The following is a 230,686-nucleotide window of genomic DNA, read 5'->3' as shown; positions in this document are numbered from 1 at the left end:
CCGTCAGCCCCAGCGTCACCACGATCACCGCGAGCGACACCCAGGACGGCAGCTCCGGCGCCCAGCCGACCGGCTCGCCGCCGTTGACGAACGGCAGCGTGTTCTCGTGCAGCGCCTGGAGCACGAGCTTCACCCCGATGAACCCGAGCAGCACGCCCAGGCCGATGTTGAGGTAGCGCAGCCGGGTCAGCAGGCCGCCGAGCAGGAAGTACAGCTGCCGCAGGCCCATCAGCGCGAACACGTTGGCCATCAGCACCAGGTACGGCTCCTGGGTCAGGCCGAACACCGCGGGGATCGAGTCGAACGCGAACAGCAGGTCCGTCGCCCCGATCGCCACCAGCACGAGCAGCATCGGCGTCACGTGCCGGCGGCCGTCGACCTTCGCGGTCAGCCGGACGCCGTCGTACCCGTCGGTCGTCGGCAGGAACCTCTGGACCACGCGCACGAGCGCCGGCGCCTTGTAGTCCTCCGCCGCCTCGTCCGCGTCCTCCCCCACGCCCTCGCGGGCGACCTTCACGGCCGTCCACACCAGGAACGCGCCGAACAGGTAGAACACCCAGGAGAACGACGCGATCGCCGCCGCGCCGATCCCGATGAACACCCCGCGGAACACCAGCGCCAGGATGATGCCGATCAGCAGGGCCGTCTGCTGGTACTGCCGCGGCACGGCGAACCGGCTCATGATCAGCAGGAACACGAACAGGTTGTCGACCGACAGCGAGTACTCCGTCAGCCAGCCGGCGACGAACTCGCCCGCCGGGCCGCCGCCCCACACGAGGGCGACGACCACGGCGAACACGAGCGCCAGCCCGACGTACACCCCGAGGTACCGCAGGCACTCCGCCGTCGTCGGGATGTGCGGCCTGCGGCCCACCACCGCCACGTCCACGATGAGGACGGCGGCGGCGAGGCCGAGGGACACGACCCAGACGAGCGGGGAGACGTCCATGCGCGGGTCAGTGCTCCTTGGTGGCGGCGGGCTCCTGCTCGTCGGTCAGGGCGGGAGCGGCGTCCCGGTCGCGCCGGGTCTTGGCCAGGCTCGCGACGGTCGCGACGGTGAGCGTACCCAGGATCACGAGCAGCGACAGCCACGTGGGGATCTCGGGGGCCCACTCGATGTGCTCGCCGCCGTTGATGAACGGCAGCTCGTTCACGTGCATCGCGTGGAAGACGAGCTTCAGGCCGATGAACGCCAGGATGAACGCCAGGCCCTTGTTCAGGTACACCAGGCGCTCCAGCAGCCCGCCGATGAGGAAGTACAGCTGGCGCAGGCCGAGCAGGGCGAACGCGTTCGCCGTGAACACGATGTACGGCTCCTGCGTCAGGCCGTAGATCGCCGGGATCGAGTCCAGCGCGAACAGCACGTCGGTGGCGCCGATCGCGACCATGACGACGAGCATCGGGGTGATGAACCGCTTGCCGTCGATCTTCGTGGTCAGGCGGTCGCCGTGGTACTCGTCCACCGTCGGGAACACGCGCTTGAGCAGGCGGACCGCGACGCCGTCCTTCTCCTCGCCGGCGTGCGCCAGCTCGTCGTCGTCGTGCTTCTCCTTGGCCAGCTTCACGCCGGTGTACACGAGGAACGCGCCGAAGATGTAGAACACCCAGGACCACTGCTCGATCGCCGCGGCACCGAGCAGGATGAACACGGTGCGCAGCACCAGCGCGATCACGACGCCCACCAGCAGCACCTTCTGCTGGAACTCCCGGGGCACCGCGAACTTCGTCATGATGATGAGGAAGACGAACAGGTTGTCGACCGAGAGGCTCTTCTCGGTCACGTACCCCGCGAAGTACTCCGTCCCGTGGTCCCAGCCCCAGACGAAGCCGAGCCCCACACCGAACACGATCGCCAGGCCCACGTAGATCGCGGACCAGGTCGCGGCCTCGCGGAACGACGGCGCGTGCGGCGTGCGGACGTGCGCGAAGAAGTCGAACAGGATCATCCCGACGATCGCGACGGCGGTCGCGATCCAGACCCACAGGTCCACGGACATAGAGCATTCCTCCGGTACAGACGGCTGAAGATACGGCTGAGTACCGGAGGTCTCTCCCACCCGTAGAACGGGCCGACGCCCCGGGTCGGCGTCGTCGACGACCGTGATGACGGGGGCGTCGTGTCGGGATACTCCCCTCCACTGCGTGCGCCAGCATAGGTCATGGGTCCTACGCGCACCTCGCGGCGCCACCGGTCGGGGGCGTGACGCAGGTCACGCCTGATGAGGGCGCGCGCCTCGGACCGCCCTGCGCGCGGTCAGGTCACGCAGAACTCGTTGCCCTCCGGGTCGGCCATGACCACCCAGGCGCCCTCGCGCGGGTCGTCGACCTCGCGCAGCACGGTCGCGCCGACCTGGACGAGCGCTGCCGCGTGCTCCATCGCCGCGGCGAGCTTGGCCGCGCGGTCCTCGCGGTCGACGCCCTGGGCAGCCGAGTAGCGCACGTCCAGGTGCACCCGGTTCTTCACCGTCTTGCCCTCGGGCACCCGCTGGAAGAACACCCGGGGGCCCGCGCCGGCGGGGTCCACGACCGCGTAGGCCACGTCCCGGTCCTCCGGCGGGAAGCCCCAGGCGTCGAGGGCCGCGTCCCACGAGTCGAAGCCCGCCGGTGGCGGCTCCTCGACGTAGCCGAGCGCGAACGCCCAGAACGTGCCGAGCGCCCGGGGCGAGCGCGCGTCGATCACCACCTGCACCTCGAGCGCCATGCGTGCCTCCGATCCTCGGTGGTGCGCTCCGCCGCGCCCGGGTGGGCACGGGAGTCCTGCGCCGGAGGCCGGGTCAGGCCGTCGCGGCGTGCATCTGCCGCAGCTCCTTCTTCAGCCCGGAGATCTCGTCGCGCAGCCGCGCCGCGAGCTCGAACTGGAGCTCCCCCGCCGCGACGTGCATCTGGTCGGTGAGCTCCTGGATGAGGCCGGCGAGCTCGCCCGCCGCCGCGCCCGCGAGCTTCGTGCGCTCCGTCGGCGGCCCGGCCTTCGAGCCGAGGCCCGGGACCGGCGCCTTGCCGCGGCTGGCCTGCCGACCCGCGCCGCCCAGCAGCTCCGCCGTGTCCGCGTCCTCGCGCGCGAGGAGGTCGGTGATGTCGCCGATCTTCTTGCGGAGCGGCTGCGGGTCGATGCCGCGCTCGGTGTTGTAGGCGATCTGCTTCTCGCGGCGGCGGTCCGTCTCGTCCAGCGCGAGCTGCATCGCGGGCGTGATCTTGTCCGCGTACATGTGGACCTGGCCCGAGACGTTGCGGGCCGCGCGGCCGATCGTCTGGATCAGCGACTTGCCGGACCGGAGGAAGCCCTCCTTGTCCGCGTCGAGGATCGCGACCAGCGACACCTCGGGCAGGTCGAGTCCCTCGCGGAGCAGGTTGATGCCGACCAGCACGTCGTACTCGCCCATGCGGAGCTCGCGGAGCAGCTCCACGCGGCGGAGCGTGTCCACCTCGGAGTGCAGGTACCGGACCCGGACGCCCTTCTCCAGGAAGTAGTCCGTGAGGTCCTCGGCCATCTTCTTGGTGAGCGTCGTGACGAGCACGCGCTCGTCCTTCTCCACGCGGAGCCGGATCTCCTCCAGCAGGTCGTCGATCTGGCCCTTCGTGGGCTTCACGACCACCTGCGGGTCGACCAGGCCCGTCGGGCGGATGATCTGCTCGACCACGCCGTCGGACATCGCGAGCTCGTAGTCGCCGGGCGTGGCCGACAGGTACACCGTCTGGCCGATGCGCTCGACGAACTCCTCCCAGCGGAGCGGGCGGTTGTCCATCGCGCTGGGCAGGCGGAAGCCGAAGTCGACGAGGTTCCGCTTGCGGGACATGTCGCCCTCGAACATCGCGCCGATCTGCGGGACCGTCACGTGCGACTCGTCGATGACGAGCAGGAAGTCCTCGGGGAAGTAGTCGAGCAGCGTGTTCGGCGCCGTCCCCGGCGCGCGGCCGTCGATGTGCCGCGAGTAGTTCTCGATGCCGGAGCACGAGCCGATCTGCCGCATCATCTCGATGTCGTAGGTCGTGCGCATGCGCAGCCGCTGGGCCTCCAGGAGCTTGTTCGCGCGCTCCAGGTCCTTGAGGCGCTCCTCGAGCTCGTGCTCGATGCCGTTGATCGCGCGCTCCATGCGCTCCGGGCCGGCGACGTAGTGGGTCGCCGGGAAGACGTGCACCTGCTTCTCGTTCCGGACGACCTCGCCCGTCAGCGGGTGCAGCGTCTGGATCGCCTCGATCTCGTCGCCGAAGAACTCGATGCGGATCGCCAGCTCCTCGTACACCGGGATGATCTCCACGGTGTCGCCGCGCACCCGGAACGTGCCGCGGGTGAACGCCATGTCGTTGCGGGAGTACTGCATCGAGACGAACTGGCGCAGCAGCGCGTCGCGGTCCACCTGGTCGCCGACGTCCAGCGTCACCATGCGGTCGACGTACTCCTGCGGGGTGCCCAAGCCGTAGATGCAGGACACCGAGGCGACCACGACCACGTCGCGGCGGGTCAGCAGCGAGGACGTCGCCGAGTGCCGCAGGCGCTCCACCTCGTCGTTGATCGACGAGTCCTTCTCGATGTACGTGTCCGTCTGCGCGATGTACGCCTCGGGCTGGTAGTAGTCGTAGTACGAGACGAAGTACTCGACCGCGTTGTTGGGCAGCAGCTCGCGGAACTCGTTGGCCAGCTGGGCCGCCAGCGTCTTGTTCGGCGCCATCACCAGCGTGGGGCGCTGCAGCTTCTCGATCAGCCAGGCCGTCGTGGCCGACTTGCCGGTACCCGTGGCGCCGAGGAGCGTGACGTCCTTCTCCCCCGCCTGGATGCGCTGGGCGAGCTCCGCGATGGCCTGCGGCTGGTCACCGGAGGGCTGGTACTCGGACACCACCTCGAACGGGGCGACGGTGCGCTGCAGGTCGGTCACGGGACGCATGCGTCAACCGTACGACGCGGGTCTGACACACGCCCCGGGCAGGGGGTCGGGTTCGCCGAGGGCGTGGCCGCTTGGCGGCTCGAGGCGGCGGCTCGAGGCGGCGGTCGAGGCGGCGGCGCGGCCGGGGCGCGGCGAGGTGAGCGGGGCGCCCGGTGGCGGAGCACCGCGGTCCCGGTGGGCGTGGCGCAGGGCCGGTGGCGCTCGGTGAGCGGGCGCCGAGTCCTCCACAGGCTCGGTGTCGTGCGTCGTCCCCAGGCGGCGGCGCGCGCTCCGGGAGCGTGTCGGCGGCGGGTCGTAGCGTGGCTCACATGGCCGATGACGTGCAGGAACGCAACGCACCCGACCTCGACGGCGGCGACGCCGACGCGGTCGCCGGTGGCGCGGTTCCGGGCGACGGCCTCGGGGAGCGGCTGGACGCGATGCCCGCCGGGGCGGCCCTGCTGGCCGAGCTGGAGGGCCTCGACCTGGGCGCGCTGCCGTCCTACGAGCTGCCCGAGGTCGTCGTCCAGGCCCGGCGGATCGCCGCGCACGCACACGCTCTCGAGACCGCCGCGGCCGCCGCGCTGGCGCGGCACCCCGACCTACGGCACCCCGGCCTGGCAGCGGTGTGCCGGTCGCTGCCCGAGGGCACCGCGTTCGTGCACGCCGACATCGCCGCCGCCGACCTGTCCGCGCGGCTCCTGGTCCCGCCGGCCGAGGCCCAGATGCTCATCCGTGAGGGCCGCTCCTACGCCGGTGCCCTGGCCGACACCGGTGCCGCCCTGGCCGACGGGCGGATCGAGCCGGCCAAGGCCCGCGCGATCGTGCAGGGCGCCGGGGACGAGCCCGCGCACGTCGCAGCCGCCGTCGAGGCCGAGGTGCTGCCGCGCGTGGCGGGTCGCTCGGTGAAGCAGGTCCGCGCCGACGTCGCCCGGGCGCTGAACCGGGTCGACCCGGAGGGAGTCGCCGACCGGCACCGGGCCGCTCGCGACTGCCGGGTGGTCTCCCGGCCGCGGATCCTGCAGGACGGGATGGCAGGTCTGTGGGCCGTGCTCCCGGCGGCCGAGGCCGTGCGCGTCGACGGCATGCTCGACGCCCTCGCCCGACGGTCCCGCGAGGCCGGGGACGCGCGGACGCTGGACCAGCTCCGGGCGGACGAGCTCGTCGACCGGCTGCTGGGCCGGTCCCAGCACGTCGTGGCACCTGACGGCACCGTGCTGCCGTCCCAGCGCGGCTGGGCCTACGAGGACCCGGACGCCTGCGGAGCGCCGGCCGGCGCTGCGGGGGTGGCCGCGCTCACAGGGGTCGCGCCGCCGAACGGTGAGGAGTGGGAGGGCGACGCGAGGGAGGGCGCACCGACGGTGACCGCCCCGACGGAGGCCGCCCCGGTGGCGGCCGCCCCGGCCCACCCCGGGCACGTGTGCCCGAGCGGCCCGCGGACCGTCGTGCACGTCACCCTGGCGCTGTCGACGCTCCTGGGCGCCGACGACGAGCCCGGCGAACTCGCCGGGTACGGCCCGATCGACGCCCAGCAGGCCCGCGCGATGGCCCTGGACCTCGGATCCACCTGGCAACGCATCGTCACCGACCCGCTGTCCGGGACCGTCCTGGACGTCGGACGCACCACCTACCGGCCACCGGCCGCCCTGGCCGACCACGTCCGGCACCGCGACAAGTACTGCACCGCACCGGGCTGCCCCGTGCCCGCCGCCCGGTGCGACCTCGACCACACAGTGGAGTACCACCCGCCGGCCGACGGCTCACCGCCCCGACCGCTCGGGTCGACGTGCGCCCACAACCTGGGGCCGCTGTGCCGCACCCACCACCGGCTCAAGACCGCCGGCATCCTGCGCGTGTGCCAACCCACCGCCGGCGAGTTCCTCTGGCGCACCCCCACCGGCCACGCCTTCCGCGTCAGACCCGGCACCGAGGAACCGACCATCCACCTGACCGGACGGCCGCATCCTCCAGCACCGCCGCCGTACTAGGAACGACCCGAGCAGCACCCGCGCCGAGCAGCATGGTCGGCGCTGGGCGGCCCCGACGCGCCCGGTGGGCGCCTCCGTAGCCGCCCAGCAGGATCAGGCCAGCGTGCCCGCAGCCAGCCGGACGTCCTCGGTCGTCCGCAGCGCAGCGCGCAGCACGGCCCGCAACCCCTCCGCTGCCGCCTCCACGCCCAGCGATGCCGCGCCGACGTGCACCTGCTCGGGCAACCTCGGCACGTGCACGAAGCCGCCGCGCGCCCCCGGGGCGCGTCCTGCAGCGAGCTGGTCGGCCAGGGCGTAGGCGATCGTGTTGCAGACGAACGTACCGGCGCTGTTCGAGACCTCGCCCGGGACGCCCGCCTCGCGCAGCGCCGCCAGGCAGGCTTTGACCGGCAGGGTCGAGAAGTACGCCGCGTCGCCACCGGGGACCACGGGCACGTCGACGGGCTCAGCGCCGTCCTCGTCGGCGATGCGGGCGTCCTGGACGTTCACGGCCACGCGCTCCACCGACACGGCCGACCGTCCGCCTGCCTCGCCGACGGCGACGACGAGGTCCGGCCGGACGTCGAGCAGGAGCTCCGCCAGGCGCCGCGGGGCGCGCGCGAAGGAGACGGGCAGGAGAGCCGTGACGAGGGCTGCCCCCTCGGCGGTCTGGTCCCACGACTCCGCGACCTCGCGCACAGCGGCCCAGGAGGCGTTGACCTCCTGCTGCTCGAACGGCTCGAAGCCGGTGAGCAGCACGGTCGGCACCGCCCCGCCGCCCGCGCCCCGGTTCGCTCCCGCCAGGCGATCCGGCATCGTCCCGTCGTCGGTCTGCTCGGCGCCTCCGATCACGGGGCGTCCACCTCCTGCTCGTCGTGGCGCTCGGCGGCGAGTCGGTCCCACAGCGCGTCGACCTGCTGCTGCAGGTCCTCGGGAGCGCCGGAGCCGTCGAGGACGACGTCGGCGACGGCGAGGCGCTCGTCGTCCGTGGCCTGGGCGGCGATGCGGCGCTCGGCCTCGTCCCGCTCGAAACCCCGGGTCCGGACGAGTCGCTCGACGCGCAGGACGGCCGGGGTGTGCACGAGGACGACGAGGTGGAACGCGTCGGCGCGCCCCGTCTCGACGAGCAGCGGCACGTCGTGCACGACGACGGCGCCGGGATCGGCGGTCGCGGCGGCGGCCTCCCGCTCGGCCGCGAGCCGGCGCACGACGGGGTGCACGATGCCGTTGAGGCGTTCGCGCGCTTCGGCGTCGGCGAAGACCACCGCGCCGAGCGCGGGCCGGTCGAGGGTGCCGTCGGACAGGAGGACGCCGTCGCCGAACGCCTCGGCGACAGCCGCCAGCCCGGCGGATCCCGGCGCGACGGCGTCGCGGGACAGCAGGTCGTAGTCGATGAGGACGGCGCCCCGCGCGGCGAGGCGCTCGGCCGCGACCGACTTGCCGGCCGCGATCCCCCCGGTCAGTCCGATGCGCTGCATCGCCCCATCGTGCCGTGCCGGGGCGCAGGACCGCACCTCACCGGTCGCGCGCGGCCCCACGCCGCCGGAGCTCCCGGGTGTTGTCCACGAGGATCCAGCCCGCCGCGGCGACCTGCAGGCACGCGATGACCAGGGACAGGGTCCGCCCGTCCTGCACGGCGAAGACGGCGAGGACCACCCCGCAGGCGGCGAGGATCGCCGCGGCCACGAGGGAGGTCCGGAGTCGGCTGGTCGAGGCGTCGGCACTCCGCATGCCCCGACCCTGCCAGACCCGCCCGCCCCGCCGCAGGCCTTCGGCGGACGGGGTCAGCCGCGAGTCACCGGACGGTGTGCCCCGTGGCGCGCAGGTGGTCCTTGACCTGGCCGACGGTGAGCTGCCCGAAGTGGAACACGCTGGCCGCGAGCACCGCGTCGGCCCCGGCGTCGGCGGCGGCGGCGAAGTGCTCGACGACCCCCGCCCCGCCGGAGGCGATGAGCGGGATGCGCACCTCGCGCCGGACGTCGCGCAGCATGTCGAGGTCGAAGCCCGCCTCGGTGCCGTCGGCGTCCATGGAGTTGAGCAGGATCTCCCCGGCGCCGAGATCGGCGGCCCGCACTGCCCAGGCGACGGCGTCGATGCCGGTCCCCCGGCGGCCGCCGTGGGTGGTGACCTCGTAGCCGGAGTCGGTGCGGGTGTCGCCGGTGACGCGCCGGGCGTCGACGGAGAGGGTGAGGACCTGGCTGCCGAACCGGTGGGCGATCTCGGCGATGAGCTCGGGCCGGGCGATGGCCGCGGTGTTGACGCCGACCTTGTCGGCGCCGGCGCGCAGGAGCTTGTCGACGTCGTCGGCGGACCGGACGCCGCCGCCGACGGTGAGGGGCACGAAGACCTCCTCGGCGGTGCGGCGGACGACGTCGTAGGTGGTCTCGCGGTCCCCGGACGACGCGGAGACGTCGAGGAAGGTGACCTCGTCGGCGCCCTCGGCGTCGTACCGGCGCGCGAGCTCGACGGGGTCGCCGGCGTCACGCAGGTTCGCGAAGTTGACGCCCTTGACCACTCGGCCGGCGTCGACGTCGAGGCACGGGATGACCCGGAGGGCGACGGACACGCTCACTCCCCTTCCGGCGCGTCGGTGGCGCCCGTGTCGTCGCCGTCGGCCGCGGGGGCACGGGTGGCGAGGAGGTCGATGACGAAGACGATGGTCTGCCCCTGGAGCTCCTCGCTCTGGGTGGCGCCGAGGGCGTAGGACGGCGGGACGACGACCATGACCTGGCTGCCGACGGTCTGCTCGACGAGGGCCTCGGACCAGGCGGGGACGTCGTCGAGCGGGAAGGTGTTGGGGCTGCCGTTGGTCCAGGTGGAGTCGAAGGCCTCGCCGGTGGACCACACGAAGCCGGTGTACTGGACGGTGATGACGTCGCCCTCGGCGACCTGCGCGCCGGTGCCGCGCAGGAGCGGCTGGACGACGAGGTCGGACGGCGGCTCGGTGCCGGTGGGCGCGAGGGACGGGGCACCGTCGTCGTCGAGGGTGACGGCGGGCATGCCCTCGCGGGGGGCGACGGGCTCGCCGGCGGCGCGGATGGGCAGGACGTCGAGCACGGTCACGGTCGGGTAGGACGAGGCGCTGGCGTCGGAGGCGGGGCTCAGCTGGAGGAGGCGCGCGCCGACCTTCTGGCCGGAGAGGGTGGCGTACAGGTCCTTGCCGAGGTCCTCCTCGGTGAGGAGCCGCGGGGTCGGGCTGGAGGTGTACGACTCCTTGACGAGGGAGGCGTCGGCGGCGTCCTCGAGCCAGAAGTCGAGCAGGACGGGTCGCCCCTCGACGAGATCGGGCCCGGTGCCGGGCCAGACGACCTCGTGGCTCGGCTCGGTGATGCTGAGCGGGGTGCGGTAGGTGACGGTGGGTGCGGTGCCGGCGTCGCCGGTCACGACGACCTCCGGCGGTTCCGGTTCCTGCGCGGAGCAGGCCGCGAGCAGCAGCATCGCCGCGGCGGCGCAGGCGGCCACGAGTCGTCGCACGTCGTTCCTTCCGAGGGTCCTGCAAGGTGCGCGCCCACTGTACGGGTCCCGGCACCACCCTCCGGACGCCCCCTCGGTCGGGTCCGGTGAAGACCCGGCGGGGCCGCGGTCACATGGACTCGATGAGCCGCTCCACCCGGTCGTCGACGTTGCGGAAGGGGTCTTTGCACAGGACGGTGCGCTGGGCCTGGTCGTTGAGCTTGAGGTGCACCCAGTCGACGGTGTAGTCGCGCCGGGCCTCCTGGGCGGCCTGGACGAACTCGCCGCGGAGCTTGGCGCGGGTGGTCTGCGGAGGCACGGAGGTGGCCTCGAAGACCTCGACGTCGGTGGTGACGCGCTCGACGAGCCCGCGCTGGGCGAGCAGGTTGTACAGGCCCTCGGTGCGGGAGATGTCGTGGTACGCGAGGTCCATGCGGGCGACGCGGACGTCGGACAGGTCGAGGCCGTGCTTGGCGCGGTACCGCTCGATGAGCCGGTACTTGATGACCCAGTCGAGCTCGCGCTCGACGAGGGACAGGTCGCCGGTGCGCAGGGCGCGCAGGCCCCGCTCCCAGAGCTCGAGCACCTGCTTGACCTCGGGGGTGGCGTCGGTCTCCGCGGTGACCCAGTCCTGGACGCGGCCGAGGTACTCCTCCTGGAGGTCGACGGCGGTGACGGTGCGCCCGCTCACTAGGGTCACGGGGTGCATGCCGGTGACGTCGTGGCTGATCTCGCGGATGGCCCGGATGGGGTTCTCGAGGGTGAGGTCGCGCATCGGCAGCCCGGCCTCGACGAGCCGCAGGACGAGGTCGGTGGAGCCGACCTTGAGCATGGTGGTCGTCTCGGACATGGACGAGTCGCCGACGATGACGTGCAGCCGGCGGTAGTGCTCGGCGTCGGCGTGCGGCTCGTCGCGGGTGTTGATGATGGGCCGGGACCGGGTGGTGGCGGAGGAGACGGACTCCCAGATGTGGTCGGCGCGCTGGGACAGGCAGAAGACCGCGCCGCGCGGGGTGGCGAGGACCTTGCCGGCGCCGGTGAGGATCTGCCGGGTGATGAGGAAGGGCACGAGGACGTCGGACAGCCGGGAGAAGTCGCCCTGCCGGCGGACGAGGTAGTTCTCGTGGCAGCCGTAGGAGTTGCCGGCGGAGTCGGTGTTGTTCTTGAACAGGTGGATCCGCCCGGAGAGACCCTCGTGCTCGAGCCGCTGCTGGGCGTCGGCGACGAGGCCCTCGAGGATCCGCTCCCCCGCGCGGTCGTGGGTGACGAGCTGGCGCCAGTCGTCGCACTCGGCGGTGGCGTACTCGGGGTGGGAGCCGACGTCGAGGTACAGGCGGGAGCCGTTGCGCAGGAAGACGTTCGACGAGCGGCCCCACGCGACGACCTTGCGGAACAGGTAGCGCGCGACCTCGTCGGCGGACAGACCGCGGCCGTCCTCGGCGGCGCAGGTGACGCCGTACTCGGTCTCCAGGCCGAAGATGCGTCGGTCCATGGGCTGGCTCCTCAGGGCAGGTCGGGTGCTGCGGCCGAGCCCAGCAGGTCCTCGAGGACCACGCCGGACAGGCGCCGGAACGCGCGGCGCGGGCGCGTGCGGTCGAGGACCGCGACCTCGAGCTGGGCGGCGGGGATGACGCGGCGGTCGTCCTCGTCGGCCCCGTCGGCGGGCGCACCGAGCACCCGGACGGCGAGCTGGAGCACGGCGGCGAGGGGCATGCCGGGCGTCCAGGCGCCGGCGACCTCCTCGCGCAGGCGCTCGGCCTGCCCGCCCATGACGACGAACCCGCGCTCGTCGGCGACGGAGCCGTCGTAGGACAGCCGGTAGATCTGGTCGGTCGCGGCGTCGACGCCGACCTCGGCGACGACGATCTCGACCTCGAGCGGCTTGGACTCGGTGGTGAAGACGGTACCGAGGGTCTGGGCGTACGCGTTGGCGAGGCCACGGGCGTTGACGTCGCGCCGGTCGTAGGAGTAGCCGCGCAGGTCGGCGTACCGGACGCCGGCGACGCGCAGGTTCTCGAACTCGTTGTACTTGCCGACGGCGGCGAACGCGATGCGGTCGTAGATCTCGGAGACCTTGTGCAGCGCGCGGGACGGGTTCTCGGTGGCGAAGGCGATGCCGTCCTCGTAGGCCAGGACGACGACGGAGCGGCCGCGGGCGATGCCCTTGCGCGCGTAGTCGGCCCGGTCCTTCATCAGCTGCTCGGGCGAGACGTAGAACGGCATGCTCATCGCGTCGGCTCCTCCTCTGCCCGGGCGCGGGCGTGCTGCTCTGCGCGGTCGGCCAGGACGCGGGCCACCACCTCGCCGAGGTCGTCCTGCGGCACCCGGAGGTAGCCGGCGGCGGTGACGGTGGCGACGACGGGCCAGATCCGCCGGGACGTGTCGGGACCACCGGTGGCGGAGTCGTCGTCGGCGGCGTCGACGAGCGCCTCGACGGCGACGCGCACGGCGTCGTCGGCGTCGAGCCCGGGCCGCCAGAGCTTCTTGAGGGAGCCGCGGGCGAACACGGAGCCCGAGCCGACGCTGTGGTGCTGGTGCTCCTCGTACCGGCCGCCGGTGACGTCGTAGGAGAAGATCCGCCCGGCGCCCCGGTCGAGGTCGTAGCCGGCGAACAGCGGGACGACGGCGAGGCCCTGCAGGGCGAGGCCGAGGTTGCCGCGGATCATGGTGGCGAGCCGGTTGGCCTTGCCGTCGAGGGAGAGCAGGGTGCCCTCGATCTTCTCGTAGTGCTCGAGCTCGAGCTGGAACAGCCGGACGAGCTCGACGGCGAGCCCCGCGGTGCCGGCGATGCCGACGGCGGAGTAGTCGTCGGCGGGGAACACCTTCTCGATGTCCCGGGAGGCGATCTGCGAGCCCATGGTGGCGCGCCGGTCGCCGGCCATGACGACGCCGCCCGCGAAGGACAGCGCGACGATGGTGGTCGCGTGCGGGGCGCTCGTGCCGGGGCTCACGTCACCGACGGGCAGCGGGGTGCGCCGCCCGGGCAGCAGGTCCGGGGCGTGCTGGGCGAGGAAGTCGACGAAGGAGGACGACCCGGGGGTGGTGAACGCCCCGGGCAGCCGCCCCGCCGGGATCAGCGGGTCCGTCGGCACGCGTCACTGCCCGCCCTTCTGCACGAACCCGCGCACGAACTGCTCGGCGTTGGTCTCGAGGACGTCGTCGATCTCCTCGAGGAGGGCGTCGACCTCGGCGTCGCGCTGCTGCGCGGCGGCGGTCACCTGCTCGACGTCGGGCCCGTCGACCGGCTCGTCGTCCTCGCGACGGTCCCGAGCGCGCTCCTGACCAGCCATGTGCACCTCCGGCGGTAGTCGGGCACGGGCCGCGCGCGCTGGGCGTGCGACCCGCAGTGCCACCACCCTAGGCCCTGGTCGGCGCGCATTCCCGTGGGGGCCGGGCGCGTCGCGGCGCCGCGCGCCGCGGCAGGTCAGGAACCGAGGGCCGCCAGGAGGCTCGCGACGTCCGGGGAGGTCTCGAGCAGGGTCTCGACGTGGGCCCGTGTGCCGCGCAGCGGGTCCCGCATGGGCACGCGCTGGAGGGTGGGCGCGCCGGGGACGTCGAAGACGACGGAGTCCCAGCTGGCCGCGGAGACGTGGGCGCCGAACCGGGCGATGGTGCGGCCGCGGAAGTACGCGCGGGTGTCCTCGGGCGGGGCGGTGACGGCGGCGCGCACGGCCTCGTCGGTGACGAGGCGCTCGACGGCGCCGGCGTCGACGAGCCGGTGGTAGAGCCCGCGCTCGGGGCGCACGTCGGACCACTGGAGGTCGACGGCGGCGAGGCGCGGGTGGTCCCAGTCGAGGTGGTCGCGGCGGCGCAGGCCCTCGAGGAGCCGCATCTTGGCGAGCCACTCGACCTCGCGGGCGCACGACGCCGGGTCGGTGGCGAGCCGGTCGAGCAGGGAGCCCCACCGGGCGAGGACGTCGGCGGTCTGCGCGTCGGGGCCGTCGCCGCCGACGGCGGCGCGACCGAGGGCGGTCCGCACGGCGGCCAGGTACTCCTGCTGGACCTCGATCGCGGTGAGCAGCCGACCGTCGGCGAGGTGCAGCCTCCGGGTCAGGGTGAGGTCGTGGCTGACGGCGTGGACGGAGCCCACGGGGTCGGCCAGGGCGAGGCGGTCGAGGGTGCGGCCGAGGTCGGCGGCGGAGCCGTCGGCGATGCGCTCGATCAGCCACAGGACGAGGGAGGTCGTGCCGAGCTTGAGGTAGGTCGGGACCTCGAGCTGGTTGGCGTCGCCGATGATGACGTGCAGCCGCCGCCACTTGTCGGGGTCGGCGTGCGGCTCGTCGCGGGTGTTGACGATGGGGCGGCGCAGGGTGGTCTCGAGGCCGACCTCCGCCTCCATGTAGTCGGCGCGCTGGGAGAGCTGGAAGCCGGCCTCCTCGCCGCGCTGGCCGATGCCGACGCGGCCGGCGCCGGTGAAGACCTGCCGGGTGACGAGGAACGGGGTGAGCCGCGCGGCCAGGTCGACGAAGGGGACGGACCGTTCGACGAGGAAGTTCTCGTGGGTGCCGTAGGTGGCGCCCTTGCCGTCGACGTTGTTCTTGTACAGCGCGACGTCGGGCAGGGCCGGGGTGGACGCCAGCGCGCGGACGGAGGCGAGCATGACGAGCTCCCCCGCGCGGTCCCACCGGACGGCGTCCAGGGGGTTGGTGACCTCGGGCGAGGAGTACTCGGGGTGCGCGTGGTCGACGTACAGCCGGGCGCCGTTGGTGAGGATGACGTTGGCCGCGCCCGGGTCCTCGTACTCCTCGACGAGCGACCGGGCGACCTCCTGCGGGCCGTCGGCCGAGGTGCCGGGGGCGGCGCCGTCGGGTGCGGCACCGTCACCGGAGGGGGCCGGGCGGGCGGGGTCGTCGGTGAGCAGGGACGGGTGCGCGGCGGCCCGCTGCAGGTGGAAGCCGCGGGCGTCCTGCAGGGGGTCCTCGTCGTCGTAGTCCCACCGGGCCTTGGCGCGACCGCCCTGGCGGGCCGCGGCGTGCACGGCGACGACGTGGCTGGACAGCAGCATCGGGTTGGCGGTCGGGCGGCCGGGCTGCAGCACGCCGTACTCGGTCTCGATCCCCATCACGCGGCGCACGGTCACGCGGCCCACCCTATGTCGGGGCCGGTGGTCGGCGACGCCGCGCGCGGGTGGATCCCTCCGCACCCCCACGCCCGGGCGTGTCCGTGCGGAGGGATCCACCCGCGGCTCCGGTCGGGTCAGCCGTTGCCGCCCGGCCGGCCGCCGCTCTGGCCGCCGGCGCCCTGCCCGCCACCCGGCTGGCCGCCGCCGCCCATCCCGGCCGTGTGCTCGCCCGCGGTGACGGTGAGCACCTCGGTCGCAGCCGCGGCGTCGCCCGACGCGGTGTAGCCGTCGACCGCGTCGCCGGTCGCGGTGGCACCCGAGACGACGGTGTACTGCTCCCCCGCCGTGAGGCCGGCGGCCGAGACGACGAGCGAGATGATCGGCTTCGTCGGCGTGAAGGTCGCGACGACGGTGCCGTCGGCGTCGACCACCGCGAGGGTGGTGCCCGCGGCCTGCGCGCTGTCGAACGTCGCGGACACCCAGCCCTGCCCGTCGGTGCCCGGCGCCATGGCCATGCCGGAGGAGCCCGCGGCGACGAGGGTGCCGCCGGTGACGGACGGGGTGCTGTCGGCGTCGATCGCGCCGTTGCCGTCGTTCGTCGGCCCGTTCACGACGACGGTGCCGCCGGACATCGTGAGGGTGCCGTTGGCGTCCAGGCCGTCGCCACCCGCGTCGACCGCGACGGTGCCGCCGGTGATCGTGAGGCTGGCGGTCCCCGCGGACTCGCCGCCGGGTCCGGCCCAGTCGCCCTGGGCGTCCTCGGTGGAGCCCGTGGCGCTGCTCGCGGCGTTGATCCCGTCGTCCGAGGCCACGACGGTGATGTCCCCGCCGGCGAGGGTGATCGCCTCGGCCTCCAGGCCCTCGTACGAGGTGCGCACGTCGACCGAGCCGCCGGTGACGTCGAGGGCCGCGTCGGCGTGCACGCCGTCGTCGCCGCTGGACAGGGTCAGGTCCCCGTCGGTGATCGACACGATGCCGTTGGAGTGCACGGCGTCGTCCGAGGAGTCGACGGTGACCGTGCCGCCGCCGACGACGACGCTCGCCGAGCCCTTGACGCCCTTGGTGGAGGTGTCGTCGGTCGGCTCGGTGCCGCTGCCGCCGCCCGCGGTGACGTCGAGGGTGCCGCCGGTGACCACGACATCGGTCTCGGCGTCGACGCCGTCGCCGTCGGCCGCGACGGTCAGGTCGCCGCCGGAGAGGACGACGAACCCCTCGGACGCGTCGCTGTCGTCGTCCGACTTCAGGCCGTCGCCCCCCGCGGTGACGTCGAGGGTGCCGCCGGAGACGACGAGGTAGTCCTTGCCGCGGATGCCGTCGTCCACGGCGTCGACGGTGATCCGCCCGGACTCGATCACCAGGCCGTCCTTCGACGCGATGCCGTCGTTCGCGTTGCCGGTGACGGTGAGCGCGCCGCCCCCGGTGATCGTGAGGTCCGCGGTGCTGAAGAGGGCGGCGTTCGGCGCGTCCTCGGCATCGGCGTCGGCGTAGGTCGCGGCGTCGGTCAGCGCGTTGCTGGAGCCGTCGGCCAGCTCGACCACCGCGGAGCCCGCGCTGCTGATCACGAGCGGGCTGCCGGTGGACGAGGTGAGGTCCGCGCCGTCCAGCACGAGGTGCACGACGGCGTCGCCGGCGTCGACGACGACCTGGCCGTCGTCGAGGGTGCCGGTGACCGTGTAGGTGCCGCCGGCGGTGATCGTGACGACGGACCCGTCGACCGTGACGCCCTCGGCGTCGGACGTGGCGGTGCCGCCGTCGAGCGTGATCGTGCCGGTGGCGGTGCCGGCGTCCGCGATCTCGTGCACGTCCGCGTTCGCGGCGAGCACCTCCTCTGCGGTGGCCCCCGCGGCGACGTCGGTGACGGTGGTGCTGGTCGTGCCGGCGGCCTCGGACGAGCCGGAGCCCGTGCCGGCCACGGCGTCGGCGGTGCAGCCGGTGAGCAGCAGGCTGAGCAGGACGGCGGGGGCTGCGAGGGCGGTGATCACGTGGCGGGGTCGGCGCACGGTGGGCTCCTGGGTGGGGATCGGGGTCGTGGTGGTGGTCGTGGGTCGCGAGGGTCGGCCCCGCGCGGGGCCGACCCGGCGGGTCAGGCGGGTCAGGCGGGTCAGGCGGCGAGCGTGCGGCGCAGGGTGCGTCGCCACGGCCGGCCGCCGAGGGCGGGGTCGAGGACGACCAGCCCGGTGGCGTACTTGGAGATGCGGCTGGGCCGGTGGCCGAGGGCCCACAGGGCGCGGTCGGCGGCGGACGCCCCGGCGACGCTCTTGGTCTCGACGACGGCGTGCCCGGGGACGGCCGCGACGGACCGGGCGCCCAGCCACGCCAGCCCCGTGTCGACGGTCAGCCGGGCGCCGTCCGGGAGGTGCAGGGTCCGGCGCCGGTACTGCGTGGTGAGGGTCGGCGCGAGCAGCGGCTCGGCGCCGTCCCCGGCGGGCGGCAGGTCGACGCCGTGGGCGCGCAGGGTGCCGACGACGAAGCCGAGCGCGTCGCCGACGTCGTCGCGGGCGCGGACGTCGTGCTCGCGGCGGTCCTTGACGGTGGTGCCGCGGGGCCCGCGGGTCTTGACCTCGAGCCAGCAGCCGCCGGTGTCGGTGTAGGTGCGGGTGCGGACCTTGTACCGGCGGCGCCGGCGGCCCGCGGCGAGGTGGAACGCGTCGAGGTCCGGGGTGTCGAAGTACACCGACTCGTACCCGAAGTCGTCCCGCCCGGCGATGACGAGCCGGCGGGTGCTGGCCGGCAGGGCGGCGACGAGCGTGGGCAGGGCGGCGAGCGGGAGGACGTACTTGCGGTCGACCCGCGTCTGGAGCGCGGCGGTGGCCTGGAGCTCGTCGAGGTCGATCGCGGGGAGGTGCGAGAGGCCGGCGAGGTCCAAGGTGGTGACGCCGGGCAGGACGCCGGCCGCGGTGCGCGGGACCCGTGACGCGTCCAGGGCGGGCACGGCTTCGTCCGCGACCTCGGGCCCGGTGCCGGTCATCGTGCGGCCCCGGACAGCGCCGCCCCGGCCCGCGCCGGGTCGTCGGCGGGCGCGGAGCGCGCGGGCGCAGCGCCCCCGCGGCGCTCGGACGGCGTCGCCCCCGTCCGGGCCCGCGGGCCCGTCCCGCCCTGCGCACCGGTGGGCAGCGCGGCGTACCGCACGTCCACGACGGTGGTGTCGTCGACGAGGTCGAGCCGCTGGACGGTCGCGCCGTGCACCTCCGCGCCGAGCAGCTGCTCGAGGTGCGCGACGAGGGCGGCGTGGTCGCCGAACGCCCGGTCGACGACGACGACCTGCTGCCGGTACCCGCGCAGCAGCCGGGGGTGGTCGCCGACGTAGAGGGCGACCAGGACCATCGCCATGAGCACGAGCGCCAGCGTCCCGAGGGACGAGCCGAGCCCGCCGATCAGCCCGAGCGCCAGGGCCGCGAAGTAGTACGCGACCTCGCGCTGGTCGATCTCGGAGGACCGCAGCCGGATGATCGACAGGACGCCGAACAGGCCGAGCCCGAGCCCCGCGCCGACGGTGCTCGTCGACAGGGCGCCGGCGACGGCGAGGACGCCGACGTTGACGCCGAGGAACGCGACGACGAGGTCGCGCCGGCGGTGCCGGGGGAAGTACAGGGCGAAGGTCAGGACGGCGATCGCGACGAGATCGGCGGCGAACAGGACGGCGGCAGGCATGGGCACCTCGCGGGTCGGGATGAACGCCCGGTGAACCGGGTGCATCCATCAAGCCGCGCGGTGCTGTGGGGTCCCTGTGCACGAGCAAGGCCCGCCGTCTGAGTCGACGGCGGGCCCCGGTCGGCGCGTGGACGCGGACCGCTACAGGTACTGCCCCGTGCTCTGCACGTTCTCGATGCGGCGCGAGGCCTCCTCGCCCTTCTTGTCCTGGACGATCGTGCGGATGAACACGATGCGCTCCCCCTTCTTGCCGGAGATGCGCGCCCAGTCGTCGGGGTTGGTGGTGTTCGGCAGGTCCTCGTTCTCCTTGAACTCGTCGACGCACGCGGTGAGCACGTGCTCGACGCGGAGCCCGCGCTGGCCGGTCGCGAGGAGGTCCTTGATCGCCGACTTCTTCGCGCGGTCGACGACGTTCTGGATCATCGCGCCGGAGTTGAAGTCCTTGAAGTACAGGACCTCCTTGTCGCCGCTCGCGTAGGTGACCTCGAGGAACCGGTTCTCCTCGTTCTCGGAGTACATCCGCTCGACGGCCCGGGCGATCATCGCGTCGACGGCCGCGGCGGTGGAGCCGTGGTGCTCCGCGAGGTCGTCGGCGTGGATCGGCAGGTCCGGGGTGAGGTACTTGGCGAAGATCTCGCGCGCACCCTCGGCGTCGGGGCGCTCGATCTTGATCTTCACGTCGAGGCGGCCGGGCCGCAGGATGGCCGGGTCGATCATGTCCTCACGGTTGGAGGCGCCGATGACGATGACGTTCTCCAGGCGCTCGACGCCGTCGATCTCGGCGAGGAGCTGCGGGACGATCGTGGTCTCGACGTCGCTGGACACGCCGGTGCCGCGGGTGCGGAACAGCGACTCCATCTCGTCGAAGAACACCACGACGGGGTGCCCCTGCGAGGCCTTCTCCCGCGCCCGGGAGAAGATCAGCCGGATGTGCCGCTCGGTCTCGCCGACGTACTTGTTGAGCAGCTCGGGGCCCTTGACGTTGAGGAAGTACGACTTGGCCTCGGTGACCTCCTCGCCGCGGGCGCGGGCGGACGTCGCGGCGAGCGAGTGCGCGACGGCCTTGGCGATGAGGGTCTTGCCGCACCCGGGCGGCCCGTAGAGCAGGACGCCCTTCGGCGGCTTGAGGCCGTGCTCGCGGAACAGGTCCGGGTGCAGGAAGGGCAGCTCGACGGCGTCGCGGATCTGCTCGATCTGCGGGCCGAGGCCGCCGATGTCGGCGTAGTCGATGTCCGGGACCTCCTCGAGCACGAGGTCCTCGACCTCGGCCCGCGGGACGCGCTCGAACACGAAGCCGCTGCGGGCCTCGACGGTGAGGGCGTCGCCCACGCGGACGGAGCCGTCCAGCACCTGGCCGGCGAGGCGCACGACGCGCTCCTCGTCGCCGCGCCCGACGACGAGCGCGCGCTCGCGCCCGATGAGCTCCTTGACCGTGACGAGCTCGCCGACCTGCTCGTAGCCGCCGGCCTCGACGACGGTGAGCGCCTCGTTGAGCATGACCTCCTGGCCCGGCCGCAGCCGGTGGACGTCGATGGCGGGGCTGGCGCCGACGTGCATCTTGCGGCCCGCGGACACCACGTCGACGGTGCCGTCCTCGCGCGCGGCGAGGAACGTCGCGAACGTGCCCGGGGGCTTCGCGAGGTCGTCGATCTGCCGCTTGAGCTCGATGATCTGGTCGCGCGCCGCCACGAGCGCGTCGGACATCCGCTCGTTCTTGGCGGCCAGGAGCGCGAGCTCGCGCTGCAGGTCGCGGGCTGTCGGTTCCGTCATCGCCGGTACCTCCGATCGCGGGTCGACCTCACGGCGCTGTGGGGCTGTCGTGGGGAGACCCTAACCACACGTGTCAATCGCAGCCGGGACGCCCCGCCGCGGCGGTGCCGGGTCAGTCGGCCTCGGGTGCCTGGCCGACGTCGCGGCGGACCTTGCGCACCTTCTTGTCGGAGACGGCGCGCTCGCCGAGGGCCTCGGGGGTCCACTCGGCGTCGGGCACCTCCTGGAAGGACCTGCTGGTCACGACGTCGCCGACCTCGTCGACGAGCGCGGCCTCGCCCGGCTGGGAGCCCTTGGCGGGGCGGCGCTTGCGCAGCGGCGGCAGGACGCCGTCGGCGAGCCGGCGGGTGGTGAGCAGGAAGCCGGTGTGGCCGATCATCCGGTGCTGCGGGCGGACGGCCAGGCCCTCGAGGTGCCAGCCGCGGACCATCGACTCCCACGCCTGCGGCTCGGTGTACCGGCCGTCGGCGCGCACGTCCTCGGCGAGCCGGGAGAGCTGGGTCGCGGTGGCGACGTAGGCGATGAGCACACCGCCCGGGGCGAGGGCGGTGGCGACGGCGTCGAGGTTCTCCCAGGGCGCCAGCATGTCGAGGACGACGCGGTCGACCTCCCCCGGCGCCTCGGCGAGGGGCAGCACGTCGGACAGGTCGCCGACGGACAGCCGCCACGCGGGGTGCGGGCCGCCGAAGAAGGTCTCCACGTTGCCGCGGGCGATCGCGGCGAAGTCCTCGCGCCGCTCGATGGAGTGCAGCCGGCCGCCGTCGCCGACCGCGCGCAGCAGGGACATCGTGAGCGCGCCGGAGCCGACGCCGGCCTCGACGACGCGGGCGCCCGGGTAGATGTCCGCCATGGCGACGATCTGACCGGCGTCCTTCGGGTAGACGACGGCCGCGCCGCGCGGCATGGACAGGGTGTAGTCGCTGAGCAGCGGGCGCAGCGCGAGGTACTCGACGCCACCGCTGCTCGTCACGGTCGTGCCCTCGGGCGCGCCGATGAGCTCCTCGTGCCGGAAGTAGCCCTTGTGCGTGTGGAACGTCGCGCCGGGCGCGAGCGTGATCGTGTGCAGACGGCCGCGCGGGTCGGTCAGCTGGACGCGCTCCCCCACCCGGAGCAGGCCGCGGCGCTGGTCGGCGCCCGTCGGCGTGGGGGCGGCGGCGGGCTCGGGCGCGGGGGTCTGCTCGGTCACGGGGGTCGATCCTAGGGGCGGAGCGCCGCCGCCACGTCCGCGCTGCGCACGAGCGCGACCACCTGGCCGTCCCGGACGGCGGCCGCGACGGGCGAGAACCGGGACACCGCGGCGACCGCCTGGACGAGCTCGGGCCCGCGCAGCGCGGCGTCGACGACCGCCCCCGCGGGCAGCGTGACGGCGACGGCGGTGAGCGGGACGTGCGCCCGGTCGGCGGCGGGGACGGCGTTGGCCGCCTGGGGGTCGACGTACGCCGCGGGGCGGCCGTCGGGGGCGAGCAGCACGACGGCGTCGGCACCGGTCTGCCCGCGGGCGGCGTCGGCCTGGGCCAGCACCGCGGTCGCCGGGACGCCGACGGCGCGGGTGCCGACGGAGCCGACGTGCACGGCGTCGACGGCCCGCCCGGCGCGGGCGCCCTGGATCGCCGCCGAGGCGCCCGACCACAGGAATGCGCCCACGAGAGCCGCCCAGGCGACGGCCCACAGGTCGGGGCTGCCGCCGCGCACCATCGGCAGCAGGATCACCCAGGCGGCGAAGCCCACAGCGAACACCCGGCCGACCCAGCCCGCGACGAGCGCACCGCGCCGCCGGTCCCCCGTCGCGCCCCACACGATCGACTCGAGCACCATGCCGCCGTCGAGGGGCAGGCCGGGCACGAGGTTGAACAGCCCGACGAAGGCGTTGCTGTACGCGGCGGCGTACAGCACGAGCGCGGCGAGGCCGAACGGGTCCGCGACGCCGGCGACGAGCCAGAAGACCCCGGCGAGCACCAGGTTCGCGATCGGGCCGACGACCGCGACCAGCCCCTCGGTGAACGGCGTGATCCGCCCGTGGAACGCGGTGTGGCCGCCGATCAGGGTCAGGGCGTACTCGCGGACCTGGAGGCCGCGGGCGCGGGCGGTCAGGCCGTGGGCGAGCTCGTGGACGAGGACGGACAGCAGGAGGAGCAGCCCGACGACGAGCGCCACCACGTAGGTCGACCCGGTGCCGAGGCCCGGCGCGCGGTACCGGACGGAGGGGGCGAACACCAGGGCGATGACCGCCACCACGAGCAGGCTGCTCGGGCTCAGGACGACCGGCGTCCCCGCCACGCGCCCGACGACCCAGCCCCGCGTTCTCTCTGCCACGGGGGAAGGCTACGTGGCCGGGCCGTGCGACCCGCACCGGCGCGTCCACGGGCGTCCGGGGGTGCGCGGCGCGGGGCGCCGGGCGTGTCGGTGGTGGCGCCTAGGCTCGTCACCGTGACGACCACCGACCCGCAGCTGCTCGCCCCCGTGTCCGCCGACGGCGCCGACGCCGGCGACGTCGAGGCCGCGCCCGAGCCGCGGGTCCCGGGCCTGTCGCCGTCGCGCGCCAACGACTTCCAGCAGTGCCCGCTGCTGTTCCGGTTCCGGGTGGTCGACCGGCTCCCGGAGCCGCCGAGCCTCGCCGCCGCCCGCGGCACGCTCGTGCACACGGTCCTGGAGCGGCTGTACGACCTCCCGCTCGGCGAGCGCACCCCCGCTGCCGCGCACCTGCTGGTGCCGGCCGCGTGGGACGCGCTGCTGGAGCGGTCGCCCGAGGTGGTGACGATGTTCGCCACCGACGAGGAGCGCGAGGCCTGGCTCGGCAGCGCGCGCCTGCTGCTGGACACCTACTTCACGCTGGAGGACCCGAACCGGCTGCAGCCCGGCGACCGGGAGCTCGCGGTGCGGACGCTCATGGAGGACGGCCCGCAGCTGCGCGGCATCGTCGACCGGATCGACGTCGCGCCCGACGGCGCGCTGCGGGTGGTCGACTACAAGACCGGGAAGTCGCCGAACCCCGGCTTCGAGGGCTCGGCGCTGTTCCAGATGCGGTTCTACGCCTACGTGCTGTGGCGCGAGCGCGGCGTGCTCCCCAAGCTGCTCCAGCTCGTCTACCTCGGCGACGGGCAGATCCTCCGGCACGCGCCGTCCGAGGCCGAGATGCAGACCCTGGAGCTGCGGCTGCGCTCGCTGTGGGCGCAGGTCGAGGAGGCGGCGCGCACCGGCGAGTGGCGGCCGCGCAAGTCCCGGCTGTGCGACTGGTGCGCGCACCGCGCGGTGTGCCCCGCCTGGGGCGGGACGCCGCCGGAGGTGCCCGAGGGCGCCGTGGAGCGGGCGATCGGCGTCGTGCCGGTGGCGCAGGGGTCCTGACCGCCGTCGGGCGCGCGCGGGTCCGTCGACGCGGTGCCCGGGGGACCCTGGCGCGGCGCTAGGGCTGCCGGCGCGCGGCCAGCACCGGCGCGAGCACCGCGACCAGCCGGCGCGCGGAGAGGCCGTCGGGATCGTGGTCCGGGTTGTGCTCGACGAGCGTCACCCCGGCGAGCAGCGGGTCCGCCACGAGTGGCTCCAGCACCGCGACGAGCACGTCGAGCGTGAGCCCCCGGCCGTACTGCGGGACGTCGGCGCCGGGCAGCAGCAGCGCGTCGAGGACGTCGACGTCCACGTGCACCACGAACGGACGACCACCCCGCCCGGTGACCGCGGCGAGCGCGCGGGCGGCCGCTCCGTCGGGGTCGGCGGCCACGTCGGCGGCCGGGATCCGCGGGCTCGGCACGAGGTCGTGCACGTCCTCGTCGTCGTCGGCGAAGCCCAGGAAGCACAGCGCGTCCGCGTCGAGCAGCGGCCGGCGCGGGCCCAGGCCGGCGAGCGCGTCGACCGTCCCCGGCAGGCCGAGCAGGTGCGCGACGCCCATCGAGTCGAGGATCGGCTCCTCGGGGTGGTCGGCGGGCAGCTGCAGGTCCTGCCCGCCGTCGACGTACACCAGCCCGACGTCGCCGTGCGCTGCCACGGCCGCGGCGACGAGGGGAATCGCCAGCGTGCACTCGCCGCCGAGGACGAGCGGCGTCTCCCCCGCGGCCAGCACCCCGGCGAGCGCGTCGCGGGCGCCCCGGAGCACCTCGGCGACGCCGTCGACGTCGTGCGGGGCCGGGAGCCGCGCGCCGGCCGGATCCCGCCGCGGCGTGCCCGGCGCGCGCCACCGCGCGACCGGCCGGTCGCCGTGGTCGGTCACCGACGCGCCGGCGGCCGCCAGGGCGTCGACGAGGCCTGCGGCCCGGAGCGCGGCGGGACCCTTCTCCAGTCCGGGCCAGTGCGCCGCCCGGCTCGACGGCACGCCGAGGACACCCCAGTGCCGGTCGCGGCCCGCCGTCATGCCACGACCGTAGGGCCGGGGGGTCGCCGCCGGCCCGTCCTGGTCCCCGTCGACCAGCCGCGTGGCCTCGGGTGCGGACGTCGCCGCCCCGCCGGATCAGCCCAGCAGGTCCAGCACCGCGCCGGCGCGGATCCGGGCGAGGTCGTCGACCGACACGTCGGCCAGCGACCCGGTCTTGTTCAGGCCCTCGATGTCGGGCAGCTCGCGGAACACCTCGACGGCGAGCACGCGCGCCCCGGCGGCCACGCCGGACGTGATGCCGGTCGGCGAGTCCTCGACGACCACGCAGTCGGCGATGTCGACGCCCAGCCGCTCGGCCGCGAGCAGGTACGGCTGCGGGTCCGGCTTGGGGCGCTCGACCTCGTCGCCGGCGACGACGGTGGCGAACACGCCCGCGACCCGCGCGAACGGCTCGGCGAGCTCCAGGTAGGACGAGGTCACCAGCGCCTGCGGGACGCCGGCGGCGGCCAGCGCGGCGAGCAGCTCACGGCCGCCCGCCTGCCACGGGGTGTCCTCGGCCACGGCCGCGGCGACCCGCTTGTTGAGGAAGTCCACGATCTCGTCGACGGACAGCCCGACGCCCCGGTCCTGCAGGATCTGGCCGGAGACCTTCATCGGGTTGCCGACGAGGGTCAGGCCGTCCTCGTGCGTCCAGGTGCCGCCCCAGGACTCGACCAGCTCGGTCTCGGCCGCCATCCACAGCGGCTCGGTGTTGACCAGGGTGCCGTCCATGTCCCAGAGGACGGCGGCGGGCAGGGCGGGTCGGGCGTCGTTCACGGCGTGCGGCTCCGGGGTCGTGCGGGTGGTGTGCTGCCCTCGACGGTACCCGGGGTCGGTGAACGGGGGTGAACGGCGGGTGTCGTTACTCCCCGACCGCGCCGTCGACGGCCTCGCGCAGCAGATCGGCGTGCCCGTTGTGCCGGGCGTACTCCTCGATCATGTGGGTGAGGATCCACCGCAGGTGCGGGGTGCGGCCGTCGGGCCAGGCGCGCGCGGCCGCCGCCCCGAGCCCGCCCGCCGCGAGGGCCGCCGCGACGTCCGCGCGGGACCGCTCGACGGCCGCGCGCCAGAGCGCGCGGAGCTCCTCCGGGTCGTCCTCCGCGGCGGAGTGCCACTCCCAGTCGCGGTCCGCCGACCAGTCGACGGAGGCCCACGGCTCGGCCCGGTCACGCCCGTGCAGCGCCCGGGAGAACCAGTCGTCCTCGACGTACGCGAGGTGCTTCAGCAGGCCGCCGAGAGTCATCGAGGAGGCGCCCACGGTGGCGGCGAGCCCGGCGGCGTCGAGCCCGCGGGTCTTCCACTCCAGGGTCGCGCGGTGGAAGTCGAGGAAGCCGAGCAGGGTCTGCACCTCGTCGCCGTCCGGGACGGGCTCGGTGCGGCCCTCCCCGTCGACCACCGGCGCGAGGTCCGCGACCGGTTCGGCTGGGACGTCGAGCTCGCGGGCCGCGGCGGAGATCCGCCGGGCGAGGTCGAGGTCCCGGTTCGTCAGCCCGGCCACGTCGTGCGAGACGAGGTGCACCGCGACGGCGGGGTACCGCAGGTCGACGTCCGGGTGGTGGTCGGCCGCGTCGGCGAGCTCGCCGATCGCGTCGACCAGCTCGACGCCCGCCGCGAACGACCCGGTGCGGAACCGCGCGTGCACGCCGTCCGCTCCGACCCGCCAGTCCGCGACGCCGTCGGCCGCCCGGAACTCCTCCGCCGTGATCCGTCCGCCCATGCGGCCACCGTAGTCGCGCGGGTCCCGGCGTCAGGCGGCGACCTGCGTCGCCACCAGGAGCAGGACCGCTCCCGCCGTCGCGGTCGCCGTGCGCACCCGGTTCGCCCGGTGCCAGGGGCCGTCCACCAGCGCCCACGCGGCCGCGCGTGCTCCCGCGGTCCCGAGAGCCGCCCGGGCGAGCCGCTCGTTGATCGGCACGTTCACGGCGACGGTGATCGCGAGCGTCGCCAGCAGTCCCGCCAGTCCCGCGGCGGCGCACGGGACGGCGGCACGCGCGTCCGCCACGACGAGCACCAGGCCGACCCCGGCGAGCAGCGGGGCACCCAGGAGCGCGAGGAGGAACACCGGCCGGACGATGACGGCGTTCACCCCGCGGAAGACCGCGACCGACGCGTCCGGTCCCGCGCGCCGCATGCCGGGGACGACGGCGCAGGCGAAGCCCCACAGCAGGCCCGCGAGCAGCCCGGACGCCAGGGCCGCGCCGCCGAGCACGGCGCCCGGGAGCCAGCCCGGCATCAGGCCACCGCCGTCGTGCCCGCCAGCGCGGCCACCGTGTCCCGCAGCGGCGTCCGGCCGCGGGCGACCCGGTCCCCCCGCGGCGCGAGCAGACCGCGCTCGTCCGCGCGGTACAGCTCGGCCACCAGCTCCGCGGCCGGGGCCGGCAGGCCCGCGTGGGCCAGCGTGGCCACTCACGCCGCCTCCGGCACGACGACGGGCTCGACCGGGCGGCCGATGACGCGCGCCAGGACGTCGGCGACCTCGCGCTCGGAGACGACCGGGCCGAGGACGTCGACGGCCTCCGAGCGCTCGGGGCGCGCGAGCAGGGCGCGCGCCGCGATCGCGCCGACGTCCCGGGTCGCGACCTGCGGCCGGGCGTCGTCCGCGGAGCCGGCGAGCACCGGCAGCACGCCCTGCTCACGGGCGACGGCGAGGACGTCGGCGACCCTCTCCTGGAAGTGGCACGCGCGCAGGGCGGTGACGACGGCCCCCGTGCCGCGCAGCGCCTCCTCGAGCCGGTGGAGCCCGATCACCGGCCCCGTCCCCGCGGGCAGATCGGCCCCACCGGAGGACAGGGCGACGACGTGCGGGACGCCTGCGTCCGCGGCGGCACCGGCGACAGACGTCGCGACCTCCTCGGCGTGCGCGAGGGGGTCGACGGCCGCGAGGTCGAACGGTGAGAGCACGAACGCCCCGTCGGCACCGGTCAGCGCCGGGCGGAGCGCATCGCGGTCGCGCAGGTCCGCGACGGCGACCTCGGCGCCGCGGACCGCCCACGGCTCACCGCGCGCGGGATCGCGGACGACGACCCGGACGCGAACGCCGGCGGCGAGCAGGGCGACGGCGGTCGCGCCGCCGACGCGGCCCGTGGCTCCGGTGACGACGTGCATGACGGCCTCCTGCGGGTCGGAGCGGTGCGCGGGCCCGGTGCTCGCGTGCCGCCGACGCTACGGGGCCAGATCGGGACGATCCATGCCCCAGGGTCCGCAGTGCTTGTCCGATCGTCCCGCGCGGTGCCACGCTCGGGGCGTGACCACGACGCCCTGGGACGCCCGGGACCGGCTCGGCGAGACGCTGCACCGGCTCCGGATGCGCGGGACCTTCTACTGCCAGGCCACGCTCACCGAGCCCTGGGCCCTGGAGATGCCGGCGGTGCCCGACTCGGTGAGCTTCCACGTCCTGGTGGCGGGCACCTGCCGGATCGAGGTACCCGGTCCCGACGGCACGACGGTGCTGACGCCGGGCACGGGCGACCTCGCGCTGGTGCCGCACGGGCAGGGCCACGTGCTGCGCGGGGCGCCGGGCACGGAGCCGGCACCGCGGGTGGACCTGCTCCCGCAGCGGTACGTCAGCCCGCACTACTCGGTGCTGCGCCACGGCGGCGATGGGCCCGGCGGGACGACGCTGCTGTGCGGAGTCGTCGCGTTCGACGAGCCGGTCGCCCGGGCGCTGCTGGCGCAGCTGCCCCCCGTCCTGCACGTGGCCGCGGCGGACCCGGGCCCGACCCCGGTCGCCGAGACGGTGCGCCTGATGTCGGCCGAGCTCGCCGAGGTCCGCCCGGGCGGCGAGGCGATCGCCACCCGGCTGGCCGACGTGCTCGTCGTCCAGGCCGTGCGCGCCTGGCTGGACCGCGACCCCGCGGCGCGCAGGGGTTGGTTGGGGGCGCTGGCCGACCCGCAGGTGGGCCGGGCACTGGCCGCGGTACACGCCGACCCCGGGAGCGCGTGGACGCTCGACCGGCTGGCACGCGAGGCCGCGATGTCCCGGACGGCGTTCGCGGCACGGTTCACCGACCTCGTCGGCGAGCCGCCCGGGCGGTACGTCACCCGCTGGCGGATGGCGCTCGCGCACGACCGGCTGCGCGCGGGTGACGTCACGGTCGCGGCGCTCGCCGACGACCTCGGCTACCGCTCGGAGGCGGCGTTCAGCCGGGCCTTCACCCGCACCGTCGGCCGCACGCCCGGGTCGGTGCGGGCGCGCACCTCCCGGGCCCGCTGACGCCCGGGACGAGGCGGCGCCGGGCGCCCGCGCGTCACCCCCAGTCGTCGACCCGGAGGTCGTGCGGCTGCGGCCGCCCGCGCCCGGTCTCCACGAGCTCGCGCAGGCTGAGCAGGAACGTCGCCCACTTGGTGCTGCAGTGGTGCAGGAACTCGACGGGCTCGGCCCAGCCCTCGTGCGTGAACAGCACCACGGTGACGTCCCCGGACGCCCGCAGCCGGAAGTCGACGTGCGTGCCGACCCACTCCGCGGGGCCCTGCGCGACCCGCCAGCGCACCCGCTCGCCCGGGTCGGCGTCGACGACCTCCACGACGTAGGGCGCGTCGGCGCCGCGGAAGGCGAGCTCCAGCCGCCCGCCGGGCCCCCCGTCGCCGCGGGTGCCCATCGTCCACCACCCCGCGACGCCCTCGGCCGTCGCCAGCGCCGCGTACACGTCCGCCGCCGCGGCGCGCACGCCGATCCGGTGCCGGATGTCGACCATGTCAGCCCTCCACCGTCGTGGCCGCCGGCGGCCGGGCGGCCGCCGGCTCGTCCTGCTCCCGCGCGTCCCGCTCCCGCTGGATCGCCTCGGCGATCCCGGCGATCCGCCGCAGCCGCGCGTCCCAGGTGCGCCCGACCGCGTCGAGCTGCGCGGCCGCGCGGGCGAGCTGGGCGTCGTCCACGCGGTACCGCCGCTCGCGACCCTCGGTCACGCCGTGCACGAGGCCGGCGCGGTCGAGGACGGCGAGGTGCTTGGCGACGGCCTGCCGGGTGACCGGCACCGCCGCGCTGAGACTCGTCGCGGTGCCGCCGCCGTCGGCGAGCAGCGCGTCGAGCAGTCGCCTGCGGGTCGGGTCGCCGACCGCGGACCACAGCGCGTCGTCGACGCTCACGGGGCCACCGCCAGCCGGTCGAGGTACGCCGCCAGCCGCGGGACGAAGTGGTCCCAGCCCTGGACGTGGTCGGCGTACCGCTCCTCCAGGACGGCGACCTCCCAGCCCCGCTCGCGGAACCCGGTCTCGGTGAGGGTGAGCCGCGTGCCGGTGGCGGTGGGCTCCAGGGCGAAGGTCACGAGCAGCGACGTCGCCGCCGTGGCCGCCTCGCCGGGACCGTGCGTCCAGCGGAACGAGAACGTGCGCGGCGGGTCGGCCTCGACGACGGTCAGCCGCTCGACGACCGCACCCGCCTCGCCCCGCCGCCCGAAGACGAGCTCGCCCTCGGCGCCGGCGACGGGCTCGCCGAGCACGGCGTCGTCCGGCCACCACTCCCGGAGGTGCTCGGGCCGGCTCACGACCTCGTACACGACCTCCGGGGTCGCGGCGACGTGGATCTCCCGCTCGATGGTGCCCGGCTCGGTGTCTCGGCGTTCCACGGTGCCTCCTCGACGTGGGTGCAACATTCGGTTGCGCGTCAGCGTAGGCGCGATGTCGCACAATGCGCAACCCCTGGTTGCGTACCGGCAGCGACGTGCGCGCCCCGAGCGGCGGCGCGCCGCGGTCCCGGGGACGATGGGGCGATGGCCTCCCCCGGACCGCGCCGCGTCCCCCGCCTGCTCGTCGCCCACGCGGCGGTCGTCGCCGTCGTCACCGTGCTGCTCGTCGTGCTCGCGTCGCGGCCGGTCGACGACGCCAACATCGGCGCCGGGCTGGCGCTGCTCGCCACGCTGCCGTTCGGCCTGCCCTGGACCCTCGGCCTGCTGCTCGGCCCGACCACGTGGGCGACGGCCGCCGTCGTGGCGCTGGCGGTCGGCTGCGCGTGGCTGAACGTCGTGCTGCACGCGCTCCTCCGGGTGCACCTGCGCCGGCGGGCCGCCGCCCGCGCCGCCGGCGCGGACGTCGCCGCCTCGCGCTGAGCCCGGGCGGGCGCCCGGCCGGTCCCGGGCAGCCCCGCCCGCCTCCGGGGCGGCGTCCCGGGTGCGCGGCGGCGCACCGCGGGCGACGCTGGGCACGATGACCGACCGCACCGCCCTCGAACCCGAGCCCGGGCCGCCCCCCGCCGCCCGCCGCCTGCCCCGGTTCCGCGCCGCCGGCACGGCGACCTCGCGGTTCCTCGCCACCCGTCCCTGGCTCACCCGCGCCGTCCGCACGACGGGGGCGGCGGTGATCGCGTGGGTCCTCGTGCGGCTCGTCCCCGGTCCGTGGAGCGACTACCCGTACTACGCGCCGCTCGGCGCGGTCATCGCCACCTCGGTCACGGTCCGGGGCACGACGCGCCGGTCGGTCCAGTCAGTCCTGGCCATCGCGCTGGGCGCGGTCGTCGCACGACTGGTCGACGCGCTGGACCTGCCCGGCGTCGCGGGGCTGGCGCTGGTGGTGCTGGTCGGGGTCCTGCTGTCGGGGTGGCGGCTGCTCGGCGACATGGGCTCGTGGGTGCCGACGGCGGCGCTGTTCGTGCTGATCATCGGCAACGCCGACCCGGTCGGGTACATCTCGGCCTACGTCGGGCTGACGCTGTTCGGCGCGCTCGTCGGCGTCGCCGTGAACCTCGTGGTGCCGCCGCTCCCCCTCACCCCCGCGGAGCGGTCGCTCGACCGGCTCCGGGCGGTCGCCGGCGAGCACCTCGACGCGCTCGCCGGCGCGGTCCGCGACGACGACGCGCCCGTCCCGTCGGACCGCCCGCTCCGCGCGGCGCGGGCCGACGCGCAGGCGGCGGTGGCCGACGCGCAGGAGGCGGCACGGGGCAACTGGACCGCCCGGCACTACCGCTCCTGGCGCCAGCGGCAGGACCGGCACGCCGAGTCGATGGACGCCGCCGCCGTGGTGGCGCTCGACGTCCGGCGCGCGGTCGTCACGTCGCGGACCGTCGCGGCGGCCGGGGCGACGCCCCCCGAGGAGCGCGACGTGCACCTGCCGATCGCGGCGCATGCCGACGACCAGGAGCGGGCCGACGCGGTCCGCGAGGGCACCGCGCGCGCGATCGAGGCCGGCGCGGCCCTGGTGCGGGCCCTGCGCCCCGACGACGGGCCGGGTGCCGGCACCGAGGACGCCGACGACGCCGACCACGCCGCCGCGGAGCTCGCGCAGGCCCTCGACGAGCTGCAGGAGGCGGTGGCCGCCGACCGCGCGACGGCCGAGGGCGCGACCCGGCCCGCCGACGGCGTCGTGGTGGCCCTGACGCCGCTGCTCACCGGCTGACGGCGACTCCACCGCCGCTCTCGCCGCCCCGGGTGCCCCGGCTCGGGTTCCCGGCCACGGGTGAACGGCGGGCGACGACTCGCCGACGGAACGGTGCCCCTGGTGCGCGCCGGCGGGACCGCGAGGACGGTGGGCGCCGTGGACGCTGCAACCGTCATCCTCGTGCTGGTGGTCGTCGTCGCGCTCGCGTTCGACTTCACGAACGGGTTCCACGACACGGCGAACGCGATGGCCACGTCCATCGCCACGCACGCGCTGCCCCCGAAGGCGGCCGTGACCCTCTCCGCGGTGCTCAACCTGGTGGGCGCCTTCCTCTCCGTCGAGGTGGCGCTGACCGTCACCAACGCCGTCGTGCGGATCCAGGAGTCCGACGGCGCCCCCAGCCCCGACCTCGTCCAGGACGGGGGCGAGGCGCTGCTCCTCATCGTGCTGACCGGGCTGGTCGGGGCGATCGTCTGGAACCTGCTCACCTGGCTGCTCGGCCTGCCGTCGAGCTCGTCGCACGCGCTGTTCGGGGGCCTGATCGGCGCGACGGTCGCCGGTCTCGGCTGGGGCGCGGTGCACTGGGCGGGCGACGGCGGCGAGCCGGACGGGATCCTCGGCAAGGTCGTCGTCCCCGCGGTGGCGTCGCCCGTCATCGCGGGCGTGGTCGCCGCGACGGGCACCTGGTTCGTCTACCGGATCACCGTCGGCGTCGCCGCGCGGTACACCGAGCGCGGGTTCCGCTGGGGCCAGATCGGCTCCGCCTCGCTGGTGTCGCTCGCGCACGGCACGAACGACGCGCAGAAGACGATGGGCGTGATCACGCTCGCCCTCATCGCCTCGGGCCACTGGACCAGCACGACGGCGATCCCGCTGTGGGTCAAGGTCTGCTGCGCCCTCGCCATCGCGCTCGGCACCTACCTCGGCGGGTGGCGGATCATCCGCACGCTCGGCAAGGGGCTGATCGACATCGCCCCGCCGCAGGGCATGGCGGCAGAGACTGCCTCCGCCGCGACCATCCTGGTGTCCAGCCACCTCGGTCTGCCGCTGTCCACGACCCAGGTCACGACCGGGTCGGTGCTCGGCGCGGGCGTGGGCCGGCCGGGCGCGACCGTGCGGTGGCGCGTCGCCGGGCGGATGGGCGTCGCGTGGCTCATCACGATGCCGGCGGCCGGCCTGGTCGGTGCCGCGACGTGGTTCCTCGCGCACGTGCTGGGCGGCGGGGTGCTCGGGGCGGTCGCGGTGGTCCTGGTGCTCGTGGCCCTGAGCGGCGCGATGTACGTGCGGTCGCGGCGGGACGCCGTGCACGCGGGCAACGTCAACGACGAGTGGCAGGAGCCGGCGCGCGAGCGCCGCCCGGCCGCGGCGGGAGGGGTGCGCTGATGCTGGCGACCGAGATGGGGATGCTCGGCCAGGTGCTGCTGGTGTCGCTGGTGCTGGGCGCCGGCCTGCCGGTCCTGTTCGGGCTCGGCCTCCGGGCCTCGGCGTGGGGCGCGGGCGGCGACGCCGAGGAGCACGCCGCCGGCGCGGCGCCCCGGCCGCACCCGCTGGGGCGGGTCCTGGGGGTGCTCTGCTTCGCGCTGGCCGTGGCCGGGGTGGTGCTCGGCATCACCGTCGTCGTGGCGTCCGGGCTCGGGTACGAGGTGAGCCTCGGTGGGGGCCCGCTGCTCGTCGAGAAGGCGTGAGGGGGCCCGCGATGACGGAGACGGGGACGGGCACGTGGCCCGCCCGGGTGCTGCGCTGGTTGCGCGCGGGGTACCCCGCCGGCGTGCCCCAGCAGGACTACGTGGTGCTGCTGGGGCTGCTGCGGCGGTCCCTCACCGACGTCGAGGTGCACCAGATCGCGGGCGACCTCGCCGTGCTGGCCAGCCGGGGCGCGGAGATCACGACCGCCGACGTCGAGCGGATGGTCGGGGCGGCGACGCTCGACGCGGCGTCCGAGGCGGACGTCGCGCGGGTGTCGGCGCACCTCGCTCGGGGCGGGTGGCCGCTCGCGGGACCGGACGCACCCCGGTAGGTGGCGGCGCGGACCCGCCCGCGGGGCCGCCTGCCGCGGATAGCGTGGCGGCATGTTCGAGCTCACGGCGACCTCGGTCGCGTTCGCCCTCGTCGCGTGGCTGGTGCCGGTCGCCGTCGTCGCGCTGGTCCTCTACGCGGTCGTGCGCCGCGGGGTGCGCGACGGGATGCTCGACGCGCGGCGGGTCGACGCGCAGGAGGCGGCGGAGCGGCGAGCGCGGGCGGGCGAGGGGCCGGCGGGGGACGTCCGGGACCACCCCGGGACCCCGACCGCCTGAGAGGGCTGCCCGACCGACGCTCCGTCAGCCCGGGACCTCGCGCACCAGGACCACGCTGTCGTAGGTCTTGTCCGGCCACCGGATGACGTCGCGCTCGGCGAAGCCCCACCGCCGGTAGAGCTCGAGCAGGTCGCCGGCCGGCTCGGCCGTGTCGACGCCGATCGCCGTCACCCCGTGCGCCGCGGCGTGCGCCAGCGCCGCGTCCCGCAGCCGGCGGGCCAGCCCCCGCCCGCGGTGCGCGGGGTCGACGGCCATCTGGTTGAGCCAGCCCCGGCCGGGTTCCGCGGCCTCGGGCGTCAGCCCCTGGAGGGACCGGGCGGGCGGCAGCGAGAGCGTCAGGGCCGCGACCGGCGCGCCGGCGTCGGCGAGGACGAACGTCGGCCCGGCCTCCGCGCGCCACCGTGTCAGCTCGACGTCCTGGGTCGCCGCGGTGAAGTTGAGGCCGCGCTCGGCGAGCCCGGCGTAGGACCGGTGCAGGAGGTCGGTCAGCGCCTCGGCGTCGGACGGCTGGTACGGGCGCAGGTCGAGGGGCACGCCCGCCACGGTAGCGAGGCGCGGGCCGGGCTCCGGCACCTACGGACGCGGGTCGACGCGGCGCCACCGCTTCTCGTCGCGCCGCGCCCCCGTCCTCCCGGCCGCGCACCGCGGGCACACCCGCCCGACGGCGTCCGCGTGCCGGCCCGTGGCGGGCTGCACGTCCGCCCACCGCACGTGCGGGAACCGCTCGAGCGCCGAGCGGTGCAGCGACAGCCCGCACACCGTCTCGTTGCGCCCGGGCTCCCAGGCGTGCACCTCCCCGGCGGGGACGCGGACCCCGTCGGGGTCGGTCCACCGGCTCGACGCGGCGACTGCGGCGGATCGCGGACGGGGCACGCCACCGACGCTAGCCCGGGGTGGCGTCGCCGGCACGCGGGCTGGCGGGCGGCGCCGGTGCGCCGCGCCGGGGGCCGGGCGGCCGACCCCACGCGCACGTCGCGGGTCGTCAGACCGCGGGCGTCTGCCCGTCCAGCACGAACCGCACCGTGCGGTCGGCGACGGACACCTCGTCGAGCCGCACCCGGACGTCGGTCCCGAGCGGCAGCGCGGCGCCCGCCACGCGCCCGCGCACAGCGGGGTCCCGGAGCTGCACGACGCCGGACTCCCCGCCGTCCCGCACGTCGACGACCACGCCGTCGAACTCCTCGCCCACCTGCGAGGAGAGCAGCGCCGCCTCGACCAGGTCGACGCAGCCGCGCTCGTACGCGGACGCGCGCCGGTCCCCCGCCGCCATCAGCGCGGGCAGGTCCGGCAGCGCCTCGCGGGCCCAGGCCGGCACCTCGACGCCCGCGGACACGGCCAGGCTCACCTCGCCGACGAACCGGTCGACCAGCCGGCGCAGCGGCGCGGTGGCGTGCGCGTACGGGGCGGCGATCGCGGCGTGCAGCGGCTGCTCGGGCACGGTGCCGTCGAACGCGACGTAGGCCGCGCCGCGCAGCAGCGTGGTGGCCTCGGCGAGCAGGGCGGCGTGCGCGGGCACGCCCGCGTCGAGCCCGCGGACGACGTCGGCGTGGTCGGCGCCGTCCGGCCACGGCACGCCGAGCGCCCGCGCCGTCGACCGCAGCCGCTCGACGTCGCGCGGGTCGGCGGGCGGCAGAGTGCGCAGGACCCCGACCCGGGCGTCGAGCATGAGCCCGGCCGCGGACATCCCGGTGAGCAGCGACACCTGGGCGTTCCACTCCTCGACCGGCAGGGTCGCCCGGCTGGTGAGGGTCCACCGCCCCCGGGCGTCGACCTCGACGACCTGCTCGGGCGTCGGCAGGGTCAGCCCGCCGCGCGCGACCTCGGCGGCCTGCCGCAGCCGGCCGACGGCGCGGAGCAGGACCAGGGTGTCGTCCGCGGTGCCGTCGTCGAGCGCCCGCTGCGCGCCCTCGTAGGTGAGCTGGGCGCGGCTGCGGACGGTCGCGCGGCGCACGTCGACGCCGGTCGGCGTGCCGTCGGCGTCCAGGTCGATCTGCCACAGGAGCGCGGGGGCGTCCTGGCCCGGGAGCAGGCTCGCGGCACCCTCGGACAGCTCCGGCGGGTGCAGCGGGGTGCGACCGTCAGGGGCGTACAGCGTGACGACGCGACGGCGGGCCTCGGCGTCGACGGCGCCGCCCGGGCGGACCCAGGCGGCCACGTCGGCGATGGCGTACCGCACCCGGTGGCCGGCCCCGCGGCGCTCGAGGTGCACGGCCTGGTCCAGGTCCCGGGAGCCCTCGGGGTCGACGGTGACGAAGGGGACGTCGGTCGCGTCGACGCGGGCGGGCGCACCGGCGGGGGCGGCGGCCGGGCCGGCGGCGAGCACGGCGTCGACCTCGGCGCGCACGTCGGCCGGGAACGCGGCGGGGACGTCGAGCTCGGCGCGCAGGGCGTCGAGGCCGGCGCGGACGTCGGCGTCGACCCGGCGGGCGTCGTCGGCGGCGGTCGGCGCGGGGCGGAGGCGGACGTGGCGTCGGGGCACGCCGCGAGCCTAGGGCGGGACGCAGTCGGGTGCTCGGGCTGCCAGGTCGGCTGCACGGCGACCGCGCGCGGGGCGTCCTCCCCTCCGGATTCGCGCGCCCCCACCCCATCGATCAGGTGGGGGCGCGAGAACCGGGTGGGGAGGAGGTCAGACCGCCGCCACCGCGCCGAGGCCCTGGAGCTCCAGGACCGCGGAGCGGACGGCCGCCGCGGGCACCGCGTCGCCCGCCGCCAGCGCGGCCGCGACGGCGGGCGGGACGTCCGGGTCGGAGCACAGCACGACGGGCGCGTCGGCCACGGACGTCGGCAGTCGTCCGTGGCTGCCGGCGACGCGCGCCGGGTCCAGCGGGGTGGTCGACATGGCGTACCGCAGCCCGAGCCTCTTCTTCGCCAGGTTGAGCCCCGCGCGGGCCTTCGCGGCGCCGTCGGCGAAGAACAGCTCGGCGGGGTCGTAGCCCGGCTTGCGGTGGATGTCGACGCCGCGCGCGTAGTCGGGCGCCCGGTCGTCGTCGAGCCAGAAGTAGTACGTGAACCACGCCCCCGGCTCGGCCACGACGACGAGCTCCCCGGACCGCTCGTGGTCGAGGCCGTACCGGGCCTGCGCCGCGCGGTCGAGCACCTCGTCGACCCCCGGGACGCCGCGCAGCAGCGCCGCGACCCGGGGGACGTCGGCGGGGTCGGCGACATAGACGTGCGCGACCTGGTGGTCGGCGACGGCGAACGCCCGCGAGGTCCACGGGTCGAGCTGCTCGCCGCTGGCCTGGGTGTAGACGTGCAGCAGCCCCTCCTCGCGGAGCAGCCGGTTGAGGTGCACCGGCCGGGACGCCGGCTCGATGCCGTACTCCGACACCGCGAGCACCGTCGTGCCGCGCGCCTCGGCGTCGTCCAGCAGCGGGGTCAGGGCGCGGTCGAGCTCGGCCGCCGCGGCATCGGCGCGCGGGTCCAGCGGCCCGAACCGCTGCAGGTCGTAGTCGAGGTGCGGGACGTACGCCAGGGTCAGGTCCGTGGGCCGGGTCGCCATGAGGTGCCGGGTGGCGGCCACGATCCACTCCGTCGACGCGATCGACGCGGTGGGGCCCCAGTACTGGAACAGCGGGAAGTCACCCAGCCGCTCGACGAGCTCGTCGTGCAGGACGGGCGGCCGGACGTAGGCGTCCGGGGACTTGCGGCCGTCCGCGTGGTAGACCGGCCGGGGCGTGACGGTGACGTCGGTGGACATCCCCATCGCGTACCACCAGCAGACGTTGGCTGCGGTGTACCCGGGCGCGGCCCGACGCGCGGTCTCCCAGACCTTCTCCCCCGCGACCAGCCGGTTGTGCTGCCGCCAGAGGTGCACCTCGCCGAGGTCGCGGAAGTACCAGCCGTTGCCCACGATCCCGTGCCCCGACGGCGCGAGGCCCGTGAGCATCGTCGACTGCACGGAGCAGGTGACGGCGGGGAGCACGGTGCGCAGGCCGGCGCGCCAGCCGCCGTCGGCGAGCCGGGACAGCCGCGGCATGTGCGCGAGGGCGCGCGGGGTGAGCCCGACGACGTCGAGCAGGAGCAGGGGCCTCATGCGGTCCTCCGGGTCGTGAGGTCGTCGCCGGTCGCGTCCGAGCCGGTGTCCGCGTCGACGTCCCACCACGACCCGCGGTCCAGGTGGTCGACCGCCCAGCGCAGCTCGGCGGCGATGCCGGCCACCAGGTCGTCGGCGGCGCGGGCCGCGAGGTCGTCGGGCAGGACGGCCCAGGTGTAGGTCTCGACGTCCAGGTGGGCGGCGTCGCCGTGCGGGCCGCGCAGGACGGCGGTGACGGCGTCGCGCAGGACGTCGGTGGTGGCCTGGAGCGGGGCGGCGGGCCGGGCGTGCAGCGGGACGTGCACGTGCACCCGCCACGGCCCCTCGCCGGGCAGTCCGCCGGCGAGGGCGTCCGGCAGGTCGTCGGCGGGGTGCACCGCTCCCCCGCTGCGCTCGCGCACCTGGTGCAGGTAGCGCGGCTCGGCGAACCGGGCCACGGCGGCGCGGGAGGCCGGGTCGGCGGGGTCCTCGACGTGCAGGGCGGCGGAGGCCTGCACCTTGACGACCCGGAGCCCGGCCTGCCGGATGCGCCGGACGGCGGCGACGGGGTCGGCGAACGACACGGCCAGGTGGCAGGTGTCGAGGCAGACGCCGACGTGCTCCGGGTCGATCTGCCCGGAACCGGTGCCGAGGCGCGGCTCGAGCCAGCCGACCACGTCGGCGACGGTGTCGAGGACGCAGCCGGGCTCGGGCTCGACCGCGAGCCGCACCGTGCGGCCGGTGCGGGCGGCGAGGTCGCGCAGCCCCGCGGAGACCGCGGCGAGGGCGGCGGCGGCCGCCGCGTCGTCGACGGCGGACCACGGCTCGCGCCAGGCGAGCGGGAGGGTCGAGATGGAGCCGTCGACGCCGTCGGGCAGCAGGTCGGCCAGCACCTCGGCGCACGCCAGGGTGTACGCGGCGCGGGCCGGGTCCGCCCAGGTCGGGGCGTACACGGCGTGCTTGACCACCTCGGCGTGGAAGCCGCCGTACGGGAAGGCGTTGAGGGTGTGCACGGTCAGCCGGTGCGCGGCGAGCGCGGACCGGAGCCGGTCGCGGTCGTCGGGGCTCGACGCCAGCCGGTGCGCGAGGTCGGCGGGCAGCCACAGCCCGACGCCGAGGGTGCCGAGCCCGGCGGCCTCGCGCACGGGTCCGGCGTACCGGTCGAGCTGGGCCAGGACGCCGTCGAGGTCCTCGGCGGGGTGGACGTTGGTGCAGTAGGACAGCGGCATCGTCACGCGCGCACCCCCCGCAGCACGGAGGAGCCCTCGAAGGTCGCCGGCGCCGGGACCTCGCCCGCGACGAACCCGGGGACGGGGTCGAGCACGAGGTTGCCGGACTGCCCGTAGAACTCGACGGGGTTGCGCCACAGCACGCGGTCGACGTCCTCCTCGGTGAAGCCCTGCTCCAGCATGGTCATGCCGGTGCGCCAGGTCTTGAGCGGGTCGGACCGGCCCCAGTCGGCCGCGGAGTTCACGATCATCCGCTCGGTGCCGTACTCCCGCAGGATCGCGACCATGCGGGTCTCGTCCATCTTGGTGTCGGGGTAGATCGAGAACCCGGCCCAGGCGCCCGCGTCGCGCACGGCGGCGACGGTCGTCTCGTTGAGGTGGTCGACGAGGACGCGCTCCGCGGGCAGGCCCGACTCCCGGACGACGTCGAGGGTGCGCCGCGTGCCGGCCTGCTTGTCCCGGTGCGGGGTGTGCACGAGGACGGGCAGATCCGCGTCGCGCGCGAGGGCCAGCTGCCGGGTGAACGCCTCGTCCTCGGCCGGGGTCATGGCGTCGTAGCCGACCTCGCCGACCGCGACGACACCGTCCTTCGCGAGGTAGCGCGGGATGAGGTCGAGGACCTCGGTGCACCGCGGGTCGTTCGCCTCCTTCGGGTTGAGCGCGATGGTCGCGTGGTGCCGGATGCCGAACTGCGCGGCTCGGAACCGCTCCCAGCCGAGCAGCGCGTCGAAGTAGTCGACGAACGAGCCGACGCTCGTCCGCGGCTGGCCCAGCCAGAAGGCCGGCTCGACGAGCGCGCGGACGCCGGCGGCGTACATCGCCTCGTAGTCGTCGGTGGTGCGGCTGGTCATGTGGACGTGCGGGTCGAAGATGCGCATCACGGCTCCTCGGTCTCGGTGGTGCGTGCGGGGGCGCCGGGCTCCGCCGGCGTGGTCAGGCGGGCCAGGTCCTCGGGCACGGCGCGCCCGGCGGCCCGGCGCTCGGCGGCGAGGTCGCGGGCCATGCGGGCGAGCTCGGCGTCGGCACGGTCGTCCAGCGCGGCGACGGCGTCCAGGCTGGTGCCCTGGAACACGAGCTTCACCACCGCGTGCCGCCAGGTGTGCTGGTCGAGGTGCGCGGCGGCGAACGGGCCGACGGCCGCGGCCACGAGCGAGGTGTCGTTGGCCCGCAGCGCGTCCGCGGCCAGGTCGCGGCCGAGGGCGACGACGGGGCCCGGCAGGGCGCCCGGGGTCGACACCGTCAGCGCGTCGAGCCCGCGGAGCACGCCGCGCCGCTCGGCGGTGTCGCCCTCGCGGTACAGGTCGGCGAGGTGCGCGGCCAGCCGGTCGGCGTCGCCGCGGTGCGCGTCGGCGAGGGCCAGGACGACGGCGGCGCGGGCGGCGTCGTCGACGGTCCCGTGCACGACGCCGGCCGGGTCGGTCGCGGGACGCAGCGGGGTCCGGCCGACGCGGCGGCTGGCGAGCGGGAACGCCCGGTCGGCGGTCCGGGGGTCGCGGCGGACCTCGGCGAGGACGTCGGCGAGCCAGCCGGCGTGCGCGGCCCGGGCCGCGGCGACCACCGCGGTGACCGGCGGCGGGGCGGCCGCGGGTGCGGGGCCGGGGGCGGTCGGTGCGGCGGGGTCGGACGACGTCGTCGGCGTCACGGTGGCACTCCCTCTCAGCGAGCGGGTCGGGGCAGGGGTACAGGGTCGGGTGCGGGGACGCGGGCGCCGAGCCGCGCCCACGCGCGCCGGATCGCGGCGGCCGCGTCGGCGACCTGCCGCGGCGCGTCCCACGAGTGCCGGGGCAGCTCGACGGCGACCACCCCGGCGTACCCGGCCGGACCCGCCGCGGCCCCGGCGAGCGCCGAGAGCGCGGCGGGCAGGTCGAGGTCGCCCTCGCCGAACGGCCGGTGGTCGTGGTGGGTGCGCGGCATGTCGTCGATCTGCACGTGCGCCAGGGCCGGGCCCGCGGCGGCCAGGGCCCCGGCCACGCCGTCCGGCTCGACGACGAGGCAGTGCCCGACGTCGACCGTCAGGCCCAGCGCGGCCGGGTCCCCGAGGTCGGCGCGCAGCCGCAGGGCGTCGGCGACGGTCTCGACGTGCATCCCGGGCTCGGGCTCGAGGGCCAGCCGGACGCCGTGCTCCGCGGCGTGCCGCACGAGGCCGGGCAGGCGGTCGCGCAGCCGGTCGTCCGCCTCGGCCGACGTCACCCCGGCCGGGCGGACGCCGGAGAACAGCTGGACGGCGGGTGCGCCGAGCGCGGCGGCGACCTCGACCGCCCGGCGCAGGTAGGCGAGCCGCGGCGCCGCGTCGGCGTCGACGAGGGCGGGCGCGTGCTTCCGGCGCGGGTCGAGGAGGTACCGGGTGCCGGTCTCGACGACGACCCGCATCCCCCGGCCGGCGTGCGCGCGGGCGAGCCGGTCCCGGAGCGCGGCGAGGTCGGCGGCGGGCGCCCACGGGTCGAGGTGCGGGAAGCCGAGGGTGAGCGCGACGGCGTCGTAGCCGTGCTCCTCCAGCAGGTCGAGCGCCACGGGCAGCGGGTGGTCGCCGAGGCCGTTCGTGCCGTAGCCGAGCGCGAACGGCAGGCGCGCCGGCTCCGCGGCGCCCGGTCCGGTGCCCGGGTTCATGTCTCGCTCACCGCCCGCGGGCCCGTGGCCCGGCGGAGCAGCGCGCCCGCCGCGGCGACGGCGCCGAGCGCGAGCGCCGCGCCGGGCCGGCCGGCACCAGCGGTCCACGCGGCCTGCAGCGGGATCATCGCGCGGATGCCGGCGCCCGTCGCCGCGCGGGCGGCCGGGGCGGTCGGGGTCCGTGCGGCCCGGGCCTGCGCGGGGACGCACTGCGCGAGGTAGGCGGCGAGCGCCACCACGGTGGCGGCGCGCGCCCCGGGTCCGGCCACCCCGCCGCCGGTCAGGGCCACCCCCGCCACCACGACCGAGGCCGTGGCCACCGCGCCCGCCGTCGCGCGGGTGCTGCCGTGCACCTCGCCGCGGGACAGCAGCGTCACTCCCGCGGTGTGCGCGGCCACCGCCGCCGCGGCCGGGGCGGCGGCCCGCAGGCGCCCCACCCCCGCGCCGAGCAGCACGTCGAGGCCCCGGCACGCCGCCATCGCGCCCGGGCCGGCGACGGTGTCCTTGAGCCGGGCGTCGTAGAGCCACACGGCCGCGGCGAGCGGCACGGCGACCGCCAGGGCGCGTCGCCCGCCGCCCGCCGCGGCGAGGGCGAGACCGGCCGCACCGAGCCCTCCGGCCACCGCCAGCGCGTGCCGCGGGGCGATCCGGCCCGACGGGATCGGGCGCTCGGGTCGCTCGACGGCGTCGACGGCGCGGTCCGCCCAGTCGTTCAGCGCCATGCCGCCCGCGTACAGGCACGCCGAGGCGAGCGGCAGCACCGCGCGGCGGCCGGTGAGCGGGTGCCCGGCCGCCGACGCCCCTGCCACCGTGTCGCCGAGCACCGTCAGGACGGCGGGCGCGCGCACCAGCTCGAGGTGGTCGCGCACGCGGGCGGGCAGCCCCGACCGCGCGGGCGGCGACGGGGACGGGCTCGGGTCGTCCCCGGCGGACCGGCCGTCGAGCGAGCGGACCACCGGCACGGCGGTCGCCACGCGCGCGCTGCCCGGGGCAGGTTCCCCCGGCGCGCTCGCCCCCGGCGCGACTCCCCCCGGCGCGGCCGCCCCCAGCACGGCCGCGCCGCCGGCACCCGCCCGCACCGATCCGGCCGCCACGCCCGCCGTCACGCCGCCAGCCCCCGGGCCCAGCGCACGAGGTCGCCGGCCTGGTCCGCGGCCGCGTGCCGGTCGGAGCCCCACGGGTCCTTGAAGAAGAACCCGAGCTCCGGCACCACCCCGGCGGCACCGCCGGCGTGCGCCAGTGCGAGCAGCCGGGCGAGGTCGAGCACCATCGGTGCCGCGAGCATCGAGTCGTACGCGGACCACGTGGTCTGCAGGGTGATCCGCGAGCCGAGGAACCCCGCGGCGTGCACGTGGTCCCACGCGACCTTGACGTCCCCCAGGTCGGGCACGTGGTCGATGTGCAGCGGCGTCACGTCGGAGCCGGTGAGGTCGCGCAGCCCGCGGGTCTTGGACGCGAGCTTGGACCGCACGGCCTCGGGGTCGGCGAGGGTGGCACCGTCGCCGCCGCCGAGCAGGTTGCTCCCGGCCCACGACAGCACCCGCAGCCCCCGGTCGGCGAACGCCGGCGCGAGCACCGTGCGCAGCCAGGTCTGCCCGGTCTTGCCGTCCTGCCCCGCGACGGGCACGCCCGCCTCGGCGGCGAGGACCTGCAGCGCCGGCAGCCCCATGCCGGCGGACGGCGTGAAGCCGGCGTAGGAGGCACCCGCGAGCACGGCGGCGTACGCCGCGACGGACGACGGCGGCAGCACGACCCGCCCGGGCTCCTGCACCGCCGCGAGGAGGGCCGCCGGGTCGTCGTGGGCGGGGGTCGGGTGCGCGGGCGGCTCGGTGGACGACACGTCGACGACCACGACCCGCGCGAGGTCGTGCCGCGCGGCGAACCCGGTGATGTCGGCCGCGAGCCGCTCGGCGACCTGCTGCTGCGAGCCCCCGGGGACGAGCGTGCCGCGGTGCCCGGGCCGGACCTCCGCGTCGGCGGCGTCGAGGGCGTGCGCGGTGGCGGCGAGCAGCGGCGCCGGGATCATCCCGGCGTCGACGAGCGCCTCGGCGCGCTTGGCCAGCGACACGTCGCTGACGTCGTGCCCGCCGACGACGAGGTCGCCCCACCCGGGCAGCGGCAGGCCGTCGAACGCCGGCGCCGCCGTGACGCAGCCCGCGGCCCCGGCGTTCCCGGCGGCGAGTGCCGCGAGGCCGAGCGCGGCGGTCGTGCCGACCGAGCCGCGCGCGCCCACGAGCCACAGCCCCGTGCGCGCGCGGGCGTCGGCGGTCACGCGTCGCCCTTCGTGGAGAACGCCGCGTCGAAGGCCGCCTCGGGGGCGTCGAACGCCAGCCGCTTCACGAACGCCAGCGCCTCGGGCGCGCCGAGCAGCCGGTCCATGCCGGCGTCCTCCCACTCGACGGAGATCGGGCCGGTGTAGCCGATCGTGTTGAGCACCCGGAACGCGTCCTCCCACGGGACGTCGCCGTGGCCGGTGGAGATGAAGTCCCAGCCGCGCCGCGGGTCGGCCCACGGCAGGTGGGAGCCGAGCCGGCCGTTGCGGCCGTTGCCCATCCGCTTCTTCGTGTCCTTGCAGTCGACGTGGTAGATCCGGTCCCGGAAGTCCCAGAGGAACGCCACGGGGTCCAGGTCCTGCCAGACCATGTGGCTCGGGTCCCAGTTGAGGCCGAACGCCTCGCGGTGGCCGATCGCCTCCAGGGTGCGGACCGTCGTCCAGTAGTCGTAGGCGATCTCGCTCGGGTGCACCTCGTGCGCGAACCGGACGCCGACCTCGTCGAACACGTCGAGGATCGGGTTCCACCGGTCGGCGAAGTCCTGGTAGCCCGCCTCGATCACCGCGGCCGGCACGGGTGGGAACATCGCCACGTACTTCCAGATCGACGACCCGGTGAAGCCGACGACCGTGTCGACGCCGAGCTTCGCCGCGATCCGCGCGGTGTGCTTGAGCTCCTCGGCGGCGCGCTGCCGGACGCCCTCGGGGTCGCCGTCGCCCCACACCCGCGCGGACAGCATGTCCTCGTGCCGCAGGTCGATGGGGTCGTCGCAGACGGCCTGGCCCTTGAGGTGGTTGGAGATGGCCCAGACCTTCAGGCCGTACCGGTCCAGGATCTCGAGGCGGGAGGCGACGTACGCGTCGTCGTCCCAGCGCCACGGGTCGAGGTGGTCGCCCCAGCAGGCGATCTCGAGGCCGTCGTAGCCCCACTCGGACGCGAGCCGGGCCACCTCCTCGAACGGCAGGTCGGCCCACTGGCCGGTGAACAGGGTGATCGGGCGGGTCATGTCGGTCTCCTCGTCGAGAGCGGAACGTCGATGCTGCGGGGCGCCGGGGCGCGGCGTCCAGGGGTGGGGGGCGCCTCAGGTCATGTCGTGGCCCCCTGGCGGGCGAGGGCGTCGGCGACGGCCGCGTCCACGGCGCGCTGGTGCCGCGCCTTCCGCCGGCGGCCGGCGAGGACGCGCAGGGCGACGAGCGCGACGACCAGGGCGAGCGCGCCGATCAGGGCCCACGGCACCGCCCAGGCCGCCGCGGAGGCGGTGACGCCGGGGACGGCAGGGGCGGCGTCGGCGACCGCGGCGCCGGGCAGCGCGACCACCTCGCCGCCGAGGGCGATGGTGGCGGTGGTCCGCACCAGCGGCCACACGCCGTCGACCCGGACGCTGCGCTGCACGGACGCGCCGGGGATCAGCTCGGGGACGTCGACGGCGGCGGCGCGGGCGCGGCCGAGGCCGAACAGCCCCGCGACCTGCACCTGCTCGGTCGGGGCGACCCGGGAGTTGCCGGTGTTCGTCAGGGTGAAGGTCACGGTCGCGGCGCCCGGGGCGACGGGGTTGCCGCCGGCGTCGTAGTCGACGCGCAGGCCGGAGACGGCCAGCGCCGGCGCGAGGTCGCCCTGCACCCGCAGGTGCACGCGGGAGCCCAGCCGCCGGTCGACCGAGACGCCCGCGGCGTTCTCGACCAGCAGGCTGGACACGATGCCCGCGGCGTAGTCGCCGGGCTGCGCGTCCTCGGGGACGGTCAGGGTGAACGGGACCTCGGCCGCGGCGCCGGGCTCGAGGACGATCTCGGGCGTCTCGACCTGCACCCAGGCGCCGAGCGCGGTCGACTCCTCCCCCGCGCCCAGGACGTCCAGGGTGCCGTCGGCGGTGAGGAAGCCGTCGGCCGCGTACACGTCGAGGGTGAGCGGGGCGTCGCCCTTGTTCGTCACGACGAGGGCGTCGGCGAGGGTCCCGCCGGGCGGCAGGGAGTACGCGAAGTTCGGGCGCGCGGCGCCGTGCACGGTGTCGGCCGGGCGCACGCCCCAAGTGACCTGGGTGCTCGCGGCGGCGGGGTCGGCCGCGGCGGGGTCGGCGGCCGGGTCGGCCGGGGCCGGGTCCGCGGCGGCGGGCGCCACCAGCGGGACCGGGGGCGCGGCCGGGGCGGCACCGACAGCGGGCAGCGCGCCGCCCAGCGCGAGGGCGACGGCGGCCGCCAGCGCGGCGAGGGCGGCGGGGACGCGGGTCGGGGTCACGGCGGGGCCTCCGGGTCGACGGTGACGACGGGTGCGGATGGTGCGGCGGTGCGGGTCGTGCAGCGGAGCGGGTCGTGGGGCGGAGCGGCTGGCGCGGGCCGGTGCGCGGTCCGGCCGGGTGGTGCCGCCCCCGCCCGCCCGGGACGAGGACCGGGCGGGCGGGGACGGGGACTGCGGGTCGGCGTCAGCTGAGCGCGGTGAGCGTCAGCGTGGCCGTGTAGGTGCCCTGCGGGGCGTCGAGCGGGAGCTGCAGGTCGAGGTCGGCCCCGACGAGCGACGAGCCGCGGGCGTGCCCGGTCTCGGCCTCGGCGAGGGTGCGGGCCACGGACAGGCCGTCGCCCTCCTCGAACCCGGACGGCACCGCGGGCCCGGCCACGGCGTCGCCGCCGTTCTCGAGCACCTCGGGCGTCCAGCCCAGGTACTTCGACGACAGGGTCTCGCCCCCGGCGACGAAGTCGCTGACCTGCGCGGTGATGGACCACTCCGGGTCGCCCGCGCGGGTGTCCTGCACGCGCACCGGGACGATCTCGCCGGTGGCCCGGTACCGGTCCTCGAGCTCCTCGGCGACGCCGAGGTTCACGAGGCCGGAGGTGCCCTCGAGCGACCAGACGAGCTCGCCCGCCCGCTGCTCTGGCACGGTGACGGCCAGCGCCTGGTCGCCGGCGGCCACGGCGCCCGGCGCCCTCGCCGGTGTGGTCGCCGTCGACGCCGCCCGCGGAGTTGCCCGGGCCGAACGCGGCGGCCGGGTCGTTGTCCGCGAGCCGGATGGTGCCGAGGACCGTGGTGCCGGCGACCCGCAGGTTCGCGGTGTTGCCGGTGAGCACCAGGTCGCCGCCCACGGTGTTGCCGAACGTGTCCGCCGCGCCGTCCGCGGTGGCGCCGACCAGGACGTCCCGGCTGGAGCCGGTGACCGACAGGGTGCCGCCGACGACGGCCCCGGCGACGTTCACGCCCCAGTCGGAGTCGGCGATCGCCACCTCGCCCTTGACGCCGGTCTGCAGCAGGTCGACGTACGTCGCCGCCTGCGTGGTCAAGCCGCCCCCGATGGACGAGCCGGTCACCTCGACGTCGAGACCGCCGGCCGCCACGCTGCCGCCGACCTCGAGGTCGTTGAGGTAGAGGAAACCGACGCGCGAGCCCGTCGTGTACGCGCTCACGTCGCCGTCGACCCGGGTGCCGTCCAGCAGGACGCCGTACGCGTCGGTGGCGACGACGTCGCCGGTGACGGTCACCGACGTGGCGTCGAGCCAGGCGTCGGCGCCGACGGTGATGGAGCCCTCGACCGTCGCGCCGGCGAGCACGCAGTCCGCGCCGGCCGGGACGACGAGGTCCCCGGTGATGGTCTGGTCCCCCAGGTCGGTGGTGCAGTCGGTCGAGGCCGCCTGCGCCACCGTGCTGCCGAGGGCCACGAGCCCGAACGCGCCGACGAGCGCGGCCGGGACCGAGTAGATCCGCTTCATGTCCGTGTCTCCTTCTCGCTCAGCCGCGCAGGCCGGCGATGGCGTCGTAGCTGCGGTCGGCGTTGCCGAGGGAGTTCAGCGGGTTCGGCGGCTCGGCGACCGTCGAGGCGTTGTCCTGCTCGTACAGCCCGAAGTGCTGGCCGCGCGTGCGGAGCTGGGACAGGAACTGCTGGTACGGCAGGTCGCCGGCGCCGAACTCGATGATGTCGTAGCCGTTGGCGCTGGCCTCGTTGGCCTTGCCGTCCTTGAGGTGCAGCAGCGGGTAGCGCCGCGGGTTGCGCAGGACGTAGTCGACCGGCTCGAACCCCGGGTACTTGTGCTGCCCGACGTACGCCCAGTAGATGTCCATCTCCAGGTAGACCAGGTCCGGGTCGGTGTTGTCGTAGAACACGTCGTAGAGCCGGACCGACGGGTCGACCGGGTCGAACCGGAACTCGCCGTCGTGGTTGTGCTGGTAGATCTTCATCCCGGCGGCCTTGACCTGCTCGCCCCAGCCGTTCCACTCCTCCGCGGCGGCGAGGTAGCCCTCCTTCGTCGCGGTGTTCGTGGGCGCGTTGCCGGTGCCGAGGTGCGGCATGCCGAGGGTGTGCGCGATGTCGATCTGGTTGGCGAGGTCGGTGCGCAGCAGCTGGGTGCTGACGTGCGAGCCGACGGCCTTCAGGCCGTTGTCGTCGAGCAGCTGGCGGATCTCCGCCGGGGTGATGGCGCCGACGTTGCCCTGGGTGTAGCCGGCGAACTCCACCTCCGCGTACCCGATCCGGCCGAGCTCCTCGAACACGGCCCGGAAGCCGAGCGAGCTGACCTTGTCGCGGATCGTGAACAGCTGGATGCCGATGCGGTTGGCCGGGACCAGGCGGGTCCGCCCGGTCGTCGGCGCGGCCGCGGGCGCGAGGCCGGCGGCCGAGGCCCCGGAGGCGCCGAGGGCGGTCCCGAGCCCCACGGCCACCGTGGAGGCGCCGAGCGCCTTCATCAGGGACCGCCGGCTCATCGGCCGGTTCGGGATCGAGGCGTGCTGGTGCGTGCTCATGTCTCTCCTTCGAGACGGCCGGCGGCCCGGTCACCCGGGCCGCCGGCGCGCGGTCAGCTGCGGACGGTGAGGGTGGTGCTGGTGGTGGAGCCGGAGATGCCGGCCGTGCCGCCGTAGGCGACGTCGACCTTGTAGGTGCCCTCGGGCAGGCGCCCGAGGGAGACGACGCTCGCGCCGGAGGCGTCGAGGGTCCCGGTGAGCGTGGCGACGGTCTGGTTGTTGCGCTTGACCGTCACCGTGACGTCCCCGGCGGCGGCGACGCCGCTGCCGGTGGTCACCTGGACGGTGGCCTTGGCGGCGACGGCGGGCTTGACCGGGTTCGGCGACACCGTCGCGGCCACCGCGGAGGTGGTGCGCGCCACCGTGAGGCGCACGGTGCCGGACGAGGGCTTGAAGACCTCGCCGCCGACGAAGGACGCGGTCACCGTGTGGGTGCCGACGCCCAGCGCCGGGTCGAGGGCGACGACGGCGGTGGCGTCCGCCCCGAGCGCGCCCCGCCCGACCTCGGTCTCCCCGACGGTCAGCACGACCTCGCCGGAGGCGACGCCCTCGGCCGCGGAGACCGCGACCGTGACCTCGCCGGGGGCGCCGAACGGCACCCGCCCCGCGGCCACGGTGGCCGTGGTGGTGGTGTCGACGGTGGGCTCCTCCGGGGCCTCGAGGTCGATGGTGAACTGCACGGAGCCCACCTCGGAGACCAGCCCCTGGGTGTCGGTGGCCCGGTACCGCAGGTCGTACGTGCCGCTGTCGGAGAACGTCACGCCGTACTGCTGGTTCGCCGCGAGGTTCGTCCAGGTGGCCCCGCCGTCGCGCGAGTACTGCACGCTCGCCAGCGCCCCGTTGTCCGCGGCCTGCACGGCGAACCGCACCGGCTCGGTGAAGACGCCGCCGGCACCGGTGGGCGCCGCCGGGGTCAGGGTGTGCGCCACGGTGGGGGCGGCGGTGTCCGCGACACCGGGGCCGACCATCGTGATCGCGTCCACGGCCAGCTCGTCGGCCGAGGTGACGACCAGGTCGCCGGTGCCCTCGGGGGCGTCGAAGGCGATCTCGACGTCCTTCCAGCCGGCGCCCGCCGGGATGGTGGCGGTGGCGAACGGCGCCGCGTCGGCGGCGCCCCAGCGGAGCTGGACCTCGCCGCCGCCGTTGGCCCGGACGACCGCGCCGGTGATCCCGCTGAAGCTCACCGGGGTGAACGTCAGGGAGTCGCCGGCGCCGAGGCCGCGGACCGCGTTGCCGGCCGAGGCCGTCTCGTCCGCGTACACGGTGACGCCGGTGCGCGCGGCGTGCTCCGCCTGCTGCTCGCGCGGGTTGAGGCGCAGAGTGGCCTCGCCCGACGCGGCCGGCAGGCCGTTGGCGCCCGCGTCGCGGTACGTCACCACGACCGCGCCGTACAGCAGCGCGCCCGGGCCGTGCTCCGGCGAGTCGGGGTTCGTCTTGAACGCGCCCTTGCAGCCCGTCCCCGAGACCTCGGGGTGGGCGTGCTCGTCGTGGCCCAGGCCGTACGTCCAGGACACGCGGGTGCAGTCCGTGGCCGTGCCGTCCTCGGCGTCCTGGGTGGTGACCTGGAACGGCACCGCGTCGCCCCAGGTGAAGAAGCCGCCGTTCTCCGGGTAGGTGAGCGTGACCTCGGGCGCCTGGTTGCCGACTGAGATCGGGTGCGAGGTGAGCGTGAACTTGCCCTCGGGGTCCGTCACCTTGAGCCGCGCCGTGTAGGCCGCGATCTCGGTGTAGGTGTGCTCCGCCTCGACGCCGGTGGCGTCGAACGTGCCGTCACCGTCGAAGTCCCAGTCGTATCGGAGCTCGCCGCCCTCGGGGTCGCTCGACGCGGACGCGTCGAACTGCACGGTGAGCGGCGCGGTGGACGAGGACGTCGGCGTGGCGGTGAACTCGGCGCGGGGCGCCTTGTTCCCCTCGGCGTAGGCGATCCGGTGCAGGCCCGCGTCGGGGTTGGCCCGGAAGAAGCCGTCGCCGTAGTCGAGGACGTACATCGACCCGTCCGGGCCGAACTCGATGTCCATCGGGTTGTCGATCGGCGGCCAGCCCTCGGCCGTGATCGCCGCGTTCGGCGTGACGTCCTCGATGTGGGTGACCTCGAAGGTGTCCCAGTCGACGGTGAACGCCGCGATGTAGTCCTGCGAGAACTCGCCGAAGAACGCCTTGCCCTCCCAGTACGCGGGCCACGCGTCCGGGCCGGCGTCGGCCGGGCGGTGGTAGACCGGCCCGCCCATCGGGCCCTGGCCGTTGCCCGTGCCGAAGTTCACCAGCTCGTCCCAGGGCTGGTCGCCCGGGTTGTCGCCGTAGTAGACCGTGGCCGGGCGAGCAGGGGGCAGGTTCGTCAGGCCGGTGTTCCAGCGCGAGTCGTTGACCAGGTTCTCCGGGTCGAAGAACGCGCCGGGCGTCGCCGTGGCGAAGTCCCAGTCGTTGTAGGCGAAGTTGTCGCCCGTGACGAAGGGCCAGCCGGCGTTGTGCGGGTCGTCGAGGCCGACGACGTTCCACTCGACGAGACCCATCGGCCCGCGGCCCGCGGTCTCCGCGACCGCCTTGGTGGCGTCCGGGCCGTAGTCGCCCCAGGACAGCGAGTTCGTCTCGGGGTCGACGTCCAGCTTGAACGGGTTGCGGACGCCCATGACGAAGATCTCGGGCCGGGTGTCCTCGGTGCCCTCGGGGAACAGGTTGCCCTCGGGGATCGTGTACGACCCGTCCTCCTCGACGTGGATCCGCAGGATCTTGCCGCGCAGGTCGTTCGTGTTCCCCGCGCCGCGGCGCGAGTCGAAGCCGGGGTTCATGCCGGGGGCGTCGTTGTTCGGCGCGAACCCGTTGGCGCCCGGCGTGCCGGCCGGGGTGTTGTCGCCGGTGCCGAGGTACAGGTTGCCGTCGGCGTCCCAGTCGAAGTCGGCGCCCACGTGGCAGCACTGCCCGCGCTGGACCTCGACGTCGAGGATCTGCTGCTCCGAGGCCAGGTCCAGGCCCTCGCCGGTCCACTGGAACCGGGACAGCCGGTTCACGCCGACCCACTGGTCCCAGTAGGACTCGTCCTGGCCGGCCGGCAGCGTGTTCGGCGCCGAGCCCGCGGGGGTGCTCCCGGGCGGGGCGTACACGAGGTACACCCAGTTGTTCTCCTCGAAGTCCGGGTCGATGCCGATGGACTGCAGGCCGTCCTCGGAGTTCGCGTACACGGGGATCGTGTTGGTGATCCGGGTGACGCCGGTCGCCGGGTCGGTCAGCCGGACGTCGCCGTTGCGGGCCGTGTGCAGCACGCGGCCGTCGGGCAGCACCGCGAGGTCGATCGGCTCGCCGACGTCCTTGGTGAGGGTGGTCTTCTCGTAGTTGTCCCAGTCGAGCGCGGCGTCGCCGCCGGGCTCGGCCCCGTGGTCCACGCCGTCGTGGGCCACCACGGGTCCGGCGCCCAGCGCCAGCCCCGTCACGGTGAGCACCCCGGCCAGGGTGAAACCCACCAGTTTCCTGCCGCGCTGCGAGCGCGGCTGCGTACGATCCATGAGTGATGCAGCTCCTTACGGGATCTCGTCACAGAGGTCGGGCTCCTGCGTCGTCCCCACGGTTCGGGAACCCGGCCTCCTCAGCCGACCGGCGGCTCTGCCGGTCGTGGCGCGGTCCCACCTCCTCCCCCTCGAGCGGTGAGCTGATCGTCTGACGGGTGGTGCGGGTGCGGGCGGGGTGCCCGCGGGGCGGGTCGCCCCCGGGCGGTCAGCCCAGGGCGACCCACCGGCTGCCGTCGGCCGCGCTGCGCTCGACGGCGTCGAGCACGCGCTGCACGGCGAGTCCCTCGGCGAACGACGGCGACGGGTCCTGGCCCGCCGCGATCGCGCCGACCAGGTCGACGACCTGGTGGGTGAAGGCGTGCTCGTAGCCGAGACCGTGCCCCGCCGGCCACCAGTGGCCGACGTACGCGTGCTGCGGCTCGGTGACCACGATCCGGCGGAACCCCGCGACGGCGGCGTCCTCGGTGGCGTCGTGGAAGTGCAGGACGTTCATGTCCTCGAAGTCGAACGACAGCGAGCCGCGCTCGCCGTTGACCTCGAGGCGGATGGCGTTCTTGCGGCCGGTGGCGAACCGGGTCGCCTCGAACACGCCCAGGCCGCCGCCCGAGAGCCGGGCGAGGAACACCGCGGCGTCGTCGACGGTGACGGGGCCGCGCACGGCGTCCGGGCCGGCCGCGGAGCCGTGCAGGCCCGCGAACTCGGCCGCCACGGGGCGCTCGTGCACGAAGGTCTCCATCAGCCCCGACACCCCGGTCAGGCGCTCTCCGGTGATGAACTGCGCCAGGTCGACGGCGTGCGAGCCGATGTCGCCCAGCGCGCCGGAGCCGGCCTGCTGCTTGTCGAGCCGCCAGGACAGCGGCGCCTCGGGATCGGCGAGCCAGTCCTGGAGGTACTGCACGCGCACGTGCCGCACCGCCCCGATCCGGCCGTCCGCGACCAGCTGCCGCGCGAGCTGCACCGCCGGCACCCGGCGGTATGTGTAGCCGACCATCGACCGGACGCCGCGGGCGGCGGCGGCATCGGCCGCGGCGACCATGGCCTCGGCCTCCTCGATCGTGTTCGCCAGCGGCTTCTCGCACAGCACGTGCTTGCCCGCCTCGAGCGCGGCGACCGCGATCTCCGCGTGCGTGCGGCCCGGCGTGCAGATGTCGACGAGGTCGACGTCGTCCCGTGCCACGAGCTCCTGCCACGACCCGGCCGTGTCCTGCCAGCCGAGCCGGTCCGCCGCGGCCTTCACCGCGGTGGCGTCCCGGCCGCCCAGCACCCGCATGACCGGGGTGCGGGGCAGGTCGAAGAACCGCGGGGCGGTGCGCCACGCCTGCGAGTGCGCGGCACCCATGAACGCGTACCCCACCATGCCGACGCCGAGCGGCGCGGCCGTCGTCCCGTCCATCACGAGACCTCCTTGCCTGGGCGCGGGGGGCGCCGGGCGGCGCCCCCCGCGGTCCGGATCAGGACTCGAAGGCCGAGTCGATGTACTGGTCGACGTTGTCCGCCGTGACGACGGGCGCGAACAGCTGGACGGTGCGCGGCACGCCCGAGGACGCCAGGTCGCTCAGCGACTTCTCGTGCGCGACGAGCCGGGCGAGCTTGATGCCGTCCGCCGCCTGGGTCGACGGGTAGATGACCGTGGCCTCGACCACGGAGGCGTCATCCTGGATCTCGCGCATCATGTTCGCCGAGCCGGCGCCGCCGACCAGGAAGAACTCGTCGCGTCCGGCGTTCTCGATCGCGGCCAGGACGCCGACGCCCTGGTCGTCGTCGTGGTTCCAGATCGCGTCGATCTGCGGCGCGGCCTGCAGCAGGTTCGCGGCCGCCTGCTCGCCGCCCTGGACGGTGAAGTCCGCGGCGACCCGGTTGTCGACGTCGAGGCCGCAGTCGTCCAGCGCGTCGGCGAAGCCCTGGCTGCGGTCCTGGGTCAGCGGCAGCGAGTCGATGCCGGCGATCTCCGCCACCACGGCGTCGGGGTTGTCGCCGAGCCGCTCGCAGATGTACGTGCCGGCCGACACGCCCATGCCGTAGTTGTCGCCGAGCACGGTGGCCCGGGACGCGAACGGGCTGGAGAACTCGCGGTCGACGTTGATGACCGGGATGCCGGCCTCCATCGCCTGCGTCGCGACGTCGGTGAGAGCGCCGCCGTCGAACGGCAGCAGCACGATGGCGTCGACGCCGTCGTTGATGAACCCCTCGATCTGGCTGATCTGCACGTTGACGTCGTTCGTGCCCTCGGCGACCCGGAGCTCGACGTCCTCGTAGTTCTCCGCCTCCTTCTGGGCGGCCGTGGTGATGGCGCCCATCCAGCCGTGGTCGGCGGCGGGGGCCGAGAAGCCGATGACGACCGTCTCGCCGGCCTCGTCGTTGTCGGAGACGGCGACCGGGGCGGCCTCCGCTCCGGTGTCCTCCTCCTCCGCGGGGGCGTTGGAGGTGCAGGCGGCGAGGAACGCGACGGACAGCACGGCGACCGGCGCGAGGACGCGGCCGCGGCGGCGCGTGGTGCGGGTGGTGGACATGGGATCTCCTTCGACGATGTCCGGGGTCGTGCGGGCAGGGTGGGGCGTGCGAGCGGGTCGGACCCGGTCGCGGTGGGGGTCGTGCGCGAGGTGGTGCGTGGGTGGCGCGGGGCGGGGCGCCGCGGGGGCGCCCCCGGCTAGGTCCGTGCGGTCCGCGGGGTGCGCGAGGTGAAGCGCTGCTGCAGGAGGACGGCGACGACGATGATCGCGCCCTTGATCACCTGCTGGACCGAGGAGTCGAGGTTGTTCTGGATGAAGATGTTCGTCAGCGTCTGGAAGATCAGGACGCCGAGCACGGTGCCGACGATCGTCCCCCGGCCGCCGGCCAGCAGGGTCCCGCCGACGACGACCGCGGCGATCGCGTCCAGCTCGTAGAGCAGGCCGTTCGTGGACGAGCCCGCGCCGGTGCGGGCGAGCATCATGACCGCGGCGATGCCGGCGGCCAGGCCGGCGAGGCCGTACAGGTACATCGTGTGCCGCTTGACCGCGATGCCCGCCAGGCGGGCCGCCTCGGGGTTGCCGCCCACCGCGACGGTGCGGCGGCCGAACGTGGTGCGGTTGAGCAGGAACCAGCCGGCGACGGCGACGATCGCGAAGATCCACACGATCTTCGGCACCCCGAGCAGGTTGCCCCGGAAGGTGTCCTCGAACGACTGCACCGAGACCAGCTGCGTCCGGCGCTGGGCGATCAGCTCGGCGAGGCCGCGGGCGGCGACCAGCATGGCGAGCGTCGCGATGAACGCGACCACCCGGCCGTAGGCGATCAGCACGCCGTTCACCAGGCCGGCGCCGAGGCCGACCGCGAGGGCGCAGCCGACCATGACGATCCAGCCGTACTGGTCGGCCATCGACTGCGTGGCCACCGTGGTCGCCCACACCGAGGCGAGGCCGAGCACGGACCCGACGGACAGGTCGATGCCGCCCGCGGTGATCACGAAGGTCATCCCGATGGCCAGCACGCCGACGATGGCGGCGGAGCTGAGGATGACCAGGACGTTGTCGATGCTCGCGAACCGGCTGCCCGCGGTGATGTAGCCGACGACGCAGATCAGCGCGAGCGCGATGACCAGGCCGAGGATCCGGGCGGACCCGGCGCCGGCGGGGCCGCGCCGGGAGCGGCCGTGCTCCCGGGCGACGCGCTCGACGCGCGCGGACTCGTCCGCGGCGGGCGGCGCGGGGGTGGCGCCGGCGGAGCCGGGCGCGGAGGTCGGGCCCGAGGGGGCGCCCGGCGTGCCCGGGGGCGGGGCGGAGAGCTGGTGCTCGCTCACGCGGCACTTCCTTCCATGACGAGGTCGAGCACGGCGTGCTCGTCGATGGCGGTGGCGGGGCCCTCGTGGACGACCCGGCCTTCGGACACGACCAGCACCCGGTCCGACAGACCGAGCACCTCGGGGATCTCGCTCGAGACGACGACGACGGCGGCGCCCTCGTCGGCGAGCCGGCGGACGAGCGCGTAGATCTCGGCGCGCGCGCCGACGTCGACACCGCGGGTCGGCTCGTCGAGCAGCAGCACCCGGCAGCCGTGCACCAGCCACCGGGCGAGCATCGCCTTCTGCTGGTTGCCGCCCGACAGGGTGCGGATGGCGCGGTCGACGCCGGCGGGGCGCAGGTCCAGGGCCTCGGCCTGCTCCTCGGCGATCCGGCGCTCGGTGCGCTCGTCCAGGAGGCCGCCCTTGGAGAACCGCCCGAACGTCGACAGCGTGATGTTGCGGTAGACCGGCTCGTCGAGCAGCAGGCCCTGGGCCTTGCGCTCCTCGGGGGCGAGGCCGATCCCGGCGCGGACGGCGGCCGTGACGTCGCCGGCGCGCAGCCGCCGGCCCGCGACCTCGACGGTGCCGGCGCTCGCCCGGCGGGCGCCGTAGATCGTCTCCAGGATCTCGGAGCGTCCCGAGCCGACCAGCCCCGCGAGGCCGACGATCTCCCCCGCCCGGACCCGGAGGTCCACGCCGGTGAAGGCCCCGCGCAGCGCCAGGCCCTGGACGTCCAGCACGACCGGCGCGTCGGGCGCCAGGTCCTGGCTCGGCGGGAAGGCGTACTCGACGTTCCGGCCGGTCATCAGGCGGATCAGCTCGCGCGTCGGGGTGTCGCGGGCGGGCAGGTCGCGGGCCACCGTGCGGCCGTCCTTGAGCACCGTGATCCGGTCGCCGATCGCGCGGATCTCCTCCATGCGGTGCGAGATGTAGACGATCGCGACGCCGGCGGCCGTGAGCTGGTGCACGACGCGGAACAGGTTCTCCACCTCGTCCGAGTCGAGCACCGCGGAGGGCTCGTCCATGACGATGACGCGGGCGTCGTGCGACAGCGCGCGGGCCATCGAGACGATCTGCTGCGCGGCGGCCGGCAGCGAGCCGACCTCGCGGTGCGGGGAGATCTCCGGGTGCCCGAGCCGGGCCAGGATCTCCCGGGTCCGCCGGCGGGCCTCGCGCCGGCGGGACACGCCGGCGGTCGCGAGCTCGTGGCCCAGGAACACGTTCTCGGCGACGGTCAGGCCGCCGACGACGTCGAGCTCCTGGTACATCGTGGCGACGCCGAGCTTCAGCGCCGCGACCGGGTTCGCGATCGTGACGACCTCGCCGTCGACGAGCACCTCGCCCTCGGTGGGCTGGTGCGCGCCGGCGAGCACCTTGATGAGCGTCGACTTGCCCGCGCCGTTCTGCCCGAGCAGGCAGTGCACCTCGCCCGGCAGCACGTCGAGGTCGACGCCGTCCAGGGCGCGCGCTCCGGGGAACTGCTTGACGATGCCCCGCATCTGGAGGAGCGGGGGCCGGTTCGGTGGGTCCACGGTGACCATGTGAGGAACCTATGAGGGACTTTCGTCCCGGGTCAAGCAAAAGTTGCTCCGGGTTTGTCCGAGTTACCCGATCGTGACGAACACAAGTCGGGGGACTTTCTGGTTCACTAGGCGCCATGCAGGACGTCGTGAAGCTTCCACCGCGGAACTCAGGGGCCGGAGACCTCTTCCAGCTCCTCCGCGACGGCCGGCCGCGCACCCGCGCCGACCTGGCGGCCGCGACCGGCCAGGGACGCTCCACGATCACCGCGCGCGTCGAGGCCCTCATGTCCGCCGGGCTCATCGCCCCCGCCGGCGAGGCCTCCTCCACCGGCGGCCGCCCGCCCGCGACCTTCGCCTTCGAGCCCAGCGCCCGCGTCGTGCTCGCCGTCGACCTCGGCGCGACGCACGTGCGGCTCGCCATCACCGACCTCGCGTCGAACGTCCTCGTCGAGGGCGAGGCGCCGCTCGCCATCGCCGACGGTCCGGACGTCGTGCTCCCCTGGGTCGCCGAGCACGGGCGCAAGCTCGTCGCGGAGGCCGGGCGCTCCCTCGACGAGCTCGTGTCCGTCGGCGTGGGCCTGCCCGGCCCCGTCGAGCACGCCACCGGGCGGCCCATCAACCCGCCGATCATGCCGTCCTGGGACGACGCCGACGTCCGCGGCATCCTCTCGGCCGAGCTCGGGGGCGCCGAGGTTCTCGTCGACAACGACGTGAACCTCATGGCCCTCGGCGAGCACCGCTCCGCCTGGCCCGACGTCGACGACATGCTGTTCGTCAAGGTCGCGACCGGCATCGGCTCCGGGATCATCTCCGACGGCGAGCTCCGGCGCGGGGCCCAGGGCGCCGCCGGCGACATCGGCCACATCGCGGTGCCGGGGGCCGAGGACGTCCCGTGCCGGTGCGGCAACCTCGGCTGCCTCGAGGCCGTGGCGTCCGGCCGGGCGCTCGCCGAGCAGCTCAGCCGGGACGGGGCAGACGCCCGCGGGGGCGCCGACGTCGTCGCGCTCGTGCGGTCCGGCGACCTGGCCGCGGGGCGCGCCGTCCGGCAGGCCGGGCGGGAGATCGGCGGCGTGCTCGCCGCCTGCGTGAGCCTGCTCAACCCGTCGCTGGTCGTGATCGGCGGGGTGGTCGCCGAGGCCGGCGAGCACCTGATCGCCGGCATCCGCGAGGTCGTGTACCAGCGGTCGCTGCCCCTGGCCACGCAGCACCTGCGGATCGTCACGTCGCAGGCGCGGTCGGAGGTCGGGATCCTCGGGGCGTCGGCGATGGCCGTCGACCACGTGCTGTCCCCGGTGGCGATCGACGCGCTGCTGGAGGCGCGGATCGCCTGAGGCGGGGCTGGGCCCGGTCGGCGCGTCCGGGCGCCGCTCGGCGGGCGGGGGCCGAGTCCTCCACAGGTGCCGGTCCCGCGCGTCGTCCCCAGACCTGTTGACGCGGCCCGGTGCCCGACCTCGGCCCCGATCTAGCGTCCCGGCATGCCTCCGGTCTTCCACGACGACCCGCACCACCCGTCGCTCCGCACCTTCGTCCGTGATCCGTCGCGCGTCACCCACCCGCCCCTGTGGACGATGCGCGCCGGACGCGACCTCCAGCGCAGCGCGCGGGTCGCGGCCCGCGCGGCACGGACCGCCGACGAGCGCCGCGCCGCGTGGCAGCCGTACCGCCTCGTCGACGCCCTGCTGCGCCGGCGCTGGCCGGCGGGCGGGCGCGGGACCCGCGACTGGGCGATGCCGACGGCGGGGCGGGCGCGCCGTGCCTGAGACCTGGGCGCAGGCGGCGGTCGCGCTCACGCTGGTCGTCCCAGGATTCGTGTACCGCGCCTCGTGGCAGAGCGTGGCCGGGCCCGACCCCGCGCGACCGGACTTCGGCACGCGCGTACTGCACGCGATGGTCGCCACAGGGGTGTTCGCCGGGACGTACGCGGCGGCGCTCGGTCCGGTGCTGGCGGCGTACGCGCGCGAGCCGGCGCGGGCCCTCGGGAACGCACGGGTCGTCGGCCTCGGGTTCGTCGTGCTCGCGATCGCCCTCCCCTGGCTGGCCGCGCGGCTGTGCTTCTGGGCCGTCCGCAGCGAGCGGTTCGTGCTCCTCACGGCGCGGACGCCGCCCGCGCTCCGTCGCGGTCGACCGCTCGACCACCCGCCCAGCGCGTGGGACCGCGCGTTCGGGGGTGCGCCGCGTGGCTGGGTGCGCGTGCGGTTCGCGGACGGCCGGTGGCTGGGGGGCTGGTACGGGGACGACTCGTTCGCCACCACCCACCCCCACCCTCCCGAGCTCTTCGTCGAGGAGGGCTGGGTCGTGGGCGACGACGGGACGTTCAGCGACGTGGTCCACGCCCCGGGCGGGATGGTGATCAGGTGCGCCGACGCGATCGCCGTGGACTTCCTCCCGGGCAGGCGGGATGATCGGGCCGGGGGTCGCGACGATGACGTGAGGACGGTGCAGCCCCGTGGCTGACAGCAACCGGCGACGCCCGCCCCCGGTCCGACGGTGGTTCGCCCCGGACGGTGGCTTCTACCGGGGAGTCGGCCCGAACGGCGAGGTCGGCCCGCGCACCGGGCTGCCCCCGAAGACACCTGCGACCGAGGCCGGCATCCGCCGTCAGGAGCGCGAGGCCCGGGAGCGCGCCGAGGCTGTCGCGCGACACGAGTCCGCAGGCGGAGCCGCCGACACGTGACGGCGTGCGGGCCTCCCGCTCACCGGGCCAGGGTCCCCGCCTGCGCCGGGCATGTGCCGGCACGGAGCACCGCGTCGCACACCGCCACGAGCCGCTCCCGGAGCGTCTGGGACGCCGCCGCGAACCCGCGCTGCCGCCGGACGTACTCCGCCTTGCCCTCGGGTGTCTCGATCGCGATCGGCGCCAGGCCGTAGGACGACACGTCGTACGGCGACGCCTGCATGTCGACGGTGCGGATCTCGCGCGCGAGCGCGAACGCGTCGAGCAGCAGGTCGCCCGGGACCGTGGGGCCGAGCTTGAGCGCCCACTTGTAGAGATCCATGTTCGCGTGCAGGCAACCGGGCTGCTCCATCGCCACCTGGGTCTCGCGGGTCGGCTGCAGCGTGTTCCGCGGCACGGCGTCCGGCGTGAAGAACCGGAAGGCGTCGATGTGGGTGCACCGGATGCGGTGCCGCTCGACGACCTCGTCGGTCCCGGCGCCGCCGAGCCGCAGCGGCAGCGGGTGGCGGTGGTCGCCGTCGCCCTCCCGGTAGACCATCGCCCACTCGTGCAGGCCGAAGCAGCCGGTGGCGGCGGGGCGCGACGCCGTGGCGGACAGCAGCGCGCGAACGTAGCGGACCGTGTCCCCGCGGTCGGCGAGGAACGCCGCGGCCTCGAGGCCGACCGTGCCGTCCGCGCCCACGCGGTACCAGCGCCAGCCGGCGTGCGGCGCCTCGGCGGCGTCCGCCAGGGCGGCGCCGGCGCCCGGGTGCCAGCGGCGGAGCTGGGCGGGCTTGGCCGGGTAGTACTCGAAGAGGAAGTCCTCGATCGCGTGCCGCTCGCCGCCCGCGGGCCCGGCGCTCGCGGTGGCCGGCGGTGAGGTCGTCCACGCGGGCGGCGTGCGCCTCGGCGCGGGCGCGCCAGGTGGACGCGTCGAGCAGCACGGGGCCGGGCGCCGTCTCGTCGACACCCGTCTCGTCGACGCCCGGCCCGTCGGCGCGGGCGTGGCCGCGCGGGGCGCGGCACCGGCGGTGACGGTCATGGCGTCCAGGGTAGGCGGCGGCGGGCGCGCAGCCGCCGCTCGGCCCGGCCCGCCGACCGCGCCGGCACGGACAGCACGCCCAGGCACACCACGACCAGCCCCACGCCGACCCAGCCGGCGAGCGGCAGCCGCTCCCCCACGACCAGCACCGAGAGCAAGGCCGCGACCGCCGGCTCGAGGAGGGTCAGGGTGGTCGCCGTGCTGACCGGCACGCGCGCGAGCCCCCACCCGAACAGCACGTACCCGGTGAACATCGGGACCAGCGCCATGTACCCGCCCACCGCCGCGTTCCCCCACGACGCGACGAGCGCCCCGCCCGTGACCGCGAGCACCGGGAGGAGCAGCACGCCGCCGACGCCGAACACGGCACCCATCGCCGCGCGCGACGGCACGCCGCCCTGCATCAGCCGGTGCGCGACCCACGAGTACAGCGCGTAGGTGGCGCCCGCGAGGAGCCCGAGCAGCACCCCGCCGAGCGCCGCGGCGGGCGAGGCGGCGCCCGGGACGTCCGCCCCGTGGCCTCCGCCGAGCGCCTGCGCCGCGCACAGCAGCACCATGCCGAGCAGCCCGACCGCCGCGCCGGCGAGCCAGCGCCGCGACAGCCGCCGCCGGTCGACCAGGCGCTCGACGAGCGCGGCCGCGAGCGGCGCGGACCCCAGCGAGACGACGGTGCCGACGGCGACCCCCGCGAGCCGCATCGACGTGTAGAACGCGAGCGGGTAGACGGCCACGGCCGCGGCTCCGAGCAGCACGAGCCCCGCCCGGGCCCGCAGGGCGGCGGCGTGCTCGGCGATCACCCGGCCGGCGACGGCCGCCTGCAGCAGGCCGCCGATGCCCATCGCCGCGGCGCCGATCGCCAGGGGTCCGACCTCCGGGGCGAACGTCGCGGCCGTGCCGGTGGTGCCCCACAGGACGGAGGCCGCGAGGACGGCGAGCGTCCCGACCCCGGCGCCCCGCACCGTGGCGGACGGCCGGGCGGACGCGACCTGCACTGCCGCGTCGGACTCCGCGGGCGCGACCGCCGCGGAGTCGGCGAGTGGCGCGGCGCCCGCGCCCGACACGGTGCGCCCGGCGGTCACACCGCGTCCAGCAGGTCGCCGGCCAGCGCACGGGCGCGGCGCAGGCGGGTGTCGTCCCCCTCGAGCCCCGCGCGCGCCATGGACCCCTCCAGCAGGAACGCCAGGTGCTCGGCGAGCGCGGCGGCCCCGGACGGGTCACCCGGCAGCAGGTCCGCGAGGTGGCCGGCCACGATCGCCTCGACCTCCTCCTTGTGACCGCGGACGACCGCGCGGCCCGGGTCCCCGGCGGGCAGCTCGGCGGCGGCGTTGAGCAGGCCGCAGCCGCGGAACCCGTGGGCGTAGCCGGCGTTCGCGTGGTCGGCGTACGCGTCGAAGACGGCGAGCACCCGGGCCCGGAGGTCGTCGCCGGCCGCGGCGAGCCGTGCGGCGTACAGCCCGAGCCACTCCTCGTGCCGGGCGACGAGGTACGCCGCGACGAGGTCGGCCTTGGACGCGAAGTTGTTGTAGAGGCTCATCTTGGCGACGCCGGCGTCGGCGGTGACGGTGTCGATGCCGGTCGCGGCGATGCCGTCCGCGTAGAACCGCGCCGCGGCGGCCGCCAGCAGCCGGTCGCGCGCCGGGCGACGTCGTGCGGTCGCGCCGCCGGGTCTCAGGTCCCGTGCCTCCGCCATGCCCGCTCCCGCCGCGTCGTCCCGCCAGACTAGGTAGACCGGTCTACCCACCGAGCGGCAGCATCACACGGCGTCGGCGTAGCTGTCCACCACCGAGACGTCGAGCGCGAACTCGACCGGCGTCGCGCCGAACAGCAGCCGGCCCGCCTCGACCGCCGACTCCCGGACGGCGTCGGCGACCCGGTCGGCGACGTCGGCGGGCGCGTGCACCACGATCTCGTCGTGCAGGAAGAACGCCAGGTGCGGCCGACCCGGCAGGTCCAGCAGCCGGCGGCGCAGGACCGCCATCCAGCACAGCGCCCACTCCGCGGCGGTGCCCTGGACGACGAAGTTCCGGGTGAACCGGCCCCAGTCGCGGGACCGGCGGCGGGCGTCGCGGGCGTCCTCCGGCGCGGCGCCCTCGGCGGAGGCGGCCTGCCGGGCGGCGAGCCACGCCGCGCTCGGGGCGGGCGAGGACCGGCCGAGCCAGGTCGTCACCTGCTCGCCGCGCTCCCCCGCCCGCGCGGCCTCCTCGACGAGTGCGACGGCCCGCGGGTAGGCGCGCCCGAGCTGCGGCATGAGGACGGCGCTGGCACCGGTGGTGGCCCCGTAGATCGCGCCGAGCATGGCGTACTTGGCCTGCTGCCGGTCGGCGACGATGCCGGCCGCGACGACGGCGGCGTACAGGTCGGCCTGCCGTCCGGCCGCGGCCATCGCGCCGTCGCCGGACATGGCGGCCAGCACGCGCGGCTCCAGCTGCGCGGCGTCGGCGACGACCAGCCGCCGCCCCGGGTCGGCCCGCACGGCGTCGCGGATGACGCCGGGGAGCTGCAGCGCACCGCCGCCGCTGCTGGCCCACCGCCCGGTGACGACGCCGCCCGGGACGTAGTCGGGCCGGAACCGGCCCTCGTGCACCCAGCGGTCCATCCAGGCCCAGCCGTTGGCGGACAGCAGGCGGGCGAGCTTCTTGTACTCGAGCAGCGGCTCGCGCACGGGGTGGTCGAGCGCGCGGATCTCGGACGTCCGGGTCGAGGTGACCTCGAGGCCGGCGGCCCGCAGGGCGCGAAGGAGCTCGGGCTGGGAGTCGGGGTTGAGGCCGGGCCGGTCCAGCGCCGCAGCCACGCGCTCGGCCAGCGCCGCCAGCCGCTCGGGACGGGCGCCCTCGCGCGGGCGCGGCCCGAGCAGCCCGGTCAGCAGCGCGTCGTGCAGGTCGGGCCGGAACGGCAGCCCGTCGTGCCGCATCTCGGCGGCGATGAGGGCGCCGGTCGACTCCGCGGCGAGCAGCAGCCGGAGCCGGCCGTCGTCCCGCGCCTCGGTCAGGGCCGCGAGCTGGCGCGCGAGCTCCGCGGCGACGTCGGGGGCGGCGTCGGGCACCGCGGCCGGGAGGTCGTCGAACAGGCTCGGCGCGTCGGCCTCGTGCGGTCCGGTCCCGCCCGCCGCCGCGGCGCGGTCCCACGGCCCCTCCGGCTCGCGCGCGAGGGCGGTCCCGGCGCACCGGGTCGACCCGCGCAGGATGGTCCGGCACAGCCGCAGGTCGTGCGCGCGCTCCACCCGGACGCCCGCGGCCAGCAGGTCGGGGTACCAGTGCTCGGTGTCGTCCCAGACCCACCGCGGGTGGTCGGCGGCCTCTCGCTCCGCGACCGCGCCCGCCAGGTCGTCCCCGGCGACCGGCACCGGCGGGCCGACGTCGCCGGCCTCCGCGGCGGCGGCGTCCCGGGCCTCGCGCAGCACGACGCCGCCCGGTCGGTCCGGGTCGACGGCGACGAGGACGAGCGGCACGCGTCCCATTCTCCCCGCCCGGTCCGACATCGGGCGCCGCGGGGTCCTACGCTGGCCCGATGACCGAGCAGGCAGACGCACCGGCGGGGCTCCCGGAGCGCGAGACCATCCTCCTGGCGGCCTTCGAGGGCTGGAACGACGCCGGGTCGGCGGCCAGCCAGGCGCTGGAGCACCTGCACGAGGCCTGGGGCGCGGAGCAGGTCGACGAGCTGGACCCCGAGGAGTACCACGACTTCCAGGTGAACCGCCCCGTGGTCGGCGCGGGCGACGACGGGCGCCGCGAGATCACCTGGCCGACCACGGCGGTGGCCGTCGCCACGACCCCGAACGCGCGCCGCCAGGTCGTGCTGGTGCACGGCATCGAGCCGTCGATGCGCTGGCGCCGGTACTGCGGCGAGCTGCTGGACATCGCGGCCACGCTCCGGGTGACGACCGTCGTCACGCTGGGCGCGCTGCTGGCCGACGTGCCGCACACCCGGCCGATCCCGGTGACCGCGACAAGCGAGGACGAGGCGGTCCGTGCGGCCCTCGACGTGGAGCCGAACTCCTACGAGGGCCCGACGGGCATCGTCGGCGTCCTCCAGCACGAGGCGGCCGCGCGCGGTCTGCGCACGGTGTCGCTGTGGGCCGCGGTCCCGCACTACGTGGCGCACCCGCCGTCGCCCAAGGCCACCCTCGCGCTGCTGCACCGCATCGAGGCCCTGACCGGCGAGCCGATCCCCCTGGGCGACCTCCCCGAGGACGCCGCGGCGTGGCAGGACGGCGTCGACGAGCTCGCGAGCGAGGACTCCGAGATCGCCGAGTACGTGCACCAGCTCGAGGAGGCGAAGGACACCGCGGAGCTCCCCGAGGCGTCCGGCGAGGCCATCGCGCAGGAGTTCGAGCGGTACCTGCGGCGCCGGGACAAGGGCACCGGGGGCTGACCGCGGCGGTCGGGCGTCGGCGGATCCCCGGCCGGATCGCCCTCCGTGGGGAGCGGCACCTCGGTAGCATCCGCGGGTGCGGACGACACGGTGGACGGTGCTGACGGCGACGGTGCTGGCGACGGCGTCCCTGGGTGCCTGCGGCGCAGGCGGAGCGGACCCGGCTGCGGGGCCCGCCGGGGACCCGACCGCGGCGGCCTCGGCGGCTGCCGCATCCGCGGCGGACGACGCCGCCACGTGCGCGGCCTACGGCGACGTGCTCACCATCGTCGAGAACGCCGACCTCGGCCTGGCCGAGGGGCGGATGGCGGCGCAGGAGCAGCGCGGCTGGTACGAGCTGGCGACGCGCGTGCTCGACCGCCTGCCCTCCGACGGGGACGGCGCGGTCCGGTCGGCGGTCGCCGCGCTGCAGGAGGCGGTGCCGGAGGTGCCGACCGGGACGGCCGCGGAGTCGACCGGCGTGGGCTCCCCGGCGTGGGCGCAGGCCGAGGCCGAGCTCGCCACCGCGTGCGAGGACGCCGGCGCCCCGCTGTCGCTGCGGGTGTTCACGGGCGGGTGACGCCCCGGCGGGGCGCGTGCCGCGGTTGCCGGCTGGGCGCCGACCCGGCGCGGTCCGGCACCCCGCGGCCCGCCGCTAGAGCCGCACGCCCAGCAGCGCGTTGACGGCGCGGGCCACGATCCCCGGCGCGCCCTCCTCGGCCTCGGCCGCCGGGCCCCCGGCCAGCGAGGCATCGGCCCAGGCGTCCACGGCGCGCAGGGCGCGGGGGGCGTCGAGGTCGTCGGCCAGGGCGGCGCGCACCTCGGCCAGCAGGGTGGCGGACGCGGGCCCGCCGTTGCCGGACACGGCCGAGCGCCACCGGTCGAGCCGGGCCTGGGCGGCGTGCAGGACCTCGTCGGTCCACTCCCAGTCGGCCGCGTAGTGGTGGTCGAGGATGGCGAGCCGGACGGCCATCGCGTCGACGCCCTCGGCGCGCAGCTGCGACACCAGGACGAGGTTGCCCAGCGACTTGCTCATCTTCTGCCCGTGCAGCCCGACCATGCCGGTGTGCACGTGGGTGCGCGCGCCCTCGCCGGCGTCGAGCAGCCGGGCGTGCGAGGTGCTCATCTCGTGGTGCGGGAACCGCAGGTCGGAGCCGCCGCCCTGGACGTCGAAGGGCAGCCCGATCCCGTCGCGGGCGATCACGGCGCACTCGATGTGCCAGCCGGGGCGGCCCGAGCCGAGCGCGTTGCCGTCCCACGACGGCTCGCCCGGACGCGCGGACCGCCAGAGCAGCGGGTCGAGGGCGTCGCGCTTGCCGGGTCGGGCGGGGTCGCCGCCGCGCTCGCCGAACAGCGCGAGCATCTCGGTGCGGTCGAGACGGGTGACCTGCCCGAACGCCGGGTCCGCGGACAGGTCCGCGTACACGTCGCCGGCACCCTGGCCGTGCGCGTCGGGCGTGCCGATCACGTAGGCGGTCCCGGCTGCCAGCATCGCCTCGACGGCCTCGACCACGTCCGGGACGGACTCGACGGCGCCGGTGTACACGTCCGGCGGCACGACGCCCAGGGCGGTCATGTCCTCGAGGTAGAGCGCGGTCTGGTCGGCCGCGAGCTCGCGCCAGTCGACGCCGGTGGCCTCGGCTCGCTCGAGCAGCGGGTCGTCGACGTCGGTGACGTTCGACGCGTACCGGACGCGCTTGCCCTCGTCGAGCCAACCGCGGACCAGCAGGTCGAACGCGACGTAGGTGGCGGCGTGGCCCATGTGGGTGGCGTCGTACGGGGTGATGCCGCAGACGTAGACGGTCGCGTCCGGACCAGGCGCCGCCACGACGAGCTCGCCGGTCGAGGTGTCGCGGACGCGCACCGGACCCCCCTGGCCGGGGAGCTGCGGGATCTGCGGGGCGGGCCAGGTGAGCACGGCGTCGAGCGTACCGGCCGCCGCGGGGGCGGGCGCCCCGCGTCCGGGCCGGGGTGACGGACGCCACCGCTCCCCCGTCCGGGTCGCGCGAGCGGTGCGGCGGCGCGTCGGACGCCCGGCCCGCGCGCGCCCCCGGGACAATGCCCGCGTGGAGAGAGCGTGGGTGCACCAGGGCGACGGCTGGGCCGAGACGGACCCCGACGGGCTGCTGGCCCTGCTGGCGGCGCCCGAGCCGCCGGTCGCGTGGGTGCACGTCGACTCGCTGGACCTGCTGGCCGACGCGGCGCGGCAGGCCGGCGTGCCGGAGTCGGTGGTGCACCGTGCGGTCGCGGACCACGGGCCCGCCGCGCCGGGCGATCCCCGGCGCCCGCAGCTCCGCCGGCTCCCGGGCGGCGGCCGGTACCTGGTGAGCCCGACGCTGGCCTACGACGGGCGCACCCGGGACGTCACGACCGGCGTCTGGGCGTCGCTCGAGGTCGAGGGCGTGACCATCACCGCCGAGGAGGGTCCGGGCGGCCTGCTCGACGAGGTCCGGGAGCACCTGGCGGAGGGCGACCACCTGCCGCAGGACCGCGAGAGCCACGTGTTCGCCGCGGTGCTCATGGCGCTGGTCCGGCGGGCCGGCGACGTCGAGATGGGCATCGGCGAGGCGGTCGCCGACGTCGAGCAGCTGGTGTTCAGCCCGCAGGCCGACGACCCGGCCGAGGTGGTCTACGACCTCAAGCGCGAGATCGGTGAGGCGCGCCGCGCGCTGGTGCCCCTGCTGTCGGCGTTCCCGGACCTGGTCGCGGAGCAGGAGGACGCGCAGCGCGAGACGCGCACCATGCGCTGGCTGCGCCGCCTGGACACCGTGCTGACGAAGGTCGACCGGCACCTCGACGCCCACGACGCGCTGCTGGGCGACATGCTGTCCGTGCACCTGTCCCGGGTGTCGGTGCGGCAGAACGAGGACATGCGGAAGATCTCCGCGTGGGCGGCGATCATCGCGGTGCCGACGCTCATCGCCGGGGTGTACGGCATGAACTTCGACCACATGCCCGAGCTGCACTGGCTCGTCGGGTACCCCGCGTCGATCGTGCTCATGGGCGCGGCCGCCGGCCTGCTGTTCCGGCTGTTCAAGCGGTCCGGCTGGCTGTAGCGCCCGCCGTCCGCCCTCAGGCCCCGGCGAGCGGGTCCAGGACCCCGGTCAGCAGCAGCAGCGACACGACCACCGCGAGCCCGATCCGGTAGATCACGAACGGCCGGTACGAGTACGTCGACACGATCTTCAGGAACCCGATGATCACGACGTAGCCCACGACGAACGCGATCACCGTCGCGATCAGGGTCGGCAGGACCCCGGGGGTGCCGGCCTCGCCGAAGGTCCCGACGCTCTTGCCGAGCTGGTAGAGCCCCGACCCCAGGACGGCGGGGATGGCGAGCAGGAACGAGTACCGGGCGGCCGCCGTCCGGCTGTAGCCCATCAGGCGGCCGGCGGTGATCGTGCCGCCCGAGCGGGACACGCCCGGGACGAGCGCCATCGCCTGCGCGAGCCCGAAGTACAGCGCGTGCCGCGGGGTCAGGTCGGTCAGCTCCCGGCGGCTGCTCGACCGCCGGTCGGCCCAGTCCAGGATCAGCGCGAAGACGGTCAGCGTCAGCACGATCAGCCACAGGTTGCGGAACGGCGCCTCGATCGCGTCCTGGAACAGCAGGCCCAGCACGACGATCGGCACGGAGCCGAGCGCGATGAACCAGGCCATCTGCGCGTCGCGGTCCGGGGTGCCGCCGACGGGTGCGCCCGCCCGGGACCGCCAGTCGGTGCCGAGGTCGCCGCGCACCGCGCGCCACCAGTGCACGCAGATCCGGGCGATGTCCCGCCGGAAGTACAGCAGGACGGCGGTCTCCGTCCCGATCTGCGTGATCGCCGTGAACGCCGCGCCCGGGTCGCCCGAGCCGATCAGCTCGCCCACGATCCGCAGGTGCGCGCTCGACGACACGGGCAGGAACTCGGTGAGGCCCTGGACGAGTCCGAGGACGATCGCCTCCCAGACGCTCATGCGCCGGTGCCGATCCGGGACGGGGTGCTCGGGTGCGCTGCCACGAGGCGCCACGATAGCCGCTGGTCACCCCCGTGCCCGGACGACCCGGCGGCACGGATACCCTCACGGCATGGAACAGCGCCAGCTCGGACGGACCGGCCTGCGGGTCTCGCACCTCGGACTCGGGACGCTGACCTGGAGCAGGGACACCGACGAGCACGACGCCGCCGAGCAGCTGCGCGACTTCGCCGACGCAGGCGGGACGCTCGTCGACACCTCCGCGCCTCGTACGCCGACGGCGGCGCCGAGGAGCTGCTCGGGTCGCTGCTCGGGCGCGTGGTCCCCCGCGACGAGGTCGTGCTCTGCACCAAGGCGGGCGTCCGGCGCACGCCGCAGGGCGGGGTGGTCGACGCGTCCCGCGGCGCGCTGCTCGACGGCCTGGACGCCTCGCTGCGCCGGCTCGGCACCGACCACGTCGACCTGTTCCTGGTGCAGACGCCCGACCCGCGCACGCCGCTGACCGAGACGGTGAGCGCTGCGCCGGGCGGTCGAGTCCGGGCGCGCCCGCTACGTCGGGCTGTCGAACCACGCCGGCTGGCAGGTGGCCCGCGCCGCCACGCTCCTCGGCGACGACCCCGGCCTGGCGGCGGTCGAGGCGGAGTACTCGCTGCTGCAGCGCGGGATCGAGCGGGAGGTGCTCCCCGCGGCGGCCGACCTCGGCGTCGGCGTGCTCGCCTGGTCGCCGCTCGGCCGCGGCGTGCTGACCGGGAAGTACCGGCGCACGGTGCCCGCCGACTCCCGGGCGGCGTCCCCGCACCTCGCCGGCTTCGTCGAGCCGTACCTCGGGTCGGTGGCGGCGGCGGTGGTCGAGGCGGTGGTGATCGCCGCGGACGGGCTGGGCCGTGCGCCGCTGGAGGTCGCGCTCGCCTGGCTGCGGGTGCGCGCGCAGGTCGCCTCGGCGGTCGTGGGCGCGCGGACGCCCGCCCAGCTCCGCGCGTCGCTCGCGGCGGAGGACGTGGAGCTGCCGCCGGAGATCCTGCGGGCGCTCGACGAGGTCAGCGCGCCCGCGACCGGGTACCCCGAGCGCCGCTGACCGGCCGCCGCGCGCCCGGACGCGGCACGACGGGGGCGCGCGACGTCAGCGGCTCAGCGCGCCGTCGTCCTCGTCGTCGTCCTCGTACGACTCCTCGGGCAGGTCGTCCGCGTCGTACTCGTCGTCCTGCTCGTCGTCGTCCTCGTGCTCGTCGTCCTCGTCGTCCTCCTCCGCGAGGTAGAACGGCGTGGCCTCCCCGTGCACGGTCCCGAGCGCGTCGTCGTAGACCTCGAACGCGTCCGCGAGCACGTCGTACGCGTCATCGACCGCGGGGTCGTCCTCGCCCCGCCGGGTCGACACGGCGGTGTAGTGCGCCTCGAGAGCAGCGATGAGGCGGTCCAGTGCCGCGCGCGGGTCGATAGCCATGCGATGACCGTAGCGCCGCACCAGGCACAATGGCACCACGACCCGATCGACAAGGCGGTGGGCATGGCAGGCACGACGCGCTCGGGACGCCCGGGCGGCCCGGAGCAGGCGCGGCAGTACGAGTACCGCGTCCTCACGATCCCCCGGACGACCAGCCGCGGCGACGCCCGCCGGCTGCTCACGGAGCAGGCGGAGTACGGCCGGTGGGAGCTGGCCCGGACCCTCCTGTACGCGGGCGGCGAGCGGAAGGTGTGGCTGCGGCGCCGGATCATCCGGGTCCGCTCCACGCTCGGCGCGCTGGGCGACTGACCGACGGCAGGGCGGACGCGCCCGCCGTGCGGTCGGGTCCCGCTCACGCCTCGCGCAGCAGCCCGTCCAGCACGCGGGCGCCGAACCGCAGGGAGTCCGCGGGCACCCGCTCGTCGACGCCGTGGAACAGCGCCGTGAAGTCGAGGTCGGCCGGCAGCCGCAGCGGCGCGAAGCCGTATCCCTCGATGCCGAGGCGGGCGAGCGACTTGTTGTCCGTGCCCGCCGACAGCATGTACGGCAGCACGACGGCCTCGGGGTCCTGGGCGCGCAGCACGTCGGTCATCGTGTCGACGAGCGCGCCGGTCGCGGGCACCTCCAGGCCGATGTCGAAGTGCTCGGGCTCGACCCGGACGTGCGGGCCCGCGAGCTCGCGGACCTTCGCGAGCACGTCCTCGTGGTCGCCGGGCAGCGGCCGGACGTCGACGGTCGCGGTCGCACGGCCCGGGATGACGTTCGTCTTGTACCCGGCGTGCAGCTGCGTCGGGTTGGCGAGCGTGCGGATCGACGACCCGACGAACCGCCGCGCCGGGCCGAGCGCGCCGATCAGCCGGTCGATCGCCAGCGGGTCGTCGACGTCGAGCGGCAGGCCGGTGAGGTCGGCGACGCCCTCCAGCAGCGCGAGCACCGTCGGCGTGAGCCGGGTGTCCCACTGGTACGCGCCGATGCGGGCGATCGCGCCGGCCAGCTCGGTCACCGCGTTGTCGGGGTTGACCGCCGAGCCGTGGCCCGCGGTCCCGTCCGCGACCAGCCGGAGCCAGGCGATGCCCTTCTCGGCGGTCTGCAGCAGGTAGGCGCGGCGGCCCTGCACGTCGACGGAGAACCCGCCGACCTCGGAGACGGCCTCGGTGGCACCCTCGAACAGGTCGGGGCGGTGGTCGACGAGGTGCCGGGCGCCGAACCTCCCGCCGGCCTCCTCGTCGGCGAACATGGCCACGACGACGTCCCGGGCGGGCCGGCGCCCCTCGCGGACCATCTGGCGGACGACCGCCAGGATCATCGCGTCCATGCCCTTCATGTCCACGGCGCCGCGGCCCCAGACCATGCCGTCGAACTCCTCGCCGGCGAACGGGTCGACCTTCCAGTCCTTCGCCTCGGCGGGGACGACGTCGGTGTGCCCGTGCAGCACCAGCGCCGGGCGGCTGCTGTCCTCCCCCGCCAGGCGCACGACGACGTTCGCGCGGCCCGGGGCGGACTCGATCAGCTCGGGATCGAGGCCGACCTCGTGCAGCAGGGTCATCACGTGCTCGGCGGCGGAGCGCTCGCCGGGGCCGGAGCCGTCGCCGTAGTTCGACGTGTCGAACCGGATGAGCTCCTGCGCGATCCGCACGACCTCGCCCTCGGCCGCCGAGGTGTCGTGCTGGCCGGCGGACGGGGTGGCGGGTGCGTCGCTCATGCCCCCACGCTACCGGCCGCACCGGCGCGCCGAGGCCGGGGGTCCACAGGCGGACCCCCGGCCCCGGCGGGGCGCTCCGGCCGAGGTCAGGCCGAGGTCAGGCCGCGGCGGGCGAGCAGCGGGGCGATCTCCGGGTCGCGGCCGCGCAGGTCGCGGAACGCCTGCATCGGGTCGACCGAGCCGCCGCGCGAGAGCAGCTTCGCCCGGAAGGTGTCGCCGTTGGCGCGCCGCAGGCCGCCGTTCTCCTCGAACCAGGTGACCGTGTCGGCGTCGAGGACCTCGGACCAGATGTACGAGTAGTACCCGGCGGAGTACCCGCCCCCGAACACGTGGTTGAAGTACGTGGTGCGGTACCGCGGCGGCACCGGTGCGAACGCGATGCCCGCGCGCTCCAGGGCGGCGGCCTCGAACGGCTCCACCTGGGCGACGTCGGTCGGGACGTCCTCGGGCGCGAGCCGGTACCAGGCCTGGTCGAGCAGCGCCGCCGCCAGGTACTCGGTCGTGGCGAAGCCCTCGCCGTCCTGGCGCGCGGCGATGAGGGTGTCCACCCACTCCTGCGGCATCGGCTCGCCGGTGACGTGGTGCACGGCGTACGCGCTCAGGACCGACGGCTCCCAGGCCCACATCTCGTTGACCTGCGACGGGTACTCGACGAAGTCGCGCGGCACGTCGGTGCCGGACTGCGAGGGGTACCGGACCGCGGAGAACAGGCCGTGCAGCGCGTGGCCGAACTCGTGGAACAGGGTGATGACCTCGTCCCAGGTCAGCAGCGTCGGCTGGCCGGCCGGCGGCTTCGGGATGTTGAGGTTGTTCACCACGACCGGTGCCTCGCCGAGCAGCGTCGACTGGTCGACCAGGTTGTTCATCCACGCGCCGCCGCGCTTGGAGTCGCGGGTCCAGTAGTCGCCGAGGAACAGGCCGAGGCCGGTGCCGTCGGCGTCGGTCACCTCGAAGACCCGGACGTCCGGGTGGTACCCGACCAGGTCGGCGCGCTCGGTGAAGGTCAGCCCGTAGAGCTCGCCCGCGGCGCGGAACACGCCGTCGTGCAGCACGCGGTCGAGCTCCAGGTACGGGCGCAGCGAGGAGTCGTCGAGCGAGCGGCGCTCCTTGCGGACCTGCTCGGCGTAGTACGCCCAGTCCCAGGCCTCCAGGGTGGCGCCGGGGACGTCGCGGCGCAGCGCCTCCTCCAGGTCGGCGGCCTCGGCGCGCGCGTTGGCGACGGCGGCGGGCGCGAGGCGGCCGAGGATGTCGGCGACGGCCTCGGGGGTCTTCGCGGTCGCGTCCTCGGCGATGTACGCCGCGTGGTGGGGGTACCCGAGCAGGCGGGCGCGCTCGGCGCGCAGCCGGGCCAGCTCCAGCAGCGTGGCGCGGGTGTCGTGCTCGCCCCCGCGGCCGCCCCGGCGCACCGACGCGGTGTGCAGCCGCTCGCGCAGGGCGCGGTCGGACAGCTGCGCCAGCGCGGGCTGCTGGGTCGGCAGGATGAGGTCGATCAGCCAGGCGCCCTCGTGGCCGCGGCGGGCGGCGGCCTCGGCGGCGGCGGCCCGGGCGTCGTCGGGCAGCCCGGCGAGCTCGGCGGGGTCCGTGACGAGCACCGCGGAGTCGTTGGTCTCGGCGAGCAGCAGCCGGCCGAACACGGTCTCCAGCCGGGTGATCTCGGCGTTGAGCTCGCGGAGGCGGGCCTGGGCGTCGTCGTCGAGCCGCACGCCCGCGCGGACGAACTGGGTGTGCTGGCGGTGCAGCAGCCACGCGGTGTCCGGCGCGAGCTCGAGCTCGCCCGCCTCGGCCGCCTCGCGCAGGACCTCCAGGCGCGCGAACAGCCGGCGGTCCAGGTAGATGGCGTCGCTGTGCGCGGCGAGCAGCGGCGCGACCTCCTCCTCGAGCGCCTCGAGCCCGGGGGTCGAGTCGGCCGAGGACTGGTTGAAGAACACGATGGCCGCACGGTGCAGCAGCCGGCCGGAGCGCTCCAGCGCGTCCAGGGTGTTCTCGACGGTGGGGGCATCGGTCGACGCGGCGATGGCCTCGACCTCCGCGCGCTGCTCCGCCATGCCGGCGAGCAGCGCGGGGCGGTGGTGCTCCTCGCGGATCGCGGCGAAGTCGGGCAGGCCGTACGGCAGCGAGGACGGGGCGGCGAACGGGTTGTCCGCGTCCAGCGTGGGGGTGCTCATGCCCGCCATCATCTCCCGTTGCCCGAGGCAGCGGCCGGAGAGCGCTCGCCGACACGCCGGGGCCGGGCGTCGGTGGCGAGCAGGCTGCCCACCCAGTCGTCGCGCCGGACGCCGCGCTGCACGGCGCCCAGCCGGAGCTCCCCCTCCACCCGGAACCCGGCCCGCTCGGCGACCGCGCGCGAGGGGCCGTTGCCGACGAACGCGCGCCAGAACACCCGGACCAGCCCCAGACGGCCGAACGCCGCGTCGAGCACCAGCTCGACCGACCGGGACATCAGGCCGCGGCCCCGCGCCTCGGGCGCGAGCCAGTAGCCGATCTCGGCCGAACCGGTGCCCTCCATGCCGAGGCCGACCATGCCGAGCAGCGTGTCGTCGGCGGCGTCGCGCACCGCCCAGTTGAGCGTCGTCCCGCGCGCCCATCCGTCGGCGACGTACCCGGTGACGAAGGACTGGGCGTCCTCGCGGGTGTACGGGCTCGGCACGGTCGTCCACTCCTGGATCGCCCGGTCCTGGCAGAGGGCGTCGATCCGGTCGACGTCCGCGGGGCCCGGCGCGCGCAGGACGACGACGCCGTCGGTCAGCTCGAAGGTCTCCATCGGCCCACCCTGCCACGGGCGACCCCTCCGGGTCGCGGCCTTTCGCCCGTCGCCGCTGGTCAGGCGGCCAGCACGACGCCGGGGTCCGCCACGGGCAGGTCGTGGGCCGCGCCGACCCCCGCGTGGTAGAGCCGCCCCGCGTGCGTCGCGAGCCCCGCCGCCAGGGCCGGGTCGGCCGCCAGCGCCTCCCGCCAGCCGCGCGTCGCGAGGGCGGTCAGGTACGGCAGCGTCGCGTTCGTCAGCGCCTGCGTCGAGGTGACCGGCACCGCGCCGGGCATGTTCGCGACGCAGTAGAACACCGCGTCGTGCACCGCGAACGTCGGGTCGTCGTGCGTGGTCGGCCGGGTGGACTCGAAGCAGCCGCCCTGGTCGACCGCCACGTCGACGAGCACCGAGCCGGGGCGCATCGCGGCGACCATGTCGTCGGTGACCAGCTTCGGCGCGCGGGCGCCCGGGACCAGCACGGCCCCGACGACCAGGTCGGCGTCGGCCACCGCCTCGCGGACGGCGTACGCGGAGGACGCGAGGGTCCGGACCCGGCCGCCGAACGCCGTGTCCAGCTCGCGCAGCCGCGGGACCGACACGTCGAGCACGGTGACGTCCGCGCGCATGCCCAGCGCGACCTCCGCCGCGTGCTGCCCCGCGACGCCGCCGCCGATGACGACGACCCGCCCCGGGGCGACGCCGGGGACGCCGCCGAGCAGCCGACCGGACCCGCCGGCGCTGCGCATGAGGTGGTAGGCGCCGACCTGCGCGGCGAGCCGGCCCGCCACCTCGCTCATGGGCGCGAGCAGCGGCAGCGAGCGGTCCGGGAGCTGGACGGTCTCGTAGGCGATCGCCGTGGTGCCGGCCGCGAGCAGCGCGTCGGTCTGCCGGCGGTCGGCCGCCAGGTGCAGGTAGGTGAACAGCACGAGGTCGTCCCGCAGGTACCCGTACTCGGACGGCACCGGCTCCTTGACCTTGCACACCAGGTCGGCCTCGCCCCAGACGTGCCCCGCCTCGGCGACCACGGTCGCGCCGGCGGCGGCGTACTGCTCGTCGGTGATCGCGGAGCCGCGCCCGGCGCCGGCCTGCACCAGCACCTCGTGCCCGGCCGCGGCCAGCTGGTGCACCCCGGCGGGCGTGATGGCGACCCGGTACTCGTGGTTCTTGACCTCGGCGGGGATCCCGACCCTCATCGCAGCCTCCTGGGGCGTCGCGCGGCGTGCGGGGGCCGGTGCGGCGCCCGTCGGGTCCAGCGTGAACTTCGCGGTGTTTCCGCGGCGTGACAGCGTGTTCCCGTTCGTTACGCTCAGCATATGGCCAAACTTTCTGCGAGTCTCGGTGCGACGTCGGTCACACCGCCGAACGATCTTCGACCCGCCCCGCTCGACGCGGTCGACCGGCAGCTGGTCCGGCTGCTCCAGGAGGACGGGCGGATGGCCAACAACGCGCTCGCCGCCGCCGTGGGCATCGCGCCGTCGACCTGCCTGGCGCGGGTCCGGGCGCTGCGCCGGGCCGGCGTGATCCGCGGGTTCCACGCGGACGTCGACCCCGAGGCCCTCGGCCGGGGTCTGCGGGCGATGGTCGCGGTCCGGATGGCGGCGGGCTCCCGGGCCACCCTGGAACCCTTCGCCCGGGCGGTCGCCGCGCGGCCGGAGGTGCTGGACGTGTACTTCCTCGCCGGCGCCGACGACTTCCTCCTGCACGTCGCGGTGCGCGACACCGACGAGCTGCGCCGGTTCGTCGTGGAGCGCCTGAGCGACCGGCCGGACGTCGCCTCGACCGAGACCAGCCTGGTGTTCGACCACCTCCGGGGCGCGGTGGGCTGAGCCCCCGGCCCGGGCGCTCAGCCGGCGAGCAGGTCCGCGACCCGGGCCCAGTCGCGCACCCGTGCCAGCTCGCGGGCGGCGCCGCGCCGGCCGCCGCCGTGGTGCCAGGACCACAGCGCGGACTCCGCACCGCGGGCGACCGCCCACCGCGCGGCGCCCGCGGCGTCCAGCCCCGCGCGGTCGGCGACGAGGAGGAGGCGGTCGCGCAGGACGCGCACCGGGTCGCCGGTGCGCCAGGGGTCGGCGACCTGCTCCAGCAGCGGCCAGGCGTCGTAGGCCGGGTCGCCCGTGAGCGCCTTGGGGTCGATCGCGACCCACCGGGCTCCCCCGCCGGTCCCGGTCAGCAGCAGGTTGCCCGGGTTGTAGTCGCCGTGCAGCGTCACGGGCGCCGGCGCGGCGGAGGGTCCGACGCCGCGCAGGGTCGCGTCCGCCGCCCGCAGCAGGCCCGGGTCCGGCCGGAGCCCGGCGCGCGCCGCGCGGTCCGCCCGCTCGGCCGCCACGTCCGCCAGCCGCCGGGCGACGTCCGCCAGCGCGGGCAGCCCCGCCGGGGCGGGTGCGGCGTGCAGGGCACGCAGCACGTTCGCCGCCGCGGCCAGCCGCCGGGCCGCGGGCACGCGCACCGCCCGCAGCGGGGTGCCGGGTCGCGCCCGGCCGAGCAGCAGCGCCCAGTCGCCCGCGTCCGCGTCGACCAGGGGCACCGCGCCGCGCCCGCCCCAGGCGCGCAGCACCGCGGCCTCGTCCCGTGCCTCGTCGTGCGGGAACGACAGCTTGAGCACCAGGTCGCGGCCGGCGGCGTCGCGGGCGGGCGCGCACCAGGACGCCGAGCCCGACGGGAACGGGTCGCCCAGGACCAGGCCCCAGCGGTGGACCGCGCGGTCCACCAGCGACGGCAGCCGGCCGAGCCAGGCCGCACCCTCCGGGGTGCGCCCGGCCCCCTGGAGCAGGGCGGCGGGCAGCGTCGGCGACGGCGGCCCGGCACGGCGCGCCTCCCCCGGTGGCGGCGCGCCGCTCACGAGGATCGGGTCGGCGTCGGGCGGCACGCGCGCCAGGCTAGCGGCGAGCCGCCCGTGCCCGCCGCGTCGAGGGAGGCCGCCGCATGGACACGTACCGCAAGCGCCGTGCGGGCGCGCCCCCGGGGTTCTTCGCGTGCGAGGCCGCCGGGCTGCGGTGGCTGCGCGTGCGCGGCGGCGCACCGGTCGTGGAGGTGCTCGGGGTCGGCGCCGACCACCTGGACCTCGCGGCCCTGACCGAGGTGCCCCCGAGCCGTCGGGCGGCGCGCGAGCTGGGCCGCGGCCTCGCCGTCACGCACGACGCGGGCGCCCGCCGGTTCGGCAGCCCGCCCGACGGCTGGCGGGGCGACGGGTTCTTCGGTCCGCTCGACCAGCCGCTGCCCATGCCCGCGGGCGACCACGAGCGCTGGGGCGCGTTCCTTGCGGACTGCCGCATCGAGCCGCTGGCCGCGGCCGCCGAGCGGCGACGGGCGCTGGGGCCGGACGACGTCGCGCTGCTCCGTCGGCTCGCGGACCGGCTCCGGGCGGGCGGCCTCGACGACGACGACACCCCCGCGCGGCTGCACGGCGACCTCTGGTCCGGCAACGTGCTGTGGACTCCGACGGGAGCCACGCTGATCGACCCGGCCGCGCACGGGGGCCACCGGGAGTCCGACCTGGCGATGCTCGCGCTGTTCGGGTTCCCGCACCTCACCGACGTGCTCGACGCCTACCAGGAGGTGCACCCGCTGCGCCGTGGGTGGCAGCACCGGGTCGGCCTGCACCAGGTGTACCCGGTGGGGATGCACGCGGTGCTGTTCGGCGGCGGCTACGCCGCGCAGCTGCGCCGGCTCGCCGCGCCCTACGTCTGAGGGCCGTGCGCCCCGGCGGGGCCCTGGGCCCCGCCCGGGCGGGTCAGCACCTGTACGCCACCGTCCGCCGCGCCCGCTTGTCCTTCTCCCGCGCGACCTGATCCGCCCCGGCCTCGTTGAGGGCCGTCGGTGACGAGCCACCCGTCCCGCGTCCGTCCACCCCTCACGAGGGGCGCGTGCTCCGCGTCCGGGCCGGTCCCTCCGCGGCGGGATGCTGCACCGCCGCGCGGACCGGGAGCTCTGAGTCTCACCCCGTCCAGCGCGGCGGCGCCAGCGTTTATTCCGGTCAGCCCACCGGGTCGGTGGTCATGCGGACCGTGAGCGTGACCTCGGTGCCCGCCTCGACGGTGCCGGACGTGGGGTCCTGCGTGACGACGACCCACTGGGTCGGGTCGTCGATCGGCCGGCCCTGGCCGGACGCGTCGGCCGCCTGGACCTCGAGGCCGCGGGCCTCGAGCGTCTCCTGCGCGGTCGCGAGCAGCAGGTTGGTCTGGTCGATGACCTGGACGTCCTTGGTCTCGGCGGCCGAGGTGGTGTCGTCGGACGCGGAGCCCGCCGACGTGCTGCCCTCGCCGGAGGCGCAGGCGGCGAGCAGGGAGACCGTCGCGACGGCGGCGGCGGCCACGCTGAGGGTGCGCGTGGTCCGGCGACCGGCTCGGGCGATGGACATGTTCATCGGGGGCCCTCCTGGGCTGTTGCGGTGCGTCAGGGACCGCGGTCCCCGGGGTCGCCGGTCGCCGCGGAGGGCGCGGGACGGGCGAACGCGCCGCGCTGCGGCTCGCAGGCGGCCGTCGTCGGCAGTCGAGCGGCCGCCCGGGACGTGCCCCGGCGGGCGACGCGCCCTCGGCACACAGACTACGCCTGTCGGCCGACAGGTTACGTCCGTATTTCGGGGATCTGTGACGCAGCCACCAGCGGCGACGCCCGGACGGCCCAGGCGTTCACCCGTGCGCACCGCCCGGGCGGGTGCCGGCCGGGGTGCTCGCCGCCGTCAGGGCGTCAGCGCCGCCTCCTCCGGCTCGGACAGGGACAGCACGGCACCCACGACGCCGGGTACCGCGGTGACCTGGCGCTCGACGGAGGCGAGCACGTGCGACGCCTCGTCCTCGGCGAGGTTGCCCGCCAGGTCGACGGCGCCGACGAGGAACAGCTGCCGCGCTCCGACGACCTCGAGCCGGAGCTGGGTCACGCGCGCGACCTCGGGCATCGCCAGCAGCGCGCGCACCGCCGCGCCCTGCAGCGCCGGGTCGGCCGTCTCCCCCACGAGGAACCGGCGGTTGCGGTCGATGAGCAGCACGGCCACGACCGCGAGCAGCACGCCGACCAGGATCGAGCCGACCGCGTCCGGCACCGGCGATCCGGTGATCTGGTGCAGCGCGATGCCGGTCCCCGCGATCACGATGCCGACGAGCGCCGCGGCGTCCTCGAAGAACACGGCCCGGACCGTGGGGTCGGACGTCGCCAGCACGTGCTCCCACAGGTCCATCTCCCGCCGCCGGGCGGCCCGCCGCGCCTGCCGCCACGCCTGCAGGAACGACGTCCCCTCGAGCAGGAGCGCGACGCCGAGCACGACGTAGGCGACGACGTACGACGAGGCGGGCTCCGGGTGCACGAGCTCCTGGATCCCGTGCGTGATCGACACGCCCGCACCGACCGCGAACAGGCCGATGGCCGCGAACAGGGACCAGACGTAGACCTCGCGCCCGTAGCCGAGCGGGTGTGCGCGGTCCGGCGCCCGCGCCGCGCGCCGCTGGGCGACGAGCAGGAACACCTCGTTGCCGGTGTCCGCCCACGAGTGGGCGGCCTCCGCGAGCATCGACGCCGCGCCGGTGAGGACCGCGGCGACCGTCTTCGCGACCGCGATGAGCGCGTTGGCCGCGAAGGCCACGACGACGGTGAGGGTGCTCTCGGCGTGGCCGTCCGCCGCGGCGGGCGGGCCGTCCGGCGTGGTGACGGGGCTGGTCATGGTCCCGGATTAGCACAGCGCGGGACGCCCCGCGCGGGCGGACCGGGGCCCGCCGGTCCGGCAGGACGGCGCCAGGGCGGCGCGTCTAGGCTCGGCACGATGCCCGCACCCGACGCCACCCCCGAGCCCGCCGAGGCCGCGCCGCCGGTCCGTCCCGTCCGTCCCGCGCGCCCCGGCCGTCGCCGCCGGTGGCTGCTGCACGCCCTGCTGGCGCTCGTCGCGCTGCTCGCCGCGCTCGTGTTCGGGGTCACGACGGCGACCGCCGAGTCGAGCCTCGGCCCGCACGAGGCGCGGTACGACGTCACGACCGACGCGACGGTGACGATCGACGTGGGTCCGCTCGGCACCCTGCAGATCGACTCGCCGCTGCCGCTCGGGCTCGGCGCGCGGGTCACCGTCGAGGAGATCCCCGCCGACGTCGACGCGCTGCACGGGATCGACACGCTCCAGGCGCTCACCGGGGACCTCAACTCCTACCTGCAGTTCTTCACCGGGCCGCAGGCCACCATCGAGGACGCCGCCCGCGCGCTCGTGGCGAACGCCCTGTGGCGGACGCTGGGCGCGCTCGTCGTGCTGGTGGCGCTGTGGTTCGGGGGACGCTGGCTGCTCGGGCCCGGTCGGCGCGAGGAGCTGGCCTGCCGGCTGGCGCCGCACGGCGCGCAGCTCACCGCGGGCGGCCTCGCGGTCGTGCTGGTCGGGACGCTGGTCACCGCGAGCGAGCGCGGCGACGTCGCGCAGCGCGCCCCGTCCCAGACCGCGTCCGCCGTGTTCGACGGGACTCCGCTCGAGGGCGCGCGGATCACCGGGCGGCTCGGCGGCATCGTCGACACCTACGGCGGGCTGGTCGTCAAGGCGTTCCAGGAGAACGAGGAGTTCTACGACCGGGCCGACGACGCGCTCGTCGCGGCGTGGGCGGACTGGGAGGGGCGCCGCGACGCCCGGGACGAGGACGGCGACGACGCCCCGACGGCGACCGCGGGGCCGACGGCCGCGCCGACCGGGTCGCCCAGCCCGACGGCGGACGCCGGGGAGCCCACCGACGAGGAGGCGGAGCCGCTCACGCTCCTGGTCATCTCGGACCTGCACTGCAACGTCGGCATGGCCCCGCTCATCACGTCCCTCGCCGAGATGTCGGGCGCCGAGGTCGTGCTGGACGCGGGCGACACCACGATGAACGGGACCTCCGTCGAGCAGTACTGCGTGACGACGTTCGCCCGGGCGATCCCGGACGGCGTCGACCTGATCACGGCGCCGGGCAACCACGACTCCGCGGAGACCACCGCGCAGTACGCGCGGGCCGGCGCGACCGTCCTGGACGGCGGCGTCATCGACGTGCGCGGCATGCGCATCCTCGGCGACCACGACCCGAAGGCCACCCGGCTCATCCAGACGCAGACCCAGGACGAGTCGTACGCCGAGGTCGGCACCCGCCTGTCCGAGGTCGCCTGCGAGGACCCCGACGGCGTCGACCTCGTGCTGTTCCACAACCCGCGGACCGCCCCCGCGATGCTGGCCGACGGCTGCGTGCCGGCGCTCGTGTCCGGGCACATGCACACCCGCACGGACCCCGAGCAGATCGGCGAGGGGATCCGGTACATCTCGTCGTCGACCGCGCGGGGGCCCAGGAGAACGAGCCGCGGATCGGCCCGCTCAAGGGCACCGCCGAGATGACGCTGCTGCGCTGGGACCCCACCACCCGGGAGATCCTCGACTGGCAGCTCGTCGAGATCGGCACGGACGCGAGCGCGGTCGTGCACGACCCGGAGCGCTGGCCCGCCGTGGTGCCGGTCCCCGCCGACGAGGAGGACGACGCCGATCCCGGGTCCGGGCCGTCGGCGACCCCCTCCGGCGGGGCGACGGCGCCCCCGGCGGGCTGACGCCGCCCCGCACGACACCTGCGTCCGCCTCCTGAGACGGGTCGCGGGATCGGTGCCGCCCCGCGGCGCCCCGTGCCACACTCGCGACCATGACCTCCGCGCTCCTCCCGTGCCGCACCCTGCGGCACGCCTGCGCGTGTCCGCTCTGTCGGGCCTGACCGCCTCCCCACCTGCCGTCAGATCCGCGCGGGACGTCGTCGTCCCGCCCCGCCGCCCGCGAGCGGCGGACCCCCGAGGAGCACCCCCGTGAGCGTCCTGACCCCTGCGACGACCGCCCGTCCCGCCGTCCACCCGGCCGGCACCGCCCCGGCGCACGCCGCCGACCTGCCCACCCAGGCCGACCTGCGCCGGTTCGAGGAGCTGCTGGCCGCCCTGCCGCTGACCCCCGCCGTCGTCGTCGACCTGCCCGGCCGCCGCCTGGTGGTCGACGGGCAGGACGTCGACCTGACCCGCCAGGAGTTCGACCTCGTGGCATACCTGGCGCGGTCGGCCGGGCGCGTCGTCAGCCGCGACGAGCTGTACGACGGCGCCTGGCGCAGCCACGACCTGTCCGACCGCACCCGCACGGTCGACGTGCACGTCCGCCGGGTGCGCGCGAAGTCGGGCCTCGACGGGCTGATCGCGACGGTGCGCGGCGTGGGGTACCGGCTCAACGCCCTGGACGGCCTGCGCGTCGTGGCCTGAGCTGCCGGGCGGGCCCGTTCCTGTGGCGAGGCGGGCGCCGGCGGGTGACGCTGGCGATCGGAACACCCGAGCGCCACCCAGGAGGTCGCCGTGGCCCACGCCGACGACGAGCAGACGAGCACCGCACGTGCCGACGCACCCGAGCCGGACGACCCGCGCAAGCCCGACTCCCCCGACGACCTGACCAAGCGGTCGTGGCGGTACGTGCTGCGCACCACGATCCGCGAGTTCAACCACGACCAGTGCACCGACCTCGCCGCCGCGCTCACGTACTACGCGGTGCTGGCGATCGCGCCGGGCCTGCTCGCCGTCGTGTCGATCCTCGGCCTGGTGGGCGACGGGCAGCAGCTCGTCGAGGACCTGGTGTCGACGGCGACGGGGATCGTCGGCCAGGACAGCGCCGAGAACACGCTGCAGCCGATCCTGGAGAACCTCACCAACTCCCCCGGCGCCGGCCTGACGTTCGTCGTCTCGCTGGTCGTCGCGCTGTGGTCGGCGTCCGGGTACGTGAACGCGTTCAGCCGCGGCATCAACCGGGTCTACGAGATCGACGAGGGCCGGCCGGTGTGGAAGCTGCGCCCCGTGCTGCTCCTCGTCACCCTCGTGCTGGTGCTGTTCGCCGTGGTCATCGTCGTCGCCGTCGTGCTGTCGGGCGGGATCGCCCGGAGCGTCGGCGACGCGATCGGCCTCAGCTCCGTCGCCGTGACCGCCTGGAACATCGCCAAGTGGCCGGTCGTGCTGCTGCTGGTGATCGTCGCGGTCGCGATCCTCTACTACTTCACGCCCAACGTCCGGCAGCCGAAGTTCCGCTGGATGAGCGTCGGCGCCCTCGTCGCGGTCGTCGTGTGGATCCTCGCGTCGGTCGGCTTCGGGTTCTACGTCGCGAACTTCGGGTCGTACAACAGCACCTACGGCTCGCTGGCGGGCGCGATCGTGCTGCTCCTGTGGCTGTGGATCACCAACCTGGCGCTGCTGTTCGGCGCGGAGCTGGACGCCGAGGTCGAGCGCGGCCGGGAGCTCCAGGGCGGGATCGAGGCCGAGCGCACGATCCAGCTGCCGCCGCGGGACACCCGCGCGAGCGACAAGAAGCGGGCGAAGGCGGAGGAGGACGTCCGCCGCGGCCGGCTGATCCGTGAGCAGCGCCGGACGCGTCCGCCGCGCTGACCCGGGGACGCGCGCGGACCGGCCGGGCACCGCGTCGCGCGTGCCCGGCCGGTCCGGCGGCGGCCGCGCTCAGGACGCCGTGACGCCGGCGACGTCGAGCAGGTCCGCCAGCCCGCCGATCGTCCGGGCGCCATCGCCGCCCGGCAGCACGGGCACGGGCCCGGTGCCCCACGCGGGGACGCTCGTGAGGAACGACCCGGGGTCGTGCCGCATCAGCCCGACGATCGTCTCCGCGACCAGCCGGCTGCCCACGGGACCGAGGGAGTTGCCCGAGGTCAGCACCTCGGCCTCCTTGAGCACGTAGTACCAGAGCGGCGTGCGTCCGGTGAGCTCGGGGCTGGTGAGCGCGGACCGGACGCCCGCCGGGGCGCCGCGGAGCAGCTCGGCGCGGGTCAGCGGCCGGATGCGCAGCGCGCGGGCGACCGCCTCCCCCGTCGGCACCCCGAGCAGGTAGCCGCGCAGCAGGTTCCGCTTGGCCAGGTGCTCCTGGATGCCCGCGAGGTCCCGCGGCTCGTTCCGCATGACCGACAGGTCGTCGGCGAGCTGGGTGTCGATCGCGCGGGCGAAGTGCCGCGGGTCCGGGTCGGCCTTGTCGACGAACCGGTCCCACTCGATCGCCCAGTTCTCCGGCAGCGTCTGCGCGCCGCCGATGAAGCCCCCGCGACCGCTGAACTGGAACAGCTGGTCCAGAGTGGCCCGCGGCGCGACGAACCCGGGGTCGCCGAAGTTCCGGTTGTAGTCGTAGGCGTTGCGCACCTGCGAGTGGCCGAACCGGAACGCCGCGACCGAGAACTCGAGCGGCATGACCGGCGGGCGCTTCGCGGGGAACCGCTGCAGGTAGAGGCCCTTGAGCTCGGACAGCACCCAGTCGACGGTCCCCGGCACGGTGACCGTCCGCAGGTAGTCGTGCACGATCAGCCACTGGTGGGTGTGCTGCACGAAGTGCTGCGAGCGGGCGAGCAGGTCGGCGTCGGACAGCCCCGGCTCCGCGCTCCGGAAGGCGGCGACCACCGCGTTGTGGAACCGCAGGTAGGCCGTGTGCAGCTGCGCGACGACCAGGTTCTCGTCGTTCCGGGAGTCGCCGATCGTCGCGGGGAACTGGGTCCGGCCCGTCGCGGGGTCGGTCACCGGGTGCCGGCCGGGCAGGTCGCGCGCTGCGGGGTCGGTGGCCGCGGGCACCGGCTGGCCGGGCGCGGGCGACGCGAGGGTGCCGACGCGCAGGAACGGCCCGTCGTAGAACGCCGACGAGCGGTCGCCGTCGGGGCCGTCGCCGTAGACGGAGTCCAGGTTCAGGTACGGCTGCCGGGCGTTGCCGAGCGCGCGCCGCACCGTGTCCGCGTCGACGGGGCGCAGCGCGGGGTCGGCGACCGCCGGCTGCTGCAGGCGCGGGTCCGCCGAGTCCTCGAGCGTGAGGTCGTGGTCGATGAACTGGCCCCAGTAGGTGTACACCGCCGGGATCGTCGACGGCGGGGCCGGGCTGGTGGCCGGCTCGGCCATGGCGCCGCCGAGCCGGCGGAGCAGCGCGATGACCTGCGGCGGGTCGGCCGCCGGCAGGTGGGCGTCGGCGTCGCCGACCAGGTCGGCGAACAGGTAGCCGAAGTCCGAGGCGCGCGCCTGGCGGTGCAGGACCTCCCCGTGGCCGACGTTCTCGACCACCCGCCCGGCGACGGCGGGCGCGGCGGTCTCGGTCTGCGTGGCGTTCATGTGGTTCCCCCTGGGCGGTGCCGGGCCGCGGTGGGCGCCCGGCCGGGTGGCGGACCCGCGCCGCGCGGGGCGGCGGGGTGGGCGGTCCGGGTCGCCACCGGGGGGTGCGGACGGCGCGGGCTGCGAGTCCGGCGCGGCGCGGCCGACGACGGCGTCGGGGCGGCGCGCACGCCGGGTGCGCGAGGCGACCATCACACCACCGCGTGCGCGAGGGCTTCAAGAGTCCGCGGCGGCCGGACCCGCGGTCGTGGTGCCTCCGGCACCGCCCGGCGCCGGAGCCGGCGTGCCGGTGTACTCCCAGTGCCAGGGCTCCGCCGGACCCGACCCGCCCGGGCCGGCCCAGGCCGGGTGCTCCCAGCCGTGCGCGGGCCCGTGCTCGACCATCCACGCGTACAGCGGCCGGTCGAACTGCCCGACACCGCCGAACCCGGCGAAGTCGACCGCGACGCCCCAGCCGTGGTGCGACACCCCGGCCGGCGCGGCGAGCCCGCCCTTGGCCGCCTTGAGCGCCGCCTGCTCGGCGTAGGTGCGGTAGGTGCTGCCGACCGGGAGGTCGGTCCCGTGCTCGGCCCGGAACGCCTCGTTCAGCGCCGTGAGCGCGACCACCGCGTCGCAGCGGAGCCGCGCCCCGGGCGCGAACGGCACCGGGCACAGCAGCACCGGGTCGACGGTCCCGTCCGCGAGCAGCCCCGACGGGCGCGCGCTGCCGCCCCCGGTGCGCACCGGCGCGCCGACGACCCGCCCGTCGAGCACCGGCAGGTCCGCCGCGGCACGGGTCGCCTCGCCGGCCGCCTGCTCCACCCGGTCCAGCCCGGCGACGTCGCCCGCAGCACGGTCCGCCGCGACCGGCACGCTGCGCTCGACCGCCAGGGCGAGCCGGAACACCGACCCGGCGGCGTCCCGCACCCGCAGCGCCGACGCGACCCGGTCGCCGGGCGTCGCGGCCGGCTCGGCCCACGCGTCCGTCAGCCGCTCCACGGCCGCGTCCATCCCGGGCAGGTCGTCGAGCGGCTGCGGCGACACCCGCAGCGGCTCCACGCCGGCGGCGGCGTCCAGGGCCGCGCGCGCGAGCAGCGCGGACGCGGCGGTCACGGCGGGCTCCTCGGCCGCGGCCCGGGCCGCCCACCGCTCGCCGTCCGCGGCGGCGGTGCGGACCGGGTCGAACCCGCGGCCGGTGGCGTCCTCGGCCGCCGCCGCGGCGGGAGCCCGGGGCGCACCGGTGCCGCCGAGCGCCGGCGTCCCGGTGAGCGTCACCCCGAGCGCCACGACGAGGCCCGCCCCGAGCAGCGACCGGCCACCGACCCGGGCGACCGCGGCGCCCCGGCCGAGCCGCGCGCGCCCGGCCGTCCGGTGGCGGGGGCGGCGCGGCGCTGACGGCATCCCGGGGGCTCCTGGGCGAGGCGGGTCGCTGGTCCGCGTGGGCGCGCCACCCGGGTGATCCGGACCCGCGGCAGCCGCCCGCGCCCCGCGTCGCGTCGTCGCCGAGCCCCCAAGCCGGGGCGCCGGTGCCGCGCCACCCGGAGGTGCGCGCCGGTCGTACCGGGCTCCTGCGCCCGGCTCCCGCCACGGGCGCCCCGTTCTCGCGAGGCGTGCCGTCCGGCCAGCGTAGGAAGGCCCCGCGGAAGGTGTCAACGCGAACGAGTGATCCGAGTCACACCGCGGTGCGCTGGACGGCGCTGTGCCGGAGGCGGCCCGACGCGACCCGGGCACACCGCGCGCGCACCGGCGACGAGCGGATCACAGCGCGTCCCGCGCGGCCTCCGCGGCGCGCAGCCGCTGGTCCGCGCGCTCGGCCTGCCGCGCCGCCGCCGTGCGCGCGGAGCGCGCGTGCCGCACCTCCAGGCCGACCTCGCGGGCCTCCTGCTCGGCGGACGCCAGGGCGGCCCGCAACCGCTCGATCTCCTCCCGGGCGCGGGCGATCGTGCCGCCGAGCTCCTCGGCGCGGGCCTCGGCCGCGTGCAGCCGGTCGTCGGCCGCGTCGCGTGCCCCGCGGCGCTCGTCCGCCTCGTCGCGCGCGAGGGCGACGTCCTGCTCGGCAGCCCGGACCGCAGCGGCGCGGCGCTGCGACCGGGCCTCGCGCTCGGCCGCGGCCCGGCGCGCGGCGCTGCGCTCCTGCTCGGCCCGGCGCTCCTGCTCGGCCTGGCGGTCCTGCTCGGCCTGGCGCCCCTGCTCGACCCGCACGCGGCCGCGGCGCCGCCTGCCGGGCAGCGAGACCGTCTCCCCCGGGTCGCCCGTGCCCTCGCCGTCGCCGGGCCCCGGGTCGCCCGTGCGTGCGCCGCCGCCGGAGCCGGGCGCGTCCTCGTCCGCGACGCGGACCCGCGACCGGCGCCCCGCCGGGGCCCCGCGCAGCGGCCGCTGCGGCTCCTCCTCGGTGAGCAGCCGCCCGCGACGCCGACCGGGACGCGCCCCGTCCGCCCCGCCGCCGTCCGGCCCGTCCCGGTGCCCGCCCGCCGCCGCGCCCGCGTCGTCCGGCACCGCGCGCAGCGGCGTCCGTCGCCCCGGCGCTCCGGCGAGCGCCGGCGCGTCCGGCACGGCCACCGCACCCGCGACGTCGACCGGCTCGAACCCCGACGAGAACAGGTCCCGCACGAGCAGCCCCGTCGCGACCGTCGCGGCGGCGTCGGGGTCGCCCATCGCCGCCCGGAGGGTCGCCTCGACCTGGCCCCGGACGGAACCGCCCGCCCCGCCGCCGAGCAGCTCCAGCGCCGCGTCCGCCGCCGCGCCGACGGCCCGCTGCTGCTCCGCGTGCAGCGCCCGGAGGTCCGCACCCGCGAGGGCCGCCTGCGCCTCTCGGATCCGGACCCCGAGGTCGAGCAGCGCGCCCAGGTCGTCGGGCCGCTCCCGCACGAGGAGGTTGACGGCCGCGGCGGCGGAGGAGGGCTTCCGCAGCCCGCCGACGGCGCGGGCGAGGTCGCGCTCGCCGTCGGACCGGGCGGCCGTGACGGCGGCCGTGCGGGCGCGGGTGAACTCCGCCGGCGGCACGCCGTAGAGGTCCGCCGCCACGCCCGCCAGGTCCGCCACCGCTGCCCTCCCGCGTGCTCGTCGCCCCGGGCCGTCGGCCCGTCGGCCCAGCGAACCACGCCACCAGCCCCGACGCCCGCGCCGGCACCCCGCCCGGAGGTCCCGTCCCGGCGGCCCGCGGCAGCCGATAGCGTCGTGTCGACCAGGACGGACGGCGTGAGAGGGGACGGTGCGGCGTGACCGGCCACCAGTTCGAGATCGGCCGCGACGGGCCCACCGCGGTCGTCGTGGGCGTGGACGGCTCCGACCCGTCGCTGCGTGCCGCGGCCTACGCGGTGGGCGTGTGCCGCCGCCAGGCCAGCCGCCTGGTGGTCGTCTACGTGCGCGAGCCCGGCGGCGGCGTGGCGTCGCTGATGGACACGACCGGCGCGGCGAGCGTCGCCGTCGTCGAGCACCAGGACGCGGTGGAGCGAGCCCTCCGCGACCCGCGCGCCCTCGCCGACGCGCGCGGCGTGCCGGTCGAGGTCGTGGTGCGCACCGGCGACCCGTACCAGGTGCTGTCCACCGTGGCGCACGAGGTGCGCGCGGACAGCGTCGTGGTCGGGTCGTCGGCGAGCATCGGCCACCGGATCGCCGGCTCGCTGGCCGTGCGGCTCGTGCGGAACGCGCGCTGGCCGGTCACCGTCGTGCCCTGACGGGCCTCAGGCGGCGGCACCCCCGGCGGGGGCCGTCCCCGCCGCTCCCGGCACCGGCCCCGAGGTGGGCCGCAGCAGCCCCGAATCCAGCGCGACCTCGGTGTCCAGCGTGACGTACCCGCGCTCCGCGAAGAACACCGTGACCCGGTCCTCCTCGACCACCGAGACCTGCCCGGGCCCCCACTCCGCATGCTCGACCGCCTGCCCGGGCCGCAGCGGCGCGTCCTCGACCTCGACCGACGTCCCCGCGTCGCAGGAGTCGCAGGCCCCGCAGGGCCTCGGGTGCTTCTCCCCGAGCAGCTCGAGCAGCAGGCGGCGCCGGCAGTCGGTCGTGTCGGCGTACGTGCGCACCACCTCGACCCGGGTCCGCTCGACGGTCCGCCGCTCCTCCTGCCGCTCGGTGGCCGTGCGCGCCGCTGCCTGGGCGGAGATCCCCGTCGCCGCCAGCGTCCCGCCGTCCTCGCGCCGGACCGCCCCGGTGTCGAGCAGGACGCCGAGGGCGCGGGACGCCGTCCGCGCGGCGAGCCCGCTCGCCCGCGTCAGCGCGCGCTGGTCGCGGCCTCCGTCCGGTGCGGCCGCGACGGCGTCCAGCACGGCCGCGAGCGTGCGCTGCTTCGGCACGCCCCCGGTCCGCAGGTACTGGTTGAACCCGTAGTCGTCGGGGCGGCTGACGAGCACCGCCCGCGCGGGCTCGCCGTCGCGCCCCGCGCGCCCGACCTCCTGGTAGTAGGCGTCGAGCGAGGTGGGCGGGCCCGCGTGCACCACGAACCGCACGTCCGCTCGGTCCACGCCCATGCCGAACGCGCTCGTGGCCACGACCAGGTCCTGCTCCCCGGACAGGAAGGCCCGCTCGACGGCGGCGCGCTCCTTCGCCGGCAGCCCGGCGTGGTAGCCCCGGGCCGTCAGCCCGGCGCGGCCGAGCGCCTCGACCAGCTCCTCGACGTGCGCCCGGGTGCGGGCGTAGACGAGTCCCGCGCCGCCGGGGTCCGCCACCAGCTCGCCGACGAGCGCCACCACCCGGTCGTCCCGCTCGCGCGGCGTGGACGCGTGGTGCGCGCCGAGCCAGATGTTCGGCCGGTCGGCGTCGTGCACGAGCACCCGGGCGTCGACCATGCCGAGCCGCTCGACGACCTCGTCCCGCACCTGGGGCGACGCGGTGGCGGTCAGCGCCAGGACCCGCGGGCGGCCGAGCCGCTCGACGGTGCCGGCCACGTGCACGTAGTCGGGCCGGAAGTCGTGACCCCACTCGCTGACGCAGTGCGCCTCGTCGACGACGACGAGACCGACGGGGGCCCGGTCCAGGGCCTCCGCGACGGGTCCGCGCGCCAGCTGCTCCGGCCCGAGCACGAGGACGTCGAGCTCGCCCGCCGCGGCCGCGTCGAGGGCGGCCGCCTGCGCGCGGGCGCCCCGGGCCGAGCTCACCGACTCCGCCCGCAGCCCCGCCTCGCGCAGGCCGGCGACCTGGTCCCGTTGCAGCGCGAGCAGCGGCGACACCACGACGGTCAGCTCCCCGCTCAGCAGCGTGGCGATCGCGTACACCGCCGTCTTGCCCGCGCCCGACCGCGCGACGAGCAGGGTGTCCCGGTCGCGCAGCCCGTCGAGCGCGTCGCGCTGCGCCTCGCGGAGCGTCGCGCCCGGGCCGAGGACCCGGCGCACGGCAGCGTCCAGGTCCGGCGCCTCGGCCCCGGACCCGTCGGTCGTCCGCGTCACAGGGTGCGTGCGCGGTTGAGGCCGAGGAAGAACGCGCCCCCGCTGCACAGGATCCCGGCCGTGAACAGCCAGATCTCCGCGGTGTCGACCGCGAGCCCCATGAGGTACAGCCCGCCCACGAACAGGACGAAGCAGAGCAGGAACAGCAGCACCCGCGCGGGCGGGGGCGGCGGGGGCTGCTCCTCGGACGCGCGGACGCGCTCGAGGTAGTCGTCGTCGACGGTGCCGCGGTCGGACACGGGGGCCTCCGGTGGGGGTGGTGGGGCGCTCAGCGGCGCGGCTGGGCGGGGTTGGTGGGGACGCCGTGGGACGGCGGGTTCTGGGGCGGCCCCGCCGTCTCGGGCGAGGCGCTGCTGGTGCCCGCCGGGGCCGGGGCGGTCTCCGCGGCGGGGGCCGCGGCGTCCCCGGAGGACGGGCGCTGGCCCTCGGCCAGGTCGAGCAGCCGGTGGTCGAGGATCTGGATCACCGCGACCCGGTTCGCGTGCGCCTCCTCGTAGCGGCGGAGCACGTCGATCTCGTCGGCCTCCAGGCTGCGGATGCGGTGGCCGAGCGAGCCGATCGGCAGGTGGTCGTAGTCCGGCACGGGCAGGTCCTCGCGGCGCACGTCGTCGTCGGTCATGCGTCCTCCCGGGGTCGTGGCGGCGCCGGGCGCGGCCGCCGCGATCGACGCTAGGCCGGGCCGCGGAGGGCTGCCACCGGAGGGCACCCGGTCCTACGATCGGCGGGCCCGCGCACGCCCGCCGACGCCGCACCGCCAGGGAGCACCCGTGCCCGCACCTCACGCCCCCGGACCCACCACCGTCGACGAGCGGTTCGCGACGCCGCCGGAGGACCGCGGCTGGACGCTCGCCTACCTCCCGGCGTGGAGCTCGGTCGCCGCAGCCGCGGCGGCCGCCCGCACCGGCCCCGACGGGCTGCACCTGACGATCCCCGCCGACCACCCGGTCTGGTGCCCGGGCGACCACGTGCCGCCGCTGCGGGTCTCGGCGGCGCAGAGCGGGTCCTGGTCGGGTCCCGTCGGGAGCACGCGCGGGCAGCAGCCGTTCCGCGCCGGGCAGACGGTGCGCGAGGAGCAGCCGGCGCGGTGGGCGTGCACCCCGGCGGAGGGCCGGGTCGAGGTGACCTGCCGCGCGACCATCGGCCCGGGCTCGATGTTCTCCGCCTGGCTGGTCGGCATCGAGGACGTGCCGGAGCGTAGCGGCGAGCTGTGCGTGGTGGAGGTGTTCGGCGACACCCTGGGGACCGACGAGGACGGCATGCCGACCGCCGCGCTCGGGTCCGGCGTGCACCCGTTCCGCGACCCGGACCTGCGCGAGGAGTTCGCCGCGCCGCGCACCGCGGTCGACGTCGCGGCGCGGCACACCTACGCCGTGACGTGGCGCCCCGGGCGGGCGGTGTTCGAGGTCGACGGCGTGGTCACCCGGTCCCTCGCCCAGGCGCCCGGCTACCCGCTGCAGCTCATGCTGGGCGTGTTCGACTTCCCGGACCGGCCGCACGGGCCCGCCGCACCGGCGGTGCCCGAGCTGGTGGTCGAGCGGGTGCGGATCACGCCCGGCTGACCGACGCGCGGGCGGGCGTCACTCCCCCGGCTCGTCCGGGCGCCCGCCCTCCAGCGGCTGGGTGAACCCGGCGTGCATCGCCGCCTTCGCCCGGTCCGGCAGCACCGCCGCGGCGGTGGTCTGGAGCCGCGCCTTGAGCGAGCGCACCTCCACCTTGTCGGTGCCCGCCATCATCCCGTCGAACGCCTGGTCGGCCACGTCGGCCGGGTCGTCCTTCGGACCGCGCCCGACCGGCGTCTGCTCCATGCCGGCGCGCGCGAAGAACTGCGTGTCGGTCGGGCCGGGCAGGAGGGTCGTCACGGTGACGCCGGTGTCGGCGAGCTCGTGGCGCAGGGCCTCGCCGAACGACTGCACGAACGACTTCGACGCCGCGTACGTCGCGTACCAGGGGCCGGGCATCAGCGCCGCCGTCGACGCGGTGAGCAGCACCCGCCCGGCACCGCGCTGCACCATCGCCGGAACCAGCGCCTTGGCGAGCCGGACGGTGCCGACGACGTTCAGCCCGATGACCGCGAGGTCGCCCTCCAGCGGTGTCTCGACGAACGGACCGCCCGCCCCGAGGCCGGCGTTCAGGGCCAGCGCGTCCACCGGCCGGCCGACGGCGCGCACCGCGTCGACCAGCTGCGCGACGCCCTCGGCGGTGCCGAGGTCCGCGTGCACGGGCCGCACGGCGTTGCCGGCGGCGGTGAGCGCGTCCGCGACGAGGGCGATCTGCGGCTCGTCGGCGGCGACCACCAGGTCGAAGCCCTCGGCCGCGAACCGGCGGGCGAGCTCGAGCCCGATCCCGCTCGACGCCCCGGTGACGACCGCCAGCGGGCGGATCGCGATGTGCTCGGTCATGGGTCGGCCTCTCGTCCGTGCGCGCGGGCGGCGCGGCCGCACCCGCCCGTCGGACGCTAGGTCGGGCGCGGACCGGTCGCCACCGGACGGCCACCGGGCGGCCACCGGAGCCGTGCCGCTCAGCCGCCCAGCACGATCTCGCCGTACGTCCGCAGCTCGTGCGCCGCGACGGTCGCCTCGACGGTGCCGAGGGGGTCGGCCGCCGCGTACGCGGTCAGGTCCAGCCCGGTGAGCGCGCCGATCATCGACACCGGCACCTGGAACGTCCGGTAGGCGCCGAACGTCGCCTCCGCGAGCACGCTCGGCAGGAACGCGTCCTGCCCGAGCACGTAACCCGTCACCACGAGCCGACCGCGCCCGTCGACGACCGCCGCCACCTTCCAGAACTGACGCGGCAGCAGCACACCCCGGTACGGGGGGTCGTCCGGGGCTAGCACCGGGCCCGCGAGCACCGAGAGGCGCAACCGGTCGCGCCGGGCCGTGCCGAGCAGGTACTCCTCCAGCCCCAGCCAGAGCGTCGAGCCCGCGTTGAACGCGTGGTGCTGCGGGGCCGAGTTCGTGTAGTGGAACGTGTCGTCGTTCGCCGCGCGCGCCAGCGCCCCCCAGGAGGGGTCCAGCCGCCGGACCAGGTGGCCGCGGTCGAGCGCGTTGTCCGCGTACACCTCCGCGCCGGTCTGCTCCTCGCGCGGCAGCCGCGGGTCGAGGATCCACCGGTCGTCGCTGCGCGGCCGGGCGTCGGTGTGCGCGCCGTCGATGTTGACCGCCGTGCAGAGCGCCAGCCGGCGCACGCGGTGCATCACGACGCTGAAGTGGTGGTACCGGAGCTCGGCCGACGCGACCGGGGCGTTCGAGCCCGCGCCCGGCACCGGCAGCGGGATACCGAGGAAATCGGGGTCGTAGCCGCCGCGCGCGGCGTAGTCCGGGTCGATGGCGAGCGACTCGTGGGCGGTCGCGGGCACGGACGCGGGTGGGGGCGCTGCCGGCCCGTCCGGGACCGGCGCCGGCGCGGCGCCGAGCGCGACCTGCACGGTCAGCGTGAGCGGGATCGCGACGGCCCCGCCCGCGGTCCCGGCGGGGACGGCGCCCGCGGTCGCGGCGAGCGTCGCGGGCCCGGTCGTCGCCGACGCCGCGCCGGGTGCCGTCGTCGCGGCCGCCTCGGGCCCGCCGTGCGGCGTCGCCGGGTCGTCCAGGGCGTCGACGAGCGCCCGCCGGGCCGGGTCGAGCGGCAGCCCCGCGAGGTGCGCCAGGATCCTGCTGATCCGGATCCCCTCGTTCAGCGACCCGGACCCGCCGGGCGACGGGTCCGGCACGCTCGCGTGGTGCAGCGCGACGACCTCCCACTGGTCGTTGAACACCGGCGACCCGGACGACCCCGGCTCGGTGTCCGTGACGTAGTGCAGCACCTGCTCGGGGATGTCGACGAGCCGGTTCTCCCGCAGCGCCACCTCCTTCCGGCGCGCCGCGGGGTGCTGCACGATCGTCACGGACTCGCCCACGACGACGGTGCCCTGCGCGCCCGTGAGCCGGCACCAGCCGAACGGCGCCGTGCTGGCGGGCGCGCCGGCGACGGCCACGAGCGCGAAGTCGAGCTCGGGGTCCGCCGCGAAGAACACGTCGGGGTCGAGCCCCACCTCGACCACCGGCATCGGGTCGCCGTCGAGCGCCCGCTGGAAGTCCAGCTGCAGCACGCTGCCCGCGGCCACGTCCGCCGCCGGCAGCACGTGGTGGTTCGTCAGCACCAGGTGCGGCGAGACGAGGAACCCCGTGCCGTACCCGGCCGCGCGGCCGTCGGCGCCGCGGATCACCACCCGCCCGACCGTCCGCTGCGCGACGAACCCGCCCTCGAGGTACCGCGCCTCCAGGAAGTCCGGCTGGTTGATCACCTTCTCCAGCAGCACCTGCGGGGCGTCCGGCAGGTCGAGCCGCTCGGCCGCGTCCGCGACCAGCGCGGGGGCCGGCACGTCGGTGGGCACCGAGTCCGGGTCCTCGCCGGTGCGGAACCGGCTGACCCGGTCGACGCGCCGCGCCACGCGCAGCGGGTCGTTGGCCGCGGCGAGCTCCCCGCGGTCGACGCGGTCGATCGCCGGGAGCCGGACGTCCGCCCGCTCCCGCGCGCGGCGCGGGCGGCGAGCTCCCGCTGGTACTCCTCCTGCGCCCGGAGGCGCTCGGGCAGGGTGGTGGCGCCTCCCGGCGCGCTGACGGTGTCCATGGTCCGGTCCCCTCGGGCGGACGACGCGGCGGGCGCCCGGCGCGGCGGGCGGGTGGCCGGGCGGGGCGGGCGTCGTCGTCCGTCCCCCGCCCGGCGGACGGGACGCACGGGGGGACGCGCCCGACGCTAGCAGTGTGACGCACGCCACACCAAGGCCGCCGAGGGGCTTGACGCGCCCGAGCGCCGGTGCTGCACTCGAAGGGTCCGAGCCCCGGACGACGGAGTCGAGATGGCCGCCCGCCCACACCCGTCAGCCACCCGCCGGGTCGGGTGAGCACGGTGGCGCGCGCGCTGGTCCTGGTGGGCGTCGCCCGCACCGGCGGCCGGTTCCCGGAGCTGCCCGCGGTGCCCGGCGCGGTCGCGGCGGTGCGGGCCTGGGCCGCCGAGCAGGGCGTGCCCGACGACCTGGTGCTGGCGTTCACGGACGACGACGGCACGCCCGTGACCGCCTCGGCCGTGCTCGCGGGCGTGCGCGGCCTCGTGGACCGCGGCGACGTCGACCAGCTCGTCGTGTACTTCAGCGGGCACGGGATCAACACCGGGAACGCCGAGTTCTGGCTGCTCACCGGAGCGCCCGAGGACGGCAGCCAGGCGGTCAACGTGTCGCTGACCTCGTGGTTCGCAGAGCGGCTGCCGGTGCGGCACGTGGTGCTGGTCTCCGACGCCTGCCGGACGGCCGCGAGCACGGTGCAGGAGCTGAGCGTCCAGGGGGTCGCGGTCGTCCCCAACCTGCCGCCGAGCGGGCCGGCCGCCGCGGTGGACGTGTTCTACGCCTGCGCGCTCGGCGACCCCGCTTACGAGGTGAAGGACCCCGCGGCGTCCGGGGCGGCGTACCAGGCGCTGTTCACGTCGGCGCTCGTGGGGGCGCTGCGCGGCGACCACCCGGCGCTGGTGACGCCGGGGCCGGGCGCGCTCACGGGCGGCGGCGCCCCGGGCGTGCCGGGCGGCGCCGATGCCGGCACGAGCGGTGGTGCCGGGCCGGCCGCCGGGTTCGGGCTCGTGCAGCCCTGGCCGCTCAAGCGGGCGCTGCCGGGGCTGGTCGCGGAGCGGCTGACGGCCGCGCACGCCCCGCTCGACCTCGCCCAGACGCCCGACGCCCGGCTGTCGTCGGACCCGCTCGAGGCGTGGCTGTCCCGGATCGAGCCGTGGCCGCTCGCAGCGCCGGAGGCGGCCGCGGGCGACGGCGCCGCCGGGGGCGCGGGCACGGGGGGCGACGGCGCGCCCGCGGCCCCCGCGCCCGCGTCCGCCGCACCCCCCGCCGGCGCGCCCGCGGCACGCACCACGCCGGCAGCCCCCGCCGCCCCGGCCCCCGCCGCGCGCGTCGCCGCCGCGGAGGCCGCCGACCGCCTCGTGCTCGGCCTGGCCGTCGGCCTCGCGGCCGGCGCCGACGGACTGCCCGCCGCCGCCGTCGGCGCCACGGCACCCCCGACCGCGGACCGGCCCCCGGGCGGACCGCCGTCGCCCGCCGCCCCGCCCGGGTCGCCCGGCGCCGCACCCCGGCCCGCCGTCCCCGCGCCGGCGCGCGCCCCGGACCTCGAGGTCGCCCCGCTGCCGTCCGCGCCGCGCCCGGGCGGACCCCTGGTCGTCGTCCAGGGCGACCGCGCCCTCGACGTCGTCCCCGTCTCGCCCACGGCGGTCGTCGTGACGTTCGCCTCGGGCGGCTGCGCCGTGCTGCCCACTCTGCCGGGCCGGGTCACGCTGGCCACCGTCGAGCGCGGCTGCCTCGTCGACTGCGCGCTGCCGCACGCTCCCGGTGCCGACGGCGGCCCGCCCCCGCCCGGGGTGGACGGAGCGGTCGCCCGCCGGGCGCTGGCCGCCGCGTGGTCGCGGTTCGGGCTGCGCCCGGACGACGAGGACGACGAGGACGACGAGGACGACGGCCCCGGCCGGGCCGGGCAGGACCGGGCGCGGGACCGGGGAGCGCGCCGCGCGGTCGCGGTCGACACCGACCCGCTCGCCGCGCTCTACCGCGCGTGGGAGCTGCACGACCGCGGCCGGCGCGCGGAGATCGCGGGCCTGGCGGCCCCCGGTTCGCCCGGCGCGCGGCTGTTCGACGTCGTGCTGCTGGCCTCCGGCCCCGACCCGGGCCACGACGACGAGCCCGTGGACTGGTCCGACCTGCTGACCCCGGTCCCGCTGCTGTCCCGCGGCTGGCCGCTGCTCGCCGCGGCACCGCCCGCCGTGCGGGACCACGCCCTGTCGTTCCCGGCGCGGCTGCCGTCGCACTGGACCCTGTTCGCCGCCGAGAACGCCGCGCGCGTCGCGGAGGTCGCCGCCGCGACCGCGCCCGCCCCACCCGAGGAGGAGCCATGAGGACGCTCGTGCTGGTGCACGGCAGGGCCCAGGAGCACAAGGACCCGCTGGCGGTGAAGCGCGAGTGGCTCGCGGCGCTCGACGAGGGCGCGCACCACGCCGGCCGCCCGCTCGACCTGCCCGACGAGCGGGTCCGGCTCCCGTACTACGGGCAGACGCTGTTCGACCTGGTCTCCGGCGACGCCGAGCACGCCGCGCAGGTCGTCGTCCGCGGTGCCGACGCCGGGCCGGACGCCGAGACCCTGTTCGTCCGCGAGGCGCTGCTGGAGATCGCGGAGCAGGCCGGCGTCGCCGAGCAGGCCGCGCAGGAGGCGGGCGCCGACGGGCCGGTCGAGCGCGGCCCGATGAACTGGCGCTGGGTGCGGGCGACGCTGACCGCGCTCGACCGGCTGCCCAACGTCAGCGCGTGGTCGATCGCGCTCGCCACCCGCGACGTCTACCAGTACCTGCACAACGTGCGGGTCCGGGACACCATCGAGGACGGGGTGCGGCAGGCGCTCGACGGCACGCAGGGAGCGGTCGTCGTCTCGCACTCGCTGGGCACCGTCGTCGCGTACAACCTGCTGCGCCGGGAGGCGGCCACCCGCGGCTGGGACGTCCCGCTGCTCGTGACCGTCGGCTCCCCGCTCGGCGTGACGAACATCAGCCGCACGCTGCGGCCCGTGTCCTGGCCCGCGCCCGTCGGAGCCTGGTTCAACGCCTACGACCCGGAGGACCTCGTCGCCCTGCACCCGCTCACGGCGCCCTGGTTCCCCGTCGACGGCATCGACGACTACGGCAAGGTCGACAACCCGACGTCGAACCAGCACGGCATCTCGGGCTACCTGTCGGACGCCCGGGTCGCCGCGACGATCCTCGAGGCGCTCGAGGGGTGAGGCGACACGGAATGCTGTCGGCGCGGCGCCGAGCGCGCACTAGCATCTCGCCCTTGTGAGCCGACTCGTCGAGACCGTCCTGCCCGCCCGGCTGGGCACCCCGTTCCGGTGGCTCATCGCGTCGTCCTGGACCAGCAACCTCGGCGACGGCATCGCCATGGCGGCGGGCCCGCTGCTCGTCGCGTCGCTCACCGACGACGCGCGCCTGGTGGCGCTCGGGGCGACCGTCCAGTGGCTGCCCCCGCTGCTGTTCGGGCTCCTCGCCGGGGCGCTGGCCGACCGCTGGGACCGCCGCCGGATCGTCCTTGTCGTCAACTGGGTGCGGGTGCTCGTGCTCGGGGTGCTGACCGCGACCATCGGCACCGGCCAGGCCTCCATCGTCCTGGTCCTGGCCGTGCTCTTCGCGCTCGGCACCGCCGAGGTGTTCGCCGACAACGCGGCGCAGACCTTCCTGCCGATGCTCGTGCGCCGCGACGACCTCGCGCTGGCGAACTCGCGGCTGCAGACCGGCTTCATCACGGTCAACAAGCTCGCGGGTCCGCCGCTCGGCGCCGCCCTGTTCGCGGCCGGGGCGGTCTGGCCGTTCGCCGGGCAGGCGCTCCTCGTGGCGGCCGCGGCCCTGCTCGTCGCGCGCATCGTCCTGCCCGCGGTCCCGCGCGACCCGGAGCGCCGCAGCCACCTCGGGCGGGACATCGCCGAGGGCTTCCGGTGGACGGTCCGGCACCCCGCGGTCCGCACGCTGGTGCTCACCATCTTCATCTTCAACATCACGTTCGGGGCCGCGTGGTCGGTGCTCGTCCTCTACGCCACGCGGCGGCTCGGGCTCGGCGAGATCGGGTTCGGCCTGCTGACCACCGTCAGCGCGGTCGGCGGGCTGGTCGGCGGCGTGATCTACGGCTGGATCACCCGGCGGGTCAGCCTCGGCAACCTCATGCGGATCGGGCTGGTCGTCGAGACGCTGACGCACCTCGGCCTGGCGCTGACCCGGCAGGCGTGGGTGGCGATCGGGATCTTCTTCCTGTTCGGCGTGCACGAGCTCGTCTGGGGCACCACGTCCGTGAGCGTCCGGCAGCGCGCCGTGCCGCGGGCGCTGCAGGGCCGGGTGGGCAGCGTGTACACCGTCGGCGTCTTCGGCGGACTCGTCGTCGGGTCGGCCGTCGGCGGCGTGCTCGCGGAGCACTGGGGCGTGACGGCGCCGTTCTGGTTCGCGTTCGCGGGGTCGGCGCTGTTCGTGGTGCTGATCTGGGGGCAGCTGCGGCACGTCGCGCACACCGACGACGCCCCGGAGCCGCTGCCGGAGGACGACGCGCCGGCTGCCGAGGCCCAGGGCGCGTCGCGGGACGTCTGACGCAGCGCGGCCCTCGTCGAGATCGGTGGTTCGCGCCGAGATCGGTGCCTAGAACCACCGATCTCGGGCAGAACCTCCGATCTCGGCGCGCCGGACCACCGCGCCCTCCGGGGGGACCGCCCGGGCGTGCGGCAGCCACGTGCCGTCCGCGGACCGCTCCTCGTACGCCTCGAACGCGAGCGGCAGGCCGCGGGCGCGCGCCGGGTCCGGGCCGTCCATCGCCTGCAGGTGCACGTGCGGCTCGGTGGCGTTCCCCGAGCAGCCGCACGTGCCGATCGGCTCCCCCGCCGCGACGGCCTGCCCGACCCGCACCCGCACCGACCCCGCGCGCAGGTGCGCCACCGCCACGCACGCGCCGTCGGCCCGCGCCACCACGACGTGGTTCCCCGCCACCGCCGCGATCCCGCGCCGCAGCCGCCCCGCCTGCCCGAGCGCGTAGTGCAGCAGGGTCAGCGGCGAGCGGCGGCCGCCGTGGTCGGGCTCGCCGTCGTGCGCGCGGACCACCGTCCCTCCGACCGGGGCCAGCACCGGCCGACCGAACCCGACGAACCGCTCCGGCGGCTCGACGGCCAGCACGGTGCGCCAGTCCACGACCCGCGCCGACCGCCCGTCGGCGTCCGTGCCGACCAGGTCGATCGCGTACCGCAGCGCGAGCAGGTCCGTCCCGTGGCTCGGAACCCGGCGCGCGGGACTGTTCTCGACCCGCCAGCACCCGTCGCCGGGCAGGTCGAGCACGACCGCCGGTCCCGCGCCGTCGCCGCTCACGCGCGCCACCCTCCCACGCCGCTCCGCGCCCGCGCCGCCCGCCGTCGACCCCGCGGGTCGGGCCCGCACCCGCGTTTCCCCCCCGCCCGCGGCCGCCCTTCCCCCGCCGAGATCGGATCCCCGCGTCGAGATAGGCCCGTGGGCGGTCCGATCTCGACGGAACGGTCCTCTCTCGGCGAGAGGGCGGGAGGGCGAGGGCCGGAGGGCGGCGGGGAGGGAGGGCCAGTACGCCTCAGGACTCCCAGCCGGAGGCGGCCGCGACCGTGGCCGCCAGCTCCTCGACCGTGCGGCCGTCCGTGGCCACCCGGCCGACCCACGGGCCCGCCGCGCGGTCCAGCAGCTCCGCAGCGGACGCCGAGCGGTCGAGGTGCTCCCGGAGCGCCGACCCGATCTCCCGCGCACCGAGCCGGGTGCGGATCGTGCGCGCGGACGCGGTCAGGAGCACCCCGGACACCCGCGCCCGGCCGCCGAGCGCCCGGGTGACCAGCTCCCGCTCGAGGACGCTCACCGTGTTCACGTAGACCAGCCGCCGGTAGCCGGCCGCGGCGTACGTGCCCCACAGCGCGCGGAGGTTCGCCTCGGTGAGCGCGGTGCCGTGCGGGTCCGACGCGGGCTTCGGGTACGCGGCCGACAGGTTGTCGCCGTCGACCAGGCAGTGCGCGAGCCCGGACCGCTGCCAGCGCGCCGACAGCTCGAACGCGACCGACGACTTGCCCGAGCCGGAGCGTCCGGCCACCAGCAGCACCTCGGGCTCCACGCCGCCCTCCCTCCGGCTCGCCGCGCCGCGTCAGCCGGCCGCGACGCCCGCGACCGGCTTGGTCCGCGACCGCCCGGCCGTGTCCTTGAGCACCACGTACTTGAGGTCCACGTGCGGCTCGAGCGCGCTGAACTTGTCGTTGGGTGCGCCGATCACCAGCTGGAACCCGAGCCCGCGCCACGCGCCGATCGCGCGGCCGGTGAACCGCGCGTCCGCCTTGATCAGCGCCTCGTCGAGGAACACCGGCGCGTACCGCGGGCGCGGGGCCCCGGCGTCGCCGAGCTGATACCGCAGGGCCGCCCCGACGATGAACGCCACGAGCTCCTGCGACTCGCCGCCGGACTTCTCGCCGATGTGGTCGTACAGCGCGACGTGGTTCCCGTCGAGGTCGACCTTCTCCGCGCTCAGCCGCACGTGCCGGCGGACGTCGACCAGGTCGGCGAAGTCCGGGGACGTGCGGCGGATCCGGTCGATGACCTTCGCCATCCGGTGGTACCGGCGCTCGCGCTCGGCGTCGGACGCCTCGGTGGCCAGCAGCTCCTGGAGGTCCTTCAGCTCCTTGCGGAACCGCGCCACGACCGTCGACTGCGTGTCCCGGGCGTCGATCCGCAGCCGGTGCTCGTCGTCGGCGAACGGCAGGTCCGCGAGGATGTCGTTGACCGGCTGGATGCGCTCCTTGATCTCCCGGACCGACCGGCTCAGGCCGTGGTGCAGGTCCGTGAGGTCGTTGCCGGACAGCCGCAGCAGGCTCTTGCGCCACTCGGCCTCGAGGTCGTGCAGCCCGGACGTCTCCAGCGCCCCGAGGATGCGCGCGAAGTCGGCGTACGACGCGTCCGGGTCGGTGCCGAGGTTCGGGTCGGGCCAGCGCTCCACGAACGTCTCGAACGTCCGGCGCAGCGCCTCGCGCGCCGCGCCGATCGTCTGCTGCGCGGCGAGCAGGTCGGTGCGCAGGATCTCGTTCGCCCGCGCGACGGTGCTGTCGAACGCGGCGAGCGCGGCGGCGGGGGCAGGGCGCGACCCGCCCGGCGCACCCGCGCCGGTCGGTGTCCCGCCGAGCAGCGCGTCCAGGTACGCCCGCTGGTCCTCGCCGACCGTCACGCCCGCGTCCTGCGCCTCGTCCAGCGCGAGCTGCGCGGCGTCCACCTCGTCCGTGATGGTCGACCAGCGCCCGCCGAGGTCCTCCGCGGAGCCCTTGGTCCGACCGACCTCCTCGGTCAGGTCGCGGATCGTCCTCTCGAGCTCGACCACGCGCTGCTGCAGCCGGGTCACCTCGGGGTTGCCGGACGTGACGTCCTCGATCACGGTCGCCCACCGGGCACGCTCGGCCTCGACCGCCGCGACGTCGACCTGGTCCCAGCTCACCGCGTCGAGCTGCTCGTACGCGCGGAGCTCGACGTCGTGCGCGTCGAGCCGGTCCTCGGCGGCGCGCACCTGGCGCTCCGCGTCGTCGAGCCGGGCCTGCGCCGCCGCGATCTGCTCGTCCAGGTGCGCCAGGCGGCGGGTGTTGGTGAACCCGAGCACGTTGGCGCGGCCCTGGCCGCCGTGCGCGCCGCGGCGCCCCTCGGACACCTGCCCGGACCGGGTCAGGGCCTTGGGGTGCTGGGACAGCTCGCCCGGGGTGTCGACGCAGACGAACGCGAACCGGCTCGCGAGCTCGCTGCGCAGCCAACCCGTGAACGGGCCGTTCCGGAAGTCGAGCCGGCCCGGGAGCGTCCGGGGGTCCAGCGCCACGTCCGACCTCAGGTCGGTCGGCACGCCCTCGAACCGGATGCGGCGCGCCGTCGGCACGGCGTCGATCGCGCGGCGGAAGGCCGTCACGTGCGCGGCGTCGATGAGCAGCAGCGTCGCGAACCCGCCGAGCGCCAGGTTGAACGCGTCGCGCCACGGCTCGTGCTCGGTGCGGACCTCGATCAGCTCGGCGACGAACGGCAGCTCCTCCGGCGTCAGGCCGGCGGCCTCGGCCAGCGCGGCCCGCGCCCGGTGCAGGTCGCCCGGGATGTTGTCCTGCCGACGCGCCACGGCCTCCCGGTCGGAGCGCAGCACGGCCAGGTCGACCCCGGCGGCCTTCTTCTCCGACATCGCCGTGCCGAACTCGGCGCGCGCCTCGGACTTCGCGTCGCCGTCGGCCTGGGCCTGCCGCCCGCGCGCCGCCAGCGCGTCGAACTCCTTCTCGGTCGACACCGTGGTGCCGAACGCGGTGCGCAGCACGTCGTCGAGCCGGCCGCGGGCGCGCGTCACCCGCTCGAGCCGGTCCTCGGTCGCGACGAGCTCGCGCTGCGCGGTCGCCAGGCGGTCGCCGCCCGACGACCACAGGGTCTCCCGCACGCCCTCGAGCTCGGACCGTGCGGCCGCGATCCGGCCGGTGGTCTCCGCGGCGCGCTTCTCGGCGTGCTGGTGCTCGCGGCCCAGCTCCTCCTCGACGGCGCGCAGCAGGCCCAGCCGGCGCTCGTGCCGCCACAGCGTCGCGGTCGACCGGTCGTCGTCGAGCGTGCCCACCCGGTCGATGACCCGCAGCCGCTCGGCGGCCTCGTCCAGCGCCTCGCGGTGCGCGCGGATCGGCTCCAGCGCCTTCACCTGCTGGCGGGCGGTGATCATCTGCTCGCGGGTGCCCGACAGCTTGTCGAACTGCTCGACCACCGCGTCGGCCGTCGCGAACGTGCTCGGCTCCTCCAGCACCATCGCCTTGTACAGCGCGTCGACGGTGGTGATCTGCTGGCCCGCCTGGATCCGGCCGAGCAGCGCGACCGCCTTCGCGCCGTCGCCGGTCGCGCCGATGCCGAGCGTCGAGTGCAGCCGCGCGGTGAACTCGCGGTCCGTGTCGAACGGCGTGAGGCCGGCGGCCGTGAGCACCGGGCGCGGGAACCGGTCGGCCGCCGCGGCCTCCAGGTCGCGCAGGTCGAACGGGCCGTCCGCGGTCGCGCGCAGGGCGATGACGTCCTCGAGCGTCCGGGCGGCCGACGGCACGTACCAGGCGCGCACGCCGGTGAGCTCGCGGCCCGCCTGGTCGACCCAGGTCATCGCGATCGCCGACCAGGTGTCCCGGCCGTCACCGCGGAGCACCCGCTGCTTCGTGCCGTCCGCGGCCCGCGTCTCGTCGAGCTTGCCGCGCGAGTAGGACAGGATGTTCCGCTGGTCCTTGCCGCGCGGGCGGCCGACGACGCCGCCGTTCGACGCGCCGTTGAACGGCGTGGTGTGCGGCATGAGGAGCGCGATGTACGCGTCCATCAGCGTCGACTTGCCGGAGCCGGAGCCGCCGGACAGCAGCGTCGCCGTCGGGGCGAACCGGACCCGGTGGTGGCCGTCGTAGCCGCCCCAGTTGACGAGCTGCAGGTCGCGGGCGACCCACTGCTGGCCCGTCGACGCGGCCGGGATCAGGCCGAACAGGGTGTCGACCATCGTCATCGTGCGACCTCCTCGGAGGCGTCGTCGGCGGGGGTGGCGCCGGGCCGGTCGGCGGGGGCGTCGTCGTCGGGCGCGGGAGGCTCCGTGGGCTCCTCGGCGGCGGCCTCCTCGAGCGTCGGCCCGAGGTCGACCGGCTCCTCGGCGGGCTGGTCGCCCTCGGCGGTGCCGGCGTCGCCCGCGGGGGCGTCGTCGTCGGCCGGGGCCTCGTCGTCGTCGACCGGGGCCTCGTCGTCGACCGGGGCCTCGTCGTCGTCGGCCGGGGCCTCGTCGTCGGCAAGCACGCTGTCGGCGGGAACCACGTCGCCGACCGGAGCCGCGTCGTCCCCCGGTGCCGCGTCGTCGGCCACCGCCCCGCCGGTGCGCACCTGCTCCCGCAGCCACGCGCTCAGCTCGGACAGCCGCTCGTTGCTCAGCACCACCTCGACCAGCGGCGTCACCCGGTAGCGCCCCTCGGACTCCTCCTCCACGACGCCCTCCTTGGCGAGCCGCAGCACCGCCGCGCGGATCTCCCGCTGCCGGGCGGCGACGTTCGTGTCGTCGGGGTCGAAGTACGTCAGCGCCGTCTGCTCGATCTCCTCGACGTCCACGCGGGCCGAGGTCTCCCCCGCGCCGCGCTCGCGCTGGAACACCGTGCGCAGGTGCACGAGCACCAGCGTCTCGGCGCGGGTGTACGCCTCGTCGCGGAGCAGCACGGGCACGTCGAGCTCGTCGGAGCGCACCTGCCGCTTGTAGGCGATGCCGCGCTGGTGGTCGACGACGAGGTGCACGAACAGGTCGTGCAGGCGCGACTCGATCACCTGCTGGTTGTCGAGCAGGGTCCGCCACTGCTGGCGGTTCTTCTCCGCGAGCAGGAAGCGGCGCTGCAGCAGCCGGACCAGGACGCGGCGGACGTCGGCGTCGAGCGTGCCGGAGTCGCCCGGGAACAGCTCGGCCGGGTCCTCCTCCATCGACACGGTGTCGATGAACGCCTCGACGTCGTCTCCACCGGGGGCCTCCGGGCGGTCGGCCGTCGTGGTGTCAGTCATCGTCCTCGTCCTTCGTCATCGTCGTCACGCCGCCGAACGCGAACCGCCGCCGGGTGCCGTCCGGGCGGACCGCGTCGACGTAGGCGACCTCGTCGGTCTCGGTCATGCCGCGCTGGTGGGCGATCTCGAGCAGGCCGAGCAGGTCGACCGGCCGCCGCAGCGGCTCCGGGGCCGCGTTGAACGCCGCCCCCACGTCGACCGTGCCGGCGCCCCCGGCGAACGCCACCAGGTGCGACCCCAGGTCGGCGTAGTGCGGGCCGCCCCAGGCGAGCGCCTCCGCGGCCGACGCGTCGGAGTCGTCGTCGTCCCACGCGGTCAGCGGGCTCGGCGGCTCGGCCGGCCGCACGTCGCCCGCCGTCTGCCGCAGGTGCTCGACCTCGGCGACCGGGAGCCGGCGCAGCGGGTCGACCGCCTGGCCGCGCCGGGCGCCGGGGACCCACGCCTGCAGGCCGGTCATCACGTCGCGCAGCAGCTCGTCCACCTGCCGGTCGCGGAGCGGGTCGTGGTTGCGCACCTGCGCGGTGATGACGAACGACGCCTCCCGCTGCGCGGTGAACACCTGGTCGAGCCCCTGCTCGATCCGGCGGCCGATGTCCCGGAGCTCCGCGCGCTGCTGCGCGGGCAGCCGACGGGTGAACCGGTGCCGCAGCACGGTCGACAGCTGGGTCGCGAGGTGGTCGAGGCGCTGCGGGTCGCTGATGAGGCGCAGGGCGCCGGCGAACGCGCGACCCTCGGGCGTCGAGTCCATGACGTGCTCGCCGCGCTCCAGGTACTCCCGCAGCACCTCGCCGGTCGGCCGCTCGTCCTGCCGCAGCGCCTGCACGACGTCGCGCTGCATGACCTTGATCGACTCGGCGACCCGGGCGAAGTCGGCCGGCAGCTCCCGCACGAGGTGCAGGACGTTCTCGGCCTCCTCGAGCAGCGTCTCCTCGTCGGTCTGCTCGACCTCACCGGTCTTCTGGATCCGGTCGAGCTCGCCGCGGAGCCGGGTGATCTCGGCGTCCAGCCGGGCCATCCGCACCAGCGCGTCGGGGTCCGCGTCCTCGGCCAGCCGGTCGACGGCGTCGAGCAGCGTCCGCACCCGCGACTGCGACACGCGGGCCCGCGTCCCGCCAGCGCGACCCGCGACCTCCAGGGCGCCCACCGCGTGCGCCGACAGGCTGTACACCTCGAGGTCGTCGTCCAGCACCTGCCGCGCGAGCCAGCCGGCGTCCGCCCACTGGCGGCACAGGTCGCGCGCGGACCCGGTGGGCAGGTCGTCGCCGTGGCCGGCCGCGCGCAGCTGGTCGAGGGCGTCCCCGACCTCGGTGTGCGCGTCCGCGACGGGGACCTGGGGCCGCTCGGCGGTGAACACGAGCGAGAGCAGGGAGACGATGAGGGGGGCGTGCCGCTTGTGGAGCAGGTCCAGCATCGGGTTCTGGAAGGCCCGGACGGCGCCCAGGTACGCCCCTTCGGCACGAGTGATCATCGCCGGACAGCGTAGGTGACCGGCGGGGGTGGTCAGGACGCCGCCACGGCCCGATCCCGGGACCGAAGTCGCCCACGCGGGCGCGCCGGTCCGCGCAGACTGGCTCGATGGGCAGCCAGCCGGACCTCGACGCGCACATCCGCCGCTACTACGGCGGGCGGTTCGACGAGTCGTCCCGGCTCACCACCCGGTCCGCCGCGGGGCTGGTCGAGCTCGCCCGCACCCGCCGGCTGCTCGCCGACCACCTGCCCGCGGGGGCCGAGGTGCTCGACGTCGGCGGCGGCACCGGCGTGCACGCCTCCTGGCTCGCGGGGCGCGGGCACCCGGTGACGCTGGTCGACCCCGTGCCGGAGCACGTCGCCGCCGCGCGCGCGGCGGGCGGGTTCGCGGCCGAGCCCGGCGACGCCCGCACGCTGCGGTTCCCGGACCGGTCGTTCGACGCGGTGCTTCTGCTCGGCCCGCTGTACCACCTGCGGGACCGCGCGGACCGGCTCGCGGCGCTGGGCGAGGCCCGCCGCGTGCTGCGGCCCGGCGGGGTGCTGCTGGCGGGCGCGATCTCCCGGGTCGTCGCCGCGACGGACCTGGTGACGGGTGCCGGCTTCACCGACCTGCCCGGGACCGGCCTGCTGCGCCTGCTCGAGACGGGCGAGAGCCCGCTCGACCCGGCCGACGGCTTCCCCGCCGGGCACTTCCACACCGCCGCCGAGCTGGCCGGGGAGGTCGAGGACGCCGGGCTGCGCGACGTGACCGTCGCCGGGGTCGAGGGGCCGGGGTCGTTCGCGCTGGAGCTGGTGCCGCCGGACGACCAGGTCGTCGCCGCGGCGGTCGTCCTCGCGGAGCGGGCGCAGGGGCACCCGGGGTCGGCGGACCTGTCGGGGCACCTGCTGGCGGTGGCGCGGCGCTGACGGCGGGGCGCCGGGACACCGGCGCCGGGTGTGACCCGGCGCGCTCAGGCCACCAGCGCGAGCCAGTCCGCGAGCTCCCCGCCCACCGGGACGAGCGGCAGCCCCACGGCACGGGCGCCGATCCCGAACCGCGCCGCCACCGGCGCCGCGAGGACCGCCGTCCGGGACACCAGCCCGCGGGTCGAGACCAGCAGATCGGCCTGGCCCCGCCGCTCCGGGTACAGCTGCGTCCCCGCGACGTACCGCGGGTCGAAGGCGGGGTCGAACGCCGGGGCGTCCGTCGAGCCGAGCACGTACGTCAGCTCCGCCAGCCGGCCGAGGGCACCCGGGCTGAACTTGGCGAACCGCTCCGCGTACGCGTCGAGGAACCCGAAGTACGTGCCGCCCGAGCGCAGGGCGTAGCTCAGGTACACCGTCTCGCCGCCCGCGGTCAGCCGGAGCACCGTCACGTCCCCGTCGCGGCGGAACCCGGCGACCACGTCGCGGAACCACCGGTACGCGACGGGGTCCAGGCCGAGCGCGGCACCACCGCGCGCGGCGTCGCCCTTCCAGCCCGCGGCCTGGAACGCGGCGAACTCCGCGTCGACCGCCGGGTCGTCGCTCACGTCGTGCAGCTCGAGCGGCCCGCCGGCGTCCCGCGCCAGGCCGCGCACCCGGCGGCGCAGGTCCTTCCGCCGGCCCGCACCCATGTGGTCGGCGGCGAGCGGCGGGTCCACCAGCGGCGCGTCGGCCGCGCACGGGACGGGCTCCGGGACCGCCGACCGCCGCGCGTACGCGCTCTCCGTCCGGCGCCGCTCGTGCACGAGCATCCCGCCGCGCGCCGCGACCTGGCGCAGCGCGTCGGCGAGCGGCCCGTCGAGCGGGAAGTGCTGCAGCTGGACCAGCCCGGGCAGGCCGACCTCCCGCAGGCCGCCGAGCAGCGCGCCGAGCGCCTCGACCTCCCGGCCCGCCCGGACGAGCGGGTGGTGCCGGTCCGAGTGGGTCGTCATGAACGTGCCGCCGGTGGTCACCGCGCGCAGCGGCACGCCGGGGGCCACGGTCGTCGTGGTGAGCGCGAGCAGCGCCAGCCACGCGTCACCCTCCTCGACGACCAGCAGCCGGACGTCCGCCACGTCGCGGCCGCGGTGCCGCGCGGGCACCAGGAAGCGGGGGTCGAGGTAGACGTTGGGCTCGACGGCGGAGTCGGCGAGGCGGCGCCAGGCGCGGGCGTCCGCGGCGGTCACCCGGGGCAGCGGGACGAGGCGGGCGTGCACGGTGTCCTCCGGTGCGTCGTTGCCGGTGGGGCATCGGTCGCGGCGAGGCTACTGTCCGGTTTGTGCCGATTTCCGGCAGTCACAGGGTGAAGCCGAAACCGACCGCGCGGTCGCCCGAGGCGGTCACAGCCGCCGACCGGAGCGCGGGGCGGTGCGTCGGCGCAGGTCACCGGTCGGCGCAACGCCCCGCCCCGGGGCGGCGCGCCGCTCAGCAGGCACCCGGGCTGCACCCAGGTTCCCCCGAACCGGGGTCCCCCGGACGGATCAGCGGATTCGGGTGCGGGCGATGCCCGCGCGGACTCGCCTCGACCCGCGTCAGGCGTCCAGCAGCAGCTCCGCGCCCGGCACCCGGCACGCCGCCACGGTGCGGCCGTCGGCCACGAGCGACGTCTCGACCCAACCGCCCCGCGTCAGCCCGACGAGCTCCTCCGGCCAGACCGAGAAGGGGACCGTCCCGGGTCCCGGCCCGGCGATCACGTGCGCGCCCTCCCACAGCGCGGGGTCCTCGCCGAGGTCGTCGGCCCCGGGCACGCGTGCCTCGACCCACACCTCGCTGTCCCCACCGCCGAGGCTCCCGTCCCAGGCCCACGTGACGTCGAACCCGGGTCCCGAGGGCACGAGGTGGCGTACCACCCAGCCGCGGCGCTCGACGTTCTCGGCGCGGGTGCGCTGCACCGTCGCCTCGGCGCCGACGTCCGGGACACCCATGGGCACCTGCACCTCGCACGCGACCGGGGCGCCGACCGTGGTCACGCTGCCGCTGGTCGAGGTGGGCACCGCGAACACCGCGCCGGCGGCGCAGGCCGCGATCGCGGCGGCGGTCACCGCGGCAGAGCCCCGGGACACCCGGGGCACCGGCTCCAGCCCGGGGAGCCACGCCGGTCCTCGCGTCAGCACCGCGACAGTCCCGAGAGCGGAGTCGGCGACCGTCCGGCGCAGCGGGTGCCACAGCGGCCGCAGGTACCCGATCAGCAGGATGCCGTCGACGACGTGCACGAACGGCCGCGCGAGCGTCCGCAGGAACCCCGCCGGCGCACCGGTGTCCGCGCGCACCACCGCCACCCCCGCGACCCGCTTGCCCGGGGTTGCGCCGGTGTACGCCTGCATCAGCACCAGCGCGAGGAGCGTCGCCCCGACGGCCGCGGCGGCCCACGGGACCGGGTCGCCCGCCCGGGGCGCACCCGCGACGGCGCCCAGGGGCGGGTGCAGCGACAGCGCCTGGGACCCGCCGCCGTAGCCCGCCCAGGTGACCGCCGCCAGGATCAGGTCGTCGAGCACCACGGCCGCGACCCGTCGCCACCAGCCGGCCAGCGCGAGCGGCGGCGCGGCAGGCGGGAGCGGGTGCGGCGCGGGCAGGGCGACGGTCACGCCGTCGATGTTCGCACGCGGCCCCATCGCCGCGTGGGCGTTCCGGCGACGGGCGCCTCAGCCGTCCGTCCCGGCCCAGTGCGGGTTCGTCATCACACCGAGCACGTTCCCGAACGGGTCGACCACGGCGGCGGTACGGAACCCCTCGCCGCGCACGGTCGGCGGCTCGTGCACCGTCGCCCCGCGCTCGACCAACGTGGCGACTGCGGCGTCCACGTCCTCGACCGCCCAGTAGGTGTACTGCCCGCCCGGCGTGCGGTCGAGCGCCCCCGGGACGTACCGGGCGTCCACGATCCCGAACTCGTCGCCGTCCCGGCCGAGCCGCCACTCGAGGTAGCCGTCCCGCACGAAGTACGGGTCCACGCCGAAAAGTGCCGTGTACCAGTCGCGGGCCGCTGCGAGGTCCGCGGCCTGGAAGTTCGACGTCGCCAGTCCCTGGAGCATGGTCGTCACCCGTCCCGTCGTCGCGGGCCGGTCCGCCCGACCCGTCGGGACCACCGTGCGCGCGGTAGCGGTCAGTTCCTGACCGCTTCTCCCGAGGCGTGCTGGATGAGCCGCGTACGCCGCACACGCTCCGTGCGAACGCCCGCCTGGTCGACTCGTCGAGCGAGCACCCGGGGCGCGCGACCGATGGACCGGCTCGGACGCCGCGAGCACGACGAAGGCCCCGATCCTGGCGGGGATCGAGGCCTTCGTCGTCGCTGTCTCAACGAGTGTCCGGAGGGGGACTTGAACCCCCACGCCCTATACGGGCACTAGCACCTCAAGCTAGCGCGTCTGCCATTCCGCCACCCGGACAGGGTGTACGCCTGACGGATACGAGGAGCGCTTTTCCGCGCTTCCCGCCCCCTCAGGTGCGGCAGAAAACATAGCACGGAGTGGCGGCCGAGCACGCATCCGCAGGTGGGGGCACACTGGCGAGGGCGTCCGGCGGAGCACCGCGGCGGACGCGTCGCACCAGCAGGGCAGGAGGTGGCGCACGCGATGGCGGACCAGAGCGGCGCGGACCGGTACAGCAGCGCGAAGGCCGGCGGACCGGCCGGATCCGCGTCACGACGGGTCGCGGGGCAGCGCCGACCGCCCACCGGGATCGCCCCGGACGACGGCGTCCCCCGCTGGCTGCGGACCTCCGCGGGGATCACCTGGCGGCTGCTCGTGCTGCTCGCCGGCATCGCGCTCGTGTTCTTCGCCACATCGCAGGTGCAGCTGCTGTTCGTCGCCGTGTTCATCGCGTTCGTGTTCACCGCCGTGCTGCGGCCGGTGGTCGACTTCTACACGCGGGTGATGCCGCGCGGGCTGGCGACGGCCCTGGGGCTGCTCACCGGGTTCCTGGTGCTCGCCGGCATGGTGTTCTACGTCGGCTACTCGGTGGCGAACCAGTGGCAGGCCCTGTCCCGGCAGTTCGGCGACGGCATCGACCAGATCGTCGACTTCCTGGAGAACGGGCCGCTTCCGTTCTCCATCAGCAACGACCAGATCGCCGAGTGGATCGACAACGGCCGGCAGTGGGTGCAGGAGCACGCCGGCGACCTCGCGGGTCAGGTGGCGGCGTCCGCGGGCTCGGTGGTCGAGGTGTTCACGGCGCTGGCCCTGGCCATCTTCTGCGCGATCTTCTTCCTCGCCCGGGGCAGGGAGATGTGGACCTGGTTCGTCAACCAGCTGCCGTCGTCGGTGCGCGACTCGTGGAAGACCGCGGGCGGCGCCGGCTGGTACACGTTCTCCGGCTACACCCGCGGCACCGTCATCATCGCGGTCACCGACGGCCTGCTCGCGTTCATCCTGCTGTCGATCATCGGCGTCCCGCTGGCGGCCCCGCTGGCCGTGCTCGTGCTCATCGGGGCGTTCATCCCCCTGATCGGCGCCCCGGCGGCCATGGTCATCGCGATGATCGTGGCCCTGGCCGCGAACGGCCCGATCCAGGCGGCGGTCGTCGGCATCGGCATCGCGCTCATCGGCCAGTTCGAGGGGCACGTGCTGCAGCCGCTCGTCATGGGCAAGCAGGTGTCGCTGCACCCCGTCGTGGTCGCGCTGGCCGTCACCGGCGGCACGCTCACCGCGGGCATCCTCGGCGCGGTCATCGCCGTGCCGCTGGTGTCGGTGGTGTGGGCGATCTGGTCGCGGTTCCACCAGCCCGACCCGCCGATGGAGCCGGAGGAGGCGGACGAGGAGGTCCGCCCGGTCGACGAGGACGGTGAGGGCGCCGAGGCCTAGTCCCGCGCGGACCCTTCGACCGCCCGCACCGGCGCGTCGCCGAGCAGCTCCACCGCCGCGGCCAGCGCCGCCGCACCGGCGTCGTCCACCGGCCGCAGCGGCGCGGGCAGCTGGCCGAGGTCGGTGCCGAGCACCCGGGCGAGCGCGTGCACCGCCCGCGGCCCGCCGAGCGAGACCACCAGCTCCGCGACCGGTGCCAGCCGCGCCATGTGGGCCCGCGCCTCGTCCGCCCGTCCCGCCACAGCGGCGTCCGCGACCGCGGCGTACCAGGCGGGCAGCACGCTCGCGAGCCCCGAGTGCCAGGTCCGCGCGCCCGCGAGGAGTCCCTCGACCCCGAGCACGTCCCCGCTGCAGCCGACCTCCACGGTGTCGGGGACCGCCGACCGGAGCGCCGCCACGCGCTCGCGCAGCTCGGCGGCGTCGCTCCCCCGGTCCTTCACCCCGCCCACGCCCGGCACCTGCGCGGCGCGGACCAGCGTCTCGACCGAGTACCGGAACGTCGTGCTCACCGGGTTGTGGTAGAGCCAGACGGGCACCCGCGCGGCGTCCGCCACGTCCGTGACCAGGTCGAGGACCTCGTCGTCGGTGAGCGGGAGGTAGGCCAGCGTGGGCAGCAGCACCGCGGACGCGCCGGCACGCTCGGCGACGATCGTGTGCACGACCACCTCGTCCGTCGTGAAGGCGCCGACGCCGGCCACGACGGGCACCCGGCCCGCGGCGGCGTCGACCGCCGCCTCCACGACCAGCCGCCGCTCCCCCGCCGTCAGGTAGGGCCAGCCACCCGTGCTGCCGAGCACCGCGACACCCGAGGCGCCGGCGTCGACGGCGTCGTCGACGAGGCGCTGCAGCGGGTCGAGCACCACCTCGCCCTCGTGGCCGCGGGGCGTGGGCAGGTACGGGACGAGCGGGCCGAGGAGGGTCACGCGGGCAGTCTGGCACGCGAGGCGGGCGCGCGGGGTGCTCAGGGACGGCCCGGAAACTGCTCTCGCGCCGGGCTCCGCAACCTCGCTACGGTCGTCAGGAACCGGTTTCCCGGCCCGACGAAGGAGTCGAGGATGGCGCGAGCAGGACGGACGATCGGCACGGCCCTGGTGGCCCTGGCGCTGGCGCTGCCGACGGGGGCGGCCCGGGCGGCGCCCCCGGGCGCCGGGTCCGGCGACGGGTCCGGCGACCCACCCGCGGGCGTGGACGCCGGGTGGCTGGCGCTCGCCCGGCAGACCCTCCCGGAGGGCGACGGGTGGGGCTCGGCCGGGTCCGGCACCACCGGCGGGTCGGCGGCGGCACCCGGGGGCGTGCACGTGGTGCGGACCTGGGACGAGCTCCGGGCGGCCCTCGGCGGGGCCTCCGCCCATCTGCGGGACGAGCCGACGATCGTGCTCGTCGAGGGCGAGATCCGGGCCTTCGGGTTCGACGACCCGGCGTCCGGCCTCCCGACCTGCGACGACTTCGCGGCGCAGGTGCAGGTCGAGGACGACGACCCGCGCCCGTTCTCGATGGCGGAGCACGTCGCGGCGTACGACCCGGAGGTGTGGGGGTGGGACGATCCCGCCGGGCCCCTCGAGGAGGCGCGGGCGCGCGCGGCCGCCGTGCAGACGGCCCAGGTCCGGCAGCGTGTCGGGTCGAACGTCACGATCCTCGGCCTCGGTGACGACGCCCGGCTGGTGGGCGCGCACCTGCTCGTCCAGGGCGTGCGCGACGTCATCATCCGGAACCTGCACGTCTCCGACGCCTACGACTGCTTCCCCGAGTGGGACCCGGGCGACACCAGCGTGGGGAGCTGGAACTCGCTCTACGACAACATCAGCGTGCACACCAGCGCGAACGTGTGGGTCGACCACGTCACGCTCGACGACGGCGACCACCCGCCGGCCTCGCTGCCGACCGTGCACGGCCGCCCGTTCGAGGTCCACGACGGGCTGCTGGACATCACGCACGAGTCCGACCTCGTCACCGTGTCGTACTCGGTGTTCCGCGACCACGACAAGACGAACCTCGTCGGGTCGGGTGACGGCCGGCAGGCGCTCGACGGCGGGAGGCTGCGGGTCAGCTGGCACCACAACCTGTGGGACGACGCCGGCCAGCGGCTCCCCCGGGTGCGGTTCGGCGACGTGGACGTCTACAACAACTACGTCCGCGTCGGGGCGGGCGGCGCCGCGCTGTTCGACTACGCGTGGGGCGTGGGCGTCGAGTCGAGCATCTGGGCCGAGCGGAACGCGTTCGACCTGCCCGAGGACGTGCCCGTGGCGTCGGTGGTCAAGCGCTGGGGCGGGACCCGGCTGCACGCCGAGCAGACGCTCGTGAACGGCGTCGAGGTGGACGTGCTCGGTGCGTACAACGCGGCCGCCGCGGAGGCCGACCGCCTCGTCGCCGGTGCGCGCTGGGACCCGGTCGCGGCCGGGGTGCGGGGCGCCGTCGTGCACGAGGTGACCGACGTGCGGGAGGTGGTGCTCGCGCAGGCCGGGGCCGGGGTGCTGGCGCCGGCCGCCGAGGGCCCGGACGTGCCGGACCCGGTGCCGAGCACGCCGGTGGCACCTCCGGGCGGCGGCTCGGGCGGGGGTGGCGCCGCGGACGGCGGCACCGGTGCCGGGGGCGGCGGCACCGGGTCGGACGAGACCGGGGCGGGCGGCGGTGCGGCGACGGCCGAGGGCGCACGCCGCGGCGGCCTCGCCGCGACCGGGGTCGGGGCCCTGGGCGTGCTCGCGGGCGTCGGCGCGCTCGTCGGCGTCGGCGTCGGGCTCGTGCGGGCGCGGCGGTCGCTCCGGGGCTGACGACGAGCCGCCGGGCGTCGGCCCGGGCTCCGCCTCGGCGGCCGCCCCGGCCCGGGTGCGGGTCACTGGAAGTCCCGCGAGGTCGTCGCGATGCCCAGCGACAGCGGCGTCAGGTGCTCGGCGATGAGGTTGGTGGCCCCGTCCGCCCGCTCCAGCCGCCCGCGCACGACGAGCGCCCGGGACGTGCGGGCGACCTTCCGGAACCGCTGCCACAGCCCGGTGCTGCACACGATGTTGAGCAGCCCGGTCTCGTCCTCGAGCGACAGGAAGGTGACGCCGCCGGCGGTGCCGGGGCGCTGCCGGTGGGTGACGACCCCCGCGACGGCGACCCGGCGCCCGGCCTCGTGCCGGAACGCCTGCTCGACGCGCAGCACCCCCTGGGCGTCCAGGCCGTCGCGCACGTACTGGGTCGGGTACGAGTCGACGGTCACGCCGGTGGCCCAGACGTCGGCGACGGCGAGCTCGACCGGGCTCATCCCGGGCAGGGTCGGCGCCTGGACGCCCACCGAGACACCCGGCAGCGTGTCCGGCCCCTCCTGCGCGAGCGCGCCCGCCGCCCACAGCGCCTCGCGCCGGGTGACGCCGAGCGACTCCAGGGCGCCGCCGGTGGCCAGCGCCTCGAGCTGCGCGGTGCTGAGCTCGACGCGCCGGACGAGGTCCCGCAGGTCGGCGAACGGGCCGTGCGCGTCCCGCTCGGCGACGACCCGCTCGGCGACCTTCTCCCCCACGTTCCGCACCGAGGCGAGGCCGACGCGCACCGCGAGGGAGCGCTCGGGCTCGGCGGCCGCCGGTGCCACCGACCCAGGCGCAGCGGGTTCTGGCGCAGCGGGTTCGGGCGCGATCGGCACGGGTGCGGCGGATGCGGCAGGCGCGCCTGGCGCGGGCACCGGCTCGTCGACGGGCCCGAAGGGCGGCGGCACCTCGGCGAACCCGCGCGCCCCGCCCGCCCGCAGCGGCGGCACCGGCGCGGTCCCCGACGGCCGCGGCGTCAGGCGCGGCTCCCCGCCCGCGGGCTCGGGCCGGACCCGCTCGACGACGGCCTGCACCCCGGAGCGCTGCACGTCGGGGCGGAGCACGCCGATGCCGTGCCGGCGGGCGTCCGCGACGAGCGACTGCGGCGAGTAGAACCCCATGGGCTGCGCGGCGAGCAGGCCGGCGTAGAAGGCGGCCGGGTGGTGCACCTTGAGCCACGAGCTGGCGTAGACGAGGAACGCGAAGGAGTAGGCGTGCGACTCCGGGAAGCCGAAGTCCGCGAAGGCCTTGAGCTTCTCGTAGACCTCCTCGCGCACGGGCTCCGGGATGCCGTTGCGGGTCATGCCGTCCATGAGCCGGGCGCGCAGCGCCTCCATCTTCTCGATGCTGCGCTTGGAGCCCATCGCGCGCCGGAGCTGGTCGGCCTCGGCGGGTGTGAAGTCGGCGACGTCGATGGCCATCTGCATGAGCTGCTCCTGGAACAGCGGGACGCCGAGGGTGCGCTCCAGGGACTTCTCGAGCCGGGGGTGCGGGTAGGTGATCGGCTGCCGGCCCTGGTAGCGCTCGATGTACGGGTGCACCGACCCGCCCTGGATCGGCCCGGGGCGGATCAGCGCGACCTCGACGACGATCCCGTAGAAGCTCCGCGGCTGGAGGCGCGGCAGGGTGCCCATCTGGGCGCGCGACTCCACCTGGAACACCCCGACGGTGTCGGCGGCGCACAGCAGGTCGTAGACCAGCGGGTCCTCGTTGGGCAGCTGGTGCAGGTGCAGGCGCGGGCCGCCGTGCTGCTCGACCTGGTCGAACGCCAGCCGCAGGGCGGTGAGCATGCCGAGGCCGAGCAGGTCGAACTTCACCAGGCCCGCGTCGGCGCAGTCGTCCTTGTCCCACTGCAGGACGGTGCGGCCCTCCATGCGCGCCCACTCCACCGGGCAGACCTCGATGACCGGGCGGTCGCACATCACCATGCCGCCGGAGTGGATGCCGAGGTGCCGCGGCAGGCGCAGGAACCGGTCGGCCAGGTCGATGACCTGCTCGGGGATCTCCTCGAGGTCGCTCGCGGGCGGCGGCCGGTGCGCGGGGACGACGTCGTGGCGGTCGGCGGTCGGCTGGCCCGCCGGCCCGTCCGCGTCGTCGTGCCCGGCGGGGCGCCGGGGCGCCGGGGCCGGTGCGGCGCCGGGCTCGTGGTTCCAGCCCCAGACGACGCCGTCGGGGTCGCGCTGGGCGGCGGCGTACTGCGCGGCGCGGCGGTCCTCGCGGCTCACCGGGGAACCCGGGGTCGCCGCGGCGGGCGGGCCGGCAGGGGGTGTCCCGACGTGGGGCGAGCGCGGCGTCGGCCGGGTCGACGGCGGGCTCGGCCGGGTCGACGTGGGCCGGTCGGCGACGTGCTGCGTCGGCGGGGCGGCCGCCACGGCCGCGGCGCCCCGGTTCGCCCCCGACCACCAGGGGTGCCGCGGCGCCGGGCCGCGCAGCGTGCCCCAGCGCTCGATCGACTTGCTCCACGCGTCCTGCTGCCCGACGTCGTACCCGAGCGCCCGGGCGGCGTCCCGCACGGCGGACCGGGCGCGGTAGGAGATGACGTTGGCGACCTGCGCGGCGTGGGTGCGGCCGTGCTTGGCGTAGACGTACTGGATGACCTCCTCGCGGCGGCCGGACTCGATGTCGACGTCGATGTCCGGCGGCCCGTCGCGCTCGGGCGCGAGGAACCGCTCGAACAGCAGGCCGTGCGCGACGGCGTCGACGGCGGTGACCTTGAGCGCGTAGCAGACCGCGGAGTTGGCGGCCGAGCCGCGGCCCTGGGCGAGGATGCCGTTGCGGTGGCAGAAGTCGACGAGGTCGTAGACGACCAGGAAGTACCCGGGGAAGCCGAGGTCCTCGATGACGCGCAGCTCGTGCTCCAGCTGGGCGTAGGCGCCGGGCACCCGCTCGGCCTCGGGCGGGCCGTAGCACTCCAGCGCGCCGCGGCGGACGAGCTCGCGCAGCCAGGTCGCCTCGGTGTGGCCGGGCGGCACCGGGTACGGCGGCAGCTGCGGGGCGACGAGGTGCAGGTCGAACGCGCACTCGGCGCCGATCGCGGCGGCGGTCGCGACCGCCTGCGGGTGCCGCCGGTGGCGGCGCAGCATCTCGGCGGCGGACGCCAGGTGCGCGGTCGGCGCCCCGGGCAGCCACCCGTCCAGGTCCTCCATCGACGACCGGGCGCGGACGGCGGCCAGGGCCATCGCCAGGTCGGCGTCCCGCGGGGTCGCGTAGTGCACGTTCCCGGTGGCGACCAGCGGCAGCCGGGCGCCGGCGGCGAGCCCCGCGAGAGCGTCCGCGAGCTCGGAGTCGTACGGGCTGCCGCCCTGGGTGACCTCGACCGCGACGTTGTCCCGGCCGAACAGGGCGACCAGCCGGTCGAGCTCGGTGCGCGCCCGGTCGAGGCCCGCGGCGGTGACGCCAGGCTCGCGGCCGCCGTCGGTCAGCGCGTGCCGGACGGGTCCCTTGCGGCAGCCGGTGAGCACGAGCCAGCGCCCGTCGGCCTGCTCGGCGAGCTGCTCCAGCCGGTACTCCGCGGCCCCCTTGGTCCCGGTGGCGAGGTGCGCCTCCGCGATGGTGCGGGACAGCGCGCGGTAGCCCTCGGGCCCGCGGGCCAGCACGGGCAGGTGCAGCGCGCGCGGGTCGGGCACGCCGGTCGGCAGGTCGAGGACGTCGGGGCCGCCGACGCCGGGGACGGGCAGGTGCAGCTCGGCGCCGAACACGGTGGGCAGCCCGACCTCCCGCGCCGCCTCGGAGAACCGCACGACGCCGTACAGGCCGTCGTGGTCGGTGAGCGCGAGCGCGCTGAGCCCGAGCCGGTGCGCCTCGGCGGCGAGCTCCTCGGGCTGGCTGGCGCCGTCGAGGAAGCTGAACGCCGAGTGCGCATGCAGCTCCGCGTAGCGCGGGACGTCAGTCATACACGGCCTCGCAGGTCCAGCCGTCGGGGCGCCAGGCGAGCAGCAGGGCCCGGCCGTCGCCGAGCGTGACCTGCAGGTGCATGCGCAGCCCCGCCTCGGTCGGCGACCACCACCGCTCCGCGAGCGGCCAGGGGCCGGCCCAGCCCGCGACGTCGTGGTCGACCGCGGGCCGGCGGTCGGTGGCGTGCGTGCGCACGCGCACCGGGTCGCCGCTCATGGCGAACCGGCCGTCGAACCGCACCATCCGCCCCGTGCCGTCCAGCACGTCGACGGGCGCGGGCCGCACCGGCACGGTCGCGGGCGCCGGCGGGGGCAGGTGGCCGGGCCACGGCCGGTCGACCGGGCGGGGCGCGGCGGCCTGGGCACCCCAGGGCTGCAGGTGCACCTGGTCGCGGACGTCCCGGCCGCCCTGCAGCGCGGCGGTCAGCACGCCGTCGCCGCCGAGCAGCCCCTGCACGCGGTCGAGCGCCCGGTGCGCGCGCAGGTCGCCGCCGGACGCGCCGCCCCACAGCCGCCCCTGCTCGGCGCCGGCGGGCGCGACGTCCTCGGCGGTGATCCCGAGCGCGACCAGACCGATCGGCTCGGCGTGCTCGTCGGGATCGCCGCCGTCCGGCCGGGCGCCGGCGCCGTGCTCGGCGGCCGCGGCGGTCAGCCAGCCCTCGAGCTGCCAGCGGATGCGGTCGGTGATCCGCGCGGCGGACAGCCCGCCGAGGCCGCCCATGTCGGTGCGCCAGGCGCGGGTCAGCTCGGTGCCCTCGTCGGTGCGGGCGGTGATCCGCAGCCGCGCGCAGGTCACGGAGTGCTCGGTGAGCAGGGCGTGCAGCTCCTCCGCGAGCCGGCGGCCGGCGAACGTCGCGACGTCGACGCGGTGCGCGGGCGGGTCGAGCTCGGTGCCGACCTCCAGGTCGGTCTCCGGCCGGCGCCGGGCCGGCGGGCGCAGGTCCTCGCCGCGCACCAGGGTCCACGCCCAGGTCCCCCAGGTGCCGAACCGCGCGTGCACGTCGCCGCCGTCGAGGGCGGCCAGGTCCCCGAGGCGGCGGAGCCCGAGCCGGCGCAGCAGGTCGACGAGCTCGACGACCGCGTGCCCGGCGTCGTCGGTCACCGCCGCGGGCGCGAGGTCGTCGACGGGGCGCGGCGCCAGGAACTCGCGCGAGGCGCCGGGCGGCACGACGGCGTCGGTGCGGGCGGCGAGGATCGCGGCGAGCAGGCCGTCGGCGGTGCCGACCTGGCACTCGTGCCCGGTCCGCTCGGCCACCACGGACACCAGGCGCTCGGCGAGCGTCTCCTCGGTGCCGTGGAACCGGGCCGCGCCGCCCGCGGGCAGCAGGAGCAGGCCGGGCCGGGCGACCTCGATCCCGGCGACGACGGCCTCGGTCGCGACCGCGACCGGCTCGAACAGCCGGGCGTCCCGGTCGTCGTCGGCGGGCAGCAGCACGACCTCGGGGCAGACGCCCTGGGCCTGCCGGCGGCGCATGCCGCGGCGCACCCCCTGGGCGCGGGCGATCGCCGACACGGCGACGAGCCGCGCGCCGTGCTGGACGGCGGCGGGCAGGTGCGGCGGGACCTCGGCGGCGCGCACGGCGGCGACGACCGGCCAGTCCGGCACCCAGACGACGGTGGTGCGGGTGCTGCTCATCCGACGAGCCTCAGGTCGGGCGCGAGCAGCGCGCCGTCGTCCACGACCTGCTGCGGCGCCGGCGGCTGCGGTGCGGCCGGGGACGCGGCGGCGCGGCCGGCGGGCAGCCCGTACGGGTCGGTGCCCACCTCGAGCGGGAGCACCACACGCAGGCCCTGGGCCTGCCCCGCGCTGCCCCGGCCGGTGCGGGTGATCTGCACCTCGTGCGCGCGGAGCCGGCCGTCGCCCTCGCCGACCCCGGTCCACCGGCCGCCCTCGACGGTCAGCACGGTGCCCGCGCCCGGCCAGGGCGCGGTGGCGAGCAGCACGGACCCGCGGTCCCGGGCACGCGCCATCAGCCGGCGGCGGTCGGCGTCGGCCAGGTGCGTGCCGGGGCCGACCACCACGACGTCGATGCCGTCGAGCAGGGCCGCGACCACGGTCGGCGCGTCCACGCCGGGCTGCGGGACGACGGCGAGCCGCTCCAGCGCCACCCCGGTCTGGGCGGCGGCGAGCAGGCCGAGGCTCGGCTGCCCCACGACGGCCGCCCACGCCTCCCGGGCGGTGCAGGCGGCGGCGACCATCGCGAGCACCAGCGAGGTGGAGCCGAGCACCGCCGTCGTGCTCCCGCGGCGCAGGCCGTCGGGCAGCAGCGGGGCGAGCGCGGGCGGCACCGCGAGCGGCGGCCGGTCGGTGAGCAGCACCGGGCCGCGCGCGACGGCCGACCGGGGTGCCGGCTGCCGGTCGGGCAGGTCCGGGACGGCGACCGGACCCGCGGGCGCGGGCACCGGGGCGGGGTCCTCGACCGGCAGCACCGCGAGCGCCGTGGCGCCCCGCACGGGGGCGTCGACGGCGCGGGCGCCGGGACGGGTGCCGTCCGCCCGCGCCACGTCCGACCGAGGCCCGCGCACGTCGCCGCGCACGTCGGTCCGGGGTGCGACACTGCTCCCCGCGCCGCCCTCGCTCGCGGAGGCAGCGCCCGTCCCCCGCGGCGCAAGGCTGCGGGCGCCGGTGCGCAGCTCGGCGCTGACCAGGGCGGCGCGAGCCCGGGCGATCCGCTCCTCCTGGTTCACCGCCGCACCTCCCCGCCACCTGCCGGCCGACCGCCGGGCACTCGTTCGAACACGTGTTCGATTGTGCCAGTAGACGCTGACACTCCGGCACGCGTCAATCCGGCGTCACCCGCCCTGGGGACCACGACCCGGCGCGTCTCCGGCGGGTCGCCGGGACCACCTGCGCGCGCCCGGGACCGGGGGCATGATGACGGGACAGGCACACCCGTCCGGGCGCCACGGCGCGCCCACCAGGAGGAGGACCATGGCCGTCTCGCTGACCCGTCCCGTCGCCCCCGAGCCGTACGCCCTGCTGCCGTCCGTCCCGGACTTCGACCTCGCGAGCGCCGACGTCGCGCACGGCGAGCCGCTGCCCGCCACCTTCGCGGCCGACGGCGAGGACCTGTCCCCCGCGCTCGAGTGGTCGGGCTTCCCCGAGGGCACCCGCTCGTTCGTCGTGAGCTGCTTCGACCCGGACGCGCCGACCCCGGCCGGCTTCTGGCACTGGACGGTCGTGGACGTCCCGGTGAGCACCACGTCGCTCCCCCGCGGCGCCGGCTCCGCGGCGGGCGACCTGCTGCCCGAAGGCGCGTTCCAGGTCCGCAACGACGGCGGCTCCACCGGCTACACCGGCGCCGCGCCGCCCCCCGGGGACCGGCCGCACCGGTACGTGTTCGCGGTGCACGCGCTCGACGTCGACCACCTCGACGTGACCCCGGACGCGACGCCGACGGCCGTGGCGTTCACGGCGCTGTTCCACACGATCGGCCGCGCGCTCCTGACGCCCACGTACCAGCGCTGACCGGGGCGGGGCCGGTGTCCGCGGCCGCGGCCGGCCCCGCCGCCCGCACGCTGGCGCGGGCGCGGCGCCGCTGCTAGGAACGTCGACGTGAGCTCACCGTTCCGCACACCGCTGTCCGCGACCATGATCGTGTCCGGTGCTGTGGTCGGCCTCACCTCGATCGCCTTCTGGACGTACAGCGCCGCGGTCACGGACGGCCTGCTCGACAGCGACCTCCGGCTCGTGGCCCTCGCCGTGGGCGGCCTCGCGCTCGAGCTCGCCGGCATGGCGGTCCACGACCGCGGGCACCGGCGCCGCGGCGAGAGCCCGCACGCGCTGTGGGGCCTCGACGACCGCCACCGGCCCGACTGGCTCCCCCGCCGCAGGCGCTGACCCGCGCCCGCCTCAGCCCACCTCAGCCCGCGCCGGCCCCCAGGTCCAGGACCATCCCGGTCGCCCCGGGCGCCACGTCCCGGAACCCGAGCGACTCGTACAGCGCCCGCCCCGGCGGGTCGGCCACCAGCGTGATGTACGCCCCGCGCGGCGCCCGCGCCCGGACGTCGTCGAGCAGCCGGGTCAGCACCCGCCGCCCGAGCCCCTGCCGCTGGTGCCCGGGGTCGGTCGCCATGTCCGCGACCAGGAAGTACCACCCGCCGTCGCCGACGACCCGCCCCATCGCGACGACCTGCCCCTCGGCGGTCCGCACGTGGCACCATGACCAGCTGCCCGCGAGCGCCCCGGCGCCCTGCTCGGCGTTCTTCGGCGTGAGCCCCGACTCCCGGCGCAGCCGCAGGTACTCGTCGAGCGGCGGGGCGGCGGGTACGAGCACGTACGGGTCGGCGGCGAACGGGTCGGCGGGCGAGGCGGCGTCGGTCACGCCGCCATCCTGCCGTCCGCGGGCGACCAGAGGGCTCACGGCGCCACCGAGGGCCGTCCCACCGCGGTGCGGCGGGTCGCGACGGACCGGCGACGCGGCTCAGGCAGCGGTCGGCGTGGCCGCGGCGGCGATGATCTCCGCGAGCCGGTCCGGCTCGCTCCACATCGGCCAGTGGCCGGTGGGCAGGTCGACGACGTCGACGTGCTCCAGCGCCGCCACCTCGGCGAACATCGGATGCCCGCCGCGGGCCAGCTCCAGCACCTGCGCGCTGGACATGGAGCAGCACACCAGCAGGGTGGGCACGGCGTGGCGCTCGCGACGCGAGAGCACCACCGGCTGCGTCAGCACGGGGCCGGGCTCCGGGACGGCCCGCTCGGTGAACCGGGCCAGGTCGTCGGCGTCCAGGCCGTCGAGGCTGGCCTGCTGGGCGAGCACCTCCAGGTCGGGGAGCGGCAGCTCGACCAGGTCGGACGGCGCGTCCGGCGCCGGCGCGGTCCCGGGCGCCGCCGGGCCGCTGTCCACCCACAGCACGCGCCCGACCAGCTCGGGGTGCCGGTCGAGCACCAGGCTGACCGGGGCGTTCGCCCCGCTGTGCGCGACGAGGACCGCCGGCGTGCCCCCGACGTCGACGGCCTGCCGCAGCGCCTCCTCGACCGCGGCGGCCTGGTCGTCGAGCGTGCGCTCGGTGCGCCGGGGGTCCAGGGGGTCCAGCCCGGGCAGGGTCAGCGGGGTGGCCCGGTGGCCGGCGCGGCGGAGGCGGTCCACGACCCCCTCCCACGCCCACGCGCCCAGCCAGTGACCCGGGACCAGGACGACCGGGGCGACGTTCTCTCGTGTGCTCATGACGCCACCCTCGCGCCTCCGTCGGACAGCGGGGTGTCACCATTTCTGTCACGAATCGGTATCGTGCCGGCGTGAAGCGTTCCGAGCGGTTGCACGCGCTCACGGAGCTGCTGCGACGGCAGGGTGCCCGTGGCTGCACGGCGCAGCGCCTGGCAGCGGAGTTCGGCGTCTCGGTCCGGACGGTCAAGCGCGACCTGGACGCCCTGGAACGCGCCGGGGCGCCGATCTGGTCCCGGCCCGGCCCCGGCGGGGGCTACGGCCTCGCCGGTGGGGCGTCCCTGCCGCCGGTCAACCTCACCCCCGCGCAGGCGGTCTCGCTCCTCGCCGCGGTCTCGGCGGCCCGGGACGCCCCGTACGCCGACCTCGCCACCGCCGCCGTGCAGAAGGTCCTCGACGTCCTGGACCCGCGCACCCGGGCGCTCGCCGAGCGCCTCGCCGACCGGGTGTGGGTCGACGCACCGCCCCCGCCGGCCCGGTCCGTGCGGTCCCCGATCGAGCAGGCGATGACCGACCAGCGGGTGGTCCGGATCCAGTACCTCTCCGGCGACGGCGCCGTCACCACCCGCGACGTCGAGCCGGTGCTGTTCGGGTCCCGGAACGGGACCTGGTACCTGATCGGGTGGTGCCGGCTCCGCGAGGCCATGCGCTGGTTCCGGCTGGACCGCGTGCAGCACGCGGCCCTCACCTCGGCACCGTGCGGCGACCACACCGTCGAGGAGGTCGGCGCGCCGCCGCCCACCTCACGTCCCGTGCTCGGCCGGACCCGGGGCTGAAGCCCGTTCGCGCGCCGGCCGCCTGGGTACCCTGCGGCCATGACCCTCACGCTCGGATCCCTGACCTGGTCGCGCGCCGTGGACCGCCTGGACCTGCTCGCCGAGCCGACGGCCGCCGCGCTGTCCGGCTGGGCCGCCGTGACGCCCGAGGTGGCCGACGCCGTGCGGGTGACCGAGATCGACCCGGAGCTCGCCGACACTGCCGCGATGACCGAGGCCTACGACCTGCCGCTCGTGGTCTCCGCGAACTGCGTGCTGGTGTCCGGCCGGCGCGCGGGCGACGAGCGGGTGGCCGCGGCCGTCGTCCGGGCGACGACGCGGGCCGACGTGAACAACGCGGTCAAGCGGCTGCTCGACGTGCGCAAGGCGTCGTTCCTGCCGATGGACCGGGCCGTCGAGGACTCCGGCATGGAGTACGGCGGCATCACGCCGATCGGCCTGCCGACGGGCTACCGGGTGCTGCTGGACGCGGGCGTCGCGGAGGCCGACCCGGACGCGGGCGGCACCGTGATCATCGGGTCGGGTCTGCGCCGGTCGAAGATCGCCCTGCCGGGTGCGCTGCTGGCGACGGCCCCGGGCGTCGAGGTGGTCGAGGGCCTCGCCCTGGCCTGACGCGTCGCGACGCCGCCCGCCGGGGCCTCAGGGGCTCGGGTCGCCGTTCCCGGTGCGGTGGCCGCGCGGGTCCTCCCAGGTCAGCGACCACGAGCCGCCGGACCGGTACCCGTCGTCGACTCTCGCGACGTGGCCCACCACGAGGAGCGAGAACGCGATCAGCGGCCCCAGCAGGAGCATCCCGACCGTGGAGACCGCCCCGAGCACGATGCCGGTGATCGCCATCCAGGGCGCGCGGCCCCCGCGACGCCGGGAGCGCTCGTAGCCCACGATCCCGAGCACGAGCGGCACGGGGCCGAGCGAGAGCAGGCCGGTGATGAACGCCGCGAGCGAGACCCCGTCGCCGTCCGGGTCGCGCGGCGGGGGCGGCGCCAGCGGGCCCGGTGCGGGGGGTGTCGCCCCGGGAGCCTGCTGCGGACCGTGGCCGTCGTCGGACATGGGGCGTCACCCTCCTCGGGAGCGGGCCGCGCGGGAGCGCGGCGGCCCTCCCGACGCTAGGGGCCCGGCGACAGCACCCAGCCCGCGGCGACCACCTACCCAGCGCGAGGCGCCCTCGCGCTCGCCGCACCCCGCTGACCTGGGCCGCAGCCCTGCTCGGGCCGGCCCGCCGCTCGCCGCGCGCACCCCCGCCCCCGCGGCTAGCGTGACCAGCACGGGGACCGGCGCGCCACGCCCACCGCTCCCCGAGCCGGTCCCTCGAGCAGCCGGGGGGCGAACCGCCGCGCCCGTCGCGCGGCACACCCGGACCAGGGACCCCACATGCGCGCACCGTCGCCCCGTGGCCCGCTCAGCGAGCGGGTCCTGCACGCCCTCACGACCGGCGAGGCCGACGCCGCGCTCCCGGACGAGGCCGCCCGCGCGGCCGCGGCGTCGCCGGACCTGCTGACCGACGAGGACGTGCAGATCACGCTCACGGCGATGTACGAGCTGCACCACCAGGGCCTGGACGGCGTCGACGACCGGCTGGAGTGGGACCCGACGCTGCTGCGCGCCCGCGCCGCGCTCGAGGACGCGTTCGAGGCGCAGCTCCGCCGGGACGTCGTGGTCCCCGCGGACCTGGTGGCCGAGCTGGAGACGAACACGGAGCGTGAGGGCGTGGCGGCCGCCGTCGCCCGCGCGCTGTTCGACCTGACCGGCCGCGACGACGGCCCGAGCCTGTCCGCGTACGTCGCGCGGAAGGCCACCGACGACCAGCTGCGCGAGATGCTGGTGCAGCGCTCCGTCTACCAGCTCAAGGAGGCGGACCCGCACACGTGGGCCATCCCCCGGCTGCTCGGCGTGCCCAAGGCGGCGCTCGTCGAGATCCAGGCCGACGAGTACGGCGGCGGCCGCCCGGAGCGGATGCACGCGGCGCTGTTCGCCCGGACGATGCGCGGACTCGGCCTGGACGACACCTACGGGCGGTACGTCGACGACGTCCCGGCGATCACCCTCGCCTCGGTGAACATGATGAGCCTGTTCGGCCTGCACCGGCGGCTGCGCGGCTGCATCGTCGGGCACCTCGCGGCCTTCGAGATGACCTCCTCGCAGCCCAACCGGCTGTACGGCAACGGCTTCCGCCGGCACGGGTACGACGCGGACGTCACCTGGTACTTCGACGAGCACGTCGAGGCGGACGCGGTGCACGAGCAGATCGCCGGCCGCGACCTGGCCGGGGGCCTCGTCGAGCAGCAGCCGGCGCTCCGGGACGACGTGCTGTTCGGTGCGGCGGCCTGCCTGGCGGTCGACGGCCGGGTCGGGCAGCACCAGATCGAGCGCTGGACCGCCGGCGAGTCCTCGCTGCGCCGACCGCCGGCGGTGGGGAGCGCGGCGTGACCACGGACGGCCCCGCCCTACCGGATGCGGAGTACGTCCTCCCGCTGCGCTGGACGGACGACCGCGACCTGCCCGACCTGGCCGCCTACCTGGACCGGCTCGTCGGCTGGCTGCCCGTGACGGTCGTCGACGGGTCGGACGACGGGCGGTTCGCGGCGCACGCCCGGGCGTTCCCGGCCGCGGTCCGGCACGTCCGGCCGGACCCGCACCCCGGCAGGAACGGCAAGGTGGCCGGGGTCGTGACCGGCCTGCGGCTGGCGCGCACCGACCGCGTCGTGCTGGCCGACGACGACGTCCGGTACGACCTGCCCACGCTCGCGGCGGTGCTCGACCGGCTCGCCGACGCCGACGTGGTCCGCCCCCAGAACGTGTTCGACCCCCTCCCCTGGCACGCGCGCTGGGACACCGCCCGCAGCCTCGTCAACCGGGCCGCCGGCGGCGACTACCCCGGCACGATCGCGCTGCGCCGTTCCGCGCTGGGGCCCGAGGGCTACGACGGCGACGTGCTGTTCGAGAACCTCGAGCTGCTGCGCACCGCGCGGGCCCGCGGCGGCGTCGTCCGCCGCGCCGACGACGTGTACGTCCCGCGCCGGCCGCCCACGACGGCGCACTTCCTCGGCCAACGGCCGCGCCAGGCCTACGACAGCCTCGCCCAGCCGGGCCGGTACGCGGCCGAGCTGGCGGTGCTCCCGACGGTCGTCCTGGCGGCGCGCCGGCACCCTCGGGCCCTGCTCGCCCTGGCCGCCGCGGCGTGCGCTCTCGCCGAGGTGGGCCGCCGCCGCGCCGGCGGAGCCGCCCGGTTCCCCGCGAGCGCCGACATCCTCGCCCCGGCGTGGCTCCTGGAGCGCGGCGTCTGCGCCTGGCTCGCCCTTCTCCTGCGCGCCACGGGGGGTGCCCGCTACGGCGGCTCCCGGCTGCCACGCGCCGCGACGCCGCTGCACGAGCTCCGCACCCGCGCCGCGGCGGCCCCGGGCCGTCACGCGGCGCCCGCCCGCACCGACGGCCCGACCCCCGGCCGTCCCGCCCCCGCACCACGACACGCCCTGGAGACCGCATGACCACCGATCCCGCCCCGGTCGTCCTCACCCCCTGCCCCGACGGACCGATCCTGGTGCGCGGCGACGTCGAGATCCGCGACGCCGCGGGCCGGGTCGTCCCCCGGCGGCGCGCGACCGTGGCGCTGTGCCGCTGCGGCGCATCGGGGATCAAGCCGTTCTGCGACGGGTCGCACAAGGCGATCGGCTTCCGGACCGACGACGAGGTGCCGCGACCGCCCGAGCCGGTGCCGGCGCCCGGAGCCGACGCGGCGCCGGCGCGGGGGGCGTCGTGAGGATCTCCGTCCCCGCGCCGGGTGTCGCCCGTCTCGAGCACGCGTACGTCAACTGCTACGTGATCGCCGACGACCGCGGTGCGACGCTCGTCGACGCGGGGCTCCCCCGGATGTGGCGGGCGCTGCCCCGCCTGCTGGCGGCCGTCGACCGGACGCCGGCGGACGTCCGCGCGGTGGTGCTCACCCACGCGCACTTCGACCACGTCGGCTTCGCCCGCCGGGCGATGCGCGAGCTGCACACCGACGTCTGGGTGCACCCGGCCGACGCACGGCTCGCGGCGCACCCGTACCGGTACGCGCACGAGCACCCCCGCGCCGTCTACCCGATCCGGCACCCGCGGGCGGTGCCGATCCTGGGCGCGATGGTCGCGGCCGGGGCCGCCCGGGTGCGCGGCGTGACGGTCGTCCGGTCGCTCGCGCCCGGCACCCGGCTGAAGGTGCCCGGCCGGCCCGACGTCGTCGCCTGCCCGGGGCACACCGACGGGCACGTCGCGCTGCACCTGCCCGACCGCGGGGTGCTGCTGTCCGGCGACGCCCTGGTGACCCTCGACCCGTACACCGGCCGCACGGGGCCGCGGATCGTCGCGGGCGCGGCGACCGCGGACAGCGCGCTGAACCTCGCCTCGCTGGACGCGCTCGCGGCCACCGGCGCGGACGTCGTGCTGCCCGGCCACGGCTCGCCGTGGACCGGCGGGGCCGCGGAGGCGGTGCGGCTCGCCCGCGCGGCCGGGCGGGCCTGACGGCGGAGCCGGTGCGGACGCGAGGCATCGCGCCTACGGTCGAGGGCGTGACCTCGTCCTCCGCCGACCGCCCCGACCGCGACCGACCCGACGGCGACGCCGCGCGCCCGGCGCGGCACGGCGTCCGCCGCGGCCGGCGCACCGGCGCGGTCCCCTCGCCCGGACGGGCCGCCGCACCCCGCGTCCGCGCGGTCGGGGTCCACCCCGGCGCCCGCGAGGTCGACGCCGTCGTGGTCGGGGCCGGGCCGAACGGCCTCGCCGCCGCGGTCACCCTCGCCCGCGCGGGCCTGGAGGTCGTCGTCCTGGAGGCGCAGGACACCGTCGGCGGCGGCTCCCGGACGCTCGACCTCGGGCTCGCCCCCGGCGTGGTCCACGACATCTGCTCGGCCGTGCACCCCATGGCCTGGGCGTCGCCGTTCTTCCGGTCGCTCCGGCTCCACGAGCGCCTGGACCTGCTGACGCCGACCGCCTCGTTCGCGCAGCCCCTGGACGGCGGCCGGGCGGCGATCGCGTACCGCGATCTCGACCGCACCGCGGACGGCCTCGGCGCGGACGGCGCCGCCTGGCGGGCCACCTTCGGCCCGCTCGCCGACCAGTGGCAGGACGTCGTCGCGCTGGCGCTCGGCGACCACCGCAGCGTGCCCGCGGGGGCCACGCCCCGGTCCGCGGTGACGGCGGCCCGGTTCGCGCTCGCGGTGCTGCGCAACGGCCAGTCGGTGGTGCCGTCCGCGCTGCGGACCGAGGAGGGCGCGGCGCTGCTCACGGGCGTCGCCGGGCACGCGATCACGCCGCTGCCGTCGCTCGCCGCGGCGGGCACCGCCGTGCTGCTCACGACCCTCGCGCACGCGGGGCACGGCTGGCCGGTGGTGCGCGGCGGTTCGCAGGCGATCGTGGACGCGCTGCTCGCGGACCTCGTGCGGCTCGGCGGCCGCGTCGTCACGAGCCACCCGGTCGCCCGGCGCGCCGACCTCCCGCCCGCCCGGACCTACCTGTTCGACACCGGACCGCGGCTCGTGGCGCAGGTGTTCGGCGACGCCATGCCGCCGCACCTGGTCCGGGCGTACGCCGGGTTCCGGTACGGGAACGCCGCGGCCAAGGTCGACCTGGTCGTGGACGGGCCGATCCCGTGGGCGCACCCCGAGGTGCACCGCGCCGGCACCGTGCACCTCGGCGGGAACCGGGACCAGGTCGTCGCCGCCGAGCGCGCCGTCGGCCGCGGCCGGCACGCGGAGCAGCCGCTCACCCTGCTGTCCGACCCGGCGGCGCTCGACCACGGCCGGGTGTCCCGCGGCGTCCGACCCGTGTGGGCGTACGCGCACGTGCCCGCCGGGTCCGACGTCGACCCGACCGAGACGGTGATCCGGCAGGTCGAACGGTTCGCACCGGGGTTCCGGGACACCGTCGTCGCCGCGCACGGCATCCCCGCGGCGCGGCTCGCGGAGCACGACGCGAACCTGGTCGGCGGCGACATCTCCGGCGGGGCGATCTCGCTCGTCGGGATGTTCACCCGCCCGACGCCGCGGCTCGACCCCTTCGACAGCGGCGCCCCCGGCGTCTACCTGTGCTCGGCGTCGGCGCCGCCCGGGCCGGGCGTGCACGGCCTGTCGGGCTGGTACGCGGCGCGACGCGCCCTGCGGCAGGTGTTCGGGCGGCCCGAGGCCCCCTGACGCGCCGCAGCCCCGGCCGCGCGTCAGCCGATGACACCCGCCTCGGCCAGCCGGTCCGCCAGCGCCCGCCCGTCCGCCGCGTGCACGGTGACGACGGACGACCGTTCCAGCTCGTCCACCGCGCGCCGCGTGGCCGGCGTGGGCCCGGGCAGGCCGTTCTGCGCCACCTGCTCGCCGATCGACAGCTCGCGCACCGCGATCGCCGCGACCCGGCCGGGGTTCTCGGCGGCGAACGTCTCGTAGACCTGCGGGTCGTGCTGCCCGTCGTCGCCGACCAGGATCCACCGCAGGCCCGGGAGCTCCTCGGCGAGCCGGCGCAGCGTCGCGGCCTTGTGCTCACGCCCGGACCGCATGAGCGCGGCGCCGGTGGGCCCGAGGTCGGTGAGCAGCAGCGACCCCTGCGGCAGCCCCACCCGGTGCAGGAACCGGGACAGGGCGCTCGCCGTGTTCCAGGCGCCGGTCGACAGGTAGAACACGGGGGCGTCGGGGTGCGTGGCGGTGAGCCGCCCGTACAGCTCGGGCATCCCGGGCACCGGCTTGCGGCGCGCCTCCGAGCGCACGAGGAAGTTCCAGGCGGCGAGGTGCGGGCGCGGCACCATCGTGACGAGCACCGTGTCGTCGATGTCGCTGACGATGCCGTGCGTGGCCGCCGGGTCGACGACCTGCACCGGGGCCGGGACGTCCCGGTCCTCGCCGACGGACAGGTAGAGCGTCTGCCAGCCCGGCTCGAGCGGCACGTCCAGCCACGCGTCGAGGTAGCCCCCGCGGTCGGTCCGCGCCACGAGCAGATCGGGGCCGTCGCCGGGCTGCGCGCGCACGTGCACCTCCGCGTCCGGCAGCTCGGCCGACAGCAGGTTGCGCCAGCCGCGCCGGGCGATGCTGCCGGGCGTGGGCGCGTCCGGGGCGGTGAGCAGCACCCGCGCGCGTACCCGGGACCGGTGGACGGTGCCGTACGACGGGTAGGCGACGACGCGCGGGGTGTACCCGCGGCGGGAGAGCAGGCGGACGACCACGGAGGTGACCCGGTCCTCGGTGCGGGCGGCGAGCGCGGCGAACGTCGGCATGCCGGTCAGTATCGCGGCGGCCGGGCGGGCCCGCGCGGCGACCGCCCGCCCCGCCGTCGGACCGCCCGCCGGCCGCCCGGCGCCGTCACGTCGTCTCACGCCGCCGGGCGCCGGTGGCCGGACGTCGCGGTCCGGCACTACCGTCGCCGGGACCCGGCGACCCGGCGAGGAGAACCCCGCGTGACCAGTACGACCCCGATCGACCGCCCGACGGCGCCCGCCGGCTGGCGCGCCTGGGCGGCCGCCCGCGACGCCGAGCTCGCCGACCCGCTCGGCTGGCTCAGCCTCACCGCCCTGCACTGGCTGACCGCGACGCCCGCGGCCTACGGCGACCTCCCGGGCCGGTGGTGGGCCGACGCCGTCGGCATCCACGTCGACCCCGCCGAGGGCGCGGAGGACGGGCCGGACGCCGCCGGTGCCGCCGAGACCCTCACGCTCGACGGCGACCCGCTCACCGCCCCGGCCGTCGTGTGGACCGCCGCCGGGGGTGCCGCGGGCGACCTGCGCGCGGGCGCGCGCCACCTCGAGCCGGTGGGCCGCGGGCCGCTGAACCACGGCGTCCGGGTCCGCGACCCGCACGCCCCGGCGCTGGCGGCGTTCGACGGCATCCCGCGGTTCGACCACGACCCGGCGCGGGTGCTGACCGCGTCGTTCGAGCCGGCCGCCGCGGGGACGGTCGAGGAGACCGGCTCCGTCGCGGGCCGGGTGCGGCACCGCCGGGACGTCGCCGGGCACGTCCGGTTCACGCACGACGGCGCGGAGCACGTGCTGCAGGTGGCCGGGGGCGGGCAGCCGGCCATCTGGTTCCGGGACGGGAGCAACGGGCGGGAGACCGCGGCGTTCCGGGTGCTCGCCGTCGACCCGCGCCCGGACGGCACCGTGGTGCTCGACCTCAACCGCGCCGAGAACGCCCCGTGCGCGTTCAGCGACCACGGCACCTGCCCGCTGCCACCTGCGGGCAACACGCTCCCGTTCCCCGTCCGGGCCGGCGAGCGACGCCCGGCGGGCCGCTAGGCGCGCCGACGACCCGGTCCGCCAGCGACGGGCCGGGTCGTCGGTCGGCAGGTCAGGGGATCAGGCGACCAGGTGCCGGTCGAGCCGGCCGCCCTTGCGCACGGCCGTGCCCGGCACGACGGTGCCCGGCTCCACCCGCGACTCGGCCTCCACGACCGCGCGGGGCTCCAGGCGGGCGTCGGCACCGATCTCGGCGCGCACGCCCACCGAGGCGCCGGCGCCGACGGTCGCGCCACGGGCCAGGTGCACGTGCGACCCGACGGTCGCCGCCACCTCCACGCGGGGGCCGGGCTCCACCCAGCAGTGCTGCCCGATCCGGGCGCGCGCCTCCACGCGGGCGCCCGGGTCCACCCAGGCCGAGTCCGCGACGTACGCCGTGTCGTCGACGACGGCCCCCTTGGCGACGAGCCCGCCGCCGTTGCCGTGACGCTGGTAGCGCACGACCGTGCCGTCCTGCATCTCGAGGTCTTCGTATCGCTTCTTCATCCTGCCCTCCCCAACTCCCGAGGCACTCGGCTTGTTCCCGGCGGCACGAACTCGCGCGTGACCTCCGGAGACGCGCGCGCCGTGCCGCCCGCCGGACCCCCGACCTGCGTTTACCCCCGCATGCATGTTTGGTTCGGTCTGACTTCCCCCGTTTTTGTTGACTTCCCTGTGTGTCCTCCGCCACAGTGGGCACTGCCGGGCACCGAGGCCTGGCGCGGCGCCTCCCCGGGCCGCACGCCGTAGGACAGGACATCGCCGTCGTGTACCCGCCCGAGCGCCACACGCTGATCCTCACGACCGCCCGCGCCGCGGGCCGGGTCGAGGTGCAGCAGCTCGCCGCCGACATGGACGTGACGCCGGAGACCGTGCGTCGCGACCTCACGGCGCTCGAGCGCATGGGCCTGGTGCGCCGCGTGCACGGCGGCGCGGTCCCGGTCGAGCGGCTCGGCTACGAACCCGCCCTCGCCCAGCGCGAGCACGAGCTCGGCGCCGAGAAGGACCGGATCGCGAAGGCGGCGCTCGACGAGCTGCCCGAGGGCGGGTCCGTCATCCTCGACGCCGGCTCCACGACGGTGCGACTGGCGGAGATGCTGCCCGCTGACCGGGAGCTGACCGTCGTCACGCACGCGCTGCCGGTCGCCACCGCGCTGGCCGCGCTCCCCCTCGTCACCCTGCACCTGGTCGGCGGCACCGTCCGGCCCCGCACGCTCGCGGCCGTCGGCTCCTGGGCCGAGCGGGCCCTCGCCGACGTCCGCGTCGACGTGGCGTTCCTCGGCACCAACGGGCTGAGCGTCGAGGCCGGGCTGTCCACGCCCGACCTCGCCGAGGCCACCGTGAAGCGCGCGCTCGTGGCCGCCGCGGCCCGCACCGTCGTGCTCGCGGACCACACCAAGGTCGGCCGCACCGAGCTCGCCGTGGTGGCGCCGCTCGGCCGGGTCGACGCCGTCGTCACCGACAGCGGCGTCGCCCCGGAGCTCGCCGACGAGATCGAGTCCGCCGGCCCGCGCGTCGTGCGGGCCTGAGCCCCAAGGAGAGAGATGAAGGTCTTCCGCTTCTACGCCCCCGGCGACGTGCGCCTGGAGGAGGCGCCCGAGCCGACGCCCCAGGAGGGCGAGGTCAAGATCCGCGTGCGCGCGACGTCGATGTGCGGCACCGACGTCAAGATCTCGACCTCCGGCCACCTGCGCATCCGTCCGCCCCGCGTCATGGGCCACGAGATCGCCGGCGAGGTCGTGGAGGTCGGCGCCGGGGTCGAGGGCTGGGCTCCGGGCGACCGGGTCCAGGTCATCGCCGCGATCCCGTGCGGCGAGTGCGAGTTCTGCCGCGCCGGTGCCATGACCATCTGCCCGAACCAGGTGTCGATGGGCTACGACTTCGACGGCGGGTTCGCGCCGTACATGATCGTGCCGCGCGAGGTGCTCAAGGTCGACGGGCTGAACCGGATCCCCGAGAACGTCTCGTTCGCCGAGGCCAGCGTCGCGGAGCCGTTCGCCTGCGCGATCAACGCCCAGGAGATCATCGACGTGCACAAGGGCGACACCGTGGTCGTCGTCGGCTCCGGGCCGATCGGCTGCCTGCACGTCCGGCTCGCCCGGGCCCGCGGGGCCGAGAAGGTCGTCCTGGTCGAGCTCAGCCGCGAGCGCCTCGACCTCGCCGCCGCCGTCGTGCACCCGGACGTCGCGATCTGCGCCGCCGAGGTCGACCCGGTCGAGGCCGTCAAGGAGGCCACGGACGGCCGCGGGCCGTCGGTGGTCATCACGGCGGCCGCGTCGGGCGTGGCGCAGGAGCAGGCGCTGCAGATGCTCGCCCCGCAGGGCCGGCTCAGCCTGTTCGGCGGCCTGCCGAAGGACAGGCCGACGATCACCTTCGACTCCAACCTCGTGCACTACCGCGAGCTGGCGGTCTTCGGGGCGAACGGGTCCAGCCCGGAGCACAACCGCCAGGCGCTGGCGCACATCGCCGACGGGAGCGTCCCCGTCGCCGACCTCATCACCCACCGGCTGCCGCTGGACCGGGTCGCCGAGGGCATCGACGTCGTCCGTACGGGCGCGGGCATCAAGGTCACCATCGAGCCGTGACGAGGCGCCGCGAGGCCGTCGTCACCCACCACGAAGGAGCAGGTCAATGAGGATCCTCTCCGCGCCGGGCCGCAGCGCCCGGCCGACCCCCCGCGACGGGGAGGTGTGAACCCCGTGTCCACCGCAGCCGCCACCACCGCCCCGACCCCGTCGCGGGGCAAGCAGGCCCAGGTCCGCGTACAGCGGTTCGGGGCGTTCCTGAGCGCCATGATCATGCCGAACCTCCCGGCGTTCCTCGCCTGGGGCCTGATCACGTCGCTGTTCATCGCCGTCGGCTGGCTGCCGAACGGCATCCTCGGCGGGTTCGGCAACGCCGACGACCCGGGCAGCTGGCAGGGCGCCGCCACGCAGCTGGCGCTCGCCGACGACGGCACGACCTTCCAGCAGTACGTCGGCATGGTCGGTCCGATGGTGACCTACCTGCTGCCGATCCTGATCGCGAACGCCGGCGGTCGGATCGTCTACAAGGAGCGCGGCGGCGTCGTCGCCTCCATCGTGGCGGTCGGCATGATCACCGGCTCCACGGTGCCGATGTTCCTCGGCGCGATGATCGTGGGCCCGCTGTCCGCGTGGGTGCTCAAGAAGGTCGACTCGATCTGGGCCGGGAAGATCAAGCCCGGCTTCGAGATGCTCGTCGACATGTTCACCGCGGGCATCCTCGGCGCCGCGATGGCCGTCGGGGCGTTCTTCGGTTTCGCGCCGATCATCACCGGCGTGTCCGACGCGCTCGGCAACGTCGTGTCCTGGATGGCCGACAACCACCTCCTGCCGCTCATGGCCGTGGTGGTCGAGCCCGCGAAGGTGCTGTTCCTCAACAACGCCATCGGCAACGGCGTCCTGGTGCCGCTCGGCGCCCAGGAGGTCGTGGAGCAGGGCAAGTCGCTGCTGTTCCTGGTGGAGTCCAACCCCGGGCCCGGCCTGGGCATCCTGATGGCCTACACGTTCTTCGGCATCGGGGCGGCGAAGTCGTCGGCCCCCGGCGCGGCGGTCGTGCAGTTCATCGGCGGCATCCACGAGGTGTACTTCCCGTTCGTGCTGATGAAGCCGACGCTGATCATCGCGGCCATCCTCGGCGGCGCCACCGGCATCGCGACCAACGTGGTGTTCGGCAGCGGCCTGCGCGGCCCGGCGGCACCGGGGTCGATCATCGCGGTGTACGCCGCGACACCACGCGACTCGTTCGTCGGGGTGACGCTCTCGGTGGTCCTGGCCTTCGTGGTCACGTTCCTCGTGGCGGCGGTCATCCTGCGGGCCTCCCGGAAGCGGGACCTCGCGGCGGGCGGCGGCGACCTCGCCGCGGCGATCGCCCAGACCGAGGCCAACAAGGGCAAGTCGTCCACGGCGCTCGACGCCATGGCGGCCCGGCAGGGCGGCACGCTGCCGGCCGAGGCGGGGGCCGCGGCCGACGGCACCCCGGCGGCACCGGTGCGGTCGATCGTGTTCGCGTGCGACGCCGGCATGGGGTCGTCCGCGATGGGGGCGAGCATCCTGCGCGACAAGCTCAAGAAGGCGGGCCGCGGGGACATCACCGTGGTCAACAAGGCCGTCGCGAACCTGGAGGACGACGTCGACCTGGTCATCACGCAGCGCGAGCTGACCGACCGGGCCCGGAGGCACGCGCCCAGCGCGCGGCACGTCTCGGTCGACAACTTCCTGTCCAGTCCCGTGTACGACGACGTCGTGCGCGAGGCCCGGGCCGGGGCGGAGTCCGAGACGGCGGAGAGGAGCACGTCATGACGGAGCTGCTGAGCGCGGACCTGATCGTCCCCGCGGGGAGCGCCCGGTCCAAGGAGGAGGCCATCCGGGAGGCCGGGGCGCTGCTGGTCGGCTCCGGCGCGGTGGACCCCGGGTACGTGGACGCGATGCTCGAGCGCGAGCAGACCATCTCCACGTACATGGGCAGCTACCTCGCCATCCCGCACGGCACCAACGAGGCGAAGGGCGCGATCCACCGGTCCGCGGTCTGCCTGGTGCGGTACGAGGAGCCGGTCGACTGGGACGGCAACCCCGTGCGGGTGGTCGTGGGCATCGCGGGTGTCGGCGACGAGCACCTGTCGCTGCTGTCCCGGATCGCCCTGGTGTTCAGCGACGGCGAGCGCGTGCAGCGCGTGCTCGACGCCACCACCCGCGAGCAGCTGACGGCCGTCCTCGCGGAGGTCGAGCCGGCCTGACTCGAGCCCAGCGCGCCCGGGGCACCCTGCCCGCCCCGGGCGCGCTGTCGCGCACCCACCGCGCGACGCCGCGCCGAGCGAGCAACCGACACGTCGAGCGAGCAGTCCACGGGTACTCGCTCGACGTGTCGGTTGCTCCGTCGGCGGGCGGGCAGCCGAGCCGACGCCGGGCGGCCGGCGCGTCGGGGGCGTGTGGCACGATCGGCGCGTGCCCGCCGTCCCGTCCCCCGCGCCGTCCGCGGGCGGGGCCGGCGAGCCCGCCGGCGACTGGCGCGCCGTGCTCGACGGGCTGCTCGCCTGGGGCGACGACGCCCCCGCCCCGCGCTCCCGCCGCGCCGCGCTCCAGGTCGAGCTCCGCGAGCTGACCCCCCGCACCCGCGAGCGCTGGAACGGCCCCGTGTCCCGCACCGCGGTCGCCCGCCGCGCCGGCGAGCCCCCGGACCCCGGCACAGCCGGCTACCGCCTCGGCGTCCGCCCGGTGACCCGCACCGACCGCGGCTGGACCCGCGGCAGCGTCACCTGGGCGAACATCCCGCACCTGCGCGCCCGGCTGGACCTCGACGCCGAGCAGCACCGCTGGTTCTGCCAGGTCGGCGCCCTGCACCGCGCCGCCGAGCCGCCCGTCCCCGGGCAGGACGCGGCGTGGGTCTACCTCGACGAGTTCGTGAACCCCGTCCTGTGGGACCTGCTCGACCAGGCCCGGGCCCTCGGCATCCCGCTCGTCGGCTCCGGCGCTGGCGCGGAGGTGCGGCGCGGGGGCGCCGCCCGGCTGGGCCTGGACGTCGCCCGCGGCCCCGGAGGCCTGCGGGTCGCGGCGCACCTGACGGTCGACGGCGAGCCGTTCCCGGTCGAGCACGCGCACGCGATCGGCGACCACGGCGTGTACGTCGTCGACCCGGCCCACCCGCGCCGCGTGCTGCTGGCCCCGGCCGCCGAGCCGCTCGGCCCGCAGCAGCTCGCCCTGCTCGGGGACACGGCCGGCGGGCGCACCGTCGCGGACGCCCTGCGCGCGGGGGTCGTGGTGCCGGAGGACCAGGCCGGCCCGTTCCTGCGCGAGCAGCTGCCGGCCCTGCGCGCCGGGCTCGACGTCGCGAGCGCGGACGGCTCGGTCGTCGTCCCGCCGCCGGCCCCGCCGACGCTCGTGCTCACGGTCCGGCACCTGCCCGGGCGGGTCGTCGACCTGGCGTGGCGGTGGGACGGGCACGCGCGCTCGGGCCCGGCGCCCGACCCCCGGTCCCTCGTGCCGGACGACCTCGTGCCCGGTGGCTGGCCGGACGCCGGCCGCGACAGCCCCGACCCCGCCGACGACCGGCCGCCGCTCCCCCCGCCCGCGACCCTCCGCGACGCCGACGCCGCCGACTACGTCACCGCGGCGCTCCCCCGCGTCGCCGCGCTCCCCGGCGTCCGCGTCGACACGATCGGCGCGGCCCCCGACTACCGGGTCCTGCACGACGCCCCGGTGCTCACCGTCACCGCGCAGCCCAGCGAGCGGACCGACTGGTTCGACCTCGGCGTCACGGTCACCATCGACGGCCGCACCGTGCCGTTCGGCCCGCTGTTCGCGGCGCTGGCGAAGGGCCGCCGCCGGCTGCGCCTGGTCGACCACACGTACCTGTCCCTCGACCACCCCGCGCTCGAGCCGCTGGCCGCCCTCGTCGCGGAGGCGCGCGAGCTCGCCGAGTGGGAGACCGGCCTGCGGGTCAGCAGGCACCAGACCAGCCTGTGGGCCGATTTCGCGGAGCTCGCGGACGAGGCCGAGCCGCCGGACGCCTGGCGCGGGCTGCTCGCCGAGGCCGCCGGCGACGCGCCCGAGCCCGTGCCCGCCCCCGCCGGGCTGCGCGCGGAGCTGCGGCCGTACCAGGCCGAGGGCTTCGCGTGGCTGGCGTTCCTGTGGCGGCACCGGCTCGGCGGGATCCTGGCCGACGACATGGGCCTCGGCAAGACGCTGCAGACCCTGGCGCTGCTCCAGCACGTGGCCGAGCAGCGCGGCCCAGGCACCGACGCGCGCCCGTTCCTCGTCGTCGCCCCGACCTCGGTCACCCCGAACTGGGTGGCGGAGGCCGCCCGGTTCACGCCCGGGCTGACGGTGCGGCGCGTCGAGGCGACCCAGGCGCCGGGACCGGCGCCGCTCGCCGAGGTCGCGGCCGGTGCCGACGTCGTCGTCACCTCCTACGCCCTGCTCCGGCTGGACGCCGAGGCGTACCGCGCCGTCGGCTGGGCCGGGCTGGTGCTGGACGAGGCGCAGCAGGTCAAGAACCCCGCGTCCCGGGTGCACCGCGCGGCGAAGGACCTGGGCGCGCCGTTCGTCGTCGCGCTGACCGGCACGCCCGTCGAGAACTCGCTCACCGAGCTGCACGCCCTGCTCGACCTCGTGGCACCCGGGCTGCTGCCGCCCGCCGCGACGTTCACGCTGCAGTACGTCCGCCCGATCGAGGATGCGCACGCCGGCATCGCCACCGGGCCGGGCGCGGGCGACCTGCCCGAGTCCGCGGCCCGGCTGCGCGCCGGTCGGCTCGAGCGGCTGCGCCGGCGGATCCGCCCGTTCCTGCTGCGCCGCACCAAGGACCTGGTGGCCGCCGACCTGCCGGAGAAGCAGGAGCAGACCCTCGCGGTCGCCCTGGACCCGGCGCACCGCGACGTCTACGACCGGTACCTGCAGCGCGAGCGGCAGAAGGTGCTCGGCCTCATCGACGACCTGGACCGGCAGCGGTTCATCGTCTACCGGTCGCTGACCCTGCTGCGGATGCTCGCGCTGGACGCCTCGCTCATCGACCCGGCGCTGGCGGGCACCCCGTCCGCGAAGCTCGACGCGCTGCTGGAGCAGCTGGACGACGTCGTCGCCGAGGGGCACCGCGCGCTGGTGTTCAGCCAGTTCACATCCTACCTGTCGCGCGCGGCGGACCGCCTCGACGCCGCCGGGGTGCCGTACGTCTACCTGGACGGGTCCACGACCCGGCGCGGCGAGGTGGTCGACGAGTTCCGCACCGGCGACGCGCCGGTGTTCCTGCTCAGCCTCAAGGCGGGCGGCACCGGGCTCAACCTCACCGAGGCGGACTACGTCTTCCTGCTCGACCCGTGGTGGAACCCGGCCGCCGAGCAACAGGCCGTCGACCGCGCGCACCGCATCGGGCAGGACCGGCCGGTCATGGTCTACCGGCTGATCGCCGAGGACACGATCGAGGAGAAGGTCGTCGTCGCGCTGCAGGCCCGCAAGGCCGCGCTCGTCGACGCGGTCCTGGACGACGGCGACCTGTTCTCGACCGCGCTGACCGCCGACGACCTGCGCGACCTCCTGGGCTGACCGGCGCCGCCGGGGCGGGCGTTCCCCGCGCCGGGTCGCGGGCCCTGTGGTGGAGTGACCCCGTGCTCCACCGATCCGACGACCCCTGGCACGTCCGGCAGTCCCGCCTGGACCTGCACCACCCCGCGGCCGCCGCCTCCGTGCTGACGCTGTCGAACGGCTACCTCGGCGTGCGCGCCGTGCCCGAGCGTCCCGGGCCACGGCCTGGGACCCGGCACCCTGCTCGCGACCGTCTACGAGGAGGTGCCGCACACCTACGCCGAGCGGGCGTACGCGTACCCCGCCGTCGACGAGGTGCTGGTCCCCGTCGTCGACGCCTGGGCGCTCGGCTGGTCCGTCGACGGCGACCCGCTCGACGCGGCCCCGGCCGACGCCACCCCCGCCCCCGCGTCCCACGACGACCGCGTCCTCGACCTGCGCCGGGGCGTCCTCGACCGCGAGCAGCGGCGAACGGCCCCGTCGACCGGCGCCGCGGTCGCCCTCAGCACGCGCCGGCTGGTGTCGCTGACCCGCCGCGGCGTCGTCGCGACCCGGTGGCGGGTGCGCGCCGAGGCCGACGTGACGCTGACCGCCCACCCCGTCCCGGGCTGCGACCACGCGGGCGCGCCGCCCGCCCGGGAGCCCGGCGTGCGGACGCTGACCTGCCGCCACGACCCCGAGGGCTCCGCGGTGCACCAGCGTGCGGAGCGGTCCGGCCGGGAGATGGTGGTGCGCACCGCGCACGAGGTCACCGCCGACGAGGGGGTCGACGCCCGCTGGTCGACCGTCGACCCGCACGGCGCCGTGCTGACCGTCGCCCTGCGGGCGGGGCAGGCGGTCGAGGTCGTCGTGATCGCCGCGTACGCGGGCGGGACGGACGCCGAGGCGCTGCACACGCAGGCCGACGCCGAGCTGCGCGCCGCACGGGCCGCCGGCTGGTCCGGGCTGCGGCACGAGCAGGAGACCGAGCTCGCGGGCGTCTGGGCGCGCGGCGACGTGCTGGTCGAGGGCGACGACGAGCTGCAGCAGGCGGTCCGGTACGCGCTGCTCCAGGTCGTGCAGGCCTCGGCCCAGGCGGACGGCGCCGGGATCCGGGCGAAGGGCCTCGCCGGGACGGGCTACCACGGGCACACGTTCTGGGACTCGGAGTGCTTCGTGCTCCCGGTCCTCGACCACGTCCTGCCCCGCGCGGCGGCCGACCACCTGCGCTGGCGGCACGCCACCCTGCCGCAGGCCCGCGCCCGGGCCGTCGAGCTCGGGCTCCCGGGCGTGACCTTCCCGTGGCGGACGATCAGCGGCCGGGAGTGCTCCGGGTACTGGCCCGCCGGCACCGCGGCCTTCCACGTGAACGCGGGCGTCGGCATCGCCGCGGCCCGGCACGTCGCCGCGACCGGCGACGCGGTGTTCGACCGGGACGTCGCCGTCGACCTGCTCGTGCCCACCGCGCGGCTGTGGGCGGGCCGGGGCCACCACACCCCCGAGGGGTTCCGGATCGACGGGGTCACGGGCCCGGACGAGTACACCGCGGTCGTCGACAACAACACGTACACGAACCTCGTGGCGCGGGAGAACCTCCGGGCCGCCGCCGACGCCTGCGAGCGGCACCCCGACGTCGCCGCGCGCCTCGGGGTCACCGCCACCGAGCGCGCCGAGTGGCGCCGGGCCGCCGACCGCATGATGGTGCCGTACTCGGAGGAGCTCGGGGTCACCGAGCAGCACGAGGGCTTCACCCGGCGGGCGCCGTGGGACTTCGGCGCCCCGGCGAACACCCGGTACCCGCTGCAGGAGCACCACCCGTTCGTCGAGCTCTACCGGCGGCAGGTCACCAAGCAGGCCGACCTGGTGCTCGCCCTGCACGTCGCCGCCGACGACATCCCGGTCGAGCAGAAGCGCCGGGACTTCGCCTACTACGAGGCGATCACGGTGCGGGACTCGTCGCTGTCCGCACCGGCGCAGGCCGTCGTCGCCGCCGAGGTCGGCCACCCGGACCTCGCGTACGCGTACGCCCGGGAGTGCGCGCTCATCGACCTGTCCGACCTGCGCGCGTCGAGCGCCGAGGGCCTGCACGTGGCCGCCCTCGCGGGTGCGTGGACCGCGCTCGTCGTCGGCCTCGGCGGGTTGCGGCAGGCCGGGGACGCCGTGCACCTGACGCCGCGGCTCCCCCGCCGGCTCACCCGGGTCGCGTTCACCGTCCTGCAGGCCGGCGCCCGGGTCGAGGTCGACGTCCGCCAGGACCTGGTGACGTACCGGCTGCTCGCCGGCGACGACGCCCGGTTCACCCACCACGGCGACCCGGTCCACCTCACGACGGCCGCGCCGGAGCAGGAGCGCCCCCAGCCGCCCGTCGAGCACCACCCGAGCCCGCCGCAGCCGCCGCACCGGCACCCGGTGTTCGACGAGACCTGACCGCCGAGGTCGCCGGTTCCGCCCACGGGCCCGGCGTGTCGCGCCGCGTGTCGGGGCGCAACCGCCGACCTCGGCACCCGGTGCGCCCGGTGCGCCCGGTGCGCCCGGTGCGCCCGGTCAGCGCAGGTACGCCGCCGCGGCCGCCCGGACCGCCTCGCCCGTGCGCTCCAGCGCCGCGGTGCGCACGGTCCACTGCTGCCAGTGCAGCGTGACGTCGACGTGCCGGCCCGGGTCGAGGTCGACGAGCGTCCCGTCCGCCTCCCCTGCGCGGGCGTCCGCGTCGGGCAGCATCCCCCACCCGAGGCCGAGCCGGACCGCGAGCGTGAAGTCGGCCGACGCGGGCACGTGGTGCCGCGGGGGCAGCGCCGGGTCCGCGCCGCGCCCGCGCAGGTACCGGTCCTGCAGGTCGTCCTTCCGGTCGAACACGACGAGCGGGGCGGCGGCGAGCGCGGCCGGCGTCGGGCCGTCCGGCAGCAGCGCGGCGGCGCGGTGCGCCGCGACCATCGGCCGGTACCGGAGCACTCCGAGCCGGTGCGACGTGCAGCCCTGCACCGGCCGCGCGGCCGTCGTGATCGCCGCGACCACCGCGCCCTCGCGGAGCAGGTCGGCGGAGTGGTCCTGGTCCTCGCGGTGCAGGTCGAAGACGATGTCGTCCGCGAGCGGGGCCAGCGCCGGCAGCACCCAGGTGCCGAGCGAGTCCGAGTTGACCGCGATGGGCAGCACCGGCCGCCCCGAGGTCGCCCCGGCCGTCACCGCCGCGTGGGCCTCGTCGGACAGCGCGACCACCTGGCGCGCGAGCCGGAGGTACACCTCACCGGCCGCGGTCACGCCGGCGGGCCGCGCGCGCCGCACGAGCACCTGGCCGACCGCGGTCTCGAGCGCCCGGATGCGCTGGCTCACCGCCGACTGCGTGAGGTGCAGCGCGACCGCGGCGTTCTCGAACGACCCCTCGTCGACGACGGCGAGCAGGGCGCGGAGCTGCGGGAGGTCGACCTCGGCCATGCGGGGACCCTACCGAGCGCGGGGCACCTCTCGTGACCGGTCGCGACACCCCTTCGCATTAGCGTGCGTGATGCATCATCGCGATCAGTCGTTGGACTGATGCAAGCTGTCGGCCCTAGCGTCGGCGCGTGCCCGCCTCCCTCGCCGCCGCCCTCACCGGGCTCGCCTTCGGCCTGTCGCTCATCGTCGCCATCGGCGCGCAGAACGCCTTCGTGCTGCGCACCGGCCTGCGTCGCACCCACGTCCTGCCCGTCGTCGCCGTGTGCGCGCTGTCGGACGCCGTGCTGATCGCGGCCGGGGTCGGCGGGCTCGGGACGCTGGTCGACCGGCACCCGGTGGTCCTCACCGTGGCACGGCTGGCCGGCGCGGCGTTCCTGATCGGCTACGCCGTCGTCGCGGCGCGCCGGGCCCTGCGGCCGGGCGCCGCGCTGACCGCCGAGGACGCCGACGCCGCCGCGCCGGCCCGGGCGTGGCCCGTCGTCGCGACCTGCCTGGCGCTCACGTGGCTGAACCCGCACGTGTACCTGGACACGGTCGTGCTGCTCGGCTCGGTGGCCGGGACGCACGGCGAGGACCGTTGGTGGTTCGGCGGCGGCGCGGTGCTCGGCAGCCTGCTGTGGTTCACGGGGCTCGGGTACGGGGCGCGGCTGCTGCGGCCGCTGTTCGCGCGGCCCGGGGCGTGGCGCGTGCTCGACGGCGTGATCGCGCTGGTGATGCTGGCGATCGCGGCGAGCCTGCTGCTGGGGCTCTGAGGCGCGCGGCCCGCGCTCAGGCCCCGACGGTCGCCGCGGCCCGGCGCCGGCGCACGAGCGCGGTCACGCCGTAGATCCCCACCACGACCGCGACCAGCCCCGCCGTCGACAGCAGCTGGCCCCGCGCCGACCCGTCCGCGAGCATCAGCGCCACGAGACCCGCCAGCGCGGCGAGCGTCGCCCAGGTCAGCCACGGGTAGCCCCACATCCGAAGCGGCAGCCGCTCGCCCCGGGCGCGGGCCTCCGCCTCGAGCCGCGGCCGCAGCCGCAGCTGCGCCACCGCGACGAGCACCCAGACGACCAGCAGCGCCGCGCCGACGGCGTTGAGCAGGATGCCGAGCAGCGTGTCCGGCAGCGCCCAGTTCAGCGCGACCGCGACCACGCCGAACGCCACCGACACCAGCACGGCGACCCACGGCACGTCGCGCCCGGACACCCGGCGCAGCACCGCGGGCCCGTCGCCGCGCCCGGCGAGCGAGTACGCCATCCGGGACGTCGCGTACACGTTCGCGTTGAACGCCGACAGCAGGGCGATGACCACCACCGCCTCCATCAGCCGCGCCGCGCCCGGCAGCCCGGCCACGTCGAGGACCGCGACGAACGGCCCCTGCTGGAGCACGGGGGCGTCCCACGGCAGGACCAGCACCATGATCGCGACCGAGCCCACGTAGAACAGCAGGATCCGCCACACGATGGTCCGGGTCGCGCGGCCGACCGCGCGCTGCGGGTCCCGCGCCTCGGCGGCGGCGATCGTGACGATCTCGATGCCGCCGAACGCGAACACCACGACCAGCAGCCCCGCCGCCACCCCGCCCACGCCCTCCGGCGCGAAGCCGCCGTGGCCGAGCAGGTTCGTGGTGCCGACCGGGTCGGTGCCGGGCAGCAGGCCCAGCACCAGCAGCACGCCGAGCACCAGGAAGACCACGATCGCCGCGACCTTGATCAGCGCGAACCAGAACTCGAGCTCGCCGAACTTGCGGACCCCCGCCAGGTTGGCGCCCGCGAACACCGCGACCACGACGAGCGCGACCACCCACTGCGGCACGCCCGGCAGCCAGCCGGTGACGATCCGGGAGACGCCCGTGACCTCGGCGCCGAGCACCATGATCAGCGTGAACCAGTAGACCCAGCCGAGCGTGAACCCGGCCCACCGGCCCAGCGCACGCTCCGCGTACACGGAGAACGAGCCGCTGGCCGGGAGGGCCGAGGCCATCTCCGCCAGCATCCGCATGACGAGGACCACCAGCACCCCGGCGATCGCGTAGGACACCAGCACCGCCGGGCCTGCCGTGGCGATGCCGACGCCGCTGCCGAGGAACAGCCCGGCGCCGATCGCGGAGCCCAGCCCCATCATCGTGAGGTGCCGGGTGCGCAGCCCGTGGCCGAGGTGGTCCCCGGCGGGCTGCTCGGGACCGGCCGGTGCGGCGGCGGGGGCGACGGTGGACGAGGCGGGCGTGGCGCGGGGCATGCGACTTCCTGGTGCGGGGGGCGACCGCGGTGGTCGCGGCCGCCGACCACCGTAGCGGCCCCGCGCGGGCTCTACTTCCCGGGGCGCTCCCGCGAGCGGCGCCACCGGCCGAGCCGCTCGTCGAACCGCCGGTCCGCCCGCCGGTCGACCTGCCGGGAGAGCTGGCGGGACACCTGCTCGTCGATCTGGGCGCGCAGCTGCCGGCGCTCGGCGCGGAGGAACGCGGTGTGCTCGGCGTGCAGCGACCGGGACGTGGAGACGACCATGCCGATCATCACGACGCTGAACGGCAGGGCGATGAGGATCGCGGCCGTCTGGAGCGCGGTCAGCCCGCCGGCGAGCAGCAGCGCGATCGCGAGCACGCCACCCAGCGCCGCCCACACGACGCGGAGCGGGGTCCGGGGGTGCGGGTCGCCGCCGGCCGCGAGCATCGAGACGACGAGGGCGCCCGAGTCCGCCGAGGTGATGAAGAACAGCGCGACCAGGATGATCGCGCCGATCGACAGCACCGCGCCGCCCGGCAGCCCGGCCAGCAGGTCGAACAGCGCGTTCTCCGGGACGACCTCGCCGTCCGGGCCGACCAGGCCGCCCTGCCCGAACAGCTCCCGGTGCAGCGCCGACCCGCCCAGCACCGAGAACCACAGGAAGCAGACGATGGTCGGGACGAGCAGCACGCCGCCGACGAACTGCCGGACGGTGCGGCCGCGCGAGATCCGGGCGATGAACACGCCGACGAACGGGGACCAGGAGATCCACCAGCCCCAGTAGAACGTCGTCCACGACGCCTGCCACGCCTCGCCCTCGGCGCCGGCGTACGCCGAGACGTTGAACATCAGCGGGACCACCTGGGCGAGGTACGTGCCGATCGACTGCACGAACTCGCGCAGCAGGAACAGCGTCGGGCCGAGCACCAGCACGAGCACGAGCAGCACGCCCGCCATCGAGACGTTGATGTTCGACAGCCACTTGAGCCCCTTGTCGAGCCCGGAGATCACCGACAGCGTGGCCACCGCGGTGATCGCGACGATCAGCACCACCTGCAGCGTCGTCGAGTTCGTCGCGATCCCCGTGTGGTCCAGGCCGGCGGTGATCTGCAGCACGCCCAGGCCGAGCGAGGTCGCGACCCCGAACACGGTGCCCACGACGGCGGTGACGTCGACCGCGTCGCCGAGCCGGCCGCGCACCCGGTCGCCCAGTAGCGGCTCCAGCGCCCACCGGATCGACACCGGGCGGCCCTTGCGGTGCACCGTGTACGCGATCGACAGGCCGACGACCACGTAGATCGCCCAGGCGCTCAGGCCCCAGTGCAGGTAGGTCTGGGACATCGCCTGCTGCGCGAGCTGCTCGGGCGTCCCGGTCACCCCGGGCTTCGGGTCGGCGTAGTGGCTCAGCGGCTCGGCGACGCCCCAGAACACCAGGCCGATGCCCATGCCGGTCGCGAACAGCATCGCGAACCAGGAGCCGAGCGGGTACTCGGGCTCGTCGTCGTCCCTGCCGAGGGTGATGTCGCCCCAGCGGCCGACGCCGAGCCAGATCGCGAACGCCACGAAGCCGGCGACCAGCGCCACGTAGTACCAGCCGAAGGCGCTGACCACGTTCGTCTGCACCGCGCCGATCACGTCGTTCGCCGTGTCCGGGAACAGGATCGTGAAGCCGGAGACCGCCGCCACGACGGCGACCGACCCCCAGAACACGGCGCGGGACGTGCCCCACGGGCCGCGGCCGCTCCCGGGTCGGGGCGCCCGCGCGTCGGGCTCGGTCTCGGTCGTCGATGTCGCCACGGGGGTCCTCTTCGGTCGGCGGCAGGGCGGCGACCACCCTAGCCAGGGCGGCCACCACCCACCACAGGATCGACCCGCCCCTCGCGCGGCGCGCGCCGAGTCCGCTCGCCGTGCGCGTCCGGGTGCCCGGACCTAGCGTGACCGCCATGACCGAGCAGACCCCGGACCCCAGCACCGACGCCACCAAGGACCCCGCGGACTGGGTCACCGGCGACGAGCCGATGACCGGCCCGCAGGACTCCTACCTGCACACCCTCGCGCGGGAGGCCGGCGAGGAGGTCCCGGAGGACCTGACCAAGGCCCAGGCGTCCGAGATGATCGACCGGCTCCAGGGCGAGACCGGGCGCGGCGCGAGCTGACCCCGCGCGGGCTCAGTCGTCCTCGGGCTCGCGCAGCACCGGCCACGCCCCGTCCGACGTGTTCGCGATCACGGTGACCGTGACCCCCGTCGCCGGGTCGTGCCGGGTGCGCGCGGAGACGCCCGCGTCGTAGCCCTCCAGCACCAGGTCGTCGGAGTCGAGGCCCAGCCAGAACCCGCGCCCGTAGCGCATGCCCTCGTCCTCGACGACGTGCTGCGGCTCGGTCAGCCGGGCCACGGTCGCGGCAGGCACGATCCGGCCGGCGGTCAGCGCGCGCCAGAACGCGGCCAGGTCGGCGGCGGTCGTGGCGAGCCCGCCGTCGCCGCTCCCCCGCACGGGCAGGTGCAGCACGTTGGTGCGCGGGCCGTCCTCGTCGAGGTAGCCGAGCGCGAGGTCCGGCGCGGGCTCGTCCGACCGCGGGAAGCCCGTGCGGGTCATCCCGGCGGGGCCGAGGACCCGCTCGGCGACCAGGTCCGCGAACGGCGCGCCCGCGACCCGCTGCGCGACGAGCGCCAGCAGCACGTACCCGGAGTTGTTGTACGCGAACTCCGCGCCCGGCTCGGACACCTGGGCGTGCGGCGCGAGCATCGGCAGGTACGCCTCGGTGTCGTCCAGCACGTGCGGCGGCAGCGTCAGCACGTAGTCGGTGATCGCGCCGTCGCCGTTCTCGTCCAGGTAGTCGCCGATCCCGGACGTGTGGCCCAGCAGGTGGTCGACGGTCACCCGGTCGTCGACGAGCGGCAGGTCGGCGCCGAGCACCGGGCGCACCGGGTCGTCCCAGCCGAGCCGGCCCTCCTCGACCAGCGAGGCGATCGTCAGGGCGGTGAAGCCCTTCGCGACGCTCGCGACGCCGAACCGGTGGTCGGGCGTGGCGGGCACCCGGCGGGCGCGGTCCGCCCAGCCGTACGCCCGGGCGAACAGCACCTCCTCGGCGCGGGAGACGTGCACGACGCCGCTGAGGCCCGAGGCCTCGGCGCGGGCGTGCAGGGCGGGTCCGAGGTCCTCGGGGGCGGTCGTCGGGCTGCGGTGCTCGGCGGTCGTCATGCGGCGACGCTACGGGGCCCCTCGCCGGTGGGCCAGCAGATTTCCGGCGCGCGGCCGCCCGCGGTCACCAGCCCCAGGACGAGTCCGGGTGCTGCTCCGGGCACGCGTCGGCGCCGTCCGGGAGCTTCTCGAAGTGCCACACCTCGTTGGCGTAGGTCTGGCACAGCCCGAAGTCGACCCCGTGCTCCGCGAGCCAGTACGCCCCCTCGGTCGGGCCGACGTCGACCGCCAGGCCCTGCACGTGCGCGGACGACTCCGGCGGCAGCACCCAGCGGTACGCCTCCGGGACGCCGTGCGTCGCGACCGCGTCGTCGACGAGGCGCTGCTGCTCCTCCGGCGTGCGCTTCCCCGAGGTGACGCGCAGCTCGACGCCCTCGGCGTCGGCGGCGCCCTGTGCCGCCCGGAACCGCGCGGCGAGGTCGGCGTCCACGCCGTCGAGACCATCCGCGAGCGGCGGGGCGTCAGGCCCCGAGCCGTCTCCGGGTGCGCCCGTCGGCTCCTGCGACGCAGGGTCGGCGGTCGAGACCGGCACCGCGGGCAACGCACGCGACCCGTCGCCGGGACCACCGGCGGCCGAGCAGCCCGCGAGGCCGACGGCGAGGAGCGCGACCGCCGCCCCGGCCGGCGCGGCGAGCCGTCGGGCGGGGCGTGATCGGACGGGGCGTGATCGGGCGGGGCGTGATCGGGCGGGGCGGGGGCGGTGGTGTCGGGGCATGGTCCGACGGTGCCGCGCCGCGCCGCCCGGGCGCGTCGCCCCGCGGTCCGACCGCTCCGCGTCGGGGTCCCACCCCGGTCGGACGGGCGCCTGGTCCCCTCGTCCGACCCGGCACCGACCGCCCCGCCCACGCTCTCCGGCGCGCCCCACGCCGACCGGCGGTGGCGGGGCCGGAAGGCGTAGGTTCCGCGTCAGCCCCGCACGCGCGTCGCCCAGAACGCCACCGCGCCCGCCGCCGCCACGTTCAGCGAGTCCACGCCCCCGGCCATCGGGATCCGCACCGTGAGGTCGGCCGCCGCGACCGTCGCCGGCTTCAGCCCGTCGCCCTCGGCGCCGAGCACCAGCGCCAGCCGCTCCGGCGGGTCCGCCTCCAGCGCGTCCAGGCTCACCGAGTCGTCGGACAGCGCCAGTGCCGCGGTCACGAACCCGGCCTCGCGCAGCACGTCGATCCCGCCCGGCCACGGGTCCACCCGGGTCCACGGCACCTGGAACACCGTGCCCATCGAGACCCGGACCGACCGCCGGTACAGGGGGTCGGCGCACCGCGGCGTCACCAGCACCGCGTCCACGCCGATGGCCGCCGCGGAGCGGAACGCCGCGCCGACGTTCGTGTGGTCGACGACGTCCTCCAGCACGGCGACCCGGCGCGCCCCCGCGATGACCTCCGCGACCGGCGGCAGCGGCGGGCGGTGCATCGCCGCGAGCGCCCCGCGGTGCACGTGGAAGCCGGTGATGGCCTCCAGCACCGCCGGGTCCGCGACGTACACGCGCACCGGCTCGCCGTCGGGGTCGCGCGCCTCCAGCATCGCCGTCAGGTCCGGCAGCCAGCGCGGCGACACCAGCACCGACCGCGGCCGGTGCCCCGCCGCCAGCGCGCGCTCGAGCACGGTCGAGCTCTCCGCGATGTACAGGCCCTTCTCGGGCTCGTGCCGCGACCGGAGCGCGACGTCGGTGAGCGCGACGTAGTCGGCGAGCCGCTCGTCATCGGGGTCGGTCAGGTGGACGATGTCGAGCGCGGGCACGCCCGCCATCATCCCACCGGGGTCAGGCCAGGAACTCCAGCGCGGCGGCGACGAGCAGCCGGCGACCCGCGGCGATCGTCGGCTCGTCGAGCGGGGCGAACTGGGCGGTGTGGTTCCCGGGCACGGCTGCGGAGAAGCCCGAGACGTAGCCGTCGGGGAACAGCGCGGGGTCCATGCCGCCCCAGAACCAGAACGCGTACGGCACCGGGTCGCCCTCGTACCGGCCCCTCGGCAGGCCGTACTCGGAGAAGTCCTCGGAGCCCATGAGCGGCTCGGCGGTCCGCACGGCGCCCTCGGGCATGACGGCCCGTTGGGCGGCCATGACGCGGTCGACGACCTCGGCGGTGTTGACCGTGGCGGGCGGGTTCTCCCGCATCGTGATCGTCGGCTGCTCGGGGCAGCCCGCCGCCTGCGCCTCGGCGCCGACGATGCGCTCGACCGCCGCGACGGCCCGCGCCATCGAGGCGTCCGAGCGCGCCCGCAGGTTCACCGTGAACGTCGCGGTGTCCGGGATGATGTTCGACTTCGTGCCGGCGTGGAACGTGCCGACCGTGACGACCAGCGGGTCCTCGGGCGACGTCTCGCGGGCGGCGATGGTCTGCAACCGGGTGATCGCGTACGCGGCGGTGAGGATCGGGTCGACCGTGACGAACGGGCGGGAGCCGTGGCCGCCGCGGCCGTGGATCGTCACGTCGAGGGTCGCCGCGGCCGCCATGAGCAGCCCGCGGGAGTGGTTCGCCACCCCGGCCGGCAGGGGCCCGACGTGCTGGCCGAGCGCCACGTCCGGCTTGGGGAACCGCGTGAACAGGCCGTCCGCGAGCATCGCGCTCGCCCCGGTCGCGGTCTCCTCGGCGGGCTGGCCGACCACGAGCAGCGTGCCGGACCACGCGTCGCGCGCGCCGGCGAGCGCGTCCACCGCGGCCGCGAGCGCCGTCACGTGCATGTCGTGCCCGCAGGCGTGCATCGTGGCGACGGTCTCCCCCGCGGGGTTCACGTCGGTGTGCCGGCTCTGGTACCCCAGGCCGGTCTCCTCCAGGACGGGCAGGCCGTCCATGTCGGCGCGGAGCATCACGACCGGCCCGTCGCCGTTGCGCAGCACGCCGACCACGCCCGTCCCGCCGACGCCCTCCGTGACCTCGAGGCCCGACGCGCGCAGCTCGGCCGCGAGCGCCGCGGCGGTGCGGTGCTCCCGCCCGGACAGCTCGGGGTGCGCGTGCAGGTCGCGGTACAGGTCCCGCCAGTGCGCGTCGCGGGTGTCCGCGGTGTCGAGCACCCGGGCGGCGCGGGTCGGGTCGGCGGTCGGGGCGGTGTCCAGGGCCATGCGGCGGGTCCCTCCGGGGTGGGTCGGCGTTCCTCGCCGCACGCTACCCCGCGCGGGTGAGCCGGGCGGGGCGTCGGTGTGCCCGGCAGCGGGACGGACCTGCTCCCACCTGCGCCGCCGCACCGCACCCCTTGCCGCGCCCACCCCCCGGGGGCCACGATCGGCCTCATGCGGTACGGGGTCCTGGGGCCTGTGGAGCTCGTGACCGCGGAGGGGGCAGAGCCAGTCCGCGGCTCCCGTCAGCGCGCCCTGCTGGCGGTGCTGCTGGCGCACCGGGGCGCGTTGGTCCCCCGGGAGCGCCTGATCGCCGCGCTGTGGCCGGCGGGGCCACCGCCCAGCGCCGAGCACACGCTGCACAGCCACGCGTCGCGGATCCGCGCGCTGGTGGGCGCCGACCTGCGCGCGGTCCCGGGCGGCTACCGGCTCGACCCGCAGGACCTCGACGCCGACCGGTTCGACCGCGCCGTCCGCGCCGTGACCCGGGGCGCCGCCGCCCGCGGCTGGCCGGACGCCGGCCGCGCGGCGACCGGGCCCGCCGCCGAGGTGCTCGCCGAGGCCCTCGCCCTGTGGCGCGGGCCGGCGTTCGGCACCGAGGCCGACCTGCCGGAGGTGCAGGCCGAGGCCGAGCGCCTCGAGACCGCACGCCGCAGCGCGCACGAGGCGCTCGCCCGGGCGCTGATCGGCACGGACCCGGAACGCGCCGCGGAGGCGGCCGAGCGGGCGCTCGACGGCGACCCGTACCGCGAGGGGGCGTGGGCGCTGCTGGTGCGGGCCCGCACGGCCGAGGGGCGCCCGGGCGAGGCCGTGCTGGCGTACCTGCGGGCGGCCGCGGCGCTGGACGAGATCGGGCTGCTGCCCTCGCACGAGCTCCGGTCCGCGCACGCGGCGGCGCTCGCGGCCGGCCGGCCCGTGGCGGCCGCGGGCAACCACCGCGGGTCGTCGCGGGCCGAGGGCGGGGCGTCGGGGGTCGAGCAGGCGGCGGGCGGGCGCACCGGCGGCCGGGCGGGCTCCGCGCGGGCCGGCCGTCCCGGCGCGCTGCCGACGCCCGGCACCGGCGGGACCGCCGGGGCCGCCGCAGGCGCTCGCCGCACGGCGGGTCCGCCGGCCCGTGCGGCCGCCGCCGCCGACGGTCGCGCCGGCGGTGCCGGAGGGCGCGCGGCTGCCGGGGGGCCGCCGGCGCGCCCGGCCGCCCCGGGCGGCGCCCGCGTCCGCACGCGCGGAGACGGACCGACCGCCCCGCCGCTCCCCCGCCCGCGCACCTCGTTCGTCGGGCGGGAGGCCGAGCTGCGCGCGGCCCGCGCGCTCCTCGCGCAGAGCGCGCTGGTCACGTTCGTCGGTCCCGGCGGCGTCGGCAAGACGCGCCTCGCCCTGGAGTCGGCGGCGCGGGTGCCGGACCCGCTGGTCCCGCGGTTCGTCGAGCTCGCGGCGGTGCGCGACCCCGCCGCGGTGCCGGCCGCGATCGCCCAGGGGCTGGACGCCGACCCCGCCGTCCCGCCCGCCCAGGTGCTCGCCGCCGCGGGGACCCGCGCGACGGTCCTGGTGCTCGACAACTGCGAGCACGTCGCCGGGGCGGTCGCCGAGTGCGTCGACCTGCTGCTGTCCGAGCCCGGCCCGCTCCGGGTGCTCGCCACGAGCCGCACGCCGCTGGGGGTCGCGGGCGAGCACGTGCTGCTGGTCGAGCCGCTGGGCGCGGACGGACCCGCCTCCCCGGCCGCGCGGCTGTTCCGGGACCGCGCCCGGGCCGCGTCCGGGCGCACGACGGAACCGCAGCCCGGCCCGGCCGACCTCCCCCGCGGCGCGCCCGACCCGGTGGCCCGGGTCGTCGCCCGCCTCGACGGGCTGCCCCTCGCCGTCGAGATGGCCGCCGCCCGCACGGCGACGCTGAGCGTCGCCGACCTCGCCGACCTCCTCGACGCCCGGCTGGACTCCCTCGTGCAGCCGCGCCGCGACGCGCCGGCGCGGCACCGGTCGCTCGCGGCGCTGGTGGGCTGGTCCCGGGAGCTGCTCGCCCGGGACGCGCGCACGGCGCTCGACGGCTGGCCGGTGTTCGCCACCGCGTGCCCGCCCGACCTCGCCGCGCGGGTGCTGGACGTCCCGGCGCGGACGGCCGAGCAGCTGGCGGCGGCGTCGCTGCTGGTCCGGGACGACGCCCGGGGGCGCACCCGGTACCGGATGCTCCAGACGGTGCGCGCGGTCGTCGGCCCGCCCCCGGAGGCGGTGCGCGCCCGGCACGCGGCCGTGCTGCTCGACGTCGCCCGCGACGCGGACCGCGCCCTGCGCGGGCCCGGCGAGCCGGAGGCGCGGGCGCGGCTCACGGCGCTGCTGCCCGACCTGCGCGTGGCCCACGCCTGGGCGGCGACCCACGACCCGGACCTCGCGGTGCGGCTGACCCGCGCCCTGCACCGGCACGCGGTCGACACCCTGCGCACCGACGTGCTGGCCTGGCCCGTGCCGGGGCGCGAGGACGCCCCGGCCGTCCTCGCGGCGCTCGCGGCCCGCGCCCTGGTGCAGGGGCACCGGGGCGGGGCGGGCCGCCGGGCGCAGCACGCGCTGGCCGGGGCCACGGACGTGGCCGACCGGCTGCACGCGCTCGAGGTGCTCGCCGACCTGGCGCTCGTCGAGGGCCGCACCGACGACGCGGTCGCCCTCGGGGGCCGGATCACCGCGGAGGCGCAGCACGCGGCCGACCCGCACTACCGCGTCATCGGCCTCACCTACCCGGCGCTGGTGGCCGCCTACCGGGACCGCCCGCTCGCGGCCGACGCGGCGCTCGCGGTGCTGCGCCGCGCCGTGCACCCCGTGGCCGCCGCCCCGTCCGACCGCGCGTGGCTCGCGTTCACCACCGGCGAGGTGCTGGCGCGCACCGACCCCGCGGCCGCCGTCGCGGCGCTCGCGGACGCCCGGGAGCTCGCCGAGGCGGTCGGCGACCGGTACCTGTGCGGCGTCGCGCGCGCGGCCACCGTCGCCGCGGTCGCGCGGCGCCCCGACCCGGCCGGGGCGCTCGAGGAGCTGCTCGCGCTCGCGCGCGACTGGGCCCCGGCGGGCGACCGCACGCACCTGCTCACGGCGCTGCGGAACGCGGTGCCCCTGCTCCTGCGGCTCGACCGGCCCGAGGAGTCCGCCCTGCTGCTCGGCGCGGTGACCGCCCCCGACCTGCCGGTGACCTACGGCGTGGAGGCGGACGCGCTCGCGGGGGCGCGGGCCGGGCTCGCGGCAGCCCTGGGCACCCGGCGGCTCGCGACGCTGGTCGACGCGGGCGCCGACGACGACCTCGGGGCCGCGGTCGACCGGCTGGCCGCGGGGCCGCGCCCGGACGCCGTGCCGCCGGGTGGGGACGGGACCGTCCCGGCGCCCGCGGTCCGGACCGCCGCGGCCACGGACGCCCCCGCCCGTCCGGCGTCCGCCGCCACCGCCGCGCGTCAGCCGCGGAGCCGGTAGAACCGGAACAGGTTGTGCTCGACCGGCAGCACCTCGGTCGCCGCGAACCCCGCCGCCCGCGCGTACCCGGCGAGCGTCGTCGGGCGCATCACCGTCCCGGTCCCGACCCCGCCGGGGTGCGAGAGCCCGTCCGGGAGGCAGACCCCGAGCGAGAACCCGTAGTACCACCGGTCGAGCGGCCCGGCCGGCGCCGTGAACTCCTCCGCCACCCGCTCGTCGGCGACCAGCACCCAGCCGTCGTCGGCGACCAGCGTCCGCACCGCGCCGAGCACCGCGACCGGGTCGGCGAGGTCGTGCACGCACTCGAACGCCAGCCCCACGTCGTAGCCGCCGGCGGCCTCGCTCCGCGCCAGCGTCGCCGCGTCCGCCGCGACGAACCGCACCCGGTCCTCGACGCCCCGCGCGGCCGCGTGCCGCCGGGCCGCCGCCACCGACGCCGGGTCGAGGTCCACGCCCGTCACCTCCACGTCCTCGTGGGCCAGCGCCAGGCCGATCGACGACCAGCCCTCGCCGCAGCCCACGTCGACCACCCGGGCGCCGCCGCGCAGCCGGTCGTGGAGGTCCGGGAGCCGCTGCGCGACGACGTCCGCGAGCCCGTGCAGGAGGAACGGCCGGTTCAGCGCCGCCTGGGCCTCGCGGGCGTCGGCGCCCAGCCGCTCCCAGGCGACGCCCCCGCCGGTCCGGTACGCGGCGTGCAGCTCGTCCGAGACCCGCACGCTCGCGGCGTGCATCCGGGCGAGCGGCGCCAGGTAGGACGGCGAGTCGGCGTCCGCGAGCACCGCGGCGGCCCCGGGCGTCAGCGCGAACGCGCCGCCCGCCGCCGGCACGACGAAGCCGGCGGCCGCCTGGTGCTCCAGCCACTCGCGGGCGTAGCGGGGGTGGCTGGCGGTCCGGGCCGCCAGCTCGTCCGGGGTGCACGGCCCGGACCGGGCGAGCGCGCGGTACCAGCCGAGCCGGTCGCCCGCGTGCACCGCCGCGAGCTCCTGCGCGCCGAGGCTCGCGGCGAACACCCGGTCCGCCACCTCCGCGGGGCTGGGCCCGACGGGCTCGAGCAGGTCGCCGGGGCGGGCGGCGGCCGGGGCGTCGACGGGCGGCTCGGCGGCCGCGCGCGGCGCGGGCGTGCTCGTGGACATGCGGTCCTCCTCGTGGGTGAGGCCGCCGACCGGTCGCCGGCGGGCCCCACCAGCAGGCGCCCCGCCCCTCGCACGCGCCTCGCAGCCCCCTCGCAGCCGCCCTCCCGCGGTGCGGTCAGCCCTGGTCGGAGCGCAGCGCCCCCGTCGCGCGGAACGTGTCGGCGATCTGCTGCGCCTGGGCGGACACGAGCCGGCGGTACAGGTCGTAGGCGGCGTCGACGCGGACCGGGAGGTCCCCGCGGTTGCGCGCGAGCTGCCAGTCGCGCTTCGCCGCCGCGATGTCCGCGTTGGTGATGACCACCCGCGCGTCGTCCTGTTCCGCCATGGGTCCGAGCATGCGTCCGAATTGCCCGATATGCGATAGTCCGTCGGGGTGAACGGGAGGCCGGCCGCGGGTGAACTGCCGGGTCGCACCGCCCGTTCGGCCCAGCGACGCCCGCCCCGCGGCCCCGGCGTCGTCCGCCCCCTCGACCCCGGGCGTCGTCCGCGCCGCGACCCTCGCACGCGGCCCGCAGCGGGCCGCGGCGCCGCTCGCCGGACCGCGCGCGAGGCGTTCGTCCTGCGCACCTGGGGGGTCCCCTGGCACGCTGTGCCCAGGAGCGGCGACCAGCCGCCGACCCCTATCGTCCCCGGAGGACTGACGCGCATGAGGATCTGGCCCGGACGCCCCTACCCGCTCGGCGCGACCTACGACGGCAGCGGCACCAACTTCGCGCTGTTCTCCGGGGTCGCGGAGCGGGTGGAGCTCTGCCTGTTCGACGAGGCGGGGAACGAGACCCGGGTGGACCTGCCCGAGGTCGACGCGTTCGTCTGGCACGGCTACGTCCCCGCCCTCCAGCCCGGCACCCGGTACGGCTACCGGGTGCACGGCCCGTACGACCCGGCCCAGGGCCACCGCTGCGACCCGTCGAAGCTGCTGCTCGACCCGTACGCCAAGGCCATCGACGGGCAGATCGACAACGACCCGTCGCTGTACTCGTACACGTTCGGCGCCGAGGACGAGCGGAACACCGAGGACTCCGCCGGCCACACGATGACCTCGGTGGTCGTGAACCCGTACTTCGACTGGGGCCACGACCGGCCGCCGCAGCACGAGTACCACGACTCGGTCATCTACGAGGCGCACGTCAAGGGCCTGACCCGGCTGCACCCGGCGGTGCCCGAGGAGATGCGCGGCACCTACTCGGCCCTGGCGCACCCCGCGGTCATCGAGCACCTGACCAACCTGGGCGTGACGGCCGTCGAGCTCATGCCGGTGCACCAGTTCGTCAACGACCCGTCGCTGCAGGACCGCGGGCTGTCGAACTACTGGGGCTACAACACCATCGGGTTCTTCGCGCCGCACAACGCCTACGCCGCCTTCGGCAGCACCGGCCAGCAGGTGCAGGAGTTCAAGGCGATGGTCAAGGCGCTGCACGCCGCGGACATCGAGGTCATCCTCGACGTGGTCTACAACCACACCGCCGAGGGCAACCACCTGGGCCCGACCCTGTCGTTCCGCGGCATCGACAACGCCTCGTACTACCGGCTCGTCGACGAGGACCAGGCGCACTACTTCGACACCACCGGCACCGGGAACTCGCTGCTCATGCGGTCCCCGCACGTGCTGCAGCTGATCATGGACTCGCTGCGCTACTGGGTGCAGGACATGCACGTCGACGGGTTCCGGTTCGACCTCGCGGCGACGCTGGCCCGCCAGTTCCACGAGGTCGACCGGCTGAGCGCGTTCTTCGACATCGTGCAGCAGGACCCGATCATCTCCCAGGTCAAGCTCATCGCCGAGCCCTGGGACCTCGGCGACGGCGGCTACCAGGTCGGCGGGTTCCCGCCCCTGTGGTCGGAGTGGAACGGCCAGTACCGGGACACCGTGCGGGACTTCTGGCGCGGCGAGCCGTCGACGCTGGCGGAGTTCGCCAGCCGGCTGTCCGGGTCCTCGGACCTGTACGAGCACACCGGCCGCCGGCCCATCGCGAGCGTCAACTTCGTGACCGCGCACGACGGCTTCACGCTCGCCGACCTGACCGCCTACAACGAGAAGCACAACGAGGCGAACGGCGAGGACAACCGGGACGGCGAGAGCCACAACCGGTCCTGGAACTGCGGCGTCGAGGGCCCGACGGACGACGCGGAGGTGCTGGACCTGCGCGGCCGTCAGCGCCGCAACTTCCTCACCACGCTGCTGCTGTCGCAGGGCGTGCCGATGATCCTGCACGGCGACGAGATGGGCCGCACCCAGCAGGGCAACAACAACGTCTACTGCCAGGACGACGAGCTGTCGTGGCAGAACTGGGACCTCGACGAGCACGACACCGAGCTGCTCGAGTACGCCCGGAAGGTCGTGCACCTGCGCAAGGACCACCCCGTGTTCCGCCGCCGCCGGTTCTTCGCCGGCGCCCCGGAGCGCGGCGGCGAGTCCGACCTGCGCGACATCGCCTGGCTGTCCCCCGCGGGCACCCACATGTCCGACGCGCAGTGGCAGGAGGAGTTCGCGCGCGCCGTCATGGTGTTCCTCAACGGCGACGCGATCGCCGAGCCGGACCTGCGGGGCGAGGAGATCGTCGACGACTCGTTCCTGGTGCTGTTCAACGCCCAGCCGGAGCCGGTGCAGTTCACGCTCCCGGACGCCGAGTACGGCGAGACGTGGACGGTCGCGCTCGACAGCGACCACCAGCTCGAGCCGGGCGACGAGATCGCGCACTCGACCACCCTCGAGCTCGCGCACCGCTCGACCGTCGTGCTGTCGCGCCCGCCGGTCCAGCAGGTCGACCCGATCACGCAGGCGCCGGCGGTCACGTCGCTGCCGACCGGGGCCGAGCCGCCCGCGCCGACCGGGCTCCCCGGCACCCCGGGCACGCCCTCCGGCGCGCCCGCGGCGGCGCCCGCCGACGGCGCCGGCGACCGGAAGCGGGGCAAGTGACCGTCGAGCGCGGGACCGAGCCCCGCACGCCGACCCGGCGCCTGCCCGCGCCGGGTCGGCCCGTCCCCACGTCGACCTACCGGCTCCAGCTCGGGGCCGACCTGACGCTGGACGACGCCGCCGACCTGGTGCCGTACCTGGCGGACCTCGGCGTCACGCACGTCTACCTGTCGCCGATCCTCACCGCGGCGCCGGGTTCGACGCACGGCTACGACGTCGTCGACCACGACGAGGTCTCCCCCGTCCTCGGCGGCGAGCCGGCGCTGCGCCGGCTCGCCGACCGGGCGCACGGGGCCGGGCTCGGCCTGGTGCTCGACATCGTGCCGAACCACATGGCCGTGCCCACGCCCGCGTGGCACAACCGCGCCCTGTGGTCCGTGCTCGCGGAGGGCCCGGAGTCGCCGTACGCGTCCTGGTTCGACGTCGACTGGTCCGCCGGCGAGGGGGACGTCCTCATGCCGGTGCTGGGTGACCGGATCGGCGCGGTGCTGGCGTCGGGCGAGATCCGGCTGGAGCACGAGGTCGTGCCGGGCCAGGGCGACGAGCCGCAGCCCGTGCTCCGCTACTACGACCACACCTTCCCCGTCCGCCCCGGCACGGAGGCGCTGCCGCTGGCCGAGCTGCTGGAGCGGCAGCACTACCGGCTGGCGTACTGGCGGGTCGCCGACGAGGAGCTCAACTACCGGCGGTTCTTCGACGTCGGCACCCTCGCCGCGATCCGCGTCGAGGACCCCGCCGTGTTCGACGCCACGCACGCCCTGGTGCTCCGGCTGCTCGACGAGAGAGTGCTCGACGGCCTGCGCATCGACCACCCCGACGGGCTCGCGGACCCGGGCGGCTACCTCGAGCGGCTGCGCGAGCGGTCGGGCGGCGCGTGGGTCGTGGTCGAGAAGATCCTGCAGGGCGACGAGGAGCTCCCCGCCGACTGGGACACCGCCGGCACCACGGGCTACGAGGCGCTGTGGCGGATCCAGCAGGCCTTCGTCGACCCCGGCGGCGGCGCCCGGCTGGGCGCGCTCATGCACCGCCTGACCGGCGAGTCGTCCGACGCGCTGCCCGAGGTGGTCGACACCGCCAAGCGGCAGATCGTGGACCGCGCGCTGTACGCCGAGGTGTACCGGCTCACCGAGCTCGCCGCCGAGGTGTGCCGCGGCGACCTGCGGCTCCGGGACCACACCTGGCGGTCGCTGCACGACTGCCTGGTCGAGCTGCTGGTGGCGATGGACCGGTACCGGGCCTACGTCGCACCGGGGCGCACCCCGCACCCGGCCGACGTCGAGGTCCTGGAGCACGCGGCCCGTGCCGCCCGCGCCCAGTTGTCACCCGAGCGCGCCGCCACCATGGACGTGCTGGTCGACCTGCTGCTGGGGCGCGAGGTCGGCAGCGCCGGCCGCACCCGGGAGCCGCAGCGCGACGAGCTCGTCGTCCGGTTCCAGCAGACCTGCGGCGCCGTGATGGCCAAGGGCGTCGAGGACACGGCGTTCTACCGGTGGACGCACCTGGTGTCGCTGACCGAGGTCGGCGGCGAGCCCGCGCGGTTCGCCCTGTCCCCCACCGAGCTGCTCGCCTGGGCCGTGCGCGCCCAGCAGCAGACCCCGCTCGGCATGACCACGCTGTCGACGCACGACACCAAGCGCAGCGAGGACGTCCGGGCCCGGCTGGGCGTCCTGTCCGAGCTGCCGGTCGAGTGGGCCGAGCTGGTCGGGCGGCTGCGGGAGGCCACGGCGTCCTACCGGAGCACGCTGCTCGACGGCCGCGCCGAGAACCTGCTCTGGCAGACCCTCGCGGGCACCTGGACCGCCGACGGACCGATCGCGGCCGAGCGGCTGAACGAGTACCTGACCAAGGCCGTCCGCGAGGCCAAGGACCGCACGTCCTGGACCAGCCCGGACGAGGCGTACGAGCGCGCGGTGCTCGGCGTCGCCACCCGGGCGCTGGCGGACGAGCGCGTCGGCGCGCTGCTCGCCGACTGGGAGCACCGCACCCGCGACGCCGTGCGCGCGGCCACCCTGGGCCAGAAGCTCGTCCAGCTCACGCTGCCGGGCGTGGCCGACGTCTACCAGGGCACCGAGGTGCCCGCGGTCGCGCTCGTCGACCCGGACAACCGCCGGCCCGTGGACCACGACGCGATCGCGGCCAGGCTGGCCCGGCTGGACGAGGGCGCGGGGGCGCGCGACCTGGCGGACGAGAAGCTGCTGGTGACCTCCCGGGCGCTGCGGCTGCGCCGGGACGTCCCCGAGGCGTTCGTCGGCCCCGGCGCCGGCATCACGCCGCTGCCGCACTCGTCCGGGCACGTGCTCACCTACGCGCGCACCGCCGACGGCGAGCCGCGGGTGGCCGTGGTCGCCACCCGGCTCGCCGCGATGGTCGACCGGCTCGGCGGCTGGGGCGAGCACACCGTCGCCCTGCCCGAGGGCGACTGGCACGACGTCCTGGCCGACCGCCCCGTCGACGGCGGGGTGCAGCCCCTGGCCGACCTGCTCGACCGGCTGCCGGTCGCCCTGCTCGTGAGGAGGACCGACGCGTGACCGAGACCCCCGTCCGCACCGTGCGCCCGGGCGAGGTGTGGGCGCCCCGCGCCACCACCGTCGCCCTGCACCTGCCCGCGGCGGACGACGCCGGGGCGGAGACCGTGCCGCTCACCGCCGCCGGCGACGGCTGGTGGGCCACCGACCGTGAGATCCCGCACGGCACCGACTACGCGTTCGTGCTCGACGGCGGCGACCCGCGGCCCGACCCCCGCGGCCCCTGGGCGCCCGCGGGCGTGCACGGGCCCAGCCGGGTGTTCGACGCGTCCCGGCACGACTGGTCCGACCAGGACTGGGCTGGGCGCGACGTGCGCGGCGCGGTCGTCTACGAGCTGCACGTCGGCACGTTCACGCCCGAGGGCACGCTGGACGCCGCCGCGGCGCGCCTCGACCACCTCGTCGCCACCGGGGTCGAGGTCGTCGAGCTGCTGCCGGTCGCGCCGTTCAACGGCGAGCGCGGCTGGGGCTACGACGGCGTCAGCCTGTACGGCGTGCACGAGCCGTACGGCGGCCCGGCCGCCCTGCAGCGGTTCGTGGACGCCGCGCACGCCGCCGGGCTCGCGGTCTGCCTGGACGTCGTGCACAACCACCTGGGCCCGTCGGGCAACTACCTGGGCGAGTTCGGGCCGTACTTCACCGACGCGCACCACACGCCGTGGGGCGCGGCGATCAACCTGGACGGTGACGGCTCCGCCGAGGTGCGGCGGTGGATCGTGGACAGCGCGTTGCGCTGGTTCCGGGACTTCCACGTCGACGCGCTGCGGCTGGACGCCGTGCACGCGCTGGTCGACGACTCCCCGCGGCACGCGCTCGCGCAGCTCTCGGACGAGGTCGCGGCCCTGGCGGCCGAGGTCGGCCGGCCGCTGTCGCTGATCGCCGAGGTCGACCTCAACGACCCGGTGTCGGTGACGCCGACCGCGGCGGGCGGCTGGGGCATGACCGCGCAGTGGGCGGACGACGTGCACCACGCGCTGCACGCCCTGCTCACCGGCGAGCGGCACGGGTACTACGTCGACTTCGGCGAGCCCGAGACGCTGCGCAAGGCGTACCGCGACGTCTTCGTGCACGACGGCGGGTACTCGACGTTCCGGGGCGAGGACTGGGGCGCGCCGGTGCCCCCGGACGTCGACGGCCACCGGTTCGTCGTGTTCGGCTCCGACCACGACCAGGTCGGCAACCGCGCGCTGGGCGACCGCCCGTCGGACGCGCTGGACGACGGGGCGCTGGCCGCGTCCGCCGCTCTGGTGCTGCTCTCGCCCTTCACGCCGATGCTGTTCATGGGCGAGGAGTGGGGCGCCCGCACGCCGTGGATGTACGTCACCGACCACCCGGAGCCCGAGCTCGCCCAGGCGGTCCGCGAGGGCCGGTCGCGGGAGTTCGGCGGCCACGGCTGGGCGGAGATGTACGGGGCGGACGAGGACACCTTCGAGGTGCCGGACCCGCAGGCGCCGGCGACGTTCGAGTCGGGGCGGCTCGACTGGGACGAACCGACGCTGCCCGGCGGCGAGCGGATGCTCGACTGGTACCGGACGCTCGCGCGGCTGCGCCACGAGGTCCCGGACCTGGGCTCGGGCGACCGCACGCGCACGGACCTGACGTGGGCCGAGGGGCCCGACGCCGCCGAGCCGGTCGACGGCGCGTGGGCCGACTGGCTCGTGCTGCACCGCGGCGACGCCCGGGTGGTGGTGAACCTCGCGGACGCCGAGCGCAGGGTGCCGCTGGCGTCGGAGGGGGACCTGCGGGTGCTGGCGTCCTGGGCCACGGCCCGGATCGTCCCCGCGGGTGACGGCGAGGGCACCCAGCTGCTCCTGGGCCCTCGCTCGGTGGCCGTCCTGGCCTGACCCCGGGACGGTCCCGCCCCGGCGAGCCCCGGCTCGTCCGGCAGTGGAACGGTGTGACCGACACGCCGACGGCGTGTCGGTCACACCGTTCCACCGTAGGGGACGCGGGCGGTCAGGCGCGGGTCGCGGCCTCCTGGCGGCCGCGCTCCGCGAGCGCGCCCAGGCGGGACAGCGCGCGGTAGTACTTCTTCCGGTACCCGCCGGCGAGCATCTGCTCGGTGAACAGCGCGGACTCCCCCGCGCCGCCGAGCAGCACCGGCACGTCCCGGTCGTACAGCCGGTCCACCAGGGACACCAGCCGCAGCGCGACGTCCTGGTCCGGCACCGGCCCGACCCCGGTCAGCCCGACGAGCCCGACCCCGTCCAGCAGCGCCCCGTACCGCGACGCGTGCACGGTCGACAGGTGCGCCAGCAGGTCGCCGAAGTCGTCGAGCGTCGCGCCGGGCACCCCCGCGGCCGCGGCCCGCACGGCGTCGTCGTCCAGGCCGGGCGCGTCGGTGACCGCCTCGCGCCGCCGGTAGTCCTGGCCGTCGATCCGCAGCACCTCGAACCGGTCGGAGAGGTCCTGGATCTCCCGCAGGAAGTCGTCGGCCGCGAACCGGCCCTCGCCGAGCGACTCGGGCAGGGTGTTCGACGTGGCCGCGAGCGCGACGCCCCGGTCGGTGAGCTCGCGCAGCAGCCGGGACATCAGCACGGTGTCCCCGGGGTCGTCGAGCTCGAACTCGTCGATGCAGACCAGCTTCCGGGTGGCGAGCGCGTCGACGGTCGGCCGGAACCCGAGGGCGCCGACCAGGTTGGTCCACTCGACGAACGTGCCGTACGCCGCCGCCTCCGGCCCCACGGCCGCGGCGAGCGACGCCAGCAGGTGGGTCTTGCCGACGCCGAACCCGCCGTCGAGGTACACCGCGGGCACCGCGGCGGGCTTGCGCCGCAGCCGGCTCAGCAGGCCGCCGGAGCCGCCCGCGCCGCTCAACGTCGCCGCGACCTCGCGCAGGCGGGCCACGGCGGCGCCCTGGCTCGGGTACTCCGGGTCGGGCCGGTAGGTGTCGAAGGACTCGCCGGCGAAGTGCGGCGGCGGGACGCGCTCCGCCAGCAGGCGGTCGCGGCCGACGTCGGGCCGCCGGGAGGTCAGGCTGGCCGTCGTCGGCGTGGCGGGGCTGGGGCTCACGGCCGCACAGCCTACGACTAGCCTGACCGCCATGCCCCGCGAGCTCCCGCCCCTGGACGTGCTGCTGCCTCTCGACCGCGCCGGCGCGACCCTGGCCCCCGAGGCCGGCGAGCCCGCGCTGCACGACCTGTACGCGCACCCGGCCGCCGCGCCCGGCCGGCCCGCGGCCGTGCGGGCGAACATGATCGCCACCGTCGACGGCTCGGCCCAGGGCCCCGACGGCCGGTCCCGCAGCATCAACGGCCCCGCGGACTGGCGGGTGTTCCGGGTCATGCGCGCGGTGGCCGACGTGGTGCTGGTCGGCGCGGGGACCGCCCGGGCCGAGCACTACACGCCGCTCGGGGTGCCGGCCGACCTGCGGGCGGCGCGCGCCGCCCGCGGCCAGGCGCCCGACCTGGAGCTCGCCCTGGTCACGGCGTCCGGCGAGCTGCCCGAGGGCCTGCGCGGCACCGACCGGCCGCCGTACGTCGTGACCGTCGCCGCGAACCCGCGGCTCGCCGACCTGCGTGCGGAGCTGGGCGACGACCGGGTCCTGGTGGCCGGCGAGCACGAGGTCGACCTCGCCGCGGCGCTCGCCCTGCTCGCGGAGCGCGGCCTGACCCGGGTGCTCGCCGAGGGCGGCCCGCGGCTGCTCACCGACCTGGTGCGCGCCGGGCTGGTGGACGAGCTCTGCCTCACGACCAGCCCGCTGGTCGTCGGCGGGCCGGGCCTCCGCGCGGTGCAGGCGCCCGAGTGGCTCGACCCGTTGCCGGCCCGCCCGGCCCACCTGCTGCACAGCGACGGGATGCTGCTCGGGCGCTGGGTGCTCGGCGCGGCCGGCTGACCCCGCGGCGCGCGGCCGCGTGACCGGGTGAGCAGCGCCGACGCCCGCTAGGGTCGATCCGTGACCGACACGATCCTGGTCCTCACGGAGGACACCCTCGCCGCCGCCGACGTCGCGCACATCGTCTCGCTGCACGACGGCGAGCAGCTGCAGTACCGCGTGCTCGTCCCCGCCGACACCGAGCGCAACGTGCTCGTGTCGCTCGTCGACCAGCTGAGCATGGGCGAGCTCCGCGAGGCGCTCGACACCGTCCTGGGCCGCGAGCCGGAGCCGACCGAGGCGACCGCCGACGCGGCCGAGCAGCTCGCCGACAGCCTGGCCGCGTTCGCCGACGCCGGCGTGAGCGCGTCCGGCACGGTCGTCGACGACGACCCGCTGCCCGCGCTGCGCGCCGCCGTCGCGTCCGAGGCCGCCCGCGAGGTGGTCGTCGTGACCTACCCGCACGCGCTGGAGGACACGTTCCACCGCGACTGGGCGTCCCGCGCACGCGAGGAGCTGCACGTGCCGGTGCTGCACCTGTACTCGGGGACGTCCGAGCTGGGCTGAGCCCGGGACCGCGACGCCGCACGCACGACGGCCGGGGCCCCGCTCGGGGGCGCCGGCCGTCGTGCGTCGTGGTGCAGGGGCGCCGGGGTCAGAACCCCGTGCTCGTCGGCTCCGGGTAGTACCGCCGGAACTTGCGGACCTGGTTCAGGCCGGCGGCGAGCACGTACCAGCGCCGCTTGAGGCCGGCGTCGCGCCGGTACCGCAGCGGGTGCGCCACCCGCCCGGACCTGATCAGCCCGCGCACCTTCCCGGCCAGCGCCGGGTCCAGCACGTACTTGAGCAGCAGCCGGTGCGGCAGGATCGAGTACAGCACCTCGGTGTCCACCACGACCGGGTCGACCGCGCGGTCCAGCACCCGGTCCTCGACCAGGAACCGCGCGACGTTCGCCCCGGCGGCCGTCACGTAGTAGTTGTTCCGGCCGATGCGCGGGTTCACCTCGAAGAACCGGAACGACCCGTCGCGCGGGTCGACCTTCACGTCGAAGTTCGCGAACCCGACGTAGCCGACGCCGCGCAGGAGCGCCGCCGCCTGGTCGAGCATCCCCTGCTCCCGGGTCACGACCATCGCGGCCGGGTTCCCCAGGCCGGACGGGGTGTGCTCCTCGAGCAGCACGTGCGCCGACGCCAGCAGGGTGATCGAGCCGCGCGAGTCCACGTACGCGGTGATCGACCGCATCTGGGTGTCGTCGCCCGGCACGAGCTCCTGGACGACGAACCGCCCGCGGAACCCGGCGCGCTTGAGCGAGGCCCAGAGCGCGTCGAGCTCGTCGGCCGAGGCGATCTCGAAGACCTTCTTCTTCCCCGGGAACTCGACCTCCTGGTAGTCGGCGCTGCTGGCCGCCTTGGCGATCAACGGGTAGCCGACGTCCACGGGGACCGGCGCCCAGGCCGGGTCGTCCGCGAGCGCGAAGTCCTGGACGATCGTCCGCGGCACCGCGAGGCCGAGGTCCGTCGCGATCTCGGCGAAGGTCGCCTTGTCCGACAGCCGGTCCATCAGGTCCTCGTCGAGGAACGGCACCACGTAGTGCGGCTCGAGCTCCGCGCGGTGCTGCACCACCACCCGGACCAGCCAGTCGGAGTTGGCCAGCAGCACCAGCCGCTTGCCGGCGTGCTCGCGGGCCACCTCCAGCACCGCGTCGACCAGCTGGCGCGGGTCGTGCCCGTCCGCGACGAGCCGGTTGTCCACGATCCGCGAGTCGGCGACCGGCCCGAGGGCCGCTCCGCTCACGACGACCGACCGGACGCCGTACGCCTCGTGGAAGGCCCGCGCGAGCGCGTACACGCCGATGTCGGCGCCGAGCATGACGGGCTGCAGGTCGCGCAGCCCCTCGGTGCCCGGCGCCGTGTGCGCCGCGCTCACGCCTCGTGCTCGGCGCGGTCGCCGGACCACTCGGTGTGGAAGGTGCCGTCCTTGTCCACGCGCTTGTAGGTGTGCGCGCCGAAGAAGTCGCGCTGCGCCTGGATCAGCGCCGCCGGCAGCCGCTCGGCCCGCACGCCGTCGTAGTACGACAGCGAGGAGGAGAACGCCGGGGTGGGCACCCCGGCCAGCGCGGCCTGGGCCACGACCCGGCGCCACGCGGGCACGCCGTTGCCGACGGCGCCGGTGAAGTACTCGTCGGCGAGCAGCAGCGGCAGGTCCGCGTCGCGCTCGTACGCCTCGGTGATCCGGTTGAGGAACCGGGCGCGGATGATGCAGCCGCCGCGCCAGATGCGCGCCATGGCGCCGCGGTCGATGTCCCAGCCGTTCTCGGCGGAGGCGGCGGCGATCTGGTCGAAGCCCTGCGAGTACGCGACGACCTTGGACGCGTACAGCGCCAGGCGGACGTCCTCGATGAACGCGTCGCGGTCGGTGACCTCGAAGGCGCCGGCGTGCGCGGGGAGCGCGCCCCGGGCGGCGGTGCGCTGCGGGACCGAGCCGGACAGCGCGCGGGCGAACGTGGCCTCCGCGATGCCGGTGATCGGCACGCCCAGGTCCAGGCCGTTCTGCACCGTCCAGCGGCCGGTGCCCTTCTGCTCCGCCTGGTCGAGCACGACGTCCACGAACGCGGACCCGGTCTCGGCGTCGACCTGGGACAGCACCTCGGCCGTGATCTCGATGAGGAACGACTCGAGGTCGCCCTCGTTCCAGGTCCGGAAGATGTCGGCGATCTCCGCGGCGGACGCGCCCAGGCCCTGCTTGAGCAGGTCGTACGCCTCGGCGATCAGCTGCATGTCGGCGTACTCGATGCCGTTGTGCACCATCTTGACGAAGTGGCCGGCGCCGTCGGGGCCGACGTAGGTGCAGCACGGGGTGCCGTCGACCTTGGCCGAGATGTCCTCCAGGATCGGGCCCAGCACCGCGTACGACTCGCGCGAGCCGCCCGGCATGATCGACGGGCCGTTGAGCGCGCCCTCCTCGCCGCCGGACACGCCGGTGCCGACGAAGTGCAGCCCCTTGGCCTTCAGCGCGGCCTCGCGGCGGCGGGTGTCCGGGAAGTGCGCGTTGCCCGCGTCGATGACGATGTCGCCCTCGTCGAGGAGCGGCACCAGCTCGTCGATGACCGCGTCGGTCGGGCCGCCGGCCTTGACCATGATGATGACCTTGCGCGGCCGCTCCAGCGACGCCACGAACTCCTCGGTGGTCACCGACGGCACGAAGGTGCCCTCGTCGCCGTGGTCGGCGATCAGCGAGTCGGTCTTCGCCTGCGAGCGGTTGTGCACCGCGACCGTGTAGCCGTGCCGGGCCAGGTTGCGGGCGAGGTTCCGGCCCATGACGGCGAGGCCGGTGACGCCGATCTGTGCGGCGGGTGCAGACATGCGCAGGTGCTCCTTCGAGGGGGTGCCAGGGCAGGTTCACCCTAGTCCGGGGCGTCGCCGCCCGGCGTGCCGCGACCGCAGGTCGAGAGCGGCGCCCCTACGCTCGGCGCTGTGAGCACCGGCCCCCGCGACGCGCCACCGGAGTTCCTGCGTGCCCTCCGGTCCCTGCGGGGGGTCACCCTGCGGCCCGAGGTCTCCCTCGAGGAGGCACCCGGGCCGGCGCGGATCGCCCCGTACACCGCGGCCCTCGTCGCCGACGTCCGCAGCGGCCGCCGGGACCCCGACGCCGAGGAGCTCGCCTCGGGCCGGTTCGTCGTGCTGCACGACCCCGCGGGCCAGGAGGCCTGGGACGGCGCGTTCCGGCTCGTGACCCTGGTGCGCGCGACGCTCGAGCCGGAGGTCGGCCAGGACCCGCTGCTGGCCGAGGTCGCGTGGAGCTGGTTCTCCGACGCCCTCGCGTCCGCCGACGTCGACGCCCGCGCCGCCGGGGGCACCGTGACCCGGGTGCTGTCCCAGTCGTTCGGCGCCCTGGACGAGCGCCCGGAGCTCTGCGAGCTCGAGCTGCGCGCCTCCTGGACGGCGCGCGACGAGGACCTGGCCCCGCACCTGCGCGCATGGGGCACCCTGCTGTGCACGGTCGCCGGGCTGCCGCCGCTGCCCGAGGGCGTGGTCGCGCTGGGGCCGCGGCACTAGGGCTCGCCGCCCGGCCGGCGTCCGGGGAGCGGGCACCCGTGACAACCGGGTCACGAGCGGGTCACGATGTCACCCGATCTGCTCAAGACACCCCGGCGGCGGACCGATAGAGGGGGCAAGTGTGGTGGACCGTCAAGGGGGCACAGCAGTGAGCATCGAGCCGATTCGACGAGGCACCGGCCTGGCGCCGGGCGTCCCGGGTGCCCGCGCGGGCGCGGTCGCCACGCAGGCGCGCCGCCCCGGCTCGCAGGGTGCCGGCACCGGCACCGACCCCCGCCGGCGGCCGCTCGGCCAGATGTGCGTCGTGGTCACCGAGCTCGCCGAGGGCGACGGCCAGACCCTGGTGCGCAACCTGCGGCGCCGCGGCTCCGGCCGCGTCATCCTGCTCGCCCGCCGGGCCGGGCGCCGCGACCTGGTCGGCCTGCTGACCGGCGGCCTGCGGGGCGCCGTCGCCACCGAGCCGAACGCGACCGTCGGCCAGCCCGGCGCCGCCCCCGGCGCGGTGCCGTCGCCGTTCGCGCGCACCCGCCCCGACCTCACCTCGCGCGAGCTCAGCGTGCTGCGCCTCGTCGCCGACGGGTTCAGCAACCGCGCCATCGGCGACGAGCTCGGCCTGTCCGCGCTCACCGTGAAGAGCCACCTCGCGCGCATCTCGCGCAAGCTCGGCACCGGCGACCGCGCCGCGCTGGTCGCCATCTCCATCCGCACCGGCCTGCTCGCCTGAGCGCCGGGCCCGTGCCGGACGCCGCGCCTGCGCGCCGGGACGGGAGCGGCGCCCCGACGGCCTACGGTTGTCCCATGCAGTCAATCCCGCACCCGGCCGGTACCCCGGCCGAGGAGACCAGCGCCGCGGCCGGCGCCGACCACGACGTCCCCGCGGACGCCACCGGGCCCGCGGGGCTCGCCGAGCCCGCCGCCGTCGTCCCCCTCACCGAGCCCGCCGAGGGCGTGCCCGCCGTCGTCGACACCCCCGAGGCGTTCGCCCGCGTGGTCGCGGCGTTCGGCGCGGGCACCGGCCCCGTCGCCGTCGACGCCGAGCGCGCGTCCGGCTACCGGTACGGGCAGCACAACTACCTGGTGCAGGTGCGCCGCGAGGGCGCCGGCACCGCCCTGATCGACCCGGTCGCCCTGCCCGACCTGTCCCCGCTGTCCGACGCGCTGGTGGGCGTCGAGTGGGTCCTGCACGCCGCGTCCCAGGACCTCGGCGCGCTCGCCGAGCAGGGCATGCGGCCGTCGCGCGTCTTCGACACCGAGCTCGGCGCCCGGCTCCTCGGGCTCGAGCGGGTCGGCCTCGCCGCCGTCGTCGCCGAGCTCCTCGGCCTCGGGCTGGCCAAGGAGCACTCGGCCGTCGACTGGTCCACCCGGCCGCTGCCCGAGCAGTGGCTCCGGTACGCCGCGCTCGACGTCGAGGTGCTCGTCGAGCTGCGCGAGGTGCTCGCCGAGCGGCTGGCCGTCGCCGGGAAGGCGCAGTGGGCCGCCGAGGAGTTCGAGGCCGTGCGCCTCGCCCCGCCGCCCGCGCCGCGCGTCGAGCCCTGGCGCCGGGTATCCGGCGTGCACGCCATCCGCGACCCCCGCCGGCTCGCCGTCGTCCGCTCGCTGTGGGAGACCCGCGACGAGAACGCCCGGCAGCGGGACATCTCGCCCGGCCGCGTCCTGCCCGACGCCGCGATCGTCGCCGCCGCGCAGGCGCTCCCCCGGTCCGTGCCCCAGCTCGTGGCGCTGCCGCAGTTCTCCGGCAAGGGCACCCGACGCCGTGCCGCGCTCTGGCAGCGGGCGATCGACACCGGCCTCCAGCTCCCGGACGACCAGCTGCCGAGCAGCCGCGGACCGCGCACCGACGCCCCGCCGCCGCCGCGCGCCTGGGCCGACCGCGACCCGGCGGCCGCCGCCCGGCTGACCGCGGCGCGCGCCGTCGTCGCCGAGCTGTCCGAGACGCACACCGTGCCGGCCGAGAACCTGCTGCAGCCGGACCTGCTGCGCCGGGTGTGCTGGACCCCGCCGACCCCGGCCGACGAGCAGCACCTCGCCGAGCGCCTGGCCGCCGGCGGCGCTCGCCCGTGGCAGATCGGCCTGCTGGCCCCGCGCCTGGCGGAGGCGTTCGCCGCGGTGGCGACCCCGGCCTGAGTGCCCCGGGCGCGCCCGCGCGCTCAGACCCGCCTCCGCTCCCGGCTCCGCGGCACGCGCGCGCCCGCGTGCCGCGCCCAGCGGGCAACCGACACGTCGAGCGAGTACCCGCCGACTACTCGCCCGACGTGTCGCGTACTGGCTCGGCGATCAGGTCGGCGCGCGGCCGGCCAGCGGGCTGACCTGCGGGGCCGCGGCGCGCCGTCGCCCCGGCACCGCGACAGCGGGCACCGGCGCGGCTAGGGTCACGGTGTTCCGACCGGACACCGTCGTCCCCAGGGAGTGCCGCATGCGCCACGCCGCCACCGAGCCGTCCCCGTCGTCCGCCCCGCGCGACCCCGCCGCGTCGGGCACGCCCGCGCCGGGCGCGCTGCCCGCCGAGGCCGACGACCACGTCCTGCGCGTCACAGCCCGGGACGTCGACCTGCCGGACGGCGCCGGCGTGCTCGCCCTGCTCACGCTCACCGCGACCGACGAGCGGCGCCCCACGACCCTCGGCCCGCGCGGCCTCGCCGTCCTCCGGGACGCCCTGGACGCCGTGCGCGCCCGCGCCGAGGCCGGCGAGATCGTCGCCGTGGCGGTCACCGGGCGCCCGGGCTGCTTCGTCGCCGGCGCCGACCTCTCCGTCGCCCGGCGCCTCGACGGCCTGGACCAGACCCGTGCCCTCGCCGAGGCCGGTCACGCCGCGCTCAAGCCGCTGGGCGAGCTGCCCGTGCCGACGTTCGCCTGGCTGACCGGCCACGCGCTGGGCGGCGGCCTGGAGCTGGCCCTGCACTGCGACCACCGGGTCGCGGCCGCGGGGATCCGGTCGATCGGGCTCCCCGAGGCGTCGCTCGGGATCGTGCCGGGCTGGGGCGGGTGCTGGCTGCTCCCCCGCCTGGTCGGCCTCCCCGCCGCCGTCGACCTCGCCGTGCTGCGCCCGCTCGCGAACAACCGGCTCACCACCGCGGAGCAGGCCCTGGAGCTCGGCCTGGTCGACACCGTGCTCCCCGTCGAGGGCTTCGAGCAGTCCGCGCTCGCCTGGACCGCGGGTGTGCTGCGCGCCGGCTCCCCCGACCGCCGCGCCGCTGTCGTGCCGCCGGTGCCGGAGGGCGAGCCGGACCCGCTCGCCCGCGCCGCCACCACCCTGGACGCCCGGCTGCACGGCGCCGCCCCGGCCTACGCCCACGTCCTCGACCTCCTGGCCCGCGCGGGCTCCCGCGACCGGGAGGCGGGCTTCCGCGCGGAGGACGAGGCCCTCTCCCGGCTGCTGGCGTCCGACGAGGCCCGCGCCGCCCTGTACGCCGCGGAGCTCACCGGCCGCGGCGCCCGCCGGGCCGCCCGCGCCGAGGCGGACGACGTCGCGCCGCGCGAGGTGCGCCGGGTCGGCATCGTCGGCGCCGGCCTGATGGCCGCCCAGCTCGCCGTGCTGCTCGGCTCGCGCCTCGGCGTACCGGTCGCGATGCGGGAGGTCGACGAGGAGCGCGCCGCGGCGGGCCGGGAGCGCGTGCGCGACCTGGTCGAGTCGGCGGTGGCGCGGGGCCGGCTGCCCGAGGACGCGGGCCGCGCCCTGCTCGACGGCGTCCGGGTCGGCACCGACCTGGCCGACCTCGCCGACGCGGACCTCGTGATCGAGGCCGTCACCGAGGTGCTGGACGTCAAGCGCGCCGTGCTCGCCGAGGTCGAGACGCTGGTCCGCCCCGACTGCGTGCTCGCCACCAACACGTCCGCGCTGTCCGTGACCGCGATGGCCGACGGCCTCGCGCACCCGGAGCGGGTCGTCGGGCTGCACTTCTTCAACCCGGTCGCCCAGATGCCGCTCGTCGAGGTGGTCGCCACGCCGTCGTCGGACGCCGCGTCGCTCGCCACCGCGGTCGACGTCGCGCGGCGCGCGGGGAAGACCGTCGTACGCACCACCGACCGGCCCGGGTTCGTGGTCAACCGGGTGCTGCTGCGGATGCTCGCCGACGTCCTCGGCGCGGTCGAGGACGGCACCCCGGTCGAGGCCGCCGACGCCGCGCTGCGCCCGCTGGGCCTGCCCATGAGCCCGTTCGCGCTGCTGCAGCTCGTCGGCCTGCCGGTGGCCCGGCACGTGCTCGTGACCCTGCACGACGAGCTCGGCGACCGCTACCCCCGGTCGCCCGGCCTGGACGCGCTGGTCGAGCAGGGGCGCACCGTCGCCGCGCCCGGCCCCGCGGGGCTCCCCGTCGTGGACCCGGCGATCCAGGACGCGTTCGGCGCGCCCACCGCCGCCGGGACGCGCGCCGAGCAGGAGGCCGCCGTCCTCGACCGCGTCGCCCGGGGGCTGGCCGAGGAGATCGGCTCCCTGCTGGACGAGGGCGTCGTGCCGTCGGCGGACCAGGTCGACCTGGCGATGCTGCTCGGCGCCGGCTGGCCCGCGCACCTCGGCGGGATCTGCCCCTGGCTGGACCGCACCGGCTGGTCCGAGCGGGTGCTCGGCCACCGGCTGCTCCCGCCGGGCGTCGCGGACGCGAGCGCGACGGCGGCCTGACGGCTCAGAACACCGTCAGCCCGCGGTCCCGGAACTGCTGCCGCACCCGCGCCACCAGCTCCGGGCTCGGCGGCTCGGTGTCCTCCAGCTCGTACGCCATGCCCAGGCTCTGCCACTTGTCCCGACCCATCTGGTGGAACGGCAGCACCTCGACCCGGCTGACGGTGGACAGGGAGGCGACGTAGTCGGCGACCGCGTCAACGTTCTCCGGCGCGTCGGTGAGTCCGGGCACCAGCACGAACCGGACCCAGATCTCGGTGCCGCTCGCGGCGACCCGGCGGCCGAAGTCGAGCGTCGGCTGCAGGTCCCGGCCGGTGGTCCTCTTGTACGTCTCGGGGATGCCCGACTTCACGTCGAGCAGCACGAGGTCGATGTCCGCGAGCATCGCGTCGGAGCAGTGCGCGCCCAGGTAGCCGGAGGTGTCGATCGCGGTGTGCACGCCGAGCTCCTTGGCGCCGCGCAGCAGCCGGTCGACGAACGCGGGCTGCATGAGCGGCTCGCCGCCGGAGATCGTCAGGCCGCCGCCGGTCACGGCGAACACCGGGACGTACCGCTGGATGCGGCGCAGCAGCTCCTCGGCGAGCACGGGCTCGCCCCGGCGCATCTCCATCGTGTCGGGGTTGTGGCAGTACAGGCAGCGCAGCGGGCAGCCGGCCAGGAAGGTCGTGAGCCGGGTGCCGGGGCCGTCGACCGCGGTGACGAGCTCCCAGGAGTGCAGGGACCCCAGCTCGCCCGCGCGCATCTGCGCGAACTTCTCGCTGCGCTCCGCGTCGCTCACCGCGAGCCCCGCGGTGCCGGCCGTCGACCGCTCGTGCGAGCCGCCCGTGACGGGCAGGCCCAGCTCGATGACCGGGGCGCCGACCTCGCCGACGACGGACTGGCTGCTGCTCATGGTCGCGACCTCCTCGCGGGGTCCTGCTGGGTGGTGCGGGTGGTACGGGTGGTGCGGGGCGGGGCCGTCCGGCCCGGGGCTGCTCCCCCGGGCCGGACGGTGGTCCGCCGGTGCGGCGTCAGACGCCGCCGTGGAACGTCCGGGACAGCACGTCGAGCTGCTGCTCGCGGGTCAGCCGCACGAAGTTCACGGCGTAGCCCGACACCCGGATGGTGAGCTGCGGGTAGTTCTCGGGGTGCTCCATGGCGTCCTCGAGGGTGTCCCGGTTCAGCACGTTGACGTTCAGGTGGTACCCGGAGGACACGTTGTACGCGTCCATGAGGCCCACCAGGTTCGCCACCTGCTCCTCCTTGGTGCGGCCGAGGCCCGAGGGCACGACCGTCGAGGTGAGCGAGATCCCGTCCATCGCCTCGGAGTACGGCAGCTTCGCGACCGACATCGCGGAGGCGAGCATGCCGTGCGAGTCGCGCCCGTTCATCGGGTTGGCGCCCGGGGCGAACGGCTCGCCGGCGCGGCGGCCGTCGGGGGTGTTGCCCGTGGCCTTGCCGTAGACGACGTTCGAGGTGATGGTCAGCACCGACTGGGTGTGCAGGGAGTTCCGGTAGGTCTTGTGCTGCCGGATCTTCTCCATGAACGCCTTGGTGATCCCCACGGCGATGTCGTCCGCGCGGTCGTCGTCGTTGCCGTACGTCGGGAAGTCGCCCTCGATCACGTAGTCCGTGACCAGGCCGTCCTCGTCGCGCACCGGCGTGACCTTGGCGTACTTGATGGCCGACAGCGAGTCCGCCACGACCGACAGGCCGGCGATGCCGCAGGCCATGGTGCGGAGGATCTGGCGGTCGTGCAGCGCCATCTCGAGCCGCTCGTACGCGTACTTGTCGTGCATGTAGTGCACGCAGTTCAGCGCGTCGACGTAGGTCTCGGCCAGCCAGTCGAGCAGCTTGTCGTACTTCGCCGCCACGTCGTCGTAGTCGAGGACGTCGCCCTCGACCGGCGCGGACACCGGCGCGACCTGCTTGCCGGAGACCTCGTCGCGGCCGCCGTTGATCGCGTACAGCAGGGCCTTGGCGATGTTGACGCGAGCACCGAAGAACTGCATCTGCTTGCCGACCCGCATCGGGGAGACGCAGCAGGCGATCGCCGCGTCGTCGCCCCAGGAGGTGCGGATCAGGTCGTCGGACTCGTACTGGATCGCCGAGGTGTCGATCGAGACCTGCGCGCAGTACTTCTTGAAGCCCTCGGGGAGCCGGTTGCTCCACAGCACGGTGAGGTTCGGCTCGGGGGCCGGTCCGACGTTGTAGAGCGTCTGCAGGAACCGGAACGACGTCTTGGAGACGAGCGAGCGGCCGTCCTCGCCGATGCCGCCGATGGACTCGGTGACCCAGGTCGGGTCGCCCGAGAACAGGTTGTCGTACTCGGTGGTCCGCAGGAAGCGCACGATGCGGAGCTTGATGACGAAGTCGTCGATGAGCTCCTGGGCGAACTCCTCGGTGATCGCGCCCGAGGCGAGCTCGCGCTGGATGTACACGTCGAGGAAGGTCGAGGTGCGGCCCAGCGACATCGCCGCGCCGTTCTGCTCCTTCACCGCGCCGAGGAACGCGAAGTACAGCCACTGCACGGCCTCGCGCGCCGTGGCGGCAGGGCGGGAGATGTCGTACCCGTAGGTCGCGGCCATCCGCTTGAGCTCCTGGAGGGCGCGGATCTGCTCCGCGTTCTCCTCGCGGTCGCGGATGACGTCCTCGACCGACGGCTCCATGTCGAGCTCGTGGCGCTCGACGCGCTTGGCCTCGATCAGGGCGTCGACGCCGTACAGCGCGACCCGCCGGTAGTCGCCGATGATGCGGCCGCGGCCGTACGCGTCCGGCAGGCCGGTGATGATGTGCGACGAGCGGGCCGCGCGGACGTTCGGCGGGTACACGTCGAAGACGCCGTCGTTGTGCGTCTTGCGGTACGTGGTGAACGTCTTGGCGACGTCGGGGTCGACGTCGTAGCCGTAGGTCTCGAGCGACTTCTCGACCATGCGCCAGCCGCCGTTGGGGAACATGGCGCGCTTGAGCGGGGCGTCGGTCTGCAGGCCGACGATGAGCTCGTTGGCCTGGTCGATGTAGCCCGCGCCGTGCGACGTGATCGTCGACGGCGTGTGGTTGTCGATGTCGTAGACGCCCTTGGCACGCTCCTCGGGGAACATCGCGCTGAGCTTCGCCCAGATGCCCGTGGTGCGCTCCGTGGGGCCGGCGAGGAAGTCGGCCTCGCCGGTGTACGGCGTGTAGTTGCGCTGGATGAAGTCGCGGACGTCGATCCCGTCACACCAGGGTCCGGTGACGAAACCGTCCCAGGCCGGCGCGGTGGCGTCGGACCCGGTCGTGGGTACTGCGGTGGTGGACATCTGAAGCTCCCTCGCTGAGTGCGTCGTACTTGCGACGCTATTCACGAGGTCATGGGATGTCTTGGGACCGAGGTCCCCCGCCCGGGTCAGGGGCGCGGAAGGGCCGCGTGACGGTGCTCACGTCCCGGACCCAGGTCCCGTCAGGCGGTCGTGCGGAGCGCCGCGAGCACGTCGCGCGCGAGGTCCGGCGCGGTCAGCCGGAGCCCGGTCAGCAGCTCGTCCCGGCTCGCGTGCTCGAGGTACCGCCGCGGGACCCCGAACGCCTGCACGGGCGTCGCGATGCCCGCGTCCCGCGCCCGCAGCCCGAGCGCCGACCCGACGCCGCCCTCGCGCACGCCGTCCTCGATGGTCACCGCGTGGTCGTGCTCCCCCACGAGCTTCACGAGCGCCGCGGGCACGGGCAGCACCCACCGCGGGTCGACGACCGTCACCCGCAGGCCGTGCTGCGCCAGCAGCTCGCCGAGCGCCAGGGCGGTCCGGGCCATCGAGCCGACACCGCACACCAGCACCGAGCGCGCGGTGCCGTCGGCTCCCGCGACCCCGTGCCGCGCGAGCACGTCCACGCCGTCGACGTCGTCGACCGCGGGCAGCGCCTCGGTGAGCGCGCCCTTCGGGTACCGCACCACCGTGGGCGCGTCGTCGACGTCGACCGCCGCGCGCAGCGCCGCCCGCAGCGTGTCCTCGTCGCGCGGCGCGGCCAGCCGCAGGCCCGGGACGACCCCGAGCAGCGCCATGTCCCACATGCCGTTGTGCGACGCGCCGTCGTCGCCGGTGAGCCCGGCCCGGTCCAGCACGAACGTCACCCCGGCGCGGTGCAGGCCCACGTCCATCAGCACCTGGTCGAAGGCACGGTTGAGGAACGTCGCGTACACCGCGACCACCGGGTGCAGCCCGGCGAACGCCATGCCCGCGGCCGTCGTCACGGCGTGCTGCTCGGCGATCCCGACGTCGAACGTGCGGGCGGGGAACGCCTCCGCGAACGGCGCGAGCCCGACCGGCTGCAGCATCGCCGCCGTGATCGCCACGACGTCGGGCCGGCGACGGCCGATCCGGACGATCTCGTCCGCGAACACGCCCGTCCAGCCGAACCGGGACGGCGCGACCGGCAGCCCGGTCTCGGGGTGGATCTGGCCGACCGCGTGGAACCGGTCCGCGACGTCCTGCTCGGCCGGCGAGTACCCGCGGCCCTTCTCGGTGATCACGTGCACGATCACCGGCCCGCCGAACGACCGGGCCCGGCGCAGCGCGAACTCCACCGCCGCCTCGTCGTGCCCGTCGACCGGGCCGACGTACTTCAGGCCGAGGTCCTCGAACATCCCCTGCGGGGCGACGACGTCCTTGATGCCCTTCTTCAGGCCGTGCAGCGCGTCGTACGCGACCCGCCCGGGCGGACCGGAGCGGCGCAGCGCCCGCTTGCCCCAGGACAGCACCGTCTCGTACCCGCGGGTGGTGCGCAGCGCGTCGAGGTGCAGCGCGAGCCCGCCGATCGTCGGCGCGTAGGACCGGCCGTTGTCGTTCACGACGACCACCAGCCGGCGGTCGGTGCCGTCCGCGATGTTGTTGAGCGCCTCCCAGGCCATGCCGCCGGTGAGCGCCCCGTCGCCGACGACCGCCACGACGTGCCGGTCGCCGCGACCGGCGAGGGCGTTCGCGCGCGCGATGCCGTCCGCCCAGGACAGCGCGGTCGACGCGTGCGAGTTCTCGACGACGTCGTGCTCGGACTCGGCCCGGCTGGGGTAGCCCGACAGCCCGCCGCTCTTGCGGAGCCGGCCGAAGTCCTGCCGCCCCGTCAGCAGCTTGTGCACGTAGGACTGGTGGCCGGTGTCGAACACCAGCGTGTCCCGCGGCGACTCGAACACCCGGTGCAGCGCGATCGTCAGCTCGACCACGCCGAGGTTCGGCCCGAGGTGCCCGCCCGTGCGGGACACCTGGTCGACCAGGTAGCCGCGGATCTCCCCCGCCAGCGCCCGGACCTGCCCCGCCGACAGCGCGCGCAGGTCGGCCGGGGACCCGATGCGGTCCAGCAGCCCCATGTCCCACCGCCCGTCGCCGTCGTCCGCGCGGCTCGCGCACGAGAGGCCCCCACCCTACGGGGCGGGGTCGCCCCGGTCGCGGGCGACGTGCCCGCGACCGGCGGGCGGCTCCGGCGCGACCGCCGCGCCGGAGCCGCCCGCGGCCGTCAGGACCGCAGGTGCACCGCCACGTCGGCCTCCGCCTCGACCTGCACCGAGCCGTCCGCGCCGACCCGCACCGCGAGCGGCGCCCCGCCCAGGCGCAGCCCGCGCACGGCCACCGCCCCGAGCGGCGACGGCACCGGCGGCGCCACGGTCAGCCGGCCGCCGGGCACGTCGGGGGCCAGCCCGAGCGCCGCGCCGAGGACCGACACCGCGGCCGCCGCCGACCACGCCTGCGGGCGGCACGCCGCCGGGTACGGCACGGCGCGCGGCACGGTGCCGCGGGCGTCGCCGCCGTAGAGCTCCGGCAGCCGCTGGTCGAAGTCCTGCGCGGCCGCGAGCAGACCCTCCGCGAGCGCCGCCGCCTCCCGGGCGTGCCCGGCACGCGCCAGCCCCTGCACGACGATCGCGGTGTCGTGCGGCCACACGGCGCCGCCGTGGTAGCGCAGCTCCCAGTAGCCGGCCGACTCCGTCGACATCGTGCGCAGGCCGTAGCCGGAGTCCATGTCCGGGCCGACGAGCCGTGCGGCGACCGTCGCCTCCTCCTCGGCGGACAGGATGCCGGTGCCCAGCAGGTGGCCGATGTTCGACGTCACCGTGTCCACGACCTGCTTGTCCGCGTCCAGCGCGATGCCCGGGTAGGCGCCGCGCTCGTCCGACGTCCAGAAGGAGGCGCGGAACCGCTCGGCCAGCGCGGCGGCCCAGGCGCGCCACCGGTCCCCGCCCTCGCGGCCGAACGCGTCGAGCAGCGCGGCGCCGGCGACGGCGGCCTCGTGGGCGTAGCCCTGCACCTCGGCGAGGGCGATGGGACCGGTCGCGAGCCCGCCGGCCTTCCACTGCACCGAGTCGCCCGAGTCCTTCCAGCCCTGGTTCGCCAGGCCGGAGCCGGTCTCGTCGGCGTACTCGAGGAACCCGTCGCCGTCCGAGTCGCCGTGGTCGGACATCCAGGCGAGCGCGCGCTCCATGGCGGGCAGCAGCGCCTCGACCTCGTCGGCCGGCATGCCCCAGCGCCAGGCGTCGTGCAGCAGGCAGACCCACAGCGGCGTCGCGTCGACGGTGCCGTAGTACACCGGCGGCAGCACGGTGCCCTCGCCGGGCATCGACAGCTCGGCGCGGCGCACCTCGTGCAGGATCTTGCCGGGCTGCTCGGCGGTGGCGGGGTCGACCTTCGTGCCCTGCAGCGTCGCGAGCGTGCGCAGCGTGCCCGCCGCGAGCTCGGTGCCGAGCGGCAGCAGCATCCGGGACGCCCAGATCGAGTCCCGGCCGAACAGGGTGAAGAACCACGGGGCGCCCGCGGCCAGGAACACGTCGTCCGGCGCGAACCGGGCGCTCAGGCGCAGCGTGCCGAGGTCGGCGAGGGCCTGGTCGAGAAGGGCCGGCAGCCGGCGGTCGGCCGCCTCGACGTCCAGCGGCTGCCACTCCGGCTCCGCGCGGCGGGGCGCCGTCACCGGGCCGGCCGCGTCCGTGACGTCGAGGGTCCAGGTGGCGACGACGGGCGCGCCGGTGGCCGCCTTCACGTCCCAGGCCAGCCGCACGGTCCCGTCGGCCGCCACGTCGACGTCCGCGCCCGGCGCGGACAGCACCGCCGCCACGTCCGCGTCGGCCTGCCAGCGCGCGCCGTCGGCGGTGCGCTCGGGGGCGGGCGCCGCCTGGGCCGCCGCGCCCGACTTGATCCAGTCCATCGGCGTGCCGTCCGGGCGCAGCGCCACCTCGAGGCGCGCCGCCACGGGCTCCGCCGTCGAGCAGGACAGCGTGAGAGTCTCCGTGACCCGGCCCGGGACCACCTCGCGCAGCCGCTCCAGCCGCGCCGTGGGGTCCGCGCCCGGCCCGTCCACGGCGCGCGCGAGCAGCACCGTCCGGGCGCGCCCGGGGCCGTCCGCGCCGGACGCGACCGCCTCGGGCGCGGCGCCGCCCACGGTCAGCCGGGCGCCGGCCAGCACCCGCACGTCGCCGTGGTAGACGCCCTGGGCGCCGCGTCCGTCCGCCAGGCCGATCTGGCCGTCGGCGTCCGACCACGCCTGCGTGGGGGCGTGGACCGCGACCAGCAGGTCGTGCAGCAGAGGCTGGAGCTCCATGGGTACCTCGTCGTTCGGGAGGGGTGTGCGGTGGTCGGTGGCGAGGCCCGCCGAGACCGGATCGTGACCCGGGGCGGCCCCGCCCGGCTTGACAGGCCCGGGGGCGCTGGCAACTCTAGGGGCAACCGTTTGAGCGTTCCAATCGCAACTTGGAACGATCATATGCACACCGAGTGACGCGAGGGAGCGCCCATGGACGCCACGACCAGGCCGACGCTGGAGAGCGTCGCCCAGCGTGCCGGCGTGTCCCGCCAGACCGTGTCGAACGTGCTCAACGCGCCGCACCTGGTGCGCGCCGACACCACCGACCGGGTCCGCGCCGCCATCGACGCGCTCGGCTACCGGCCGTCCTCCGCCGCGCGCCAGCTGCGCACCGGCCGGTCCCGCGTCCTCGGGCTGCGTCTCGAGCCCGTGCACGACGGCATCAACGGCGCCGTGCTCGACCGGTTCCTGCACGCGCTCACCGAGAGCGCCCAGGCCCGCGGGTACCGGGTCATGCTGTTCACCGCCCCCGACGACGCCGGCGAGATCGCCCAGTACAGCGAGCTGCTCGACACGGCCGACCTCGACGCGTTCGTCCTCACCAGCACCCACCGCGACGACGAGCGGGCCGCCTGGCTCGCGGAGCGGGACGTGCCCTTCGTGACGTTCGGCCGGCCCTGGGGCGGCCGTCCCGACGGCGCCGCCGCGCACCCGTGGGTCGACGTCGACGGCGCCGCGGGCACCCGAGCCGCGGTCGCCCACCTGCGCCGACTCGGCCACGAGCGGATCGCCTACCTCGGCTGGCCCGACGGCTCCGACGTCGGCGAGGACCGCGCCGGCGGCTGGGCCGCCGCGATGGTCGACGCCGGGCACGACGGGTCCCTGCTCCGCCGGCTGCACGCCCGCGTCCCCGACGGCGTCGCCGCCGGCGCCCAGGCGATCGAGCGGGTGCTCGCCGACGCCGCGCCCACCGCCGTGGTGTGCGCCTCCGACTCCCTGGCCCTCGGCGCCCTCACGGTCGCCCGGAGCCAGGGCACGACGCTCGCCGTCGTCGGCTTCGACGACACCCCCGTCGCCGCCGCCGTCGGCCTGACGTCCGTGGCCCAGCCGCTCTCCGAGGCCGCACAACGCGCGCTCGACCTGCTGCTCGACCAGCTCGACGGCACCGGGGGGACCCGCAGCCGCGAGGTCCTGCTGGCCCCCCACCTGGTCGAGCGCGCGTCCAGCCGCACCCCCTGACCACCCGACCCTCCGTGCACCACCCCCTGAAGGAGAGAACCCCCCATGCAGCACCGCATCCCCGTGCGAGGACGGCGCCTCCTGGCGTCCACCGCCGTCGGCGCAGCCGGCATCCTCGCCCTGTCCGCCTGCGGCGGTGGCTCCGGCTTCGAGGACGACGGCGCCGACGCCGCGTCCACCGAGGGCGGCGGCTCGCTCAGCATCCTCATCGGCTCCTCCGGCGACGCCGAGACCGACGCGGTCAAGGCCGCGGTCGCCGCCTGGTCCGAGGAGTCCGGCGTCGACGCCACCGTCCAGGTCGCCTCCGACCTCACTCAGGAGCTCAGCCAGGGCTTCGCCTCGGGCGACCCGGCCGACGTGTTCTACGTGAGCGCCGACCAGTTCCAGACCTACGCCGCGAACGGCTCGCTGTACCCGTACGGCTCGGAGCTGGACAACGCCGACGACTTCTACCCGTCGCTGGTCGAGCAGTTCAGCTACGACGATGAGCCTCGTCTGCGCGCCCAAGGACTTCTCCACGCTCGGCCTCATCATCAACACCGCCGCCTGGGAGGCCGCCGGCCTCACCGACGCGGACGTCCCGACCACCTGGGACCAGCTGACCGACGTCGCCGGGAAGCTCACCACCGGCGACCAGGTCGGCCTCGGCTTCTCCGGCGAGTACGCCCGCGTCGGCGCGTTCCTCGCCCAGGCCGGCGGCACGCTGGTCAGCGAGGACGGCACCGAGGCCACCGCCGACTCCGCCGAGAACGTCGAGGGCCTCACCTACGTCCAGCAGCTGCTCGCCTCCGGCTCCGCGGCCTACGCCGCCGACCTCGGCACCGGCTGGGGCGGCGAGGCGTTCGGCACCGGCGCGGCCGCGATGACCATCGAGGGCAACTGGATCACCGGCGCCATGGAGAACGACTACCCGGACGTCGACTACCGCGTCGTCGAGCTCCCCGCGGGCCCTGCCGGGCAGGGCACGCTGCAGTTCACCAACTGCTGGGGCGTCGCCGCCGACTCGTCCAGCCAGTCCGACGCCGTCGACCTCGTGCAGTACCTGACGGCCACCGACCAGCAGCTCGCGTTCTCCGAGGCGTTCGGCGTCATGCCGTCGGTGCAGTCCGCGGCGGACGGCTGGAAGGCGCTGTTCCCGGAGATGACCGCGTTCATCGACTCGGCCGACTTCGCGCAGAACGTCGTCAACGCCCGCGGTGCCGCGGACGTCATCACCGACTTCAACGCCCAGCTCGAGGGCCTGAAGTCCGGCGACCCGGCCGCGATCCTCGGCTCGGTGCAGACGAACCTGCAGGCCGTGCTCGACGAGAACGCGTCCTGACACGATGACCACTCAGGCGGCGGTGCCGCTCCGCCGCCGGCGTCGCGGCCCCGGGTCCTCCCGGGGCCGCGAGGCCGCGTCGGGGTGGCTGTTCCTCACCCCGATGCTCGTCATCCTGGGCCTGTTCCTGGTGGTGCCCGTGCTCATGGCGCTCTGGGTCAGCCTGTCCGACTGGACCGGCCGCGGCAGCCCGCTGTCGTCGGACGTCGGGTTCGTCGGGCTCGACAACTACGAGCGCCTCCTGCTCGGCGGCGGCCTCGCCACCCAGGACTTCGGCACGGCGATGCGCAACAACGCGTACTACGTCCTGCTCGTCGTCCCGCTGCAGACCGCGCTCGCCCTGTTCCTCGCGACGATGGTCAACCGCGCCGCGCTGCGCGGGAAGGGCTTCTTCCGGACGGCGTTCTACTTCCCGTCCGTGACGTCGTCGGTCGCCATCACGGTGCTGTGGCTGTTCCTGTTCTCCGCCTCCGGCACCATCAACGCGATCCTCGCGAAGCTGTCGATCACCGGGCCGAACTGGTTCAACGACCCGCAGGGCGTGATCCATCTGCTGCTCGGCACCCTCGGCGTCGACTCGGCGCCCGCCGCGCTCGCGCAGCACGGCTTCCTCGGCATCTCGCTGTGGGAGTGGGCCGCCGGCCCGTCCGTGGCGATGACCGCGTTCATCCTGCTGGCGATCTTCACCACCTCCGGCACGTTCATGCTGCTGTTCCTCGCGGCGCTGCAGGCCGTGTCGGCGGAGGTCGAGGAGGCCGCGCTGATGGACGGGGCCAACGCCCGGCAGCGGTTCTTCCGGGTCACGCTCCCGATGCTCAAGCCGACCGTGTTCACCGTCCTGACCCTCGGCCTGATCGGCACCTGGCAGGTGTTCGACCAGATCTACACCGGCACCCAGGGCGGCCCGGCGAAGACCACGCTCACCCCGGCGTACCTGTCGTACACCGCGGCGTTCCAGAACAACCAGTGGGGACGCGGCGCCGCGATCGCGTTCGTGCTGTTCGCGATCATCGTGCTGCTCACCGTCCTGCAGCGGATCGTGCTCCGGGAGCGCGACGTGCCCCGCCGCAAGCGGTTCCACCGGACCCCGCCCGCTCCCCCGGCCGCCGTCGCCGCGACCGCTGCGACTACCGGCGGCCCGGGCGCCGGCGCCACGACCTCCACCTCGACGACCGGGAGCGACCGATGACCGCCGCCACCGTCACCAGCGGCACCCGGGGGTCGTCCCGGGGCACGGCCGGGCGCTCCGGCGGCGTCGCCGTGCGGCCGCGCCGCAGCCGGCGCCGCATGCTCGCGACGTCGTTCACCTACGCCGTGCTCGTCGTCCTCGCGATCCTGTACGTCTACCCGTTCCTCATCCAGGTCGCGACGTCGTTCAAGACCGACGCCGAGGCCGCGCAGAACGCGATCTCGCTGATCCCGCAGACCTGGTCCACGGCGGCCTACGAGCGGCTGTTCCTGCGCTCGGACTTCCCGCTGTGGTTCCGGAACTCGGTGGTCGTGACCGTCGTCGTCACGATCGGGCGGGTGTTCATCAACTCGCTCGCCGGCTACGCCCTGGCGCGGCTGCGGTTCCGGGGTCGCGGGCTGGTGTTCGCCGGGCTCGTCGCCGTCATGGCGGTGCCGAACGTCGTGCTGCTCATCCCGAAGTTCCTCGTGATCAAGCAGGTCGGCATCTACAACTCGTTCGCGGGCCTGATCATCCCGCTGCTCGCGGACGCCGCCGGCATCTTCATCATGAAGAACTTCTTCGAGTCGATCCCGCCGTCGGTCGAGGAGGCCGCCCGCATGGACGGCGCCGGGACCTTCCGGGTGTTCTGGTCCGTGGTGCTGCCGATGGCCCGTCCCGCGCTGGTGACCATCGTGATCCTGTCGTTCCAGGGCTCCTGGAACGAGCTGTCGCACTTCATCGTCGCGTCCCAGGACCCGCAGCTGGTCACCCTCACCAAGGGCGTCGCCCAGCTGGCGTCCGGCCAGCTGTCCCAGGGCACGCAGTACCCGCTGAAGCTGGCCGCCGCGGCGATCATGACGATCCCCGTCGCCGTGCTGTTCTTCATCTTCCAGAAGCGGATCATGAACCAGAGCGCCGGTGCTGTGAAGGAGTAGTGCCCGTCCCGCGGGGCCCCGGTGCGGGGTCCCGCGGTCCCGGGTGGGTGCCGCACGGCGCCCGGTAGCATCGGGCGGAAAGGGGAACACACCTATGCGCTTCCTGCCCGGGCACCAGCCCTCCTCCGACCTCACCTACGGCGACGTCTTCCTCGTCCCGTCCCGGTCCGAGGTCGCCTCCCGCTTCGACGTCGACCTGTCGTCGACCGACGGCACCGGCACCACGATCCCGGTCGTCGTCGCCAACATGACCGCGGTCGCCGGCCGCCGCATGGCCGAGACCGTGGCGCGCCGCGGCGGCCTGGCCGTGCTGCCGCAGGACGTCCCGACCGACGTCGTCGCCGACGTGGTCGCGTCCGTCAAGGCCAAGCACACCGTCGTCGAGAGCGCCGTGGTCGTGTCCCCGCAGGACACCGTGCACACCGCGCTCACCCTGATCGGCAAGCGCGCGCACGGCGCCGCGGTCGTCGTCGAGGGCGACCGGCCCGTCGGCGTCGTCACCCCCGCCGACTGCGAGGGCGTCGACCGGTTCACCCAGATCGCCGACGTCATGTCCGGCGACCCGACGACCGTCGAGCTCTCCGTCGTCGAGTCCGGCGGCACCGCCGGCCTGGAGGCCGCGTTCGAGCGGCTGCACGGCTCGCGCCGCAAGTTCTCCCCCGTCGTCCGCGACGGCCGGCTCGTCGGCGTGCTGACCCAGGTCGGCGCCCTGCGGTCCTCCATCTACACCCCCGCGCTCGACGCGCAGGGCCGGCTGCGGGTCGCCGCGGCGGTCGGCGTGAACGGCGACGTCAAGGGCAAGGCCGCCGCGCTGCTCGACGCCGAGGTCGACGTCCTCGTCGTCGACACCGCGCACGGCCACCAGCGCAAGATGCTCGACGCGCTGGAGGCCGTGCGGTCGCTCGACCCGCGGGTGCCGGTCGTCGCCGGCAACGTCGTCACCGCCGAGGGCACCCGCGACCTGATCGCCGCGGGCGCCGACATCGTCAAGGTCGGCGTCGGCCCGGGCGCCATGTGCACCACCCGGATGATGACGGCCGTCGGGCGGCCGCAGTTCTCCGCCGTCCTCGAGTGCGCCGCGGCCGCGCGCGAGCTCGGCAAGCACGTCTGGGCCGACGGCGGCGTGCGGCACCCGCGCGACGTCGCGCTCGCCCTGGCCGCCGGCGCCTCGCAGGTCATGGTCGGGTCCTGGTTCGCCGGCACCCACGAGTCCCCCGGCGACCTGCACGCCGACGGGAACGGCCGGCTCTACAAGGAGAGCTTCGGCATGGCCTCGGCCCGTGCCGTGGCCGCCCGCACCCGCGGCGGGTCCGCGTTCGACCGCGCGCGCAAGGCGCTGTACGAGGAGGGCATCTCCTCCTCGCGGATGTACCTCGACCCCGAGCGCCCCGGCGTCGAGGACCTGGTCGACCGGATCACCTCCGGCGTGCGGTCCTCCTGCACCTACGTGGGGGCGACCTCGCTCGACGACTTCGCCGAGCGCGCCGTCGTCGGGATCCAGTCCGCCGCCGGCTACGACGAGGGCCGCCCGCTGCCCGACGGGTGGTGACCGGCGCGCGGTGCGACAGCGCCGCGTGACGAGGTGACGGACGGGCCCGGGCCCGGGGTGCGAGAGCCCCGGCCCGCGCCCGTCCGCGTCCCGCCGGGCGGCGCGGCGCGCACCGGTTAGGGTCGCCCCGTGAGCCAGCCGCGTCCCGTCCTCGTCCTCACGCACGTCGCGCACGAGGGGCCGGGCCTCGTCGCCCGCGCGCTCGACGGCCTGCCGATCACGACGCGCACCGTCCTCGACGACCCGTCGCCGCGGCTGCCCGCGGTGGCCGACCTGGCCGGGCTCGTCGTGATGGGCGGCCCGCAGGACGCGGACGACGACGCCGGGCACCCCGGCCTGGCCGCCGAGCGCCGGCTCCTGGCCGAGGCCGTGGACGCGGGCCTGCCGACGCTCGGCGTCTGCCTCGGCATGCAGCTGCTCGCGCTCGCCCTCGGCGCGCCGCTGCACCGGCGGCACGGCACCGAGATCGGCTTCGCGCCCGTCGACGTCGTCGCGCACGACCCGCTCCTCGCCCCCGCCGGCCCGCGGCCGACCGTGCTGCACTGGCACTCCGACGCCGTCGACCTGCCCTCGGGGGCCACCCTGCTCGCGTCGACGGACACGACCCCCGTGCAGGCGTTCCGCGCCGGGTCCGCGGTCGGCACCCAGTTCCACCTCGAGGTCGACCCGACGGTGCTCGACCTGTGGCTGACGACCCCGCAGATGGTCGCCGACCTGGAGCCCGACGAGGTCGCCGCGATCCGGCTGGGCTCGCGGCAGCACCTCGCCGCGCTGCGGCCCGGCGCGGACCTCGGGCTCGCGTCGTTCGCGACGGCCGTGCGGGAGCGGGCGTGACGGCGGGGTCGGGCGCCGACGCGGGGTCGGGGGCGCTCGCCGACCTCGTCGCGCTGTGCGCCGCGCGCCCCGTGTGGGCCCCGGACCCCGAGCGGGCCTTCGACGCACCGCCGCCCGGGCGGGAGGCGTCGCACGCGCGGCCGGTCCGGCAGTCGGCGGTGCTCGTCCTGTTCGGCGTCCTCGACGCGGCGGACGCGCGCGCCGACCACCCCGCGGTGGCGGCGGACCTCGACGTGCTGCTGACCCGCCGCTCCCCCACGCTGAGCCACCACCCGGGCCAGGTCTCGTTCCCCGGCGGGGGGATCGACCCGACCGACGCGGGCCCCGAGGCGGCGGCGCTGCGCGAGGCGCAGGAGGAGACCGGCCTCGACCCGGCGGGCGTGCGGGTGCTCGGCACGCTGCCGCTGCTGCCCGTCACCGTCAGCCGCAACCTGGTCACGCCCGTCCTCGGGTGGTGGGCCCGGCCCTCGGCGGTGGCGGCGACCGACCCGGCGGAGACCGTCGACGTGTTCCGGGTGCCGGTGGCGGACCTGGTGGACCCCGCGCGCCGGGTGACCACGGTGCTGCGCCGCGGCGGCCACGAGTGGCGCGGGCCGGCCTTCGACGCCGACGGGGTGCTCGTCTGGGGCTTCACCGCGTTCATCCTCGACCGGCTGCTCGACGCCGTCGGCTGGGCCGTCCCGTGGGACGAGGGCCGGACGGTGCCCGCGCCGGTGTGACGTCGCCCGCAGCGGCGCGTCGAACGGGTGGAATCGCCCGCAGGACCCTCTGGTCAACGGCCGTCGAAACGATACGATCGGTGCTGCGGCCCGACAGCACGACCGGCGACCGCCCCTCCCCCCCCGACCGATCCTCACCCACCCCCGCCCTGCCCCGGAGCACTCTCGTCATGGCCAAGGTCCTGACCGCCGGCAGTCCCTGGCGCGTCATCCTCGTGTTCGCCGTCCCCCTGCTGGTGGGCAACGTCGTCCAGCAGCTCTACCAGTTCGCCGACGCCGTCGTCGTCGGCCGCCACCTCGGCGTCGACTCGCTGGCCGCCGTCGGCGCCACGGGCAGCCTGCTGTTCCTGCTCCTCGGGTTCGCCTGGGGCATGACCTCGGGCTTCGCCATTCCCACCGCCCAGGCGTTCGGCGCCCGGGACGCCGCCGCCGTGCGCCGCTCGGTCGCCGCGGGCACGCTCCTCACCGGCGCGACGAGCGTGCTGCTCACCGTCGGTGCGCCGCTGCTGGCGGGCCCGGCGCTCGCGCTGCTGCAGACCCCGGCGTCGCTGATGGCCGAGGCGACGACGTTCGCGCAGGTGAGCTTCCTCGGCGCGGGCGCGCTGATGTTCTTCAACTTCCTCGCCGCGATCATCCGCGCGATCGGCGACTCCCGGACGCCGCTGTGGTTCCTCACGCTGGCGTGCGTGCTCAACGTCGTCCTGGTCGTGGTCATGGTCGGACCGATGGGGCTCGGAGTCGGCGGGGCCGCGCTCGCGACGGTCGTGTCGCAGGCGCTGTCGGTCGTGCTGTGCCTGGAGTACGTCCGGCGGCGCGTGCCGGTGCTGCACGTGCACCGCGCGGACTGGCGGGTGCCGCGGGCCGAGCTCGCCGAGCACCTGCGCCTCGGGCTGCCGATGGGCTTCCAGGCGTCGATCATCGCGATCGGCACCCTCGCCGTTCAGGTCCGGCTGAACACCCTCGGCGCCGACGCCGTCGCCGCGTACACGACGGCCGCCCGCGTGGACGGCCTCGCGGTCGCGCTGCTCCAGTCGCTCGGCCTCGCGGTCTCGATGTTCGTCGCGCAGAACCTCGGCGGCGGCCGCCCCGACCGCATCCGGCAGGGCGTCGTCCAGGCGTCGTGGCTCGCGGTCGCCGGCTCGGCGGTGCTCGGCGTCGTGCTGTTCGCGTCGGGTGCCTCGCTGGTGCGGCTGTTCGTCGGCGACGGCGCCGCGGAGGTCGTGACGATGGCGACCCAGTTCCTGCACGTCAACGCGGCGCTGTACGCGGTCCTCGGCGTGCTGTTCGTGCTCCGCGGCGCCCTGCAGGGGCTCGGCCGCACCGGCGTGCCGACGCTCACCGGCGTGATCGAGCTGGTCATGCGGGTCGGCGCCGCGATCGTGCTCGGCGCAGCCTTCGGCTACCTCGGCGTCGTGTGGGGCAACCCGCTCGCCTGGGCCGGGGCCGTGGTGCTGCTCGTGCCGGCGTACCTGCGGGCGCACCGGGCGCTCGCGCAGCAGCCGATCGCGCCGCTCGACCGGGTCGAGGCGACGCCGGTACCGGTGCCGGTCGAAGGGCCGACGGACGGGTCGATGGTCGTGGACGCGGTGGTGCCGCTCCCCGCCGGCGGCCCGGACGACGCCGCTCTCCGGCGGCGGGACGACGTACCCGCCACCTAGGCTGCCCGCATGCACGAGTTCCTCGCGGGCGCCCGCCTCCTCGGCGGCGGCTGGTCCTGGTGGCGGCGACGACCGGGCGCGATGGCGCGCGGGCTGATCCCCGCGGTCATCGTCGGCGTCGTCGTCCTGGCGGCGCTGATCGCGCTCGTGGTCAACCTCGACGCGGTCGGCGACACCCTCACCCCGTTCGCCGACGGCTGGTCGCCCGGCTGGGAGCGCACCGCCGAGCTCGCCGCGCAGGGCGTGGTCCTGGTCGGCTCCGTGGTGCTGGTCGTGGTGACGTTCACCGCGCTGACGCTCGCCGTCGGCGAACCGTTCTACGACCGGATCTGGCGCGCGGTCGAGCAGGACACCACCGGCACCGTCCCCGAGGGCTCGACCGGGGTGTGGCGCGGCGCGGTCGACGGCGTCGCACTCGTCGCGCGCGGCCTCGTCGCGGCCGCGGTCGCCGGTCTGCTCGGGCTCGTGCCGCTGGTCGGCGCGCCCCTCGGCTGGATCGCGGGCGTGCTGCTCACCGGCTGGGTGCTCGCGCACGAGCTGTCGTCCCGCGCGCTCGTGGCGCGCGGCCTCTCGCGTCGGGAGCGCAACGCGCTGCTGCGGGCGCACCGGACGCGGGCGCTCGGGTTCGGCGTGGCGACGCAGCTGTGCTTCCTCGTGCCGGGCGGCGCGGTGGCGACGATGCCCGCCGCGGTCGCCGGGTCGACGCTGCTCGCGCAGTCGGTGCTGCCGCGGGGCGCCGGCGCCGGGCCGGTGCCCGCCGGCGCGCCCGCGGTGGCGGAGTCCCCGGCGGGCCGGGCCGGGTCGGCGCCGCTGCCCCTCCCGGCAGGGGACGACGCCGAGCGCCGCTGACGCCGGGAGGTGCCTGCGCGGTGCGGGGCGAGCGGACGCCCCGGTCGGCCGGCCGGGCCCGGACGAGCGCGACCACCGACGCCGTGAGCGCGCTCGCCGCGACGTGGCACCCCGACCCCGCCCGGCCCCCTCGGAGCGAGTAGCCTGACCGGTCCGCCCGCGCACCCCGCCCGCGGGCCAGCCGTGCCGCACCCGAGGAGCCCGCCGTGCCCGTCAAGCCGCCCGCCGAGGTGGACCTGACCACCGACCTCGTCCGCGCGCTGCTCGAGGACCAGCACCCGGACCTCGCCGACCTCCCGCTCCGGCTCGCCGCCCACGGCTGGGACAACGCGACCTTCCGGCTGGGTGCCGACCTCGCCGTGCGGCTGCCGCGGCGCGAGCTCGCGGCCCACCTGGTCGAGCACGAGCAGCGCTGGCTCCCGACGCTGGCCGGGCTCTGCCCCGTCCCGGTGCCCGCGCCCGTGCGGGTCGGCCGGCCGGGCCCGCGGTTCCCGTGGTCCTGGAGCGTGGTGCCCTGGGTCCACGGCGTGCACGTCGCCCAGCAGCCGGTGGCCGACCGCACCGCGTGGGCGCCCGAGCTCGCCGAGGCGCTGGTCGCGCTGCACGTCCCCGCTCCCGCGGGCGCCCCGGTGAACCCGTTCCGCGGCGGCGCCCTCGCCGGCCGGTCTGCGGCGCTGCGGGCGCGGCTCGACGCCGGTCACCTCGACGGCGCGATCGCGGCAGCGGGCGCCCGGAGCACGGGTGCTGGGAGCGCGGACGCGACCGCCGGCACGCCCGTCGGTCGCGCTCGCCTGGACCCCCTCTGGCGGGACGCGCTGGCCGCACCCGCGTGGCCGGGCCCGCCCGTCTGGCTGCACGGCGACCCGCACCCGGGCAACCTCGTCGCGGCGGACGGCCGGCTCGCCGGGCTCCTCGACTTCGGCGACCTGACGGCCGGTGACCCCGCGTGCGACCTCGCGACCGCGTGGCTGACCTTCGACGTCGACGGCCGCGCGGCCTTCCGGGCACGCGCCGACGCCCTGGCCGACGCCCGGGGGCCGCGCGACCCCGGCCGCTGGCGCCGGGCCGCGGGCTGGGCGCTGGTGATGGCATCGGCGCTGGTGACGCACGGTGACGACGATCCCGTGATCGCCGCCGCGGGATCCCACGCGATCGCCGAGCTCGTCCGGGGCGACTGACCACGGCTGCCGTCCCCGACCGTCGACCGTCGTCCCATGCACCTGACACCGAGCGCCGACCCACGGGACCGACACACTTCGCCGACCGCCGATCCACGGAGGGCACGTCCGTCGTCGAGCGCCTCCGGCATCATGGACGCATGCCCGACTCCCCGAAGACCGTGCCGACCGACGCGGACGTCGACGCGTTCCTCGCGGCGGTGCAGCCGGAACGTCGTCGCCGGCACGCCGTGCGGGCACGCGAGCTGCTCGAGCGGATCACCGGCGAGCGGCCGGTGCTGTGGGGGCCGTCGATCGTCGGCTTCGGCAGCGCGCACTACCGGTACGCCTCCGGGCGCGAGGGCGACTGGCCGCCCGTCTCGTTCTCCCCCAGGAAGACCGCCCTGACGCTCTACCTCATGGACGGGCTGGAGGCGCACGCCGCGGATCTCGCGGAGCTGGGTCCGCACACGACGGGCACCGGCTGCCTCTACCTGAAGGACCTGGACGCCGTCGACCAGCCGGCGCTCGAGCGGATCCTCGCCCGCAGCTGGGACGCCCGCGGAGCCAACCCCCGCTCCTGACCCAGGAGCCCACCCTCGCGAGCGCCCACGCGCCTGCGGGCGCCGACTTCCCATCTCCGCACTTCGCGCGACCGCCTCTCCCCAGGCAACGGACGGAGACTCGCCGCCCCGCCCCCGCCCACCCCCACCGAGGGGGCAGTAGGTGCTCCCGTCGGCGCCCGGAAAGCAGCATCTACCGCCCACTCGGCGAAAGACGCGGCGCTGCAGGCGGCGCGTCAGTGCGGACGGCTCTCGCCCCGCGGGCACGTCCGCTCGCCGAGATGGCAACTCTCGGCTGTGCGTGAACGTGCGGGCAGAGCCGAGAGTTGCCATCTCGACGGGGCGCCGCCCCCACACGCACGCTGCCGTCCGAGTGGAGCGTCACGCAGCAGCCGTCGAGCCGGCAGGAGGTACTGCCTCCCGCGCACGAGAAAAGACACCTACTGCCCTCTGGGCGAGGACTTCCCGCGGGTGGGCGCGGCCGGAGCCTGCAAGTCTGGCTGCTGGTTCGCCGAGGCCGGCCCCTGCAACGGCGTGAGGAAGGCGGTTGGCCGGCGTTCGCCCTCCGCACCGAGCGCAGCCGGTCCCCTGCACCGACGCCCCGGGCCTTCTGGGAAAACAGAAAGAGCCACCCCCGAAGGGATGGCTCTTTCTGAAATGATGTCCGGCGGCGTCCTACTCTCCCACACCCTGGCGAGTGCAGTACCATCGGCGCTGAAGGGCTTAGCTTCCGGGTTCGGAATGGGACCGGGCGTTTCCCCTTCGCTATGACCGCCGTAACTCGGTCGAACAAGCGAGACAGGACACCCCTCAGATCTCGAGGGGTGCGTGTTCGTGGTTCGGGAACCGCACAGTGGACGCGTAGCAAAAAGTATGGGTGGTGAAGTTGTCGGCTTATTAGTACCGGTCAGCTGCGAGGGTCTTGAGTCCCCTCTTCCACATCCGGCCTATCTACCCGGTGGTCTAGCCGGGAGCCTCTCGGGGCAAGCCCCGTGGAAACCTCATCTTGAAGCAGGCTTCCCGCTTAGATGCTTTCAGCGGTTATCCCTTCCGAACGTAGCCAACCAGCCGTGCTCCTGGCGGAACAACTGGCACACCAGAGGTTCGTCCGTCCCGGTCCTCTCGTACTAGGGACAGCCCTTCTCAAGTTTCCTGCGCGCGCAGCGGATAGGGACCGAACTGTCTCACGACGTTCTAAACCCAGCTCGCGTACCGCTTTAATGGGCGAACAGCCCAACCCTTGGGACCTACTCCAGCCCCAGGATGCGACGAGCCGACATCGAGGTGCCAAACCATGCCGTCGATATGGACTCTTGGGCAAGATCAGCCTGTTATCCCCGGGGTACCTTTTATCCGTTGAGCGACGGCGCTTCCACAAGCCACCGCCGGATCACTAGTTCCGACTTTCGTCCCTGCTCGACCTGTCAGTCTCACAGTCAAGCTCCCTTGTGCACTTGCACTCGCCACCTGATTGCCAACCAGGCTGAGGGAACCTTTGAGCGCCTCCGTTACATTTTAGGAGGCAACCGCCCCAGTTAAACTACCCACCAGGCACTGTCCCTGATCCGGATCACGGACCGAGGTTAGATGTCCAGAGCGACCAGAGTGGTATTTCAACGTTGACTCCACCGACACTGGCGTGCCGGCTTCACAGTCTCCCACCTATCCTACACAAGCCGCACCGAACACCAATACCAAGCTATAGTAAAGGTCCCGGGGTCTTTCCGTCCTGCTGCGCGTAACGAGCATCTTTACTCGTAGTGCAATTTCGCCGAGTTCGCGGTTGAGACAGCGGAGAAGTCGTTACGCCATTCGTGCAGGTCGGAACTTACCCGACAAGGAATTTCGCTACCTTAGGATGGTTATAGTTACCACCGCCGTTTACTGGGGCTTAAATTCTGAGCTTCGCCTTGCGGCTGACCCGTCCTCTTAACCTTCCAGCACCGGGCAGGCGTCAGTCCGTATACATCGTCTTGCGACTTCGCACGGACCTGTGTTTTTAGTAAACAGTCGCTTCTCCCTGGTCTCTGCGGCCCTCCACGCTTCCCGGGCAAGCCGGTACACGCTTCAGGCCCCCCTTCTCCCGAAGTTACGGGGGCATTTTGCCGAGTTCCTTAACCACGATTATCTCGATCGCCTTGGTATTCTCTACCTGACCACCTGAGTCGGTTTAGGGTACGGGCGGCTAGAACCTCGCGTCGAAGCTTTTCTTGGCAGCATAGGATCACCCTCTTCCAGCATACGCTGTCACCATCGGCTCTCAGGCTATGTGAGTGGCGGATTTGCCTACCACTCGCCCTACGACCTTGGACGTGGACTACCATCGCCACGCCGGGCTACCTTCCTGCGTCACTCCTGTTAATACGCTTACCTACTACCGGTTCGGGTCACGTGCTCCATGCGGCGGTGACTCCCGAAGGAGTCGGTGCCGCACTTCGGACGTTTAGCATCACCGGGCTCGGTATGGGCGGTTCTTCGCCGGTACGGGAATATCAACCCGTTGTCCATCGACTACGCCTGTCGGCCTCGCCTTAGGTCCCGACTTACCCAGGGCGGATTAGCCTGGCCCTGGAACCCTTGGTCATTCGGCGGACGGGTTTCTCACCCGTCATTCGCTACTCATGCCTGCATTCTCACTCGTGTAGCGTCCACCACTGGGTCACCCCGCAGCTTCACCCGCCACACGACGCTCCCCTACCCATCCACACGCCTGAACCACGAAGGCTTAGCGCAATGTGTGAATGCCACAGCTTCGGCGGTATACTTGAGCCCCGCTACATTGTCGGCGCGGAATCACTTGACCAGTGAGCTATTACGCACTCTTTCAAGGGTGGCTGCTTCTAAGCCAACCTCCTGGTTGTCTGTGCAACTCCACATCCTTTCCCACTTAGCATACGCTTAGGGGCCTTAGCTGGTGGTCTGGGCTGTTTCCCTCTCGACTACGGAGCTTATCCCCCGCAGTCTCACTCCCGCGCTCTCACTTACCGGCATTCGGAGTTTGGCTAACGTCAGTAACCTTGTGGGGCCCATCGGCTATCCAGTAGCTCTACCTCCGGCAAGAAACACGCGAGGCTGCACCTAAATGCATTTCGGGGAGAACCAGCTATCACGAAGTTTGATTGGCCTTTCACCCCTAACCACAGGTCATCCCCCCGGTTTTCAACCCAGGTGGGTTCGGTCCTCCACGCGGTCTTACCCGCGCTTCAACCTGCCCATGGCTAGATCACTTCGCTTCGGGTCTAGAGCACGCGACTACGGTCGCCCTATTCGGACTCGCTTTCGCTACGGCTTCCCCACACGGGTTAACCTCGCCACGTACCACTAACTCGCAGGCTCATTCTTCAAAAGGCACGCCGTCACCCCTGCTAGGGAGGCTCCGACGGATTGTAGGCACACGGTTTCAGGTACTATTTCACTCCCCTCCCGGGGTACTTTTCACCTTTCCCTCACGGTACTTGTCCGCTATCGGTCACTAGGTAGTATTTAGGCTTAGCAAGTGGTCTTGCCAGATTCACACGGGATTTCTCGGGCCCCGTGCTACTTGGGATCCCCCTCGGGAGGCCACGTGATTTCGTCTACGGGGGTACCACCCTCTGTGCCGGGCCTTTCAATGCCCTTCGACTATCACGAGACTTTCTGACTCCCTGCTGGTTCGGCAGAACCAGCTGAAGGGTCCCACAACCCCGCATGCGCAACGCCTGCCGGCTATCACACGCACACGGTTTGGCCTGATCCGCTTTCGCTCGCCACTACTCACGGAATATCTCTTCCTGCCGGTACTGAGATGTTTCACTTCCCGGCGTTCCCTCCACACACCCTATATATTCAGGTGCGGGTCACGCGACATGACTCGCGCGGGGTTTCCCCATTCGGACATCCTCGGATCACGGTTCGTTTGCCAACTCCCCGAGGCTTATCGCAGGCTACCACGTCCTTCTTCGGCTCCTAGTGCCAAGGCATCCACCCTGTGCCCTTAAAAACTTGACCACAAAGACATACTTTAAAGATGCTCGCGTCCACTGTGCAGTTCTCAAACAACGAACGATCCCCGAGTCGCGTACGCCGGCGCCTACCAGCTGCAAGAGGAGTCAGCGGTTCGTCCGACCGACCGGGCCCGTCATGAAGCAACCTCCCTTGCGGGCTGTTCCCTCAGGACCCAACAGCGTGCCTAGGCGACCGTCGTCTGCCGGCTGTGCGCGTTCCGTCCCCGACAAGTCGAGGTGTACTGGCGCGATGCCGACCGATGATGGCCGCCGTAGTTGATGTTCCACCCTTGAGCACCACCCCGAACGCGTACGGCTCGGGCCTGGTCTCTGCACACACCCACCTCAGGTGGGCGCGTCAGAAGCTCCTTAGAAAGGAGGTGATCCAGCCGCACCTTCCGGTACGGCTACCTTGTTACGACTTAGTCCCAATCGCCAGTCCCACCTTCGACGGCTCCCCCTGCGAACAGTTGGGCCACCGGCTTCGGGTGTTACCGACTTTCGTGACTTGACGGGCGGTGTGTACAAGGCCCGGGAACGTATTCACCGCAGCGTTGCTGATCTGCGATTACTAGCGACTCCGACTTCATGGGGTCGAGTTGCAGACCCCAATCCGAACTGAGACCGGCTTTTTGGGATTCGCTCCACCTCGCGGTATCGCAGCCCTTTGTACCGGCCATTGTAGCATGCGTGAAGCCCAAGACATAAGGGGCATGATGATTTGACGTCATCCCCACCTTCCTCCGAGTTGACCCCGGCAGTCTCCTATGAGTCCCCGGCATGACCCGCTGGCAACATAGGACGAGGGTTGCGCTCGTTGCGGGACTTAACCCAACATCTCACGACACGAGCTGACGACAACCATGCACCACCTGTACACCGACCTTGCGGGGCAACCATCTCTGGAAGTTTCCGGTGTATGTCAAGCCTTGGTAAGGTTCTTCGCGTTGCATCGAATTAATCCGCATGCTCCGCCGCTTGTGCGGGCCCCCGTCAATTTCTTTGAGTTTTAGCCTTGCGGCCGTACTCCCCAGGCGGGGCACTTAATGCGTTTGCTGCGGCACGGAACTCGTGGAATGAGCCCCACACCTAGTGCCCAACGTTTACGGCATGGACTACCAGGGTATCTAATCCTGTTCGCTCCCCATGCTTTCGCTCCTCAGCGTCAGTTGCGGCCCAGAGACCTGCCTTCGCCATCGGTGTTCCTCCTGATATCTGCGCATTCCACCGCTACACCAGGAATTCCAGTCTCCCCTACCGCACTCTAGTCTGCCCGTACCCACTGCAAGCCCGAGGTTGAGCCTCGAGTTTTCACAGCAGACGCGACAAACCGCCTACGAGCTCTTTACGCCCAATAATTCCGGACAACGCTTGCGCCCTACGTATTACCGCGGCTGCTGGCACGTAGTTAGCCGGCGCTTCTTCTGCAGGTACCGTCACTTGCGCTTCTTCCCTGCTGAAAGAGGTTTACAACCCGAAGGCCTTCATCCCTCACGCGGCGTCGCTGCATCAGGCTTGCGCCCATTGTGCAATATTCCCCACTGCTGCCTCCCGTAGGAGTCTGGGCCGTGTCTCAGTCCCAGTGTGGCCGGTCGCCCTCTCAGGCCGGCTACCCGTCGTCGCCTTGGTAGGCCGTTACCCCACCAACAAGCTGATAGGCCGCGAGTCCATCCCTGACCGATAAATCTTTCCAGACGCATCAGATGCCTGAGCGTCACGTATCCGGTATTAGACCTCGTTTCCAAGGCTTATCCCAGAGTCAGGGGCAGGTTTACTCACGTGTTACTCACCCGTTCGCCACTGATCCACCCAGCAAGCTGGGCTCACCGTTCGACTTGCATGTGTTAAGCACGCCGCCAGCGTTCGTCCTGAGCCAGAATCAAACTCTCCGTAGATGTCTCATTGGCAACCACCACCCGAAGGCGGCGATCCACCGACACACGAAACGACCCCCACCCGCTGGCGAGCGGAGATCAGTCAATTCGGCTGCTAAAGAAGCCGCCCGACGGGGTCGGGAACGACTTCCGTATCAACCAAGACCCACCGGCACCGAACAACCAACCCCGAACGGGGCGGCCACCCGAGCCGATGAACCATCTTGGCATCAACTACTAGGCACACTGTTGAGTTCTCAAAGAACAGACGCGCATCCCCCGTCCACCCTCTGCAGGGCGTCCGGTCGGAGGCTCGGTTCCAATCTACCAGAGTTCCTGGCCCGCTTTCCGCGCCTTCCGGCGTTTTCTCGCGTTCCTGAACTCTACCAGAGCTTCTTTCATGTCCGATCCGCCCTTGCGAGCGGTTCCGACGTTCCGAAACTCTACCAGATGTTCTGGCCGGTCGTTTCGGTGAATCTCTTCACCGCTTTCGACCTGGAGAACACTACCAGGCTTTCCGGAGTGCTTTGTGCGTGATTCACACGACATTGCTCTCGGGAGATCCCGGTCCGGCACGACGAACCCGGACGCAACGAAGCGCCTGGAGGACGTGCCGGGGGTGGCTGCCTGCGGGACCGGCCTTCGGGTCGAGCCTCGAAGTCCGTGCCTCCCGTTCGGGCAGCTCGGAGAACATTACGCGCGGCGCCCGCTGCCGTCAACTCCCGGCCCGCTGCCCCCGCCCCCGGCAGCACGACGCCCCCGTCACCTGCGCGAACAGGCGTCGGGGGCGTCGTCGACGCGCGGTGCGTCAGGCCGCGACGAGCGACCGCAGCACGTACTGCAGGATGCCGCCGTTCCGGTAGTAGTAGTCCGCCTCACCGGGGGTGTCGATGCGGACCACCGCGTCGAACTCCACGACCGAGCCGTCGTCCTTGGTGGCCGTGACGCGCACGGTCCGGGGCGTCGTGCCCTCGTTCAGCGCCGCCACGCCGGCGATGTCGAACGCCTCGGTGCCGTCCAGGCCGAGCGAGTCGGCCGACTCCCCCACCGGGAACTGCAGCGGGAGGACGCCCATGCCGATGAGGTTCGACCGGTGGATGCGCTCGAACGACTCGGTGATGACGGCCTTGACGCCCAGGAGCGCGGTGCCCTTGGCCGCCCAGTCGCGGGACGAGCCGGAGCCGTACTCCTTGCCACCCAGGATGACGAGCGGCACGCCGGCCTCGGCGTACGCCTGCGCGGCGTCGTAGATCGACGTCTGCTCGCCGGACAGCTGGTTCACCGTGTACCCGCCCTCGACGCCCGGGACCAGCTGGTTCCGGAGCCGGATGTTGGCGAACGTGCCGCGGATCATCACCTCGTGGTTGCCGCGGCGGGACCCGTAGGAGTTGAAGTCCCGGCGCTCGACGCCGTGCTCGGCCAGGTACTGGCCGGCGGGGCTGTCCGCCTTGATGGACCCCGCGGGGCTGATGTGGTCGGTGGTGACCGAGTCCCCGAGCTTGGCGAGCACCCGCGCGCCCTGCACGTCGACGACCGGGGCCGGCTCCGCGGCCATGCCGTCGAAGTACGGGGGCTTGCGCACGTAGGTGGACCCGCCGTCCCAGGCGAACGTGTCGCCCTCCGGGGTGTCCAGCGCGCGCCAGCGCTCGTCGCCCGCGAAGACGTCGGCGTAGTCGGACTCGAACATCGAGCGGTCGATGCTCGCGTCGATGGTCGCCTGGACCTCCTCCGGGGTGGGCCAGATGTCCGCGAGGAACACCGGCTTCCCCTCGGTGTCGGTGCCGAGCGGCTGGTTCTCGAAGTCGAAGTCCATCGTCCCGGCGAGCGCGTAGGCGATGACCAGCGGCGGGGACGCCAGGTAGTTCATCTTCACGTCGGGGTTGATGCGGCCCTCGAAGTTCCGGTTGCCGGAGAGCACCGACACCACGGACAGGTCGTGCTCGTTGACGACGGCCGAGACCTCCTCGGGCAGCGGGCCCGAGTTGCCGATGCAGGTGGCGCAGCCGTACCCGACGAGGTGGAACCCGAGCTTCTCGAGGTAGGGCCAGAGGCCGGCCTTCTCGTAGTAGTTCGTCACGACCTGGGAGCCCGGGGCCATGGACGTCTTGACCCACGGCTGCGACGTGAGGCCGCGCTCGACGGCCTTCCGCGCGAGCAGCGCCGCGGCGAGCATGACCGACGGGTTCGACGTGTTGGTGCACGAGGTGATCGAGGCGATCACGACGGCGCCGTGGTCGAGCTCGGTCGTGGTGCCGTCCGCCAGCGTCACCGGGACCCGGCGGTGCGGGCGGCGCGCGGCGTCGCCCTTGTCGACGTGGGCCGGCGCGTCCGAGGAGTCGGTGTGCTCCCCCGCCGCGATCGGGTCGGAGGCGGGGAACGTCTCGTCCACGGACTCGTCCAGCCCGGTGAACGGCGCCTTCTCGGCGTCGGACACGTAGTCGAGGATCGAGGTCGCGAACGACTCCTTGGCCTCGGACAGCTCGATGCGGTCCTGCGGGCGCTTCGGGCCGGCGATCGACGGGACCACGGTGCCGAGGTCGAGCTCGAGGTACTCGGAGTAGGCCGGCTCGCGCGACGGATCGTGCCAGAGGCCCTGCTCCTTCGCGTACGCCTCGACGAGCGCGAGCTGCTGCTCGGAGCGGCCGGTGAGGCGCAGGTAGTCGAGCGTGACGTCGTCGATCGGGAAGATCGCGCAGGTGGAGCCGAACTCCGGCGACATGTTGCCGATGGTGGCGCGGTTCGCGAGCGGCACCTGGGCGACGCCCTCGCCGTAGAACTCGACGAACTTGCCGACGACGCCGTGCTGGCGCAGCTGCTGCGTGATGGTGAGCACGACGTCGGTCGCGGTCACCCCGGACGGGATCGAGCCGGTGAGCTTGAAGCCGACCACGCGCGGGATGAGCATGGAGACGGGCTGGCCGAGCATGGCCGCCTCGGCCTCGATACCGCCGACGCCCCAGCCCAGCACGCCGAGGCCGTTGACCATCGTGGTGTGCGAGTCGGTGCCGACGCAGGTGTCGGGGTACGCGCGCAGCGCGCCGTCCACCTCGCGCGTCATGATGCCGCGCGCCAAATACTCGATGTTGACCTGGTGCACGATGCCGGTGCCCGGCGGGACGACCTTGAAGTCGTCGAACGCGGTCTGGCCCCAGCGCAGGAACTGGTAGCGCTCGTGGTTGCGCTGGTACTCGATCTCGACGTTGCGGCGGAACGCGTCCTCGCGCCCGAACACGTCGATCTGCACGGAGTGGTCGATGACCAGCTCGGCGGGCGCGAGCGGGTTGATCCGCGTCGGGTCGCCGCCCAGGTCGGCCATGGCCTCGCGCATGGTGGCGAGGTCGACGACGCAGGGCACGCCGGTGAAGTCCTGCATGATCACGCGGGCGGGCGTGAACTGGATCTCGGTGTCCGGCTCGGCGGCCGGGTCCCACCCGGCGAGGGCGCGGACGTGGTCGGCGGTGATGTTCGCGCCGTCCTCGGTCCGCAGCAGGTTCTCGGCGAGCACCTTGAGGCTGTACGGCAGCTTCTCCGTCCCGGGGACCGCGTCCAACCGGAAGATCTCGTAGGTGTCGTCCCCGACCTGCAGCCGGGCCTTCGACCCGAAGCTGTCGACGCTGCTCACTTCTGGCTCCTTCGTTGGCGAGTCCGGCCGCTGGGGGACGGCCGCGGTGGCGTTCCGGGCCGGGACCGGTCGCCCGGGCCGCGTTCCGCCGAAGTATCTTGATGTCGAGATACATCCTACCCCGAGCCGGCGGCCGACGCCGAGCGCCCGCGCGGCCCGGCGCGCCGACCCCGGGGGTGGTCGCGCGGGCCGCACGGGCGCGGCCGGTCCGGTGCGGGGCCGGCGTCAGTCCCCGGCCGTGCCCTCGGCGGCCCGGCGCTCGCGCTCGACGGCCTTCTGGTGCTGCCGGGGGTCGTAGTCCGGGGTGCCCTGCTTGTGCAGCTCGGCGGTCGCGCGGCGGCTGGCCTCGGCCACCCGGCGCGTCGCCTCGGCGGCGGACTCGCGGGCGTCACCCTCGTGCGGTGTCGTCATCGTCGGCTCCTTCCGGTGGGGCGGGCGCCGCGGGCCGCGGTGCCCGGTCCCCACGCTAGGCCGACGGGCGCCCCCGCGCGAGGGCATCGGCGTCCCGACCTGCGACGATCCGCACGGGCCGGGCGCCGCGGCGCTCAGCGCTCCAGGACGGCGACCGCCTCGACGTGGTGCGTCATCGGGAACAGGTCGTACCCGGTGACGTCGGCGAGCGCGTAGCCCTCCTCGGCGAGGTACGCCACGTCCCGCGCCAGCGCGGCGGGATCGCACGCGACGTAGACGACGCGCCGCGGGGCCAGAGCGGCCACCGCCCGCACGACCTCCCGCCCGGCTCCCACGCGCGGCGGGTCGAGCACGACGGCGTCGACGCCCGCGCCCGCGACGCCGGACGCGAGCGCACCGGCCACGTCGCCGCCGTGCAGCTCGACCCGCGGCCGGTCGTGCAGGTTCCGGCGCGCGTCCCGCACGGCGCGCGCGTCGCCCTCGACGGCCACCACGGACCCCGCGTCGCCGACGGCGTCGGCCAGGGGCAGCGTGAACAGGCCCGCGCCGGAGTACAGGTCGAGCACCCGCGCGCCGTCGACGTCGCCCAGGGCGTCGAGCACGGCGCCGGTGAGCGCGGCCGGCGCCTCGCGGTGCACCTGCCAGAAGCCGGCGGCGGCGACCCGGTACGCCCACTCCCGGTCCCCCACCCGCACCTGCTCGCGCACGGCGGACCGGGCGTTCGGCCGCGGGTCGACCCTGCCGCGGCGCAGGTCGAACGGCTGGTCGTCGACGAGCACGACCGGCGCGTCCCCGCCCGCGGGGGCGACGGCCTCGATCCGCGCACCCGGGGCCCAGCGGCGCCCGAGCAGGTCGAGCTCCGCCAGCGCGTCGCTCATCAGCGGCATCGTCGCCACCGGAACGACGTCGTGCGACCGGAACCGGCGCATGCCGGCGCGGCCCTCCCGGTCGGCGAGGAAGCCGACCCGGGTGCGCCAGCCGAGGCCACCCCGCTCGTCGTCGCCGGGCAGCGCCCGCACGGGCACCTCCCGCTCGACGCGCGCGAGCCGCTGCAGCTGCTCCGCCAGCACGGCCGCCTTCCAGGCGCGCTGGGCGTCGGGCCGGACGTGCGCGAGCTCGCCGCCCCCGACACCGCCCGGGCCGGCCTCGGCCCACGCGGACTCCACGCGGTCGGGCGACGCCTCGAGCACCTCGACGGCGTCGGCCCGCCAGAACGTCGCCTTCGGCCCGGCGTCGGTCAGCCGCGCCACGACCCGCTCGCCGGGCAGCGCGTGCCGGACGAACACGACCCGCCCGGGGCCGTCCTCGCCGGGCGCCCGCAGCCGGGCGACGCAGTGGCCGCCGTGCGCGACCGGGCCGATCTCGAGCTCGACCAGGTCCCCCGGCGCCGCCCCGGCGCCGCGCACCTCAGAGCCCACGGGAGATCGTCCTGCGCACGTGGTCCTCCATGCCGGTCTGCCCTTCGGTCGATGCGAGCTGCCACGGCACGGACGCCACCACGACGCCCGGCGTGAACAGGAGACGCCCCTTGAGCCGCAGGGCGCTCTGGTTGTGCAGCAGCTGCTCCCACCAGTGGCCCACGACGTACTCGGGGATGTAGACGACCACCAGGTCCCGCGGGCTCTCCCGCCGGATCGAGCGGACGTAGGTGATGACGGGCCGGGTGATCTCGCGGAACGGCGAGTCCAGCACCCGCAGCGGCACCGGGAGGTCCATGGCCTCCCACTGCGCGCGGAGCGCCGCGGCGTCCTCGGGGTCGACGCCGACGGTCACGGCCTCGATGGTCTGCGGCCGCGACGCCCGGGCGTACGCGATGGCCCGCATGGTCGGCCGGTGCAGGTGCGAGACGAGCACGAGCGCGTGCACCCGGCTCGGGAGCGCGCGGGCGGCGGCGGGGTCGGCGCCGAGCGCGAGCTCGGCCTTGACCGCGTCGTAGTGCCGGCGGATGCCCTGCATGCCGATGAACACGATGATCATCGCGAGGATGGCGATCCAGGCGCCGTGCGTGAACTTGGTGATGAGCACGATGACCAGCACCGTCGCGGTCATGCCGAAGCCGATCGCGTTGATCACCCGGGACCGCAGCATCTGCCGGCGGCGCTCGGGGTCGGGCTGGGTCCGGAGCTCGCGCGTCCAGTGCTTGATCATCCCGAGCTGGGACAGCGTGAACGACACGAAGACGCCGACGATGTACAGCTGGATGAGCCGGGTGACCTGGGCGTCGAAGGCCAGGATCAGCGCGATCGCGCCGGCGGCCAGGGCGATGATGCCGTTGGAGAACGCGAGCCGGTCGCCGCGGGTGTGCAGCTGGCGCGGCAGGTAGCCGTCCTTCGCGAGGATCGAGCCGAGCACGGGGAACCCGTTGAACGCCGTGTTCGCGGCGAGGATCAGGATGAGGCCGGTGACCACCGAGACCAGGTAGAACGCCGGCGGGAACGAGTGGAAGATCGTCTGCGCGAGCTGCCCGATGACCGGGTCCTGCACGTACCCCTCGCCCACCGGCACGCCGTTGTCCAGCAGCTGCGTCGACGGGTCCTCGACGTAGTGCACGCCGGTGAGCCGCGCGAGCGTCAGGATCGACATGATGAGGAACACCGAGAGCCCGCCCAGCAGGAGCAGGGTGGTCGCGGCGTTCTTCGACTTCGGCTTGCGGAACGACGGCACGCCGTTGCTGATCGCCTCGACGCCGGTGAGGGCGGCGGACCCGGACGCGAACGCCCGCAGCACGAGGAACGCGCCCGCGGCGCCCATCAGCCCCTGGTCGAAGCCGTCGGCGGGGACGATCGTCAACGCGCTGGAGGCCGCGGGCTGCAGGTCTCCGGTGAGGTACTGCACGAAGCCGAAGATCGCGGTGCTGCCGACGGCGACCATGTAGAGGTACACCGGGATCGCGAACGCGTTGCCGGACTCCCGGACGCCGCGCAGGTTCGCGAGCGTGAGCAGCACGACGATGACCACGGCGAACAGCGCCTCGTGCCCGCGCAGCGCCGGGATCGCGGACGCCGCGTACTGCGCGCCCGACGACACCGACACCGCGACCGTGAGCACGTAGTCGACCAGCAGCGCGCTGGCGACCGTGACGCCCGCCTTCGGCCCCAGGTTCACGGTGGCGACCTCGTAGTCACCGCCGCCGGACGGGTACGCGTGCACGTTCTGCCGGTACGACGCGATGACCGTGATCATCACGACGACGACGGCCAGGCCGACCCACGGGGAGATGACGGTGGCGCTCACGCCGGCGAGGGCGAGCGTCAGCAGCACCTCGTCCGGGGCGTAGGCGACGGAGGACAGGGCGTCCGACGCGAAGATCGGCAGGGCGATCCGCTTCGGGAGGAGGGTGTGCCCCAGGTTCTCGCTGCGGACCGGTCGGCCCAGCAGCAAGCGTTTGGCGGCATCCGCGAGATCCGGCACGAGCGACCATGCTAGGCGCACCCGGGGCGTTCCGGCACCGGACACCACCCGGGACCACCGGCGTGCCCGGCGGTCCGCGCGGGGTATAGCGTTCCGCGTTGTGCACTTCGTCATCATGGGCTGCGGCCGCGCCGGCGCCACGCTCGCCCAGTCGCTCGAGTCCCACGGGCACTCCGTCGCGGTGATCGACCAGAACCCGGACTCGTTCCGCCGTCTCGACGCGGAGTTCGCCGGGAGCAAGGTCACCGGCCTCGGCTTCGACCGGGACACGCTGCGCCAGGCGGGCATCGACGACGCGTACGGCTTCGCGGCCGTGTCCGACGGCGACAACTCGAACATCCTGGCCGCGCGCGTCGTGCGCGAGACCTTCGGCGTCGAGAACGTGGTCGCCCGGATCTACGACCCGCACCGCGCGGAGATCTACCAGCGGCTCGGCATCCCCACGGTCGCGACCGTGCGGTGGACCGCCGACCAGGTGCTGCGCCGCCTGCTGCCGATGGGCGCGACCAGCCAGTTCACCGACGCGTCCGGCAAGATCAGCCTGTCCGAGGTCGACGTGCACGCCGGCTGGGTCGGCAAGCCGCTGCGCCTGATCGAGGAGGCCACCGGCGCCCGCGTCGCGTACCTCACCCGCTACGGCGACGGGCTGCTGCCCGACGCGCAGACCGTCCTCCAGGAGAGCGACATCGTGCACCTGCTGCTCCGGACCGACGAGTCGGCCGCCGTCGAGCGGACCCTCACCGTGGCGCCGGAGGTGCAGGCGTGAGGGTCGTCATCGCGGGTGCCGGCTCGGTCGGCCGCTCCATCGCGCGCGAGCTGCTCGCCAACGGGCACGAGGTCACGCTCATCGACCGCCAGCCCTCCGCCATGCGCGTCGCGCAGGTCGCCGACGCGGACTGGCTGCTGGCCGACGCGTGCGAGCTGCCCACGCTGACCCAGGCGCGGACGGACGAGTGCGACGTGGTCGTGGCCGCCACCGGCGACGACAAGGCCAACCTGGTCATCTCGCTGCTCGCCAAGACCGAGTACGGCGTGCCGCGCACGGTCGCCCGGGTGAACAACCCCAAGAACGAGTGGATGTTCGACGAGGCGTGGGGCGTGGACGTCGCCGTCTCCACCCCGCGGATCATGACGGCGATGATCGAGGAGGCCGTCTCCGTCGGCGACCTGGTGCGGATCTTCACGTTCCACCAGTCCGGCGCGGACATCCTCGAGCTGACGCTCCCCGAGGGCTCGCCGCTCGCCGGGTCGCTGGTCGGTCAGATCGACTGGCCGGCCGACACCGTGCTCGCGGCGATCGTCCGGGACGACCGCCCGTTCCAGCCGTCCGGGGACGACACCCTGGAGGGCGGTGACGAGCTGCTGTTCGTCACGGGGCGGGACGCGTCCGAGGCGGACCTGGCCGCGCTGCTGTCGAGCCGCGTACCAGGATCCAGCTCGCCCACAGCACCAGCGCCGTGAGCGGCACGCCCATCACGAGCTTGGCCGTGCCGAGCCACGCGACCTCGTCCGCGTAGTACAGCGGCACCTGCACGACCAGCCGCGCGGCGAACATCCCCGCCCACAGCCAGGTGACGAGGGCGTACCGGCGCAGCAGCGCCGGGTCCCTCCGCCAGGCGACGGCGCCGGCCCACGAGCCCTGCTCGGACATCGGGCCGTCGCCACGGAACAGCCCGAGCACGACGCCGACCAGCGGCCAGCGGACCAGCACCGAGACCACGAACGCCAGCAGGTACGCGACGTTGGTGAGCAGGCCCCAGGCGAAGTAGTCGCTCGCGTCGCCCGTGCGCCACGCCCAGACGACGCCGATGCCGACCCCGAGGACGCCCGACAGCGCCTGGGTGAGCGGGCTGCGCTGCACGAGGCGTGCGACGACCGCGAGCACCGCGGCGGCGACGGACGCGATCAGCGCGGGGCGCAGCTGCTGGCCGGAGGCGACGAACACGACGACGAACAGCAGGCCGGGCAGGACCGACTCGATCGCGCCGCGCACGCCGCCGACGGACTCCGCGATCGAGAAGCTGTCGGCCTCGATCGCGCGCATGCCGCGGGCGGGGACCGCGTCCTCGGGCGCGGCGGCGGGCGGCAGGGGCGTCTCCGCCGCCGCGGGCGGGTCCGGCGTCACCGACGGCTCGCGGCCGCCGGCCGGCGTCGGCTCACTCACCCGGACGGGGCCGCAGCTCGTAGCGCGGGTTGAACATGGAGCGCCGGCCCTCGCGGGTGCACACCAGGCCCTCGACCTTGAGCCGGCGGCCCGGCTCGATGCCGGCGATCTCGCGGCGGCCCAGCCAGACGAGCACCAGGTTGCCGCTGCCGTCGTACAGGTCGGCCTCGAGCGCGGGCACGCCCTGGCGCGGGCGCAGCACGACCGAGCGGATCACGCCCGAGACCTTGACGCGGTGCCGGTCGGGGGTCTGCGCGACGGGCACGCAGCCCTTCGCGCGGACCGCGTCCTCGCGCTCCTCCGAGGCCTCGATCTCCTCCTGCGACGCGACGGCCCGGCGCAGGCCCTCCCGCAGCGACAGCGGCGACATGTCAGCGGATCTCCGTGATCTCCGGCCCGCGCTTCAGCGGGTCGAACGTGGGGGCGGCGGGGGCGGCGGGCTGGGGCGCCACGCCGTCCGCCTGGTTCGGGAGCGTGAGCGCGAGCAGGTCGCGAGGCGCGCGCGCCTCGGTGCCGCGCACGACGACGGTCGTCCGGAACAGGTTCTCGAGGGTGCCGGCGGCCTCCTCGTCGACCGCGGCGCGGCCGGTGATGACGCCGCGCAGGAACCAGCGGGGGCCGTCGACGCCGACGAACCGCGCAGGGCGGTGGCCGGTGCGGCCCTCCGGGGTGCGGACGGGCAGCCGGGCGAGCAGCTCGCGGCCGAACGGGCCGGGCACGTCGTCGACGGCGCCGCCCTGCTTGCGCACGGACTCGCCGATCTCCTCGCGGATCTCGTCCCAGATGCCGTCGGTCCGCGGCGCGGCGAACGCCTGCATCTGCAGCGTCGAGCCGTCGATCGTCACGCCGACGGCCGTCACGGTGCCGGACTTCTTGTCGATCTCCATGCGCAGCTCCATGCCGTGCACGCCGGGCAGCCGCAGGGCGCCCAGGTCGACGCGCGGGCCGGGCGGGACCTCCTCGGTGGAGTCCCAGGGGCCGGCGGAGCGGTCGACGGCGGCCGGGGCCGGGTCCTCCGGGGTCGCGGCCTGCACCGCGGGTCCGTCGCCCGCGGTGGCCGCGGTGCCCGCCTCGTCGGCGGCCCCCTCGGCTGCGTCGACGCCGTCCGCGGTCTGGTCCTGGGCGGTGCGGTCCTTCGCACCGCGCCGGAATAGCGCCACCCTCAGTCCCCTCTCCGGGTCGCCCGCGTCGCGGGCGCGTTCGTCACCACGATAGTCCGCACTGCACGGACCACCTAGCGGGCCGCCTGCGTGTCCGCCGTGGGCGCACCGGTGGTCGCGCCCGCCGGGTCGGTGGGCGCACCGGCGGCCCGCCAGCCGCCGCTCGACCCGAAGCCGCCCGTGCCGCGCACCGAGTCCGGCAGCTCGTCGACCTCGGCGAACAACGCGTGCTCCACCCGCTGGACGACCAGCTGGGCGACCCGGTCGCCGCGGTGCAGCACGACCGGCTCCCGCGCGTCGGTGTTGAGGAGGGTCACCGCGATCTCGCCGCGGTAGCCGGCGTCCACCGTGCCGGGCGCGTTGACGATCGTGAGGCCGTGCCGCGCGGCGAGGCCGGAGCGGGGGTGCACGAAGGCGGCGTAGCCCTCGGGCAGGGCGATCGCGATCCCCGTCGGCAGGGTGGCCCGCTCGCCCGGCTCGATCGTCGCGTCGACCCGGGTCACCAGGTCAGCGCCGGCGTCGCCGGGGTGCGCGTAGGCCGGGACCGGCACGCCCTCGTCGAGGCGGCGCAGGCCGATGGTCAGGGTCTCGGGGGCCTCGTGGGCGCGCGCGTCGTCCGTCACGGGCCCCGACCCTACCCGCCGCAGGTGGGATGCTGGGGCCGTGCAGACGACGACCGCCCCCGCCTTCGCCGAGCGCCTCTGGCCCTCCCCCGCCGGCTGGGTCGCCGCGCCCGCCCTGGCCGCGATGCTCGGCATCGTGCTGCTGCCCCTGTCGCCGGTGGCGGCGGGCGTGGGCGCCGCGCTGGGCCTGGTGGCGGCCGCGCTCGCCGCGGCACGGCTCGCCACGCGGGTCCGCGTCGAGGGCGGCGAGCTGCACGCGGGCGACGCGCACGTGCCGGTCGCGCTGCTCCGGGCGCCGCGCGCGCTCGACGCCGACGAGACCCGCCACGAGCTCGGCCCGGGCCTCGACGCGCGCGCGCACGTGTGCCTGCGCGGCTGGGTGCGGACCGCGGTGCGGGTCGAGCTCGACGACCCGGCGGACCCGACGCCCTACTGGGTGGTCTCGACCCGGCGGCCCGCGGACCTCGTCGCGGCGCTCGGCGGGACCGTCGACGGCGGGGACCCGGCCGCCTGACCCCGCCGGGGACGACGACGCCGGCCGGACCCGGCGGGGTCCGGCCGGCGTCGTGACGGCTGGGTGGGGCGCGCTCGCCTGCCGATCAGGCGTGCGCGCCCGGTCGGCAGCTCAGGCCGCGCACTCCGAGCAGACGGGCATGCCGTCCTTCTCGTAGGCGAGCTGGCTGCGGTGGTGGACCAGGAAGCACTTCGAGCAGGTGAACTCGTCGGCCTGGCGCGGCAGCACCCGGACCGAGAGCTCCTCGCCCGACAGGTCCGCGCCCGGGAGCTCGAACCCCTCGGCCGCTTCGGTCTCGTCCTCGTCCACCACGCCCGAGTTCTTGTCGGAGCGCCGGGCCTGGAGCTCCTGCAGCGAGTCCTCGCTGAGGTCCTCCTCGGTCTTGCGCGGGGCGTCGTAGTCGGTTGCCATGTGGTGTGGTCACGCTCCGTCTGGTGGTCGGGATCGGCGTACGCGGGATCAAGCGAACGGGGGTCGCCGTTTGTTCCCGGTCGGGCGCCCCGGATTGTGCCTCATTTCGGGGCGCTGTGCACGCCCGGCTCAGTCGTCCGCGTCGGCGCCCAGGTCGGCGAGCAGCGCGGCCAGCGCGTGGACCGTCGCGGCGGGCCCGACGACGGACATCTCGACCCCCGCCGGACGCCCGCGCAGGCCGCTGACCTGCGCACCCGCCTCGAGCGCGATGATCTGCCCGGCCGCGAGGTCCCACGGGTTGAGGCCGCGCTCGTAGTGCGCGTCGAGCGACCCCTCGGCCACCCGGCACAGGTCCAGCGCGGCCGAGCCGATGCGCCGGATGTCCCGGACCTGCGGCAGGAGCGCGGCGAGCACCCGGCCCTGCGCGCGGCGGCGCTGCTCGAGGTACCCGAAGCCCGTGCCGACCAGCGACGTGGCGAGGGGGCGCGCCGGGTTGGCCTCGATGCGCCGGCCGTCGCGGAACGCGCCCTGGCCGCGGCCGGCGGTGTAGGTGCGGCCGTCCGCGACCGCGTGCACGCAGCCGGCGACGGGGGTCCAGCGCTCCGGGTCGGGGTCCCCGGCGACGACGCCCACCGAGACCGCGAACGCCGGGACGCCGTACAGGTAGTTGACCGTGCCGTCGATCGGGTCCAGCACCCAGGTGAGCCCGCTGGTGCCGGGCTCCAGCCCGTGCTCCTCGCCGAGCACGCCGTCCTGGGGCCGGTGCTCGGCGAGGAGGGCGCGCAGGTGGGTCTCGGACGCGAGGTCCATCGCCGTGACCGGGTCGACGTCGCTGGACTTGGTGGCGGCCACCTGCACCCGCTCGGGGCTCGTGGTGCGGACCAGGTCGCCCGCGGAGCGCGCGAGGCGCTCGGCGAGCTCGGTGAGGGCGCGGACCTCGACGGGGTCCGGCAGGGCGGCGGGAGACACGGGGGCGCTCGTCACGCGTCCCATCCTGCCCGAGCGGGGCCGGGCGCGGGGCTCAGCCGGCGTCCGGGCCGCCGGCGCCGCCGCCCGGACCCGCGCCCTCCCGGCCCGCCGCGCGCGACCGGCGCACCCGGGCCACCCAGCGCAGCAGCGGCGCCGGCTGCTCACGCGGCGCCCGCCCGGCGCGGCCCACGCCCCCGACCCGGCCGAGCCGGGCCCGGGCGGCCTCGCGGTCCCACGGCCCCGGCGCCTGCCAGCCGAACCGCAGCGCGACCAGCCGGACGCCGAGCACCCCGACGACCACGGCGACGACCGTGCCCTCGGACAGCGCGTCCTCGCGCCACAGCACGGCGAGCACGAGCGCCCCGAGCAGCGACGGGATGGCGTAGAGCTGGCGCTGGTGCAGCACGGCGGGGAGCTCGCCGGTGAGCAGGTCGCGCAGAACGCCGCCGCCGACGCCGGTGACGATGCCGGCGAAGACCGCCGCGGTGGCGCCGACGCCGTACTCGAGCGCCTTGACGGTCCCGACGACCGTGAACAGCGCCAGCGCCCCGGCGTCGAGGACCAGCACCAGGCGGCGCAACCGGTGCAGCGCCGGGTGCGCGGCCCAGGTGAGCAGCCCCGCGGCGCAGGCGGTCGCGACGAACTCCCACCGCGCGATCCCCACGGGCGGGATCGCGCCGATCAGCACGTCGCGCAGCAGGCCGCCGCCGAGGCCCGCGACCCAGGCCAGCACGACGATGCCGAAGATGTCGAAGCCCTTGCGCACCGCGGCCAGACCGCCGGACAGGGCGCCGACGAACACGCCCAGGAGCTCGAGCACGGGCTGCAGGGGGAGGTCGACGTGCACAGGGGAGATCATGGCAGCCGGGAGTTCCGGCGGCGCACCGCCGAGCCTCCCCGGGATCGGGCCCCGGCGGTGGCAGGCTCGTCCGCGGAACGATGGGAGAGGTGATGGCCGAGCTGGAGCTGATCGGGCTGCACGAGGACGGGGAGCACCTGGTCCTCGCCGCGGCCGACGGGCAGCGCTACCGCCTGCGCATCGACGAGCCGCTGCGTGCCGCGGTGCGGCGCGACCGCCCGCAGCTGGAGCAGATCCGCGCCGAGCAGTCGGGCGTGCCGAGCCCGCGGGAGATCCAGGCGCGCGTGCGCGCCGGGCAGTCCGCGGAGCAGATCGCCGAGGAGTCGGGGCTGGCCGTCGAGCACGTGCGGCGGTTCGAGGGCCCCGTGCTCGCCGAGCGCGAGTTCGTGGCCGAGCAGGCCCGCGGGACCCGGGTGGGCCGCGACGTCGGCGCCCCGGTGCTGGGCGAGCTGGTGGTCGACCGGCTGGCGGCGCGCGGCGTCGACACGGCGGCCGTGACCTGGGACGCCTACCGGGAGAACGGCGGCGGCTGGGTGGTCGTCGCGCGGTTCCGCGTGGAGGACGACGCCCGCGAGGCGCGCTGGACCTACGACGCGCAGGCGCGCGCGGTGCACGCGGAGGAGGACGAGGCCCGCTGGCTCTCCGAGACGGAGATCGCCGACGGCCCGGTCCCCCGCCGGCACCTGTCCGCCGTGCGCGACCTCGTGTACGACGTGGACGCCGACGTGCGCCCCGTGCTCGCGGCGGTCGACGCCCCCGGGCGCGCGCAGCACCGCGAGGAGGAGGACCCCGCGGACGACCTGCGGGCCACGCACGAGCTGCTGGACGACCTGCGCGCCCGGCGCGGCGTGCGGCAGACGCTCGACCTCGAGGACGACGAGGACGGCGACGCCTTCGGCGGCTTCGGGCCGCAGCACGCGTTCGACTTCGGGCAGCTCGACGAGCCCGCGGCCCCCGGGGCGCACCCGGTGGACGCCGAGCCCGCCGCCGAGGCCCGGATCTACCCGGCGCCGGCCCGCCCGCGCCCGGCCGAGGACGAGCCGGAGACCCCGGTCGCGCTCGAGCCCGGCGAGCCGGAGCCCGCGCCCGCCCCGGAGGAGGACACGACGCCGACCCGGCCCGAGGACCAGCCGAAGCCGCGCTCCGGCGGGCGCCGGGGCCGGCCGAAGGTGCCGAGCTGGGACGAGATCGTCTTCGGCGCGAAGCCGGAGTGAGGCCCGCGCGGGGGCGGTGACGCCGCCCCCGCGGGCGCGGTCCGGGCTCAGTCCCCCGCGAGCAGCCCGAGCGTCTGGGGCGACAGCGCCGGCGCGCCCGAGGTGCGCGCGGTCATCCGCAGCCGGTGGTGCTTGCGGCACAGCACCTCGTAGCCCACCGCGTCGCCGTCGTCCGGCACCGCCACGTCCCCGACGACGACCTGCGCGCCCTCGACGACCATGACCCCGTGCTCGGTGCGGGCGTTCTGCGTGGCGCGCGCCCCGCACCAGCACAGCGCCTGGACCTGCAGCGTCTCGACGCGGTCCGCCAGCTCGAGCAGCCGCGCCGACCCCGCGAACAGCCGGGTCCGGAAGTCGGTGGTGATCCCGAAGGCGAACACGTCCACGTCGAGGTTGTCGACGACCCGGCCCAGCTGCTCGACCTGCTCGGCGGAGTAGAACTGCGCCTCGTCGCAGATGAGGAAGTCCACCCGCGCCCCGCGGCTGCGCCGCTGCACGACCTCGTCCCAGAAGTCGGTCGCGGGCGTGACCTCGTGCGCGGGCACCGACAGGCCGAGCCGCGAGGACAGCACGTGCTCCCCCGCGCGGTCGTTCTGCGTGAACAGCACCCCGCCCCGGCCGCGGGCCGTGTGGTTGTGGTGCATCTGCAGCGCCAGGGTGGACTTGCCGCAGTCCATGGTGCCGCAGAAGAAGACCAGCTCGGCCACGTGCTCCTCGTTCCTCGTCGTGCTCGCTGTGCGGGGGTGGGTGCGGGCGGCGCGCCGGCTCAGGTGTGCACCGCGAGCAGCGGGACCCGCAGCTCCGCAGGGGTCAACGACCCGTGCACGCCCACCAGCTGCAGCGACGCCGGCGTCTGGGTCCGGGAGTCCACCACCGTGGCCCGGCCCGTCGCCGCGACCACCAGGTCGCCGATCAGCGGCCGCACGTGCCCGGACACCGGGCCGAACAGCCCGGCCGCCACGGCGTCGTCGCCGGTGAGCACGACCGCGTCGTCGCCGAGCACGTCGGCCCACCGCGCCTCCGCCGCGCGCGGGTCGACGCCGGGCTCGAGGTGCACGTGCACCGCGCGCGGCTCCCCCGCCACCACCGCGACGCCCTCGGCCAGCCCGGGGGTGGTCGCGACGTCCCGGCGCCGGCCGGGGTCCACGTCGACCATGCCGTGGTCGGCGGTGACGACGACGGTGACGTCCTTCGGCAGCGACCGGACCAGCCGGCGCAGCTCGCCGTCGAGAGCCTCGAGCTGGTCGCCCCACTGCCAGGAGCCGGCCCCCTCGTGGTGGCCCGTCTTGTCGACGTCGCCCCAGTACAGGTAGACGAGGCCGGGCTCCCGCAGCAGCCGCAGCGCCGCGTCGACCCGCTGGGCCAGCGACTCCGCCGCGCGGTACCCGCCGCCGCGGAGCGCCGCCTCGGTCAGGCCGGAGCCCATGAACTTGGCGGGCCCGACGGTGGTCACCGTGGTGCCGTGCGCGACCAGCCGCTCGAACACCGTGGGCTCGCGCTGCCACTCCCGGGCCGGGCCGAGGCCGTCCCACGACACCATGTTGGCGAGGCCGCCGCTCGCGGGGTTGCGGACGGTGTAGCCGACCAGGCCGGTGCGACCCGGGCCGGTGCCGGTGCCGAACGAGCCCATGGACGCGGCCGTCGTCGACGGGTAGCCCGCGGACAGCGGCCCGGAGCCGTTCAGCAGCGACCGCAGGAACGGCGCGTGGCCCGCGCGCTCGGTGAGGTTCTCGTAGCCCAGGCCGTCGACCAGGACGACGCACACCCGGTGCGCCTCCGGCAGCCCGAGCTGGGCGCGCCGGGCGGGTCCGTCGGGCACGGGCGCGCCGAGGGCGTCGGCGACCGCGGGCAGCAGGCCGGACAGCGAGGGGCCCTCGTAGTCGGGCGGCACCAGGCCCGCGTCCGCGAGCCGGGCCGGCACGGTGGACGACGCGGCGGCGGTCATCGTCAGCGCGCGCTCGCCGCGGAGAGCCGCTTCGCGAACGCCACGGCGTCGCGGACCGCGCCCTCGCCCTCGGCGACCGCGGACACCCGGACGACCACGTCGTCCGGGGTCAGCGTGCCGGTCAGGCCGTGGTCCGCCTCGCAGGCCGGGTCCGCGCAGCCGGCCGGCTCCAGGTCGACCCGGGACACCGCGCCCCAGCCGACCGCGAGCGTGAGCTCGGCGGCGGCGGTGCCGGGGCGGTGCTGCTCCGGGCTCGCGATGACGTGCGTCAGCGCGACGGAGCGCAGCTCGGACAGCGGCACGGCCTCGGTGGTCGCGGCGGCGCTGGCCGAGGGGTGCTCGCTGTCGGCCGGGTGGTCGTCGACGTGCGCGACCACGAGCCGCGTCGGGGTCAGCGCCAGGACCGTGACGTGCCGGCGCACCTCCTGCGCGTCGAACGTCGTCTCGGGGTGCACGAGGTAGGCCTCGACGGGCTCGTCCGCGAGCGCGACGTCCAGGACGTCGGCGACCAGGTCGGGGTAGTACCCGGCGCGGTGCAGGTCACGGAGCAGGTCGGTGGAGGGTGCAGGCACCCGGACATCCTCCCACCCGAGAGGCGGCGCCGTCACACCCCGGCCGGGAGCGTCAGGCGGGCAGCGCGCGGCGCGGTCCGTCCGCCCGGGTGCCGGCCACCCCGACGCGGGCCGTGGCGCCCAGCACGTAGGCGCCGCGCTCGGCCACGACGACCGGGTTGAGCTCCAGGTGCAGCAGCTCCGGGAGCTGGTCGGACAGCACGGCCACCCGCGCCAGCACGTCCTCCAGCGCGGCGACGTCGAGCGGCGGGACGCCCCGGTAGCCGAACAGCCGGGGCGACGACCGCGGGGCGCGGACCATGTCGGACACGTCGACGTCGGTGAGCGGCGGCACCGCCCAGGCCACGTCGCCGAGCAGGTCCGTGGTGTCGCCGCCGAGCCCGAACCCGAGCACCGGGCCGAACAGCGGGTCCTCCGCGGACCGGATGACGCAGGCGACCCCGTGCGGGGCCATCGCCTGCACCTCCAGCGGCGCGCGCCCCGGCTCGGGCGCCCCGGCCGGCGGCGAGCGCGAGCACCTGGTCGACGTCGGCGCGCAGCTCGGCCTCGTCGTGCACGTCGAGCCGCACCCCGCCGAGGTCGGAGCGGTGCCGCAGCGCCGGGACGGTCGACTTGAGGGCGACGGGCCAGCCCAGGCGGTCCGCTGCCGCGACGGCCTCGTCCGCGTCGTGCACGCCGACCGTCGGGAACACCTCCACCCCGGCGAGGGCCAGGAGCTCGGCCACCTGCTCGTGCGTGAGGTCGAGCGACGCCCGGCTGCCGGCCTCGTCGAGCCAGCCCGCGATGCGGCGGCGGGCGGTGCGGGCGTGGATGCCCTCGGGGGCGACGAGCCGGCCGCGGTCGGCCGCCCGCCACGCGGCGTACCGGGCCGCCTGGGTCGAGCGCGAGGACGGCGTCCTCCGGGGTGGTGTAGGCGGGGACCGTGCGCAGGGCGCCGTCCGCGTCCGGCGCGGTGAGCGCCGGCGTCGCGCCGTGCAGCCCCAGCAGGCAGGCCACGGACGTCCGCCCCGACCCGGCGGCGTGCTCGGCGAGCGCCTGGGCGACCCGGTCGTCCCGCGGGCCCACGGTCGGCACGTGCATGGTGACGACGACCTCGACGTCCGGGTCGGCGTACACCGCGGCGAACGTGCGCTCGACCTTCGCGTCGTCGGCGTCCTCGTGCAGGATCGCCGGCGCGCGGGCGACGGTGAACCCCGCGGCGGCCAGCGCCTCGGACACCAGCGACGCGGCGGCGGACGACGAGGCGACCACCGCGGCGCGGCGGCCCGGGGGCAGCGGCTGCAGGGCGAACAGCTGCGACACCTCGAGCATCTGGTGCACGTTGTCGACCAGCACGACGCCCGAGCGTCGCATCACCTCCTGCAGCGTCTGCCGCGAGGCCTGCGTGGGCCGGACGGCGTGCCCGGGCGGCACGACGTGGCCGGACCGGCCCGCGGTCACCACGACCACGGGCTTCGCGGCGGCCAGGCGCCGGGCGACGCGGGAGAACTTGCGGGGGTTGCCGATCGACTCCAGGTACAGCGCGACGACGTCGGTCGCGTCGTCGTCCTGCCAGAACTGCATGAGGTCGTTGCCGGACACGTCGGCGCGGTTGCCCGCGGACACGAGGTGCGCGAGGCCGAGGTGCCGGCGGCGCACCGAGCCGAGGATCGACACCGCGGTCGAGGCGGACTGGCAGAACAGCCCGATCCGCCCGGGCGGCGGCGGGTCCTCGGTGAGCGAGGCGTTGAGCAGCCCGCCCGCGGCGTGCGCGAGCAGGCCGTACGACCGCGGGCCGACCACCCGGAGCCCGGCGGCGTGCGCGGCGCGCAGCAGGGCGCGCTGCAGCGCGAGGCCGGTGGGGCCCTGCTCGGCGTACCCGCCCGACAGCACGACGACGCCCTTGACGCCGAGCCGGCCGAGCGCGCGGACCGCGACGACGGCCTCCGCGGCGGGCAGCGCGAGCACGGCGAGGTCGACGGGGCCGGGGACGTCGTCGAGGCGGTCCCAGTGGTGCACCGTCGGGCGCGGGTCGGCGCCGTCGGGCGCCGGGCGGCCGACCACGTGCACCTCGACGCCGCGCTCGTCGCCGCCGGCCGCCGTGACGGCGCCGGTGCGGTGCGCGGGGTCCGCCGCGGACGGCACGCCCCCGACCAGGTCCGCCAGCACGCGCTCGGCACGGCGGTCGTCCAGGGACCCCGGCTCGGCGTTCGGCGACGACAGCACCAGCACCGACCGGGCGGTGAGCAGCGCCTGGACGCTGCGCGCCTCCGCGGCGTGCTCGCGGGCCATCATCACCGCGAGCGACCGGTCCGTCGGGTCGATGTCGAAGCCCACCGTCACCACGCCGTCCTCCAGGCGCTGCTGCAGCGAGTACCCGGCCTCGCGGAACACCGCGATCATCCGGCCGTTCTGCGGCAGCACGTCGGCGGTGAACCGGCGGATGCCGCGCTCGCGCGCCGCCGCGGCCAGGTGCTCCAGCAGCACCGAGCCGAGCCCGCGGCCGTGGTGCGCGTCGGCGATGTTGAACGCCACCTCGGCCTCGTCGGGGCCGACCTTGTCGTACCGGGCGACGCCGATGATCGCGTCGTCCCCCGTCACCGCCACCAGCGCGACCCGGTCCCGGTGGTCCACGCGGGTGAACCGCGCGAGGTCCCGGTCGCCCAGGCGCTCCAGCGGGGCGAAGAACCGGAACACGATCGACGCCTCGGACTGGCCGACGTGGAACGCCTGCAGGGCGTCCGCGTCCTCGGGGCGGATCGGCCGCACGTGCGTGGTGCTGCCGTCGCGGAGGACGACGTCGGCCTCCCAGCTCTCCGGGTAGTCCGCCGCCTCGTCGGGCGCGCCCCCGGTGCTCTCGGCCATGCCCACGAGCCTAACCAACCGGCGCGCCGCGCGTCGTGGTGGTCCACAGGCTCGCGGAGCGGCGACAATGGGCGCCGACCACCCGCACCGCCGATCCCGGGAGCAGCCCCCAGCATGGCGCGCCGCAGCAGCACACCCGACGTCCCGCCGGAGGACGTCGTCGAGCGCATCGTCGACATCGACGTCGCCACCGAGATGGAGGGCTCGTTCCTCGAGTACGCCTACTCGGTCATCTACTCGCGCGCCCTGCCCGACGCCCGCGACGGCCTGAAGCCGGTGCAGCGCCGCATCCTGTTCCAGATGCACGACATGGGCCTGCGGCCCGACCGCGCGCACGTGAAGTCGGCGCGCGTCGTCGGCGAGGTGATGGGCAAGCTGCACCCGCACGGCGACACCGCGATCTACGACGCGATGGTCCGCATGGCGCAGCCGTTCTCCCTGCGGCTGCCGCTGGTCGACGGGCACGGCAACTTCGGCTCGCTCGACGACGGACCCGCCGCCCCCCGGTACACCGAGGCGCGCATGGCGCCGTCCGCGCTCGCGATGACGCAGAGCCTGGACGAGGACGTCGTCGACTTCGTCCCGAACTACGACACAACAAGCTGACCCAGCCCGGCGTGCTGCCCGCCGCGATCCCCAACCTGCTGGTCAACGGCGCGTCCGGCATCGCCGTCGGCATGGCCACGAACATGGCCCCGCACAACCTCGTCGAGGTAGTCGCGGCCGCCCGGCACCTCGTGCTGCACCCCGAGGCGCTGGACGAGCTCATGCGGTTCGTGCCCGGGCCCGACCTGCCCAGCGGCGGCAAGATCGTCGGCCTCGAGGGCGTGCGCGACGCCTACCGCACCGGCCGCGGCGCGTTCCGCACCCGGGCCACCGCGCGGATCGAGAACGTCACCCCGCGCCGCAAGGGCATCGTCGTCACCGAGCTGCCGTACACCGTCGGCCCGGAGAAGGTCATCGAGAAGATCAAGGAGGGCGTGCAGTCCAAGAAGCTCTCCGGCATCTCGGACGCCCTCGACCTCACCGACCGGCAGCACGGCCTGCGCCTCGTCATCGAGGTCAAGACCGGGTTCAACCCCGAGGCCGTGCTGGAGCAGCTCTACCGGTACACCCCGCTCGAGGACTCGTTCTCGATCAACAACGTCGCCCTGGTCGACGGCCAGCCCCGCACCCTCGGGCTGCGCGACCTGCTCCAGGTGTGGGTCGACCACCGGATCTCCGTGGTGCGGCGCCGGAGCCAGTTCCGGCTGCGGAAGAAGCAGGAGCGGCTGCACCTCGTCGAGGGCCTGCTCATCGCGATCGTCGACATCGACGAGGTCATCCAGGTCATCCGGTCCTCCGACGACGCGGACGCCGCGCGCACCCGGCTGCGCCAGGTGTTCGACCTGTCCGAGCCGCAGGCCGAGTACATCCTCGAGCTCCGGCTGCGCCGCCTGACCAGGTTCTCCCGCATCGAGCTGGAGAAGGAGCGCGACGAGCTGCTCGGCGAGATCGAGGCGCTGCAGGCGATCCTCGGCGACGAGGCGCTGCTCCGGACCACGGTGAGCGACGAGATGGCGGAGGTCGCCGCGACCTACGGCACCCCGCGCCGCACGATCCTGCTGGAGTCCGCGGGTGGCGTGGCCACCGCCGCCGAGGGCGCGCCGGCGCCGCGGTCCGGGCGCGCCGCCACCCCGGCCCTGTCGCTCGAGATCGAGGACACCCCCTGCTACGCGCTGCTGTCCGCGACCGGCCTGGTCGCGCGCACCGGCAGCACCGACGTCGAGCTGCGGCCCGCGCCCGGCGCCGGCCGGTCCAAGCACGACGTGCTGTCCGGTGCCGTCGCGACCTCCGTGCGCGGCGAGGTCGGCGTGCTGACCTCGCGCGGCGTCGTCCGGCGGGTGTCCGTGCTCGACCTGCCGGGCCTGCCGCCGACCGACGGCGCGCCGAACCTCTCCGGCGGCCTCCCGCTGTCCGAGCTCCTCGCGCTCGACAAGGGCGAGAAGGTCGTCGGGCTGGTCCCCGTGACGGCCGACGCCCCGACGCTCGCGGTCGGCACCGCGCAGGGCGTGGTCAAGCGGGTCAGCTCCGGCGAGGCGCCCGCGAACCGCGACTCCTGGGAGGTCATCGGCCTCAAGGACGGCGACGAGGTGGTCGGCTGCGCGACCGTGACCGACGAGGACGAGCTCGTGTTCGTCGCCTCCGACGCCGCGCTGCTGCACTTCCCGGCGGCGGCCGTGCGCCCGCAGGGCCGTCCCGCGGGCGGCATGGCGGGCATCAAGCTCGCCGCCGGCCAGCGGGTGGTGCACTTCGGCGCGCTGCCCGCGGGCTCCGACGCGGTCTACGACGCCGAGGGCCCGGTCGTGGTGACGGTCGCCGGGGCGTCGGACGCGCTGCCGGGCACCCAGGCGGGCTCGGCCAAGGTCACGCCGTTCTCCCGCTACCCCGGCAAGGGCCGCGCGACCGGCGGCGTCCGGGCGCACCGGTTCCTCAAGGGCGAGGACGCGCTGTTCCTCGCCTGGGTCGGCCCGGCCCCGGCGCGGGCCACGGGCTCGGCGGGCCAGCCGGTCGACCTCCCGGAGCCGGACGACCGCCGCGACGGCTCGGGCCAGCCCCTGGCGGCCCCGCCCCTGGCGATCGGCTGACCCGGCGGCACCCGCTGGCCGACTGACGAGCGCTGGCGAGCGCGCGGTGCTGCGCGGGCGCGCAGCGCTGCGCCGAGAGTGCAGGAGACGCGTCGAGCGAGTACCCGGCGGCTGCTCGCTCGACGTGTCGGGTACTCGCTCGCGGTCCGGGCCACGCCCCCGGTGGGCGCGGCGGCCCGGCGGGTCGGGGCTAGCGGGCCTGGCCCGTGGCGGCGATGCGGGCGCGGACCAGGCCCGACACCTCGACGAGCGACGCCACCTGCGCGTCGTCCAGCGGCGACAGCAGCAGGTCGCGCACGAGCACCCGCCGGGTGTGCTGCGCGGCCCGCGCGGCCGCCTCGCCCGCCTCGGTGAGGCAGACGACGGTGCCGCGGCCGTCCTGGCGGTCGCGGCTGCGCGTCACGAGCCCGCGGGACTCCATGCGGCGCAGCTGGTGCGAGACCCGGCTGTCCTGCCACTCGGCCGCCGCGGCGAGGTCCTTGGCGCGCAGGCCGGGGTGCCCGGCCGCGAGCAGCGGCTCGAGCAGCTCGAGGTCGGCGACGGACACGCCGGCGTCGGCGCCGAGCCCGCGCTCGAGCGCCGTGAACATCTCCCGGGAGAGTCCCAGGTACATGCGCCAGGTGGCGTCCTCGTCGACCTGCGCGCGCCCGTCCTCTGGAGCCATGCGCACAGCGTAGGGCCCCGCCGTCGCGCGACGGGGCCGTTCCGTCAGACCTCGATCGTGTACATGATCGCGCCGTGCGTCACCTCGTAGCCGAGGCTGGCGTACAGGCCGTGCGCGCCCGACGGGTTCTCGGTGTCGACGTCGAGCTCGGCGTACTGCATGCCGTCCGCCCGGAACGACGCCATGGCGGCGGTCAGCAGCGCCGGCGCGAGGCCGCGTCCGCGCCACGCGCGCCGCACGCCGAGCAGCTCGGTGTAGCCCGACGTGAACCCCGCGATCTCCCAGTCGTGCTCGTACCGGCCGGACATCGTGTAGCCCGCGACCTCGCCGGTCGCCTCGTCGAGGGCCACGTGGCTCCACTGCGGGGCGAACATCGCGCGGCCCTGCTGCCAGTGCTCCGCCGTCCGGGGCTCGCTCCCCCAGTGGTCGGCGAACGCCTCGTTGTGCGCCAGCCGCACGGCGTCGTCGAGGTCGGCCGACCACGGCACGACACGCACGCCGTCGAGCGGGCGCGGCTCCGGCAGCGGGCGGGACAGGTCCCGGCGCATGTCGGTGAAGTACCGGATCGGCGCGTAGCCGGCCGCGGCGTGCAGCGCGAGCGCCTCGGCGCGGTGGTCCTCCAGGAACGCCGCGATGCGCCCGGGCGCGTCCTTGCCGGACTCGACGAGCTTCTGCCGCGCCCGCGCGGTCGCCCAGGCCAGGATCGCGCGCCCGATGCCGCGGCCGCGCCACTCCGGGTCCACGCCGCCGAACACCCACACGCGGATGACCCGGACGTCCCCGGGCGGGGCGTCGAGGGTGATCCAGGCGCGCGGGACGCCGCCCGCGTCGAGCCCGACGCGCGAGTCCCGCGCCGGGTCCTTCCAGTCGCCGTCGAAGCCTTCGCCGACCTCGGTCTCGCTGGTGCGGAACGGCTGGGCGTCGGCCGCCTCGATCCGGGCGACCAGCGCGGCCAGCACCGGGACGTCGTCGCGCGTGAGCGGTCGCCAGGTCAGGCCGGTGGCGGCGGGGTCGGGCTCGGGGAGCGTCGCGGGCGCGGCCGCGCGCACCGCGAGCGGCGGGACGGCGGGCGTCTCAGTCGTCTCGGGCATGCGGGACACGGTGCCCGACGGTCGCCCGCCCTGTCACGCGAAAACGCCGCCGGCGGCACCGGGGCGCTGGTCACGGGCGCCCGACGCCCCCGGGAGCCCGCGGGTCAGGCGTCGATCTGCGAGGCGTCCAGCGTCGACGCGCCGGCGACGATGAAGTCCTTGCGCGGCGCGACGTCCGAGCCCATGAGGAGCTCGAACGTCTCCTCCGCGCTGCGGACCAGCGCGTCAGCCGACTCGGCGGCGGGCAGGGTCACCCGGCGCAGCGTGCGGTGCCGCGGGTCCATCGTCGTCTCCGACAGCTGGTCGGCGTCCATCTCGCCGAGACCCTTGTAGCGCTGGATGTCCTCCTTGTAGCGCTTGCCGGCCTTGTCCAGCTTCTTCAGCGTCGCGGCCAGCTCGGCCTCGGAGTACGTGTAGACGTACTCGTTCTTCCGACTGCCGGCGCCGATCACCTCGATGCGGTGCAGCGGCGGGACCGCGGCGTACACCCGGCCCGCCTCGACCAGCGGGCGCATGTACCGGAAGAACAGCGTGAGCAGCAGCGTGCGGATGTGCGCGCCGTCGACGTCGGCGTCGGTCATCAGCACGATCTTCCCGTACCGCGCGGCGTCCAGGTCGAACGTGCGGCCGGAGCCGGCGCCGATCACCTGGATGATCGCGGCGCACTCGGCGTTGCGCAGCATGTCCGAGATCGACGCCTTCTGGACGTTGAGGATCTTGCCGCGGATGGGCAGCAGCGCCTGGAAGTCCGACGACCGCGCGAGCTTGGCGGTGCCGAGCGCGCTGTCGCCCTCGACGATGAACAGCTCGCTGCGCGACACGTCGTCGCTGCGGCAGTCCGCGAGCTTCGCGGGCAGGGACGAGGACTCCAGCGCGGTCTTCCGGCGGGAGATCTCCTTCTGCTTGCGCGCCGACACGCGCGCGCGCATCTCCCCCACGACCTTGTCGAGCAGCGCGGCCGACTGGGCCTTGTGCTCGCGCCTGGCCGACGTCATCAGCGCGGCGAGCTCGGTGTCGACGACCTTCGCGACGATGTTCCGGACCGGGGCGGTGCCCAGCACCTCCTTGGTCTGGCCCTCGAACTGCGGCTCGGCCAGCCGGACGGTCACGACGGCGGTGAGGCCGGCGAGCACGTCGTCCTTCTCGATCTTCTCCCCGCCGTCCTTCGCGGAGATCTTCAGCCGGCGGGCGTTGGCCTCCACCTGCTTGCGGATCGTGCGGAGCACCGCGGTCTCGAAGCCCGCCAGGTGCGAGCCGCCCTTGGGCGTCGCGATGATGTTGACGAAGGTGCGGACCTCGGTCTCGTAGCCCGTGCCCCAGCGGAGCGCCACGTCGACCTCGCAGTCGCGCTGCACCTCCTGCGGGGTCATGTGCCCGCGGGCGTCGAGCACCGGCACCGTCTCCGAGAACGTCCCCGAGCCGGTCAGCTGCCAGGTGTCGGTGACCGGCGCGTCCGGCGCGAGGAAGTCGGCGAAGTCGACCGTGCCGCCGTCGTGCCGGAACACCTCCTCGTGCGGGCCCTCGGCGCCGGGGGTGCCGGCGAGGCCGCGCTCGTCGCGCACGGTGATGGTCAGACCCGGCACCAGGAAGCTGGTCTGCCGGGCGCGGGTCACGAGCTCGTCGTACGAGAACACCGCGGACGTCGGGAAGATGTTCCGGTCGGCCCAGTACCGGATGCGGGTGCCGGTGCGGCCCTTCGCGACCTTGCCGACGACGTCGAGCTGCGAGCGGGCGACGAACGGCTCGAACGGCGACTCGGGGCTGCGGCCCGCCGCGTCGTCGAACACGCCCGGCTCGCCGCGGTGGAACGTCATGCGGTGCGTCTTGCCGCCGCGGTCCACCTCGACGTCGAGGCGCTCGGACAGCGCGTTGACCACCGAGGCGCCGACGCCGTGCAGGCCGCCGGACGCGCCGTACGAGCCGCCGCCGAACTTGCCGCCCGCGTGCAGCTTGGTCAGCACGACCTCGACGCCGGTCAGGCCGGTCTTGGGCTCGACGTCGACCGGGATGCCGCGGCCGCTG

At 75.8% G+C, this 230,686-nt stretch carries 191 protein-coding genes, 1 tRNA gene, 3 rRNA genes and 8 pseudogenes (2 of these 203 cut by a window edge); 76 read left to right on the top strand and 127 right to left on the bottom strand.

Features of this window, described 5'->3' with window-relative positions:
- The 4 genes from FKM96_RS19405 to uvrB form a co-directional block, all read right to left on the bottom strand.
- Positions 1 to 949, bottom strand: partial view of a TerC/Alx family metal homeostasis membrane protein gene (locus tag FKM96_RS19405; RefSeq protein ID WP_147796626.1) — the 5' portion only. 104 nt of this gene lie to the left of the window's left edge; the window shows 949 of its 1,053 coding nt (coding positions 1-949); it begins with the start codon at positions 947 to 949; its stop codon lies beyond the left edge, outside the window.
- A gap of 7 nt (positions 950 to 956) precedes the next feature.
- Entirely contained in the window at positions 957 to 1,997 is a 1,041-nt protein-coding gene (locus FKM96_RS19400; RefSeq protein WP_147796625.1) for a TerC family protein, read from the bottom strand.
- 257 nt (positions 1,998 to 2,254) lie between these two features.
- Entirely contained in the window at positions 2,255 to 2,701 is a 447-nt protein-coding gene (locus tag FKM96_RS19395) for a VOC family protein (protein ID WP_147796624.1), read from the bottom strand.
- Positions 2,702 to 2,774: 73 nt separating this feature from the next.
- Positions 2,775 to 4,880, bottom strand: coding sequence for an excinuclease ABC subunit UvrB (gene uvrB / locus FKM96_RS19390; RefSeq protein WP_147796623.1), 2,106 nt, complete (start codon positions 4,878 to 4,880; stop codon positions 2,775 to 2,777).
- A gap of 308 nt (positions 4,881 to 5,188) precedes the next feature.
- Here uvrB and FKM96_RS19385 point away from each other — a divergent pair, with 308 nt between their 5' ends.
- Positions 5,189 to 6,847: an HNH endonuclease signature motif containing protein gene (locus tag FKM96_RS19385; RefSeq protein WP_147796622.1), complete on the top strand. Its 1,659-nt coding sequence runs from the start codon at positions 5,189 to 5,191 to the stop codon at positions 6,845 to 6,847.
- Between the two features lie 93 nt (positions 6,848 to 6,940).
- Here the strand turns inward: FKM96_RS19385 and pcp are convergent, their stop codons facing one another.
- The 16 genes from pcp to FKM96_RS19305 form a co-directional block, all read right to left on the bottom strand.
- Positions 6,941 to 7,678: a pyroglutamyl-peptidase I gene (pcp, locus tag FKM96_RS19380; RefSeq protein ID WP_246855088.1), complete on the bottom strand. Its 738-nt coding sequence runs from the start codon at positions 7,676 to 7,678 to the stop codon at positions 6,941 to 6,943.
- Entirely contained in the window at positions 7,675 to 8,304 is a 630-nt protein-coding gene (coaE, locus tag FKM96_RS19375) for a dephospho-CoA kinase (protein WP_147796621.1), read from the bottom strand. The genes pcp and coaE overlap by 4 nt, the downstream gene beginning before the upstream one ends.
- Before the next feature lie 37 nt (positions 8,305 to 8,341).
- Positions 8,342 to 8,557 (bottom strand): hypothetical protein, encoded by a 216-nt coding sequence (locus FKM96_RS19370; RefSeq protein ID WP_147796620.1) that lies wholly within the window; start codon positions 8,555 to 8,557, stop codon positions 8,342 to 8,344.
- A 64-nt stretch (positions 8,558 to 8,621) separates the two neighbouring features.
- Complete coding sequence (hisF, locus tag FKM96_RS19365) at positions 8,622 to 9,392, bottom strand: imidazole glycerol phosphate synthase subunit HisF (protein ID WP_147796619.1); 771 nt, start codon at positions 9,390 to 9,392, stop codon at positions 8,622 to 8,624.
- 2 nt (positions 9,393 to 9,394) lie between these two features.
- Positions 9,395 to 10,300, bottom strand: a complete 906-nt coding sequence (locus FKM96_RS19360) for an FKBP-type peptidyl-prolyl cis-trans isomerase (protein WP_147796618.1) — start codon at positions 10,298 to 10,300, stop codon at positions 9,395 to 9,397.
- A 109-nt stretch (positions 10,301 to 10,409) separates the two neighbouring features.
- Complete coding sequence (pafA, locus tag FKM96_RS19355) at positions 10,410 to 11,771, bottom strand: Pup--protein ligase (protein WP_147796617.1); 1,362 nt, start codon at positions 11,769 to 11,771, stop codon at positions 10,410 to 10,412.
- Between the two features lie 11 nt (positions 11,772 to 11,782).
- A complete protein-coding gene (prcA, locus tag FKM96_RS19350) occupies positions 11,783 to 12,508 on the bottom strand; it encodes a proteasome subunit alpha (protein ID WP_147796616.1) in 726 nt (241 codons plus the stop codon).
- Positions 12,505 to 13,371 carry a proteasome subunit beta gene (prcB, locus tag FKM96_RS19345; protein ID WP_371300455.1) on the bottom strand — a complete coding sequence of 289 codons (867 nt, stop codon included), beginning with the start codon at positions 13,369 to 13,371 and terminating at the stop codon, positions 12,505 to 12,507. The genes prcA and prcB overlap by 4 nt, the downstream gene beginning before the upstream one ends.
- A 3-nt stretch (positions 13,372 to 13,374) precedes the next feature.
- Positions 13,375 to 13,569, bottom strand: a complete 195-nt coding sequence (locus tag FKM96_RS19340; protein ID WP_147796615.1) for a ubiquitin-like protein Pup — start codon at positions 13,567 to 13,569, stop codon at positions 13,375 to 13,377.
- A 134-nt stretch (positions 13,570 to 13,703) separates the two neighbouring features.
- Complete coding sequence (dop, locus tag FKM96_RS19335) at positions 13,704 to 15,359, bottom strand: depupylase/deamidase Dop (RefSeq protein ID WP_147796614.1); 1,656 nt, start codon at positions 15,357 to 15,359, stop codon at positions 13,704 to 13,706.
- A gap of 116 nt (positions 15,360 to 15,475) precedes the next feature.
- Positions 15,476 to 17,341 (bottom strand): carbohydrate-binding domain-containing protein, encoded by a 1,866-nt coding sequence (locus FKM96_RS19330; protein WP_210417312.1) that lies wholly within the window; start codon positions 17,339 to 17,341, stop codon positions 15,476 to 15,478.
- 101 nt (positions 17,342 to 17,442) lie between these two features.
- The gene (locus tag FKM96_RS19325) at positions 17,443 to 18,309 is read right to left on the bottom strand and encodes a polyphosphate polymerase domain-containing protein (RefSeq protein WP_147796613.1); all 867 of its coding nucleotides are present in this window, start codon (positions 18,307 to 18,309) and stop codon (positions 17,443 to 17,445) included.
- Positions 18,306 to 18,992 (bottom strand): DUF4956 domain-containing protein, encoded by a 687-nt coding sequence (locus FKM96_RS19320; protein ID WP_147796612.1) that lies wholly within the window; start codon positions 18,990 to 18,992, stop codon positions 18,306 to 18,308. Before FKM96_RS19320 ends, FKM96_RS19325 begins: the two co-directional genes overlap by 4 nt.
- Before the next feature lie 141 nt (positions 18,993 to 19,133).
- Positions 19,134 to 20,762 (bottom strand): proteasome ATPase, encoded by a 1,629-nt coding sequence (arc, locus tag FKM96_RS19315; RefSeq protein WP_147796611.1) that lies wholly within the window; start codon positions 20,760 to 20,762, stop codon positions 19,134 to 19,136.
- 112 nt (positions 20,763 to 20,874) lie between these two features.
- Complete coding sequence (locus FKM96_RS19310) at positions 20,875 to 21,948, bottom strand: tRNA (adenine-N1)-methyltransferase (protein ID WP_147796610.1); 1,074 nt, start codon at positions 21,946 to 21,948, stop codon at positions 20,875 to 20,877.
- Positions 21,949 to 21,959: 11 nt separating this feature from the next.
- Entirely contained in the window at positions 21,960 to 23,075 is a 1,116-nt protein-coding gene (locus tag FKM96_RS19305) for a site-2 protease family protein (protein ID WP_147796609.1), read from the bottom strand.
- Positions 23,076 to 23,222: 147 nt separating this feature from the next.
- Here FKM96_RS19305 and FKM96_RS19300 point away from each other — a divergent pair, with 147 nt between their 5' ends.
- Entirely contained in the window at positions 23,223 to 24,104 is an 882-nt protein-coding gene (locus FKM96_RS19300; RefSeq protein WP_246855417.1) for a RecB family exonuclease, read from the top strand.
- A 58-nt stretch (positions 24,105 to 24,162) separates the two neighbouring features.
- Here the strand turns inward: FKM96_RS19300 and FKM96_RS19295 are convergent, their stop codons facing one another.
- The 6 genes from FKM96_RS19295 to FKM96_RS19275 all read right to left on the bottom strand — a co-directional run bounded on the left by FKM96_RS19295 (position 24,163) and on the right by FKM96_RS19275 (position 28,209).
- Positions 24,163 to 25,104: an arginase family protein gene (locus FKM96_RS19295; protein WP_147796608.1), complete on the bottom strand. Its 942-nt coding sequence runs from the start codon at positions 25,102 to 25,104 to the stop codon at positions 24,163 to 24,165.
- Positions 25,105 to 25,200: 96 nt separating this feature from the next.
- Positions 25,201 to 25,881 (bottom strand): HAD family phosphatase, encoded by a 681-nt coding sequence (locus tag FKM96_RS19290; protein WP_246855087.1) that lies wholly within the window; start codon positions 25,879 to 25,881, stop codon positions 25,201 to 25,203.
- 85 nt (positions 25,882 to 25,966) lie between these two features.
- Positions 25,967 to 26,821 (bottom strand): DinB family protein, encoded by an 855-nt coding sequence (locus tag FKM96_RS22375; RefSeq protein WP_147796607.1) that lies wholly within the window; start codon positions 26,819 to 26,821, stop codon positions 25,967 to 25,969.
- A 30-nt stretch (positions 26,822 to 26,851) separates the two neighbouring features.
- Entirely contained in the window at positions 26,852 to 27,337 is a 486-nt protein-coding gene (locus FKM96_RS19280; protein ID WP_147796606.1) for an anthrone oxygenase family protein, read from the bottom strand.
- Positions 27,337 to 27,510, bottom strand: a complete 174-nt coding sequence (locus FKM96_RS21740; protein WP_246855086.1) for a hypothetical protein — start codon at positions 27,508 to 27,510, stop codon at positions 27,337 to 27,339. The genes FKM96_RS19280 and FKM96_RS21740 overlap by 1 nt, the downstream gene beginning before the upstream one ends.
- Entirely contained in the window at positions 27,511 to 28,209 is a 699-nt protein-coding gene (locus tag FKM96_RS19275; RefSeq protein ID WP_246855085.1) for an NmrA family NAD(P)-binding protein, read from the bottom strand. It lies immediately after the preceding gene.
- Positions 28,210 to 28,348: 139 nt separating this feature from the next.
- On the opposite strand from FKM96_RS19275, the gene FKM96_RS19270 reads away from it, so the two are divergent.
- A complete protein-coding gene (locus tag FKM96_RS19270) occupies positions 28,349 to 29,317 on the top strand; it encodes an AraC family transcriptional regulator (protein ID WP_246855084.1) in 969 nt (322 codons plus the stop codon).
- Between the two features lie 34 nt (positions 29,318 to 29,351).
- Here the strand turns inward: FKM96_RS19270 and FKM96_RS19265 are convergent, their stop codons facing one another.
- Genes FKM96_RS19265 through FKM96_RS19255 form a run of 3 tightly spaced genes read right to left on the bottom strand, consistent with a single transcriptional unit; the run spans position 29,352 to position 30,668 of the window.
- Positions 29,352 to 29,798, bottom strand: a complete 447-nt coding sequence (locus tag FKM96_RS19265) for an SRPBCC domain-containing protein (protein WP_147796604.1) — start codon at positions 29,796 to 29,798, stop codon at positions 29,352 to 29,354.
- Position 29,799: 1 nt separating this feature from the next.
- A complete protein-coding gene (locus FKM96_RS19260) occupies positions 29,800 to 30,189 on the bottom strand; it encodes a helix-turn-helix transcriptional regulator (protein ID WP_147796603.1) in 390 nt (129 codons plus the stop codon).
- On the bottom strand, positions 30,186 to 30,668 hold the full coding sequence (locus tag FKM96_RS19255) for an SRPBCC domain-containing protein (RefSeq protein WP_246855083.1): 483 nt from the start codon (positions 30,666 to 30,668) through the stop codon (positions 30,186 to 30,188). Before FKM96_RS19255 ends, FKM96_RS19260 begins: the two co-directional genes overlap by 4 nt.
- Positions 30,669 to 30,812: 144 nt before the next feature.
- Here FKM96_RS19255 and FKM96_RS19250 point away from each other — a divergent pair, with 144 nt between their 5' ends.
- From FKM96_RS19250 to FKM96_RS19225, 6 genes are all read left to right on the top strand, one after another.
- Entirely contained in the window at positions 30,813 to 31,148 is a 336-nt protein-coding gene (locus FKM96_RS19250) for a hypothetical protein (protein ID WP_147796601.1), read from the top strand.
- Positions 31,149 to 31,245: 97 nt separating this feature from the next.
- Positions 31,246 to 32,430, top strand: a complete 1,185-nt coding sequence (locus FKM96_RS19245; RefSeq protein ID WP_147796600.1) for an aromatic acid exporter family protein — start codon at positions 31,246 to 31,248, stop codon at positions 32,428 to 32,430.
- A gap of 138 nt (positions 32,431 to 32,568) precedes the next feature.
- Positions 32,569 to 33,795, top strand: coding sequence for an inorganic phosphate transporter (locus tag FKM96_RS19240; RefSeq protein ID WP_147796599.1), 1,227 nt, complete (start codon positions 32,569 to 32,571; stop codon positions 33,793 to 33,795).
- Positions 33,795 to 34,097: a hypothetical protein gene (locus FKM96_RS19235; RefSeq protein ID WP_147796598.1), complete on the top strand. Its 303-nt coding sequence runs from the start codon at positions 33,795 to 33,797 to the stop codon at positions 34,095 to 34,097. The genes FKM96_RS19240 and FKM96_RS19235 overlap by 1 nt, the downstream gene beginning before the upstream one ends.
- 11 nt (positions 34,098 to 34,108) lie before the next feature.
- Positions 34,109 to 34,429 (top strand): DUF3349 domain-containing protein, encoded by a 321-nt coding sequence (locus tag FKM96_RS19230; protein WP_147796597.1) that lies wholly within the window; start codon positions 34,109 to 34,111, stop codon positions 34,427 to 34,429.
- 52 nt (positions 34,430 to 34,481) lie between these two features.
- The gene (locus tag FKM96_RS19225) at positions 34,482 to 34,706 is read left to right on the top strand and encodes a hypothetical protein (protein ID WP_147796596.1); all 225 of its coding nucleotides are present in this window, start codon (positions 34,482 to 34,484) and stop codon (positions 34,704 to 34,706) included.
- Between the two features lie 24 nt (positions 34,707 to 34,730).
- Here FKM96_RS19225 and FKM96_RS19220 read toward each other — a convergent pair whose 3' ends face one another.
- From FKM96_RS19220 to FKM96_RS19160, 13 genes are all read right to left on the bottom strand, one after another.
- The gene (locus tag FKM96_RS19220; protein WP_168217052.1) at positions 34,731 to 35,240 is read right to left on the bottom strand and encodes a GNAT family N-acetyltransferase; all 510 of its coding nucleotides are present in this window, start codon (positions 35,238 to 35,240) and stop codon (positions 34,731 to 34,733) included.
- A gap of 39 nt (positions 35,241 to 35,279) precedes the next feature.
- Positions 35,280 to 35,579, bottom strand: a complete 300-nt coding sequence (locus FKM96_RS19215; RefSeq protein ID WP_147796594.1) for a hypothetical protein — start codon at positions 35,577 to 35,579, stop codon at positions 35,280 to 35,282.
- Between the two features lie 109 nt (positions 35,580 to 35,688).
- Positions 35,689 to 37,185: an RNB domain-containing ribonuclease gene (locus tag FKM96_RS19210; RefSeq protein WP_147796593.1), complete on the bottom strand. Its 1,497-nt coding sequence runs from the start codon at positions 37,183 to 37,185 to the stop codon at positions 35,689 to 35,691.
- A 147-nt stretch (positions 37,186 to 37,332) separates the two neighbouring features.
- Positions 37,333 to 38,739: a nucleotide pyrophosphatase/phosphodiesterase family protein gene (locus FKM96_RS19205; RefSeq protein WP_147796592.1), complete on the bottom strand. Its 1,407-nt coding sequence runs from the start codon at positions 38,737 to 38,739 to the stop codon at positions 37,333 to 37,335.
- Positions 38,736 to 39,947, bottom strand: a complete 1,212-nt coding sequence (gene eboE, locus FKM96_RS19200; RefSeq protein WP_147797245.1) for a metabolite traffic protein EboE — start codon at positions 39,945 to 39,947, stop codon at positions 38,736 to 38,738. Before eboE ends, FKM96_RS19205 begins: the two co-directional genes overlap by 4 nt.
- A gap of 2 nt (positions 39,948 to 39,949) precedes the next feature.
- A complete protein-coding gene (locus FKM96_RS19195) occupies positions 39,950 to 40,825 on the bottom strand; it encodes a TatD family hydrolase (RefSeq protein ID WP_147796591.1) in 876 nt (291 codons plus the stop codon).
- Entirely contained in the window at positions 40,825 to 41,589 is a 765-nt protein-coding gene (locus tag FKM96_RS19190; protein ID WP_147796590.1) for an EboA domain-containing protein, read from the bottom strand. Before FKM96_RS19190 ends, FKM96_RS19195 begins: the two co-directional genes overlap by 1 nt.
- Before the next feature lie 14 nt (positions 41,590 to 41,603).
- Entirely contained in the window at positions 41,604 to 42,554 is a 951-nt protein-coding gene (locus FKM96_RS19185) for a sugar phosphate isomerase/epimerase (RefSeq protein ID WP_147796589.1), read from the bottom strand.
- Positions 42,551 to 43,528 (bottom strand): SCO3242 family prenyltransferase, encoded by a 978-nt coding sequence (locus FKM96_RS19180; protein WP_246855082.1) that lies wholly within the window; start codon positions 43,526 to 43,528, stop codon positions 42,551 to 42,553. The genes FKM96_RS19185 and FKM96_RS19180 overlap by 4 nt, the downstream gene beginning before the upstream one ends.
- A 128-nt stretch (positions 43,529 to 43,656) precedes the next feature.
- Positions 43,657 to 44,826, bottom strand: coding sequence for an inositol-3-phosphate synthase (locus FKM96_RS19175; protein WP_210417311.1), 1,170 nt, complete (start codon positions 44,824 to 44,826; stop codon positions 43,657 to 43,659).
- Positions 44,823 to 45,833, bottom strand: a complete 1,011-nt coding sequence (locus FKM96_RS19170; protein ID WP_147796588.1) for a sugar phosphate isomerase/epimerase — start codon at positions 45,831 to 45,833, stop codon at positions 44,823 to 44,825. The genes FKM96_RS19175 and FKM96_RS19170 overlap by 4 nt, the downstream gene beginning before the upstream one ends.
- Before the next feature lie 80 nt (positions 45,834 to 45,913).
- Positions 45,914 to 47,059 (bottom strand): hypothetical protein, encoded by a 1,146-nt coding sequence (locus FKM96_RS19165; protein WP_147796587.1) that lies wholly within the window; start codon positions 47,057 to 47,059, stop codon positions 45,914 to 45,916.
- 184 nt (positions 47,060 to 47,243) lie between these two features.
- A complete protein-coding gene (locus tag FKM96_RS19160) occupies positions 47,244 to 47,729 on the bottom strand; it encodes a hypothetical protein (RefSeq protein ID WP_147796586.1) in 486 nt (161 codons plus the stop codon).
- A 473-nt stretch (positions 47,730 to 48,202) separates the two neighbouring features.
- Between FKM96_RS19160 and FKM96_RS19155 the strand changes: the two genes are divergently transcribed.
- Positions 48,203 to 48,508: a hypothetical protein gene (locus tag FKM96_RS19155; protein ID WP_147796585.1), complete on the top strand. Its 306-nt coding sequence runs from the start codon at positions 48,203 to 48,205 to the stop codon at positions 48,506 to 48,508.
- A 30-nt stretch (positions 48,509 to 48,538) separates the two neighbouring features.
- Here FKM96_RS19155 and FKM96_RS19150 read toward each other — a convergent pair whose 3' ends face one another.
- The 6 genes from FKM96_RS19150 to FKM96_RS19125 all read right to left on the bottom strand — a co-directional run bounded on the left by FKM96_RS19150 (position 48,539) and on the right by FKM96_RS19125 (position 58,347).
- A complete protein-coding gene (locus FKM96_RS19150; protein ID WP_246855081.1) occupies positions 48,539 to 49,546 on the bottom strand; it encodes a sugar phosphate isomerase/epimerase in 1,008 nt (335 codons plus the stop codon).
- 53 nt (positions 49,547 to 49,599) lie between these two features.
- Complete coding sequence (locus FKM96_RS19145; protein ID WP_246855080.1) at positions 49,600 to 53,001, bottom strand: PQQ-dependent sugar dehydrogenase; 3,402 nt, start codon at positions 52,999 to 53,001, stop codon at positions 49,600 to 49,602.
- A 250-nt stretch (positions 53,002 to 53,251) separates the two neighbouring features.
- Entirely contained in the window at positions 53,252 to 54,439 is a 1,188-nt protein-coding gene (locus FKM96_RS19140) for a Gfo/Idh/MocA family protein (RefSeq protein ID WP_246855079.1), read from the bottom strand.
- Positions 54,440 to 54,497: 58 nt separating this feature from the next.
- A complete protein-coding gene (locus FKM96_RS19135) occupies positions 54,498 to 55,556 on the bottom strand; it encodes a substrate-binding domain-containing protein (protein WP_147796584.1) in 1,059 nt (352 codons plus the stop codon).
- A gap of 137 nt (positions 55,557 to 55,693) precedes the next feature.
- Complete coding sequence (locus FKM96_RS19130; protein ID WP_246855078.1) at positions 55,694 to 56,824, bottom strand: ABC transporter permease; 1,131 nt, start codon at positions 56,822 to 56,824, stop codon at positions 55,694 to 55,696.
- On the bottom strand, positions 56,821 to 58,347 hold the full coding sequence (locus FKM96_RS19125) for a sugar ABC transporter ATP-binding protein (RefSeq protein ID WP_147796583.1): 1,527 nt from the start codon (positions 58,345 to 58,347) through the stop codon (positions 56,821 to 56,823). Before FKM96_RS19125 ends, FKM96_RS19130 begins: the two co-directional genes overlap by 4 nt.
- Before the next feature lie 116 nt (positions 58,348 to 58,463).
- Between FKM96_RS19125 and FKM96_RS19120 the strand changes: the two genes are divergently transcribed.
- The 3 genes from FKM96_RS19120 to FKM96_RS19110 all read left to right on the top strand — a co-directional run bounded on the left by FKM96_RS19120 (position 58,464) and on the right by FKM96_RS19110 (position 60,783).
- The gene (locus FKM96_RS19120; RefSeq protein WP_147796582.1) at positions 58,464 to 59,660 is read left to right on the top strand and encodes an ROK family transcriptional regulator; all 1,197 of its coding nucleotides are present in this window, start codon (positions 58,464 to 58,466) and stop codon (positions 59,658 to 59,660) included.
- A gap of 144 nt (positions 59,661 to 59,804) precedes the next feature.
- Positions 59,805 to 60,089, top strand: a complete 285-nt coding sequence (locus FKM96_RS19115) for a hypothetical protein (protein ID WP_147796581.1) — start codon at positions 59,805 to 59,807, stop codon at positions 60,087 to 60,089.
- A complete protein-coding gene (locus FKM96_RS19110) occupies positions 60,082 to 60,783 on the top strand; it encodes a DUF6338 family protein (protein ID WP_371300453.1) in 702 nt (233 codons plus the stop codon). Before FKM96_RS19115 ends, FKM96_RS19110 begins: the two co-directional genes overlap by 8 nt.
- A 239-nt stretch (positions 60,784 to 61,022) precedes the next feature.
- On the opposite strand, the pseudogene FKM96_RS19105 reads toward FKM96_RS19110, so the two are convergent.
- From FKM96_RS19105 to FKM96_RS19090, 4 genes and pseudogenes are all read right to left on the bottom strand, one after another.
- Positions 61,023 to 61,923: pseudogene (locus FKM96_RS19105) on the bottom strand (3-methyladenine DNA glycosylase).
- 97 nt (positions 61,924 to 62,020) lie between these two features.
- A complete protein-coding gene (locus FKM96_RS19100; RefSeq protein ID WP_371300452.1) occupies positions 62,021 to 63,103 on the bottom strand; it encodes a DMT family transporter in 1,083 nt (360 codons plus the stop codon).
- Positions 63,100 to 63,714, bottom strand: coding sequence for a TetR/AcrR family transcriptional regulator (locus tag FKM96_RS19095; protein WP_147796579.1), 615 nt, complete (start codon positions 63,712 to 63,714; stop codon positions 63,100 to 63,102). Before FKM96_RS19095 ends, FKM96_RS19100 begins: the two co-directional genes overlap by 4 nt.
- 63 nt (positions 63,715 to 63,777) lie before the next feature.
- Positions 63,778 to 65,481 (bottom strand): bifunctional 3'-5' exonuclease/DNA polymerase, encoded by a 1,704-nt coding sequence (locus FKM96_RS19090; protein WP_147796578.1) that lies wholly within the window; start codon positions 65,479 to 65,481, stop codon positions 63,778 to 63,780.
- A 50-nt stretch (positions 65,482 to 65,531) separates the two neighbouring features.
- On the opposite strand from FKM96_RS19090, the gene FKM96_RS19085 reads away from it, so the two are divergent.
- Positions 65,532 to 66,395 (top strand): PAC2 family protein, encoded by an 864-nt coding sequence (locus FKM96_RS19085; RefSeq protein WP_147796577.1) that lies wholly within the window; start codon positions 65,532 to 65,534, stop codon positions 66,393 to 66,395.
- A gap of 76 nt (positions 66,396 to 66,471) precedes the next feature.
- On the top strand, positions 66,472 to 66,954 hold the full coding sequence (locus FKM96_RS19080) for a hypothetical protein (RefSeq protein WP_147796576.1): 483 nt from the start codon (positions 66,472 to 66,474) through the stop codon (positions 66,952 to 66,954).
- 75 nt (positions 66,955 to 67,029) lie between these two features.
- On the opposite strand, the gene mshC is transcribed toward FKM96_RS19080, so the two are convergent.
- On the bottom strand, positions 67,030 to 68,292 hold the full coding sequence (mshC, locus tag FKM96_RS19075; protein ID WP_147796575.1) for a cysteine--1-D-myo-inosityl 2-amino-2-deoxy-alpha-D-glucopyranoside ligase: 1,263 nt from the start codon (positions 68,290 to 68,292) through the stop codon (positions 67,030 to 67,032).
- A 148-nt stretch (positions 68,293 to 68,440) separates the two neighbouring features.
- On the opposite strand from mshC, the gene FKM96_RS19070 reads away from it, so the two are divergent.
- On the top strand, positions 68,441 to 69,430 hold the full coding sequence (locus tag FKM96_RS19070; protein ID WP_147796574.1) for a CorA family divalent cation transporter: 990 nt from the start codon (positions 68,441 to 68,443) through the stop codon (positions 69,428 to 69,430).
- Between the two features lie 16 nt (positions 69,431 to 69,446).
- On the opposite strand, the gene FKM96_RS19065 is transcribed toward FKM96_RS19070, so the two are convergent.
- Complete coding sequence (locus tag FKM96_RS19065) at positions 69,447 to 70,328, bottom strand: undecaprenyl-diphosphate phosphatase (RefSeq protein ID WP_147796573.1); 882 nt, start codon at positions 70,326 to 70,328, stop codon at positions 69,447 to 69,449.
- 112 nt (positions 70,329 to 70,440) lie between these two features.
- Here FKM96_RS19065 and FKM96_RS19060 point away from each other — a divergent pair.
- Positions 70,441 to 71,403, top strand: a pseudogene (locus FKM96_RS19060) (aldo/keto reductase).
- A gap of 45 nt (positions 71,404 to 71,448) precedes the next feature.
- Here the strand turns inward: FKM96_RS19060 and FKM96_RS20885 are convergent.
- A complete protein-coding gene (locus FKM96_RS20885; protein ID WP_168217050.1) occupies positions 71,449 to 71,769 on the bottom strand; it encodes a primosomal protein in 321 nt (106 codons plus the stop codon).
- Between the two features lie 63 nt (positions 71,770 to 71,832).
- Between FKM96_RS20885 and FKM96_RS19050 the strand changes: the two genes are divergently transcribed.
- On the top strand, positions 71,833 to 72,078 hold the full coding sequence (locus FKM96_RS19050) for a DUF5703 family protein (RefSeq protein ID WP_147796572.1): 246 nt from the start codon (positions 71,833 to 71,835) through the stop codon (positions 72,076 to 72,078).
- 43 nt (positions 72,079 to 72,121) lie between these two features.
- Here the strand turns inward: FKM96_RS19050 and FKM96_RS19045 are convergent, their stop codons facing one another.
- The 4 genes from FKM96_RS19045 to ald form a co-directional block, all read right to left on the bottom strand.
- Positions 72,122 to 73,471: a M20/M25/M40 family metallo-hydrolase gene (locus tag FKM96_RS19045; RefSeq protein WP_147796571.1), complete on the bottom strand. Its 1,350-nt coding sequence runs from the start codon at positions 73,469 to 73,471 to the stop codon at positions 72,122 to 72,124.
- Between the two features lie 86 nt (positions 73,472 to 73,557).
- Positions 73,558 to 75,636 (bottom strand): M3 family metallopeptidase, encoded by a 2,079-nt coding sequence (locus FKM96_RS19040; RefSeq protein WP_147796570.1) that lies wholly within the window; start codon positions 75,634 to 75,636, stop codon positions 73,558 to 73,560.
- An 8-nt stretch (positions 75,637 to 75,644) separates the two neighbouring features.
- Positions 75,645 to 76,232: a GNAT family N-acetyltransferase gene (locus FKM96_RS19035; protein WP_147796569.1), complete on the bottom strand. Its 588-nt coding sequence runs from the start codon at positions 76,230 to 76,232 to the stop codon at positions 75,645 to 75,647.
- Positions 76,233 to 76,291: 59 nt separating this feature from the next.
- Positions 76,292 to 77,410, bottom strand: coding sequence for an alanine dehydrogenase (gene ald / locus FKM96_RS19030; RefSeq protein WP_147796568.1), 1,119 nt, complete (start codon positions 77,408 to 77,410; stop codon positions 76,292 to 76,294).
- A 120-nt stretch (positions 77,411 to 77,530) separates the two neighbouring features.
- On the opposite strand from ald, the gene FKM96_RS19025 reads away from it, so the two are divergent.
- Positions 77,531 to 78,043 carry an Lrp/AsnC family transcriptional regulator gene (locus FKM96_RS19025; RefSeq protein WP_147796567.1) on the top strand — a complete coding sequence of 171 codons (513 nt, stop codon included), beginning with the start codon at positions 77,531 to 77,533 and terminating at the stop codon, positions 78,041 to 78,043.
- A gap of 17 nt (positions 78,044 to 78,060) precedes the next feature.
- On the opposite strand, the gene FKM96_RS19020 is transcribed toward FKM96_RS19025, so the two are convergent.
- The gene (locus FKM96_RS19020; protein ID WP_210417310.1) at positions 78,061 to 79,083 is read right to left on the bottom strand and encodes an aminoglycoside phosphotransferase family protein; all 1,023 of its coding nucleotides are present in this window, start codon (positions 79,081 to 79,083) and stop codon (positions 78,061 to 78,063) included.
- A gap of 56 nt (positions 79,084 to 79,139) precedes the next feature.
- Here FKM96_RS19020 and FKM96_RS19015 point away from each other — a divergent pair, with 56 nt between their 5' ends.
- Complete coding sequence (locus tag FKM96_RS19015; protein ID WP_147796566.1) at positions 79,140 to 79,904, top strand: fructosamine kinase family protein; 765 nt, start codon at positions 79,140 to 79,142, stop codon at positions 79,902 to 79,904.
- Between the two features lie 286 nt (positions 79,905 to 80,190).
- Here the strand turns inward: FKM96_RS19015 and FKM96_RS19010 are convergent, their stop codons facing one another.
- Both FKM96_RS19010 and FKM96_RS19005 read right to left on the bottom strand, forming a co-directional pair.
- On the bottom strand, positions 80,191 to 80,580 hold the full coding sequence (locus tag FKM96_RS19010; protein WP_168217049.1) for a PASTA domain-containing protein: 390 nt from the start codon (positions 80,578 to 80,580) through the stop codon (positions 80,191 to 80,193).
- Between the two features lie 315 nt (positions 80,581 to 80,895).
- A complete protein-coding gene (locus tag FKM96_RS19005; RefSeq protein WP_147796564.1) occupies positions 80,896 to 81,870 on the bottom strand; it encodes a cation diffusion facilitator family transporter in 975 nt (324 codons plus the stop codon).
- A gap of 99 nt (positions 81,871 to 81,969) precedes the next feature.
- Here FKM96_RS19005 and FKM96_RS19000 point away from each other — a divergent pair, with 99 nt between their 5' ends.
- From FKM96_RS19000 to FKM96_RS18990, 4 genes are all read left to right on the top strand, one after another.
- A complete protein-coding gene (locus FKM96_RS19000) occupies positions 81,970 to 83,541 on the top strand; it encodes a metallophosphoesterase (RefSeq protein WP_246855076.1) in 1,572 nt (523 codons plus the stop codon).
- Entirely contained in the window at positions 83,538 to 83,747 is a 210-nt protein-coding gene (locus FKM96_RS21735; protein WP_246855075.1) for a hypothetical protein, read from the top strand. Before FKM96_RS19000 ends, FKM96_RS21735 begins: the two co-directional genes overlap by 4 nt.
- Positions 83,748 to 83,993: 246 nt before the next feature.
- The gene (locus FKM96_RS18995) at positions 83,994 to 84,431 is read left to right on the top strand and encodes a winged helix-turn-helix domain-containing protein (RefSeq protein WP_168217048.1); all 438 of its coding nucleotides are present in this window, start codon (positions 83,994 to 83,996) and stop codon (positions 84,429 to 84,431) included.
- 90 nt (positions 84,432 to 84,521) lie between these two features.
- On the top strand, positions 84,522 to 85,595 hold the full coding sequence (locus FKM96_RS18990; protein ID WP_147796562.1) for a YihY/virulence factor BrkB family protein: 1,074 nt from the start codon (positions 84,522 to 84,524) through the stop codon (positions 85,593 to 85,595).
- Between the two features lie 69 nt (positions 85,596 to 85,664).
- On the opposite strand, the gene FKM96_RS18985 is transcribed toward FKM96_RS18990, so the two are convergent.
- The 3 genes from FKM96_RS18985 to FKM96_RS21990 all read right to left on the bottom strand — a co-directional run bounded on the left by FKM96_RS18985 (position 85,665) and on the right by FKM96_RS21990 (position 90,320).
- A complete protein-coding gene (locus tag FKM96_RS18985; RefSeq protein ID WP_168217047.1) occupies positions 85,665 to 87,299 on the bottom strand; it encodes a heme peroxidase family protein in 1,635 nt (544 codons plus the stop codon).
- 216 nt (positions 87,300 to 87,515) lie between these two features.
- Positions 87,516 to 88,679 (bottom strand): D-alanyl-D-alanine carboxypeptidase family protein, encoded by a 1,164-nt coding sequence (locus FKM96_RS18980; protein WP_147796560.1) that lies wholly within the window; start codon positions 88,677 to 88,679, stop codon positions 87,516 to 87,518.
- Positions 88,680 to 89,036: 357 nt separating this feature from the next.
- Entirely contained in the window at positions 89,037 to 90,320 is a 1,284-nt protein-coding gene (locus FKM96_RS21990; protein ID WP_147796559.1) for a hypothetical protein, read from the bottom strand.
- A gap of 176 nt (positions 90,321 to 90,496) precedes the next feature.
- Here FKM96_RS21990 and FKM96_RS18970 point away from each other — a divergent pair, with 176 nt between their 5' ends.
- On the top strand, positions 90,497 to 90,955 hold the full coding sequence (locus FKM96_RS18970) for a universal stress protein (RefSeq protein ID WP_147796558.1): 459 nt from the start codon (positions 90,497 to 90,499) through the stop codon (positions 90,953 to 90,955).
- 6 nt (positions 90,956 to 90,961) lie between these two features.
- Here FKM96_RS18970 and FKM96_RS18965 read toward each other — a convergent pair whose 3' ends face one another.
- Genes FKM96_RS18965 through FKM96_RS18955 form a run of 3 tightly spaced genes read right to left on the bottom strand, consistent with a single transcriptional unit; the run spans position 90,962 to position 93,284 of the window.
- Positions 90,962 to 92,665 carry a RecQ family ATP-dependent DNA helicase gene (locus FKM96_RS18965; RefSeq protein ID WP_147796557.1) on the bottom strand — a complete coding sequence of 568 codons (1,704 nt, stop codon included), beginning with the start codon at positions 92,663 to 92,665 and terminating at the stop codon, positions 90,962 to 90,964.
- Entirely contained in the window at positions 92,662 to 92,904 is a 243-nt protein-coding gene (locus tag FKM96_RS18960; RefSeq protein ID WP_147796556.1) for a hypothetical protein, read from the bottom strand. The genes FKM96_RS18965 and FKM96_RS18960 overlap by 4 nt, the downstream gene beginning before the upstream one ends.
- A 29-nt stretch (positions 92,905 to 92,933) precedes the next feature.
- Complete coding sequence (locus FKM96_RS18955) at positions 92,934 to 93,284, bottom strand: hypothetical protein (protein ID WP_147796555.1); 351 nt, start codon at positions 93,282 to 93,284, stop codon at positions 92,934 to 92,936.
- Positions 93,285 to 93,432: 148 nt separating this feature from the next.
- Here FKM96_RS18955 and FKM96_RS18950 point away from each other — a divergent pair, with 148 nt between their 5' ends.
- A complete protein-coding gene (locus FKM96_RS18950; RefSeq protein ID WP_246855074.1) occupies positions 93,433 to 94,224 on the top strand; it encodes a glycoside hydrolase family 16 protein in 792 nt (263 codons plus the stop codon).
- A gap of 18 nt (positions 94,225 to 94,242) precedes the next feature.
- On the opposite strand, the gene FKM96_RS18945 is transcribed toward FKM96_RS18950, so the two are convergent.
- On the bottom strand, positions 94,243 to 95,064 hold the full coding sequence (locus FKM96_RS18945) for an SDR family oxidoreductase (protein ID WP_147796553.1): 822 nt from the start codon (positions 95,062 to 95,064) through the stop codon (positions 94,243 to 94,245).
- 119 nt (positions 95,065 to 95,183) lie between these two features.
- Complete coding sequence (locus FKM96_RS18940) at positions 95,184 to 97,094, bottom strand: DNA/RNA non-specific endonuclease (protein WP_210417309.1); 1,911 nt, start codon at positions 97,092 to 97,094, stop codon at positions 95,184 to 95,186.
- Between the two features lie 458 nt (positions 97,095 to 97,552).
- Between FKM96_RS18940 and FKM96_RS21150 the strand changes: the two genes are divergently transcribed.
- Genes FKM96_RS21150 through FKM96_RS18920 form a run of 3 tightly spaced genes read left to right on the top strand, consistent with a single transcriptional unit; the run spans position 97,553 to position 101,809 of the window.
- The gene (locus FKM96_RS21150) at positions 97,553 to 99,586 is read left to right on the top strand and encodes a caspase family protein (protein WP_210417308.1); all 2,034 of its coding nucleotides are present in this window, start codon (positions 97,553 to 97,555) and stop codon (positions 99,584 to 99,586) included.
- Positions 99,583 to 100,461, top strand: coding sequence for a hypothetical protein (locus tag FKM96_RS18925; RefSeq protein ID WP_147796552.1), 879 nt, complete (start codon positions 99,583 to 99,585; stop codon positions 100,459 to 100,461). Before FKM96_RS21150 ends, FKM96_RS18925 begins: the two co-directional genes overlap by 4 nt.
- 55 nt (positions 100,462 to 100,516) lie before the next feature.
- Entirely contained in the window at positions 100,517 to 101,809 is a 1,293-nt protein-coding gene (locus tag FKM96_RS18920) for an MFS transporter (RefSeq protein ID WP_147796551.1), read from the top strand.
- Positions 101,810 to 101,857: 48 nt separating this feature from the next.
- Here FKM96_RS18920 and FKM96_RS18915 read toward each other — a convergent pair whose 3' ends face one another.
- From FKM96_RS18915 to FKM96_RS18895, 5 genes and pseudogenes are all read right to left on the bottom strand, one after another.
- Positions 101,858 to 102,574, bottom strand: coding sequence for a M23 family metallopeptidase (locus tag FKM96_RS18915; protein WP_210417307.1), 717 nt, complete (start codon positions 102,572 to 102,574; stop codon positions 101,858 to 101,860).
- 232 nt (positions 102,575 to 102,806) lie between these two features.
- Complete coding sequence (locus FKM96_RS18910) at positions 102,807 to 103,331, bottom strand: adenylyl-sulfate kinase (protein ID WP_210417306.1); 525 nt, start codon at positions 103,329 to 103,331, stop codon at positions 102,807 to 102,809.
- A gap of 30 nt (positions 103,332 to 103,361) precedes the next feature.
- Positions 103,362 to 106,733, bottom strand: a complete 3,372-nt coding sequence (locus FKM96_RS18905) for an ATP-binding protein (protein WP_147796549.1) — start codon at positions 106,731 to 106,733, stop codon at positions 103,362 to 103,364.
- 353 nt (positions 106,734 to 107,086) lie between these two features.
- Positions 107,087 to 107,758, bottom strand: a pseudogene (locus FKM96_RS18900) (DUF4194 domain-containing protein); the annotation flags it as partial.
- Positions 107,751 to 109,226, bottom strand: a complete 1,476-nt coding sequence (locus tag FKM96_RS18895) for a DUF3375 domain-containing protein (protein WP_147796548.1) — start codon at positions 109,224 to 109,226, stop codon at positions 107,751 to 107,753. The gene FKM96_RS18895 and the pseudogene FKM96_RS18900, both read right to left, overlap by 8 nt.
- A 107-nt stretch (positions 109,227 to 109,333) precedes the next feature.
- Between FKM96_RS18895 and FKM96_RS18890 the strand changes: the two genes are divergently transcribed.
- Entirely contained in the window at positions 109,334 to 110,131 is a 798-nt protein-coding gene (locus FKM96_RS18890) for a bifunctional 2-polyprenyl-6-hydroxyphenol methylase/3-demethylubiquinol 3-O-methyltransferase UbiG (RefSeq protein ID WP_147796547.1), read from the top strand.
- Between the two features lie 44 nt (positions 110,132 to 110,175).
- On the opposite strand, the gene FKM96_RS18885 is transcribed toward FKM96_RS18890, so the two are convergent.
- From FKM96_RS18885 to FKM96_RS18870, 4 genes are all read right to left on the bottom strand, one after another.
- Complete coding sequence (locus FKM96_RS18885; protein WP_147796546.1) at positions 110,176 to 111,384, bottom strand: GNAT family N-acetyltransferase; 1,209 nt, start codon at positions 111,382 to 111,384, stop codon at positions 110,176 to 110,178.
- A gap of 315 nt (positions 111,385 to 111,699) precedes the next feature.
- A complete protein-coding gene (locus FKM96_RS18880) occupies positions 111,700 to 112,752 on the bottom strand; it encodes an RDD family protein (protein ID WP_168217046.1) in 1,053 nt (350 codons plus the stop codon).
- Positions 112,753 to 112,809: 57 nt separating this feature from the next.
- Positions 112,810 to 113,196 carry a VOC family protein gene (locus FKM96_RS18875; protein ID WP_147797235.1) on the bottom strand — a complete coding sequence of 129 codons (387 nt, stop codon included), beginning with the start codon at positions 113,194 to 113,196 and terminating at the stop codon, positions 112,810 to 112,812.
- A 270-nt stretch (positions 113,197 to 113,466) separates the two neighbouring features.
- A tRNA-Leu gene (locus FKM96_RS18870) sits at positions 113,467 to 113,550 on the bottom strand.
- Between the two features lie 186 nt (positions 113,551 to 113,736).
- On the opposite strand from FKM96_RS18870, the gene FKM96_RS18865 reads away from it, so the two are divergent.
- The gene (locus FKM96_RS18865; protein WP_147796544.1) at positions 113,737 to 114,963 is read left to right on the top strand and encodes an AI-2E family transporter; all 1,227 of its coding nucleotides are present in this window, start codon (positions 113,737 to 113,739) and stop codon (positions 114,961 to 114,963) included.
- Here the strand turns inward: FKM96_RS18865 and FKM96_RS18860 are convergent.
- Complete coding sequence (locus FKM96_RS18860) at positions 114,960 to 115,886, bottom strand: dihydrodipicolinate synthase family protein (protein WP_246855073.1); 927 nt, start codon at positions 115,884 to 115,886, stop codon at positions 114,960 to 114,962. The genes FKM96_RS18865 and FKM96_RS18860 overlap by 4 nt on opposite strands.
- Positions 115,887 to 116,018: 132 nt before the next feature.
- On the opposite strand from FKM96_RS18860, the gene FKM96_RS18855 reads away from it, so the two are divergent.
- Complete coding sequence (locus FKM96_RS18855) at positions 116,019 to 117,731, top strand: polysaccharide lyase family 1 protein (protein WP_246855072.1); 1,713 nt, start codon at positions 116,019 to 116,021, stop codon at positions 117,729 to 117,731.
- A gap of 62 nt (positions 117,732 to 117,793) precedes the next feature.
- Here FKM96_RS18855 and FKM96_RS18850 read toward each other — a convergent pair whose 3' ends face one another.
- The 3 genes from FKM96_RS18850 to FKM96_RS18840 are packed head-to-tail and all read right to left on the bottom strand — an operon-like array spanning position 117,794 to position 124,324.
- A complete protein-coding gene (locus FKM96_RS18850; protein ID WP_147796541.1) occupies positions 117,794 to 121,636 on the bottom strand; it encodes a PHP domain-containing protein in 3,843 nt (1,280 codons plus the stop codon).
- A complete protein-coding gene (locus FKM96_RS18845; RefSeq protein WP_147796540.1) occupies positions 121,629 to 123,272 on the bottom strand; it encodes a DNA polymerase Y family protein in 1,644 nt (547 codons plus the stop codon). The genes FKM96_RS18850 and FKM96_RS18845 overlap by 8 nt, the downstream gene beginning before the upstream one ends.
- On the bottom strand, positions 123,269 to 124,324 hold the full coding sequence (locus FKM96_RS18840; RefSeq protein ID WP_147796539.1) for a hypothetical protein: 1,056 nt from the start codon (positions 124,322 to 124,324) through the stop codon (positions 123,269 to 123,271). Before FKM96_RS18840 ends, FKM96_RS18845 begins: the two co-directional genes overlap by 4 nt.
- Before the next feature lie 244 nt (positions 124,325 to 124,568).
- Between FKM96_RS18840 and FKM96_RS18835 the strand changes: the two genes are divergently transcribed.
- On the top strand, positions 124,569 to 125,105 hold the full coding sequence (locus tag FKM96_RS18835) for a YbhB/YbcL family Raf kinase inhibitor-like protein (RefSeq protein ID WP_147796538.1): 537 nt from the start codon (positions 124,569 to 124,571) through the stop codon (positions 125,103 to 125,105).
- An 87-nt stretch (positions 125,106 to 125,192) separates the two neighbouring features.
- The gene (locus tag FKM96_RS18830; RefSeq protein ID WP_147796537.1) at positions 125,193 to 125,477 is read left to right on the top strand and encodes a hypothetical protein; all 285 of its coding nucleotides are present in this window, start codon (positions 125,193 to 125,195) and stop codon (positions 125,475 to 125,477) included.
- A 22-nt stretch (positions 125,478 to 125,499) separates the two neighbouring features.
- Here FKM96_RS18830 and FKM96_RS18825 read toward each other — a convergent pair whose 3' ends face one another.
- A complete protein-coding gene (locus FKM96_RS18825) occupies positions 125,500 to 125,961 on the bottom strand; it encodes a GNAT family N-acetyltransferase (RefSeq protein ID WP_147796536.1) in 462 nt (153 codons plus the stop codon).
- A 99-nt stretch (positions 125,962 to 126,060) separates the two neighbouring features.
- A complete protein-coding gene (locus FKM96_RS18820; RefSeq protein WP_147796535.1) occupies positions 126,061 to 126,804 on the bottom strand; it encodes an alpha/beta fold hydrolase in 744 nt (247 codons plus the stop codon).
- Between the two features lie 71 nt (positions 126,805 to 126,875).
- On the opposite strand from FKM96_RS18820, the gene FKM96_RS18815 reads away from it, so the two are divergent.
- Both FKM96_RS18815 and FKM96_RS18810 read left to right on the top strand, forming a co-directional pair.
- Positions 126,876 to 127,577 carry a YafY family protein gene (locus FKM96_RS18815; RefSeq protein ID WP_147796534.1) on the top strand — a complete coding sequence of 234 codons (702 nt, stop codon included), beginning with the start codon at positions 126,876 to 126,878 and terminating at the stop codon, positions 127,575 to 127,577.
- 39 nt (positions 127,578 to 127,616) lie between these two features.
- Complete coding sequence (locus tag FKM96_RS18810) at positions 127,617 to 128,189, top strand: YbaK/EbsC family protein (protein WP_147796533.1); 573 nt, start codon at positions 127,617 to 127,619, stop codon at positions 128,187 to 128,189.
- Between the two features lie 27 nt (positions 128,190 to 128,216).
- Here FKM96_RS18810 and FKM96_RS18805 read toward each other — a convergent pair whose 3' ends face one another.
- A complete protein-coding gene (locus FKM96_RS18805) occupies positions 128,217 to 128,627 on the bottom strand; it encodes a DUF4190 domain-containing protein (protein ID WP_147796532.1) in 411 nt (136 codons plus the stop codon).
- 321 nt (positions 128,628 to 128,948) lie between these two features.
- On the opposite strand from FKM96_RS18805, the gene FKM96_RS18800 reads away from it, so the two are divergent.
- The 5 genes from FKM96_RS18800 (at position 128,949) to FKM96_RS18780 (ending at position 133,741) form a co-directional block, all read left to right on the top strand.
- Positions 128,949 to 130,004 (top strand): iron-containing redox enzyme family protein, encoded by a 1,056-nt coding sequence (locus FKM96_RS18800; protein WP_147796531.1) that lies wholly within the window; start codon positions 128,949 to 128,951, stop codon positions 130,002 to 130,004.
- Positions 130,001 to 131,062, top strand: coding sequence for a glycosyltransferase family 2 protein (locus tag FKM96_RS18795; protein ID WP_147796530.1), 1,062 nt, complete (start codon positions 130,001 to 130,003; stop codon positions 131,060 to 131,062). The genes FKM96_RS18800 and FKM96_RS18795 overlap by 4 nt, the downstream gene beginning before the upstream one ends.
- On the top strand, positions 131,059 to 131,334 hold the full coding sequence (locus tag FKM96_RS18790; protein WP_147796529.1) for a CDGSH iron-sulfur domain-containing protein: 276 nt from the start codon (positions 131,059 to 131,061) through the stop codon (positions 131,332 to 131,334). Before FKM96_RS18795 ends, FKM96_RS18790 begins: the two co-directional genes overlap by 4 nt.
- Positions 131,331 to 132,074, top strand: coding sequence for an MBL fold metallo-hydrolase (locus FKM96_RS18785; protein WP_147796528.1), 744 nt, complete (start codon positions 131,331 to 131,333; stop codon positions 132,072 to 132,074). The genes FKM96_RS18790 and FKM96_RS18785 overlap by 4 nt, the downstream gene beginning before the upstream one ends.
- A 230-nt stretch (positions 132,075 to 132,304) precedes the next feature.
- On the top strand, positions 132,305 to 133,741 hold the full coding sequence (locus tag FKM96_RS18780; protein ID WP_147797234.1) for an NAD(P)/FAD-dependent oxidoreductase: 1,437 nt from the start codon (positions 132,305 to 132,307) through the stop codon (positions 133,739 to 133,741).
- A 23-nt stretch (positions 133,742 to 133,764) separates the two neighbouring features.
- On the opposite strand, the gene FKM96_RS18775 is transcribed toward FKM96_RS18780, so the two are convergent.
- Positions 133,765 to 134,805, bottom strand: a complete 1,041-nt coding sequence (locus FKM96_RS18775; protein WP_147796527.1) for an App1 family protein — start codon at positions 134,803 to 134,805, stop codon at positions 133,765 to 133,767.
- 180 nt (positions 134,806 to 134,985) lie between these two features.
- On the opposite strand from FKM96_RS18775, the gene FKM96_RS18770 reads away from it, so the two are divergent.
- Positions 134,986 to 135,819: a DUF1684 domain-containing protein gene (locus tag FKM96_RS18770; RefSeq protein WP_147796526.1), complete on the top strand. Its 834-nt coding sequence runs from the start codon at positions 134,986 to 134,988 to the stop codon at positions 135,817 to 135,819.
- Positions 135,820 to 135,879: 60 nt separating this feature from the next.
- On the opposite strand, the gene FKM96_RS18765 is transcribed toward FKM96_RS18770, so the two are convergent.
- On the bottom strand, positions 135,880 to 136,305 hold the full coding sequence (locus tag FKM96_RS18765; protein ID WP_147796525.1) for a transferase: 426 nt from the start codon (positions 136,303 to 136,305) through the stop codon (positions 135,880 to 135,882).
- A gap of 260 nt (positions 136,306 to 136,565) precedes the next feature.
- On the opposite strand from FKM96_RS18765, the gene FKM96_RS18760 reads away from it, so the two are divergent.
- From FKM96_RS18760 to FKM96_RS18735, 6 genes are all read left to right on the top strand, one after another.
- The gene (locus tag FKM96_RS18760; RefSeq protein ID WP_147797233.1) at positions 136,566 to 137,327 is read left to right on the top strand and encodes a DeoR/GlpR family DNA-binding transcription regulator; all 762 of its coding nucleotides are present in this window, start codon (positions 136,566 to 136,568) and stop codon (positions 137,325 to 137,327) included.
- Positions 137,328 to 137,342: 15 nt separating this feature from the next.
- Positions 137,343 to 138,383: a zinc-dependent dehydrogenase gene (locus tag FKM96_RS18755; protein WP_147796524.1), complete on the top strand. Its 1,041-nt coding sequence runs from the start codon at positions 137,343 to 137,345 to the stop codon at positions 138,381 to 138,383.
- 207 nt (positions 138,384 to 138,590) lie between these two features.
- Entirely contained in the window at positions 138,591 to 140,120 is a 1,530-nt protein-coding gene (locus FKM96_RS18750) for a PTS mannitol transporter subunit IICB (protein ID WP_147797232.1), read from the top strand.
- Positions 140,117 to 140,554: a PTS sugar transporter subunit IIA gene (locus FKM96_RS18745; RefSeq protein ID WP_147796523.1), complete on the top strand. Its 438-nt coding sequence runs from the start codon at positions 140,117 to 140,119 to the stop codon at positions 140,552 to 140,554. Before FKM96_RS18750 ends, FKM96_RS18745 begins: the two co-directional genes overlap by 4 nt.
- Positions 140,555 to 140,762: 208 nt before the next feature.
- Positions 140,763 to 143,855, top strand: coding sequence for a DEAD/DEAH box helicase (locus tag FKM96_RS18740; protein ID WP_147796522.1), 3,093 nt, complete (start codon positions 140,763 to 140,765; stop codon positions 143,853 to 143,855).
- Between the two features lie 243 nt (positions 143,856 to 144,098).
- Positions 144,099 to 146,240 (top strand): glycoside hydrolase family 65 protein, encoded by a 2,142-nt coding sequence (locus FKM96_RS18735; protein ID WP_147796521.1) that lies wholly within the window; start codon positions 144,099 to 144,101, stop codon positions 146,238 to 146,240.
- Between the two features lie 117 nt (positions 146,241 to 146,357).
- Here the strand turns inward: FKM96_RS18735 and FKM96_RS18730 are convergent, their stop codons facing one another.
- On the bottom strand, positions 146,358 to 147,242 hold the full coding sequence (locus tag FKM96_RS18730) for an ArgP/LysG family DNA-binding transcriptional regulator (protein WP_147796520.1): 885 nt from the start codon (positions 147,240 to 147,242) through the stop codon (positions 146,358 to 146,360).
- A gap of 128 nt (positions 147,243 to 147,370) precedes the next feature.
- Between FKM96_RS18730 and FKM96_RS18725 the strand changes: the two genes are divergently transcribed.
- Positions 147,371 to 147,994, top strand: a complete 624-nt coding sequence (locus FKM96_RS18725; RefSeq protein WP_147796519.1) for a LysE/ArgO family amino acid transporter — start codon at positions 147,371 to 147,373, stop codon at positions 147,992 to 147,994.
- Positions 147,995 to 148,010: 16 nt separating this feature from the next.
- Here FKM96_RS18725 and FKM96_RS18720 read toward each other — a convergent pair whose 3' ends face one another.
- Both FKM96_RS18720 and FKM96_RS18715 read right to left on the bottom strand, forming a co-directional pair.
- Positions 148,011 to 149,462 (bottom strand): amino acid permease, encoded by a 1,452-nt coding sequence (locus tag FKM96_RS18720; protein ID WP_147797231.1) that lies wholly within the window; start codon positions 149,460 to 149,462, stop codon positions 148,011 to 148,013.
- A 71-nt stretch (positions 149,463 to 149,533) separates the two neighbouring features.
- Entirely contained in the window at positions 149,534 to 151,243 is a 1,710-nt protein-coding gene (locus tag FKM96_RS18715) for a BCCT family transporter (protein ID WP_147796518.1), read from the bottom strand.
- A gap of 146 nt (positions 151,244 to 151,389) precedes the next feature.
- Between FKM96_RS18715 and FKM96_RS18710 the strand changes: the two genes are divergently transcribed.
- Positions 151,390 to 151,602 carry a DUF3072 domain-containing protein gene (locus FKM96_RS18710; protein ID WP_147796517.1) on the top strand — a complete coding sequence of 71 codons (213 nt, stop codon included), beginning with the start codon at positions 151,390 to 151,392 and terminating at the stop codon, positions 151,600 to 151,602.
- A 12-nt stretch (positions 151,603 to 151,614) separates the two neighbouring features.
- Here the strand turns inward: FKM96_RS18710 and FKM96_RS18705 are convergent, their stop codons facing one another.
- The 4 genes from FKM96_RS18705 to FKM96_RS18690 form a co-directional block, all read right to left on the bottom strand.
- Positions 151,615 to 152,646: a serine hydrolase gene (locus FKM96_RS18705; RefSeq protein WP_147796516.1), complete on the bottom strand. Its 1,032-nt coding sequence runs from the start codon at positions 152,644 to 152,646 to the stop codon at positions 151,615 to 151,617.
- Positions 152,647 to 152,710: 64 nt separating this feature from the next.
- On the bottom strand, positions 152,711 to 153,076 hold the full coding sequence (locus FKM96_RS21725; protein ID WP_246855071.1) for a M15 family metallopeptidase: 366 nt from the start codon (positions 153,074 to 153,076) through the stop codon (positions 152,711 to 152,713).
- 476 nt (positions 153,077 to 153,552) lie between these two features.
- Positions 153,553 to 154,392 (bottom strand): RNA methyltransferase, encoded by an 840-nt coding sequence (locus tag FKM96_RS18695; RefSeq protein WP_147796514.1) that lies wholly within the window; start codon positions 154,390 to 154,392, stop codon positions 153,553 to 153,555.
- A 13-nt stretch (positions 154,393 to 154,405) separates the two neighbouring features.
- Positions 154,406 to 155,704 (bottom strand): amidohydrolase, encoded by a 1,299-nt coding sequence (locus FKM96_RS18690; protein ID WP_147796513.1) that lies wholly within the window; start codon positions 155,702 to 155,704, stop codon positions 154,406 to 154,408.
- 168 nt (positions 155,705 to 155,872) lie between these two features.
- On the opposite strand from FKM96_RS18690, the gene FKM96_RS18685 reads away from it, so the two are divergent.
- Positions 155,873 to 159,142, top strand: coding sequence for a BTAD domain-containing putative transcriptional regulator (locus FKM96_RS18685; RefSeq protein ID WP_147796512.1), 3,270 nt, complete (start codon positions 155,873 to 155,875; stop codon positions 159,140 to 159,142).
- On the opposite strand, the gene FKM96_RS18680 is transcribed toward FKM96_RS18685, so the two are convergent.
- The gene (locus tag FKM96_RS18680; protein WP_147796511.1) at positions 159,124 to 160,275 is read right to left on the bottom strand and encodes a bifunctional 2-polyprenyl-6-hydroxyphenol methylase/3-demethylubiquinol 3-O-methyltransferase UbiG; all 1,152 of its coding nucleotides are present in this window, start codon (positions 160,273 to 160,275) and stop codon (positions 159,124 to 159,126) included. The two genes, FKM96_RS18685 and FKM96_RS18680, sit on opposite strands and share 19 nt — an antisense overlap.
- Before the next feature lie 115 nt (positions 160,276 to 160,390).
- A complete protein-coding gene (locus FKM96_RS18675; RefSeq protein ID WP_147796510.1) occupies positions 160,391 to 160,600 on the bottom strand; it encodes a hypothetical protein in 210 nt (69 codons plus the stop codon).
- 321 nt (positions 160,601 to 160,921) lie between these two features.
- On the opposite strand from FKM96_RS18675, the gene glgX reads away from it, so the two are divergent.
- The 3 genes from glgX to treZ are packed head-to-tail and all read left to right on the top strand — an operon-like array spanning position 160,922 to position 167,561.
- On the top strand, positions 160,922 to 163,192 hold the full coding sequence (gene glgX / locus FKM96_RS18670) for a glycogen debranching protein GlgX (RefSeq protein WP_147796509.1): 2,271 nt from the start codon (positions 160,922 to 160,924) through the stop codon (positions 163,190 to 163,192).
- A complete protein-coding gene (treY, locus tag FKM96_RS18665; RefSeq protein WP_147796508.1) occupies positions 163,189 to 165,720 on the top strand; it encodes a malto-oligosyltrehalose synthase in 2,532 nt (843 codons plus the stop codon). The genes glgX and treY overlap by 4 nt, the downstream gene beginning before the upstream one ends.
- On the top strand, positions 165,717 to 167,561 hold the full coding sequence (gene treZ, locus FKM96_RS18660; protein ID WP_246855070.1) for a malto-oligosyltrehalose trehalohydrolase: 1,845 nt from the start codon (positions 165,717 to 165,719) through the stop codon (positions 167,559 to 167,561). Before treY ends, treZ begins: the two co-directional genes overlap by 4 nt.
- Before the next feature lie 112 nt (positions 167,562 to 167,673).
- On the opposite strand, the gene zapE is transcribed toward treZ, so the two are convergent.
- Positions 167,674 to 168,729 carry a cell division protein ZapE gene (gene zapE, locus FKM96_RS18655; RefSeq protein ID WP_246855069.1) on the bottom strand — a complete coding sequence of 352 codons (1,056 nt, stop codon included), beginning with the start codon at positions 168,727 to 168,729 and terminating at the stop codon, positions 167,674 to 167,676.
- Between the two features lie 31 nt (positions 168,730 to 168,760).
- Here zapE and FKM96_RS18650 point away from each other — a divergent pair, with 31 nt between their 5' ends.
- Both FKM96_RS18650 and FKM96_RS18645 read left to right on the top strand, forming a co-directional pair.
- Positions 168,761 to 169,552, top strand: a complete 792-nt coding sequence (locus tag FKM96_RS18650) for a dihydrofolate reductase family protein (RefSeq protein WP_147796506.1) — start codon at positions 168,761 to 168,763, stop codon at positions 169,550 to 169,552.
- Positions 169,553 to 169,612: 60 nt separating this feature from the next.
- Positions 169,613 to 170,098 carry a hypothetical protein gene (locus tag FKM96_RS18645; protein WP_147796505.1) on the top strand — a complete coding sequence of 162 codons (486 nt, stop codon included), beginning with the start codon at positions 169,613 to 169,615 and terminating at the stop codon, positions 170,096 to 170,098.
- An 88-nt stretch (positions 170,099 to 170,186) separates the two neighbouring features.
- On the opposite strand, the gene FKM96_RS18640 is transcribed toward FKM96_RS18645, so the two are convergent.
- A complete protein-coding gene (locus FKM96_RS18640; RefSeq protein ID WP_371300451.1) occupies positions 170,187 to 171,458 on the bottom strand; it encodes a hypothetical protein in 1,272 nt (423 codons plus the stop codon).
- Positions 171,455 to 172,894, bottom strand: coding sequence for an NADP-dependent phosphogluconate dehydrogenase (gene gndA, locus FKM96_RS18635; RefSeq protein WP_147796504.1), 1,440 nt, complete (start codon positions 172,892 to 172,894; stop codon positions 171,455 to 171,457). Before gndA ends, FKM96_RS18640 begins: the two co-directional genes overlap by 4 nt.
- 111 nt (positions 172,895 to 173,005) lie before the next feature.
- On the opposite strand from gndA, the gene FKM96_RS18630 reads away from it, so the two are divergent.
- From FKM96_RS18630 to FKM96_RS18615, 4 genes are all read left to right on the top strand, one after another.
- Positions 173,006 to 173,587, top strand: a complete 582-nt coding sequence (locus FKM96_RS18630) for a DUF3000 domain-containing protein (RefSeq protein ID WP_147796503.1) — start codon at positions 173,006 to 173,008, stop codon at positions 173,585 to 173,587.
- Between the two features lie 148 nt (positions 173,588 to 173,735).
- Positions 173,736 to 174,311 carry a LuxR C-terminal-related transcriptional regulator gene (locus FKM96_RS22370; RefSeq protein WP_246855068.1) on the top strand — a complete coding sequence of 192 codons (576 nt, stop codon included), beginning with the start codon at positions 173,736 to 173,738 and terminating at the stop codon, positions 174,309 to 174,311.
- A 74-nt stretch (positions 174,312 to 174,385) separates the two neighbouring features.
- On the top strand, positions 174,386 to 175,711 hold the full coding sequence (locus FKM96_RS18620) for an HRDC domain-containing protein (protein WP_147796502.1): 1,326 nt from the start codon (positions 174,386 to 174,388) through the stop codon (positions 175,709 to 175,711).
- Positions 175,712 to 176,000: 289 nt separating this feature from the next.
- On the top strand, positions 176,001 to 178,202 hold the full coding sequence (locus FKM96_RS18615; protein ID WP_147796501.1) for a 3-hydroxyacyl-CoA dehydrogenase NAD-binding domain-containing protein: 2,202 nt from the start codon (positions 176,001 to 176,003) through the stop codon (positions 178,200 to 178,202).
- A 4-nt stretch (positions 178,203 to 178,206) separates the two neighbouring features.
- On the opposite strand, the gene pflA is transcribed toward FKM96_RS18615, so the two are convergent.
- The 4 genes from pflA to FKM96_RS18595 all read right to left on the bottom strand — a co-directional run bounded on the left by pflA (position 178,207) and on the right by FKM96_RS18595 (position 185,729).
- Entirely contained in the window at positions 178,207 to 179,094 is an 888-nt protein-coding gene (gene pflA / locus FKM96_RS18610) for a pyruvate formate-lyase-activating protein (protein ID WP_147796500.1), read from the bottom strand.
- A 118-nt stretch (positions 179,095 to 179,212) separates the two neighbouring features.
- Complete coding sequence (gene pflB / locus FKM96_RS18605; protein WP_147796499.1) at positions 179,213 to 181,480, bottom strand: formate C-acetyltransferase; 2,268 nt, start codon at positions 181,478 to 181,480, stop codon at positions 179,213 to 179,215.
- Positions 181,481 to 181,620: 140 nt separating this feature from the next.
- A complete protein-coding gene (gene dxs, locus FKM96_RS18600) occupies positions 181,621 to 183,513 on the bottom strand; it encodes a 1-deoxy-D-xylulose-5-phosphate synthase (protein ID WP_147796498.1) in 1,893 nt (630 codons plus the stop codon).
- A gap of 146 nt (positions 183,514 to 183,659) precedes the next feature.
- Positions 183,660 to 185,729, bottom strand: a complete 2,070-nt coding sequence (locus FKM96_RS18595; RefSeq protein ID WP_147796497.1) for a glycogen debranching N-terminal domain-containing protein — start codon at positions 185,727 to 185,729, stop codon at positions 183,660 to 183,662.
- 192 nt (positions 185,730 to 185,921) lie between these two features.
- Between FKM96_RS18595 and FKM96_RS18590 the strand changes: the two genes are divergently transcribed.
- The 11 genes and pseudogenes from FKM96_RS18590 to FKM96_RS18540 all read left to right on the top strand — a co-directional run bounded on the left by FKM96_RS18590 (position 185,922) and on the right by FKM96_RS18540 (position 197,727).
- Positions 185,922 to 186,950, top strand: coding sequence for a LacI family DNA-binding transcriptional regulator (locus FKM96_RS18590; RefSeq protein WP_147796496.1), 1,029 nt, complete (start codon positions 185,922 to 185,924; stop codon positions 186,948 to 186,950).
- 45 nt (positions 186,951 to 186,995) lie between these two features.
- Positions 186,996 to 188,271 (top strand): annotated as a pseudogene (locus FKM96_RS18585) (extracellular solute-binding protein).
- Between the two features lie 4 nt (positions 188,272 to 188,275).
- On the top strand, positions 188,276 to 189,460 hold the full coding sequence (locus FKM96_RS18580; protein ID WP_246855067.1) for a carbohydrate ABC transporter permease: 1,185 nt from the start codon (positions 188,276 to 188,278) through the stop codon (positions 189,458 to 189,460).
- Positions 189,461 to 189,558: 98 nt separating this feature from the next.
- Positions 189,559 to 190,377, top strand: a complete 819-nt coding sequence (locus FKM96_RS18575; protein ID WP_246855414.1) for a carbohydrate ABC transporter permease — start codon at positions 189,559 to 189,561, stop codon at positions 190,375 to 190,377.
- A gap of 94 nt (positions 190,378 to 190,471) precedes the next feature.
- Entirely contained in the window at positions 190,472 to 191,926 is a 1,455-nt protein-coding gene (locus FKM96_RS18570) for a GuaB1 family IMP dehydrogenase-related protein (protein ID WP_147796494.1), read from the top strand.
- A gap of 129 nt (positions 191,927 to 192,055) precedes the next feature.
- Positions 192,056 to 192,760, top strand: coding sequence for a type 1 glutamine amidotransferase (locus FKM96_RS18565; RefSeq protein ID WP_147796493.1), 705 nt, complete (start codon positions 192,056 to 192,058; stop codon positions 192,758 to 192,760).
- Positions 192,757 to 193,479, top strand: a complete 723-nt coding sequence (locus FKM96_RS18560; RefSeq protein ID WP_246855066.1) for a CoA pyrophosphatase — start codon at positions 192,757 to 192,759, stop codon at positions 193,477 to 193,479. The genes FKM96_RS18565 and FKM96_RS18560 overlap by 4 nt, the downstream gene beginning before the upstream one ends.
- Before the next feature lie 170 nt (positions 193,480 to 193,649).
- Positions 193,650 to 195,137: an MATE family efflux transporter gene (locus tag FKM96_RS18555; RefSeq protein ID WP_147796492.1), complete on the top strand. Its 1,488-nt coding sequence runs from the start codon at positions 193,650 to 193,652 to the stop codon at positions 195,135 to 195,137.
- Between the two features lie 9 nt (positions 195,138 to 195,146).
- Positions 195,147 to 195,986 carry an EI24 domain-containing protein gene (locus FKM96_RS18550; protein WP_147796491.1) on the top strand — a complete coding sequence of 280 codons (840 nt, stop codon included), beginning with the start codon at positions 195,147 to 195,149 and terminating at the stop codon, positions 195,984 to 195,986.
- Between the two features lie 206 nt (positions 195,987 to 196,192).
- Complete coding sequence (locus FKM96_RS18545; protein ID WP_147796490.1) at positions 196,193 to 197,164, top strand: aminoglycoside phosphotransferase family protein; 972 nt, start codon at positions 196,193 to 196,195, stop codon at positions 197,162 to 197,164.
- A 140-nt stretch (positions 197,165 to 197,304) separates the two neighbouring features.
- The gene (locus tag FKM96_RS18540) at positions 197,305 to 197,727 is read left to right on the top strand and encodes a DUF1801 domain-containing protein (RefSeq protein ID WP_147796489.1); all 423 of its coding nucleotides are present in this window, start codon (positions 197,305 to 197,307) and stop codon (positions 197,725 to 197,727) included.
- Positions 197,728 to 198,368: 641 nt separating this feature from the next.
- Here the strand turns inward: FKM96_RS18540 and rrf are convergent.
- From rrf to FKM96_RS18505, 7 genes are all read right to left on the bottom strand, one after another.
- Positions 198,369 to 198,485, bottom strand: a 5S ribosomal RNA gene (rrf, locus tag FKM96_RS18535).
- A 98-nt stretch (positions 198,486 to 198,583) separates the two neighbouring features.
- Positions 198,584 to 201,693: ribosomal RNA gene (locus FKM96_RS18530) — 23S ribosomal RNA — on the bottom strand.
- Positions 201,694 to 202,062: 369 nt separating this feature from the next.
- Positions 202,063 to 203,584: ribosomal RNA gene (locus tag FKM96_RS18525) — 16S ribosomal RNA — on the bottom strand.
- The 16S, 23S and 5S rRNA genes sit together here, the layout of an rRNA operon.
- 787 nt (positions 203,585 to 204,371) lie before the next feature.
- Positions 204,372 to 207,185, bottom strand: coding sequence for an aconitate hydratase (locus tag FKM96_RS18520; protein ID WP_147796488.1), 2,814 nt, complete (start codon positions 207,183 to 207,185; stop codon positions 204,372 to 204,374).
- A 225-nt stretch (positions 207,186 to 207,410) separates the two neighbouring features.
- On the bottom strand, positions 207,411 to 207,596 hold the full coding sequence (locus FKM96_RS18515) for a translation initiation factor 2 (RefSeq protein ID WP_147796487.1): 186 nt from the start codon (positions 207,594 to 207,596) through the stop codon (positions 207,411 to 207,413).
- A 134-nt stretch (positions 207,597 to 207,730) separates the two neighbouring features.
- Positions 207,731 to 209,014: a class I SAM-dependent RNA methyltransferase gene (locus FKM96_RS18510; RefSeq protein WP_168217045.1), complete on the bottom strand. Its 1,284-nt coding sequence runs from the start codon at positions 209,012 to 209,014 to the stop codon at positions 207,731 to 207,733.
- Complete coding sequence (locus FKM96_RS18505; RefSeq protein WP_147796486.1) at positions 209,004 to 211,007, bottom strand: APC family permease; 2,004 nt, start codon at positions 211,005 to 211,007, stop codon at positions 209,004 to 209,006. Before FKM96_RS18505 ends, FKM96_RS18510 begins: the two co-directional genes overlap by 11 nt.
- A 115-nt stretch (positions 211,008 to 211,122) precedes the next feature.
- On the opposite strand from FKM96_RS18505, the gene FKM96_RS18500 reads away from it, so the two are divergent.
- Positions 211,123 to 211,773 carry a TrkA family potassium uptake protein gene (locus FKM96_RS18500; RefSeq protein ID WP_147797224.1) on the top strand — a complete coding sequence of 217 codons (651 nt, stop codon included), beginning with the start codon at positions 211,123 to 211,125 and terminating at the stop codon, positions 211,771 to 211,773.
- Complete coding sequence (locus FKM96_RS18495) at positions 211,770 to 212,468, top strand: TrkA family potassium uptake protein (RefSeq protein WP_147796485.1); 699 nt, start codon at positions 211,770 to 211,772, stop codon at positions 212,466 to 212,468. The genes FKM96_RS18500 and FKM96_RS18495 overlap by 4 nt, the downstream gene beginning before the upstream one ends.
- Here FKM96_RS18495 and FKM96_RS18490 read toward each other — a convergent pair.
- From FKM96_RS18490 to dut, 4 genes are all read right to left on the bottom strand, one after another.
- Positions 212,377 to 213,171: a DUF3159 domain-containing protein gene (locus FKM96_RS18490; protein ID WP_246855065.1), complete on the bottom strand. Its 795-nt coding sequence runs from the start codon at positions 213,169 to 213,171 to the stop codon at positions 212,377 to 212,379. The two genes, FKM96_RS18495 and FKM96_RS18490, sit on opposite strands and share 92 nt — an antisense overlap.
- Positions 213,164 to 213,532 (bottom strand): OB-fold nucleic acid binding domain-containing protein, encoded by a 369-nt coding sequence (locus tag FKM96_RS18485; protein WP_147797223.1) that lies wholly within the window; start codon positions 213,530 to 213,532, stop codon positions 213,164 to 213,166. Before FKM96_RS18485 ends, FKM96_RS18490 begins: the two co-directional genes overlap by 8 nt.
- A gap of 10 nt (positions 213,533 to 213,542) precedes the next feature.
- Positions 213,543 to 214,331, bottom strand: coding sequence for a DUF3710 domain-containing protein (locus tag FKM96_RS18480; RefSeq protein ID WP_147796484.1), 789 nt, complete (start codon positions 214,329 to 214,331; stop codon positions 213,543 to 213,545).
- Between the two features lie 74 nt (positions 214,332 to 214,405).
- On the bottom strand, positions 214,406 to 214,954 hold the full coding sequence (gene dut, locus FKM96_RS18475; protein WP_246855064.1) for a dUTP diphosphatase: 549 nt from the start codon (positions 214,952 to 214,954) through the stop codon (positions 214,406 to 214,408).
- A gap of 40 nt (positions 214,955 to 214,994) precedes the next feature.
- On the opposite strand from dut, the gene FKM96_RS18470 reads away from it, so the two are divergent.
- On the top strand, positions 214,995 to 215,468 hold the full coding sequence (locus tag FKM96_RS18470) for a DUF3093 domain-containing protein (RefSeq protein ID WP_168216823.1): 474 nt from the start codon (positions 214,995 to 214,997) through the stop codon (positions 215,466 to 215,468).
- 111 nt (positions 215,469 to 215,579) lie between these two features.
- Here the strand turns inward: FKM96_RS18470 and FKM96_RS18465 are convergent, their stop codons facing one another.
- The 3 genes from FKM96_RS18465 to FKM96_RS18455 form a co-directional block, all read right to left on the bottom strand.
- Positions 215,580 to 215,879 (bottom strand): DUF4193 domain-containing protein, encoded by a 300-nt coding sequence (locus FKM96_RS18465; RefSeq protein WP_146835284.1) that lies wholly within the window; start codon positions 215,877 to 215,879, stop codon positions 215,580 to 215,582.
- A gap of 129 nt (positions 215,880 to 216,008) precedes the next feature.
- The gene (locus FKM96_RS18460) at positions 216,009 to 216,872 is read right to left on the bottom strand and encodes an inositol monophosphatase family protein (protein WP_147796481.1); all 864 of its coding nucleotides are present in this window, start codon (positions 216,870 to 216,872) and stop codon (positions 216,009 to 216,011) included.
- A 28-nt stretch (positions 216,873 to 216,900) separates the two neighbouring features.
- Entirely contained in the window at positions 216,901 to 217,695 is a 795-nt protein-coding gene (locus FKM96_RS18455) for a trimeric intracellular cation channel family protein (protein ID WP_246855062.1), read from the bottom strand.
- Between the two features lie 104 nt (positions 217,696 to 217,799).
- Here FKM96_RS18455 and sepH point away from each other — a divergent pair, with 104 nt between their 5' ends.
- Positions 217,800 to 218,921 (top strand): septation protein SepH, encoded by a 1,122-nt coding sequence (gene sepH, locus FKM96_RS18450; RefSeq protein WP_147796479.1) that lies wholly within the window; start codon positions 217,800 to 217,802, stop codon positions 218,919 to 218,921.
- Between the two features lie 47 nt (positions 218,922 to 218,968).
- On the opposite strand, the gene FKM96_RS18445 is transcribed toward sepH, so the two are convergent.
- The 6 genes and pseudogenes from FKM96_RS18445 to FKM96_RS22355 all read right to left on the bottom strand — a co-directional run.
- Entirely contained in the window at positions 218,969 to 219,628 is a 660-nt protein-coding gene (locus tag FKM96_RS18445) for a thymidine kinase (protein ID WP_147796478.1), read from the bottom strand.
- Between the two features lie 59 nt (positions 219,629 to 219,687).
- Positions 219,688 to 220,866: an alkaline phosphatase family protein gene (locus tag FKM96_RS18440; RefSeq protein ID WP_147796477.1), complete on the bottom strand. Its 1,179-nt coding sequence runs from the start codon at positions 220,864 to 220,866 to the stop codon at positions 219,688 to 219,690.
- Between the two features lie 2 nt (positions 220,867 to 220,868).
- Positions 220,869 to 221,405 (bottom strand): annotated as a pseudogene (locus FKM96_RS18435) (DUF5998 family protein); the annotation flags it as partial.
- An 85-nt stretch (positions 221,406 to 221,490) separates the two neighbouring features.
- Complete coding sequence (locus FKM96_RS22365; protein ID WP_371300539.1) at positions 221,491 to 221,892, bottom strand: acetate--CoA ligase family protein; 402 nt, start codon at positions 221,890 to 221,892, stop codon at positions 221,491 to 221,493.
- Positions 221,893 to 221,998: 106 nt separating this feature from the next.
- Positions 221,999 to 222,130, bottom strand: a pseudogene (locus FKM96_RS22360) (acetate--CoA ligase family protein); the annotation flags it as partial.
- 655 nt (positions 222,131 to 222,785) lie between these two features.
- Positions 222,786 to 224,282: pseudogene (locus FKM96_RS22355) on the bottom strand (GNAT family N-acetyltransferase); the annotation flags it as partial.
- 114 nt (positions 224,283 to 224,396) lie between these two features.
- On the opposite strand from FKM96_RS22355, the pseudogene FKM96_RS18425 reads away from it, so the two are divergent.
- A pseudogene (locus tag FKM96_RS18425) lies at positions 224,397 to 226,909 on the top strand (DNA topoisomerase (ATP-hydrolyzing) subunit A).
- Between the two features lie 190 nt (positions 226,910 to 227,099).
- Here the strand turns inward: FKM96_RS18425 and FKM96_RS18420 are convergent.
- The 3 genes from FKM96_RS18420 to FKM96_RS18410 all read right to left on the bottom strand — a co-directional run.
- On the bottom strand, positions 227,100 to 227,573 hold the full coding sequence (locus FKM96_RS18420; RefSeq protein ID WP_147796475.1) for a MarR family winged helix-turn-helix transcriptional regulator: 474 nt from the start codon (positions 227,571 to 227,573) through the stop codon (positions 227,100 to 227,102).
- A gap of 44 nt (positions 227,574 to 227,617) precedes the next feature.
- Positions 227,618 to 228,664 carry a GNAT family N-acetyltransferase gene (locus FKM96_RS18415; RefSeq protein ID WP_147796474.1) on the bottom strand — a complete coding sequence of 349 codons (1,047 nt, stop codon included), beginning with the start codon at positions 228,662 to 228,664 and terminating at the stop codon, positions 227,618 to 227,620.
- A gap of 104 nt (positions 228,665 to 228,768) precedes the next feature.
- Positions 228,769 to 230,686: the 3' portion of a DNA topoisomerase IV subunit B gene (locus tag FKM96_RS18410; protein ID WP_147796473.1), read on the bottom strand. The gene runs 263 nt beyond the window's last position; the window shows 1,918 of its 2,181 coding nt (coding positions 264-2,181); its start codon lies beyond the right edge, outside the window — the gene reads right to left on this strand; the stop codon is at positions 228,769 to 228,771.

The sequence above is a fragment of the Cellulomonas sp. Y8 genome, from assembly GCF_008033115.1.
Taxonomy (GTDB): Bacteria; Actinomycetota; Actinomycetes; order Actinomycetales; family Cellulomonadaceae; genus Cellulomonas.
Note: the sequence above shows the minus strand (reverse complement) of the source record. Positions and strands in the feature narration are given on the sequence as shown.

Bases quoted from the DNA above. Each gene is read 5' to 3' on its own strand.
- FKM96_RS19400 (WP_147796625.1), bottom strand. From the start codon at position 1,997: ATGTCCGTGGACCTGTGGGTCTGGATCGCGACCGCCGTCGCGATCGTC.
- FKM96_RS19395 (WP_147796624.1), bottom strand. From the start codon at position 2,701: ATGGCGCTCGAGGTGCAGGTGGTGATCGACGCGCGCTCGCCCCGGGCG.
- uvrB (WP_147796623.1), bottom strand. From the start codon at position 4,880: ATGCGTCCCGTGACCGACCTGCAGCGCACCGTCGCCCCGTTCGAGGTG.
- FKM96_RS19385 (WP_147796622.1), top strand. From the start codon at position 5,189: ATGGCCGATGACGTGCAGGAACGCAACGCACCCGACCTCGACGGCGGC.
- coaE (WP_147796621.1), bottom strand. From the start codon at position 8,304: ATGCAGCGCATCGGACTGACCGGGGGGATCGCGGCCGGCAAGTCGGTC.
- FKM96_RS19370 (WP_147796620.1), bottom strand. From the start codon at position 8,557: ATGCGGAGTGCCGACGCCTCGACCAGCCGACTCCGGACCTCCCTCGTG.
- pafA (WP_147796617.1), bottom strand. From the start codon at position 11,771: ATGGACCGACGCATCTTCGGCCTGGAGACCGAGTACGGCGTCACCTGC.
- prcA (WP_147796616.1), bottom strand. From the start codon at position 12,508: ATGAGCATGCCGTTCTACGTCTCGCCCGAGCAGCTGATGAAGGACCGG.
- FKM96_RS19340 (WP_147796615.1), bottom strand. From the start codon at position 13,569: ATGGCTGGTCAGGAGCGCGCTCGGGACCGTCGCGAGGACGACGAGCCG.
- FKM96_RS19325 (WP_147796613.1), bottom strand. From the start codon at position 18,309: ATGACCGGCACCGGGCCCGAGGTCGCGGACGAAGCCGTGCCCGCCCTG.
- FKM96_RS19320 (WP_147796612.1), bottom strand. From the start codon at position 18,992: ATGCCTGCCGCCGTCCTGTTCGCCGCCGATCTCGTCGCGATCGCCGTC.
- arc (WP_147796611.1), bottom strand. From the start codon at position 20,762: ATGACGGAACCGACAGCCCGCGACCTGCAGCGCGAGCTCGCGCTCCTG.
- FKM96_RS19295 (WP_147796608.1), bottom strand. From the start codon at position 25,104: ATGACGGCGGGCCGCGACCGGCACTGGGGTGTCCTCGGCGTGCCGTCG.
- FKM96_RS22375 (WP_147796607.1), bottom strand. From the start codon at position 26,821: ATGGGCGGACGGATCACGGCGGAGGAGTTCCGGGCGGCCGACGGCGTC.
- FKM96_RS19280 (WP_147796606.1), bottom strand. From the start codon at position 27,337: ATGCCGGGCTGGCTCCCGGGCGCCGTGCTCGGCGGCGCGGCCCTGGCG.
- FKM96_RS19275 (WP_246855085.1), bottom strand. From the start codon at position 28,209: ATGCACGTCGTCACCGGAGCCACGGGCCGCGTCGGCGGCGCGACCGCC.
- FKM96_RS19265 (WP_147796604.1), bottom strand. From the start codon at position 29,798: ATGGTCGACATCCGGCACCGGATCGGCGTGCGCGCCGCGGCGGCGGAC.
- FKM96_RS19250 (WP_147796601.1), top strand. From the start codon at position 30,813: ATGGCCTCCCCCGGACCGCGCCGCGTCCCCCGCCTGCTCGTCGCCCAC.
- FKM96_RS19245 (WP_147796600.1), top strand. From the start codon at position 31,246: ATGACCGACCGCACCGCCCTCGAACCCGAGCCCGGGCCGCCCCCCGCC.
- FKM96_RS19235 (WP_147796598.1), top strand. From the start codon at position 33,795: ATGCTGGCGACCGAGATGGGGATGCTCGGCCAGGTGCTGCTGGTGTCG.
- FKM96_RS19230 (WP_147796597.1), top strand. From the start codon at position 34,109: ATGACGGAGACGGGGACGGGCACGTGGCCCGCCCGGGTGCTGCGCTGG.
- FKM96_RS19225 (WP_147796596.1), top strand. From the start codon at position 34,482: ATGTTCGAGCTCACGGCGACCTCGGTCGCGTTCGCCCTCGTCGCGTGG.
- FKM96_RS19205 (WP_147796592.1), bottom strand. From the start codon at position 38,739: ATGAGGCCCCTGCTCCTGCTCGACGTCGTCGGGCTCACCCCGCGCGCC.
- eboE (WP_147797245.1), bottom strand. From the start codon at position 39,947: ATGCCGCTGTCCTACTGCACCAACGTCCACCCCGCCGAGGACCTCGAC.
- FKM96_RS19195 (WP_147796591.1), bottom strand. From the start codon at position 40,825: ATGCGCATCTTCGACCCGCACGTCCACATGACCAGCCGCACCACCGAC.
- FKM96_RS19185 (WP_147796589.1), bottom strand. From the start codon at position 42,554: ATGAACCCGGGCACCGGACCGGGCGCCGCGGAGCCGGCGCGCCTGCCG.
- FKM96_RS19170 (WP_147796588.1), bottom strand. From the start codon at position 45,833: ATGACCCGCCCGATCACCCTGTTCACCGGCCAGTGGGCCGACCTGCCG.
- FKM96_RS19150 (WP_246855081.1), bottom strand. From the start codon at position 49,546: ATGAGCACGCACCAGCACGCCTCGATCCCGAACCGGCCGATGAGCCGG.
- FKM96_RS19140 (WP_246855079.1), bottom strand. From the start codon at position 54,439: ATGGACGGGACGACGGCCGCGCCGCTCGGCGTCGGCATGGTGGGGTAC.
- FKM96_RS19135 (WP_147796584.1), bottom strand. From the start codon at position 55,556: ATGTCCACCACCCGCACCACGCGCCGCCGCGGCCGCGTCCTCGCGCCG.
- FKM96_RS19125 (WP_147796583.1), bottom strand. From the start codon at position 58,347: ATGGTCACCGTGGACCCACCGAACCGGCCCCCGCTCCTCCAGATGCGG.
- FKM96_RS19120 (WP_147796582.1), top strand. From the start codon at position 58,464: ATGCAGGACGTCGTGAAGCTTCCACCGCGGAACTCAGGGGCCGGAGAC.
- FKM96_RS19115 (WP_147796581.1), top strand. From the start codon at position 59,805: ATGCCTCCGGTCTTCCACGACGACCCGCACCACCCGTCGCTCCGCACC.
- FKM96_RS19095 (WP_147796579.1), bottom strand. From the start codon at position 63,714: ATGGCGGAGGCACGGGACCTGAGACCCGGCGGCGCGACCGCACGACGT.
- FKM96_RS19090 (WP_147796578.1), bottom strand. From the start codon at position 65,481: ATGGGACGCGTGCCGCTCGTCCTCGTCGCCGTCGACCCGGACCGACCG.
- FKM96_RS19085 (WP_147796577.1), top strand. From the start codon at position 65,532: ATGACCGAGCAGGCAGACGCACCGGCGGGGCTCCCGGAGCGCGAGACC.
- FKM96_RS19065 (WP_147796573.1), bottom strand. From the start codon at position 70,328: ATGAGCGTCTGGGAGGCGATCGTCCTCGGACTCGTCCAGGGCCTCACC.
- FKM96_RS20885 (WP_168217050.1), bottom strand. From the start codon at position 71,769: ATGGCTATCGACCCGCGCGCGGCACTGGACCGCCTCATCGCTGCTCTC.
- FKM96_RS19050 (WP_147796572.1), top strand. From the start codon at position 71,833: ATGGCAGGCACGACGCGCTCGGGACGCCCGGGCGGCCCGGAGCAGGCG.
- FKM96_RS19045 (WP_147796571.1), bottom strand. From the start codon at position 73,471: ATGAGCGACGCACCCGCCACCCCGTCCGCCGGCCAGCACGACACCTCG.
- FKM96_RS19040 (WP_147796570.1), bottom strand. From the start codon at position 75,636: ATGAGCACCCCCACGCTGGACGCGGACAACCCGTTCGCCGCCCCGTCC.
- FKM96_RS19035 (WP_147796569.1), bottom strand. From the start codon at position 76,232: ATGGAGACCTTCGAGCTGACCGACGGCGTCGTCGTCCTGCGCGCGCCG.
- ald (WP_147796568.1), bottom strand. From the start codon at position 77,410: ATGAGGGTCGGGATCCCCGCCGAGGTCAAGAACCACGAGTACCGGGTC.
- FKM96_RS19025 (WP_147796567.1), top strand. From the start codon at position 77,531: ATGGCCAAACTTTCTGCGAGTCTCGGTGCGACGTCGGTCACACCGCCG.
- FKM96_RS19015 (WP_147796566.1), top strand. From the start codon at position 79,140: ATGGACACGTACCGCAAGCGCCGTGCGGGCGCGCCCCCGGGGTTCTTC.
- FKM96_RS19010 (WP_168217049.1), bottom strand. From the start codon at position 80,580: ATGAACATGTCCATCGCCCGAGCCGGTCGCCGGACCACGCGCACCCTC.
- FKM96_RS19005 (WP_147796564.1), bottom strand. From the start codon at position 81,870: ATGACCAGCCCCGTCACCACGCCGGACGGCCCGCCCGCCGCGGCGGAC.
- FKM96_RS19000 (WP_246855076.1), top strand. From the start codon at position 81,970: ATGCCCGCACCCGACGCCACCCCCGAGCCCGCCGAGGCCGCGCCGCCG.
- FKM96_RS21735 (WP_246855075.1), top strand. From the start codon at position 83,538: ATGACGCTGCTGCGCTGGGACCCCACCACCCGGGAGATCCTCGACTGG.
- FKM96_RS18985 (WP_168217047.1), bottom strand. From the start codon at position 87,299: ATGAACGCCACGCAGACCGAGACCGCCGCGCCCGCCGTCGCCGGGCGG.
- FKM96_RS18980 (WP_147796560.1), bottom strand. From the start codon at position 88,679: ATGCCGTCAGCGCCGCGCCGCCCCCGCCACCGGACGGCCGGGCGCGCG.
- FKM96_RS18955 (WP_147796555.1), bottom strand. From the start codon at position 93,284: ATGACCGACGACGACGTGCGCCGCGAGGACCTGCCCGTGCCGGACTAC.
- FKM96_RS18945 (WP_147796553.1), bottom strand. From the start codon at position 95,064: ATGACCGAGCACATCGCGATCCGCCCGCTGGCGGTCGTCACCGGGGCG.
- FKM96_RS18925 (WP_147796552.1), top strand. From the start codon at position 99,583: ATGAGGACGCTCGTGCTGGTGCACGGCAGGGCCCAGGAGCACAAGGAC.
- FKM96_RS18905 (WP_147796549.1), bottom strand. From the start codon at position 106,733: ATGACGATGGTCGACACCCTGTTCGGCCTGATCCCGGCCGCGTCGACG.
- FKM96_RS18895 (WP_147796548.1), bottom strand. From the start codon at position 109,226: ATGATCACTCGTGCCGAAGGGGCGTACCTGGGCGCCGTCCGGGCCTTC.
- FKM96_RS18890 (WP_147796547.1), top strand. From the start codon at position 109,334: ATGGGCAGCCAGCCGGACCTCGACGCGCACATCCGCCGCTACTACGGC.
- FKM96_RS18875 (WP_147797235.1), bottom strand. From the start codon at position 113,196: ATGCTCCAGGGACTGGCGACGTCGAACTTCCAGGCCGCGGACCTCGCA.
- FKM96_RS18865 (WP_147796544.1), top strand. From the start codon at position 113,737: ATGGCGGACCAGAGCGGCGCGGACCGGTACAGCAGCGCGAAGGCCGGC.
- FKM96_RS18855 (WP_246855072.1), top strand. From the start codon at position 116,019: ATGGCGCGAGCAGGACGGACGATCGGCACGGCCCTGGTGGCCCTGGCG.
- FKM96_RS18850 (WP_147796541.1), bottom strand. From the start codon at position 121,636: ATGACTGACGTCCCGCGCTACGCGGAGCTGCATGCGCACTCGGCGTTC.
- FKM96_RS18845 (WP_147796540.1), bottom strand. From the start codon at position 123,272: ATGAGCAGCACCCGCACCACCGTCGTCTGGGTGCCGGACTGGCCGGTC.
- FKM96_RS18835 (WP_147796538.1), top strand. From the start codon at position 124,569: ATGGCCGTCTCGCTGACCCGTCCCGTCGCCCCCGAGCCGTACGCCCTG.
- FKM96_RS18820 (WP_147796535.1), bottom strand. From the start codon at position 126,804: ATGAGCACACGAGAGAACGTCGCCCCGGTCGTCCTGGTCCCGGGTCAC.
- FKM96_RS18810 (WP_147796533.1), top strand. From the start codon at position 127,617: ATGACCCTCACGCTCGGATCCCTGACCTGGTCGCGCGCCGTGGACCGC.
- FKM96_RS18805 (WP_147796532.1), bottom strand. From the start codon at position 128,627: ATGTCCGACGACGGCCACGGTCCGCAGCAGGCTCCCGGGGCGACACCC.
- FKM96_RS18800 (WP_147796531.1), top strand. From the start codon at position 128,949: ATGCGCGCACCGTCGCCCCGTGGCCCGCTCAGCGAGCGGGTCCTGCAC.
- FKM96_RS18790 (WP_147796529.1), top strand. From the start codon at position 131,059: ATGACCACCGATCCCGCCCCGGTCGTCCTCACCCCCTGCCCCGACGGA.
- FKM96_RS18775 (WP_147796527.1), bottom strand. From the start codon at position 134,805: ATGCCGACGTTCGCCGCGCTCGCCGCCCGCACCGAGGACCGGGTCACC.
- FKM96_RS18765 (WP_147796525.1), bottom strand. From the start codon at position 136,305: ATGAAGAAGCGATACGAAGACCTCGAGATGCAGGACGGCACGGTCGTG.
- FKM96_RS18755 (WP_147796524.1), top strand. From the start codon at position 137,343: ATGAAGGTCTTCCGCTTCTACGCCCCCGGCGACGTGCGCCTGGAGGAG.
- FKM96_RS18750 (WP_147797232.1), top strand. From the start codon at position 138,591: ATGATCATGCCGAACCTCCCGGCGTTCCTCGCCTGGGGCCTGATCACG.
- FKM96_RS18745 (WP_147796523.1), top strand. From the start codon at position 140,117: ATGACGGAGCTGCTGAGCGCGGACCTGATCGTCCCCGCGGGGAGCGCC.
- FKM96_RS18730 (WP_147796520.1), bottom strand. From the start codon at position 147,242: ATGGCCGAGGTCGACCTCCCGCAGCTCCGCGCCCTGCTCGCCGTCGTC.
- FKM96_RS18720 (WP_147797231.1), bottom strand. From the start codon at position 149,462: ATGCCCCGCGCCACGCCCGCCTCGTCCACCGTCGCCCCCGCCGCCGCA.
- FKM96_RS18710 (WP_147796517.1), top strand. From the start codon at position 151,390: ATGACCGAGCAGACCCCGGACCCCAGCACCGACGCCACCAAGGACCCC.
- FKM96_RS18705 (WP_147796516.1), bottom strand. From the start codon at position 152,646: ATGACGACCGCCGAGCACCGCAGCCCGACGACCGCCCCCGAGGACCTC.
- FKM96_RS18695 (WP_147796514.1), bottom strand. From the start codon at position 154,392: ATGGCGGGCGTGCCCGCGCTCGACATCGTCCACCTGACCGACCCCGAT.
- FKM96_RS18690 (WP_147796513.1), bottom strand. From the start codon at position 155,704: ATGGCCCTGGACACCGCCCCGACCGCCGACCCGACCCGCGCCGCCCGG.
- FKM96_RS18685 (WP_147796512.1), top strand. From the start codon at position 155,873: ATGCGGTACGGGGTCCTGGGGCCTGTGGAGCTCGTGACCGCGGAGGGG.
- FKM96_RS18680 (WP_147796511.1), bottom strand. From the start codon at position 160,275: ATGTCCACGAGCACGCCCGCGCCGCGCGCGGCCGCCGAGCCGCCCGTC.
- FKM96_RS18675 (WP_147796510.1), bottom strand. From the start codon at position 160,600: ATGGCGGAACAGGACGACGCGCGGGTGGTCATCACCAACGCGGACATC.
- glgX (WP_147796509.1), top strand. From the start codon at position 160,922: ATGAGGATCTGGCCCGGACGCCCCTACCCGCTCGGCGCGACCTACGAC.
- FKM96_RS18650 (WP_147796506.1), top strand. From the start codon at position 168,761: ATGCCCCGCGAGCTCCCGCCCCTGGACGTGCTGCTGCCTCTCGACCGC.
- gndA (WP_147796504.1), bottom strand. From the start codon at position 172,894: ATGTCTGCACCCGCCGCACAGATCGGCGTCACCGGCCTCGCCGTCATG.
- FKM96_RS18620 (WP_147796502.1), top strand. From the start codon at position 174,386: ATGCAGTCAATCCCGCACCCGGCCGGTACCCCGGCCGAGGAGACCAGC.
- FKM96_RS18615 (WP_147796501.1), top strand. From the start codon at position 176,001: ATGCGCCACGCCGCCACCGAGCCGTCCCCGTCGTCCGCCCCGCGCGAC.
- pflA (WP_147796500.1), bottom strand. From the start codon at position 179,094: ATGAGCAGCAGCCAGTCCGTCGTCGGCGAGGTCGGCGCCCCGGTCATC.
- pflB (WP_147796499.1), bottom strand. From the start codon at position 181,480: ATGTCCACCACCGCAGTACCCACGACCGGGTCCGACGCCACCGCGCCG.
- dxs (WP_147796498.1), bottom strand. From the start codon at position 183,513: ATGGGGCTGCTGGACCGCATCGGGTCCCCGGCCGACCTGCGCGCGCTG.
- FKM96_RS18595 (WP_147796497.1), bottom strand. From the start codon at position 185,729: ATGGAGCTCCAGCCTCTGCTGCACGACCTGCTGGTCGCGGTCCACGCC.
- FKM96_RS18590 (WP_147796496.1), top strand. From the start codon at position 185,922: ATGGACGCCACGACCAGGCCGACGCTGGAGAGCGTCGCCCAGCGTGCC.
- FKM96_RS18580 (WP_246855067.1), top strand. From the start codon at position 188,276: ATGACCACTCAGGCGGCGGTGCCGCTCCGCCGCCGGCGTCGCGGCCCC.
- FKM96_RS18575 (WP_246855414.1), top strand. From the start codon at position 189,559: ATGCTCGCGACGTCGTTCACCTACGCCGTGCTCGTCGTCCTCGCGATC.
- FKM96_RS18570 (WP_147796494.1), top strand. From the start codon at position 190,472: ATGCGCTTCCTGCCCGGGCACCAGCCCTCCTCCGACCTCACCTACGGC.
- FKM96_RS18555 (WP_147796492.1), top strand. From the start codon at position 193,650: ATGGCCAAGGTCCTGACCGCCGGCAGTCCCTGGCGCGTCATCCTCGTG.
- FKM96_RS18550 (WP_147796491.1), top strand. From the start codon at position 195,147: ATGCACGAGTTCCTCGCGGGCGCCCGCCTCCTCGGCGGCGGCTGGTCC.
- FKM96_RS18540 (WP_147796489.1), top strand. From the start codon at position 197,305: ATGCCCGACTCCCCGAAGACCGTGCCGACCGACGCGGACGTCGACGCG.
- FKM96_RS18515 (WP_147796487.1), bottom strand. From the start codon at position 207,596: ATGACGACACCGCACGAGGGTGACGCCCGCGAGTCCGCCGCCGAGGCG.
- FKM96_RS18500 (WP_147797224.1), top strand. From the start codon at position 211,123: ATGGGCTGCGGCCGCGCCGGCGCCACGCTCGCCCAGTCGCTCGAGTCC.
- FKM96_RS18465 (WP_146835284.1), bottom strand. From the start codon at position 215,879: ATGGCAACCGACTACGACGCCCCGCGCAAGACCGAGGAGGACCTCAGC.
- FKM96_RS18460 (WP_147796481.1), bottom strand. From the start codon at position 216,872: ATGGGACGCGTGACGAGCGCCCCCGTGTCTCCCGCCGCCCTGCCGGAC.
- sepH (WP_147796479.1), top strand. From the start codon at position 217,800: ATGGCCGAGCTGGAGCTGATCGGGCTGCACGAGGACGGGGAGCACCTG.
- FKM96_RS18440 (WP_147796477.1), bottom strand. From the start codon at position 220,866: ATGACCGCCGCCGCGTCGTCCACCGTGCCGGCCCGGCTCGCGGACGCG.
- FKM96_RS22365 (WP_371300539.1), bottom strand. From the start codon at position 221,892: ATGGCCCCGCACGGGGTCGCCTGCGTCATCCGGTCCGCGGAGGACCCG.
- FKM96_RS18420 (WP_147796475.1), bottom strand. From the start codon at position 227,573: ATGGCTCCAGAGGACGGGCGCGCGCAGGTCGACGAGGACGCCACCTGG.
- FKM96_RS18415 (WP_147796474.1), bottom strand. From the start codon at position 228,664: ATGCCCGAGACGACTGAGACGCCCGCCGTCCCGCCGCTCGCGGTGCGC.